Raw genomic sequence first — 230,686 nt, forward strand, 5'->3', positions numbered from 1 at the left:
ATAGTTTTGAAGTAGAAAAGCCGTCTCTTTATAAAGACGGCTTTGTTGTGCTTTGTTTAGATTTGTTATTATTTAAATGAAACGTTAGCCAATGCTATGCCAATTTTATTTTGTGCATCGGTGAGAATACTTGAGGTTGGTGTATAACCGTTCATTAGAATAGCAAAATATAAATGTTCTCCATCTTTAGTAGTCACATAGCCTGATAGTCCACTTACTCCAGTAAGGGTACCTGTTTTAGCATGCACATTATTTTCTGCAAGTGTTTGTACCATTCGGTTTTTCAATGTACCATCAACGCCGGCAATCGGGAGTGATTGATAATATACACTAAAATTAGGCTCTTTATTCATACCTACAAGTAAAGATCCGATTTGGCGGGCAGAAATCATATCATATCTACTTAAACCAGATCCATCTACCATTCTATATGTTGGCTCAATACCGAACTTAAGTAAGTTATCTTTAACAACTTGTGCACCTGCAGAAGAGCTTCCTTCCCCTTTCTTTTCCGCTCCGAGTCGCTTTAGGATCATTTCTGCATAGAAATTGTCACTGTTTTTGTTCATATAGCCAAGAATATTACGTAACGGAGGAGATGATAATTGTGCTATTTTCTCACTTCCTTCTGTTACAACACCGGTCTTTACCTCTACTTTCTTATTAAATTTAATCCCTGCTTTTTCCATTTCTTCTTTTATTATTGTACCTGCATACAAAGATGGCTCCTCGACGGCGATCTGTTCATTATTAGGTTGTACACCTAAAGGTAATTCTCCTTTTAAATGAATGATGTTTTTGCCTCGTTCTTTTTCAATAGTAAATGTATTTTTTGCATCAGCTGATACTGTTTTAGATTCATTTATAATTTGCATATACTCTGTTTTAGGTTCTAAATGATAGGATACTTGTTTGCCCACTTCACTAGGTTGATAGTTTACTAGAACTGAACTCCTATTAATTGATAACGCACTGATCGGGGCATTGTATCCATATGGTTCATCATCCCATGCCCATCCAGTTCCTAGTCGTTGCGAGTCATACTGACTTTCATCAATAATCATATTACCTGTGATTTGAGTAATTCCTCTTTTCTTTAAGTCTTCCACTAATTTTGCAATCTTTGTTCCATCTTGTTGGCCAGTTGGGTCATCTGACTGGAGTGTTGGATCCCCGTATCCTTTAATAATGACATCCCCTTCTACTTTTCCATGCTTATTCGGTTGCGCAGTTAAATAAAGTTCCGTTTTGAACGAATAGTCGGGACCAAGTTCTCTTAGTGCAGCAGCTCCCGTTAAAAGTTTCATATTTGAAGCAGGCGTAAGTAGATCATCGCCATCTCGTTGATACAGCACTTCTTCCCCACTGTTACGGTCAAGTGAACCAACGACTATACCAGTAGTTACACCTTTTAAATTTTCTTGATCCAAAATAGGGTCTATCATGGTAGAAAGTAAGAATGTATCGGCTATTGTTTGTACTCCTTCACCTGTTTGATTTGGATACTGGCTCAACAGAACAGCAACCGCATCCTGAAACGCCGTGGCTGAAGATGACGTGCGAACACCGTTTAGGATAATTGAAAACGCAAGCTTATCACCATTTTGATCTGTAACATAACCTGACAAACTATTTACCCCGCTCATCGAACCCGTTTTGGCGTGTACATTTTTTTCAGCACTCGTTCCAATCATTCTTGATTTAATCGTTCCATCAACACCTGCAATCGGTAATGAACGTTCAAATACTTCCTTATACTCTTGTTTAGACACATAAGTTAATAATTGTGCCATTTGCTTTGGTGAAATTAAATCCATACGCGATAAACCGGATCCATCAACTTGCCTATAATTAGTTTCGATTTCAGCTTTTTTCAGAAATTCCTCAATAACTTTTGCTCCTGCATCAAAGCTGCCCTCATTTTTAGCAACTACTCCTAATGCTTTCAAAAGCATTTCCGCGTAGAAATTATCACTTTGTTTATTTAACTGAACAATCAATTCACTAAGGGGTTGAGAGTTATGTACAAGAATCGGAGTACCTGTTGTGATTTTAGTCTTTTCTACTTGCCCTTTTTTCTTTGTTATGTCAATTCCTTCTGCCTTCAAAGCTTTTTTCCAAACATTTCCTGCAAAAAGGGCTGGGTCGTCTATCGCTACATCTTCAGTATAGACCGATGAAAGTTTACCAATCGTACCACTAATAACAATTGTATTTGTCCCTCGAGGTCGATCGATCGTCATGTTATTTTTGTTACCATCAACAATTTTTGCATTGTTTTGAACAGTTACATACTCAGTAATGGGATTCATCCCTAATGAAGGAGATTCACCAATGGCACCATCTGGGGTAATCGAAAGACTGATCATATTTTCATGCACAGCTAATGCACTGATTTGAGCATTATAGCCATATGATTCATCGTCCCACATCCATCCTGCTCCAAGTCGAACGTCATCATAGTAACTATCATCTACTAATAAATCTCCACTAATAAATGTGATACCCTTTTTTGATAGCTCTTTTGCCATATTTTGCATATCCTCTTCAGATAAGGATGGATCACCATATCCTTTGACAATTACATCGCCATGCAACACTCCTTTTTTATTAATTTGACCAGTAGTATACACTTCAGTTTTAAATTGGTAATTAGACTTAAGTTTATCGAGTGCTGCTGCTGTAACAAACAGCTTTAAGTTAGAAGCCGGAACAAATGTTTTTTCCGCATCGTATTGATCCAACATTTCCCCGGTTTTCGTGTTATACACTGCAATTCCTGCATGAATACCGATCGTGTTTGAATTTTTTGACAAATCGGCTACCAGACGATCAATTTGCGGAATAGTCTTGACTACAGACGTTGTATCAGTAGACGTCGCATATGCTGGTAGCGTGAAAACTTGAAAAGCCAATACGGAACTTAACAATAATTTGCTACCAATCCGTTTCATATTTCTCATAATTACTCTCCCCTTTTATATTTAGTACACCTATAAAGATTCAAAATTTTCTAAATATAACCTTTATATTTATTTAAATAAATTTAAAAATCCAACAAATTATCTACAAAATATTCCTTAACTAAGGCTTTTAATCCATTATGTTCGTATGTAGTTTATTGCTAGAGTAAAAGTTAAAGAAATACGTTCGTACGCTTTACTACTTATTGACTAAAATAACACATAAAAAAAAAGACCTATACAAAGTAAGGTCCTCGACACAAAAATTAAACGCGATACTCATCCGCTCGCCAATTTTTAATCTGTTGTTTAATCTCTTTCGAACTCATTCCTTCATTTACCGCTTTTTCACTTAACGCTACAAATTCCTCATCGCTAGCAAATCGTAATGCAATGATTTGTCCCATTGTTAATTGAGGATTTAACGGTTTACCAGTTAACGTAAAATGACGAAAATTTTCTTCCATTCGAATAACACGATCTTGCACTTTGTTAGAATAAAGTCTTGTTAGAAAAAATGAAACAACTAATAATAGCGAAGTAACTAAAATAAAGACTGCTAACCAGATCTGATCTTGATTTTTTATCGCGCTACACAAGTTAACGATTGATCCAATAATTGTGATTAACGCTAGTGGTGCCCCAAAAAAGTGAAAAACTGGATGATATCTCACGTGATGATCAAAACTTTGTGGTTTCATATGTACATCTCTCCTCTATATATGCTTTCTGTCCCTATCCTAACATTATTAAGCTTACTACTTAATTATCATTAAAGAATTATTATTTACAATAAAAAAATCTAATAAGTCAAAAAAACTTACTAGATTTGAATCAAAAATTAGATTCTTTTTTCAGACACTGCTTCGCTTATTACACTATACATCTTTTCAATACCTTCATTAGAAGCCTCAAAAGTATAAGCATTTTCATTTGAAATTCCTAGGCTACTAGCTTCTTTTGCGACATCGATATTTGCTCCCATAAATAAAAATTCCCAATTATACTTTTCTTGTTGGTGATCGATCAGTTGCTTCACTTTCCTATACGTAAATTCAACACTCGCATTCTCTAATCCATCAGTCGTAATAACAAAAATGACTTTACTAGGTCGTTCCACCTCGTTACATAAAGACAATCTGTTTCCTACATTTATGATGGTTTTACCGATTGCATCTAACAGTGCAGTAGTGCCTCTTACAAAATACTCTTTATCCGTTAATTTTACTTCATGTGCATTGCATCCATCCCATAAAACTTCATACTGGTCATCAAAAAGCACCGTTGTTACATTCGTTTCTCCATTAAAACTACTTTGTTTTTTCATAAATGCATTAAATCCACCAATCGTATCACTTTCCAGTCCAGCCATTGATCCACTTCGATCGATTAAAAAGACAATTTCTGTTTTATTACCGTTCATTCTAAATCAACCCCTTCATTCTTGATGATATAATAGTAACTGAATGAATTAGTGAATAGGTCGCCTTAAAAGAGACATTTTTTAAAAAGGGGAATTTTAAAATGCTTAACGAAAAACTTTTGATTGAATTACAACTTTATGTAAAACAGCATTTAGAAGAGGTAAAAATAGAAGAAATACATTTTAGTGAAGCATATACAGCTGAACCTTTAGAAAATTTAGAGATTGAAGCTTTTATAAAAAACAAACTGAAACCAACATTCAAAGAGCTTTTATTTAACTTTATCGATAAAAAAAATGTCAGTGACCCATTAATATATAAAAAGGCAGGAATTGACCGAAAACATTTTTCAAAAATCCGCTCAATACCTAATTACCTACCAAAGAAAAATACAATCATTGCTTTATCACTAGCACTTGAACTAGATCAAACTGAAACGAGCGAAATCTTAAGTTCCGCTGGCTATACATTATCAGACAGCGATTTAAATGATTTAGTCATAAAATTTTTCTTAGAGAACAACATTTATGATATCGATTTAGTCAACGATGCATTGGGCCATTATAATTTAAATCCACTAATAAAATAAAACAGCAAAAAAAACATCTTAAATCACCTTCAAGGGGATGCATAGATGTTTTTTCATTTCATCTATTAGTAACTTACTTGATCTCTTCCATTATGCTTTGATTTGTATAATGCTTGATCAGCTTGCTCAATTAACTTTAAGTAATCTTGTTCAGTTTCAACAACCATTGACGCTACACCAATACTTAATGTAACTATTTTTTTCTCTGATTGCTCATGTTCAATTTTTAATTTTTTTATATTTCTTCGTAATCGATTACCTATTTTAAGTGCATCCTTTAGATCAGATTTCAGTAACAAAATCGAGAATTCCTCTCCACCATATCGTGCAACGATACCAGATTCGCTTGTCGTATCTAATTGCAAACTAGTTGCAACTCTTCTTAAACATTCATCACCTTTTATGTGACCATAAAAATCGTTATATTTTTTAAAATAATCCACATCAACCATTAATAATGTTATTGGTATTGATGTTTCATATGATTTTGAACATCCAAATAATAGTTGTTTTTCAAAGTATCTACGATTAAATAGTCCGGTTAGACTGTCAACATTTGCGATATTTTCCATTTTCTTTAATTTTATTTCTGTATTACGCGTTTGATATGCGATAAAATAACTCAAAAATAAAGCTGGAACAAACATGATAAACCAAAATCCGATCGTTTCACGTAGTCTTTCAAATTGAATCTCACCACTCGGTCCAATCATCCACTTATCGATAAAGTAAAAACTAATACCTCTAAACAAAATGATAATAGGAGTCAAAAATTGTATTCTTTTCTTTTCATCCCATTTTTGAAAATTCAAATAAAATCCAAAAAATAAGAGAAACAAAAGCAATAGTGAATCTATAAAGTAAACGGGACTTAATCCATTAATAAAATAAAAAGCAATAATATCGAAAAAAAACATTGTCACTAATGTAATATTCCCAAAAAAGATTACTGCGATCTCCATTCCAAGAGCCCTAATTTGTATATTCATTCCATAATTTGTAATAATCGGAAAATTTATTAAGACAACCGTTAATACACTCAATAGGATCCCGATAAAAAATTCTTGAAATTTCGATTTCCCTGCAAACCTTTGTCTTACTTCTCCCCATAAGATAGAAGAGCTTAGATAAAAAAAACTAATGATGATCGTATGTGTGATGAAAATATTTTTTAAAAGCATAATCCCCTCCAGGAATTACCTTAAATTCTGTCTTAAATACGCTTATTCTTAACTATTCTTCAAAATTATATTAGCAAAATTTAATAAAGTATTTGTATAGTTTACATTAAAAAAGACGTCATAAGTCCACTGACTCTTAGACGCCTATTTTTTATTCAACGACACCAGAATGCAGTATATTTACTTTAGCCTTCACTTTTATTTTTACATTCGGATATTGCTTCGTCCACTTTTTCACATCAAAGCCTCTATAATGAGCTTCTAATTTAGATCCAAATCCAAATGGATCGACATTATTTTTCTGTAGAAGCGATAAAAGTTCCTGACTTTGTTTTTCAAGATCTTTTTCGATAGTCTTTTCTAGTTTGTTTATATTCTTTGGGATCAAAAGTGGTTCTGGACCTGTAAATTCTTGTATTCTGGCTTTAATTGAAGTCGAGATGGTAAACTTAGGAATTCCTTTTTTAACTTTTACACCAATTTTAGTTTTCGAATTAATATTATCAATTGCTATATATTCTCCATCAATTTTAAACTGATGTAAGCCTTGTTTATATTTCTCCATGATCGTTTTAAAAATAAAAGCATATTTCCAAGGAATAACCGTAACAACTTTATCTTTTTTAAAAATAGCAAGTCCACTTATTTTAACCCGATCTTTATCTATTTTTAACACAGGTAAGTATGGATCCTGCCCTACTTCAAAATATTGATAAATAAATGTTGAGAAATCAGTATAAGGCACCGGGCCTTTATCTGAATTATGGATTAGTAGGTCATGTAGAAAAAGTGCTGAATTTTCTTTTTTCAACGGTTTAAATGATAATAAATCCTCTGTTTCCCCATCGAATATTGCTAATTGTAGTACACTACCAACTGATGGGTCACGGTTAAACGTGTCAACAATCGGAAAAATCCCTTTCTTAGCTAACTCTAAACTAAAAGACACAAAACGTAATTGTCCTGATATTAAACGATAGCGTACTTTACTATCTAATCTTTCTCTTATCTTCTTGATTGTTTCACCACTTGCAGAAGTTACTTTAAAAATGGACTCCGCATTTGGTCTAAATATAGGAAAAACCGCTGTTCCTCTAAGCATACCTGTCTTGTCTAAGTCGAATCCAGCTCCTTCAATAAGATTTAACTCATTTACATCTGAAGAAGGAACAAGAGAACAGCCATTTAATAAAATACCTAAACTAACAACGAAAATAAGTAGAAAAGTTTTCATACAGCTTTCCCTGACTTTTTAAACATATAAATAATTGAAAGAATTGGTATATAAATATAAAAAAGACATAATGAAATTTTACTAGTATAATCTGTAAATGAATTGATTTCATTACGCGACTCAAGGAATTGACAAACAATAATAATAACTAGACTTATTATGATTAATACATACTTCTGTTTCCATTTAAAAATTAATTTTATTCCCCTACTTGAACTCCATAATAATAAAGTTAAGATTGATATGACCTTAATTAAGAATGTAGAAATTAGAATGTATTCAAACCTTTCTATAAATGGGAATTGAATTAGTTTTGCAATATAGATTCTTGACCAAATGATATGTTCAATTTGTTTTTCGCTTAATAGTAAAAAAGTAGTGAAAGCAGATAATGTAAAAATCAAAGTTGAAAAGCCGACCCCCCATTGAGCAAACTTTTGACATGAATTTGCATTTCGAATAAATGGAAAAACCATCAGTAAAATTTCAAACCCTGCCATTGTGTAGTTTGACTGTTTTGCAGACTTCATTAAATCAATAAATGAGTGGTCAAGAATAGGGAATATATTGTCTATATGGATATATTTATGTGGCAAATGAAATAGCAAAGTATATAACACTGCAGTGAAGATTCCAGATAAAAAAGCCATACCCACTACTACCCGGAAGCCACCTGATATAATGTAATAACATAGCAATAAAATGATTATGCCCAATAGCCATGTTTGAATCGTTGGAAACATCCAAACTTGAATGATTTCGATATATAGCCTTAATACAGAAATTGCTGCAACTATAAAATACAACAAAATGATTAAACTAAAGAACGAACCGACGATCTTACCAAATAGTTGTGTATGGGCATCAATAATATCACCTTTTGCATTCGATAATAATTTAAACATAAACCATAAAACAACATGCACAAATACTCCTGCTATTAATACACTAATCCATGCATCATAACCTGCATCTTTTGCGATGATCCGTTGGAATCCTAATACACCAACTCCTATTTGAGAACTTGTAATGATAAAAAACAGGAGATATGGTGATACTTGTTGTCTTCTATAATTGGCCATGAACAAATCTCCTTTACATTATTCATCAAAATCACTTGGTGGACCAGGTTTTTTTATATCAGTTGTTGACCGAAATAGAGTAGCCGGTCTTAAATTTGTCGGTCTTTTTTTCTGCATCGAAAATGGCAGCCTGAACCATAAATCATTGAAAGCCGTTTTTCTAAACGGATACGATCCAATATACGGTCTTCCTAAAGAAGTTAATCTCAGTAAATGAGTCATTAAAAAGATAAAGCCCATAAAGATTCCTAAAAGTCCAATTAGCTGTGCCATTATAATAATCGGAAACTTGATAAACCTGATTGTATTGTTAAACTTATAAATTGCTGATGTGTAAGAAGCAAGCGTACCTAACCCTACAAAAATTAAAAGAATATTACTTGTTAGCTTTGCTTCAACAACCGCTTGACCAATAACGATCCCTCCAACAATACCGAGCGTTTGACCAATTTTTGATGGTAATCGAAGACCAGCTTCTTTAACGAGCTCGATTGTCAGTTCTAAGAAAAATACCTCTATTATTGGAGGAAACGGCACAGATGCTCTTGAGATAATCAATGATTCAAGAAATCGTGGTGGAATCAATTCGTAATGAAAAGTCAATATAGCTACGTAAAAAGGTGTAATGAATATTGAGAGAGCAAAACCGAAAATCCTTAGAGCACGGAAAAATGTAGCGAGTACCCAATTGACATAATAATCTTCCATCGCGATAAAAGTCTCATCAATTAAAGCAGGTGTAAGAAGAACATTTGGAGAACCGTCCACTACAATGGCAATTTTCCCTTCAGTTAATCCACCAATTGTCCGATCAAGTCTTTCAGTTGGGATCGATTGTGGGAAAATAGAATGTGAGTTATCCGCGATCATTGACGAAACAAAAGAACTATCCGGAATATGATCATATTGAATGTCTTTTAGCCTCTGTCTAACAGTTTCAACATTCTCTTCATCAACAATTCCACTAACATAAATAACAGAAACACCCGTTTTTGATAAATTCCCAACTTCAAATTCCTCCACATGAAGGTCAGAAATTGGTAATTTATTTCGAATTAAATTGATGTTTACATCCATATCTTCTACAAATCCAACTTGAGGACCTAAAGTAGTAGCTTCCATGATCGGTGGACCAATTGTTCTAGATACATTATTCGAAATATTAACAAGTAAACACTCTGTAAAATTATCACCATACTGAATTGCCGTATAGCCCTTTAGCAGTTTACTTTTGATTTTATAACTATCTGAAGTAATCGTAAGCTGTTGAACTGGAATTTGAGTCATCAATTCCTCAAGAGTATAATTCTTTGTTAAAAACGGAAGTACTTGATCATGCATGATCTCAGACCTAATTAACGTTCGGTAAAAATAAATACTATAGTAATTATCCTGCTGAAGATCACTTGAAGTTGTAAATTTAATAAAATCATTTGATTTCGATAATTCATCAAACCAATTTTCAGTTGAGGAATCTTTTTTCATACCATCTTTATAAGTTCTCATACCATTCCCCTATTTTGATTTTATTTTATCATTTGAAAATAAAATGGAATTTATACTAAAAAATGGAAGAAACTACATTGTTTAATGAAAGACATATGAAAAAGCCTTATTCTTTAATTTGAATAAGGCTTCTTCGATGAAACTAGTACTTATGATAAACAACTTAAGCTGTTACATCTCGTTTTGAAAATACAACTAATGATAATCCTAAGAAAATTACAAAATAGACGAATAACATGATGACTGAAAATGTCATTGTCATCCCTTCAACCAATGGAGTGCCATTGACGTACAGCATCAAATTTGTATTGGCAAATAAGATAAATTTTGTCCAGTCAAAAAATCCAGCCAAAATAGCTGTTACCGTATTTCCGACTGTTAATAGTAGGATTGAAATACCGATCGCAATTGTATTGTTTCTAAATACAGTTGAAACCATAAACGCCATCGTAGCAAGCATAAATGTTTCGATGAAGCTCAGTAAGTAAAGCTTCGCAGAATAGACAAGTCTACTTTGCTCCTCAACATGGCCATCAACATATGCTAAATAAGAAGTATTTCCGTCTCCTGTACCAAATAGTACTAAACCTAATAGATTTGAAACTAAGAATAAAATAAATAACATTGCAAAACCAAATAGAATACTAGTTATATACTTTGACATAATTATTTTTTTTCTAGAAAACGGACGAATTAATAATAGTTTAATCGTACCCCAATTAAATTCACTCGCCACTATATTAGCCGAAACGATAATCGTAAATAGCCCTACTAAAATAATTAAACTTGATGAAACATCCATAAAAGTCCAAACATTTGTCTTTTCATCTGGAGAAATATTATGCTCCATTCTGTACTCATTCATTGCAATTGTTTTTTCTAAATATGGTCTTTGAGGATCCTTTTTACTTAAACTCTTTAATTCTTTTTTATTTTCTGCAGTTTGTATTTGTAGCGTTTGCTTCCAATTTTTATCTGCATTTTGGTCTTTTTTATTTTCATTATATTTTACAAATGTCCCCATAACTCCTACAAGTAAAACAATAAGAGCAATCATTACAATTGTACCTGGTCTTTTAATAATCTTTATCCATTCATTTTGAATCAATTTTAACATGGTTTAAGTTCCTTTCTTTTTGAATTTCTCAAGATACACTAGTTAATGAGACTTCTAAAGATCAGTTACACATTCGTAATTTCTAAGAAACGATCTTCTAGTGTTTTTGCATTTGCCTTAAATCCATATACGCGAATGCGATTTTCTACTAATAGCTCAATTACATTCGGCACATCTTCTCTCGTTAATTCAATATGTATTTCTCCATCAACTAACTCGGCATTATGTTTAGATAGTACTTTAAGTGCAGTTTCATTATTATTTACTTCAATTGAATATGTTTGGACTTCTTCAGTTGTAAGCTCTGTTACAGTTTGTACATCTATTAACTTACCTTGTTGAATAATACCGATTCGATCACACATCATTTCCATTTCAGATAATAAGTGACTCGATACAATAATGGCCATTCCTTTTTTCCTCGTAAGAAGCTGCAGGTGATCCCTCATCTCACGAATACCCGCTGGATCTAGTCCATTCGTCGGTTCATCAAGAATTAATACTTTTGGGTCATGCAATAAACATTGAGCTAGCCCAAGACGCTGTCTCATACCAAGAGAATACGTTTTAACTTTTTGACGAATGGCTCCTGTTAAACCAACAAGCTCAACAACTTCATCAATTTTCTCTTTTGTAATATTCTTATTCATTCGAGCATATTGCAGTAAATTATCATAACCACTTAGAAATTTATACAACTCTGGATTCTCTACAATTGCCCCTACATTCTTAATTGCATCTTCAAAACTAGTCTTAATGCTATGACCATTAATGACAACGTCACCTTCCGAAATATTCATCAATCCAACCATCATCCTGATCGTCGTCGTCTTACCAGCCCCATTTGGACCTAAGAATCCAAAAACTTCACCTTCAAAAATATCAAAGCTTAAATCAGAAACAATCTTTTTCCCTTTTATTTCCTTTGATAAGTTCTTAATTTGTACAATTGCCTTTTTCATTTCGTCCTCCTTGTTTCCAATATTTTCTATATTTCTAATTCTATTTTAACAAAACTAATCAAAGAGCAAAACGGTCTAAAGTCTGAGTTTGTTAAAATTTGGAAGAATTTGTTACAGTGATATGAATAATATTACATTATTGATGGTTTTGAGATCTAATTTTGAAATAGTTCAGTTTAGTAGAATATTAATATAGCGTGGATTGTAATCTATTTGATTTTTGATGAAAGTAACAGTCACTATTAGTATTTTTCTCCTATTTTGTTGCTACAAAAAAAGCAGTTTCTCCCTGCTCTAGAACTAGTACTATTCTCATATTGATCTTTATTTTAATATGATAAAATCATAACTTGGGGCTTATTTATTTTTTCATGCAACATTTTTTAAATTTTTTCAATCCATTCATGTTAAGCACCTTTTTTGTGCTCACCAGTTTTAAGATTTTACTTTCAAAATAAAAAGTTTTAAGTATAATTAAGTAAATTTATACTCGGTTAAAAAATAATAAAAGGTGGTAATGATTTTGCAAAAGCCTGTATTAATAGTTGTAACGTCAATTCTAATAGTTTTATTGTTTTTAATCATAAACATATTTGATGTACTTAACGATCCTTCTCTTATCAGGCAAATAGGTTTTGTATTTTTTACAATGCTATGGATATATGGGATATATCAAAATAGAAAGTCATTATTAAAGATAGGTGCGATGATTTTCTGTTACTTTTTATTAATGGTTTGGGGCAATATACTCTAATAAGCTAACACGATAGTATCAACAACACGTAAGGTTCCTGAGTAAAACAAAGCATGTATAGGGTTATGGGAATGATTTTTGACATTATTAAACTAAATAGAGCGCTCTATAAATATTCTAATATAGTTGCAATAAATTCTTACATAAATAGTGGAAAATCAGTGAAATATTGGTGTATATTCTGTTAACTTATTTCATTTTTTCCATGTTTAATTACCGTTTTCAAATTACTTTTTTTCCATTAATTGTTACTAAATTCTGAAAAACGTTCTAAATTTCACTTAACTTTTTCAGAATAAGTTCAAAGTCACTCATTTCTCAATGTATGAAGCAAAATGACAGGAATAAATAAGACTATAGATTTCAAAGAATGAAAAAAATAGCCTTAACCCTTTAATTCGGGCTAAGGCTATTTTCTAGGAAATGACGTTTGATTAACTTTTTGATATTGGAGCTAAAATTTTATATTTTTTATGGCTAATTACAGTATGATCATGTTCGTAATAATGTCTATGGTTACGATCTTTTCTCATATCGACAATTACAGAATTTGAAAGAACTTTCGTTACAATTCCTTTTACTAAATTTGGTTTGATTTCTTTTACATTATCCTCTTTTGGCATAAATTCAATCTCGTCACCAGGTCTTACATAATATTTATTCATTGTTATGATAGTTTTATTATTTTTGCACATATGTTTATCACCTTTTTATTTCATTTTATTCAATATTACATAAATATCAGAATATTCAAAAGTGAACTGAATACTAGATTTAATCGTGACGTTGTACCTAAAAATCGAGGGATAAACAGTGCTGGATAACTATTGTTTTTTTCTTTCTGTTAGGATGATTTATTCGTTTCGTCTCTTACGATGATTGTTTTATTTACTATTCCTAAAGAATGAGTAAAGAAAAAGACTGTAAACAAACACGATTTTCATCGAGTTTATCTACAGTCTTTGCCCTTTTGAACATTTGGCTTATTCTATGAATGCAAATTTCGAAACATTACCCTTTAGGCAAAAAACCTAAAGTTGATTCTCTTTTAACTAATGCAACTTCTAGCTGATATTCTTCAGTGTCCTCTGTTCCTTCTATTAAATGAATTAATTTATTAGTTGCAGCGACGCCAATTCGATAGATTGGTTGAACGATTGTACTCAGTTCAGGTTCTACCATTTCGGCTATTTTAATACCATCGAATCCAATAACGGCGATATCAGTTGGAACTTGTCTATTTAACATTTTTAATGCCTTTAAAGAGCCAATTGCCATTAAGTCATTGGCAAGAAATATGCCGTCTACTTCTGGATGATCCTCTATCAACTTTTGAGTTAAATGCTTGCCACTTTCCATCGCAAAATCTCCTTGATATACAATTGGTTCTTGTAATGGGAAGTATTTTTGCAAAGTATCTAGATATCCACTAAGTCTGTCATTAGCAGGAATAAAAACATCGGGACCGCTTATATGAGCGATATTTTTACATCCAAGTTCATATAAATGTTCAACAGCCATTACAGCACCTTTGTAATTATCCACACCTACTGAATTAGCTGTATGCGTATCGACTGCACGGTCCACTCTAACAAATGGTATTTGCAAATTCTGTAAGCTTTTTAGAATCTCTTCATTAAATTCAAATGATGCCAAAACAAAACCATCAATATATCTGCTTTGAAATTCCTTCCAAAACATAGGATTTTTTAGATCATCATTATTTGAATTAACTAGAATTAAGCCATACCCTTTTAACTTAGCAACTTCTTCAATTGCAACAACCAATTCTGGAAAGAACGGATTTGAAATATCAGGGATAATTAAGGCAATTGTTTTCGATTTTTGTTTCGCAAGTCCTCTAGCAATCTCGTTTGGTTTATAATCAAGGTTTTCCATAACTACTTTAATTTTTTGTTCAGTTTCGGGACTAATATAACTTACTTTATTTATATATCTTGATACCGTAGCTACAGAAACACCAGCTTCTTTTGCGACATCTCGAATCGTCGCTTTCTTATTCTTCACTCGATTGTACTCCCCTAAAATGTAACATATTTTCTATTATTTATTATCTTCTTATTCTGATTCAATTAATCGTTTTACTGTATTAGTAATCGTTAAGCCTTTTAAATGTGGGACACAGAAGCCTTTAATTGTATCAACACTATCTACCCAACTTTTCGAAATTGATTCTATTCCGTTCATTGCGCCTGCCAATGCTCCTACCATTGCCGGCATACTATCAGCTTGTTTTGGTAACATAAGTGAAAGCATGATACTCTTTTCAAAATCTCCTTCTGTAGCAAGAATTATAGCATAGGCAACCGCTAAAGTCTCAGGTGCAATATTTCCATAGTTATAAATAGAGTTGACCAATTGATTATTCCATAGTGGAATTGCAGCAAATCCATCATTATTAGTTGAATCCAAAATTGAAAAAGCTTGGCTAACTTTTCTACTTAACCATGTATTTTCAGGGATTTGTTTTAAACCTGCGTCAATAATTTCCCTTGGTGAAGCTCCATCAAGAGCAATTGCAATACTAGCAGCCATTGCCTTTGCAGCATATACTCCATCTTCTGCATTCGTAATAGATGCCATTTTTTCTGCTATTGCTGCAGCTTTTTCTGGATTTCCATTAAACTTGATTGCCCCTATAATAAAAGGTAGCTAAGTGCTACCTTTCATAAACTCCTTATAATTCCTTCACAGAAATATCAGATAGTATTGTTTCTCCTTGTTCTAACATTGCAAATCCAAACATTCCTCGATTAAATCGATCGTGCTCAAATGAGAGAATTTCTTCATTATTAATCGATAAAAAGATTTCATTCCCTTGGCACTTCAATTCAAACTGGTACTCTTCATCATGTTTCCATTCAAAAGGAACAGAGTGAATTCGTTCAATTCCAAAATCTTTCGCAATGAGTGAAACTTGATTTTCCCCATCAAAACCTACTTGGTAATGACGTTCTACTCCGGATGCTCTAAATAATAGATTGTGAGAGTCACCTTTCTTTGGAATAATGGATGCATTAATGATTACATCCTTTAAATAATAGTTTCCTGTAAATGCTGCACAGTCTGTTAAACTCGAAACTTTCATTCTCCCGTTTTCTAAGGTCCACTCTCCTCTATGATGAGAAAAAGGGGTTACACTAAGAAATTCGACAGCTTGTTTTGAAAAATCAATTGAATAACATGACTTACCAAAGATACGGAATTCATCAACATATAATTTTCCAAAAGCTCTTTTTGTTAGTTCTGAAGGACTTTCTAGAATAAAGCCTACTTCATCAATTAATTCCCCATCAGTATCTGGAACTATAAATTCAATTGAATTCCATTCACCATTTATCAGTTTAATAGAATTCAGTTTTACAGTTTCTTTTGAATAAGTATTTCGAATATATGGAGTTAAAATAAAGTCTTCACCTTGAATTTTATCTGAATAGATTTTTAAAGAGACGTTTTGTCCGCTATAAATCTGAGGTGCAAAGGTTGGTTTGTATTTTTCATCATTAAATTCTTCTCTTCTATAGAAAGGTTTATAGAAAATTTTACTGCTTTCACCTTTTATCATTCTGTCGATAAAGATTTCAAGTGATCCATTCCTTTTATACCCTTGCCCGGAGTTGTGTCTTAAGAAAGTTTTAAAAGGGAAGTCCGTTTTGAATCCATGTGTCGAACCTGGTAAAGTGAAATCAAAATAAATTTCTTCTTCTCGATAACTATCGATTAAATCTACAGGAGGCTCTTGATTTGCCATCTTGTATCCTAATATTGCTAGCGATTTAGAGAATGTAGGGATATCTAAAATATTTAAATAACCAGAAACGCTTGATGTAGCGATGAAATCATTAATTGGTTTTCGATAATGATCTGCTATTTTGTTAATCCCAGTAAAAACGCCTAAAATTGTCCCAACATTTCCAGCATTGCAATCTGTATCCCAGCCACACATTGTTGCAATTTCTATTGTTCTTGCAAAGTCACCATTTCCATAAAGTAAAGATAGGACACAAACACCTGCATTTGGAATAATATGACAAATCCCAGGGTATTTATCATATCCCCATTCGTCCTCTAGATATTGACGGCAAAGACGGAAGTCGTTTGGTACCTGCTTATAAAAATCAAGAACTGCTCTAACAACTAATGCATAAGTAGAATCTTCTGGAATTTCTTTTAAGCCGGCTTCAATAATCTCATTAATCGATTTTGCAGAAAATGCTTGAGCGATACATGCAGCAATAAATCTGGCTCCAAATAATCCGTTTTTATCATGCGACACACTTGCTGCAGTCTCAGCATAATCAGCTGCTTTTTTTGGATTATTTGGAAACAATAACCCCCAGCTATCAACGAATATTTGTCCACCAATTTGCTCTGCAAGGACAATTCCATTTACTTCTGCAGAACCAGATTTTGGAGCAGAAATACCTTTTTTCAAATTATTATAGGCAGTATGTTCAGTGCTAATTCCTTCACCGCCCCACCAAAACATTCCGATTCCTTCGCGTGTATAGTTCAACCATGCACGGCCTACATCATCTGGAGTTAATTCACGATCTTTCGCATCATCATATAATGCTCGAAGGAAAAACACCGGTCCATTCGCATCATCATCTGCTGAAAAAGTTTTATAATCTTTTAAATATCCCTTTATATCGCCATAAACGTCCTGAATTAGTTCTGGTGTCCACTCAGTAGGCTCTACTGGAGCACCAAGACGGATTCCGACATTCATTCCTAAAAATCCAGCATATACCTTCTCTAAATAATCATTCGAAATCATTTCACTCACTCCACTTCCAGGTTACACTTTTGATCACAGTAATCTTTTTCTTTGTTCATTTAGATGTAAATCTTGTAAAATAATCTCTTTTGCAACTTCAGCAAATCGATCTGATAAGTCGGTTAAGTTCATTTTATTTTTCGATTCTAATAGTCGAATATCTTCTTGGTGAATCACTTCAGACCCGTACTTAGCTCCGAGAATTACGCCAATCATAACACCAATTGAATCAGTATCACGCCCCGAGTTGATTCCATCGTAAATCGATTTATAGAATTCACCATTATTTAAAACGATAAATGCCAACGCCATAGGTAGTTCTTCAATTGAAAATAATCTACTTGGTGTGTAATGGTTTGATGGAATGCCAACTTTCTCAATTTTTCGATGCACATCATCTTTCATTGGTGAAAATTTAGTTAGGACGCTTTGCAATGTTTCAATGACTCGATCCATTTCTGCATGCTCTGATCGTAGTTTTCTTGCCGCTTCAGTCATTTCTATAATCGCTTGTTTTGTACCGTCTTTAGCATAGTAAATAGCTGTCTCGACAATTTCATCAATACTCACGCTATCCTCAAAAGCCTTTGCAACACATGCAGCTAATACCCCTGCCGCTTCAAGCCCATAACTACTTTGATGGCCCATTGCAAAAAGAATGGCCTCATCATAAGCTGATTTCGGATTACCTGCATTAACGATTCCAATTGGAGCAATGTACATAGCTGCTCCACAATTTATCATATTTCCAATTCCAGCTTCTCTTGGATCACAATTAGCTAAAACATGTCGCATGAAAATGTATTTTTCAGGATAAAATAGACGATCAATAATGAATGCTTCGCGACCAAATTCAGGAATATATGTCTTCTTATAAGCAATCTCTTTTACGAATTCATTCCCTACATCGTAGGCATCAAGATGTCTTTTTTCCTTTAAATAAACATTAATTAAGCTTGCGGTCATCAAGGTATCGTCTGTTACGATACCTTGTCCACGCATTTTACCAAGAGTCACTTCAAATGGAGCATCTTCTTTATACCAACTCGTATTCAATGATTCTACTCGTCTATATTTCTCTTTTATTTCTTCATAGGTCAACTTTTCAATTGGTGCCCCTAGTGCATCACCCAAGGCTGTTGAAAGAATAACACCTCTTACACGATCCTGAAACGAAACCATATTTTAGAACTCCTTACTTAATTTTGTCATTTGCATATTTAGTAAGCTCATCTCCACCAGCTTTTTTCCATTCCTTCACAAACTTATCGAAGTCACTTACTGGGCGTTTTCCTGTAATAATATCAGTTGCGTACTCTTTATAAAGATTTTCCATCGCATCCCAATTTGCTATGAATTTCTCTGGTAAAATAAAACTATTATCTTGTGTATAAGATTGTTTAACTAATTCTTGTGATTTTAAAGCTGGCTCGCTTAAAAGTGGAGTTTTTAATGGTTGCTCTGTTTTAAATTCTGTTGGTTCCCAATATCTAGCAAACCATTCACTATAATATTTATCTGTTAAAACAATTTGACCATTTTCAATTTTATATTCTTCATTTTCAAATCCTAGGCGATCTAGCATTTGACCTTTTGGACTTGCTAAGTAATCTAAAACTTTGAACACTAAATCTTTCTGTTTTGATTGAGAAGAAATCGCATAACCTCGAGATTCTTTTGTTACATCTGTCTCACCAAAACCTTGATAAATTCCTTTTGCAGCTGGAAGAACGACTAACTGAGCTTGTTTACCGTTCACTTGAGTCATTTTACTATTGTAAAGATCGATAACTTTACCATTTGTTCCGGTAATAATTGCAGCTTCCCCATCATAGAAAGCTTTTTCTTTTGTATCCCATTGCTTTGTTAAGTATTGAGGGTCTAAGATTCCATCTTTATAAAGCTTACTATAGTAAGCTAGTAACTCTTTTTCATTATTTGATACTTTTGAATAAACATATGTTCCATCACTATTTTTTAACCATGTTTGATTTAGTCCAAATGCCATTTTAAACATAGAATCTAATTCCGAAATATCTCCTGCTGCTGTTAAACCATAAGCAGGTTTTTTAGCTCCTCCTGGATGTGTAGAAACTAATTCTTTTAAAAACTTATAATAATTATCTGTTGTAGGATTTGCCATTAATTCTTGAGAACTTGCCATCTTATCAAACCAGTCTTTTCGAATGACAGGTGTCTTTTTATCTAGAGGCTTAATCCATAATAAGTAAGGATAATTTTTTAATCTTTCTTGGTTATAAGGTTGAAGTAAATTTTTAATATACTTAGACTTATCAATATAAGGCGTTAACTTTTCTAATAGTTGTTGTTGTGAAATCTGCTGATCTCCACCTTGGAAATAAATTAAATCTGGAATATCTCCACCTGTTAATAATAGATTTAATTTTTCAGCATAATCACCTTGTGGAACTTCTACTAGTTTAAATTTTACATTTAAGTTCTCGTCTCTTTTTAAGGCTTTTTCTAATTCCCTGTAATATTTTACTGAAGCAGGATTTGATGGTGAATCGTCTTTTGCAACCACACGGATAATTGTTTTTCCATCGGATGTTTTGTCATTTGTATTCGTTGCTTTATCATTCGAACAAGCAGCTGATGTAATGACTAATAATGCACTAAAAATCAACATAAGTAATTTCTTCATTGTTTTTTTACCTCCTGATTTAATGTGTGTTCTTAAAAAATTAGACTAGAAATTAATCTTTTACTCCGCCTTCAAGCGCACCTTTAGCGTAATATTTTAAAATTAATGGGTACAAAATGAGTAAAGGTATCATTGAAATAATGATTGTCCCCGCCTGTAACGAAGAAAAATCTAGGTTAGCAATTTGTTTATAAGATCCACCAGTTAAGTTTCCAAGCATTGAAGTATTATCTCTCATTACAACAAATTGTCTTAACACAACTTGTAATGGCCATTTATGTGGATCCGTAATATAAATGGTTGCTCTGAAATATTCATTCCAGTGATACACACCGTAAAATAAGCCAAGTGTTGCAAGTGCAGGTTTAGATAGAGGAAGCATAATTTTAGTAAAAATTTTGAAATGTCCCGCCCCATCTATTCTTGCAGCCTCTAAAATACTATCTGGAACATCTTCAAAGAATCTCATTAAGATGAACAAATAGAATACATTGATTGCTTTGTAAAGAATCAAAGAAGAGTAAGTATTCAGTAATCCTAGATTTTTAACAAGCAAAAATTCCGGGATTAAGCCTGGTTCGAAAACCATTAAAACGATCAGAAAAACCATAATTACTTTTTTTCCTACAAAATTCGTTCTAGCTAACACATAAGCTGCCATTGCAGTCAAAAACAGATTTAATGCAGTACCAACGATTGTAATTAAAAACGTATTGAAGATACTGCGTATAATTAGTGGATTTGAAAGCAATATTTTATAATTAATCAATGAAAAACCTTCTGGTAAAATACTTAAACCTTTTAATTTATGTACTTTTAATGGGTCCGAAAGCGACATTGCCAGTAAGTTTAATATTGGAATTAATATTGATAAAGATAATAAAAACAACACTAAATAGATAATCGTCCTTGTCAAATTAATCTTCTTCAAATCTACACCTCCCTATTACCAAACACCTTTACCTGAAATCCTTTTTGAGATAAAGTGTGTTCCAAGAATTAAAACTACGCCAATTACACCTTTAAATAAACTAGCTGCTGTTGCATAGGAGTATTGAGCATTTAAAATACCAATTCTGTACACATAAGTATCTAAAATATCAACTTTACTAATAACAGAGTCATTAATTAAGTTAAACACTTGATCGAATCCAGCGTTTAAAAAGAAGCCTAAATTTAAGATAAAAACAGTAACGATTGTACTTGTTAATTCTGGTAAAGTAATATATCTCATTTGTTGTAAACTAGATGCGCCATCCATTCTTGCAGCCTCATAAAGAGATGGACTGATTTTCATAATTGCAGCTAAGTAAAGAATCGAATCCCATCCAGATGAACGCCACATTTCTGAAAAAACTAAAACCCAACGTATATGGTCCTTACTAGTCATAAAATCAACCGATGGTAGATGAAAAAAGTGACGAATTACATTTACGCCTCCATCTTGCGGATTTAATAAACTAATCCAAATACCGGCAATGACAACCCATGATAGAAAGTGAGGTAAATAAACAACTGATTGAACATACTTTCTAAAAGGCCCTGTTCGAACTTCATTAATTAAAAGTGATAATATAATAGGAATCGGAAAAATAAAGATGATTTTCATTGTACTGATCATCACCGTGTTTTTTAAAACATCAAGGAAAGCCGGCGAGCTAAACAAAACTTTAAAGTGCTTCATCCCAACCCACACATTATCACCAATAATCCGATAGTCCTGAAAGGCAAGCTTCATTCCTAGCAAAGGTATTACATTAAAAATAAAGAAATACACTATTGCTGGAAGAAGCATTAAATAAATGACCCAATCTTTTTTAATTTTCGATAACGTGGTCTTTGCCTTCATGTTTCAACTCCTCTTTCCATAAAAGGTCTACTTCATTTCGATATGGCATACCGGTTTGAGCACCTTTTTTTGTAACAGATAAACCAGCTACAATCGTTCCGAAACAGATACTGTCATAAAGATTTTTGCCTTCTGCGATCGCTACAGCAAAGCCTCCAGAAAAAGAATCTCCTGCACCAGTTGTATCGACTGGTTCTACCTTAATAACTGGTATGCGAATAATTTCTTGTCCATCATAATAAACAACACCATTTGTTCCACATGTAATTATTAATTGATTTGGATAGTCCTTAAGGATCTCTTCCATTGGCTGTTTGCTATCAAAAACAATTTCATATTCGTGTTCATTTGGTGTGATATAGGTGATCTGTTCTACTAAATGTTTTTTAATTTTTTGGGCAGGAGCAGGATTAACAATTATGATTTTTCCTTTTTCATGTAGTAAAGGAATTAAATACTCCATCAACTCAATTGGTGTTTCCATTTGGAATAATACAATATCATACGTGAGCAATTCGTCTAACACTCTAGTAATATAGTTAACATTTGTATATTCATTCGCTCCAGGAACAACTAGAATTCTATTCTCACTATTACAAATTTCGATAAATGCAACACCCGTATGGCTTTCTTCTACTAGATTTAAATTCTTTAGATCTACTGTTTCATTCTTCATATTTTCGATAAAGATTTCGCCAATCTCATCACTACCAACTGAGCCAAATAAAGCTACTTGAGCACCTAAACGAGAAGCAGCTACAGCCTGGTTAGACCCTTTACCTCCTACCGATAAAAAGAATTGATTTCCTAATAGTGTTTCACCGATTTCCGGTAATTTTTCTGCTTCAATAAAATAGTCGATATTAATACTACCTACAACTGCAATCTTCCTCACTAGTTATCTCCGCCTCATCAAAAGTAATCTTCATAAGCGGTGCATGTTGTTGCGCACCATATACATCTCTGTCTCCCACACTACCTGAAGAGACATCTCTTTCAATCGTAATTTTGATTCCCAAAGCTTGATCAAAGAAAACAAAATGGTGAATCTGTTCTTCTCGTAAATTATATAAGTGACAAATTGTCTGTTTTGTAATCTTTCCAGAGTTTTTCACCATCTGGTATACATGTTCTGAATCAAATAAAATATCTAACGTTAATTCATATGGACCTGAATTTTTACTTCTAAGTACTTTTGCTAAATCAAATAATGTAGCCATTACTTTGCCCTCCTACAAGTACTCGACTCGAAACGGATTATGATTAATTTCCATTAAATGATAAATAGAGAACTCGTATACCGCTCCAAATTCAACATCACTTGGTGCAAATGGGAATGCTAGATTCCCTGCAGTAGACTTACGTTTTTCATAACCAAAGTGTAAAAAAGTTGATCTGACTGTTGCACATATACTATTTGCTAGTTCTTGAGTCTTGGCAATAACCTCAAATAAAACACCAATTTCATGGCCATTAAATGACTCGATTTCTTTCGAGCCAAGAACTGCATTCATTCCATAATTTAAAAAGTTAATTTTGTAATCGTTTCGGTCAATTTCTGGATAGTATTCAAAAACTTGTTCCTTTACACGATCCTCTATCTCATGAATGTTTTCGATTAAAATTGGATCCCTGATGCCTGCTATTACAAATGTTCGATAGGCAGCCTTTTTTGCACCTTCAAGTTTAATAAATGTCGTATCTTCAGGAATAAATCGGCTTTTCGAAACTTCAACAATACCATTTCCAACATCATGAAACTCACAGTCACTTAAATCTAATTTAAATCCAGGTCCGTGTAGTAAGTATGGATGCTCTTTTTCATAAAACGTATGTGCTGCTACACTAATAGGGGTACACTTTCGTAATGGATTTAATGATTCAACTGTAAAGGACTTATCTTTTAAAACGCCTAAAATACTATCTTTTGTAGTTCCAGGTTCTGCGCACAGTGCACCACATTCTAAAATTTTGCCTAAATGATAAGCTAGGCCAGGATCTTTTTGATGATAAATTCCAATCGCTGCAAATGGTGATGGATCATAAGCTCGTCCGCAAATGATAATATCACTATCATTCTCTAAAGCTTCTAATATTGGTTCATGACCCATTTGGGCAACAATTCGAATCGTTTCCTTGATTGTCTCTTCCTCTAATTCAGGAATATTCTGACTTAAAGGTTTTATTTTATGCGCACGATTTGCTTCAATAATTTCCTCTTGTGTAAAATCAGCCCAAATCACTGCAACCTTAGCACTTAATTCTTTTTCTTTTAATATCTTTTTTATAATTGCAATCGTTGATTCTAAATGAGGTCGCGCTCCCGCTCCACCAGCAGAACCTATAATAATTGGGATTTTTCTTGGAACACCATTCGTTATGATTAAGTCTAAATCTTTCATTAACGCCCGCTCACTAACAATCGAAACACCTGCACCTAATTTATGAGGGCCGGCATCCGTAGATCCAGCATCAACGACAATTCCATGTATTTTATCTTTTAGTCCATTTAAAAATGAAGCGGCAGGAAATCCATACCCAAGCATCCCACATGGGGACAAGATTTTAATTTCTTCTGACATCATTTCTACCTTCTAACTTAGTCAATTTTTGTTTATGTGTAACCGGTTACATACTCCTTAAAAAATAAAAGCTACTCTACAATAGCATTTTATCTCCATTGATATGTAACCGGTTACATATGTTAATCATAATAACGAAATACTCATACGTCAATAATTATTTTTAAATTTTTTAGAATAAACTGATTATAATAACCAGCTTATTGATCCAATTTCTTTATTTAATCGCGGCTCTTTTTGAAAATATAGTTGCTCAGACAAAACAAAACCCACCATCTATTTGGTGGGTTCAATCATATTATTTAACCAACATACACTGTTAGATAACTTTTTAGAAGCCATACCATTTTCATTATAAAATGAAATTAATTTACTGCACGGCTCAATTCTTCACGAAGTCCATTGTTAGCTAATTTATCCATATTTAGAAGCAACGTTTTAACTTGTACAAAATCAACATCACTTCCTAGTTCAAAGATTGCTACGAGATTGTTGTTATTGTCTTTAGAAACTTTCATTTTGTATTTACGTTTACGGAATAGTCGTTCTACCTTTGTTCCACGAGATACAGAAATTCTGTAAGTGTCATTTTGATAGACTGTGCCTGCATCAAATCCATTATATGAAAAATTTGTAAATTCCTTATTAGGCTTAGATACATCGATGTCTAATTCTTTGTTAACAATAAAATCTTTCAGTAGGTCTAGTTTAGTCATCTTCAATTCCTCCTTAGCCACGATGGCTTCTAATGTAGTCGGAAAGTCAACCTCTGAAATATTAAAGGTCAGAGCTGATATAGATCGCTCTTCTTCCTATTCAAATGATCATTTACCTCAAAATGAACTTGAACTCAATTAATTTTATCATAATAGTCCAAAAACATATAATAGTACCTAATAATTTATCATTACGAAGCTCTTCAATTAAATCTCATACTTAGTAGACTGTGTCTTAGAAGGAATTGAATAGGTTGACATAATGCCATCTTTATTAACCTTAATCCCATGTAAAATCCCACCATATGCAGCGGCCCCATCTATACAGATCTTCGTTTTACAAGGTGAATACCAAATATCAAATTTCCCTTCAGTCTTATAAAGGATTGATGTTGGAGTATGGCCGAAAATAAATGTTTTATTGGTCTCATTTTTTCCGTAATGGAACTCATCACGAATCCAGTAAAATTCCTTGTCTGTTGTTTCTTTCCAATCTTCAAGATTAAGATCAACCCCGGCGTGAACGAATACATAATTTTCCCATTCAAAATACAAAGGTCTTGATTTAATAAATTGTAATTCCGATTCAAATTGTTCCTTCATTAATTGTGCTACTTCATTAGGGCCTCTTTTATTTGTAATGTCAAATTTAAAAAATGAATTAATCGTTTCTAAACCACCTTGTCCATAATAATACGCTTGTTTAAACTCAGGTTGCTCAAGCCAGTCCAATAACATTTGCTCATGGTTTCCTAATATAACAACTGCTCCGTATTCTTTTTCTAATTGCTGCGCTCTTATCAAAACCTCGTATGGATTCTCACCACGATCAACTAAATCTCCTAGTAGTACCAGCCTTTCATTATCAGGATTCCATTTTTTAAGTAATTTTTCTAATTCATTAATGCTACCATGTATATCTCCAATCGCAAAAACTGTATCCTTATCCATATATCCAACCCTTTCTGTTAACCTATTATTTACCACTAAATTGTTTGAATAATATAAATAGTTTAACAAATAACTAAAGTAAGATGTTCGTCTTATTGATTTTTTACGTAATAAAATTTTATTTAATTGTCCAATTATAATTAGGATAGTTTATTTATCACAGGGAATAATGAAAAGGTAAAATTTTGGTAAAGGGGATTTTAGAATGAGTAATGAGAATAACGATTTAAAAAATAGTGACTTTTTTATTGCAGATTTAACTAGTGATGCGAAGAGTAAGATTGAGAATTTAGAAGAAGAATTGGATATTACTTTAGTTGCTTATGATTGTAAGAAGTGAGTTTTCTAAGAGCGCTTTCTAGGTGCTCTTTTTTAATTTGTAAAAAAATAACACTCACTTTAGTGAATGCCTAAAGTAATTATTTAATTATACTTTTAACTTCAAAGCGGATCGATTGTTTCATCTGAATCTAATAAACATTGACTATTTTTAGTCTCTTTTATTACAATCATTAGTCTATAATTGATTCCAATGATCATAGGCACTAATTCAGGATCACTTACTTCATTATTTATTTTTGCATAATATGCTTTAACTGCATAATATTCTTCTTGAATTGGACTTAATCTAAATTTGTCTGAACTTGTAATATCCTTAAATTCCAGAAATGTCGTGTGTTTTAAGTTTTCAAGATACTTTCTTGAAGAAGAGTCACCATAAAATGCAATAGTTGGACCAAGTAATTTTATTGCATCGTCGTATTTTTTCTCGTTTAAAAATTTAAAGTAGAGCTTCGGTACTTGTTCTGCCTCAGCAACAGCTGCAGTTACAATATTGGATTTCATACTATTTGACTTTGAATTATCATTTGTCATTTTAGTTGACTCTATTTTAGATGTTTTAATGATATTCTGCTTATTCGGTGTACATCCTACTAAAATATTGAATGATAATAACAATATTATAAGTTTATGAATAGATTGTTTTGTATACATTTCAAACCCCTCCTTATTTCTAGACATGAAATACTTTTAAAAACTTTACCCTACTATTCTTGTGGAAAATGTTCTATATGTGATAAATAGTTGAAATTTTTTTGACAAAATAAAGTCATCTTATTTTACAAAAAAGGTAAAAACATTCTAATGATGAGGAATTAAATATATATACCACCGTATGATGAACAAACAAACAATAAAAATAGGAACCTAATTTGGTTCCTATTTTATAAAATACATCTCTGTAAATAAGAATTAAGTTTCGAAATATTTTTTGGATCGTCCATCATTAATACTCATTATTTCCCCTATAACTATTTCCTGTTTTTTTCCGTCTTCTATTGATTCAATTAGATTTAATGTGGAATGTGGAATAGCTTCTCCATTGAAAAACTTATATTGAATAGCATTCTTTAACATCGTTGATTTAGCTCTTACTTGACTAATTTGGTGAATATTGGTTGCAATTGAAGTCATAATTTCTTCAAGGTAATTTAAGATTAAGATTAATAATGATTGATTTCCAAATGAGAAATTTCAATTGAATTTAAAGGTACTTTAGATCACTTCATTTGATGAAAAAATTCATCCAATGCTCCTCTCATCAATCTTTTCGGAGAAGAACGTAACTTGTATAAAGGCATGTCATTAAGATGAAGATTTAAGTGAAGCAAACTAATTATTTCATCTAACTCTACCCTGTGGTAAACATAAGATTCAGCAAGATAAATCATATCATTCATCTGTGAAATAATACTTCGATCACTTGTTGCACTGTATTGAACTTCACCAAGGTGTTCCATATATTGATCAACTTTCTCGATATCATACTCGTTTGCCAGAAAATTTGTCACAATATTCCTCTGCATTACCTCTTCAAAATTCGTAAAATCCTTTTTTAGAAGACCATACATCACAAAACAATATCTAGTTACGTTATTCATGACTAATACGCATTTTTTACGGCCAATTTTAAAGATATTAGCGTGCCAGCAAAACAGTTGATTCTCGTTTGATAAATCTGGTTTTTCTATTTTGATTTTCATTTCATCTGAAAGTTTTTTTGTTAGTTGAATGTACATCCCTATGGTCCTCATTATTCAATATTTTTATTTATATTCTAACATTGCATCAAACTAAATCTAGTATATAAAATATATTTGTCATCATTTTACTAAAATAAACACAACTTCAATTACATAATAAACAAAAGATTATTGTATGGTTGCACCTTTATCGAGGATTTTCCGCCGAGTCTCTTTGTTCTAATTACATAAAAGAACTCCTTTTTAGTCTACGTTCTTTAATTTTAAATAACGTATATTTAGGAAGACCGCTTTATTTATGATATATTCATAAATTGCAATTAAGCTAGGCCAACAGAGTATTTTTACCCTATCGACCTAGCTTATGTTAGAATTTATAATGAATCGCTTCTGAATACTGTTTAATTAAATTCTGATTTAATTCATCTCCGCCATCTAAGTTAGCTGAGTAGAAAATTGGTGGTGTTTTGATACCATTTTCTACTAATCTTTGGCAAGTTTCCACAATAATGGTATTTAACACAGTTGCACCAACAACAGTTGAAGTAGCTCCAACTTTTTGCTCAATACCTTGAATATCACAACATGCGTCACCGATATGACCGTGATTATCGATTACAATATCTGCTAGCTCATACAGACATTTTCTACTTGAGTGACGACTTTTTGCTGACTTAGAGTATTTTACATTTGTTAGTGCAATAATCTTTACACCCCGACTTTTTGCGTGAAATGCCAAGTCAATGATAATTGGATTTCTGCCGGAAACAGAATGTAAAATAAGTATATCATCTTGTTTAAAAGGAACATTTTTACCTACAACCGTTCCATAGCCTTCTAGACGCTCCATTTGAGAGGTAAAGGTAATTGGTGAACGGTCTAACATACATTCACGAGCAAAAATTGGGTTAATCGTCATCATTCCGCCAGCCCTGTAAAACAGTTCTTCCGTAAGAATGCCTGCATGACTAGCACCGAAAACAAATACAGAGTTCTTTTTTAAATTTGCTTCTGTTAATAATGCAATACTTGCTTCAATATTCTCTGTTTCTTTTGTAAAAACCTCAGTTAAGATCGTTTGAACTTTTTCAACATATTGGTACATATTATAACCCTCCGAAGAGACTTGCAATTCCACGACTGATGATTCCCCATAGGGATAAGTCATTTCCACCGAAGATTAGTAGCCAGTTTGTAATTGTTTCGCTAAATAGCACTGCTGAAAATCCTAGTAAGGCAACCATTACAAAAGAAGCAGTAATGGTACCGATGATCGCACCTCGGACCCCACCTTGTCCCTCACCGATAACCGCAGCTCCACCACACTCGAAGAAGCTTGTTATTACAAGTGGTACTAATAGCACACCAAATATATTAAATGTATTTGCAATGATAACAAGGACAGTTGATGTAATCATTGCTACAATAAATCCGATAATAACTGCGTTTGGGCGGTAGTTAAATAAAATCGGAATATCAAATGCTGGCTTTGAACCAGGAACTAACTTTTCTGCAATTCCTTGGAAAGAAGGAATAATTTGGTTGATCAATAAGCGAACACCATAAAGCATGATTAATAAACCTGCACCGAATTTCAATGCCGCATTGAAAGCGAACATTACTAAACTACCATTCTCTGACACTAGAGAAGGAGCAATTATGCCAACAACAATGTTCATTACAAGCATTACTAACGCACCTGTAATTGAGATTTCACGGAAGAAGCCAAGTCCTTCAGGAATATTTAAATCCTCAGTTGATTTTTCTTTGTTTCCAACACGTTTTGCAACGAATCCTGAAATAAGCGATAAAATTCCTGTTGGGTGACCAATTAAGAAGCTATCATCACCGATTACATCCCAAACATATTTACGCATAATCCAAGGCATAAATGACCAGTAAATCGCTGAGAATACAGCACCTAGACCGATTAAGATGCCACCTTCTAAACCAGCTTCCACTCCTGCTGCAATAAAGATGAAGGGGAACCACCATAACATGTGACCAGTTAAGAAAATTGTCTTTACTGGTGTGAAACGCGCGATCGCTAAATGAATAATAAGACCGATAAACATCGCTAAACCAATATCGCCACCATGCTCAGCAGTAAAAGTTACATCTGATAAACCTTCTGCTACTTTAACACCTAATTCAGATTGTACAGCCGCGTTTAAAGGCGCGATTGTACCTACTAACATTCCTACACCGGCATCTAAAATTACCATACCGAATGCTGCTGATAAAGAGCCTTTGATAATGTCAGATACAGACTTTCTTTGGATAATCAAACCAAGCATAGCAATTAGTCCAAGTAACACAGGCGGATTTCTTAAAATATGATCTGTAATAAAATTCATATTCTTAACCTCCTATTGTTGCTAAATAGTCTTGCATTTTTTCTTTAACTTCATTTGCATCCATGTACTTCTTCACTGCATAAACAGGTACTTTTACTGAAGATTTCAACTCAGCTGAAAGCTCATTGCTTGTAAAAATCACATCTGCTTGCATTGCTTTTGCTGATGAAATATCTGTGTTTTCTACATCAGCCTTAATGCCAAGCTCACGTGCAACTTTGTCTAAAGTCATTTTTAAAACCATTGAACTGCCAACACCAAATCCACACACTGCTAAAATTTTCATTTTCCTTACCTCCATTTAGTTAAAAAGTTGTATAATTGCTTCTTTGTCTCCAGAAAGAACGATCTGATATTTGTCTGTATCTAGAAAAATTTCCATAATGTGTGAAAGACTTGCTAAATGTGAGTTGTTATCTTCAGCAGCCAGAACGAAGAAAATTTTTACTTTCTTTCCTTCTAAGTCAACTGGCTCCTTTGTAACCAACATACTCATACTTTGCTCGTTAACACCTTCACCAGGCCTTGCATGCATAAGTGCGAAATAATCAGCTAAAACCATATAAGGTCCATTGTCTTCCACACTTTGTATCATATTCTGAACGTATTGCTCAGTAATAAGATGATCTTTCAGCAATGGCTGGCTAGCAATTTCCACAGCTGTTTTCCAGTCAACTACTTTATCAATTACATCAATGTATTCTGACGGTAAATATTTTTTTTCTTTCATCACGTATTTCCCCTCAATTCACTAACGCTTTCATTTTTGTTTTCAACCTACTTTTAATATAAAATAACAAAACATTTTTTTATACATCTCTCATTTCCAGCTTTATACCGGAAAAAAATGAACAATTCCGTTCGGTTATTGCCACTTTTTTATGGAAATAAGCTGAACTACCATCCATTGTAAATGATGATATTTTTCTTTAAAATTAAAATAAGGCTATTTAAGGGGGTCTCCTATGTTTTCTTATAATCGATTAAATAAAATATTTACCCTTTTATATACAAAATCTTTTGTACCGCAAAGTGAATTGGCTGAACTTTTCAATGTTTCTAGCCGAACGATTCGTAATGATATAAATGAACTGAACGAAGAATTGAAAAAATATCATGGGCAAATTATTTTGGTTCGTGGACAAGGATACAGTTTGCAAAAAAAAGAAATACTTTCAGAAATTCATAATAGAATCACTACAGAAAGCCACCATGCGTACAATCATTTAGAAACTTCTGAAGAGCGTATAAAAGAACTGTTAACATTACTGCTTTTTAGTGAGGATTATCTTTCGTTGGATGAACTTTGTGACACCCTATTTGTTGGTCGGACAACCTTGCTTGGCTATATGCGGCAAATTAAAGGTTTACTTAAAAAATACAATTTAACAATTAAAGCAAAGACAAATATCGGCTATAAAATTTTTGGAGATGAAAAGAACATCCGAAGTTGTATTTCAGAGCAATTAATCAACAAAAATTCAACTAATTACATTACATCTTTTACACCATCTGAGCAAAAGTTATTTAAAAATCTCGAATTGGATGAAATAGCACAAGTTACAATGAAGTTTTTCCCACCAGATATTTTTCTAATTTCTGATTTTCATAGAAAAAATTTTATTATTCATTTAGCAATTAGTATTACGAGAATGCAAAATGATTGTGCTCTAACTGAAAATATTCCTCCTACTATTCTAATGGATATGAATTTCCAAGATGCAATGGAGCAGTTAATAAATTATCTGGAAGAACGATTTCATCTTACGTTTCCTTTAGGTGAAAGACGTTGGATCTATCTTCACTTTATCTCCAATATTCCTCAAAACATATTTACGGATGAAGTCATTGAAGAAATAGAAGTATTAGTAGAACAAATAGTGGATAATATTTTTCAAATTTTTGATGTTGACTTAAGAAATGATCCTGTATTAAAAAAAGATTTGTTCCAGCACTTTTCTACTTATCTACCAGTAAAAGAAATTTTAAAAGAGAAGAACAATCCTTTATTGGATACTATTAAGCAAGCATATCCCTACGCTTTTCAATTAACACTTTTGGCCATGGAAAAAACACATGTATTTCATAAATATAATTTAAATGAAGACGAAATTGGTTATGTTGCTCTACATATCGCTTCTTCTTTAGAGCGAAACAAAGAAACCATCGTCAAAAAGAAGAAAATTCTTTTGGTTTGTGGACAAGGCACATCTACAAGCAGATTAGTAGAAACCATTCTTTATAAGGAATTTAGAGATCGAGTGGAGATTATTGATACAGTTTCTTATGCTGTATTTCAATTAAAAGGAGAACAACAAGCCGATTTTATCGTTTCCACCATTCCAATTTCCAATGCAAAAGTTCCGGTTGTAGAGGTGGACTTTCTGTCGTTAAAAAAAGGGATTGAAGTGATAAAAAAAATGCTTAGCAACGATAATCGTAGTAGCGAATTGATTAAGTTCTTTGATTCCTCTCTGTTTTTTGTTGGTAATAGGAAAATTAAACAAAGTGAATGCTTAAAGTATCTTAGCCAAGAGTTGGAAAATAAGGGATTTGTGTCAAATCAATTTTATCAAAAAGTAATGCAACGAGAGAAATTGTCGCCAACTAATATTACTTCATCCATAGCCATTCCCCATGCGATGGTTGAAAATATAACAGAATCAAAGATTGCAGTTTATATTTCAGAAGAACCAATCCAATGGAGCGAAGGAAATTATGTAAATATTGTTTTTTTATTAGCAATTGCAGAAAGTGACAAAAAGGGATTTGAGCTATTTTTTGAAAAATTATATGAAGTAATGAGTTATCCAAAAGTTGAAAAGAAAATTATGTCGGCAAAAACTTTTGAAGAGTTTCTTTTTCAATTTGCATAAGGAGAGTTGAAAGGTTAAAAGCTAACCTTTTGACTCCCATTCCGTCTTACGTCTATCCTATTTTGTTAAATGCTTCACTACAAAGTAAATTATTTAAATTTCTTTTAATAAATACTCATCAATCCTTTTCCTATAAGTTTCATCAAACTCATACAAATAATTAAGTTTACCATCCTTAAAAAGATAGATTACTCTATGATCTTTCGTTTGATATTCTCTAATGTTAAGATTGTTTACTATTCTATTTCTTGCCTTCCTGCCTCCTTCGTAATCTATGTCACTTGATGAATAAATACTTACTTTTATATCATGTGAAAGCTGCACATCTATATGTGGAGAAAGAACTCCATCGTCTACTAGATATACATTTTCCACTCCAAATCCTGATGGAATAAGTATAGTTTGGTTACTATTTAATTTTTTACTTATTTCATTTACCTCTATTTTGCTTTTTATGTCTGTGTTTGGTAGGAAAAACATAATGAATAAATAGATAATTAAACCGACCCCTACCATTAAAATAAACGACAAGAATACGATCTTTAGCTTCATTTTCAAACCTCACATCATAATTAAAATTGTTCCTCTTGTGAAAACACTAACATAGTTATTCTCATATTAATCAAAGTAATTTTGAACTTAATATGAAGGTTTTACAATGAAAAAAAGAGCATCCCCCAAAAGATCCTCTTTTTAGTAAAAATTTATTGTTGCAAATTCATACTATACAATTTACTCATCTCAAAAATTTGCTCTTGAACTTTCTCAATTACTGAAGGTGGACTAATCACCTGAGCATCCTTTCCCCATGTTAAGATCCAAGTAATCAAACCATCACTAATCGCAGCTTTAGTCGTTAAAATGAAATGGTCCTCATCCACTTGCTGTATATTGGCCTTTAATCCAAATCGGTCTAATACTACATTTAATAAGCCTTTTTTAAACTTGATTTTTACATAATCAGGTTCTCCTGCAAACATATTAAAAACTGTACTTAAATATTCATCTACGTTAAAGCGTTCATCTTGAAATTTCTCTTCCGTTTTCTTAACTTTTCTCATTCGGTCTACGCGGAAATGTCTAAGCTGATCATCGGGTAAATTTCTTGTAATTAAGTAATAGTAATCATTTGACCAAATTACTGCGAGTGGCTTTACTGTATATTCTTTTCCATCATGGCTTAATTCAAATTTTTTGTTAAAATTATATCGGCCATATTGAAAGGTAAGTAATTTTTTCTCGGCGATCGCTTGATGAATTTGATCGATTGAGAAGTGAATTCGGTTGCTTTCACTTTTAATGGCTGTATCTGGGATAATGCCATTGTGAAGCTTTTTGGCTTCGTTTTCACTTGTAAGTTTTTTTAATTTATCTATGATCTTTTTTGTTTCTTGTTTGTTTAAAAATCTTGAAGCTGTAACAGCATCGACTAATAATCGGAGTTCATGTAATTCAAATAGTCTTTCCTGATGACTATATGTAGTTGCCTTACCATCTGAAGCGTTTTCAATTACATCAAAACCAACATCCACTAATACCGATATATCTTTTAAAAACGTATTTTTACTATACGAAAAGTCCTCTTCACCTGCTGCTAATCTCTTTTTTATCTCATCAAAAGTAAACTCATGATCAATATCTGTCTTACTTTCTAATAGTTTCATTAGTTTATAAAAACGTTCACGGTTTTCCATGGATTCCTCCGTTTATTAGTAAAATTCAAAAGATGTATTTAATATGTAACTTAATCTAATTTTAACATATTTAATTAGTAAAAATGATGGTTTTTTACTAGAAAAGTACCCTATAGAGTAGCTTATAATAACTGTCTACTCAAAAGGGTACTTTTTAAGATGGAGAAGCTTTTATTAGTTTGATTTTATTCATCAGCATAGTCCTTATAAATTGTAACAAACTCCCTTTGGGCTATTATTAAGTCCCTCGGAGTTTTTATATCACTTAGTGTAATTTCGCGTTTTTGACTAATTGGTAAGTCTTCCTCAGAATTCCATGAAGCAAATAACTCTATTACGCCACTTTCATTAACAGCTTCTTTAATGTATTCATATAAAATCTTTAAACATTTATCACCTTCTGGAGTAATCCGTTTATCTCCTTTCATTAGAACTTGTTGAGACATCATACATACTTGATGCTTATATTGGAAGTGTTTAGAGAAACTAAACATCCTTTTTTCCTCTTGATCATAATTCCTTTCGATATATAAATGTGTAAAATCTAGTTCATTTGCATAAACATTAGGAGAAATAGGATTGCCACCAAAGGAACCTTCTTTCAGTCGCATTGGTGAAGAAATATAATGATATTGTGTCATGAATAAATCCTCCTTTTCTAATTAACAACTCTTGGTTTTATGTGAAAATTTTAACTTAGTAATTTGGAAGAATATTATGCTATTTATGATAAAATATTGAATTTTTTTAGTGAAAGTTTACGAACTGCTTCTTTATTTTCATAGTATCTTTGCTTATAGGTTTTTAGTACAAAAGCCCTCGTCCAAAAAGCCTAAATATTAATTTAGCGTGATAATAAAATGTAAACAAGCATACACATTAAATATTGATTCCCAAAATTCTCCACTTTACATATTCAAAAAATTGTACAGGAGGTCAGGAATGATTGAATTTAAACATGTAAATAAGTTCTATGGCGATTTTCAAGTCTTGAAAGATATTAATCTTACAATTAATAAAGGTGAAGTTGTTGTTGTCATTGGTCCGTCTGGTTCTGGTAAGAGTACTTTGCTGCGTTGTATCAATCATCTGGAATCGATTAATGACGGGACACTGACGGTTAGTGGGATTTCTGTTGGGGATAAAAAAACAGATCTCAATAAGTTAAGGCGAAATATTGGAATGGTTTTTCAGCATTTTTATTTGTATCCGCACAAAACTGTGCTTGAAAATATTACGCTAGCTCCTATGAAAGCGCTGGGTCAATCTAGAGAAGAGGCTGATGAAATAGCCAAGCATTTTCTTGAGAAGGTTGGCATTTTAGAGAAGGCGAAATCGTATCCTTCCCAGCTTTCTGGTGGTCAGCAACAACGTGTAGCAATAGCTCGCGGGCTTGCGATGAAACCGGATATTATGCTTTTTGATGAACCTACCTCAGCACTTGATCCTGAGATGATTGGTGAAGTGCTAGATGTTATGAAGACTCTTGCTAAGGAAGGCATGACGATGGTTGTCGTGACTCATGAGATGGGCTTTGCCAAAGAGGTAGCCGACCGAATCGTCTTTATGGACGAGGGTCGCATATTAGAAGAAGCAACTCCGGCTGAGTTTTATGAGAACCCACGTGAAGAACGGGCTCGCTTATTTCTTAGTCGTATATTAAATCATTAATTGGGAGGTAATGGAATGTTTCTAAAAAAATTCATGAAAATGGCATTAGTTTCAGCTACAGCCGCCTTAGTTCTTGCAGGTTGTGGTAGTAAGGATGATTCAAAAAGCAAAGATGCTCTTGCACGCATTAAGGATGATAAGAAAATCGTATTTGGTGTAAAATATGACACTCGTTTATTTGGATTGAAAAACCCATCAACAGGTAAAGTAGAAGGATTTGATATTGACCTTTCCAAAGCACTTGCTAAAGAAATGTTTGGTGATGATGTTAAACCTGAGTACATAGAGGTTACGTCAAAAACGAGGGTTGGTCTCTTAAATAATGGTAAAGTTGATGCAGTAGTCGCAACAATGACCATTAATGAAGAACGTAAAAAAGAAGTAGATTTTACGGATGTTTACTTTAATGCAGGACAATCTTTACTTGTGAAAAAAGGCAGTAAAGTTCACGGACTTGCTGACTTGAAAAAAGGGACAAAGGTACTTGCTGTTAAAGGGTCTACATCTGCTGTAAATATTCGTCAGAAAGCTCCTGAAACAACAGTACTTGAATTCGAAAACTATGCTGAAGCTTTCACAGCTTTAAAAGCTGGTAAAGGTGATGCCTTAACAACTGATGATTCAATCCTTTATGGAATGAAAGAAGAAGATCCTACATTTGAATTAGTAGGTGGAACTTTTACAGAAGAGCCTTATGGAATCGCTGTTAAGAAAGGAAATAAGGAGCTTGTAGATGCATTAAATAAAGCATTAAAAAGCCTGAAAGATTCAGGTAAATACGATGAAATTAAAAATAAATGGATTAAAAATTAATGATTGGATCTGCAGAGTCCGTAATTTTACGGACCTGCTTTTCCTACTAATTAGGAGGAAATCCTTTGATTGATTTCTCGATACTAACAGAACATATGGAATATTTTTTAGAAGGATTACGAGTCACCATTTTAACTAGTTTAATCGCTTTATTATGTAGCTTTATTTTAGGAACCATCATTGCTGTTATGCGAATTGCTCCAATTAAACCACTTAACTGGTTAGGCTCGGTTTATGTTGAATTTATCCGTAACATCCCAGTACTCGTGATCGTGTTTTTCACTTACTTAGCTGGAAGCTTTAGTGGAATGATCGCAGGAACAATCGGACTGACCATCTATACAGCAGCCTTCATATCCGAAGCAATCCGTGCAGGCATCCTCTCTGTTCCAAAAGGACAAATAGAAGCCGCCCGCTCGACAGGTTTAAGTTACGGACAGGCAATGAGATTAATTATACTTCCCCAGGCGATCAAAATCGTAATCCCTCCCCTTGGCAACCAATTTCTAAATCTAGTAAAAAACTCATCTTTATTAGCAGTCGTAGCTGGTGGAGATTTAATGTATCAAGGCGACCTAATCTCTGCAATGACTTACGTAACATTTGATACTTATATTTTCGTAGCCTTATTTTACTTAGTTTTAACGATTCCTTTAAGTATCGGTGTGGGGTATTTAGAAAAACGCTTAGCTAGAAGTAATTAAGGAGGTGCATAGATGGATTTTCTGCATTCGTTCGCTGATGTATACACACTTGATCATATAAAATTTTTACTAGAAGGATTTTGGGTCACCCTTAAGGTCGCTGCCATTTCAATTTTACTTAGTTTTATTATTGGTGGACTTATTGGTACGCTTAGATATACGAAGATTCCTGTTGTGACTCAATTACTAACCGCGATTGTTGAGATCATTCGGAATCTGCCTCTGTTACTGATTATTTTCTTTACTTATTTTGCTCTACCGGAAATCGGGATTGAAATGAAAATAATCACAGCCACAATCGCAGCATTGACGGTTTTTGAATCAGCAATGATATCAGAAATTATTCGAAGTGGCTTAAACTCGATTGAAAAAGGACAGATCGAAGCAGCACGTGCATCTGGACTGAATTATATCCAGACATTGCGTCACATCGTTCTGCCCCAAGCATTGAGACGAATGGTTCCGCCGCTTGTTAGTCAGTTTATTTCTTTACTTAAAGATACGTGTTTAGCTGTTGTTATTGCGTTACCGGATTTATTGCATAATGGACAGATTATTTATGCGCAGAAGGAATCTTATGTGGTCCCTGTTATGGTGATCGTTTCATTGATGTATTTTATTGTGAATTATGTTTTGTCGTTGGTTGCGCGTAGGTTGGAGATAAAGCAGTCATGAGAAATCTGGTTCATTTATTGGGCCGGATTTTTTAAAATTTAAAAATAATTAAATTCACTCGATAGAAGGAAATAAAAAAATCCCCCTCTTAAATGAATCATATATAGGAGGATTTTACATATCTTTAATGATTTCATCAATTACATTCTTCCAATTAATACGATTATAAATGCTCCTAATCCTAATGATATAAGTAATAGTATACTTGAAATAATTATAATATATTTTTGTTTTCTCATTAAACCAATAAATAAAGAAAATAATGAAAAAAGAAACATTAAAATAATAATAATTGAAATAGGCATAGTAAATCTCCTTGACTTAATACTTAGTTAGAATAGTTTGTAATACTTTCTCTTTATATATAATGAAAGTCATTTTAACATTTCTCTCTTTATCAAGATACGTTATCGTTTCTCCAATTTCTTCAAACGAGTGAATGTAGTTATTACCGTACTTATCTATAATAGTAGCTATATCATCTCCTTTTCCAATCCCTTTATTAGTTTTTAGTTTAGGATCTTCAGAAACAATACTATTAATTTTATTGTTTTTAGTTCCTATATATAGTTTCTTAAATTGATAGTTTCTATCATTTTCAATAGGAAGTATTACTACAATATCTGTGTGTTTAACTGTTCTACCATATTTACTTTTTAGATCTACCAATAGTTCAGGTGTAACTTGTTTATCAATCATAATTTCATTCATTCCTTCATTTTTTAGTGAAGTACTTTCTAGTAGTCTATTTTTTACTAAAATAGAAGTACGCTCAACAATGAAAAAACCTACTAATAGCAATACAATAATTCCAAATAGTACAGTAATATACTTCCAGGGGATTAGTTTAAATAATAGATTCCCTAGAATTAGTAATAAAATTAAAACTAAGACTGTTAATATCATTATTATTCTCCCGAACATTTACGTAATGTAGGTATTCCATGAAACATAACTACAAGAAAATAGCGAAGACTTCTTGGATATAGCAGAGAAGCCATCTCTCTTCCACATCATTAAGTTGTTATTTATTAATCTTGTGATAGATGATTTAATGGCAAGTTCTATTAATGAATCTATTTTTTTCTCTGTTATACTATCAAAAGTATAAATTCTTACAAAAACAAGATTTCGATCATCATCCCAGTCTTGTGAACTACCCACCACTAGTTAACCTTCCTGTCTACTTGAAGTGGGGGCTTCTCGACTTATTGTTGCTTTTACAAGCCAACAAAAACTGACCGAGCTAACCCTCTTGTTCCAAGAGTTTTTGCTTCTGTGCTAATAATAGGCAAATGCCTTCATTTTTGATATTGAGTGCTGAATTGTAGTCACGATCTATCGTATAACCGCATGAACAATGGTAGGTGCGTTCAGATAGTTTCATCAGTTTTTCAGAACCACAACAAGAACACTTCTTAGTGGAAGGAAACCACTTATCAATTTTCACAAGCTGTTTTCCTTGTTCTTTTAATTTGTAAGCTAAGAAAGTAGTGAACATACCCCACCCATTGTCGTGAACGCTTTTACCAAAGTGAAGGGCTTGAGACATTCCTTTCATGTTCAAGTCCTCAATCACGACTGCATCAAAGTTAGAAGCTAATTCTTTTGACTTATGGTGAAGGAAATCTTTGCGTTGGTTCGCTACTTTCTCATGAAGCTGAGCCACTACTAGACGTTGCTTATTCCAACGTGCAGAACCTTTTTTACGCTTAGACAAAATGCATTGTGCTTTTGCTAATTTTTCTGACATAACACGATAGTAGCGAGGATAATTGGCTCTCTCATTCTCGCTACTCACATATAATTCAGCCATCGCAAAGTCTAATCCAATAACGTTTTTCACTTCTTTTTGTACAATTTCTTTTTCGTATTCAGTCAAAATAGAAACATAGTATTTACCAGTAGTTGTCATGGAGATCGTGCATGACTTGATTATATGGTCTGGTGGGATTTTTCTATGTTGTCTGATTCGTACCATTTTTAGCTTTGGTAATTTGATATGGCGAGCAAATAACAGTATGTTTCCGTTTACGAGATTGGTTGTATATGAATTTCTACCTTTTTTGTTCTTGAATGTAGGAAAATCATTGTGACCACTAAAAAAATTCTTATATGCAGTTTGTAAATTTAGTTGGGCATTTGCCAGGGCTAAAGAATCAACTTCTTTTAACCATTCAAATTCTGCTTTGTATTTTGCAGGAGTTGGAAACTTTTTTTTCTTAAGTTGTTCCTGATCATCTTTGAATTTCTCATATGTTTCTTTTCGTTCTGCCAACATTATGTTGTAGACGAATCTCACACAACCAAAAGTTTTTCGCATAAGAAATGCTTGTTCGTCAGTTGGGTATAATCGAAACTTATATGCTTTATTGTGCTTTGCCATATCAATCCACCTCACTTTTGACCTAGATTTTCAATGTATTTCTTAATGGTATCTATTGCAGCCTGTTGTTAGCAGACAGAAACTTCTTGACCAAAAACATTTCTTTCCATAATTTTATTCTGATAGGTGGAAAATCTCTCTACCTTCATTTATATCAAGAGTCAAATGATTTTTACAATTTAATTCAAGTTGAATAAAATAACAGTTTTTCTTCAAAAGTCTCACTCCTTTTTAGTAAGTAATTAAATAATAAGTAAAATTTAATAACTTGTGAAAATATTAACATATTAAATTCTATTAAATTCACTACAAATGTGATCATAAATTGAAGAATTAAGAAATAAAAAATGCAGTCTTCAAAAATTTTGAAGATTGCATTGATACTTAAATATAGTATGGGTTACAATAAACAAACTCGATAAAAATCAGGTTTGCTAACATTCTGAAATAAGTCCTTCCTAGGAACTATCTTTTTTAAACTTCTAAAACTTATTTTTCACACGCTATATAATCATGATCTCGATCCATTTTTTGGTTAGCGTCATATAGAGCTTTTGATGCAAATGGTTTATATTTAGTTTTACCGCCTTTATTTTTAACGGATGAACTACGGGCAACTCCACCCTTGTATGTTTTGTTCAATTCGGTGCAGTTTTTAAATTTTTTCACAGCTGCACTAGCATCATCAGTTGAAATCATTGAATAACTTTGGATAAGTCCAATTGTAAGAATACCAATAACAAGTTTTTTCATCTTTAATAACTCCTATCTATTTTTTGTAATAAATGCTACCTATTTTATAAAGTTTCCAGCAAATAAATGTGTTTAATAGTTTGCTAAGAAACAAGTTGTATTTCACATTTATCTTAATCTATTTATAATTTTATCATAGAAAATCCTGTTATTTTAGTAAAAATTAGCCAGATTAATTTAGGGTTTATTCACTAATTTTATTACCTCTAATCAATTTTCCAGTGTAGAATGTTGTCTGGAACGTTGTAACTTAGAACTAGGACTCCACCGTTTTTGGAATTTAGAGTTTTTTCCGCTAGATCATCATTTTGTTTGAGAATAGTATTTCTCCAAACGTTGTTGATGGTCTGTCGATATAAAAGAAAAAATGTGCACAGACTTTGCTGTACACACTTCTTTATTAGTATATCATTTCGTTCTTATCATTAACATTTTTAGATGAATATGGGTATTATTGCAAATTAAAGAATACTTGACCTCCAATGAATTCTTCATATCGTAATTGCGCTTTTTCCCCGGTTTTTACTAAATTAGCAATGTAGCCTTCTTTTTCATTCCCTACATACATTTCATAGCTAAATTCAGGATCCGTTGTTCCATATACATCCCCACTATAAATATCTCCACTTTCACTTACTACTTTAAAATTCATAATTCCATCAATATTAAATGCTAAATCTTCAGTAGCTGATTTTACAAATTTAACTTTTACCTTAGTTAATATCCATTCATAACCGACTGGCGCAGGATCATTAAATTCATTCATACTTTTTAACTTAGCATATGCAGCATCTCCACGAACTACTTCTTCTACCGTTAAGTCAAACTTAATTGGAAATGAATCTCCATTGTCATTATATAATTCGTCATCAACAGTAGCAGTTTTCTTAAATGGGACTGGATTCGTTCTTGAACCAAGTTTGGATTGTTTTGGTTTTTCTGTTTTTTTAGTTGTTTTTACTTCTTCTTTTTTTGGAGGGTCTTCTTTTACAGTCACATCTTTTGTACCTTGCCCACATGCTGTTAATAACGAAATTGTTAATAAAGTTGTTCCAAATAAACTTACTACCTTTGAATATTTTCTGTTCATTTTCTTAACCTCACTTTTAATTTACTTGTTGGTCTAATGAAATTTTGAAATTACTTATCATTAAGCGCATCTGGGTAAACAATTTTATCGATTTCTTTTTGAGTAGCTTGATCTTTTACTAAAACGGTAACTTTATACTCATCTGGTTCTACCCCGTTATAAAGCTGATACATCATTCCAGACATCCCAAAAGTAAATGCAGCAAGACCATCCATGCTATTTTCATAGGCTACTTTGTCTACAATCAAAGTAAACTCTGAAAAATCATTGTTGTAAGTAATATCCTTTAGCGAAGCAAAATCTTTACTCTCTTTTGTTTCATTGACTGTTTCAATGACTTCCTCTCTTAATCCTTTCATTATTTTCTTGTGTTGAGATTTAGACATTTTATAAGTCAGTGATCCATCGCTGTTTTTAGTAACTTTGATTCCTTCTTTTTCTGCATTAGCAATGGCTTTATTGATGTCGTCACCCTCAAACATTGAAGCTGGTAACGTGAGTTTTACATTGAATAGACCTTTATCGACGGCTACTGATTCTTCCTTTGATTTTGGACTTTTTGATGTTTCCTTTTCCTGATTGTTAGATGAACAGCCGGCTTGTAGAGTAATTAGAAGTGCTAATAATAAATAAGTAATTTTTTTCATATGAATTCCTCCTTCAGTTTTTGGTTTAATTGAATCTGGATTTATCTTAACTGATGGGATAGTCAGAAATTTGAGTGGGTAAATGAAAGTATTGGTTCTATTTGGTGGATTGGGGTTTTTAGTAAAAAATATAAAAAACCTGTTCAAAAAAATGAACAGGTTTGTATGTAAAATATCTTTACTTAATTTAATAACTTCTAAATTTAGAAAGAATCACTATTATTCTCAATATAAATTTTCAGCTACGTGGTCATAAATAAATTTAATTTTTTACAATTTAAAATATTAATCTATCAATCTGAATTAATAGCAATAGTATAAAAATTGGTATATAATCATATTAATTATTACGTACGTAAAATGAGGTGTAGTTAATGGACTTTGGTTTCAGTTACGTATTTCCAGCAGTTCGTGGAAAACAAGCTTTAAAGGAGTATTATGTTGTAATGTGCCCTTTAAAACTCATACCAAAAATTTTCTTATTTGATGAAGAAGAAATTCCAGCAGAGCATAGATCACAAAGAATTTTAAATAAAAATCGTATACCTGAAATAACAAACTATATTATCGAAAATAGTAAAGATTATGTTTTCTCTTCTTTGACTGCTTCTGTAGATGGAGAAATGCAGTTTAATTCAATCAATGCTGATGGTGGCTTTAAAGATATCGGTCAATTACATGTTTCATTAGATGCTAGATTTTTAATTAATGATGGACAACATCGTAGAGCTGCGATTGAAGAAGCACTTAAAATTGATCCAGAACTAGGAAATGAAACAATTTCTATTGTAATTTTTCAAGATACAGGATTAAAAAAATCACAACAGATATTTTCAGATTTAAATCGTCATGCGGTTAATACCACTACCTCGATTGGAATTTTATATGATCACCGTGATAAATTATCAATTCTTACTAAAGAAATTGTTGCAAATAACACTCTATTAGCACGTTACACAGATAAAGAACGTGTTACATTATCAAAGAATTCTCCAAAAATCCTGGCTCTAAATCATATTTTTAATACAAACCTTAGATTAGTTAATAAATCAAAAGGTGAAAATTTATTGAATGAAGAAGAACAATTTTTAATTGATTTTTGGAATGAATTGACTCAGACACTTCAAGAATGGAACTTAGTTTTTGAAAAGAAAATGAGTGCTAGAGATTTAAGAATGAATTATATCAATGGTCATGGTGTATGCCTTGAGGCAATTGGTTTAGTTGGCTATTTCTTAATAAAAAATTACTCTAATGATTGGAAAGGTTATATTCATCAACTTAATTCCATCGATTGGAGTAGAACTAACGAAAAAGATTGGTTACATCGAGCAATTAGTCCAAATGGTAGGATTCAAAAAACTCGCGATACGATTTTATTAACAGCTAATAAAATTAAACAATTGCTTAATTTGCCATTAACTGAAGTAGAACAAAAAATAGAAGAAAAATACGGGTTAGGTGATTTTAATGACGTTAAACTTATTTGAGAGTTTAAAAAATAATACATTCATTAATGATACAAAAGAACATATTAAAAAAATATATCTTGCTGATACTAGACCTTGGGTTGTTGGTTATAGTGGTGGAAAAGATTCAACTGTTGTAGCTCAGTTAGTATTTGAATCTCTTTCAGAACTTCCTAAAGAGAAACTTCATAAGAAAGTGTATATCATCTCATCTGATACTTTGGTTGAAACACCTTTAATTATTCAATCCATTAATACTACACTAAACAGAATTCAAAAAGAAGCTCTAACTCGAGATCTTCCTATTGAAACACATAAGGTTAAACCAATAATTGAAAATACATTTTGGTCTCTTTTAATTGGAAAAGGTTATCCTTCTCCAAACCAAAAATTCCGTTGGTGTACTGACCGATTAAAGATTGAACCAGCTGATCAATTTATTATGGATAAAGTTGATTCATTTGGTGAAGTTATTATGGTTCTAGGTGTTAGAGAAAACGAGAGTGCTACAAGAGATAATGTTTTAAAGTCTCACACTATTGAAGGTAAAGACTTAATGAGACACTCAACACTTTCAAATGCATATGTATTCGCACCAATTAAAAGCTTTAGTCTTGATGATGTTTGGGATTATTTATTAAATCACACATCACCATGGGGTGATGACAATTTTGAACTTCATAAACTTTATCAAGATTCAAGTAGTGGAGAATGTCCACTAGTAATCGATAAAAATATTAAAGAAAGTGCTGGGTCATGTGGTAATAGTCGATTCGGTTGCTGGGTATGTACTGTCGTAACCGAAGATAAAGCACTAAATGGATTTATTAATAGTGGTAGTGATTGGATGAAACCATTATTAGTATTTAGAAATTTCATTGCAGATATTCGTGATGATCGCACAAGACGTATGAAATACAGAATGAATGGTCAAATGTATTTAAAAGAAGTAAAAATTGACACAATCGATGGCATGGAATACGTTGTAATACCTAAAAAATCTAGAAAAGGTAAAGAAACGATCCTATTAAGTGAATATACACAGCTTGAGAAAAAGGATTTAAAACGTTATATAAAAGAACATAATATTGATTTAAGTGCACCCTATGATCCAAAGATATTAATTAAACTAGATAGTGGAAAACTAGGACGACTTGGAGTTGGGCCATATACAATGGAAGCTCGAAAAGAAATCTTAACTCTATTATTAGAAACACAACGTGATCTAAAACATCCTTATGAAGAAAATTTTGAACTAATAAGGGAAGAAGAACTTCGAATGATCAGAAGATATTGGCTTGAGAACGGTGATTGGGAAGATTCACTTCCAACTATCTATAGAGAAGTTATGGGAAAAGATCTTGATTGGGAACAAGATGACCGCCCTCTTTTTGATCAGGAACAAGTTTTTGATCTAGAAACACTTTGTCGGGAATATAATGTTGATTTAAAAATGTTAAAAAAACTAATTTCTCTTGAAAAAGATTTTGCCGGTTATAAAGTTCGTCGTGGTCTAATGCAAGATCTTGAAAAAGTACTTAAACAAGATTATCTACACATTTAACTAGAAAGGTTCTAAAATCATGAAATTCAAAAAACTTATATTAGAAAATATCGGAGCTTATCGTGGAACCAATTCTTTTGATTTAGAAACTTCTCCGGGTCAAAATGTAGTATTAATTGGTGGAGAAAATGGCGCAGGGAAAACAACATTTTTAAATTCAATTAAATTAGGACTATTTGGAGCGTTTGGTTTTGGTTTCAAAAATAGTTCAGAATACGATAAACGAGTATATGCGAGTATTAATTCATCAATAAGAACAATAAATAATAGTTCCGCTAGTATTCAAATTATATTTACTGAAATCGAAAATTATCAGAAAAATGAATACAAGATCATCAGAGGTTGGAAACTTTTTGATGATAAACCAAAAGAATATTTTATGGTTTATAAAAATGAACAATTTTTAAATGAAGCAGAAACAGATAATTACTTTTCAAAACTAAAAGAGCTATTCCCTCCTAAATTATTCGATTTATGTTTATTTGATGGTGAAGAAATATCGAAAATTATTAATAATAATGAGTTATCCCAATATTTAAAGGAACTTTCAACAATTGTTTTTAATTTGGATTTATTTAATAATCTTCAATCAGATCTTACAAATTATTTACAAAAAGAGATCGATGAAAAAAAATTCAACCAAACTGAAGAAGAATTATTTGAAGAGCAAAAAAATAAAACCTTAATCGTTGAAAAAATACAAAATATTGAGCTTGAAATAATCCAACTACATGAAAAGAAAACACAATTAAATGAATTGTTTCTTTCAAACAAAAAAAGCTTTGAAATCCATGGCGGTCTTAAAGATGACCAAAGAAACGAACTACTAAAAAAAGAGTCTGAAATCGAATCTGAACGTAAAAAGTTAAATGAAAAAGTAAAAGGATTTATTTCTGTTTTCTTACCTTTTTATATGAACAAAAAACTACTAAACGAGTCTCTAAGTCAAATTGATGCAGAAGACCAATTGATTTTATTTAATCAAGCTAGTAAATTTTTATCAGTTTCTGATATACAAGATATCATTGAACAATTAGATAATAAATCAATTCAACCAAGTCAATTACGATCATTGATCCTTGATAAGTTTCGACCTAATCAACAAGTTAATACAATTCATAACTTATCCCCATCTCAAAGGGGTCAAGTTGAACAGATTTCGAATCTTATAGACAATGAAAACCATATAAATTATTTAGAGATTATTAGTAAAAATCGTGATCTTTTATCTGAAGCACAAGAGATCCGTAAAAAAATAGCAACGAACGATAAAGCAAATGATTTTAACAAAATGCTCGAAGAAATGGAAAGAATTACAAAAGAAATTAGCAAAATTGAATTTGATCTTCAAAATTTAGAAGAAATGCGATTAAATCTTAATAATGAGCTAGCTGAATCCGAAAAAGTAATACTTGCTAAAGAAACATACTTAAAGCAGGAAACACGTACGGAAAACACCTTTGAAATGGCTCAAAATATTATAAAGCTAAGTCAACGCTTTCAAGAAGTACAACATCAGAAAAAGTTACAACAAGTACAAATGGAAGCAACTGATATGTTAAATAGGTTAATGCGTAAAAATCAATATATTTCTTCCATAAGAATTAACTCAGTTACATTTGACGTTAAATTATATAATGCATCTAATGAAGAAATAGAAAAAATCACTCTTTCTGCTGGTGAAAAAGAAATCTTGTTACTTTCTATTATTTGGGCAATGTTTAAATGTTCGGGTAGACGCGTACCATTTATATTTGATACTCTACTTGGTCGTTTAGATAATACGCATAAACAAAGAGTATTAACTGACTTTATTCCTAAATGTGGAGAACAAGTATTAATCTTATCTACAAATTCAGAAGTAAACTCTACCCAGTTTAAACTTTTGGACGAGCATATATCAAAACAATATTTATTACAATTTAATACTGAAGAACAAAACATAAAGGTAACTCCAGGATACTTTCAATTTAATTAAGGAGGATTGAAAAAAATGATCCATCGATTAAAACTCTCTAATAATACATCAGAAATTCTGAAAGAACTTCAATCCTCTACTCAGCTAACACCAAATATATTAGCACGTTTAGCAGTTGGAGCTTCACTTACAATTAATTCAACACCTGAAATTCCTAACTACAGATCGAATAATGGGTTAGAAATTAACAGGCAAACTTTTACTGGGGAATATGATCAAATTTATAAGACATTAATTTCTCAACATGCTGGGAAATTATTAACAGATGAAGAGTACTTTCCTACCCTTTTTAATGCACATCTTGAACGCGGTATTTCAATTATTCAAAATGAATATAAGTACGCAGGAAATGCAGAAAAATTTTATGAAAACATGTTAAAATTTAATGTGGAGTGATTAGAATGCTATATTTAGATAACAGTGCAACTACCCCAATACATCCAGATGTAAAAGATGCAATGTTACCTTACTTGCTCGAGGAATTCGGTAATCCCTCGAGTAAGTATTATACATTAGCTGAAAATGCCAAAAATGCAGTGGAGAATTCTCGGAAACATATTGCCAATCTACTTGGATGTGACACAGATGAGGTAATATTTACAAGTGGATCTACAGAGAGTAATAATATGATTTTAAAAGGCATTGCAGAATACCACGGTAATAGTGAGAATAAACATATTATTACTTCTAGAACAGAGCATCCTTCTATATTAGAAGTGTGTGAATACTTACATTCAAAAGGATTTAAAATAAGTTATCTAGACGTTGATCAATATGGAAGAATTAATATCCATGAACTTGAAGAACTTCTTCAAACTGCCCCTACCCTACTCGTTTCTTTAATATGGGGAAACAATGAAATTGGTTCACTAAATCCTATGGATGAAATTCAAAAGCTTTGTCAAAAATACAGAGTGTTTTTACATACTGATGCAACCCAAGTTGTTGGTAAAATCGAATTATCATTAAATGACTTAGAAGGAATAAACTTTTTATCCTGTTCTGCTCATAAATTTCATGGTCCAAAAGGTGTCGGTGTAGCCGTTCTTCGAAAAGATTCATTAAGACTCCCTATTCCAATTACTCCACTACTTCATGGTGGAGGACAAGAAAAAAATTACCGAAGTGGTACATTAGCTGTCCACAATATTGTTGGAATGGGCAAAGCAGCTGAAATTACATTGAAAAATTTAAAGAGTAATATCGAAAAACTAAATTTACTTGAAAATGCACTTAAGGATCTATTAATTAACAAATTTGGAGATTCAATTATTTTTAATAATGATTCTGAACAAAAAATACCTGGAATACTTAATGTACAATTTAAAGGAATTAATAATGAAATACTAGTAAAAAAATTAGCACCATATATTGCAGTCTCTACTGGTTCTGCTTGTAGCTCTAGTAAACCAAGTCATGTACTACAAGCTATTGGCTTAAATCTTAATGAAGTAAGAAATACGATTCGCTTTTCCTTAAATGCAAACATTGAAATAAATGACTTAGAAATATTCAAGAACTTATAAAACTGAAGACCTTAGGTCTTCAGTTTTTTGATCACCCTAAAAATAGGAAATAAAAAGGGATTAAAATTATGTTAAAATATATACAAATAGATTTCAAAAAAAGAAGGTGAATGTAATGACAGAAATAAAAAAACAATCCGACCTTTTATTAGAATCATTATGTAAAGAAAATGATATTCCAAAGAAGTTAATTTTAGAGCTTTTTAAAAGCGCAAAAAATCATTCATATGAAAATTTAACACAAGGTGCTAGAAAGAAAAATTATACAGATCTAATTGAATTTTATATAAAAAAGGATTGAGGTGGAATTATTGTTACTTAAAAAACTGGTTTTTGATAGTTATAAAACCTATTATGGTCAACAATCGGTAGATTTATATATTCCTAGAGACGTTAGAGAAAAAGAAAATAAAAATATTATACTTCTTGGTGGTTTAAATGGTGCTGGTAAAACGACCATCTTAAAAGCTATTCTATTTGTCCTTTTTGGTAAAAGAGGCATGAGTGAAACGGAATATAAAAGACTTTTCTCAAACGTAATTAACAATACCTTCTTTGATGAAGGTGGTCGTTCTTGTTCCGTTACATTAATAATTGAGACTGATCGTGAAGAAGAATGGAAACTTCAAGTAAAATGGTATTTTGATAGTTTAAAACGAGTAACTAGAGAAGAACGTAGTATCAGTATTAAAGCTCCTGGTTCCACTCATGCAAAACATGCAAGAATTGATAATATAGAAGCCTATAATAAATTTATTGATCGTGTTATTCCATACCACGCTGCACCATTTTTTATCTTTGATGGAGAAGAAATCAAAGACATTATTTTAAGACAAAATAGCTCTGAAATGCGTGAAGCAATTCAAAAAATTACTGGTATCGAGGCTTATAAAATCCTATTAGATGATTTGAATAGTATTAAAAAAGGCTATGAAAATGTATTATCTAAAGCCTTAGATACAAGTAAATTAGGGCATTTTGAAAAAGAAAAAATTGAACTTGAAAATGAGATAAATAAAAGAGAAAAAACAATTGCTAAACTAGAAGAAGAGAAAACAGATTCTTTAAGGAAATTAAGTGCAGCGAAAGAACAAAGAAATCAAAAAGTACTGCAGAATTCAAAATCACGTGAAACTATAATAAAAAAACAAGCAAAATTAGCTACTGAGCTTGAATTAGAAAAACAAAATTACTCAAAACTATTTTTAGAAAACGTTACTAATATTATTCTATCTTCAAAAATAAATAAATTAAAAAAATCAATTCAAATTGAAGAGGATATTAAAAAGAAAAAAATAATCCAAGAAATGTCTTTAACTCCTTATCGAGCATTTATGGAACAACTTTTAGATAGATCATTGACACCTCCTCTTTCTGAACAACAACTGGAACAGTTAAAACAGATTGGTGAAGAAATTTGGATTAAAGAAAATAAAATTCAACAACAAACTTTTGAAGAAGTAAAAGAGATTCACGATCTGTCTTCCAAAGAGAGTTCACTAATTCAAGGTATTCGTGCTACATCAAGTGATCTGATTATAAGTAAAATAAATAGAATTGAACAAATAGAACAGGATCTTCAATTTATTGAACAAGAAATTAGAAATGCTCCTGAGATGGTTGATACTAATGAAGAAAATAAAAAAATAGATTTCTATACAAAAAAATTGGGTGAAATTGAGTTAAGATTAAAAACAATTAAACCAAAGCAAGTAATTGCAAAAGAAAAACTTGCAACAATAAATAATAATGTTACTCGTTTAAGTCAACAGAATAATAATTTTAGTGATATTAAAAAGAGCCTTAATTACATTAATAAATTAATTAAAATAACTACATTGTATATTGGTCAAACAACAAATTTAAAAGCTCAATTTATTCATGACGAATTCTCAAAAATGCTTAAAACATTATTTAGAAAGCAAGATGAGTTCGGAAAAATAGAATTTGACCTTAATACTTATTCGATCCGTCTTTATAATGATCGTGGACAAGAAATTAGTATTAATGACCGTTCTGCTGGTGAAATGCAAATGATTTCATCTGCTTTAATATGGGCACTTACTAAAGTATCAGATTTATCATTGCCAATGGTAATTGATACTCCATTAGGAAGACTCGATAGTTATCATCGAAGCCATTTAATTAACCACTATTATAAAGAGTTAAGTGATCAAGTAATTATATTATCGACAGATACTGAAATTACTAAGGAATATGTTGATTTAATGAAAGACAGTTCATATAAACAATATATGTTGGATTACAACGAAAATAAAAAATATACTGTAATTCGAGACGGTTACTTTGATTTTGTGGGGGTGAAATAATTGTCTAATAAAACAATGCACCTATCTGGCACAGGTAAAGAAATACTTGAAAATGTAATTGGAGCACTTGAAATTGAGCGACCATTAGGTATAAAAATCGCACTAGCTAAGGGTATTGCTATTTCTGAAGGCGAAATTACTGAAGAATATAAGGATTCATTAAAAAAGTGGACAATTCCAGATAATATTATTAAAGAAAATGAATTTACCCTTTTTAAACATTTAATTATTAATGAGGTTAATAAAAGTTTAACAAATGATGAATTGCATAAACACATGTTATTATATATTGAATGTGGACTTAGATATATTGATGATCAATTAAAGAATTTAAACTCCTTAGAAGATGCTAGAATTAAAATCTTAAACTAATTCAAAAAGGAATCGCAAATGCGATTCCTTTTCTTTATATTCGTTCAGATAGTGGTGCTATATTAACTACCGTAACGATCGATTGAGTTAACTCGTTATTATCATTTAATACAGGACCTTGTACTACACATTGCCCTTTTCTTAATGATGACAATTTACTTTCCCAAGATTTCTTTTCAGATGAATCATTACTTAGACTATTTGCTACAGTACTAATTTCTTGCTCAGGTGGTAAGAAGAAAATTTTCTGTGAAGCATTTTGTAATCTCGCTAGTTCGTCTGGTGATAATTGTGATTTTAAAAATTGTGTTGCATACCAGGCTGACCATCCAAACTTACGTCCTTCGGTTAATATTCTAGCAGAAGGAGATTGTTCCGTATGATCTAAATTTTGTGCCTCATCCATTATGACTGGAATCGGATTATTTTTATTCCCACTACGGACTGAGTAGTTCCATAAATCCCAAAGGATAAATTCTGTGATCATCAACTGTACATCTCTTGGATAACCTGTTAGTTGAATTACGAAAACTGTCCCTTTGTCTTCTAATATATTTTTCCAACTAAATGATTCATCGAATGTAAAAGGATTTCGATCAATTAAAGGTCTAATTTGAGACAATGCTGTTTTACTGTATGAAGTGTCTAACTCCTCTAAACATTCTTTTAAAGCCCTCAAATTCATATTTTCCCCGTACTTTTCCAATCCATTAAGAATACTATCATAAATAGCATTTAATTGTTGAATTCCTAATGTTTTGTATACAGCTCCAAAAACACTTTTTACTCGTTCTGCAATATCAGTATTACTCTCTGGTAAAGTAATACCTCCAATGTCACGAGTGTTTTTACTAAATGGATTTACAGGAAATTGTTCCGTTAATACGATTCTTTGCTTTAAATTTTCTCCTAACCCACTTACAAATTCTGGTTCTAATTGGTTTGGTAAGAATCCTTCTGTGTAATCGACAATAATATTTGAAATCCCTAATTTAGATAATTCTAAAAGTAGGCACTGCATAAAATATGTTTTACCTTGCCCCGAAGTACCAGCTATTAATAAATGTCTATTTGCTAGTCCTTTATTTCCATATTCCCAATAAACTTTACGATTAGAATTCTCTGCTTTACCTAAATAGATTCTAGCTTCTTCTATTGAAGATCTATTCTCTTCAGGTTCATCATTAATAGTTTTGACATTATGCGGTGGATTAACTTCTCCATTTAGATCAGGAGTTGGAAGATCCAATTCTTCATTAGTATTAGAATTACCTTTAATTGAAACTTCATTTTTTTCTGGTTCTTTATCATGTGTTTCATTTGATGGTACATTATTAGGTAAAACACTTGTTTCAGTATTTTCTTCAATAGGATCTGGTTTGATATCATATTTAGCTTTATCTTCATTCGTATTTTCTAGATGGGGATTAGGAGGCACCTCAACATTACCGTTTTGAGAATTATACTTATAAGATAATAAACTTTCTTTTACAAAATCACTTTCTTTATGCTGAATCCATTCGTGCATTTCATCAATTGAAGTTACTAATCCCCTATACCCATCAGCCTCTACCAGCTTTAATACTGTTACTCCATCTTCCAATTTAGAAGTTCTAATATATGCATCTTTCTCAAATGATAAAATTGCACATTCTCCTATATATGGAGTAAGATTATTTGAAATCGTATAGTCATTTTTAATAATTTTCTCTACTATTTCATCTGATAAATTATAGTCCTTTGTACTGAAGAAATCACTTGTATAGATCTTTTGTGCACTCGATAAAAATAATTGAGCAAAAAAGTTTCTATAGAATTTAGTAGTGAAACTATTCGGATCAGAAGAAATAAGAGTATCATTGATTACTTTTTTAGTTTGATTTACTTGTGTATGAGCTTTTTTAATTACACTACTATTATTTATTCCGATTTTTACTTCAATTGGGTAAAAATGGAATGCCAAGTTATTATCTTTATTTTCTAAACCAATTAGTAAAAGATCATCACTATGCGCACCAGAGAAACCTAAATTTTTTGCAGTGAAAACTCCATCGTTTTTACTTAGTCCCACAGCACCTGCAACACGCAATATCTCTTCTAATGAAATTGGTACCCATAAAATATCTGGATGACTAAAGTAAGATAATGAATATTTAATAGCAGAAATAATACTTAATTTTTCACGTGAATATTGTCCTTTACTACCAATTATTCTAAGTAACCATTCACCATTAAATGTATTAAATGCATTAACTGCATTAATAACATTCTGATCTGTTCCTTCTACTTCTTTTTCCTTTAAGAACTCACTAACTACTGAGAAATATTGTTTTGACTTATCCGTAACGGTTATTGCGTCAAATCTACTAGAAGAAGAGTATTGATCACTATAATGAATGATGACAATATTGTCCATCTTATTAAAATACTCAAGATCAATTGTCGGGTCAACAAAAGTTACCCAATGTGAAGAATCTAAAATCTTAGCTAAAAAGTCTTCATCCGTAGTTGATGTCCGTGAAACGATTGCCTCACCTTTGTGATAAGCATTATTACCATCGTTTGTTAAGTTAGCAGATAATTCATTTAAAAAGTATGCAATTTCTCCTAATAAATCTTGATCATTAATCGAATAGCATTTTGTACCAAAACCAGTTCTATAATTTTCCTTCCCCTTCATAGAAGGTATTGTAGAATATAAGCCTTCCAAATTCATACCAGTGATCATTTCATTCATTGGTTGAAGAGCATCATGTTCCTGAGCTAACATTTTGTAAAAACTAATATGAGCATAATTAATCTCTTCGTTTATATCCTTCTTATAAAAAATAATGCTATCTCTTATTACTCTCATTAAATCTCTAGGATCATAATCATTAGATTTTAACTTAATATTTAACCACGCTTCAAATTGATCAGGATTTTCAATAGTAGAAAGAAGATTAAAAGAACTTTCTGCAAGAGCTTCATTATAAATAGAAACTTCTAAATTTTTAAGACTTGTTAAACCAACTTTATTAATCTTTTTTAATAACCAATTTACTAACCCTCTTAAAACTTCAAAATCATTTTTAATATTAATGATATTTATTCTAATCGGAGCGTTTGAGTTTTCATGAAATAAATAGCTAAAATGTTCTTCAAATTGCTTTATTTTGTCCTCTACCACTTTTGCCATATATTGATTAGCGTCTGCCACCGATACTTGACTAACTGGTTTGTATGAAAGCCATTCATTATTATCACTTACATTGTCTGGTCTATACAAACTATTGTTTTTACTATACATAAATGGTAAAAGACCATTAGGGTTTAGTCTGTTTAATATGACATTATCTACGATTTCGTTTTTTAGAACCTCATTAATTTTCAACTGAAAAGCAACCATAAGGGGATGAAAAGGTGTAAAGTAAATTATATCTTTTCCCTTTATTGTTCCAAGTTTACTTAAATCTCTTCCTTTTGATCCAATTGCTTCCCCCTCTGGGAAACTATTTATTTCATTTATATATGCATTCACATATTCTTTAGCTCGTTTTGATAAATCTTTAGAAAAATAGCATAAACTAGGAATATTATCTTTTAATTTAAAGTAAGTAATAAATCTACTATATGCTTCTCTTAAGTCATCACTTATTTTAAGCTCTTCACTTATTAATTCATCTGAGTCTAATACCGCAGCATGAAACCCTTCATTAATCCATTTTGATTCCCATTCAAATTGTCGTTTACTATTTTTGTTTAAATAGAATTCTCTATTACCAAACTGCAGTTTATGATTTCTTAATATGAAATCTAATTGTTCTTCCCTTTTCAGTTTCCAAATTCGGAATCCATTTATTGGGATTGACTCAGGAATATCATTTTTTAATAAAAACTTTATATCAATTTGAAATTCGATAAATTTAATAATAAAATCTAATTCATCCTCTTCATTAAAAGCTTCAGGTAGTGGATTAACAACAATCTGTTCATCATTTTCGAATGATATAGCTTCATTATTTGAATTTAGATCAATCCTCTTTTTATTAAACCCTTGGCCAAATATCAGCTCATTACCTTCATAAAATAATTCAATTTGCTCTAATAACGGGTTAATTAAATATGACGTTTGATAGTTCTCAAGAATATTCGGTTCAAACGGAAGGATTATTATGTTAATTTCAACACCTAATGCAGCTTTACTATCATGCTTATAAGTATACTTAAAATAAGTAGGCTTATTTCTTTCAGCATGAATATTGAAAGTAATTTTCCTTGTACCAACTTTATAATTTGCAAATTCAATAAATTTATTAGGTATTGCTAAAAATTTTTCGTTAAGGCTTTTAACATTTTGTCCTTCAAGTTGAAAATTAAAAGTCAATTCTATGTCATTCAGCTCTTTTGTATTAAAAACGATAATATGTCTTTTTCTTTTCCCAGCAGCTGTTTCATTTTGTACCCGATTCCAGATCGTCAAACTATCTTTTACATCTACTTCTTTTAAAATTAATTTATTTCCCCTTAATTCGTCGATTCGATCGAAATATGATTTTGCGACATCTGTAAAAGGAATTGATTGCCAATCATCTTGTTTTAATTTTGGGGTTAATTTGTTTGTAAATTTATTCTCTAAGTCATTTTCGTCATTCCCTAAATCATGAACACGTTTAACATAGTCAAATAACTCTTTATTTAAATGTAATCTCTCTTTTAACTTACTACCTTTTAATGTTGCAAGGTCAGGATCTTTAAAAATTGAAAGCTTTTTATAATCATCATCATACATTTCCCCTTGATTTAGAATGACAAATATCTCTTCAAAGTCAAAAAATGTAATTTGTTGAATGATTTGTTCTTCTAAAATTGATTCCATTCGGTCTAAAAGAATGGTTTTTGTAACATCCTTTGCAAATGTTTCTTCCAATTTAGATTTTAGATTTTTAACAATACTATTAGGATGTAAAGGTAATCCTTCTCTTTGAAGGTCCCTACTTCCGCCTTGAATTGAGTCTAATTGTTCAGTAACAATACTTAATAACGCAGTATTTTTCCATTCATCCTTTTGTTCACCGACTAAATTTCTTAGTAATACTAAAAAGTCGGGCTTAACTCCATTAAGAGTACTCGCCAAAACTAACTTAGTACCGTTAATTTCGATACAATAAGTTTCAAATGGTTCTTCGCTATACTTATGTTTATAGCTGAAAGGTATGGCTTTAAATTTACTATTAGCTCTAAGTTCTTCAAAAAGACCAATTACATCTTCTTCTTTGTCTAGTTGTAAATAGAAGCGATCTCCACTTCTAAGTTGGTTGTCTTTAAAGTAATCAATTACTAATCCAGTAATATATTTATAGAATTGGTTTAACATATTGAGAATCACCACTATCACTTTTTTTGTCTATAATATTATAAGAAGTTAACAAATCAATAATCTCTTTTTTTGAATAACGGTCAAATAATATTCCTCTTTTCTCATATTCATCAAACAACTGAGAAAGTGGAATTCTTTGACCCTTTACACAAATAGCTGTTAATACTAATAGAAACTCATGCGTTATATTAAATACTTGACCATAACTACCACGACTTTTTAAAAAAGTACCGCTACCTAAATTATCAATATTTTTTCCATATTTAAAACGAGCAGTACTATTCATCCCCTCTTTGATACAGCTAAATAAATTTGTCATTGCTGATTGTAAATCATTAGCTAGCTCAGGAGGTGTAATTTTAAAAAATTCACAATATTTATTTGTCCACTCATTTATTTCATTTATGAATTTATTTTGTTCTTCTTGATTTAAATCCTCAAAATGTAAACTGATGTCTTTATAACTATAGAACTTATTCTGTGAATCATTATTACTGAAGTTATTATGACTTAAGTGGGACATCGTGTGTACATGTGCAAATACGTTTTCAGACTTAATTCTTATACGTTTATATCCTTGTAAATCCCCTGTTGCCTCCCTTCTTTTATTCATTACTTCCCAATCAAGAGCAAAGTATAACGGGGAAGCTTTAGAGTAGTCTGCTTTTGTAAATTCTTCAAATTTTATGGATAATTGGCAGATATACATAAACATATAAAAATTTGTTATTATTTGAAAATGCGTTAAAAAATAGTCTCTATGTTGACTTAAAAACATCATATCTTCTGCATATAAATCCTCATAAAATGGTAATAAGTTTTGAAAATTTTTGACTTTCTCTTTATTCTCTAACTTAGGACTATTATTTAAAATGAACTCTGTTAAAATGTCTTCTGGTTCAGAATCTACAAAAATCTTTTTCAAATCCTCGCGAACCGCAATTGTATCCTTAATAAATGAGGCATATCTTTCAACGTTCATATTTTTATCTAAAGGTACATAGTTAAATAGAAATGGATGAATAGGTTTTAATTCTTGATTTTGACCAATAAAGATATCTTCTAAAAGCCTTGTTAGGTCAACTTTTGAATCATCATCGCAATCTAACTGACTTGAGCTCATAATTTTATCAACTAAAGAGTTTGAAGAATGTATAAACTCTTCATCTTTCCCAGATTTTAACGCTTTTACATTACAGATATTTCTTACTAATTCTCCAATAACTTCTTTAAAATTACTCTTGATAATTAGCGCATTCTTAGTAGTAAAGGGAAATACATCTAAAATATCACCCGTGGTATTTTTTTTATTATTTTTTTGGTCTTCAAACAGTTCAGTTAATTTGTCAACTTGCAATAAACTTTCCATATATTTCTACTCCTTTTTAAACGCAAAAGTGATTTCATCACCAAATTCATCACGAGATAATCGATAATATCTTTTATCTTCTGGAAAATAGACTAGGATTTCATTTCTTTTTTCACCAAATTGCATAACCTTTTCTACAAATTCGATAAATTTAATTCCTTCTTCTTCATCTTTTTTATTTGGTCTATATCCATTAGAAATTTTTGTTAAAAGTTCAAATATGAAATAATCTACTTCCAAAAACTCTTCTTTACCTTCATTGTTTGAATAACCTAGTAGAAAATAAGTCTTAAATGCACTCAAAACTTCATCATTTTGTAATTTAAAATGACTGGTGCTTGGTTTAAGTGTTAATGACTGAGCAATTCTAAATTTTTCTGTTGGTTTATTAATAAAAATATAATCACCTTTTAGACTACCTTTCCATTTGAAGATCGCTTGTTTTAGCAAGTTATATATAGATCTTATTTCTTTGATATCTCTTCTTTCACAAGAATACAAGCAATTTATAAAATTATTAAATTCAACATTTAAATTTTTCTTAGAAAATTCTTCATTTAATAAAAATGTTATTCTTAAGAAACTTTCTGAAAAACGGATAAAAGTGCTTTTTACTAATTCATCTTCCATTAAAAATGGTAATAGCCAATGCTTAGCATTTTTATTTTCAATAAATTCATCGAATACACTTTCTAATTTATTACTTGTATTTAATTGAATCATTAATTGATCAATATGTTCAGATCTTAAATGAATTGGATCTAATGAACTGATCAAATTAAGCAACTCGGATCGATCATTTTTATTAAATAAAAGATTAGGCAATGTACTTTCCAATTTTAAAAACGGTGTCATTTCTGCTTCAGCTACTATTTCATCTGGAATCAAAATATCTGAAATAAAATTTAAGAATGAACGAGCCGAAACAACGATCTTATTTTTAATAATTGCTTTGATGATCAAATTAACAATTTGCTTTTGTACATATTCATTGGAAAGAAACTCATAATTTTCATGAATAATTGAGTATATATTGTTCTCTTTATCTTTTTTATAAGATTTATAAAAAGGATTATCCATTACAGGATCACATACTTTTTTTAGAAGAGATTCAAAAAAGTTTGATCTCACACCAGACTTACTAATTTCAAATGACTGATAATCAGAAAAACTGATTAAATCAAATTGATTTTCACTATATTTGGTAGTTACACTCTGACCAAAAACATCACTATTATTTACAAATTCTTTTAATCGTTCATAAGTATACTCTTCAAAATTTTGTGAAATAAAATTATGAAGCACACCCATATTAATAGCTAAAATAACTTTTTTTGTTGATGTTTCGATATTTTGATCAGAAAAATCACTTAATATTTCTTTTAATGTTTCTAATGCATTTTTATTTGGTGAAAAACTTTCTGTAGCGTCATTGAAAATCTCATATTCATTTAGTAAATTGGTGTTGCTTTTCAAATAGGCTAATAAGTGTGATTTTCCGTCCCCGACACTACCACAAAGAAGAATTAAATTGCTAGTTTTATTATGTTTATTTGAACTAAGGATCTCCTCAAAATCAATCTGAATCTTTCTTTCGACATGCAAATATTTTTTAAATTTACTAAAAGAACTTGCATTTTCAATTGCTTCCTGAGAAGAACCCTGCAAGCGTTTTAATTCTCTTAAAAGATAACTTTGTCCATCTAAAAGTGCCAATTCCTGTTCTTCTTCTTGATCTTTGTTAACTTCTTTAACGTCATTTATATCAGGTATATTTTTACCCTTATTATTTACTTCATCAACTTCATGAGCTGGTACTTCTTTCCGAAGAAGTTTTGAAAGGTGTTTTTCAATCATGCTAGTTAACTCATCTTGTCCTAATCCTTTATTTTGAGGCTTAGGGTATTCATATGCCGGCAATTGAGTATCATGATCGTTAGAATAACTTTCAAAAAACCAAACCGCTACATCGTACATAACTTTATGTAGTTTTATAGCATTACTTAAATCATCATAGCCTGCCTGATGAGCAGCTTTATTTCCAATTATACGAATTGTTTCGAAATTCTTTTGGATATCATCTTCAATAAATTTATTTGAACTTAAATAACTGATCATTTCATACAAAGAAAATTTATACGGTAATTCAATTTCTTCTATTGTATAAATTACCTTTAACATTTCCTCAGCGAATAACCTTGCTTTAATTATTGAACTTGCAGAATCTTCATAAACTAATTCTTCCATTTTCTTTGCACTTTGTGCAGCCAATGGAGATAACGGTTCAATAAAACTTAAAAAATATTTTTCAAATTCCATATTCTGTTCTCCTTGAAAAATCTATAGTAATTACATGAATTTACATTTTTATCCTAATTATTATAACATATAGTTTTACAGAGCTTTAATTGACGTTTAATAAATGTTATCAACTAGAAATAACCAATATTACTTTTTACTAATGAAGGGTTTATTAATATTGATAAAAGACCATTTGCACTCTGGATACTTGCTGGTGATGAATTGAATGAATTACTACCTGTACATGTTGAAATTAAACAATCTCCAAACGGAGACCGTAAAATTAAAATTTACCAGCTTGGTTTTCTAAAGCTCCACAATAAATCTTACTTTTAACTTCATTATTAAGTATACAAAACAACCTACTCAAAAAAATGAGTAGGTTGTTTTGTAATGTATCAAATTTATTAAGATTCATTTAGCTTACCTTTAATTTTTCTAAATATTGCTCTACAGATTTTGTAATAACATCATTAGCAGTAATTTCTAATACATTAGATAAAAGATTTATTTTATTTTAGGTACCTTCATTAAAAATAAAAATTCTATTTATCAATTTTTCTTCTGGTGAACTAGAATTAATTTCGTGAGATGCTAATAAAATATTCCCCTAGCTAGTTACCCGAAAATAAATTACCGTATTAACTCAACAACTTTTTGTTTCTTAATTAAATCTTTTATAACATGTTCGATTCGTTCAATTTCACCAGAACGGTTTTTCCACCAATTCCTGCTCCAAATACGTTCTATTTTCCATCCTCTATCTTCAAGGAATTTTTGTCGATAAACATCTCTTTCTTTAGCACTTGGTGAGCTATGGTACATTGCTCCATCACATTCAATACCAAGAAGGTATTTAGAAGGATCAGTTGGATCAACAATTGCTAAATCAATACGATATCCTGATAAACCTACTTGGGTATGGACTTCGTATCCTAGTTCAACTAACATTTCATATACTTGAACTTCAAATCCTGAATCAAAATGTAATGATTGAGGAGTAACCATCGTATTACTTCCTTCTTGAATATCTTTTAGCGTACTAGTAATTAGATCTCTATTGTTTTCTGAAGTAGCTTTAGCATATTCAAGATATGCTTTTAATAATTTTGGACCTCTATTTTTAGAATTTGATACATCAAGTTCATTTGGCTCAATACTTGAAACAACTAGGATTTTTTCTTTTGCACGACTTACAGCAACGTTTAACCTATTTTCTCCTCCAGATTGACTTAACGTACCAAAACGGTTATAAACTCTACCATTTTCTCCTTTAGCGTATCCAATTGAAAAAATAATGACGTCTCGCTCATCACCTTGTACATTTTCAATATTTTTTACAAATATTCTTTCATCCAAATCACGTGATTGAATTTGATTATAGATCACTTCAAATTCTTTATCTGTTTCAGTAAGTTTTTCAATCTCATCTAATATTTTTTCTTGCTGTTTAGCATTAAAAGTAATGATTCCAACCGATAAATTCGGTTGGTTAATTATTTGTTTTTTAAGCTCTGATACAACAAATTGTGCCTCTATAAGATTCGATTGATTTATCCATAATCCATCGATTTTCTTCCAAGTTATAGCAGCTGGTTGTTTTAATGGCTCAACGTTTGGGGCAATTTGAATGTTAGAATTATAAAAAGCATAATTTGAAAAATTAATCAATTCCTCGGATTTAGATCGATAATGCCATTGTAAAATGCTTTCATGAAAATGACGCTTAGACAAGTTTAGTAGGCTCTTTGATTCTTCAATCTCACCCATTGTTTCATCATCTTCATCTACTTCCATACTACCTTGGAATAAATTTGACGGTGGTAATTGCATTTCATCTCCAGCAACAACTACTGTTTTCCCTCTATAGATCGATGGAAGCCCATTTTCAACTGTACATTGAGACGCTTCATCAAAAATTACTAGATCAAATAAACCTTCAGTTAGAGGTAAAATTGATGACACAACCTCAGGTGACAATAACCAAATTGGTAGTAGTTCTGTTAGTCCTTTATCTGAAAACTCTCTTACTAATTTTCTTAATGGCCATAATTGTCTCTTTTTGGATGTTTGATGGCTAAGTTCTTTAATCGCTTTACCAAAATTCAGTTTTGTTTCTTCGATTGAACTTAATAATTTATTTTCAAGCATAAGTCTACCAATATTCCGTTTTTGTTCGATTAAATTTTTAAATTTTTCACGGATTCTATTAAACTGCTCAGTACTAATCGCTTCAATAATAGGATGTTTTCTTTCGATTTCATCAATCCAATGTAAATAAATCGAATCTTGTAAAGAATCAATCCATTCTTTTGCTAAATTTTTCTCAACGAAAGGTATTTCTTTAATAGCAAGTTCAATTAATGAAACGACTGTATCTTCTTTATCATGATAGAAACGGTCCATTCTTCTTAGCTCTTCAAAATCAGAGAAAATGTATTCATGCATTTTTTCAAGCTCATTTAATGGTATCTTTCCTTCATTAACTAGCTTTTCCATTCTTGTAATCCACTCTTCAGCTACATATGGAATTAAATTTTTTAACTTCGACATGAACTTTTCTGTTTCTTTAGAAAGATCATAAAGCGTTTTTAACCATTGCTTTAATTTAATCCATTCTTTTGAACTTGTTCCTTTAAACTTATTACCATCTAATAGCTCTTCAAGGATATTTTTTCCGGTAAAAGAAGTCCAAATCCATAACCGAATATTCTTAAAAGAGCGTTTTTTACTATCATCAAGATCCTCATATATCTTCTCAACTTTTTCTTGTACTAATTTTGCATATTCAGGAGTAACAAAATTTTGTTCAAACTCTTCTAATTTAGAAACAGTAATTTTGGCGCTTTCAATTAAATCATTTAGAGTATCTGTCATTTTAGATTGATCTTTTAACTCTAAATCCTTAAAACTCTTTCTTTGTTTCCATGGATAACTTTCATTTCCAAATCTTTCATAATATTCTCCGTAAGTATAAACCTCCGCAAGGATATCATCTAAATTATATTTACTTAATTTATTTAAATAAGGTTTAACATTCACAAGGCGTTTCATTTCATCCTTTGGTTTCGAGATACTATACAAATCATATGCTCTATAACCAAAATCCTGTACTTCAAATAATGCATTTGAAATATCATTTAATTGACCTTCACTCATTCTTAATTGTGAACTTACAAATTCAAACTCTTTATGGTTTGAATCATTTAGTTGAATAGGAACATTTAGCAACTGCTGAATCTTCGAATAAAGTTTTTGACGGTCGTTCTTCTCATCATGTACTAGTGCTGCAAACTTTGATAAACCCAATCCATCAAGTCTTTGATTTACTACATCTAATGCTGCTCTTTTTTGGCAAACAACTAATACCTTTTTCTTCTGATTAATTGCATCTGTAATTAAATTAACAATAACTTGAGATTTACCCGTCCCAGGAGGACCATGAACTACTAACCCCTTCTGGTTTCTAGCTAACTGAAGAATTTCTTCTTGGGAACCATCTGTCGGTAATAAAAAAACTTTATCTTGTTCATCAATATTTTTTTCTACTTCTTCTGTAATTGGTGAGAATAATGAATCATTTATTATATTTTCTTCTTCAAATAATAATTCAGAAATAAACCCTAAATCACCATTTTCTTCCAGAATAGATTTTAATAAATCATAGTCCTTTATTACTGCAGAATTCCCTTGAGGAAAACAACCGATTACAGCTAAACTCTCTAGTTCAATTTCTCCATCATTTAATTTTGGAATGTCTTTTAAAGTATAGTTTTGAAATTTTTGAACCATTGTGTTTTTAATTGGAAAATGATAATCGAATTCTTTAAACCATTCATGAAGTTCTTGAATTGAAGTAACATTAGAAAAATACTCTTCATCTAACATTTTCTCTTCAATATTAAATTCATTTAGTTTTTTTAAGGCTAAGAATAGAGTCCTATTAATTAACTTTTCACCTTCACCTTTAACTAAATTCCAATTTAAACCACTTTTATCTAACTTGATCGGGTATAAAAAAACTGGTGCTCTAAAAAAAGTACCATCCAACATTTTCCCAGTTAAGAATGGATAACCTAAATATAAATCATACATTCCAGTTTCTTCTTCAATCCCTTTTAAATTACGATGTAAACTAGTTAATTTATGTGATAGAAGCATTTTCTTTTCATCATTTACATCTCTTTTAAATAATACAATCTCATTTTTCTTATTCTTTATAATATCATCAAGAAGAGAAGAATTTTGATTCTTATCCTGATAAACAAATTCTAATTCAGTTAAATCAACAGCCCATTTATCTGCTAACTTCATAAGGCGAATAGAACGGTTTCGTTTACTTAAATCACTCAAGCGATCCTTTAAATAGTCCAGTTTTTGTATCATTGGTGCCAACCTTTCAAAGCTTTTTCCTACATTCTATTTTTCAACAATATTTCTTATGTCTTTTATAAAAAAATTGTTATATCTTCTATATTAACCTTCTAAATAAATACAAATACAAACTTAAAAGCATGAGAAGGATATATTATCGAGCCCATGCTTTTAATTCTAACAAAAATTATAATAAATTATTACACTTAAATATTAATTCTCGTTTATATTTATTAAAGTTTGGAAATTCAACATAAAACTAGACAACTTTTTAGGGTATAGAAATCTAAATTGAATTGGACTAAGTATCCGTGTTCTTAACTTGATAAAAAAAGATAATTAAATAAAAATCTTTTTTTAAAGGGATGGATTGATATTTTCGATAGAGGCTAAACCGATAATTTTAGTATGCAAAAACAACCTACTCAAAATATTGAGTAGGCTTTTTGTTACATAATTATTTTAGTTATAAATAATTTAGTTATTACTATATCAATAATACAAAAAATAAAAAAATGCATCTTAATATTTAAAATTATTCTTGGAAAATCTGTTGAAGTAAAATGTTAAGATCTTCATCCATTTTTGATTCAACTTTATTAATCTTTTTTATAGTAGGTTTTATACCTTCTTTATTAAGAATATTAAAATATAGTGATTCCAAGCTTTTCTCTAATTCTTCAAACTCACTTGAGATGCGATCTTTAAATTCAACAGAGTTTATTATTTTTATAATAGTTTGCTTTAAGATCTCTGATAAAAACGGATTAAAGCAAATATTTTCTAATAAGTTATGTTCATCTTCCTGCCTTGCAAATTTTGCTAAAACCTGTGAAATTTTAATAATATCTAAATATGTAGCCTTAGAAAATTCAATTAATCGATTGTCATCATTACCAATATTTATACGAATTTTTAATTTACATATAGTTGTTCCTTCAGATTTCATTTTATGCAAATTAAATGTTACAATTTCTCCACTGATAATAAATGGTTTATCAACATCATCTAAAATACTTAATAAAGTAATTTCAGTTCTAACTTTTCTTAGTACAATATTCGATAAATACCTAAATCTATTTAATTCTTTTAATGTAAATAAACAATAATTATGAGCCCATAGATTTCTTTTTTGATATAATTCTTTCCATTCGTTTGACATAGCTGGAGTTAAGTGTTCGTATAAATTATTATATGTGAAACCTTCGTTTTTATGATATGTGGCAGCTTTAATTTCATCTAATTTGAATGTAATTTGTTGAATATTCTCTAAAAAAACTTGATTATCTTCTTTATATTCTTCAAACAAATTTTCAATTTTTTCTAATTTCTGTAAAATTGTATTTTTAGAAGTATTAATTTTTCTTTGAACAAAGTTAGATAAATCAACAAAATCTCTACTATCCAAAGGGTTAGACAAATTCTTTATTACATCAGGTCTATTTTCATTACGTTTTTTTTCCTTTTCATTATCTTGATAAAAAGTTTTATACCAATCTTTTCCTTTTTGTTTTAGAAAAACAATTTCAATTAAGGCACGAAATTCTCTTTCTAAGTTATAGATACTGTGTGAGATTTCTTGCATGTAACTTTGTGTTTGCGAATCAAAAACAACCGAAATATATTCTGAAATCTCTTTTACCTGATAAATAAACATTATCTTTGCATCCTCAAACTTTTTTTGCTTTGATGTTGTTGGAAAAATAGTTACAAATATTATATTATCAAATTTCTTTTCTACTTTTCCCTTAATTAAAGGGTTATTTTCTATTATTCTCTCAATGATAATTTCATCAAATCCAGATTTACAAATAACAACAAAACTTGTATGATAAAAAATCTTATCTAGTTGCAAGCTCATTCTCTTCCGACTCCTCCATCAAATATTCTTCTAGCGTTGTTTGTTTATTTATATTAATTTCTCTTAGATTTAATTTACTAAGTCTATCCCTATTTTCAATTGCTTTTTTTATAAAGTTAGAAATTATTTCAAACTCATCCTCGTTAATTTCTAGTATTTCCTGCTTTTTGTAACTTTCTATATATTTAGAAATTAAAGGCAAAACAGTTTCAATATTTTCTTTATTTTCAACTAAAATATAATTAAATCTTAAAAAGTTCCTTAATGAAAAATAAGTAGGTTCTTTAACAGTTGTAACTCCTGAATACGGCAGTATAAAATCGTTTAAGAGTTTATCCATGGTATTACCTACTAATATGTTAACCTCCTCTAATTTTTTTTCTCCTTCTTGTTTCATATACTCTTTAATTCTTTCTGATATTTCGCCCGATATTGCCCTTAAAAAGACTTTCTTTTTGATAATTTTTAACTCTGGACTATCTATTTCTCTTTCTCTATCTATAAAATCAAAAACTCTATTTAGAAAATTTTCAAAAACTTTATAATATACTGCTATTTCATATAAAGCAGTATCGTTGGAATTTAAATCATCAGAAAGTTTTTTTAGAGACAGTATTAATTCTTTAATACATTCCACTAAATGCAAATATACAATTTTATCTTTAGATTGTTTACTTTCCCATTCAATCTTATCTTTTAAACCTTTTTCTCTAATGTATTTTAAGCCTATTATATTTTCTAATGACGAAGAAAACCTTACTGAAATATTACTATCAACTGTCCTAGCTTTATCATTAATCATATTAAATAACTCTCTATGTCTAAAGCTTTCTAAACCTTCTATAATTAAAACTGGAAGAACCATATTATTCAATTTAGTTCTTAATTCACTAGCTGAATCTTTTAATAACTCGCTAATTGCCTTTATTCGATGCTGACCATCAATTATAGTTAATTGTCCATCAATTATTTTCAGAAAATTATCATCATATTCAGACTGTATGGTACAACTGAGGATTACAGGAGGAAAAAACGTACTTTCTAGTTCATTACTAATATATTTTTTTATTGTCTTTACATTCGGTGAGTTTATTTCCCTGTTCATAGATAAATCAGAATTTACATTAATTAAGTTCGGTACATCTTTATATTTAATTATTCCTATGTAGCATATGTATTCTTGCCATTCATATTTAATTGCATTTATTTTCATTTCATTAGCTCTTTTCTATATTATAGTTTAAAATCCAATGTGTATTTTTCAGAAGCATATAATAACCAAGCTACTCTTCAGAATTATAAAAATCGAACATGTTTCATATTCTCCCTTCTTTCTGCATTAATATCAAACTCATAAACAATTATATTATATATTTTAATTCCACTACCATTATTTATTAATTTTTCTATTTATTTCCTTATATATTTATCTAGAAATTGTAATTCATCAATAAATTAAAATTACATTCATAAATAAAAAGACACAAAAAAATCCAGTGTCTTTTAGTTAAAACAATATCGTAGTATCCTGATTTTTTCTCAAATTCACATTTACATGCTTATTGATAATAATAACTTCATTTTGCATTTTTTCTTCAAGATTAACACCATCTACTTGATCTAATTCTACATTTATTTCAATAACTACTCTCTCTTCGCTTTCAAAAGAATTATAAAAACGTAATACAAATCCATCTACTCTTTCAGCCTTCTTCAACGTACTCAAAACCATAATAGAAGACTTTTCCTTAAAAAACTAAACTCAAAAGGAGTTTTGAATCTTCATAGCAACAAAACCAATATTATTATTACCAACAATCGGCGTTAAATACTCCTTAGCAATTCACGCAACATTCTCTTTCTTATAATATGTCGCAATCACAAGCTCCAACGACAACTTCCTAATCATATGCTACCGGCTAACTTTTTTCTAATTTTGATGGGACAGGAATTGCAACATTACATACACCAATGTATATGTACTGGTCTTATTATGCTAAAAAGAAAACAATTCACCTCACATTTCCTGTTTATTAAAATAAATATCAGATCACTGCTAATTTCACTATTCATATTTATTAATGATAAACTCGCACATAAACCCTACTCTTCAAAACATATTCCTCATCAAATACTCTCAATCTAATAAACTCATTAACCGAAGTAACTTTCTCAATCCACACTTCTTCTCTAGTAACTCTTACCTTCACCTCATCCCCATGCCAAATAAACGTAAATTCTAAACTCTCCCAATCTGCTGGAATTCTTGGCGAGATTCTTAAATCCATATTCAGCATTCGAACTCCTCCAAATCCATATATTACACATTGCTAAATTCCACCTAATCCATGCAACGTGAATCCCCTGGTCGCCAATATTAGGTTCAAGGTCAATTTCTGTCTTACGCTTAAAAGATAATATGTCATTTGTTGCTCCTTCATATCACAAGCCAATCACAAAGTGAAGATAAGGAATCATGCAATGTCATTGGTTCATAATATTTCCAGTTAGCAATTTAACATCCTGACAAAATAAATCTTTCAACAAGTTAAGGTGGAGTTTCAGGAGCGCTGTTTAAATGAAACATTCGACTACTTCTATGTGGTTAAGTCTTGGTTTATTGGGATTTGTAATTAGTATTGCTATACTATTAAAGGTTATGAATATCCCACCTTATGGTACTATCCACTTAAAAGAACTTTTTTTATTCTTTTCCAAACTTCTTTCGAATTAGTTGAGGTAATTTAAAAACTAAATTATAACTTATATAAACATAAACAAAAAAGAAAATCGTGAATTTCCAGTTATCAAACCCTAAACTGTATTTAACAATTTCATAAAGAGTAAAAAGTACTATAAATATACATATCTCTAAAAAATACTTTGTAATAAATTTCATCACTAAAAGTCCACTCTTCCGTTTTTACCTTTATAGTCACTGATTCATATGTAGTATTTAAGTTTTTTATTGAATTGATGTTTTTATTATTTCTTGCGTATGAGGAATATTTGGAGCAATTCCTGCTGTAAATAATGTTCCAGATAGTGTTACAATTCCTAGTTTTTTTTAATTCATATTATTTCTCCTTAATTTTTTATGAAATTTATTCCATAAAACCATAATAATCCAAATAACATTTATATTGATCTCAAATACAAAGAAGTATATGTCAGTTTATTGAACTTTCCCCCTAATACATGGCAGGAATAACTGCACCTTATTTCAGTGCAGTTATTCCTACTTCTCAAAAAATACTTCTCATCAAATACTCTTAATCTAATAAACTCATTAACCGAAGTAACTTTCTCAATCCACACTTCTTCTCTAGTAACTCTTAATCTAAAAAGTAATTTCCACTTTTACCTACCTCTCCCTGGAGCTACATATTTCCTTATGTCAGTTTCTTGTCTGATTTTAACCTTTTGACAAAGTGAATCCTCTGCATAATGACCATTTTCACATTCTTTTAGTCTCTTGTATTTTAGCTATCTATTTCCTAAAATTGTGTACAAAAACACAACTTTGAGTACAAATATAGCTTCTGTGTATCTGTATTGTAATGCTAGAAATCTATTGGAATCGCTTCCATTTCAATCTATACTCAAACTGCAAACTACATAAGGAGGAAAATAAAATGAAAGAATTTTTGCAAAAATTAGGAAAGTCGCTAATGATGCCTATTTCGGTTATTGCAGCCGCTGGTATTTTCTTAGGTCTCTCTGCTGTATTACAGAATCCAAATATTGTTGGGCAATCATTTGTTGAAATGACAACAGTACAACAAGTGCTAGGGTTTATTCGTACATTAATCGGTACTTTATTTGGAAATTTGCCTATTTTATTTGCGATTTCAGTTGCGATCGGTATGGCTAAAGACGAAAAGGCAACCGCTGCATTTAGTACGGTTATTGGTTTTCTTCTTTTCCATGTAACGCTTAGTTATATGTTAGGTTTAGACGGTATTACAGCTGCAACAACAAATGTTGATTATTTAACAAAAGAAGTTGGAATGTCTACTCTTGAAGCAACTAAAATTTTCGCTACGTATGATACGGTACTAGGGATCTTCAGTTTCCGAATGAGTGTTTTTGGTGGTATTCTTGTTGGTTTATTTGTTTCGATGTTACACAATCGTTTCTATCAAATTGAATTACCTACAGCAATTAGTTTCTTTGGCGGACGTCGCTTTATTCCAATCATCACAGTTGTATTAGTTCCTTTCTTAGCTCTTGCAATGTTCTTTGCTTGGCCCTTCTTAAATAAAGGGATCGTTGGAATCGGTGAATTTATCACTGGTGCTGGTGCTTTCGGTCCATTTCTTTTCGGATTTTTAGAACGCTTATTGGTTCCGACTGGATTACATCACATTTTAAACCAGCTTACTCGTTTCACACCAGTAGGCGGAGTTGCTATGGTGGATGGACAACAGGTATCTGGTGCCCTTAATATCTTTAATGCTGTTTTAGCACAAGCAACACCTGATATTGAAACGATGAAAGAAGCAACTCGTTTTCTAGCTCAAGGTAAGATTCCGTTCATGACATTTGGTTTACCAGCTGCATGTTTAGCTATGTACAGAGCAGCTAAACCACAACATAAAAAACGTGTTGCAGCATTATTATCTGCCGCAGCATTAGCAAGTTTCACAACAGGTATCACTGAGCCAATCGAATTCGCATTCTTATTTGTATCACCAATCTTATTTGTATTCCATGCTTTCATGGCCGGCTTATCATTTATGCTTGCAGATCTCTTCAACATCGGAATTGGGAATGTACAAGGTGGCGTAATTGACCTTACAGTTTTCGGTATACTTCAAGGATTGAAAACGAATTGGTGGATTACTGTTATGATCGGTACTTGCTATTCATTTGTGTATTACTTCGTATTTAAATGGGTGATCAACCGCTTTAACGTGAAAACACCTGGTCGTGAAGATGAGAATGAAGTAGAGGGTAGTGATATTGTCATTAACGATGAAACAACAATCGGTGATGCAATTGTTTCTGCACTTGGCGGTAAAGAAAACATTAAAGAAGTTGAAAATTGCTTTACTCGTTTACGTCTTGTTCTTTACTCAGTTGATCGAATTGATGAAGCGGCCATTAAAGCAACTGGCGCAGCTGGCATCGTAAGAATTAACGATACAAACCTACAGGTTATTTATGGCCCTAAAGTTGAAAGGATTGCATTGGAAGTAAAAAGAAGCTGTTCAATAGTGGCGTAAGACGTTTATCAAAATCAACTTATATCCTGCTACTTAGCAATGTAATGCATATAGAAAAATGTAAACGTTTCATACAAAAAAAATAATAAATAATAGAAAATCCAAAGGAGTCGGTTCTTTATGAAAAAAAATAATATCGTATTAGTTGGCGGAGGCTCTACTTGGACACCGGGAATTTTAAAAGCTCTAACAACTCATTTAGATCAATTTGCGCTTAATCAAGTCGTTCTTTACGATGTTAATGCAGAACGTCAGGAAGTAATTGGACAATTTGGAGAAATCTTATTCAGTGAAGAAGCACCTGAAGTAAACTTTATTTATACAACTGATAAAGAAGTTGCTTATAAAGATGTTGATTTTGTTTTCTGTCAAATGCGTACAGGTGGTTATGCAATGCGTGAGAAGGACGAGAAAATTCCTCTTAGCTTTGGTGTTGTTGGTCAAGAAACATGCGGACCTGGTGGTTTTGCTTATGGTATGCGTTCAATTCGCGATATGATTGAAATGGTACAAGATGTGCGTAAATATAGCCCTGATGCGTGGATTTTAAACTACACGAACCCAGCGGCTATTGTAGCACTAGCACTGGACAAGGTTTTCCCGAATGATAAGAGAATTCTAAACATCTGTGATCAACCAGTTAACTTATTACGTTCTTACGGCCGTTTAATTAACCATGACTATAATAAATTTGAGCCAACTTACTTTGGACTTAACCACTTTGGCTGGTTTACTCATATTTTTGATGAGAATGGTCATGATCTTGCACCTAAAATCAAAGAAACGATTTTAAATGGCGGCTTCCGTCCTGTTGATGCTGAACAACGCGACCAGTCTTGGTTAGATACTTATGCAATGGTAGAAAATATGCTGATTGATTTCCCAGAATATTTACCAAACACTTATTTACAGTACTATTTATATCCAGAATATAAAGCTTCTAAATTAGATCCGAACTTTACTCGTGCTAATGAGGTTATGGTTGGACGCGAAAAGAACGTCTTTGCTGAATGCCGCAGTATCATCGAAAAAGGAACAGCAAAAGATTCACATGTTGTTCATAACGATGCTCATGGAGATATGATTGTTGAAGTTGCTTCCTCAATTTCAAACAACTTGCGACAAACATATATCGTGATTGTTCCAAACAATGGGATTGTTGCAAACTTACCAGATGATGTAATGATTGAAGTTGCTGCTTCGCTTGGAATTAATGGTCCAGCACCATATTCTGTTGGCCATATTGATACTTTCTATAAAGGTTTAATCGAAGGACAACATGCTTTTGAAAAATTAACAGTTGAAGCGTACCTTGAAGGTTCTTATACAAAAGCACTTCAAGCTTTAACGTTAAATAGAACAGTTGTTGACGCTAAAAAAGCTCGTAAAATTCTTGATGCTCTTATTGAAGCGAACAAAGATTATTGGCCAGAATTAAAAAAAACAGAAATGAAAAAACAAACAGTATTAGTTTAAATTCAATAAATTAAGGGGCTATTAAATGATAGTTCCTTAATTTTGTTTAAGGAGTAGATGTATATGAATATTATTGTTGCAATCGATTCTTTTAAAGGGTCAATTACAAGTCTTGAAGCAACTGAAGTTATAAAAAATGCACTTCCACAACATAACATCATTGGCATTCCTGTAGCAGATGGAGGTGAAGGAACCGTCACTGCTTTTGTTCAAGCATTAAAAGGTGAAATAATCACAGAAACTGTTCCTGGTCCTAAAGGTCAACCTATACAAGCTTCCTATGGATGGATCGATTCAGATCAAACAGCCATTATTGAAGTGGCGCAAGCCTCAGGAATTACTTTAATTGAATCCAATGACCTTAACCCATATTGTTACTCTTCATTTGGTACAGGTGCACAAATAGTAAGTGCCTTAAATCGTGGAGCCAAGAAATTCATTATTGGGCTTGGGGGAAGTGCTACAATTGATTGTGGAAAAGGAATAATGGAAGCCCTCGGTGTCAAATTTTTAAATAAATACGGTCATACAGTTCCAACGTTTCCACATTCTATTGATCAAGTTACAGAAATAGATACTAGTAAACTTGATTCACGCTTGGCTAACGTTGAATTTATCATCGCATCTGATGTAACGAATCCATTAATCGGAAAAAATGGTGCTACTTTCATATTTGGTGCTCAAAAAGGGCTTCTTACCTCTCAAATGAATGACTATGATGAGATGATTAAACGTTTTGCCGATACCATCAATCAATCATTAGAAACAAACTATATCGATCATCCTGGGGCAGGTGCCGCTGGCGGCATTGGTTTTATGCTTTATTCATTTTTAGGAGCTACTTATCAAAGTGGAATTGAACTACTTATGAAAGAATGCGATTTAGAAGCATCAATTGAAAAAGCCGATCTACTAATAACTGGTGAAGGACGATTCGATTCACAATCTCTTGCAGGAAAATTACCAATTGGCGTTAGCTTAATCGCAAAAAAACACAACGTTCCAACCATTGTGTTTGCTGGGAGTATTGAGGATGGTTTAACTGAATTAACCGACTATGGTATTATTGCAACCATACCAATTGTATCTAGTGTTATGACACTTGAGGATGCTATGAGCAACGCTTCTTCTTTGTTACACCTTGCAGTTAAACGTACTTTTAATCTAATTGATAACTTGTCTACAAGAGATACTTCTGCACATACTCAGTAAAAATATAATTGGTTAAATACGTAAAACTAAGTCTCTCAGATACATCTACCCCATCAATATATAATTCAGATGTCATACCATAAAATTGATAATCTGTTAATTTGGATAGTGGATTACTTGAGAAACCTGTGATACTAACTGTCGTTGCCCCTGCTGCTTTGGCAATTGTTGTAGCATGTAACGCTGTATCTGTTGAACCACTAACACTAATTGCAAATACCAAATCATCTGATGTTAGCATTTTAGCATTGTGTTTCATCACATGTGGATCAATAAATGTATGTGTATTTTTACCAACAATTCGAAGTCTTTGATGTAAGTCTTCTGCAGCTATACGTGATAACCCTACAGAAAAAAATAAAATTTGGTTAGCACTATGAATCTTTTCAAGTACTGTATTCAATACATCTTGATTAATCAATTGCTTAGTTTTAATAATTTGCTCATCTAAAGCTGTCATCTCCATCAGCGCTTTTTGCTGCGATGATGTTAAATACAAAGACTCTCTAAATTCCAAAAAACCAGAAAATCCAAGTTTTTTGCATAAACGAATAATAGAATTAGGTGCGGTAAAATTAGCTTCAGCAATTTGCCGTACTGTCATTTGTTTTAAATCCGCTTTATGTTCAAATAAATAACTAAGCAATTCTTCTTCATTTGAATTAAGTGTTGAACGGTTTTGTTTTATCAAATCAAAAAAATTCATGTCTTCTCCTTACTTTCTACTTATTTTCCCTTTTGCTCCACCACGGATTTTAATTCTATTTTCCTATCTAACTATATTGTAATAAAAAATACTTAAAAACAGTAGTAAATCTGAATTACTACTGTTATTTTTAATTCAAAGTAGCAGTAAACATACAAAACACCGTTTATATATCTACAAACGGTGTAAAAATAATTTCTGATTTAATTAAATGTAATAAAACTTGTGTCGGGTCAAAGTTTGAATGCCTTAGTAAAATGAATTTCATTTGTTTTAAAACAAAATCGATTTGACCTGATTTACTCTCACATTTATTCCTACTTGCTGATCATTTACAGAAACTTCTTCATGCTCTTTTTCATTTAAATTAACAATGTATACCTGCCCAATTTCATCATTAAATTCCAAAAAAGCATACTCCTCATTTTCCGCTGAATTATAAAAACGTACAACAAATTTATCTTCTTTCTCAGCCTTCTTCAACGTACTTAAAACAACATTTCCGGAACGCTCTTTAAAAAAGCTAAACTCTAAAGGTGTCCTCACACCAGACTCATTCAACTTCATAGCATCAAAAGGAATCTTATTATAACTAACAATCGGCGTTAAATACTCCTTAGCAATCCTCGCAACATTCTCTTCCTTATTATATGTCGCAATCGCAAACTCCAGCGACAAATTCCCAATCATCTGCGAATCCGGAGTAGCCAACTTAATCCCAGACGGTCGCCCTGGTCTACGAATCAACTCCTCTTTCCCAAGAAAACCAACACTCCTAAACAAAGTAATCGCGATCGTATCATATTTTTCACCAACAATCTCGTACTCTCTTGTACTATTCGTTAAAACACTAACTCCATACTGATCATTCGATAAACCAACATAACTCAACATAGGATAAATCGAATCTGGGCGTTCATCCCAATTTTCTTCCTCCCAATCATGAATTGCTGAATCAACAACGTCTCGTTTTATTGAACCAAATTGGTTATCCGATACTGAAAAAGCTGAAGCAAGACCCGTTGGAATTAACACTCTTAATCGATGATCCTTCGCTTGATTATTCAATTCAAATGTTATATCAAGTCTCGGTTTATGATTTGGAACATTCACTACAATATGAACATCAACAGTACTATCAACAATTTGTTCTTTCCGTTTTTCTATGTTTGAAGGAACAGCTAACGTATATTTAATATCAATCGATACCCCGAACCGGTTTTGCTGAATTTTAGTTTCGGCTTGAACAGAATCACTATAAATTAACTCTTCATTTAAAAGTGGAGAGTAGTCATATTCATCACCATCATCCCCACCATTTTCCAAACGGAGAACATTATTAAAGCTTTTTTTAAATTGCTTATCAAAAATATTCAAAGTTCCATTTGAATTAACAGTAATCTCGTAATAATCTGTTTCAACTTTGCTTGTAGAATAAGTAATCTTTTTAATAATTTCATCACTTTCTTGTATAAAATACGTCTTATAACCCATCGATGGAATCGTATCTTTTAACTGGATTGTATAGTCAATAAAAGGATCATAGTTTCCATAATGAACAATTTGTCGATCGATTAAGCCCGGATCAGTGACTTTGCTTTCGATAATCTCAAAATCTATTTCATTCGATTCATGATCAACAAGTTTAAAAGATTTTAACTTTGTCAGAACGCTTGTCGTCACAACTTCAGTTCGCTCATAAGGAAGTAAGTTAAAAAGTGTGAGTCGATCATGCTCGTTAGAAGTATCCATTGAATCAACAATTTTTCGTTTATAAAAATTGATTAGTTGATCCACTTTTTCTTCTGCCAAATAAAACCGGCTAAGAATTTCTCTGTGTACTTTATCCGAACAGCAACAGCCAATACTATCATGCGCATGATTTTTCATCATTTCTTTCCATATTAATTCAATCAAGCCGTGATGATACTCAAAACCCAATCGATAGGCGATTGATGCAAGTGGTTCTAAAATATTGGTGATTTTATTTTCAATTCTCGTATTCGCTGCTTTAATATCCATTCTAGTCGAGTAAATACTACGATGAACACGCATGTACTTTCCATCTAAAAATTCACCTTTCAATATTTCAAGGTCTTTTTGTGCTTCTAGATTCTCAAAAATTTTTTCATATTTACTTAAGAAAAATTCACGTTCTAGATATAGTTTTTCTAGCTTTTCGATGATGGTAAATATATTTTTTTGAATAGGCATTTGATCATGTCCGTTTGGTAAGATAATATGATCAGTTGTTGCACCTCGATCAAGTACAGTAAAATACTTATCTATTCTTTTTTGCAGTGCTTCCTCATTTTCAGGTAAATACTTTCCGATGGCATACCCTAAAGGAAATAATTGAACTAATACCTTTGAACCATCGTCTGTTTCCCAATAAAATTCTGTTTTGTCTGTACCATGACGTTCAGATGTCCCTCTCCAGAAGATTGAGTACTTAATATCAAATCCGTTTAAAATCATTGGCATTTGAGCTGATTGTCCGAATGAGTCTGGGAGATAACCGATTTTCATCGGTACTCCAAATTCTTCGCAGTCCTTCATCCCGTATAATAAATTACGAACGATTGATTCACCTCCGACGATCATTTCATCTGTTTGGGTATACCATGGTCCAATGATTAATGAACCTTCTTGAACTAGCTTTTTTACTCGCTCTTTATTTTCTGGTTTTACTGCGAAGTAATCTTCTAAAATCGCAGTTTGACCATCTAGTACATAGTATGGATAGTCATGGTTTGTTTCTAACATTTTCATAATTTCTTCCATATTATTCACTAATAGAATTCTAGATTCTTCCGTTGTAAAATACCATTCTCTGTCCCAATGCATATGTGGGACGATATGAACTTTTTTCATTTTGGTTTTTCACCCCTTACGCAACACTTTGTTGTGATGCCTTTACTTTTATTTCTTTAATGATTTTCTGTTTTCTTGTCATAATTAATAAAATTGTAGAGATAACTGCACCCACTAATGCTGCACCAATCCATATACTTGCAGCTAATAGAGCTGGTTTTCCTTGAAGTAATGCTAATGAGAAAATCCCAGCACCTGGAACATTTAATCCAATATTAAAATAAGCAACAATCGCTCCTGTTACTGCTGAACCAGCGATTAATGAAGGAATCACTCGAAGTGGATCATTAATCATAAATGGTATCGCACCTTCTGTTATTCCGGCTAAGCCAAGTAACCATGTTTGTTTACCAACTTCTTTTTCTTGTTCGGAAAATAGATGTTTTCCTATGATTGTTGCTCCAGTGACGGAGAATGCAGAGACCATTTTGACCGATGCAAATGCTGCGTAAGGTACAATATTTCCGCTCGCCATTGCGCCAATACAGAAAGTGTATGCAGCTTTGTTTACAGGCCCACCAAGGTCAAATGAAACCATCGCTCCTAAAATTGCTCCCAGTATTATCGCGTTTGTCCCACTCATGCCATTTAGCCATTCAATTAGTCCTTCGTTTAAGAAAGCTAAAGGCTTACCAATAACAAATAGCATAATTGAACCAACCACTAGTGTTCCGACTACAGGATAAAACCAGAAACTAACAAATCCTGCGAAAGTCCCTTTTGGCTTGACCTTTACTTTTAAATACTTTAAGAAATAACCTGCTAGTAATCCTCCTAGCATACCTCCTAAAAATCCACTGCCGATTAAATTCGCTGCGACCCCTGCTGCAAAACCTGGCCCTAATGCTGGTTTATCTGCAATTGAGTACGCCATGTACCCTGATAAAATCGGAATCATGATTTGTCCTAATAAAGAACCACCTAATTGGCGTAATAGCCATAACCATGATCCTTCTTCGGCATATACATCTTGAAGACCAAATGCTTGTGCAATAAAGACTGCCGCTGCTAAAGTCATACCACCCGCTACAATGACAGGAATAATATGAGAGATTCCTGTTAAAAGAGAATCCTTGATTTCTGTTTTAAATGATTTGTTTTCTACTTCATGATGTTGTTCTTCTCTTTCGCCCATTTCTAATTTAGGTACACTTCCCACTTTTTGGAGTGCTTGTTCTAAAATTCCTTTTGCATTTCGAATTGGTGCAGCTACAGATGTTTTAACTTTTGGAAGATGTTTGAATCGCTCTTCATCTTTTACCGCAACATCCACCGCAAATACAATCGCATCTGCCTTTCTGATCAAATCAAACGTATGTCGGTCTTCAACTCCATTGGCACCTTGTTTTTCAACAAATACATTTATGCCTAAATCATTCCCCGCTTTCACAAGTGCTTCCGCTGCCATATAAGTATGTGCAATGCCAGCTGGGCAAGCTGTAATAGCTAATATTGTTTTATCGCCTTTTGGAGAGACTTTCAGATTAGTAGGTTGTAATGGTGCATCAAGAAGATTAAATAGTTCTTTAGTTGTTCTTGCATGTAGTAGATTATGTTTATATTCTTCGTCTGATAATCTCGTAACTAATTCTGCTAATAAAGTAAGATGTGTAGTGCCTTCCTCTTCTTTTGGAATAGCAAATAAAATGACTAATTCAACTTGATTATTTGGATCAATACTTTCCCAATTACTCATTGGTTTCTCAAGTGTAACAACCGCGAACGAAGATTCTTTTACAGATGAGGATTTACCATGTGGAATGGCTAGACCACCTTCAAAACCAGTTGGAGATAAAGCTTCCCTTTCCATCACTGCATGAAAAAACTCTTCTTCAGAATGAATTTTTCCTTCTGCCGCTAACTCTTTAACTAAATAACTTATGATCTCTTCTTTCGATGAAAATGACTTTTTTGTACTGATTAAAGCTTCTGATGTTAACTTTTTTAACTGCATCTTTGTAACCCCTTTCATTTTTTAGTGGACTACTTTGACTTCATCATAGCAAAAAAAAAATAAGAAGCCGGAAACTTCTTATTTTTACACAGTATTTTCATATTTTTATATATTATGTGTGTATTTATACACATCTACGTAGTTAAAAAATGTAGTCGTAAAGGAAAATGCCATGAATTGATCACGGCATTTTTAGCATAAATTTAGTCCTTTCTTAACAATTGATTAATTGTAAAAGTAAGCATCTCTCTTAACTCATCGAATGCATTATTTACATCTAACCGTTCCGTCCATTTATGTGCATCTTTACCTACAGGACCTAAGTTAAGCACAGGAATATTCAACTTCTCTAAATCATCTAAAGGAACACTATATCCTTTTTCCCAAAGTGGCATATTTGAAATAAGGCTTCCTAGTTCTGAAGCTGGTTTTTCTAGTCCTACATAACTTAAGTCTGATAAACCGGCAAAATAATTTTGTTTTTTAAGAACTAGATTATACTCATCTTTTGCATATTCAATAACCTGATCAACTACTGTTCGAATACGAGGATGATTTCGAGAACATACAGCTGGGTAATATGGTGGTGCAAAGAAAAGAACAATCATTGGAGATAGCTCTTTACAAAGAATGCTAAGCTCATCAACTAATTGAATCGATACGTCTCGATCATCTTTTTTCCCTCTATTACTCACAATATGTTGCTGGATTTGATCCACTTTTTCTTTACCATAGGTTTTGATTGCATAATTTAGTAATTCGTCAAAATTGAATACATTTACATTAACTTTCTTTGCTGTAGAATTTTCTAATGTAGAAAAATGAGTTGCTCTTGTTTCATAGCCTTGCTCAATTTTTCGTGCAACTTTTTGAGCACTCGTTTGTAGCTTTTTCGTAATCGCATCCATTGATTGTTCCATTATAAATAGGTTAAACAACGTGACTGCGCGATGTGGGATTTGTACATTATATTCTTTTTTCAAGTCTTTTTGAATGAGATTTGTAGGAGGAGGTGTGACCTCACCTTCAATGACTTCACAATAGTCTGTGTTTAATTCTAATTCACATGTTAGTTGAGAGGCCATATAATTCCCATTTAATCCAGAAAAAGGTTCACCAACATGGGTTTCCTTCCCGTAGCATAGGAAACCTGCTAAAACCTTGCCGATTGAGCCAGAATAAATATATGAATTTTCATCTCCTGGATATCTAGCAAACATAGGCTCCGAATTTAAACATGCTCTGTATTCAAGATCGTGTTTTTCTGCCATTTCTAGAAGTATTGGTGCAGCATTTCGCATTCCAACAGAGTTCACTTCTTCATCACAAACGGTTACTAGAAGTAAATTGCCATCAAATGCTCCAGAACATGCTTCTTCAATTAATGACATATGTAAGGTTAGACCACATTTCATATCCATTGTTCCTCTACCAAACAGCCATTCACCATTTTGCAAATCCTTTTGAACTTCTTCAGACATTTTTTCTTTATTATTATAAAATAATTCTGTTAATTTTTTAGGGTTAAAAGCAAATTCTTTCCAACTACCATAATCTTCTACATCGACTACATCAAAATGACTAACAAGGACGATTGTCTTTTTTTCATTCGTCCCTTTTTTTACAAGAGCTGTTACGAATTTACGATCATCTTCTGTTGTATGGAGTTTTAAATACTCTTGATGATCTTGAAAATAAGGAAGTTGACGGAGTTTTTTTTCAACATATTCCGCAATTTCAATTTCACCACTAGAATGTGTCACACTTGGGATCTCGACAAGTTCACAAAGTAAGTCGATTAATTGATTTTTTGTCTGCCAATTGTTCTCTATCGTTTTCATTAACAAATCTCCCCATCCATTTAGAATTAACAATTTTGATAACGCGTTTGCATATACTTGTATTTAAATTTCTTTGGTAGGCATTGTATCTTGTTGTCAAGTTGCTCAAGTGGGAGCATTTATTTTACAGGCTTTATTAAAAATCGTTTTGAAACATTTTTGATATGATTTAACATTAATTCTGATGCTTCAGTTGAATCTTTTCTTTCTAGGGCATCTAAAATTTGATAATGTTCTTTAACAGCTTCCGGTGCGCTAGATTGAATTGTATTTGTCAGGATTAAATATCTTTGTAAATTCGTACGAAGAGATGAAATAAACTCTTTTAATTTATGGTTATTTGTAAATTCAGCAAGGTAACAATGAAACTGGGTATCTAAATTAATAAATTGACTATAATCTTTTTCATCGATACTTTCTTGCTGTTGATTGCAAATATCTTTTAAGAATGCTAATTGCTCACTATCAATGCTTTGACAAGCAAGTTTAGCTACTAAAGGCTCCAATGATTCTCTAACAACTTGGTACTCTTGTACTTCTTCGACAGAGATCATTCGAACTCTTGTATGTTTGGCTGTTTCCATTTCCACTAAACCTTCATAAGCTAACTTTTTTAACGCTGTTCTAATTGGAGTTCGGCTTATTCCTAATTTTTCGGCAATTTGCTCTTCAATTAAGTATTCCAGTGGTTTTATTTCATTATTAATAATGGCATTTTTTATAACATCATACGCTTGATCAGATAAAGAACCAGCAGATTTTAATTTTTTCATACCTATCTCCCTTTAACATTAATCCATTTAAGATTCTCTTAAACAATAAGAGTCAAACTATGATGTACAAAAGTACAACATAGTTTGATTATATCATGATGTAGGGAATGTAAATATCTTCTAAAGAATAATTACCTATTAAAAAAGAGCGTTATTCGATTCGATACTCACACTCTACTAAACTTCCTCTACCGCTTTCTTTCTATTAAAATTAGATTGCATAAATTGCTCCATTCTATCTAATGCTTTTTCGAGCATTTCCATCGAAGCAGCATACGAGATTCTTACATATCCTTCTCCATATTTAGAAAATCCATCACCCGGTACGACCGCTACTTTTGCTTCCTGTAATAATTTCAACGCAAATTGAAATGATTTCATATTTGTATTTTTAATAGAAGGGAATACGTAAAAAGCACCTTCAGGTTTGATGACTTCAAATCCCATGTTCATTAATCTTTCACAAACATAATCTCTTCTTTGTCGATATTCCACAACCATTTGATTCGCGTCATTTATGCCATTTGTAAGTGCCTCAATTGCAGCATATTGACTAATCGTGCTAGCACAGACTGAGTTATAAAGATGTACTTTTAGCATTTGCTCAGAAATGTAGGCTGGAGCAAATGTGAAACCAATTCTCCACCCTGTCATTGAATGTGATTTAGCAAGACCATTAATCACAATTGTTTTTTCCCACATACCTGGTAGAGAAGCGATTGAATAGTGGTTTTTATCGTAAGTCAGTTCACTGTATATTTCATCTGAAACGACGAAAATATCCCTCTCTCTCAAAAGCAAAGCTATTTTATTAAGATCTTCATAATCTAGCACGCTACCTAAAGGATTAGATGGTGAGCAAAGAACTAAACAACGAGTCTTTTCTGTCATATGACGCTTGATCAATTCAGCATTAATCTTGAAGTTATTTTGAGTCACGTCTATATAGACAGGGATGGCTCCACACATTTCGATCAGTGGTTCATAGCCTGGGTAAATAGGAGCAGGGAGTAAGACCTCATCCCCTTCTCTCAAAATTGTACGAAAAGCTGAATCTAGTGCTTCTGTAGCGCCGTTTGTCACAATGATTTCTCTAGCAGCATCATAGGAAAGATTGTATTTTTTATACAGAAAATCGCTAGCTGCTTTCCTTAGGCTAAGTAATCCAGCATTTTCCGTATATGCTGTATAATTCTGTTTTATTGCTGAAATTCCAGCTTCTTTAATATGCTCAGGTGTAGGGAAATCAGGCTGGCCAAGTGTAAGATTAATCGCATCTGGATAATCAACAACCATGTTAAAAAATTTTCTAATCCCTGGAACCTGAAGTGCTGTTACGCTTTTATTTAGTAAATTTTCCATCGTTACACACCTTCTTTTCGATTTACAATCTTGGAATGATTCCTACTTAGTTTCTAACTTAACTAATGGTCGATCTGGCTTGATAAAGAACCATAAGATTGCTGCAAATACGACAGGAATAATGTTGATTAATAAAGTGATATTCCATCCCATTTCTTGTGCAAACCATCCACAAATAATTGGAGATGTGATCCCCCCTATTGCTCCCCAAGTATTCATCCAACCACTAACAGAACCTGAGAATTCTTGACCCATGTCATTCGCTATAGCCCATGAAGCAACGATTGGAAGTCCTAATGCACCAAGTGCTACTGTCAACCAAAGAACATTTGACCAAGGAGTAACCGAGTAAGCTGCAAGATATAGTCCTAAAATGAAAAAGGCGAATCCTAAAATGGCCATTCCTCCACGTGCAATCATACGAGAGTTTGTTTTTTGTAAAATTTTATCTGAAATAGCACCACCAATTAGAACAGAAAAACAAATTGCTAACCAAGGGAAACTTGCCGCTAATCCCATTTCTTTTAATGAAAAATTACGTGCCTCCATTAAATAAGTTGGCAACCATGTTAAAAAGAATGTATTCATATAAATTACAACAAGGTATTGTACTCCTACAGCCCAAAATCGATAATTTTTTAAGTATTGTTTCCAAGGGGCTGTTTTTTTCTTACTGCTTGAAATACTACGGTTTTCAATAATAAGTGCTTTTTCTCTTTCAGAAATCCATGGGTGCTCTTCTGGTTTATTTCGTCCAACAAAATACCATAGTAAAGCTACAACAACGCCAACTACACCAAATATGTAAAATACTCCGTGCCAACCAAACCATGCCATAATAGCAACTGATATCCCAGGCGCAATAACTGGACCAAAAAACGAACCAGCCAATAACGCACTTGAAGCACGACCTTTTTCATGTTTTTGGAACCAATATGAATTGAAAACAGCATTTCCTGGATACATCGGTCCTTCACCAGCTCCAAAGAAAAATCTGACGATGCACAATACAACGTAGTTAACAGATGCAGCTGTTAAAGTTGTAAATAACGACCACCACGCAACCGCAATTGTCACGATATTCCTCGCGCCAAACCTTTCAGCTAACATCCCTCCAGGAATTTGTGAAAAACAATAGCCTAAATAAAAGAGAGAAGATAATAGTCCAAATTGAACTTTATCCAATCCTAAATCTTTCATCATCGGCACAGCTACAATCGAAATATTAGAACGATCCATATACGCAATAAATCCTATAATGAAAAAAATAAAAGCAAGTCCCCAACGCAAACCTAATTTTTTTTCTTTTACAGTTGAAGTGTCTAATTGTTTGTCAACAGCTAATTTCCCCATCATACCCTCTCCTTTTTTGGATCTAATTAAGAAACAGTAGTCATTTTAAAACTAATTAACTTTTACTCTTTTCTACCATCTTTTCCCATAAAGGATCGAAACGGCGTAAATAATTCTCTGCACCTAATTGTTCCAAATCTTGACGACGTTGATTGTCTGCTGCCTGTTCTTTTTTGCCAATTTCGAGATAATCTAATGCTTGGTCTTTTGGTACTACTAGTAATCCATCATTACTACCGACAATAATGTCCCCTGGATTAATAATGCAAGATTGAATACAAACTGGTATGTTCACATCGCCACCAATACTATAAACTTTAGTCGTTAAAGGTGAAATCGCGTATGAAAAGACCTTAAATTGTAAATCAATAATCATTTTTGTATCTGTCACTGGCCCATTAATGATCGCTGCAATAGCCCCTTTTTCCATAGCCAATTTCGTAGTAATTTCTCCCCAACAAGCAAAACGTTCTTCTTCATTCATATCGATGACAACAACATCACCGGGCTTTACTAAATCTAATGCTTTGTTAATTAATAAACCATCATTTGGAGGAATTCTTACAGTAATAGCTGGCCCTGCAAAAAAACCGTCAATCGGAAATAAAGGCTTAATTTTTCGTGCACTAATCAATTGAAAATTAATACTGTGTCCATAATCACTAGGTGAAATCGCTTCCAATTCTTTGATGACATTCGGATCTGGTCTATCAATCTCTGAAACAATTTTAATCACTTAACTTTTACCCCTTTCTTTCATTAGCTTTTAATAAGTAAATACACGTAAAACCTTAAAAAGAGATCTAATCTAGTGCCCCTTCCTTGGATTGTATACAAATACAAACACCGGATACAAATACATTATAACCATGAAAAGAGATACGTGTAAATGAATATTTTGAATATTAAATAAATTAATCAAGATTCGACATATTTTTTATCGTTATTTTTACCGAGATTAAAACATTTAGATTAACCTTATTAAAATAGTTAAATATAAAAAAAATAAGAAGCGGGAAACTTCTTATTTTTACACAGTTCCTAGTATTTTTTTAGTTTACATACTATTCATCAATTTAAGGCTTTCCAGTAAAATTCCGATAAGGCTCTAAGAACTAAAAGCAAAGGAGTTTTATCTGTCATATTGTATTCATTAATTTTTTTACTCGGCGAATAACAAAACAAGTTCACATCGGCAGTTTGTTGTAGTGTATTTTTACTAAAATGCGTAAGCGAAATTAATTTAACTCCTTTTTGCTTCGCCAACTCAGCTACATCCAAAACTTGGGCCGTTTCTCCTGATAAAGAAATTAAAAAAAGTAAATTGTTCTCCCCTGGATCAAATTTAGACAGTTCATATAAGACATCATGACGATGGAAATAATACTCCGACTTTTTACCGACTACTTTCAAATTTTTAATCATCATCTCACAAAATGGCGCAGTATCTCCTACACCAAAGAAAAGTACTCTACTTGCTTCATGGATCAATCTTGCCGTAATAGAAAGCGTATTTTGATCAATCAGACCAATTGTTTTCTGTATGTTGTATGTAAGGCTACCTTCCTCTTTAAACTGATCTTGCTGAATTACTTCTTCTTTTAAACTATTTTTCATCTGGGAATATCCATCAAAACCTAATTTTTTGGATAATCTCGTAATCGTATTTGGAACCGTAAATAGCTGAGCAGCTAAATTTTGAATTGAATAGCTAATAACTTCCTCTTTGTGATCAAGGATGAACTCAACTATTTGATCTTCCGTATCGTTTAGCTGATATTCATATTTTTGTATCCTTTCTTGGAATGTTAACATTTACATACACCTACTTTTTTTATTTATGCAAAAAAAAGAGAACAACTCTAACACTGTTCTCTTTTTCATTGTTCATTCCTTTTATTTTTTTCCTAACAACAAAATAACGTACTCTAAATCGTTTAAATCATATAAAGGTTCAATATAAGCCGTCTGATTTAAGCCTAAATTATCATATTTAATTTCCTTTACTTTACCTATTTCAATACCTGGTAAATAGATTCCACCTAGACCCGAGGTTACAATGATTTCATCAACCTTCAATTTATTATTTTCATTAAAAAGAGTCATTTCTAAATAGCCCGTTTTCTCATCTATTGCTTTAATCAGACCTTGTAATTGAGGATTACTTTTTGGTTGGACTGAAATATATGTTTTATATTTCACTGCACTTAACAATTCTATAATTGAACTATTCTCGGAGACTTCGGTTACTTTACCTAATAGACCTTGTGCTGTCATTACATTTGTATTTATTTTCACACCATTATTAGAGCCTTTATTAATTTCAACAAAGCTGTCCCAAGTTTCAAAATTTCTTTTTGTAACGATTGCTACATCAGCTTTGTATTTTTGACTTTCTTTATGTAGTCTTTCTTTTAGCATGTTTAATTCTTTATTTTCATTCGTCAATTCTGTAATACTTGCTTTTAAAGATGTTTCATTGCTCATTTTATCTTTTAATTCATCATTTTCTTTTTTTAATTCGAGTAATTCTTTTATATTGTTCGTGTGACTGTTGAATGTGTTGGTTTTTGAGAATAGATAGCCACTTGTCATAAGAATGGCGATTAACACCGTAATAAAAAATATTTTTTTCATCGGTTTATCCTTTTCTTACTTGTTTTTATTTTTAGGATAACATGAAAAATATTCCAGAGAATTAGAGTAATGTGGCAATTTTGTGTTTAATAGATTCTCCGATGTCCATTCAATTACTTTTATGAAGAAACGCAAAAAAAAGAGAACAACTTTAAATTGTTCTCTTCTTCGATATCAAGGATAAGTCAAACTGTTAAATTATTCATCGAACCCATATATTATTACTTAGCATTAGCATCAGGTTGATGAATTCCAAAAATATTTCCTTCAGTGTCAATGAAGTATCCTTGCCATGCCATTCCAGGCAATGCATATTTAGGCATTGCTACTTTGCCACCGTTTTCAATAATTTTAGCTTCCGTTTCGTCGTAATTTCCTACTCCCATCGTACAGGCATATCCATTTAATGGCTGGTTTGCTTGAGGAGGAGGACTTTGGCGTTGCATTAGGGCACCATTAATTCCCATTTGGCCCTCATCGCCTGTCACTGCACCGAAATATGGCATTCCTGCATATTCACTCCAATCTTCAAACTTCCAATCAAATACTTCTCCATAAAACTTCTTTGCACGTTCCATGTTATCAACATGAATTTCGAAATGAATCAATCTTCCCATATTTTCCTCCTATGTATTACAAGAATTTTCTTTAACTCATCTAGTATGTACACTTTAGTTGCCTATTTATAATTATATGGGCTATGGAAAACTATTCAAATTAATACTTTTAGCAGTTATTCGACATCAAACTAACCAATTTTTCAACTGTAGGAATGTCAGCTGGAGCCCATTCAAGTTTTGTTAAATCCGAAATGTCTTTCCATTCTATCTTCGTATGCTCATTAGCTATTGGCGTACCGCTTATAATCTTAGCTTCATACGTTATCAAATTTACAATGATATTTGGATACTCATGAATGACATCTTCAACTAATTCATATACAGCTATTTCACAGCCTAATTCTTCCATAATTTCACGGATCAATGCCTCTTCAGGTTTCTCATTCTTCTCGATTTTTCCACCTGGAAACTCCCAGCAATTTGGCATGCTCATCTCAGGTGAACGTAAAGCACATAGTATTTGGTTTTGATCGTTTCGGATGACAGCTCCTACTACTTTAATTTGTTTTTTCATTGATTTTTTTCCTTTTTATTCAATTATATATTTATTATTTGCTTAAGTTAAATAACAACAAATCAACATATCTAATAAATTCAAATATAATTCATTATTTGTTCGTAAAAAGAGTATATTTCTCTGCTAACATGAAATTATCTTAATAAAAATCCGATGAAAAAATGATCATGACAGTAACCTTTTTGCGATGTAGTTACAACCATATTAATTAAAGGAAAATGACAATGAAACCTCTAACACAAAATCAAAAATTATTTTTTTACTCTGGATACCTACTATCATAATAGGAAACATTTTTTTAATTAAAGAAGGTAGTTTCAAAATTTCTATCTGGTATCAAGTTGTCCTCGCTTTATCAACTATAATTTTTAGCTATGATGATTGGAAAAATAAAAATCTTGCAAGATTGATAGTCACTTTTAGCGTATGTTTAACTGTTTCAACTTCAATATTGATTTATATCATACGATACTAGATTACTATTACCCAATAAAAATAAAATATGACGATTTTATGATTTATTCTCTTCCGTTTCCATCAATAAAAAACGCAACCCTTAAAAGGGATTGCTCCTCTAAATTTCACGAACCGGTCGATCGATAATGTCTCACTCCAATTTGCCAAACTAGTAAACAAGGTATTATAAAAATGATACCCGCTATCGGTGATAACATATATAGATACGCTTTCCCATCCGTTTTCTCTAGAATGTACATTAAAGGTAAATAATTGACACATCCGAAAGGAATAACAAATGTAAAGAATTTTGTGATCCATTTCTGATAAATATTTAATGGATATTGCGCCATTTCTCTTCCGCCATCTGTGAAAATGTTAACCACTTCGAGACCTTGAATTGTCCAGAAACACATTGTGGCTGCAAGGATAAAGATTCCGGTAAATATAAAAACCCCGCTGATAATCATTAATAAAAGCGTAATCACTTTCATACTGCTCCAATCAATCGAAAGACTACTAATCGCCCAGATCAAAACAATTAAGCTCTGAATTAATCTACCAATTCTATTAAACTCAAATTTAGAGCCCATAACTTGAACAATTGTACTTCTTGGACGAACAAGTACTCGATCAAAGTTACCACTAACAATAAGGCTGGAGAAATTATCAAATCCTCGAGCAAAACATTCACTTAGGGCAAATGCCATGTGGATAATCGCAAAACAAAGCGCAACCTCGTAGAAAGTCCATCCTTTAATTTGTCCAAAACGTTCAAACAAAAAATAAAGACCCGCAAACATCGAAAACGGGATTAAAAACTGACCAATCGTTAAAAGCCAAAAAGATGTGCGGTATTCCATTTGCGATTTAAAGAGAATAAGAAGATATTTAAAATATAGTCCCATAGCATCAACCTCCTTGGACCACGACTCTTCGTAAAGCTTTATTAAAAGCGATTCTTCCAAGCCAAATAAGTAAAACTAACCAAATAATTTGGATGACGATCCCAATCACTGCTTCAGTTTGAGGAATATTTCCGGAATAAACCCTAAACGGGAAATCTGCTGTCCAACGAAATGGAAGGAAATAAGCAACGGTCTGAAGCCAATCTGGCATGAGTGGGATTGGAATTGTTAATCCAGAGAAAAATTCTCCAACAACCCCAAACAGTAGCAAGGAGCCAATAGGAGACATTGTCACAAATACCGAAATATAAATGAACATCGAAATTGAAACAAGAAGAAGTAAGCCAAAAATCAGGGCAAGTAAAAATAACACAAAGGTAAAGACACTTGGTGGTAACGTCATTTTATAAGGTTGAGGTAAAAGAAAAGCAACTAAAAGGATTGGGAAACACCTTAGAATTGCACTCGACAAGCGTTGGGCTAAAAGTTTTGAATACCAAAATCCGTATAATTCGCATGGTCTGCAAAGTTCATATGCGATATTCCCAGTTGTAATTAAATCAAAAAGCTCATTATCACGAAACCAAAGCATGATGAATGCTAAAAAGGATTGTTGTAACCATAAATATGTAATGATTTCTTTTAAAGAAAGTGGTTGAGATTGTACAGTTTGACTATAAAAAGCTTCAAAAATCATGATGTACATAAATCCCCAGAAAAACTGTGTTGCAACCCCAGCCAATGCTGCTGAACGATATTGCATTCCGTTCAATAATCGTAGTTTTAGTACAGATACATAAGGCTTCATATTTGAAACTCCTTATAGAGACCTACGATAATTTCTTCAATTGGTTGTGCTTCAATCGTCACATCGAGTAGATCAACTTTACTGGATAAACTGGAAATCACATCAGATATTTTTACTTGTTCAGTATCTAAACTTAATATTGCCCGTTTTGGGGACCATGAAATCATTGTAGTTCCAGGGATTTTAAATGGATTGTGGTCCTCTTGGTAATCTACTGTAATCGTTTTATGCGTTCCAAAATGTTTTCGCAAATCATCCAAGTTCCCATCAAACAATAAGCTCCCTTTACCAATCAAAATAACCCGATCAGCTAAAGCTTCGATATCATTCATATCATGCGTCGTAAGAATGACGGTAACGCCCTTTTCTTTATTGATCCTCTTAATAAACTCGCGTACAGCAATCTTTGAAACAGCATCAAGCCCTATTGTCGGTTCATCCAAAAATAAAATTTTAGGACTATGTAGCAATGATGCTGCGATCTCACAACGCATCCTCTGTCCTAAGCTTAATTGTCGTACAGGTGAATGAATAAGACTTTGTAAATCAAGGGTTTCAATCAGTAAATCAAGATTATCTTGATATTCGTTTTGAGGAATTTTATAAATATCACGGAGAAGCTCAAACGAGTCTATGACGGGTACATCCCACCATAATTGAGACCGTTGCCCAAAAACAACACCGATTTGTTTAACATAGGAAGCTCTTTCCTTCCACGGGGTGTATCCCATTATGTTACACGTCCCTCGATCTGGAACTAATATTCCGCTCATGATTTTTATCGTCGTAGATTTCCCTGCGCCATTCGGACCGATATATCCGACGATTTCCCCCGGTTCAATAGAGAAGGAAATATCATTTAGCGCTTCAACAATCGTATGCTCTCGATAAAAAAGCCCCTTCACTGCCTGCCTAAGTCCTGAAGAACGCTTCGCAACCTTGAAAGATTTACTTAAACCATCTACTGTAATCAATTTTTTCGCCTCCTATCACTTTTTTAGACTGGAAGAAAAATACTATCATCATACGATCAGCACGTCAATATTTTTTTCAGTTTATTCGGTAATTTTTGAAAATAGATGATTAAGGCAACAAAAAAAGAATGAAATCAATTCATTTCATCCTTTTTTAGTCATCTAGACCCTATAAAAATAATTGGTCTGTACCAAACATGCTAAAGTTGGTTTACTTGAATTCAGCTGCCATTTCATCTTTAAATCCAAATAAGTAAGTAAAAATAAATCCAGCTACATAAGAGATAACCACTCCGGTTAAGTATAATAAAATCTGATTCGTATGAACTAAGAACGATAGTGGAAGGCCTGAAACACCGACTGCAATTGTAGCGATATGGAAGTGAGCCTGGAATGCACCACCGACTCCCGCCCCTAAACAGGCCGTTAAGAATGGACGTCCAAGCGGTAACGTTACACCAAAAATTAATGGTTCACCGATTCCAAGCATTCCTGATGGGAGTCCCCCACCAATCGCACGTTTTAAGCTTTTTTTCTTCGTTTTAAAGTAAATTGCAAACGCTGCTCCTACTTGACCCGCTCCACCCATCGCAAGAATTGGTAGTAATGGGTCATCTCCAATCGAGTTAATTAATTCAAGATGAACTGGCGTCAAACCTTGATGGAGCCCGGTAACGACTAGTGGAAGGAATGTTGCACCAAGCACAAATCCCGCTACAACTCCTCCATAATCAAGAACATTTAATAAACCTTTTGTGATCGCATCTGATACAAAACCGCCAACCGGCATAAATACTAGATAGGTCACGATTCCTGTAATTAATAATGCGATAGTCGGAGTAAGAATAATATCTAAAGATTGCGGTACAAATTTTCTTACTTGCCTTTCAACTAAAGCGATGAAGATTGCTGCAAAAAGAACTCCAATTAACCCTCCACGTCCAGGAAGAAGATTGTTCCCAAACAAAGAGATATCAGCAACTGCAGGGTTGATGACAAGAATACCAGCGAGTGCGCCAAGTGCTGGTGATCCACCAAATTCTTTTGCTGCGTTTATTCCGACTAAGATTCCAAGATAAGCAAACAGCCCCGATCCGATCACGGTTAAAATAATGGCTAATTTTGAATCTGCTGCAAGCCATTCCGCTTGAACAATTGCTTTTGTAATACCGGTTATTAATCCTGAAGCAACAAGGGCAGGAATTAACGGAATAAAAATACTTGCGATTCTACGTAAAAACAGTTTAAACGGTTTTGCATTCCTTCGATCAATCTCTGATTTGTTTTTTGAAGCTACATCATTCAGATCAAAATCATCTGCAGCTGCAAGCAGTTTATCAAACTCTTCGGCAACTTTATTTACAACACCAGGTCCGAGTATGATTTGAATTGTTTCTTCTTCTACAACTCCTAAAACTCCTTCTGTCTTTTTGATCGCCTCAATGTCTACCTTTGAATGATTCTTTGAGGCTACTCGAAGTCTTGTCATACAATGAGTGGAAGCAGAGATATTCTCCACTCCTCCCAAATGCCCTAATAATTGTTCGGCCATTAATAAGTATTTGCTAATCCCCTTTGCCATCTTTACATCTCCTTTTAAAGTAACAAGTTTATTAGTTTAAAAGATTATCTAACTCCTTTATGAGTATAGTCGTTGCTATAAGATTGATAGTTTTTCAAATGGTTGATCCCCTCCCTTTTATTACAGGAATCTAAAGCTTAAAAAGTAATATTTATAGGTTATTTACTATAAACATAATTTCAAATTTAATATTAAAGTTTTTGAAATTTCATTTAAATTTTACGCAAATGATTTCGCTTTTATGACAAGGTATTAATAGGAAAAAATAGTAAATGGAAGTATTATAATTTGAATGGTAGAGGGTGACTCCCTATCAAGTATAGTTTTATAAAAAAAATAGACGCATCCCTTTAGTGGAACGCGCCAATTATCACCTAGATCTTCCCTATTTTCTTTGAGATTTCTTCCGCTGCTTTTGTTACTTCTTCGATCAAGAATGGAATACGTTCCTGAGTAAATCGAAATCCTGGTACATTCACGCTTAATGCAGCGAGTATTTTGTTGTTGTACCCTGTAATTGGAGCCGCAATCGCCGCTGTATCTTCTGTTTTTTCACTTTGACTAATTGCATACCCTTTTTGTCTGATTTCAATTAGTTGTTGTTTTAAACTTGATTCTGAATTAGGTGTTAGATTAAGTTGGTCTAGTACTTTTTGAATTTCATACTCTTTCATATAAGCAAGAATGGTTTTGTTGGGAGCACCAATATGTAGTGGAATTCGGATACCGAGATTTTCAGCAATTCTAATTTTTAATGGACTGTCAATTTTATCAATCACAATTCCATCTATACCACTTTCAATATTTAAATAGATGCTTTCCTCTACATGACTCGCCAAACGTTCCATTATTGGTCTTGCTACTAATCTGAAATCCATTTTATCCAATTGACGGAGGCCAAGCTCCATCCATTTATACCCTAATTTATAATGCTTCGTTTCTGGTATTTGTACAACTAGTCCGTGTTTTATTAAAGAGTTTAGTAATCGGTGAAGCGTACCGAGAGATAGTGATGTTTTTTCCGCTAATTCAGTGATTTGCCAATTCATTTTGGATTCATCCGAATTTAAGGTGTCAATAATAAGCATAGCTCGGTCAATAGATTGGACCATGATCATAACTCCTATGACTCTTCACTTCTTATCTTGGGGAGTCTGTTCAAAAAGTCTGGGAATATTCCCCGATCATTACGTGCTGGTAGTATTCGAATGTTTTTTTAAAATTGCGTTGACTTGAGTATCTCAGCACTTCTTGTTTTCGTTTCGAACTTGCAAATGAATAATTGTGAGAGTAATTTTTTACATCTATCTTATAAATTTATCGCCTGTTTTTCCAAGGACTTTTAGATTAATTTATAGCTTTATTGATTCTAATGATGCATTAGACTTATTTTTTCTTATTTTTCGTTTTTTATTACGACTCACATCTAAAGAATCTTCAAGCTTTTTAACTCCATACGTAATAATTAACACAAGTGCAAGATAATATAAACCGACTACAATATATGTATTCATTTGTTCAAAGTTAGAGGCAGCCTCACTTAGTCCTGCTCCCCATAAATCTTGCATCCCAACATATGCTACAAGCGAAGAATCTTTTAATCCAATTATAAACTGATTTCCAAGAGCAGGAATCGCCATTTTAAATGCTTGAGGTAACACGATTCTTCTCATTGCTAATGGTTGGGACATGCCAAGGGAGCGTGCAGCTTCCATTTGTCCTTTGTCAATTGATTGAATGGAACCACGAAAGATTTCAGCAATATATGCTCCACTATGCACACCTAAAGCTATTGCACCAGCCCAAAACTGCGAGAATGTAATAATACTAGAAAGTCCAAAGTATAAGATTGCGATTTGAACGATCAACGGTGTCCCACGAATGACTGTGACATAGAGATTAGCAATATAGTTAAGTACTTTAATCCGTGAGAGTCTGAAAAATGCAAAAATAAGACCTATTCCACTTCCTAAAATAGTAGAGACGATTGTTAATTTTAACGTTAATAATGTCGCTTCTAAAAACACATGAAATGTATTTAAAAATATATGCATGATACCTCACCCCTCTTCTTGTCCTATTAGGCTAGAATTCTATTATTATTTTTCTTCAAGAATATTTCGGCCAAACCACTTTTCACTAATTTTTTCATAAGTTCCATCTTTAATAATTTCATCTAAAGCCTTGTTAATTTTCTTCTGAAGTTCTTTATCCTCTTTCCTTACCGCAATTGCTTGGTTATCGTGAGTTAATGGAGTGCCTACATCTTTAATCTTAGCTTTTCCTTCTTTAATGACTCTAAAGCCGACCATTTGATCTGTAATAACAGCATCTAGTCTACCAGTTGGAAGATCCATTATCGCCGTTAGGTCACTATCATAATCAACGACATTTTCTTTTCCAGTATATTTAATCGCTAAATCTTTATACGGGCTAGCTTTTACAACACCAATTTTCTTCCCTTTTAAATCCTCAGCAGATTTGATTTCTTTATTATTATCAGCGACAAAAATTTGAGAACCTGAAATATAATATGGATTACTGAAATCAACCACTTTTAATCGTTCTTCCGTAATCGTCATACTCCCTAAAATCGCATCATACTTATTAGACACTAAGCCTTGTACAATTGTTTCCCATGGGTTTGTTACTGGTACAGCCTTCATTCCCATTTTTTCTGAAAGTGCTTTACCGATTTCAACATCAAATCCAGCAAGCTTGCCATCTTCTTTATAGTTAAATGGTTTATATAATCCACTCATTGCATAATGAAATTCTTTTGAACTCGCTTCATTCCCGGTTTTATCTGCCCCACATGCACTTAGAAACATTGCCCCTGCTACCATTGAAGATAATAAAATACCACGCCAATTCTTTTTCATTACACAAACCTCCATCATTTTTTTAGATTATAAAATACTATTAAGAAATTGTTTCGTCCTTTCATTTTGTGGATTTTCAAAAAACTGTTTAGGTGTGCCTTCCTCTAAAATGAGGCCTTCTTCCATGAATAAAACTCGATCCGCTACTCCTCTAGCAAAACCCATTTCATGCGTAACTACAACCATTGTCATTCCTTCACTTGCTAGCTGTTTCATAACTTGAAGAACCTCTCCTACCAGTTCAGGATCTAAAGCTGAAGTAGGCTCATCAAAAAGCATCACCCTCGGGTTCATCGCCAGTGCACGTGCAATCGCAACCCTTTGTTTTTGTCCACCCGATAACATTTCTGGATATTCATCGGCCTTATCTGTCAGTCCAACTTTCTCCAATAAAACATAAGCAATCTCTTTTGCTTCACTCTTTTTCATTCCTTTAACATGGATAGGAGCTTCAATGATATTTTCTAAAACTGTTTTATGTGGAAAGAGATTAAAGTGTTGAAAAACCATACCAACCTCTGACCGAATTTTATTCAAATCTGTTTTACTAGGTTGAACCAAATCACCATCAAAATAAATTTCTCCTGTATCATTGATTTCTAAAAAGTTTAAACATCTTAAAAGAGTACTCTTTCCTGATCCACTTGCTCCTAATAAAACAACCACTTCTTTTTCATTAATCGTTAAATCAATTCCTTTTAATACTTGTAATGGCCCAAATGATTTACTTACACTTTTGATCTCAATCATAATGTTTCAACCCTCCCATCAAGTAAATAACAACACTTTTTTCCACAATGCGGAAACTATTTCTATTTTATTAACATTATACACAATTCTGACTATTTAGTCATTACATAATTTTCAGAAATCCGACAATAGGCCCATTTTTACAAATCTTTCCAATCACCTAGAACTAGGCGAATGCATATATTAATATCCAATCTATGTATTGAAAGGGGGCTATTCTCATGCATGTCGATTTAACAGCCATACATTGGCTTTATGTAGCATTTATAGGGTTAATTATTTTATTTCTAATTCTTAGACGTGACACAAGCCTAGTCTGTCTCGCAGGAATTTTCCTACTTGGCCTAGTAGCAACTGAGTCGCTTTCAAGTTCCGTCAGTATCTTGTTTTCAAGTTTCATATACGCCATAACTGAATTACTTTCTACTATTTTAGTCATCTCGATTATCGTTTCAATGAGTAAAGCTTTAACAGATAGCGGAGTGCATCAGGCACTCATCAGTCCATTTACAAAGGTGATGAGAAACGCCACACTAAGTTATTGGACCATTGGTATTGTCATGATGGTCGTCTCTTGGTTTTTCTGGCCGTCACCTGCAGTTGCCTTAATTGGTGCGGTTTTACTGCCAGTTGCTTTAAGAGTAGGGTTACCGGCTTTAGGTGTTGCGATGGCAATGAATTTATTTGGCCATGGGATTGCTTTATCTAGTGATTACGTAATCCAGGGTGCCCCAAAACTAACAGCCGACGCAGCTGGCATCCCAGTTTCAGATGTTTTACATGCAAGTATTCCACTTGTAATCGTAATGGGTGTCGTGACAACCGTCGTTGCTTTTTACTTCTTAAAACGTGATATGAAGAGAGGACTGTTAACAGTAGAAATCCCAGAAGAAGATACAAAAGCTGAGAACTATTTACTTTCTTCAACACAACAAAAATGGATGGCCGCTCTTGTTTTCATTTTATTCGCAGTGGATATTTGGGCGATGATTCATTTCAATCTACAAGGTGGAGACGCAACAGCATTAATCGGGGGTACTTCCCTAATAATTCTTTCCATTCTATCTATGATAGGTCATAAGAACAAAGGATTTGAAGAAGTAACAAACTATTTAATTCATGGATTCAAATTCGGTTTTAAAGTATTCGGTCCGGTTATTCCAATTGCTGCTTTTTTCTATCTCGGAGATAGTGGATTCACGGCAATCATTGGAGATTACTTGCCAAAAGGATCAAATGGAATTGTAAACGATTTAGGCTTTGCTTTAGCACATGCAGTTCCTGTAAATCCTGGAGTTGCGGGAGTAACATTAACAACAGTTGGAGCAATTACTGGTTTAGATGGATCTGGATTCTCCGGAATTTCACTGGCTGGCTCAGTAGCTTCATTATTTGCTACGGCAATAGGTCATGGAGTTGCAACATTAACTGCTATGGGGCAAATTGCAGCAATTTGGGTTGGTGGCGGAACACTGATTCCTTGGGCGTTGATTCCTGCGGCGGCTATTTGTAATGTCAGTCCGTTTGAGTTGGCTAGACGGAATTTGGTACCTGTTTTGATTGGGTTGGCTGTTACTACTGTTGTTGCGATATTTTTGATTTAGTAATTAATTAGAAGGGCACATAAATATTATGCCCTTCTTTTTAAATCAATTGCTTTTGTATTTCATCATAAAAATTTCCATTTTCAAGAATATTCCCCTGTACTTTTTGCTCAATTAGATATTCAAATGCCTTTACTTAACTCACTTTTATACATATTAATAAATTATTTAATTCTTTATTTCGACCTAATTGTTAGACAAAGGATACGCTCTATTACAATTTCGCTATTCAATCTAATCAAGAAAGAATGAATCGATTTTCGTCATTCAAGAAACTCCATTTCAAAAGAATTATACGTCTATATAAAGGCATTCAATTTTACCGTTAACTTCACATATTGTTCGATTATTCACATAATATACCTCCCACAACAATTTTGATTCCGAAAAATCGCCACGAAATTCGTATTTATTAGGTAGAATAAAAAAATATATAAGTTCACCAATGCAGGTATCTATTTAAAGCCTAATAGATTTTATCATTAATCAATTTCACTATGTGGTTGTTATCACTTAATCCCGTAAAAAAACTCCAATTAACGTAAAAGTAGATAACCTCATCATTTATTAATGACATTTTTATCGGTTTCGCTGATTTTAAAAAGAAAAGTCTAGTTTGAGTCATGAATAATTTCGAACTAACAGTATCATCATTTTCTAATTTCAAATCAGTAATATCGTGCCAATTAATAGTTTTCCAGCCTTTAAATTCAATTACATCATTATGAATTAATAATTCTCCATGATGTGAAAATAAGTTTTTCACATGAGCTCTAGTCATTAATGATAATTTCTTTTTTTCAATTTCAATATTTGTACCGCCATGAAAGATTAACTTTTTCATCCTCTCCACTCCTAAGATTTTTTTGATAAACCGATCAATCAGCCGATAGCTACGTATGATTTACTTTTCTTATTAAAAAACGTTATATGACCTGTCAATAAAACTAGTAAAAAGATTTAGACAATAATTAATAAAATAATAATTATTATTTTTCGGCTATTCATGTTTTTTACAGATAGATCTCCTTTTTTAGTAACGTTTACAAAAATATCTTAACATGATAAAAGGTAAAATTTACTAAGACACATTGTTATTATTGTGAACGTTTTCACATATTGTTCAACATCTGCATTTATTACTTTTGGAACATATGACTATAGGACAAGATTTTACTTCTATGAACAATGCTTCCAACAATATCTATTCTCATTTTTCACATCACATTTTATATCTTCTATAAAATAAAAAAGCACTGAATAATCAGTACTTTAAGCTTTGATTCATCTTTGAACATTTATTTATTTAATCAAAATTTTTATTTCCACTTATGATTATTATCAACCATAATAATAATTCAATTAAAAGGATTTGATTACTACTAGGAAAAGTTTCTGGGAAATCAAAAGAAAAATATTTGCCGAGATTATCCCGACATTGAAATAAATTATATCTTTAATTTTTAATCCCAATAGAACAGAAAATAATATTGAAAAAATAATAGGTGTAATATATTTATAATCTTGTAATGTAAAGAATAATTGATTATTAAATAGTAATAAAAGATATGTTGTTAAAAATAAGATTTGATTAACTAAGAAAATAGTAATTAAAACTTTTTCTTGATTTTTTTTATAATCTATATTAAACGATGTAAATCTATCTAAAATAAAGTTAAACAAAATATTAATAAAAAGAATACATATTAGCATGACAAATAATATAGCAAATATAGCTATTATTATATTTGATTGTGACCATTGAATTTTATAAAAGTTCTTAATTTCTATAAATACTAGAAAAATGATCCCAAATAAAAGAGAAAAGTTTATAAAAAACATTGATTTTGGATTCATAATACTAACCTCTCAATGTCAGATATTCCACTTAATAAATGTTCTTTGTGATTTATAATAAACACAAAAGATTCGACATTAAAAATTCTGTCCTTAACCAGTTCACATGTAGCCATGTCTAAATGCTCAAAAGGTTCATCCAAGAACAAATATTCCCAAGGATAGTCAGTAAATAAAGCTGAAATGATAATTTTTTGCTTAGTTCCTTTAGATAAGTCTTTGCAAGGAGTATGTCGGTTACTCTCTAGTCCTAGTTGTTTTATTAATTCATCAAGATTGATAAATCGCTTTGGAATTTTCAACATTTTATTAAGGTAAAAATGTAGAAAGTCTTCTAAAAGCATATAGGGTTCGTAAAATGGGGTTGATGGAACAAAAAGGGTTTTACTTTTATTGTAATTTAAATTGCAATCCCCTTCCTTGATCTTGTTAATTCCCAATATAATATTTAATAGCGTAGTTTTTCCTGATCCATTTTTACCTTGTAACCAGTATTTTTTATTATCTAAGAGGGTTAAACTAAAATCTTTAAAGATATAGTTTTCCTCTTGATAGAAAAAATCAATATTTTTTAGTTCAATCAAAAAAAACACCTCTCAGTAGCTTCAATTGTTGCAGATAATAATAAAAGAATAATAGAAAAAAAGATTAATTTAATATAATTAGTATAATTTAATTCTTTTTCTATAAAAATATCTCTGAAAAGAACCCATGACATATATACCCATATTGTCATAGCATATAATTCAAATAAAAAATGGGGAAAAAATAAAAATAATGTATTTTCAAAATTATTATGTAGTATGTAGATTTTTAATGATTCCACTGTAATATATAAGTCTATTAATAATTTTCCAACTCCTAGTATTGGTATGATATAAAAGATAACAGCCAATAAATTGTTGGAAAATATTTTAAAAACATTTTCAGGTTTACATGCAATATTCTTATAGACTGAATCAGAATTTATATTAGATGGGACATCCACTAAAATAAAAAATAGAATGAATAAGCAAATTACACATAAAAAATATATATTTAATTTTTTAATAAAAATCACCCAATGTAAATTATGTTAAATGCAATAAAACCAAAAAACAATTCCATGAAAAAAAAGTAAAAGAAATAATTTTTTTGCCCTTTAAATGATTCATACATAACTATTTTATATGTAAATAGTAATAAAAGATAAAAAGCGAAGGCATTTACTGCAATAAAAGTTAAAACGTGTATATGATCAAATCCTTTATTTATTAGCAAAAGAATAATTAATATATTCATGCCTATAAAAGAATGGAAAGTATTCTTGTATAAAATTGTTTTCCCATAAATCTTTATAAAAGGAACTCTTAAATATTTGAATTGCATAAACAGTTGTCTGTAGTTAGCATTTGCATATATTAATTCCGAGTAAATAAATAAATTGGCACATAAATAAAACAATGGAATATTTATTACTACGTATAAAGGTATACGTCCAAAGCCAAACAAATTAAAAGTAATAAATATGAGAAACATCCCAAATGCAAATAATAAGAAGAAGAGTTTTAAAACTTTCATAAAGTTCATTTGATTTTTATTCTTTATATATACAAGGTACAGTATGTTTAATGTGATAAATAGTAATATAGATAAAAGTGAGATTAAAAAACTAGTTAGAGAAATGTAAGAGAAAACGTAGCTTAAAAAAACAAAAATAAGGACAATAATCCCCAAAATAAATACCATAATTTTCTCTTTTAAATAAAAAAATAAAAATAAATATCTATCTCCGTAAAACTTATAGAAATCATATTGTAAAGTTGAAATAATATTCTTGTTCCCGCTAATCATTGTCACCAATGTAAACAAAAATAGTATATTAATATCCAATGATATAAAAATGACATTAAATCTATTAAAAAGATACAATAGCTCAACTGGATAACAAATAATAAGAAAGACACATAGGAATAGTAAAACTATTCCTATGGATTTAACTAATAATTTATTTATTTCAGATTTTATTAACAAGCTATTAAAAATAGTTTTAACCTCTTCAATTTTTAACTTGAAAATAGCTTTTAACATATATCTCTATTTAGCTACTTTTACCAAGTAGTCGCATAACCTTTTCCATATTTTGAGATAATTTTTTTAGCGGAAATAACAAGTGCAGTTGAAATAACTCCATATCCAACAATAATCGCAACAAGACTAATAATCGTTGTAATTGTACTAAATGTATCAATAATAGTTATAACTTTGCCAGCTACTGTAGTCGAGACACCTAAGTTAGCTGCAAGATATGGCAAAGAAATAGTTAAAGTTGAAAGCAATACAGCCATTCCTAATACATATAAAATTGTTTTTTTATTCATCACTAAAGACATGATAATTCCCCCTTTTTTAATTGTTAGAGCCTAATACCCTTGCTAGTAAAGTTGATTCATGTGTAAAAGACTATGTTATCAACTTCACAATTGACAAAATGTGTTCTAAACGAGTTTACTTCTAACCTAAATAGTTAGTTTAAATTTACTTTTCTTATTAAAGAACGATATTTGACCGGTCAATAAGACTAGTAGAAAGATTGAAACAATAATTAATAAAATAATAAATAATATTTTTCTACTATTCATGTGCGTTATTTAAATATATCTTTTATTTTTTAGTAAACGTTTACGAAATTATCTTAACATCTAACTTAACATAATAAAAGGAAAATTTTACTAAATTCAATTGACTGAATTATGATAATTTTCACACTCATCGATCCTACTTCTACTATTACAATTTCTTTGATCAGAAGCTTATAAAAACTCTTCGAAACTATGATTCCATTAACGATATTATTGATACTAAAAACTATATGAATATGGTATATACTTTAGTAAAAACATGTGAAGATTTACTAAAAGTTTCAAAAAATTTCCACTAAATTCACTCACAAGATCACTATAATTAAAGAAATTAATTACATAAAGAGGTGATCAACTTGATAGATTAGGTTTTCTAGTATAGGAATAACACAGAAATTTTTTATAAATCAAACTAAAAAAGGAGTAATTGAAGATTATGGATGAGAAAGATTTTCCTTTCTACAGAATACTTTCTATTTCATCGGGGATGCAGCCTTTACTTTTTATGTTAAATACACGTTTTATGATAGAAAGTACCGTAAATATAGTTGTAACATGTCTATTTTTATTAAGTTACTTACTAATATTTATTAAAATGCCTCGAACTAAACGAAATTATCAATATATTATTTTTAGTTTTTTAATATTTATCTGTATATCAATATTTGTTAATAAATACAATAGCGGAGGTCAGCATTGAAGAATTTGATGCTGACCTCCGCTATTTTAATATGTTTCAGTCTAGTAAGATTTTATTAATTTTGTACGCGCTGAATCGCTATATATATTGTGTCTAAGAACTCTTGTTTTTCCAGAGTAATAGAATTATGAACGCTTTCACAATTATTGATTCTACACTACAATTACTTCGATCAAAAGCCTATAAAAACGCATAGAAACTATGATTCCATTAGAATGTTCACTATGGTACTTTCTTTTGTAAAAACATGTAATGATTTATTAAAATTTTCACAAAAATTTCACTGAATATATTCTCCAGATAACTACAATTAAAGACATAAATAAATTATTTTCATAAGAGGTGATAGTTATGGTAGATAATCTAGTAAATTAGTTTTCTAATAAATTTTAAAAAATAAATAGGAAGGAAATTTACTATACGGTTTTTAAACTTTACTCATTACTAATTAAAAAATAAAATTATAAATCTTGTAATTTTTTTAAAAAATCGGAGGTCAATATGGTTATCAAACGAAGTAACAAACACAGTTTTTTTTTAGTATTAAGCACACTTTTTTTTGTTGGAGGACTTTCAAATGGCTTTGCTAATGCTGAAGAAATTCAAAATACACCCACCGAAGAAATACATATTTTATCTGAAGAACTAGTAAGTCCAGTTCAATTTAATACTTTAGAGAGAATAAAATTACAAAATTTAGGTTTTTCAACTGAGGAAATTAATAGTATGACAGTTGAAGAATATAATGATTTCAAAGATTTATACGGATCAAATTTAGCTTTAGATGAAAATTACTATAAACTAACACAAGATATCCCTTACTCTGATCCTGCTGTTGAAGAAATCTCAAAAGCTCAAGCAATTAATGAAATTAATACAACAAAGTTAGGTCGAGGTACTAATTCTAAAACAACCGGTTATTTAAAAATGACTACATCCTCTTCAAAGTTAAGTAATGGAAATACTCTAATAAAAAACTCGTTTACATGGCTAAAAACCCCAAATATGAAATTAACTGATGTAGTCGCTATTACCCATTCTACAAGTTCTGTAAAAATACCAAATACCGATAAGTTTAGTTATAAATACACAGATGGTAAAGGGATACATTCAGTTGGAGCAAAAAGTACAACAAAAAATAACAAAGGGATCGCAAAAAAATTCAATTTAAAAGATTTGGGGATTAATATGGCCCCATATAATCACAACGGTTATCTTTCAGTTGAAGTAACTAAAGGTAATAAATATGATATAACTGCTAATGCTTTTGGTCACCACACACATATTACTGCTGGTGTAATATATTCTCTAGACATTAAAACGGGAAGTATAGGAGTCGGGGTAGCTGGTATAAAAAATACTATGGAAAATACTATGATAAAATTTAATTATTAGTATTATAGAGGTTAATTAAATGAAAAATATTCTTATTTTTGCAATCGCTTCACCTATTGTATTTTATTTTTTATCAGTATTATTCATTTTACTTAATTTTGATGAATTAAACTCGTTCTATATTACTCTATCGATCTATTTAGGCGTAATAATAGGACTTTTATACAAAATTTATAAAAACGTGAAATAATTTTCCTTCTATTAAAATTCTAAAAGGACGCAAAATGCGTCCTTTTAAAGTAAATATTCTTTATAAATTATTATCTTACTGTCTCTAATTTAGTATAACTCAAATTCTTCCCAAAAAATTCTTTCAACTCCCCAACCAATTCTTGGAACACAGGGTGCTCATGATACATAAAGTCATTATGCTTACCGTCAATGATGTAAAGTTCTTTTGGCTCCGCTGCCTAGAAAAGTAAAAAAGATTGTCCAATAATTAGACAATCTTAAGCACACTATTTAGTACTTCAATATACTTAACTATAAAATAACTCTTTTTTTAAACATTCAATAAAAATGATTCTCTACTATTTTACCATTTTCTTCCACATAGAATTGGTAGTCTTGTCCTTTTAATTTTACTCGAACAATGCACTTGCTTCCGTCTTTTAGAAAATTATAAAATGGCTGAATTTCCTCAATATTGTTTTTGTTAATACCTTTCGTTTCAATTATAAAAGCTTTTACTTCTTTTTTAGTAATTACAGCTTTAACTTTAAAATATGTATAGGGTACTGTAAAAATTATTATGACTATTAATAACTTTATTAATAATTTTTTCATATTTACCTCCACATTTTTATGTTCCTTTATTAAATTAATTAATTTATGTTACTTAAGCGTAATTCTTTTTTATAGCCAAAAGCCCCCTAAAAAAAGGCTTTTGGTAAAAAATTAAAACCTTATACTTTATTATCATAGCTTATCAAATGTGGTATATATTTTGGTTATAAAAATTTTGGATAATTCGTGTTATTTTTAAATTAATAGCACAGAATCGTTAAAACATCCTAGACGAAAGTATTGGTTACTTCAAAATAATAAAAGAGGTGAATTAAATGTTAAAAGAAGAAACTAAAAAATCAAATGAAAGAAATAGAAAAAGATCTAGTAGAGTTAGCGCTTATACAAATAGTTCAACGGGGAATGTAACAGTAACAATTGGTCATCAAACTATTGTTGAAAAAGATAATTCACTAGAAAGTATTATTGGCGAAGTTCGAAAACAACGTCATAATCGATTGGCGCAAAGTAGAATTCAAACAGCAAGATTTATGGAAAAATTAAATAGGATTGGCTGCAAATAGGAGCAATTCTAAAAATTCAATAAGCAAGAAGGCCTGAATCCACGATTATCAAGTAATCAAAGACACAGGCTTTTATTTTTTTACTGAGAAATGATTGTATCATTTTGAGTAAAACATTAATTCCTTCAATAGTACGGTATTTTATGCAGTATTATTCTGCCTTAATAGATAAAAAGAGCCAATTATTAGGCTCTATGTTATGTATATCTCCTTTACTTAACTTAATCGAAACTCCATTTTTCTATTTTTTGTTACCATTCCAATTGACTCATAGAAATGGATCGCATTTTGATTACTCTCTGAAACTCCTAATTCAATACTATCAACCTTCAATTCTTTCGCGAAGTCAATAACAGATTGCATGAGTTTTCTTCCAATCCCCTTTTTTCTACTTGCAACATCAACACATAAACTATTTACAAGTAAGATTTTCCTTGCATTAACAAAGGAGTTTTCATGTATTTCTTCTTCCTTTAATACTGTTACGCCTACTATTTCAGTACCTAGAGTTGCCACTAGAATATGTTGTGTCTCATCTTTTAATTGGTTATTAAAATCCTCTTTTATAACTGGAGTTGAGTTCTCTTTGTATAGGTCTGGTCTTTCAAAAACGTGTAAATCGTGAACTTGTCTAAATAATGGTAATAATGATTCGTAGTCTTTTTGATTGGCATTTCGGATTAAAATCTTCATGCAATTTCACCTCGTTCGTTGTTTTAACTTTGGGAATTTTGACTCTCGTACAAATATTAATGATCCTCAATTATTTCCAATATATTAGCTGCCAACCTTAGTCTAATTGGTTTTATAAAACTTTTTCCTGCTCCCCAACCAATATCAAACATTCCTTCCCCATTACCTGAGGAAATGCACTTAACATAGGTAACACCATTAAAGTTATCAATTGTGACTGTCAATGTTGCGGTACTATTATTTCTAAGAAAGAATTTTTGAAATACTAGGATGGCAATTTCTTTTTCTTCAGCAACTTTATAATCTTGAAAGATCAAATTAGACTTTAATTCAGTCTCTTCTATAATCATTTGAGATACTTGAACTGGCTTTATGTTAACAGTGAATTCTAAGTAATGTTTCATCCTTATCCTCCTTTAAATGAGATAAATGAATTTATTTCTCTCTAATTTCATATTACTGTAAATGAAATACGATTAACTACTATATTTGCTAGATGAAATGTTAACTCCTGTATAGAACTGCCAGAATTTGCCCTAAACTAACAGTACTCAATCCTAAATTTAAATCAGATAATGGGGTAATACGTTGGAAAGATTTTTTCAATTTCATTCAAAATTAGGAGCGTTTCGCCTTTTTTCAAAAGACCATCTATTAACAATCGGAATACTATTGATTCTCTGTGTACTTCTATTTGTCTTTAGAAAGCAGATTCAGTGGTCGGGGAAAAAGCGGCTTTTTCGTTTCTCTGTAGCATTTCTCTTATTGGCTTCTGAGATTTTATATCATATATGGCTTGTGTATGAGAATGCTTGGTCGCTTAAAAATGGTTTACCACTTGAACTTAGTGATCTTACTGTCATTTTAGGAATTATAATGCTTCTGACAAATAGTTATAGAATGTTTCAATTCATGTATTTTGCTGGTTTAGCCAGTTCCATTCAAGCGATCATGACACCTGATCTTGGCCATTATTCGTTTTTGCATTTTCGATATTTTGAATTTTTTGTTTCGCACGGAGGAGTGGTTCTTGCCTGTTTAGTTATGGTGGTGGCCAGTAAATTTCGACCGACCATCCCATCGATGTGGGTGACCGTTCTCATTGTTAACCTTTATGCAGCTTGCGTATTTTTCATTAATAAGGCGTTGAACTCTAACTTTATGTATCTTATGAAAAAGCCAGAAAATGCTTCTATTTTAGATTATTTAGGACCTTGGCCATGGTATCTTCTCTCGGCAGAAATAGTGATGATTGTAACCTTTTACATTTTGTATAGTCCGTTTTGGATAAAAAGGAAAATAGAAAGAAATCGATAATTGGTGTCACCTGAGTTAAATGAAATAAAAAATAGCCTTATATCATTAGTTACTTGGTATTCTATGATAAAGGCTTTGTTTATTTAATAATATAGGTTAACTTAATTTTTTACTTTTTTTCATACTTATTACACGATTAAATTCATCTTCAAGTTCAGTTAACGTTAAAACAAATAAATGAGAGGACTCTTTTTTATATACTCCAACTTTAATAAGTTTGTTAATGAGATATTGCTTTCTAGTTTCTACCGCTTTTCTCAACATATTTTCCACTTTATTCACCCCTTTGTTCAACTCAATTTTTAAGGATTAATATACTCTCCTTATTAAAAGAAATAATAAAGAGAGCATCCTATTTTCTTACTTTGTTACTTTTGCAAATCGGAAGTCTGGATTGTTCAATGGATCAAAGCGAATACCTTTAATATTTTTCTTCACTAAAGAATTCTGTGATGAGAAGTAAATTGGAATAATTGGCATATCTCCCATTAATACATCCTCTGCTTCATGCAATAACTTATATCGTTTTTCTTCATCTTGTTCAATTAACGATTTCTCCAATAATTGATCAAATTTTGGGTTGCTCCAATTTGTAAAATTACTTGAGCTGTTCTTACTATAAAGATTTAAAACAGGATATGGATCAAGGAAATCTCCGCCCCAACCCATTCGGGCAAGTTGGAAATTCTTTTGCTTAAATGTATCAATATAAGTTTTCCATTCTTGATTTTCTAATTTTACTTTTACACCAAGGTTTTCTTTAAACATTTCTTGAAGTGCTTCGGCAATTTTTTTATGGTTTCCTTCTGAATTATATTTGAGTGTTACTTCTGGTAATTTGCTCCATCCCTCTTCCTTCAAACCTTCTGAAAGTAATTTCTTTGCTTCTTCTTTATCAAACTGATAGTATTTATTTGCTTCATTTCTAAAATCCTTTCCTGAAGGAGACTTTACGCCAAAAGGTACATACCCGTAAGCTGGTTCTTCTCCACCTTTAGAAATGTTTTTTGTAATTGCTTCACGATCAATTGCCTCAGCAAATGCTCTTCTAATTTTTGAATTTGTAAAAGGCTTCTCATTTACATTAAAAGAGTATGTATAAACACTAAATTGCTTTGAATTAACATATTCTGGACTATTTTTTTCTTGCTCTATTGCTTCTGTTTGTATGTTCTTTACGAAATCAAGTTCATTTGATTTAAACATTTGGTACTCAGTTGTTGCATCAGCAACCATTTTAAATTGAACTTTATTAATTGATATATTTTTTCGATCCCAATAAGCATTACTTTTTTCAATTGTTAATTGGTTATTATGCTTCCAGCTTGATAATGTATAAGCACCATTTGTTACAATGGTTTTGGCTTCAGCCGCCCAATTCTTATTACCTTCTACTACATTTTGGTTAACCGGTAAAAATGCTTGTCCAAGTAATACTTTAGGAAAGAATTCGATTGGTGTTTTTAACTCGATTACTAGTGTTTTAGAATCAGTTGCTTTAATACCAACGCTTTCAATTGATCCCTTTCCAGTGTTGTATTCCTCAGCACCTTTAATGTAATAAAAGCTTGAAGGATCATAAGCCGCAGTTTTTGGATTTAAAACTCTTTTCCATGCATATTCAAAATCATTCGCTGTTAAATCATCACCATTAGACCATTTAAGTCCGTCTCGGATTGTAAAAGTATATGTTTTTCCATCTTTGGAAACATCCACGTTACTCGCTACACCTTTTACTACATTGCCTTTCTTATCATAGCGATACAAACCTTCGTATAAGTTATCAATAACCCAGAAAGACGTTGTATCAGATGCAAAGGCAGGGTCTAACGTATAAGGTTCACCTGCTAGGTTCGTTACGATTTCTTGTTTAATATCGTTTCCTTTTTCCTCTGTACTACTAGTAGAATTGCTACCACATCCAGCTAATCCTAGTATAAATATCAATATTGAAATAAGAATGAATGCATTTTTCTTCAATTAGATAACCTCCAATTTGTTTAAAATAAATGACATGAAACCCAATGGTTTTTGCTAGCTTCTTTCCACTCAGGTACTTTATCAGCACAAATATCCATTGCCATTGGACATCTAGTTCTAAAAGGGCATCCTGTAGGGGGATTTAATGGGCTCGGTGGGTCTCCAGAAAGGACGATGCGTTCTTTTGTCCCCCTTAATTTTGGTTCAGACACTGGAATCGCCGATAAAAGTGCTTTAGTGTACGGATGAAGCGGTTCCCTAAATAATGCCGTACTTTCTGCCAATTCCATCATTTTTCCTAAATAGATCACACCGATTCGATCACTAATGTGCTTAACCATTGCAAGATCATGTGCAATAAATAAGTAAGTTAATTGCTCGTTTTTTTGTAAATCCTTTAGTAAATTAATAACTTGAGCTTGAACTGATACATCTAATGCAGAAATGGCTTCATCAGCAACGATAAACGATGGTTTTAGAGCCAATGCTCTAGCGATTCCAATTCTTTGTCGTTGACCTCCACTAAATTCATGTGGATACCGATCTGCATGCTCCCTATGTAAACCAACCTGTTCAAGCAGTTCATATACTCTTTCTTTTCTCTCTTTTCCTTTTAATAATTTATAAGCATCAATCCCTTCTGCGATTATATCTACAACCTTCATCCTTGGGTTAAGAGAACTATTCGGATCTTGAAAAATCATTTGAACTTGTCTGTTAAACTCTTTTTTACCTTTAGAATCCAATTCTGATAGTTTTTTTCCTTCAAACAAGACATTGCCTGTAGTTGCTTCATATAGACCGACAACAGTCCGTCCGAGTGTGGATTTACCACTTCCACTTTCTCCAACAAGCCCAAGCGTTTCTCCCTTTTTTATTCCAAATGATATTCCATCAACCGATTTAACGGTTTTCTTTGGCCCTACTTTAAAATGTTTTTTAATATCACATACCTCTAGTACATACTCAGACAATATTTTCACTCCTTACACCAGTGAGTTCTTTCTGTTTAAATGCTCTTGGATCGTTTAACCAACAACTGACATGATGAGACTCTGTAATTGATTCAGTTTTTGGCATATGTTCCACACAAACTTCCATTGTATAAGGACATCTCTGCGCAAAAGGACATCCTTTTGGCGGTGAAAATAAATCCGGAGGTGCTCCCTCAATTGGTAATAGCCTTTCTGTTTCTTCTATTTCAAGTCTAGGAACAGATTGGAGTAAGCCTAATGTGTATGGATGTATTGGTTTTTCGAAAATCTCATTTACTGTTCCACTTTCAATCACTTTTCCTGCATACATCACTGCAACTCGGTCTGCTACTTCTGCAACTACACCCAAATCATGGGTTATGAGAATAATAGAAGTGTTCCTCTTTGTTTGGATGGTCTTTAACATATCTAAAATTTGTGCCTGTATCGTTACATCAAGTGCGGTCGTCGGTTCATCTGCAATGATTAATTCAGGATCACAAGCTAAAGCCATAGCGATTACTACACGCTGCCTCATACCACCACTAAACTCATGTGGATACTCGGAATAACGGTTAAACGGATCTGGAATACCAACTTGTTGTAGCAACTCGATCGTTTTTTGTTTGGCCTCCTTTTTCGATAGATTTTTATGCTTTATTAACACTTCGTCTATTTGTCTACCAATCTTCATTGTTGGATTTAATGCAGACATAGGGTCCTGAAAAATCATCCCTATTTCAGATCCTCTTATTCTTTGATATTCCTTTTTTGAAAAATTGATTAAGTCTTTTCCTTTAAAGGAAATTTCGCCTTCTTTTATGCTTCCAGCAGTTTTTGGAATCATCCCCATAACAGATTGTGCTGTTACACTTTTTCCACATCCACTTTCACCTACAATGGCTAAAATTTCTCCACGATCGACATGGAATGAAACACCTCTTACAGCTTTAATCTCTCCACCATTTGTACGAAAAGAGACATGTAAATCATTAACCTTTAATAAATAATTCACTGTTTATCCCTCCTTACTTATTCGACTTAGGATCCAATGCATCTTGTAATCCATCACCAAAAGCATTAAAAGCAAACATCGTTAATGAAATCATTAAACCTGGGAAAAACAATCTCCACCACTGTCCACTTAAAATAACTCCCAATGAATCGTTTGCCATTGTACCCCAGCTTGCTGACGGGGCCTGTACCCCTAATCCTAGAAAACTTAAAAAAGATTCAGCAAATATAGCGTGAGGAATCGTAAAGGTTAAATTTACAATAATAATTCCCATCATATTCGGAATAAGATGTTTTAAAATTATATTCCAATGTGATGTACCAAGCTTTTGTGCAGCGAGTATAAATTCTTGTTGTTTTAATTGTAGGACCTGTCCTCTAACGATTCTTGCCATTCCTACCCAGCCTGTGATTGATAACGCTAAAATTATCGTACCTAGTCCTGGCTTCATAATAACCATTAAGAGGATTACAACTAGTAAATACGGTATCCCATAAAGAATTTCCACAATTCTCATTAAAACACTATCGATTCGATCTCCTATTTTACCTCTGCCAACCATATAGCCTGAAATTCCCCCTACAAATACTCCAATCAATAAATCGATTAAAGCTGCAGAGAATCCGATAATGAGTGATATTCTAGCACCAGCCCAAGTTCTTGCCCAAACATCCCTACCTAAATCATCCGTTCCAAACCAATGTTTGCTTGATAAAGATAAATTGCCTTGAGTTAAAGATTGTTTACTTGGACTATACGGAACCATATGTGGTCCTACAATTGAAAGGATAATAATGAGTGTAAGTAAAATAAATCCAACTACTGCAAGTTTATTTTTAGCTATCTTTCTAAAAATCTCATTCGCATAGGTTTCCTGGGGTCTTGAAATATTTTGTTTCTGTATAGTCGACCGATCGATCTTGCGAAAGAGAGTGTCGAGATTCGTTTCGGGTTGATTCATTATGATTCATCTCCCTTTCCAAATTTTATTCGTGGATCAATCAAACGATAGGATAAATCGATTACAAATAACGTACCGATCAATATAAAACTATAAAAAATAGTAGTACCTAATATAACTGGGTAATCTCGATTGAAAATGCTATCTACAAAATATTTACCAAGACCTGGGATGGCAAATATCTTCTCAATTACAAAAGTTCCAGTAATGACAGCTGCAAATAAGGGACCAATAAAAGAAATAACTGGAATTAACGCGTTTCGTATACCATGCTTTATGACAATCTCAAATGTTGAAAGACCCTTAGCTTCTGCAGTTTTAATGAAATTCTGACTTAAAATCTCGATCATACTAGTACGGACAAATCTAGTAATTATTGCGATTGGACCTACCGTTAAAGCGATTGTCGGTAAGATAGAATGACTCCAGGTCCCCCAAGATGCTACTGGTAAGAGTCCCCATTGAACACTAATATATTTTATTAATAATGGAGCTAATATAAAGCTAGGAACCGAAATTCCAATGATTGCTATAAACATTGATAAATAATCAAGTAACCTATTATGCCTTAACGCTGCAATCGTTCCTAATCCAATACCAACCACGCAAGCTATTAACAATGCTTGAATTCCTAACAATGCTGATGGTCCAAATCCCTCTGCAATTAATGTGTTTACCCCTCTCGATTTCGATTGAATAGATGGACCAAAATCAAAATGTAATAAATCTTTAAGATATAGTAAGTATTGAACATATAGCGGTTCATCTAAATTGTATTTAGCCCGCATATTCCTAACAATTTCCTCAGGTAATGATTTTGCATCCGATGCAAATGGATCACCAGGAATAAGATGCATAATGATAAAAGTAAGCGTGATAATAATCCAAATCGTGAGGATCATAGTTGTTAATCTTTTAAATAAAAATCTCATTTTCAGTATCTTCCCCCTTTTAAAAACTGGTTTATATGTAGAACACCTAATTTGGTGGCAACAACAAATGAAAATATAAAAACCATATTAAACACATAAGAATACTTGGTTATATAATCAAAAAATTTCCAACACTTCTTCTTTAAGCTCCACATTCATAAGATTTATTCTTAAAAACCTCTCAACACAGACAAGTTGAGAGGTTTTTACTAACTCTACTTATCTTTGGGATCTCCCTTGGAATTGGCACGGTATTACAAAGAACCCGCTGCCGAGGTTTCATAGGGCCAGTCCCTCCACCTCTCTGGATAAGAAATTTTATTTTGTTTTAAAGATGAAAAAAATCCCCTTCTAAGATAGAAGAGGACTTGTTTTTCATCTACTCTTCTTATCTTTTCAGGGCTATACCCTGATGGAATTAGCACAGTGTTCATATAGAACCCGCTGCTGAGGTATCATAGGGCCAAGTCCCTCCACCTCTCTGGATAAGAATTATTTGGTATGTACTTTATAAATTGATTGAACCAAGATTAACCGATATAAAAATTCGCGTCAACCCATTTGCTAAATGTTCGATTTTTCAGTATTTTTTGGGAATTAATTCCAAATTATTGTAGAAAACCTTGTTACTCCAAACAATATAATTTATTATCAAATCTAACAAGTAACAATACTTTAGCCATTTACCTTATATATTTATCTTGATTCTTTCTATTAAAACCTTAAATACAACAAATTAACGATTAAAACCAAATCGGTAATTATTATATTAAAAAATTAATTTTGTTTTTTAATTGTTGTAAAAAAACAATTAAATCAATTCACCTATTCTCTTTCATATTCCATTTCAATCTACTCTTTTAATTTATTCTCAGTATTTTTGCGCTTTTATATAACATTCTAAATAAAATAAAAAACAACATATTTTTATTGTTAATCGATAAATAATATAATAAATTCATCTTGTTATTAAAAAAGTGAGGTATATAATATGAATGGTAAAAGAGGTTCAACTACATTCTTAAAAGCAATTATTTTTCTTGTTGGAATTGCAGTGCTTGCTTTATGTATATTTTTGGTCCCAAATATTGCGAATTTCGTATCTAAATTGTATCCAAATATGACTGCAATAAAATATCTCGTTTTCCTCGTAATGTATGGAGCTGCTGTACCTTTTTATTTTGCTCTCTATCAGGCTTTCAATCTTTTACGCTATATTGACGACAACACAGCATTCTCCGAAATTTCTGTAAAGGCGTTAAAGAACATAAAGTACTGTGCGATTGCAATTAGTAGTATCTATTTATTAGGAATGCCACTCATTCATTTTATAGGGAGAAAAGTTGACCCTCCCATCGGTTTATTGGGACTAATTATCATATTTGCTTCGTTAGTTATCGCCGTTTTTGCTGCGATCCTCCAACAGCTTCTACAAGAAGCGATTAACATAAAATCAGAAAATGATTTAACGGTCTGAGGTGGATGGTATGGCAATAATTATTAATATTGATGTGATGTTAGCAAAACGCAAAATGAGCGTAACAGAACTTTCAGAAAGAGTTGGAATTACGATGGCGAATCTTTCCATTCTGAAAAATGGTAAAGCAAAAGCGGTTCGTTTCTCAACATTAGAAGCAATCTGTAAGACATTGGATTGTCAACCAGGTGATATTTTAGAGTACAAAGTTGACGAAGATACTCCGTAAAAGTAGACAATAATTTAGGGATAGCTTACTTGCTATCCCTTCTTTCTTTAGGAACATTCAAAGATGCTATATTTCTAATATTACTGCTATTTCTTTACCAAATCGATCGCCATGATCAATAAATCCAAGACTTGAATATAAATTATGTGCTCCTAAGTTTTCAGGATGATATCCTACAACAATTCTTTTGGCATTTGTTAGTTTAATCATTTCCTCGATCATTAACTGAGTTGCAATTTTACCAAGTCCTTTTTGTTGAAAATTCTTATCTATCATTATTCTATAAATCCAATATCCATCTAGCTCTTCTTTAGTAGTATTAAACATTAAAAATCCAACCGCCCTACCTTCAAAATAAATAGCATATGGCTTTAGTGAAGTTTCAAATTTCGATTGAGCAATCGAGATTGCATTCGGCTCGATGTGACTTTTTTGATTTTCAGATACCTCTAAGAGACAGCATTCATACCAATTTTCTGCATTTAGTTCCACAAGTTCTACATTTCTTTCCTGCATAGTTTCTCCTTTGTTAAAATCATTTGAGCTTATTTGCCCTATCAATAATTTTAACAAATTTTACCAATATTAATTTAGGCCGTTTATCCTAATTCGACCATTCAATTTATAGATAATAGACAAAAAAATAACCTCTCATCATTGAGTGGCTATTTCTTTCACGATTTCGATAAATTTTTTACTTATAATTGAAAGCTTTTTGTTTTTTGGATAGATTACCCATAAATCCTTCAAAACGTGTTCATTATTTTCTATGTAAGGAATAGATTTTAAGATTCCACTTCGAATGTATGGATGTAATTTAGCGCCTGACTCAGTAGAATAGACAAATACATTATGCTCTTTAACAGTCTCTGTAAGAATATTCATACTGTTTGTTGTTAATCTAATTTTATTTTTATTTTCTTTAATTAACTTAGAATAATAATAATCAGAATAGATTGAATAGCATGCTGTATCCATTTCGAATACATCAGCTTTGGTTACGTAGTCAAGATGATAGAGTGGGGAGTTTTTTCCTACAACAACGTGAATACAATCAGTCCGGATTAATTCATAGTTAATATTTTTTTCACCTTTTAGTATCTCTAAATCTTGAGGGAAAAAGCAAAAATCATATTCAGTATGTTTTATTGTTTCCATTATTTGCGGTGGATCTTTTTCTACGATTTCAATCGTTACATTGGCATGTTCTTCTTTAATTCTGTTCAATGCTCTTTGAAGTACATCTGCAAAAGTAGGCGCAGCGACTATTTTCAAATGAATCTTTTTATTATTTTTGTAATCATATATCTCTTCATTTAACTTACTAATAATTTCTAACACTTCACTAGCTCTATTTATTAAAATCTTTCCTTCTTCTGTTGGAAATGTTCCTTTTCTAGAACGGTTAAAAATACATATTCCCATTTCATGCTCTAATTGGGAAATCGATTGACTTAGTCCTGAACTTGTAATATGCAATTTTTCCGCAGCTTTAATGATTGATTTCTCGCTTGCAACTTTCACGATGTATTCCATTTGCTCGAAATTCATAACTTCTCCTCAAATAAGAGTGTACACACTTATATTTTCTTGTAATTGAATATAGTATTCATTCTATCACGAAAAAGTAGTGCAATTCAAAAACGTATCATTTGTGTACTTCAAGTGTAGGATTATTATGTCTTACTAAAAAAAGGGATGAGCGACTAATCCCCCTTCATTGGTCAACTAAAGCACTGCTGCGATTATTGAACAATATTAACTTTTTTGTAAATAAACCCATTGGTTTTTTGAAAAAAAATAGAACCATCCAATTAGAACAAAAAAAGAATCAACTAAATTGTCGATACTTTGTTTAAACTAATTCATTTAGCTTCTAGTTATTCGAGTGCTAAAAAATTTAAAACATACTTAAATATTCTCTTAGATTATCCTCTATACAATCTATAACCAATTTCACAAAATTATCTGTTTTGCCTGTCATACTAGCAAGCTCCAAAGCTTCATAATATTGAATCCGTTTAACTGGATCTGCTTTTATGATTGCTGGAGGATATCCATGTTGCATCAATATAAAATTCATTAGTAAACGCGCTGTTCTTCCGTTCCCGTCGGAGAATGGATGAATATAAACAAATTTAAAATGTAATAATGCAGCAAGTTCAACAGGATGCAAAATATCTTTACTTACCTCATACCAATGCATTAGATTATCCATTTCTTGTTGGACAAACATATGTTCCGGCGGACGATGTTCACTACCTGATATTCGTACATTATTTTTCTTATACTTACCAGCGTTTTTATTATCTATGTTTTTTAATACAAGGCTGTGAATGTTTTTCAGTGTATAATGACTTAATTCTTCTTTCTTTGTTACAATATCCTCTACATATTCAATCGCTTCCACATGGTTGATTGCTTCAAAATGTTCTTTTAACCGCTTACCACCTATTGTTAGACCTTCTTCAATTACAATCTTCGTCTCTAATAATGTTAAAGTATTTCCTTCAATGGCATTTGAATTGTATGTCCATTCAATTAAGTACACATCTCGCATATTCTTAAGTACAGCTGTAGGGATTGGTCGCTTACTATCTAATTGTTGCTTTAATTCATTGATTAATTGAAAGTCATTCGCCATACTTCTTAGTTCCTATCAGTCTGTAAATTTCATCAATATAGAAACTCTTCGGTCAGCTAAAAAAAAGAATCTCTACATATGTTCAGAGATTCTTACTTATTATTAGTTTATGTTACTCCAATTTTTCTTTTCTTTACTACCTTAAAACCATTTATCAAATTTAGATTCAAAGTATTTCCTTTCTTCATTAGTCATTATCAAAGGGGATATAACCATATAACCCAAGATTGCTGCTGTAATAGAAAAAAAGAAATTCGCCATTAATTCCATATCTTTTTGCCAAAGAAATAAAAATCCGAATACAATCACTCCTATTAAAACACTTAAAATGCCTTTTAAAATACTTTTATTCAATGTAACGCCTCCCCATGTAATAATTCAATTATACTATGCATGTTAAAATCTTCCATTTTTTTTATAAAAGTTTTTCTTTTAACTGATTGCGACAATATCCTCTACATATTCAATCGCATCCACAGTCTAAAAACGAATCATGATCCCAGTCTTATCATCAGAATAAAACTTACTTTTCAACTCTTCCATTTCTAATCGTTTTGAATATTCTTCCAATCCTATCTCTTTCATTACTTTAAAAGTATAGATCAAATCAAATTTCGGATGAAATAATCCATCACTAATTAGTAATATTGATTTTAAATTGTTTAAATCAATAGATCCTAATTGAATATAGTTTCCAACAGCTTCGGTTCCATTTGCAACTGTATACCCATTAACTGTATTCGCCATGCTTCGATTATAGATAAGTTGATTTTTAATAGACTGATAGTATGATTCATCTGGTAAAATCAGCCCTTTCTTCCGATCCTTTTCTCGCCTTATTTTTGCTCTACTACTAATATCCTTTACGGTATCTTTCGTTAGAATTTTAATTTCCCCATTATGGTATTCTGCTAAAATCATACAATCTCCAAGTTGAGCAAATGATAAACTATTTTTTTCAATTTTTATAATGGCAACACATGTTGACCACAGTTCTTCAGGGCGATTTATGTCTATGTTATTTAACTTCATTTCTTCCATCAGTCTTCTATTTGCTAGAATAATTCCTTCTGATAGAGGCATTTCAGCCCTAAAATGATTTTTAAAATACTTACTAAATAAATTCGAAGCAATATATGCACCATTCATACCATCAGCATTCTTAAATGGAGAGATTGGAGTTGCTCCATCAAAAACTCCATATACATTTATTTCACTGTTTACTACCATTGCATCCTCGGATACTTTTTTTGATAGAGATACTCTCGCACTAGTATGAATCTCCATATTTTTCACCTCCGAAAAGATTCACGAATGGGTTTTCAGGTCTTTAAATGAATATGGAATACAAAAAGGATTATGTACTTTTTCTATTTTAATTGTCTAACTAATCACTTCCATGATCAGTAAACAATTACCAAATTTTAACAAATTATCATATAACAGAAATATTTCTTTAACAAAATCTTATTATACTTAATTATTGTTGCTTATATGACAACAAATACAAAAAAGAAGGTGTCTTATGAAAAAACGTATTCAATCAAAAAAGCTATTATCAGTAGTTGCTGGAAGTGCACTTGCAATCACTTCATTATTTTTAAATGATCAGAAAGCATTCGCGTGGTCTGATGAGGACGTTCACAATCAAGCTCATAGCACACATCATTTTATCGTAAATGGCAGTGTCAAACTTATAGCCGATAATACGAACCCTGCAATAAACAAGCCTTCCACATTACTCAATCAGTTTCGCGAACGTTGGGAACAGGGCTTATACGATGCGGATCACATTAATCCTTTTTATGATACGGGTACATTTATGTCTCACTTTTATGATCCAGACACACAAACAAATTATACGGGCGTTTCTTATCCAACGGCTCGTCAATCAGGTTCGAAGTATTTTAATCTAGCATCTGACTACTATAAAAAAGGCGATTTTTACAATGCATTCTATTATTTAGGAGTATCTTTGCATTACTTTACCGATGTAACACAGCCTCTACATGCTTCAAATATTTCCAATCTAGATCATCACGCACCCGGCTATCATTCAAAGTTTGAAACGAATGCCGAAAGTATTCAAAGTCAAATGACGGTGCCCGATTCAGGTCTATATAATTGGATCTCTTCGACTGATCCTGAAGCATGGATTCATCAAGCTGCGATACAAGCAAAATCTGTTTTACCTCAAGTTTGGAATGATACTATTATTAATTTGTTCTGGCAAGCAGCATACAGTAATTATTATTCTGCTATGTGGAAGAACGAGGTGACAAATCCGACACTTACTCAGTTGAATCAAGCAGAAAGAGAGACTGCTGGATTCATAGATATGTTTTTTCGCGTAAACGGTGTAGAAATGCCTGTGACGGTATATAACGAAAATGCTTTTGGCGGTGCATCTGAAATACTAGGTTCAGGTAATTATGATTACGATCAACTTGTAAAAGGTATTGGCAATGATACCATTTCTTCTATTCATATTGCACCAGGATATCAAGTCACTTTATTTTTCGATGCAAATTATAAAGGAGCGTCGATTGTACTTACAAACGATGTAAATGACTTAGGTAACTTTAATGATCAAGTATCAAGCTTAAAAATCTTGAAGACCTCAGCAATTTCTAAGTAATCTCGGACTCTGATTTTTTAACGAAATTGGAAAGATACATAAGATTATATAGAGGAAAAAATGAAATTATTTCAAAATAGTATAGTCCTATCGGATAAGTCATCATATAATAGTAAGGTATAATTTATACAAATAAAGTGAGGTGGAACATTTTTATGGGTAGTCCCAGTATAGGTGAGTCGGATAATTTACCGACAACATCAGAGGAAGTCATACAATTGAATATCCGAGAAGGATTACATCATAAAAATGTAATCCAACTTTTATAAGCTTTTGAAGGCTTCCTCTAGAAAAGAGGAGGTTTAAAAACGTGGTACACAACATTTGGAAGCAAATTTATATTAAAAAACAAGTAGAGAAACCAAAAAAAATTCAAGGGTTTGATATTGATTTAAACCAAGAAAATTTATCACGAATTGACCGTTTAGTGGATCGATATGAGTCAGAGATTCTACATCATTTAGATAGTGATTACACTCAAAAAACAAAATGGTCTGATCGAATCGCAGATAAAATTGCGCAATTTGGTGGCAGTTGGAAATTTATTATATGGTTTAGTGGTATACTCGCAGCCTGGATGATTTGGAATAGCTTATCATTCACGAAAGCCTTTCATTTTGACTCAGCTCCTTTTATCTTGTTGAACTTATGTCTATCTTTTATTGCCGCATTTCAAGCACCAGTCATTATGATGAGTCAAAACCGTCAAGCAGTACGTGATAAGCACGAATCCGTTATCGATTTCGCAATCAATTACAAAGCCGAACAAGAGATTGATGACATGCAAAATCGTCTAAACAATATAGAAAAACAATTAGCAGAGATTAAAGATTTACTTAAGCAAAGAAATTAAAGAGATTAAAGAGATTAAAGAAATAGTGTGTATCCCCTTTTAGGAGACAGTCAAAAAAGATTGTTCTGTCCTATGGAGGGGATTTTTTAATGGCAAAATTGGTTTCATTAATATATAAGTGAAATTTCCAATGGATAAATGAGTCGAATAATACCATAACTGGTATGAGAACTTTTTTAATATATTTGCAGTTCACCTCTTATTTGCACAGATGGGCTTTCTTTTTGTAGTACAAACTCTCTATAGCGCTATCTGTACCTTTCACAGCTGGTTTTCAATAAAGTTCACTCTCACTCCAATATTTTCAACACGCAAAAAAAGCACCTCCAAAATGGAAGTGCCTCAAACTTAAACTAATTCATTAACTTCAACCTGCGCCAAATCCCCAGCAGCCTTTACTCTTACACGAGTCGCATTACCAGGCAAATAAGCCAATGGTACATCTTCAATATCAACAATTACAAGATTAGTAGGATCAGCACCCGCTTTAATTGCTTCTTGTTTAGCCTCATCCTTTGCCATTTCCAATGCTTGATCACGGGTTAATTCTACTAATTTATAAATTCGTTCTACTTGACCGCTTACTTGAGAAATAGCTGCACCAATTGCGTTGGCCACTCCTGAATGTTGTGGACGAATAACTTCTGATGCTCCTTTTAAATCTTCAGGAAGAAGAATGCTACCGCCACCGACTAGAATTACTGGCACATCTTCTGCACTTGTTTTCATCTTGTCAATTGCTTCTTCAACTAACTCAACCATTTTCACATAAACTTTATTTAATAAATTTTTATCTAGATGAGCTACCTTTGATGCATCACCTAGCTCGACTTTCCCAAGGGCAACTGCTACGTCTGTCGTCGTTAATGTATCTCCACCGAAAATCAAGCTCTTTTCTGGTAGGCGATACCCTACGCTATCAGGTCCTATTGTGAATTCTCCATTATCCCTGATACGAACAATCGTTCCTCCACCAAGTCCAATTGAAATTAGGTCGGGCATACGGAAGTTTGTTCGCGCTCCACCAATTTCTACTGCAAGGGAGGATTCACGTGGGAATGATTGAATTAAAACGCCAACATCTGAAGTTGTGCCGCCTACGTCGACTACGATCGCATCTGAACTTTTAGTTAAGTATGATGCTCCACGTAAAGAGTTTGTTGGACCGCAAGCGATTGTAAAAATAGGATATTTCACGGCATAATCTACAGACATTAATGTACCATCATTTTGTCCGAAAAAAACTTTTGCTTCAATTCCTTCGTTTTTTAAGGCATTAATGAATCCATCAGCCGCTGTTTTTGCAACATTCACAACTGCAGCATTGATAATCGTAGCATTCTCTCTTTCTAGTAAACCTACTGAACCGATTTCTGATGAAAGTGAAATCGCTACTTCATCACCTAGAATTTCCTTCATAATTTCACTTGCTCTTTCTTCATGCTCCTTCGAAACTGGTGAAAATACAGAAGTAATCGCTACCGAATCAACTTTCCCTTCGATTTCATTTGCAATTTGGTATAAATGTGCTTCATCTAAAGAAACAATCTCTCTTCCATCAAATTCGTGACCACCGCGCACTAAATAGACATATTTTCCAAGCGCTTCACGAAGATCATCAGGTACACCGACTAGAGGTTTCACCGCTAATGTGGCTGGAGCTCCGATTCTAATGGCTGCTATTTTATTTAATCTCTTTCTCTCAACAATTGCATTTGTACAATGTGTAGTTCCTAGCATTGCATATTTAATTTGTTCTCTTGGTACATTCGCATCGCCAATAATTTTCTTCAATGCTGTATAAATTCCTGTCGCAACATCCTCTGTTGTAGGTGTTTTCGTTTCAGACACTACTTGATTATTTTCACCTAAAAGAACTGCATCAGTATGCGTTCCACCAACGTCAATACCAATTCTATATGTACTCATTATAATGTCACTCCTTTTTTAACAAGTTCTTCTACTGGAATATAGTCAACATCGTAGCCAAAGTATTTTGGTCCTACTGTTTCAATTCCTTTTTCTGTTCTCCATTTTGGATGACATGGGATTCCGACTACCACGCATCTTGCACCATATCGAATACCTTCTGTAGTAATTGGAAGTCCTGTTTCTGCATCAAGTACAGCAATTAAATCCGGTGTGACACAAAGTAAACGCTGATCTGTTTGTGCTAGTAAGTGTTCATTTTGGAAACGAACTTCTAATGTTTCTCCTTTATATTCATTAATGCCCTCAAATGTTGCGATCCCTTTTGCAAATCCACTTTCAGTTTTTCTGTTAATATCTGTTACTTTTCCATGGAATAGTTCAAAGCCCTTCGCACATTTTAATGCTTCTTTAACTGGATCTGCATTGTTTTCTTTTGCAAGTCTGATCGCTTTTCCTAACTCTTCTTCGAATTGAAGAATATTACAGATTCCGCTATCTTTTAAATTTTTTCCTGTCATCGGGTAAATGGCAGTCATGACAGAACCACCCATTTCAATTGTTGCTGCACGGGCAATCCGTTCAGTCCAAAGATTGTTAATGGTTGATAGGACAGAATTATTCCCTTTCTCATCGGCAAGAACCATTGGTGTTGCTGAAATGTTGTCTAAGTAAAATGTAACCATTTGTAATTCTGGAAAAGCCCTTCCCATGCCGTCTACATCAACAACAGGTAAACCTAGCTTTGCTGCAAGAGCAAGAGGAATCATCGAATTCAGACCACCAGCCTCGATTGGCATCGTTGCATAAATTTTCTTTCCTAAATACGACTCTAGGTTTTGAAATGCACTAAACATCTCTTCACCACTTGGAACTTTTTCAAGCAATACAGTTGGAGCACCCATCATCGCTGATGGAACAATTAATGCATCATCCGGCACTTCATCTACATCTAATAAAGTAATTTCTCCATATTCTTCAATCGCTTGTAAAGCCATTAGTTTACCTATGTAAGGGTCTCCCCCTCCTCCTGTACCTAGTAAAGCAGCACCTACAGCAATATCTTCAATTTCCTGTTTCCCTATTTTTCTCATTTTTAGAATACCTCCAATATTCAGAAATCTTATACGGTAATTTTTTCATCCACTAATTGCTTATTTTTAATTGCCTTTAAAATTAAAACACCGAAGTAATAAACAATTCCACTTAATACAAGTGAGTTAATTGATGGAATACCAAATTTAACAAAATAACCAGCTGCAAATCCTGCTGCCCATGCAATTAATGTCACTGGATTAATCTTTTCTGGTTCAGCCGGTAAAGTTCCCTTCTCCTTACTTTCATCCAACGCTTTTCGATATGTTTTTAATACAAAGTAATCAATGACCATAATTCCCGCAATTGGTGGAATCATGACACCAAGGAAAACTAGAAAATCTACAAAACGGTCAAGAATACCTAGAATGGATAATAATGAACCGATTAATCCAATTACAAGTGTTACGATTCCACGATTCACTTTAACTTTAAAAATCGTATCGATGATATTCGTAAATCCTAGAGAAGAAGAATATAAGTTCAAGTTATTGATTTTTACAGTAGAGAAAACAACAACTGCTGCGCCAATCCAACCAGATGTTTGTAGCATAATACTCACAACATCATTCGTTTTTGCCGCGTGTGACATCAATACGGCGATCATACTAACACCTAATTCACCCACAAGAGTACCAATTGTAGTCATCCAAAAAACATCTTTACCATTTCTGGCAAATCGACTAAAGTCTGGTGTAATAACAGCACCAATCATAAAACCTCCGGCAACCATTGTTGCACCAACTCCAATTGAAAGTGACTGACCTGGAGGCGGAGTTCCTATTAAACTAATAATCGAATGATCACTAAGAACTTTATAAACCCCGAATCCTACTACAATCAGAAAAGCAGGAACTGCAATTTTTGCTGTTAGGCTTAATAGTTTAAATCCAAAAATAACTAAAATAGTTACGCCTATTCCAGTAATCGCAGCAGCAACAGGAAGAATCAATTTACCATTAGTTGCCTCGACTAAACCATTTGCAAAAACAGAGTTCTGTACGCCAAACCAACCAATACAACATATGGAAACAACAAAGCCAATAATACTGGAACCATATCTACCAAACCCAGTCCAACGGGATAATAGACTAGTAGAAAGACCTTCACGAGCCCCTGCATAACCTAATAGAAAACTTACAATTTGCAACAAAATACTTCCAAACATCGTCGCCCAAAATGCCTGCCAAAAAGTCATGCCATAACCTAATGAAGCACCCAGCATAAACTGAGATAATGTTGCCAAAGCACCAACACGCACAAGCATAATATCCCACATCGGTAGTCTAGCCGATTGCGGAACCCTAGATAGTGAATAATCATCTCCAATATTTGACTTAGTTCCCATTAATCTGACCTCCCAATTATTTTTCATCAGTTAATAAACCTTTATTTATTTAGAAATACCATTCCAAAACTGATTAAATGTTAGATCCAATCTTGTATAAATCTCTTCTTCACTATGTCGATGCATTTGCCAAAATAACCCGTCCATTATGCATTGGAACGACAATGCTAACGCATGGCAATCACTATCCCTAATTTCCCCTTTCTCAATCCCTAGTCTAAAAATTTCAGCAAGAATTTTATACTCATTTTGCTCCATTGTGCCAAATCGATTCATAATATCTTCTTTAATGAACTCTGGTGGAGATGTCATCAGACGTACTAAAATTTTAGCTTTAAGATCCTCTTTATATTGAAAATCAATAGCTGATTTTAAAATAGAATAGAGTTGAACTTTAGTAGACTGATTACTTTTAAACTGCGACTCTACGATTGATAAATGACCATCTAACGTTTCCTTATATACAGCTAGAAAAATATCATCCTTACCTTCAAAAAAAGCATATACAGAAGGTGCCTTAATTCCAACTTCATTTGCAATTTCTCTAAGTGTCATTCCAGAATATCCTTTTTTTGCGAATAACTTTGTTGCTGCTTCTTTAATATTTTCTTTTGTTGATTTTGTTTTAATAATCATCCTTTATACAAATCCCCCTAATTTACCTAACTAATATTTGTTAGGTAATGAGCTAAAAAAAATTATAAAACCTACCTTACACTCGTTAGGTAAATAGGTAAAAAAATAATACTTTTTCTAACCTACCTAACACATGTAAGGTAACGAGCTAAAAAAAATATGACCCCCACTTTTACTATTTTTTGAATCCCTCCATTCACTAAAAAATATATTGTAGCTATATTATCACCTCAAAACACAGAATACAATGATTTTTCAGAAAATATTTTAATTAAATAAAAAAAAATCACAGGGCATATTTAATAGTTTGTTTCTAATTAAGAAACTCGCTTCTTCTTTCGTACCTATGAGTTGATTCTTCAAACTATTTTATTGTAAATTTTGTGTAATCCTACTTCTTTCACAATGAAATTTGATTTATTTTGCCATATTAGTGATATACTTAAATTATTAAATCCCTATTATAGGAGGAATGCAAAATGAACGAACAAGAATTAAAAGAATATCGTGCAAATGTCATTTCATCACTAGAGGAAGAAATCGCTCACTATCAAAACTTAATCAAACTGACAAGACATAGCAGATTGAAAGAAAGCCATACATATAATCTTAAATTCATGCAAGAATTATTGGAAGCTGAAAAAGCAGATCAAAATAGTTAATCATTAAAAGGTGCCTTCAAATGGAAGGTGCCTTTTCTGTTTTTAAGTCAAATTGTTATTTATAAATTAAGAGGCACCTCCCAAAAGGAAGGTGCCCCATCATTCTTTTACTTCAATCCAAAAGCTTTAATAATATCTTGATTAATACTATTACCTGCATCATCCCAAGCACTTGCTCTTAATGAAACAGAAGTTGCCTTTTTACGGTTTTCAATTCTAGCTTTCCAGCCGTCTTTTTCACGAGTTAAATCGACTAGTTCCCAAGACTTGCCTTCATCATATGAAACTTCTAATGTTGCACCTTTCATTTTACCGTTTCCTGGTGCACCAGCTACTTGGATTGCTTTCATTTCTAGATCGATCCAATGACCTGATTTTGCATTACCATTCATGTCAGTTTCTACATTGTAATCAAGTGAGATTAATGGAAGTTCTGTTTTATCTTCTTGCTCTTTAGACCAGAATGTAAACTCTGTATGTGTTTTTACAGAATTATCGAAGCGTTGTGGATCGCGCCATGCATCAGTCACTACTTTATACTGCGTATTTGCAGTTGGGTATTCGTTAAATGAGTAGATTGCTTGTCCTTGCGCTTCTTTTACTAGTTTTGATCCTTGGTAAAGTTTTATTGTTTGTGAACCTGGATAATTAGTTTCTGAACCTGTGCTTCCTACTCCAGAATCAGCCCATGCAGGAATGTTGATGACTAAGTTGTTTCCTGTACGATAAGGTTTCCAGAAACCATCACCTAAACGAGGACGAGCAATTGGTGAGAACCACTCTTCATCTAATGTTTGTCCTGGTTTGTATGTTGCTTTTGGTTGGCGTACTTCCCAAGCAGCATCTAGCATACTAGCTTGATGATACCAAGAAGTGCCTTTTTGTGCAGAAACCCATTCAGTTCGAACTGATGGTAGATTTAATTTAAATTGGAAACCTACGCCATTTGGTCGGTATGATGGAATATCCCAACGGAATTCACCACCTGCTTGAGGCTGGTCTGATTTATATTCAGCATTAATTTTTACAAGCTCGCTTGCTTTAGGTGAATACGTTAAGTCTTTTGGAATTCCATTTTCATGGTTGTCAACAAGATCATAAACGTATTTCGTATTAGGAGTACCTTTTACGTCAAGTTTTGCCTTATTGGACTTCGCAGCTTCAATCAGTTTTTCACCTTCTGTTTGACTGATCGCTACAACTGCGATTGGAGAATCTGAAAGTGACCAATCTTCATTTTCAATTCCAACATATTCACTAATCTCTTCTGGTCCATCATTTACAGTAATAACTAGTTTTGCACCTGCTGCATATGCTGCTGCTGAGCGTTCCATACCAGTTACTTCATCACTTCGATCAACGATAACCGCCTTACCTTTAACATTTAATCCTTTATAATCTGCTTGCGCACCTTTACCTACATAAACTGCGTCTAGTTTGTATTTTCCATCTAGTAATGTGCTTCCAGCTTGTGGGATATCATCTAATTCGGTGCCTTTGAAATTAATTGTCATGAATGGTTCCATCAATCTCCAACGAGTATTAAATGCAAATTTTCCATTTTTCACGTTCTTAATTGGCTCAGCATACATCTTATCAACTGTAACCGGCATCACATAGATGTCACTAACATTGTTGCCATCAATTTCACGGTAATATTCCATTTTTCTAAAACTTGCTTCTGTTTTATTTGGTACGTTTGCTGTAATCTCATTGGCTTTACGTGCATCCAATGTAACAGTTTGTGGACCATTTAAATTAATTTCAGGATTTCCTACAAGTGCAACACCAGCGTGGTCAGTATCTGTATCGACATCCATCATTGACACTGCAGAATAAGTTCCTGGCTTTAGACGCAATTCTGTTGTACCGTTAACAGCAATAAATTCAGGAATACCATCTGGACCGAGTAGATTGATATACGCTAAAGTAGGATTACCGTCTCGTCCAATTGCTTTTAGCGTTAATGGATATCTTTCCTCTTCTTTAATCATCGCTAATGCAGTATGCACAACTGTTTTCCCATCAATATTTGCAGAAATCTGACCTTGATAGCGTTGGCCATTAGCACCAACGTTTGGATCAAGTGTAACAGTAACTTTTGCACTACCTTTTGCTGGTACAGTTACCTTGTTCGATGAAAGTTTAAATAAACCTGCAGGTGCATCTGCATCATTATTATCAGTAATTTTCGCTGATAGATCTAACGTCACAGGCTGATCACTGTCGTTAGTGTACGTAATTGTTTTCTCTTTCAATCCATCATTTTCATGTGGCCAAGCATAGAAACCAAAATCAAGTGAACCAGTCGCACGCAAATCTCCAAGAGTTGCTGCTACAACATCAAGTCGTCCAGTTCCACCTTCTAACGGCTTAATATCATCTAATTTTTTAGTTGTACTCATTAATGCATCTTTCAGCTGTGCGCCTGTCCAATCAGGATGGCGTTGTGAAAGGATTGCAGCCGCTCCGGCTACATGCGGCGTAGCCATCGACGTACCACTCATCGAAAGATAAGAACCGCTACCTTGCGTTGAATATTGAGAACGTGCGGCTGTAATATTTACACCTGGTGCTGTCAGATCAGGCTTTAATCCTTCACTACCAAAACGTGGTCCTTTTGATGAGAAGTAAGCAAGATAATCTGATTTGTCAACTGCACCAACTGTAAGTGCCGCATCCGCTGACCCAGGAGAACCGATTCCTTCCCCCCCTGTATTACCAGCCGCAATAACGAACAGCGAGCCAGTCTCTTCACTTAAATTATTAACTGCTTGTGCCATCGGATCTGTGCCATCACTTGACTCATCGCTTCCTAAACTCATGCTTACAATTTTGGCATTATGTGCAGCCCATTCCATCCCATCAATAATCCACGAATCAAGTCCAAAACCATCATTACTTAACACTTTTCCTACTAATAGACTTGCTCCTGGAGCTACACCTTTATATTTTCCATCTGATGCTGCCCCCGTTCCGAGTACAGTAGATGCAACATGGGTACCGTGTGCATGGTAGTCACGTACATCTTCACCAGGAACAAAGCTTTTTGTTTCTTTTATTTGACCAGCTACATCTGGATGTTCAGCATCGATTCCAGTGTCAAGAACTGCTACTTTTACGCCACTTCCGTTGTAACCAGCATTCCAAGCAGTAGGTGCCCCAATTTGTGGAACACTTTGCTCAAGCGTTGCTTTAACACGTCCATCTAACCAAATTTTTTCTATTCCAGGTGTAACGAATGACTTTGTAGATTTTGTAGAATCTGCAGATTTTATATTTTTCTTAACATCTTGCCAAAACTCTTTTGTATCCTTCTTATCTGCAGAAAGCGCAGCACCATTAATACTTTCAAGTTCATGTGTTTTCGTTGAAGCTTTTAATGCCGGTTTCACGCTTGAGCGAGTTTTTGACTCTGAATATTGTACGATTACAGGTAATGTCTTTTGAGAAGCATCATCATATCCATCTGCAATTAGTGCAGTGATATTGAATAAATCTCGATCTAAAGTACCAGAAGCTAAATAAGGCATCGCTTGTTTTGGAATAACATATGTATCCTTATTCACAGTCATGATATGCGAACCACCATCAGCTTTATCCGCTGGCTCGACACTGATCACACTTTGTCCATCCGCAAACTCTGTAACAGTAACTACATCACCTGTAATAAGAGTAATCACATGCTTCCCTGTACTTGCTTTTGTGTTAATCCCTTGAAGATTCGTTTCTACAGCATTACTATTTGTTAAATTTGAAACATTATTGCCTGTCCCAGCAGCTAACGCTTGAAAAGTTGGAACAGCAATAAGAGCTGTCGTCATCATCGCAGTAACATACTTATTTAACCTAGGCTTTCCTGTCATCTTACACTCCCCTATTCTGATAAAATAAAAAAAGCGACTTCTCATATGAATCTATTAAAATCGATTTTAATCGTTCATATTCAAACCACTTTAAAAAAGCACTCTACATTATCAAAATATAAAGAATATTCAATCATCGGTCAATTGGGTTATTCAAGCCCTGATTTATCAACTTTTTATTAAAACCGACAAATTTTTCAATTATTTTTGAATGATATTAACCCACCTTTTTTCACGAAATAAATGGATAGTTGTTTTCTTTTCAAAATCCTTTCTAGTTAGATAAACCTATCAATAAATACTAGAAAAATAGAAAAACTAGAATAAAATACCTATAAATGCTTTGCTTTCTAGCGAACTACTTTCTTTTATAGCCAAATCCTGTAGTGATTAAACAAGAAAGAAATGCAACGATAGAGACTATTAATCCTAGCATTAATCCCAAATCCCGCATAAACAAATCTTCACCTGGATAAGCTTCTAGAGTTAATCTCCAATATAGAAACAAAATTGATAAAAAAACATAAAAACTACTTCCTATGATACTCATTTTAATCCGGTTTACATTCGTACCTTGCCATGCTTTACTGACGATTATCCATAAAAAGAAACTTGCAAAGACAGCCAAAACCATTACCAGCAAATGGAGATATGGGATTTGTAGATCCGTTAATAGATAAAAATAAAGGACTAGACAAGTAGTAAAAAACAGCATTGCATTCATAATAAACAAGAAAATTCCTGACATCAAATGATTTTGAAACCAACTAGCACTTTGCAATTTAAAAACAAGTTTATTATGATCATCAAGCATGAAGGATACTTTATCTCTTTTAAATAGAATGGTACAAACTACAATAAAAACGAGCAATAAAAATAGAGTCAATGGCATAATACCTCCACATTCTAAGTCTACTAATTAGTATAAAAGAAATATCTTCTAGGAGAGTAACAAATTATGTAATTTATATGAAAAAAGCAATAGAGAAGCCTTGCTAATTAAAATAAAAAAGAATGAAAGATAAACTGATATTCCAGATTTTATCCTCATTCCTATAATTTCTGAATTTTATTCCCGCTTCAAACCAATCACTCAATATTACTGACCTCCAAAACAATTTCAATCTTCCGCTTTTTCTTCTCAATCATTCTAGCAATAAATTCACTAAAATCATCTTTTTGGCTTTTTTGATTTTTATTTGTATCACCGCTAATTGCAGCTATTCGATACAGGATCTTCAATTGTTCCATATGCTCATTTAGACTCATATTTGATAAGTCCTCATACTGTTCAATGAGTCTTTTTCTAAAAATTATTTCTAAGTCATCGTTTGTGGCTGTTTCGTTTGAAGTATTTTTTCGAATATAAATTTTATCTGTAAATAATTTATCGGAGCCTCTTTTAGCAATAAATGGGATATATCGATTTTGCTCGGGGATATAGATGATGAAGAAGGTTTTACCACTAAAATATCCATACATTTCATTCTCGTCGTAATCAATTTGTTGGAGATGATAAGTTAGAATAGAAGGTAAATAGCCATTTAATTTTCTTTGAAAATCGGTTGGATCCTTTAACTCTTCTTTCAGAATTCCGACTGGGTGATTATCATCATTTACGCCAAAAATAATTGACCCTCCACCAGAATTCGCCATTGCAATTATTAATTTTGCAATTTGGTCTTCTCTAACGAAAGTTTCTTTAAAATCCAATGCATTATTTTCGCCAAAAGATTGTTCAATCAGATTTTTAAGAGAAGCAATATCAAAATTCTTGTCTGCATAATTAAATGTATTTAGAAATTCCTGCTTATAAATCGGCCTTTTAACCATAATTCCACCTAGTTTCATATTTTTTATAATCTAAACTAGATCTTGTTATTACATATAATGTTAGGAAAAAAGAAATGGCACCTAAAAAATCGCAGAAATTTTTCTGGTAAAAAACTACAAATTTATCCTTTCTTAATTTGCAAAAAAAGCCAAAGCATAATGCCTTGGCCTCTTTTAACAATTATCTAAAAGTCGCTAGGAAATATTCTTCGTTTAAAGTGATATTCAACTGAGCGATTATTAAAAAGATTACTATAATTTACTTTAATCTTTTTAACTTCTAATTGCTTAATTTTCTCTTCTAACGACTTCTTATCCCCATCAGTTAATTTTCCATCCCCTGACAAACTAGAAATTTCATCTAATAATTCCTGAATCCTTTCATCACGAAATTCTTTTTCTTCGTTTTGTTGATAGATTGTCATCTTTGTATGAAGAATTGAATTGACCAATTCGTCAGCCCCACCAGAAAGCCTATTTAAGATTAAAAGCTGTTCATTTAAAATCTCATTATCTAAATCATAAGGATACCTTAGTTGATGATCAATTTCGCTCCAGCCTTCTTCAAATATTGTTCTCACTTGAATTTCAGCTAAATAATTTACTTTTGTCATTTGCGATTTAATGACATAATGCCATGATCGATATCCGGCATCATGAACTAAAAACTGAAACTTTTCCTCTTCAATATGCTGTTCGCTTGTCATATCACCGAGGCGATGATAAATAGTCGCTTTTTCATGTAGATTCCAATTTTGTCTAATTGTTTTGTCTATATCTGCAGCTTGGTATTTATACAAATGTAATGCTCTTATTCCAATTAGATCCGTGATTTCTGTTTTATAATTCGAAACATTTATTTCATATGATGAGTCTGATTTTTTACCTTTAATCGTCTTTCGAATAATCTTTTCTATTAAATGGTCAGGATATTTTATTCGCGATTTCACAGTATGAATTTCAGGATTTTTACGGAGTATTTCCGAAATAAAGGTAGCTACCGTTTCAAGATTCGGTATTTCTGAAATGTATTCATTATAAATTTCTATATATTTTGACCAGTCTAAACAGTACTTTTCAAAATCCTGTTCATCAATTTTATATTTTTCAAAGAAGTACTTCTGATTCTTTATAAGGCCCATGCGTTTTCTCCTTCTAACTTTTCCATAACCATATCCTACCATATTTTAGGAAGAAACATACTTTTTCAGCACTTTAATCTATTCAAAATATATATTTGTGAGGCACCCCTCAAAACACGAACAAACGACCTGATTATACGTTCGTAAAAAATCCATTTTTTTCAAAAAAACTACTTCCATAAGAATGGGTGTTCGTGTATAATAAAATCATTCAAACAGAACAGAACATACAATCTTAAAAAAAAGAACAATTATCGCCTAAAAAAAGTTAAAAAATAGAACAAAGAGGAGATGTAAAAAATGGAAATTATTATTTTATGTAGCGTCTTATTATCATGGTGTATTTTAGAAGGTTTCAACAAATTTGTTGTAAATCGTTAATAACTTTAATGAAATTTTTTATTTTATGATACAAATGACAAACTTTTATAAATAAAAAAGTGCTCTTCTACTTTGAAAAAATAGTGAGCACTTTTTAGAGATTATTATTTAGCTATGTATTCTTGCAATTCCTTAATCAGTATTTCTGCTCCGCTTTTACTTACTACAATCTTTCCACTATCAAATGAGAAATTATTTTCATCAATAACTCCTGTTACCATACAAGCATTATTAGAAACATATTGTTTAAGGATAATCCTTTGTTCCTCAATAAATACTTCAAATGGTTCATATTTATTTAGATTTAACATTTTTCTTAATTCCTTTGGTAAAACAATTCTTCCTAAGTCATCTAGTTTTCTAACAATTCCACTTAGACCGGAATTTTCATCATATTTTGTAAGAATAATCATACCTTCTTCAAAATGAATTTCAAATGGAGCATTGTTCTCTAAATTCATTGTATTTCTTAGTTCTTTCGGTAGAACAATTCTTCCAAGATCGTCTAGTTTTCTAATAATTCCAGTTGATTTCATACTTGCAACTCCCCATGTATTTCAATATCTTTATATACTCAATATAATTCTCTCTATATCTACATTGAGTTTAATTTAATAATACCAAATTATTTTAATTTTCTCTCTACTTATATCGACTCATTTTTAAATATATTAATACAAATTATAAAAATTTTTTTCATACTTCTAAATTAACATTATATTTACTCAATTTGTTTTAGTAAATTATGGAAATAAATCAAAAAAGAGATGAGTTAATCAAATGGTAACGAATTACCTAGAAAAACTCATCTCTTAAAATTAATCTTTTATCTTGAATAACCACCGAGACTTTGTTCAGCCATTTGAACTAAACGTTTAGTAATCTCTCCACCTACTGAACCATTTGCACGAGACGTTGAATCTGGACCTAAGTGTACTCCAAATTCTGTTGCAATTTCATACTTCATCTGTTCGATTGCAGATTCAGCATTTGGTGAAACATATTGATTTGAAGATCTGTTTGCCATGATATGTAGCCCCTTATAATAAAATTTTCTGATATGAACTATCAGATTGCTGTTAGTATTTCATATTGAATTTAAAATATTCATCATATAAATATTTCTATAACTTTTTTCATAATTCATCCGCAATTTTATAGCAAATAAAGTTTTTCTAGACAACGTTAAATCATACTGCAATAATTGTCATATTATTTCCCAAAAAAATAATTAATTGATAAATATGAATTAACCAATGCTATTCACACTTAAGGAGAACCTCCATATATTATATTGATATAATTCATTTTTTTGAAAGGTAGGTGTATCAAAATAAGAGTAGATGGTATCTTTGAAGGAGGAGGAGTTCGAGGAATCGGACATGTTGGAGCTATTTGTGCTTTAGAAGAAGAAGGTTATGAATGGGCACGTTTGGCAGGTACTTCTGCTGGAGCTATTGTTGCTACTCTTCTAGCATGTGGTTATACAGGTAAAGAATTAAAGGAAATTATGGATCGTCTAGATTATAAAAATTTTATTACAAAAACATGGTTGCACTATATTCCTTTAATCGGATTGGGATTAAATATCTTATTTAAAAATGGGTTATATAAAAATGACTTTGAAGAAGAATGGTTAGAGTCTTTATTATCAAAAAAAGGCATTCGCTATTTCGATGATTTAGAAGAAGGAAAATTGAAAATCATTATTTCTGATATTAGTAATGGAAAAATGGTCGTTTTACCTGATGATTTACCTGATTACGGCTTGTCAGCAAAAGATATAACCATTGCACAAGCAGTAAGAATGAGTGGTACAATACCCTTTTTCTTTCAACCAATTAAACTTAAAACTCCTAATTATAATTATCCAATATTAATTGTTGATGGTGGAATTTTAAGTAATTTTCCAATTTGGATTTTCGATGACCATAAAGAATGGCCGACTTTTGGTTTTCGCTTAATTGATGAAGAAATTAATGCAAAGCCGCTGGATGCTCATAACCCAATCTCATTTTACAAATCAATATTTATAACGATGAGACAAGCACACGACATTCGACATCTTACTACAGAAGTGAATGAACGAACAATAAAAATCCCAACTGGTGAAATATCAAGCACTGATTTCTATTTAACTAAAAAAGAAAAAGAAGCACTTTTCACAAATGGATACCAAGCCGCAAAAAAGTTTCTAGGAACTTGGGATTTTGAAAAGTATAAACATAACTATCCACCTGTACCGAACTGTCATAAAGTGCATAGTCTGTAGTAGCTAAAAAACGCAATCTTTTCTAGCTATTCATAGAAAAGATTGCGCTTTTTTGTTTTGTCTACTTCAGGTTCGTAAGGTTAATTCATTTAACCCTTATTTTAGCATCTCCTTGAATATAAGAAGGATAAAATGACAACTTAAGCTTTAATGGATTAACGTAATCTTTAGTAGAAATTGTTATTCCTACTATTTGCTTACCACCATCATGATATTCAGTTGATTCTGCACTAGTTTCAACTTCTTTGCCATTAGCATCAAAAATTGATTCAACTAATGAGTTAATGACAATTTATGCTCATGCATAATTGACAGAAATGCTTGCTCATCTCCTTTGATAGCCTTTTTCACTATACTATGATCCTGAATGTCAATCCCTCCATCTCGATGTTCTATATATTAGACTTCTGAGAGCCAAAAAAGTTTTAATAATTTCTAATTTTCCTCATAAAAAATCCCCTATTTAATAGACAGTACAGCACCCTTCATTTAACTGTCTACTTTATGGGGATTATTAAAACTTATTGGACATCCTCTATTAACTTTATTTTTTATTTATATCGTTTCTTGCCAATAGGATTTTATCAATTTTATCCTACTAGAATCTGAATAAACATAAACATTATGGCGAATTACTCTGGTTTTTCCAGTATATCTTACTTGCATAATATCTTTTGTATAAAGAATAGGTCTGGATTTTGAAAGAAATGATATAGGAGTAGCAGCAACACCTGCGAATCCTGCTGGAGCAAAATATACTCCTAGTGATATGGATGCGACTGAAGCAATTTGTATAGAAAAATCCACTCCTGATTGGTTTTGTATTTTTCCATAGGCAGTTCCAACATAACTATATTGTGTTCCACCTGTTTCAATAGCAACACTTCGACTAGATTTAGGAGATATTTCTTGTTCAATAGGTGTAATTTGAATGGTGTCACTTGTAGCAGTGGACTCTGCAAATGATGCACTTGCTGAGCTAAGTGTAATAGCAGTTGCTAAAGTTGAAATTAAAAGTTTTTTCATAAGTAACACTCCTTATCTTTTACGGCTTGTTTTTCTTGTTTTAGAAAAAAATTGTTAATTAAATTGCAACTATCCATCTCTTGACCATAAAGAAGATTAACAATCACTTGAATCCCCTTCTAAATTTTTTTGATTGATTCAAAAATAACTTTTTATCTACAAAAACTATCACCTCTTTACATCTATATTAATATCTTAATTATAGTAATCTGAAGAATGAATTCAGTGGAATTTTTGTGAATGTTTTAGTAAAACTTTACAAATTTTTACGTATAAAAGAACTTAGTTGTTTTCAAAAAATATTAGAAGAAGACTTGTTAATAGAATCATAGTTTGTTACTTTTTCATAATTCCATATAGCGTTAAATCCTAATGTCCAAAAAATGAAAAAAAGTTCACAATAAAGACAATGAATTTTAGTGTATCTAACTTTTTAAATGTTAAGATAGTTTCGTAAACGTTTACTAAAAAAGTTAAGAGATAGTTATAAAATTTTAATTTAAATTTAACTTCTACGTGAAATGGTGAGGGAGTGTCACCTATCCTATAAAATTTGACAAATATTTAAATAACTAGTGCTATTAATTTTAGTGTCGTAATAACAACCAATTTGAAACAGGAGGTATATTATGAAATTAGCAAGAAATATCTTAATTATATTTTCCTACATAATGTTTACGGTATTGATTATATTTGGACCCGAATTTCGTAAGTATAAATTGTATGTTTTTTTGTTACAGTTATTATTTTTTTGTACAGGTCCATTTTTATTAATATTTTTAGACTGGAAGAAAAAAAGAAATAAAGATGGTTCAAAAATAAATGGTAATTCGGAGTGAAAATGGAATGGAAGGATTTACGATCATAAATCCATTTCATTATTAGTACGATTCATCGTGAGCTAAGATTTTTTGATTCATATAAATAGAAAAACATAGGGAGATTTTAGACTTCCTATGTTTTCATTCATATTATTTATCTGTTTGTTTTTGTTTCTTTTTCAAATACTCCGCACGCAATTTTTCAAGTTGCTGCTTTTTATCAAATTTGGCAGGCGTCTGTTTTTCATGAAACTTTGCCACAGCTTGCTGACCTTTAGTATCCAGTTGATATTTTCCCACTTTGTTCACCTACTTTTCTTGTCTTAAAAAAGAACCTATTCAACAAATATAATATACCTTATTTACGAAAGTAAACCTTATAATCAAAAAAGACATGAGCATCCATACTCATGTCCCTTTTACATATCTATCTATTTCTATTTTTTCGATTACGTAAGAATGCCGGTATATATGAAGTTGAATCTTCCTTCTCATTGAAGCGGCCATATTCTTGTTGCTCATTGTAACGTCCGTAATCTTGTTGTTCTGTGAAACGATTATGCTCTTTTTGTTCTGGGAAACGATTATGATCTTGTCGTTCTTGGTAACGGTTATAATCCTGCTGTTCATTATATCGTCCATAATCATTTTGTTCATTGTATCGAGTGAAATCTTGTTGCTCATTATAGCGATTATGCTCTTTTTGTTCATTGTAACGGCCATAATTTGGCTGTTCCGTGTATCGACCGGTTTCTTGATGATCATTATAGCGAGCGTAGTCTTGCTGTTGGTCTACGCGATATCTCTGTTCTTGTTGGAAACGTTGCTCTCTATTGTATAAGCTAGGTGCTTCTTCTATTGGTCTAGAAGGAGTTCTTACCATTTTCTCCTCTTTATCCGCAAAACCTGTAGCAATTACCGTTACAATAATTTCATCTTTTAAGTTTTCGTCGATTACTGAACCGAAAATCATATTTAATTCTTCATGCGATGCAGAAGCAACGATATCTGCAGCTTCTTGTACTTCAAACAGACTTAAGTTACGTCCGCCTGTAATATTCATAATGACACCATGCGCTCCATTAATAGAAGTTTCAAGTAACGGAGAATTTAATGCTTTCTGAGCAGCGATCGTAGCGCGGTCTTTACCTTTTGCAATACCGATTCCCATAAGGGCTGTCCCTTTATGAGACATGACTGTTTTAACATCAGCAAAGTCTAGATTGATTAATCCTGGAACTGCGATCAAGTCGGAAATCCCTTGAACCCCTTGTCGAAGTACATTATCCGCTTCACGGAACGCTTCAAGCATCGGTGTTTTTTTGTCAACTAGCTCTAATAAACGATCGTTTGGAATGATAATTAATGTGTCAACTGCTTCTCTAAGTTCCTTAATTCCACCTTCAGCATTTGTTGCACGCTTTTTCCCTTCAAATTTAAAAGGGCGAGTTACAACTCCAATCGTTAAAGCACCAAGCTTACGAGCAATTTTCGCAACTTCAGGTGCTGCCCCAGTTCCTGTTCCGCCGCCCATTCCAGCTGTAACGAATACCATGTCCGCTCCTTGTAGTACTTCCTCAATTTGCGATTTACTTTCTTCTACAGCTCTTTTTCCAATTTCAGGATTTGCACCTGCTCCTAAACCACGCGTCAACGTTGCACCAATTTGCATTGTTATTTCAGCTTTTGATTGTTTTAGCGCTTGCGCATCGGTATTAAAAGCAATGAATTCAACGCCCTCTACTCCATCTTCAATCATTCGATTAACGGCGTTATTTCCTCCACCACCAACTCCAATAACTTTTATTCTTGCAAACTGTTCTATATTTTCAAATTCAAACATGATTATTCCTCCTCGTCATACCGATTACATAATTTCACGTTTTTCAAAGAACCATTATTTTCATTCTAAGATTTATCTTTTTATGTACGTATTAGTAGATTAGAATTATCCAATTCACTTAAAGACATAGAATCGTCCTAATTCCCCTAACACTACTATACAAGAAAACTACTTATTATCTTTTTGATAATTTTCCCTTAATATACCTTTAACTAAAACATTTATTTTAACATCTTAATGTAATATCTCTATCAACTTCGTAACAAACGTTAGAAAAGTATGTACAAATATATAATTCTTTCCTTTTTGGTTGAATCCTTTAAGAATCTATATCGTTTCAAAGAAATCATTACCCAAAATACGATAAAATGTGATACCGTTCACAATTTTTCCACTATATTATCATCCCTACGTATTTTCTACTGGTAATATATTAATATATTAGGATTTTCTTAATAAATAAATTCTGAATTGGAGAGAACATGAAAATATTACTTAAAGGTTTAATTTTTAAAATTTGTTTCTTCATTAGCTTTTCTCTTTTCATCTTTTATTCGCAAAATTTATGTATTCATAATAAAGATACGTCCTTTAAAGTAATAAAAGATATGAAAAGAATTGAAAGTGATACTGATCTAAAAAACTCTACATTTTTCACTAATCAGTTAAAATATCAATCCAATGAAAAAGAAGAATTTGCCAAAGTAAGTATTTTCCTTTTTGGAAACTTTGATCGTCTTGAGGAATTAATGAAAGATTATTCCAATTTAGTCGTAATGGGTACTGTAAAATCCACCGAACCGTATATCATAAAGAAAAATGATGGAATTGAAAAACAATAATGATTTTGTTACAAATTATCAAAATGAAAAAAAACGACAAACATAGTAGTTGTCGTTTCACGCGTTACTTTTTTTCAATTAATTCTGTTTTGTTATCTTCAATCCAATTTTGAATTCCATCATCTTCGTCCAACTCGATGATGACGTCTGTAACACCTTTTTCTTTCATGATTTTTTCTTCTAATCGGTCTTTTATGTCGTCAGCTTGAGCTACTGTTAAATTTGGATCTAGTTCAATTTCTAATTCAACATGTAAATCTTCACCCTCTTTTAAAACTGTAAGAACTTGAATATCTTTGACATCTGGATCTTCCATTACGATTTCGCCGATCTTGTCTTCCATTTCTTCATCGGATTCACCAATTACACCTGCAGCATTATCAAGAAATACTTTTCCAACAACAAAAAACATCAAAATTCCAATGATGACAGAAGCAACACCTTCAGCTTGGTGAAAAGGTGTAAAGTAAGCAATGATTACAGCAATCATCGCTAATAATCCACCTAGAGTTGCTACTGTATCTTCTAAGAAAACTAATTTCGTAGCTGGTTTCGCTTTTCCTAAATTCGAAATTGCCTCGGTAACCACTCCGAAACCACTTGTAGCTATTCCTAATTCATGACTAATTTCTTTCATTGCTTTGAAAAGTACAAATGCTTCAAGGACTACCGAAGCACCTAAAATAGTAAGAGTAATAGTCAGTCCTGAAGATTGGGTTGGATGTGCAATATGATGGATTCCTTCTACAATCGTTTCATACGCCATAATTCCTACAATTAATACTGCTCCAAGTAAAACTAAATTTACAAGTCGACCAAATCCATTTGGAAAGCGATCTGTTGGGGCTTTTTTACTTAAAGCTGAACCGCTAAAAACAAAAAGTTGGTTTGCAGTATCGGCCGCACTATGCATCATTTCTGCAAAAAGTGCAACACTTCCTGTCATACCAAAACCTATTCCTTTTATGATTGCTATTACAGCGTTAACAATCGCTGCTAATAATGCAGATTTATTACCTTTTTTTAAAAGCAAAAAAAACTCTTTCATCCTATACTCCTCTTCACTAGTATTTTTATATTATGTATTTTTTTAATTATTATTAGCTGTTACTCATTTGGAAATATATGTAATTTAATTTTACCATAAGTTTTCTTGATTCTTTTGTCTGTTCAAAAAAATATTTTTGATCAGCAAAATATAAACTCTTCCTAAGTAAAAGAAAGTGCTTCTAAAGATGAAAAAACAAATAGAAATCTAAAAGATAAATCGTGATAATCAAGATGGTTATTCCCAATAAGAAGTAAAGTATCTTCTTTAATAGAAAAATTTTTTTATTGAAAATTGAAACCCATAAACAAAAGAATGATAATAATAAAATTGGTATCGTTAGTAACACAATCAACATCAACTTTCACATCCTTTAAATGATAGATGCAATTTTTTTTAACTTAAAAAAGCTATCTAAAAAAGACAGCTCTTACTAATTTATATGAGACTATTGAAATGTACTAGTTCTAATTTCATTTTTTAAAAACAGATTTTACTGCTTTGGTTTATACTTAGCTTTTCATTAATGATATAAAAGAGAAAAATCATCCTATCTAGAAGATTTTCTCTTTCCTTATACTATTACTTTATCAATGCTTCATAAACAGCAGTTGCCACGGCTTTATATTGTCCAGTCGCAAAGTCATCTCCAATAAATTTGTTCGGATTAATTAGTGGATTAATGACAGGTGAATGTTTTTTATTGGTTAATAAGACAATCCCTAAATTATGATCTGGATCAATGATGGTTAGAGTGCCTACCCAACCAGTATGTCCAATCGCATTTGGACTTGCATATAATCCAAATGTAGACGACATACTTAAAGAGCCATTTCTTCTCCAGCCTAAGCCATATGTTGGGTTTAGATCGGAAGGTGCTGAAAACTGATCAATCGTTTTTTGATCAAATAGTTTTACTTTGCCATACCCACCGCCGTTTAACATTACTTGTAATAGAACCGCTAAATCGCTTGTCGTTGAAAAAAGGCCCGCATGGCCAGATACGCCACCCATCGAGTAATATGCCTTTTCATCGTGCACTTCTCCTTGAATTGTGTATGTACGGATATTCGGAAAGGAAACCATACCGTCTCGGGAATTCCCCATTAACTCGGTTGCTGCGAAATCTTTTGGTTTGAATCCTTTTTGCAAAGGATTAAACATCGTATGTTTTAGACCTAATGGCTTATAAATTGTATTTTCTACATAGTCGTCTAACCGTTTTCCAGTTACTTTCTCGATAATAAAACCAAGGATCATATAGTCTACGTCACTATAAATGTTTTTTGTACCTGGTACGTATTCTAATGGTGTTTCAGCGATTTTCTCAAATGTTTCATTACGGTTTTGTGTATACAAGGAACCTGCTATTGTAGGATTGTGATATTGTGGATCTGCAGGAAAACCAGCAGTGTGGTGTAAAATATCAATTAAACGCAGGGTATCCTTCCCTTTAATCATATCAGTTGATTTATCTTTAAAATTTGGAAAGTATGATTGTACAGTGGAATTCAAGTCTATTTTCCCTATACTAACAAGATGTTGCAAAGCGAAGTTAACTGCATACATTTTAGTGTTTGATGCCAAATCAAACATTGTATTAGTCTTCATTTTCTGAGGATGTTTAAGTGCTGTCAGCCCATCGTATTTTTTTGAGTACCCATAAGCAGTGTTTTTTACAATTTTCCCATCTTTGATAATCATTAGAACTGCACCTGGAAAACCATTATTTACGTCTTGCTGGATTAATTCATCTACAGCTTTTAGTTTTTCAGATGAAAAGCCAACCTCTTCAGGATGTTTTACTTTACCTAAAAGAGGGTAGTTTTCACTATGTTTGTTTTGTTTCATTGTATTCACCTCAGATTGGAGTGAGGTTTTCTCCGATGTTGATTGTGCATAGCTGACTGAACCTGTTGTAGTAACTAAAGCAATTGATAAGGATGATGATACGATACTACGAATCATTCTAGTCAATTATGTTCGCCTCCCATTAAAATAAGCTATCCAAATAATCAATGAACTATTTGTAAAAAGTTTGATTCACTTGATTGAAAATTAATTTCAAAAACTACTTATTTTAAATTGAAATAATATTCCAACTATTATAAGTATAAAATTGTTTTGTACAGTTTGTAAAGATTGAAAATTCAATAAATTAATTGAAGTACCGAAAAAGTTAAACAATTTACTATTTAATTAAGTTAATAATCTCCTATTCAAAACCTTTCATTCTTCTTAGTAAATCATTAAAAGCATAAAAAAAGAAAGCCCTGTAGCTTTCTATTCAGATCTTATTTACCAAACAGGTCTAATTCTTGCAGTCGGTTTCTGTTCATCAGCTATTTCAACAACTTTTCTCAAATCTTCTTTAAGATTATCCATTCGTTTGGAACCAATTTTTTGAATGAAGCTTTTTTCTAGTTCAGCTACAATTTCCTCCTTCTCCTTTATAGCAAGCTGACCTCTTTCACTTATAACAATCGTTTTTCCACGCTTGTCGGTTGGATGAGAGTGTCGCTTTACGTAACCTCTTTCTTCAAGATAGTCAACCATTTTACTGACAGCTTGTTTAGTAATCCCTAATTTATCAGCTAATTCATTACCAGTTGCCCCATTTGGCAAAATACACTTAAACAAAAATCCATGAGTAGGTTTTAGATCATCAAATCCTCTTTCACTTAATTTTTGATGTAGTTCAGTTAACATTGTATTTAGGGCAATTGATAAAAGTGAAGTAAGATCAGTCTCTTGTTGTATTTTCAATATTTAACCTCCTTTTAAAGTCAATTAAGTTGACTATATATATTTTACATTGTACATTATGATATATGGTCAATCAAATTGACTAAATACCCATTGCTTAGATTCAATAATTCGATTTAAGGGGGATCGAAATGGTTAAACTCGTTAAGATTAGAGCAAGTGTATTTATTCCAATGCCTTGGACTGAACCTAGGTTAGATAATGAATCAGGAAATATCATTGAATTTGAAGGTGACTCACGTGAGTTTACACCTTTTGCCGTAAACACTATGCGCTCTAGAATTGAACAAGAAGTAATTGTGGATTTTTATAAAAAGAAAATTTTCACATATGCAAATACTGGTATCACAACAATGAGAGTTACAGCATCAAACGGTTCTATTTCTAAAGCAACTGGCAAAGCAAGTTCAGAGCAGATTTTATGTAAAAATATTAAATGGAGTAACGATGAAGTTAGTTTCCAAATGAGTGCAAGTGCTAGTAACCCTTTGAATGTAAATGCACCGACTGCAGACTTTCTTTTAAATGTACAAGCAAAAAGCGATGGTAGTCTTACAATTCAAGGAGAGCATGATGGATTTCCATGTTACGAGTTTTATAAACAAGTAGATTTTGGACCATTTGAGGATATTTACCTGCATGACTTTAGACGATCAGGTGATACGGCTGAAGCTCTCGGAGGAGAAATGGAGTATTCATTTACTAAAACTTATAAAAAAATGAAACAGTTGGAGGAAAAATAATGTCAACAGTACTATTTATAAAAGCGAATAACCGCCCAGCGGAACAATCAGTAAGTGTGAAACTATATGAAACGTTTTTAACAAGTTATAAAGCATCTCACCCACATGATCATGTAATCGAACTAGATTTATACGAAGAAAATTTACCTTATGTTGGCGTTGACATGATTAATGGTACTTTTAAGTCAAGTAAAGGGATGAAGTTAACTGAAGAAGAAGCAAAAGCTGTAGAAATTGCAGACAAATACTTAAATCAATTTCTTGAAGCTGATAAAGTAGTCTTTGCATTCCCATTATGGAACTTAACGGTACCCGCTGTACTTCACACATATATTGATTACTTAAATCGAGCAGGTAAAACATTTAAATACACACCTGAGGGACCAGTTGGATTAATTGGTGATAAAAAAATCGTCTTGTTAAACGCACGTGGTGGTGTCTATTCTGAAGGACCTGCTGCTAATGTAGAGATGGCTGTTAAATTTGTTTCAAGTATGATGCACTTCTTTGGTGCAAAAGATATTGAGACAGTTGTGATTGAAGGACATAACCAATTCCCAGAACAAGCAGAAGAAATCATTACAAAGGGTCTTGAAAAAGCTGATCAATTAGCCCTTTCATTTTAACTTACTAACTGCAATAGATTAAAAAACAAGTCCTAACGTTAATGATTAGGACTTGTTTTTTATCTCCTTTTCTATTAGACTAGCCACTATAGTTTTCCCATTCTCAGTTGATTTTGGGTTAGTTTGATGAGCAACAGTTTGTAGATAATGTTTCATTAGTTTGATAAAAAAAGAGTCCCTAGTAAATAATTTTATTAGGGACTCTTTTTATTAGACTTTTAAATTATGCCTCTACAACATCCGCTTGCTGATAAACTTCTTTTTCGAATTCTCCAGTTGCTTTACTTGTTAGGATACCTGATGTCATTGCTCCACTAACGTTTAGAGCTGTACGGCCCATGTCGATTAGAGGTTCAACTGAAATTAGTAATCCAACGATCGCGATTGGAAGATTCATAACTGAAAGGACGATAAGAGCTGCAAAAGTTGCTCCTCCACCGACACCAGCTACACCGAATGAACTGATTGCTACGATTAGAATTAGAGAGATAATAAATGATACACTTGTTGGATCTACACCAGCTGATGGAGCTACCATTACAGCTAACATTGCTGGGTAAATACCAGCACATCCATTTTGACCGATTGAAAGTCCAAACGAACCAGCGAAGTTTGCAATACCTTCTGAAACACCAAAATCTTTTGTTTGTGTTTTGATTGTCATTGGTAATGTTCCCGCACTTGTACGTGATGTAAATGCAAATGTTAAAGTTGGTAAGGCTTTTTTCACATAACTTACTGGGCTTAGTTTTGCAAATGATAATAATAATAAATGCACAATAAACATTAAGATTAAAGCCACATAGGACGCAATTACAAACTTACCTAATTTTACGATTGCATCATAATCACTTGTTGCTGCTACTTTTGTAATGATTGCTAAGATTCCATATGGTGTTAAACGAAGAATTAATGATACGACTCTCATCGTAATTGAATATAGTGTATCAATTATTTTAGCAAAAAACTCTGCAGTTTCAGGCTCTTTTCGTTTTACTCCTAAGTATGCAATTCCCACAATAGCTGCAAAAATAACAACTGCAATTGTTGAAGTTGCACGTGCACCAGTTAAATCTAAAAATGGATTACTTGGAAATAATTCAAGGATTTGTTTAGGGATTGTCAACGATTCTACAGTTGGCACTCGACCTTGTAATTCTGTAATTCTAGCAGTCTCTTGAGCACCTTCTGATAGTTTGATTCCATCAAGTCCAAATCCTAAAGCGGAACCAATTCCGATAGCTGCTGAAATAGCTGTTGTACCAAGAAGGATCCCAATAACAAGGACACTAATTTTACCGATATTCTTTGTTAATTTTAATTTTGTAAACGCACCGACAATTGAAACGAATACTAGTGGCATGACAATCATTTGTAATAGTTTTACATAACCACTACCAACAATGCTAAACCAGTCGATTGTTCCAACTGTAACATCATGTTCAGTTCCATAGATTAAATGAATAATATAACCAAAAATAAGACCTAAACCTAAACCTGCGAATACACGCTTTGAAAAAGATACATGCTTTTTTTGCAAAAGATACAATCCATACATAAGTACTAATAAGATCGCAACATTTACGCAGATAAGAAATGTATTCATTTTTCTCCCCCTTTTCTTTTAATAATTTAATTTACGAAAATATTAATACAAGTATTCCTATAAATCAAGTAGGAATTGTTTGTTTTTCGAAAAATTCCTACTTATTCCTCATTATGATGCAATCTATCTAGAAACCTATTACTACTTAATGAATAGCAATTCACCATATTGATCAAATGCATGCTTAAAATCAAAAGCAGTAGGAGTCGGTCCATTTTGAATATAATAGTCATATCTTTTAAAGGCCTCTTCCCACGAAACATCACTTTGTTTCTCGGTCCACCATATAACATATGAAAGATGCTTCTCCTTATAAGATTCCATCCATTTACCTCGATCTTTCAATGCTTGTTTATGGTGTCCGGAGTACGTAAAACGATATAGGGATTCTAAGTTCTTCCAAACGGTTAGTGTAAGTATAGGAGCGCCTTCCCCCTTATTAGCTTCTTTAGGGAGAGAAATTCCATCAGATGAAAACGCATCAATCATATTTCCTGATTTTGTAGCCTGACGAAAGACATCATTTCCTACAGAAAAAAATTGACGAGAGGCAGAGTGGTCATATGGGTGTTTTAGCCTACCAACTGTATAAATTGCAACAAAAGTCATAAATAGTCCTCCGTAGACAGGTTTTATTAAATTTATATTCAAGTACGCTTTTATTTCATAACTAATTCTTTTTTTCAATATTTTTATATTTTGTAGATAATTGGGTTAAGTTGGACATTTTGTGGACGGTATAGAAATTAAATGTAGATAAAAAAAGAGACCTCCCTTTGTCAGTTATCCTGACTTACGGAATAGCCTCTTTTAAATTATGAAATAGAAATAGGTGGCAATGTCTTACCTGTTTCTAGCAAACTCTTTAAGTTACTTAATATCGCTGGCCAGCCATTGTTTAATCCTTCAAACGTATCATCACGATCCACAAAATCAGTCGTTTCAAGATTTTCATGTTTCAGCGTTAATCTAACAGTCGATTCTAATTCTTTTAACACAAATGTGACGATTGATGGTTCTTTACGATTCGTCGGATCATTTGTATGATTCCATGTAAACGAAAGTAAACGATATGGCTCACATTTTAAAATCGTTCCATAATCTGTCACTTCACCATTTCGTAAATAAGAAACCGTTGAGCCTACTTGCCAATCAGATTCAATGGCAGTACCGAAAAAGTATTTTTCAGTAAATTGAGTACTCGTTAATGCTTCCCATAGTTTTTCGGGTGTTGTTGCGATATATGTAACATAAACAAATTGTGGTTTATTCATTGTTGAAATCCTCCTCAAGTTTATTTAATTCACTTAATGCATCTAAACGATTATGTTCGTACTTGTTGATCCATCGCTTTGAAATTTCGCTAATCGGTACAGGATTAAGATAGTGAAGTTTATTTCGACCATGCCATTCTATGACAACTAGGTTTGCTTCTTCTAAAATCATTAGGTGTTTAGTTACTGCTTGTCTACTCATATCAAGATGTTGACATAATTCAGATAATGTTTGACCGTTATATACAAATAATTCATCAAGCAATTTTCTACGATTTGAATCGGCAAGTGCTTTAAAAACTTTATCGATTGCTTTCGCCTCCTCATTGCTTACATATTAAGCAACCAATTAGTTGCATGTCAAGTTAAAATATGCTCTATTTGAAGATAGGAAAAAAAAAAAGAAATTGCCGAAACAATTTCTCTTTTTCATATGATTAACCCGCAAGATTATTTGAAGGTCTAGCCGTTTTTTCACGTTTTCCTGGTTTCACAAAGATCATAGCAACCATCCCTAACGTTACAGCAATTGATGCTGCAATAAACATTGCACTGTAACCGTGTTTTGCTACTAAGCTACCAGTTAAGGTTGGCGCAATGATTGTAGCTAGGTTTGCGATGAAATGTGTTACTCCCCCAAATGTTCCAGCTTTTTTAGGTTCCGTATCCAATACTACTGTCCAATAAATCGAGTTTGGTAAATAGTTAAATGCATTACCTATACACATTAAAATCAAGACTGCAGTTGCACTTTGAACGGTTGGAATTAGCATGAAACAAATTGCTGTAAAGAATAATGAAATGACTGTGAACCAAGATCTAGCAATACGTAAATTGCCTGTTTTTCTAAGAAGTGAATCTGATATTTTACCTCCTAGTAAACCTGTAAAAATAGCTCCAATCCATGGAATCATTCCAACAAATCCTAGTGATGCTAATGAAAATCCAAATTCATCTTGTAAATATTTTGGCGTCCAAGTAAGCAATAATATATTTACATATAAAAAGGCAAAATAACCAATTGCATTCATTACTAGAGTAGGATTTTTGAAAAAATAGTACCATGGTGTAGATTCTTGCTCACTTTTTCCGCTAATCGGATTATTTAATCGGATTAACTCAAGTTCTTGTTTTGTGACTTTTGGATTATCTTCTGGCAAGTTTGTAAATACTTTAGACCAAATAAATGCCCAAATTAAACCTACTACCCCTAGAATAATAAATGTTACTTTCCAACTTGCAACTGATAATAAAGCAACTACGATTGGTGCAGTGATCAATGCTCCTACTGGTGTACCTACTAAACCAAGCGCAACTGCAAACCCTCTTTCTTTTGGAGAAACCCAGTTAGCCATTGTTTTATTCATTGTTGAGAATGTAGGTCCTTCTGCAAGTCCAAATAATACGCGGAAAACTGCAAATCCAGCTAAAGCTGAGCCACCAAATAAGGTCGCACCTAAATTACCTGCAAATATAGTGCCTAATTCAAAAATTGACCAGGCAGTTGCGGCAAGTAACCACATAAATTTTGGACCTTTTTTGTCAGCGAAAGCCCCTCCAAATAATGCTCCAAATATATAGCCGTATCCAAAGTAACCTAAAATTTCACCCCAACTTACTGGACTTAATCCAAACTCTTTAATAATCTCTGCCTGTGCATATGCAATTGCACCTCGATCGATATAATTAACAATCGTGATGATGATGATCATAAAAATGATAAAGAATCGATAATTATTTTTCATTAAAGATTGTTCCTCCTATATAATTTTTATCAGAAGGGACCCCCATATATTTATCATTATCTGTTGCTAATTACACAATCTTTATACCCTTTTTCCAAACGGATTTCACATGGTTAACGCCAAATAAATATTGTAATTCTTGATAGTTTTTAACATTCCACAATACGATATCTGCTTGTTTTCCAACTTCAAGTGATCCAATTTGATCTTGGCGATTAATTGCACACGCAGCGTTGTATGTTGCTGCCGTTAAGCTTTCAGCTGGAGTAAGTCGCATTGATATACAAGCTAAATTCATTACAAGCGGCATCGACGTAGTCGGTGAAGAACCCGGATTACAGTCAGTTGAAATTGCCACAGCTACTCCTTCATCAATCATTTTTCTTCCTTTTGCAGCATCTTCACGTAAATAAAGTGCAGTTGCAGGTAGAAGACAAGCAATTGTTCCTGATTTTGCCATTGCAGAAATACCTTCATCAGAAGCTTTTAATAAATGCTCAGCTGAAATAGCACCAATTTTTGCTGCTAATTCCGCTCCACCATAAGGTTCAATTTCATCAGCATGAATTTTTGGGATTAAATCATATTTTTTACCTGCTTCTAAAATTCTCTCTGATTGTTCTGGTGTAAATACACCTTTTTCACAGAATACGTCATTAAATTCAGCTAATTTTTCTTCTGCGATAATTGGTAGCATGTCGTTAATTAAGTGATCAACAAATTCATCTTCTCGTCCTTTAAACTCTTTCGGCACTGCATGAGCACCCATAAAAGTAGGAACTAATTCAACTGCATGCATGTATTTTAATTTTTTCATAACTCTTAACTGCTTTAGCTCGGTTTCTAAATCCATACCATAACCGCTTTTACTTTCTACAGTCGTCACGCCATGTGCAATAAAAGAATCTAGACGTCGCATCGTTTGTGCCATCAATTCTTCTTCAGTTGCTTCACGAGTCATGCGGGCAGTCGCATGAATTCCGCCACCCGCATTCATAATATCCATATATGTTGCACCTTCAAGACGCATTTCAAATTCACGCTCACGGCTTCCACCATACACAACATGTGTATGTGGATCCACTAGACCAGGAGTAACAAGTTGATTTGATGCATCAACTACTTGTGCTTCATGAATTTTTTTTGCATAGCGATCTTGAATTTCTTTTGTTGTTCCAACAGCTTGGATCACTCCATCTTCAATCCATAAGCTACCGTCTTCAATTAAACCAAGCTCTGACATTGCTTCCTTTGAGCGAGGTCCTTTCACGTTTGAAGCAAGCGTTGCTAATTGAGCAGCATTTTTAATCCAAATTGGTTTAGTCATTACTTATCAGTCCCTTTATCAAGCATTGGAATATTTACTCCTCTTTCACGAGCAGTTTGTTTAGCTAGCTCATAACCTGCATCAGCGTGACGAACTACACCCATTCCAGGGTCTGTTGTTAATACGCGCTCAATACGTGCTTCTGCTTCTTTTGTACCATCTGCAACAATTACGACACCAGCGTGTAAAGAGTAACCCATTCCTACTCCACCACCGTGATGAACTGATACCCAAGTTGCTCCACCAACTGCGTTAATCATTGCATTTAAGATTGGCCAGTCTGCTACTACATCTGATCCATCCATCATGCTTTCAGTTTCACGATTTGGAGATGCTACAGAACCTGAATCTAAGTGGTCTCTTCCAATTACGATTGGAGCTTTTAATTCACCACTTGCAACCATGTCATTTAAAATTTTACCGAAACGAGCGCGCTCGCCGTATCCTAACCAGCAAATACGAGAAGGTAGACCTTGGAATTCTACTTTTTCACCGGCCATACGAATCCAGTTACATAAATGCTCATTATCAGCAAATTCACGTAAAATAGCTTGGTCAGTTTTGTAAATATCCTCAGGATCACCTGATAATGCTACCCAACGGAAAGGTCCTTTCCCTTCACAGAATTGTGGGCGGATATATGCTGGAACGAATCCTGGGAAATCAAATGCATTCTCTACGCCTTCATCCTTCGCAACTTGACGAATGTTATTACCGTAATCAAATGTGACAGAACCTTTTTCCATCATTTCAAGCATTGCTTTAACATGAGTTGCCATTGAAGCTTTTGAACGAGCAACATAAAGTTCTGGGTTTGAAGCTCTTAATTCTGCAGCTTCTTCTAATGACATTCCAGATGGAGTATAACCGTTTAATGGATCGTGCGCAGATGTTTGGTCAGTTAATACTTCTGGAATAAAGTTTCTAGCAATCATTTCTGGTAAAATTTCAGATGCATTTCCGATTAGGCCGATTGATAATGCTTTACCTTCTTTTTTCGCTTCCTCAGCAAGACGAATTGCCTCATCTAAAGAATCTGTTTTTACATCCGTATATCTAGTTTCGATACGACGATCGATTCTAGTTTCATCTACATCGATCCCAATGCATACTCCACCATTCATTGTAACAGCTAGTGGTTGAGCTCCACCCATTCCACCAAGACCAGCTGTAACAGTAATTGTACCTTGAAGTGTGCCATTGAAATGTTGTTTTGCTAATTCAGCAAATGTTTCGTATGTTCCTTGAACAATACCTTGAGAACCAATATAGATCCAGCTACCAGCTGTCATTTGTCCGTACATCATTAAACCTTTTTTATCTAATTCGTGGAAAGTATCCCAATTAGCAAAAGCAGGTACTAGATTTGAGTTAGCAATTAAAACACGTGGTGCATCCGTATGAGATTTAAAAATCGCAACTGGTTTACCAGATTGAACTAATAATGTTTCATCATTTTCTAAATTCTTTAATGATTCAACAATCGCATCGAAGCACTCCCAGTTACGAGCTGCTTTACCAATTCCACCATATACAACAAGATCCTCTGGACGCTCTGCTACATCTGGATCTAAATTATTCATTAACATACGAAGAACTGCTTCTTGTTGCCAACCTTTTGTATTTAATTCCGTACCTCTATATCTAACTACTTTATCAACTGTAACCGTATTCATAATTTAATACCCCCTAGATTTGATGTTTTCAGTCTAACACGAATTTTTAGATATTTTATTATAAAATGATGATTATTTTATAATGCATTTCACTATACTTATCTTTTAATTATATTTTTATAATCTATCTCAAAATCTATTAATTAATTAGACTATTTTAAAAAATACGATGAAAATAATAGAGGTTTATCATCATTCACGTTGAAATCATAAATTGATTAAATCGAAGGGTGGAATCATTATGAAATCAATCATTTCTCCAATTACAAACAAAGTTAACTACGTTTTTATTCACGTTAAGGAACTAAAAAAGTCAGTTGAATGGTATTGTAGACTCCTTGGCATTACAACCGATCTTAGTCAAATAGAATCCCCTGTATTTAATATCCCTGTAACAGGTACAACTGGATTAACTTTAGACGACCACACTTTTGATCCGGATTACAAATTTCAACCTTCAAAAAATGTGTTATTTAATTTCTACTCAGATGACATAGACCAAGCTTACCTATTTATGAAAGAAAATCATATTTCGATCGTAAAAGAGATTGAACGCATTGGAGAATTTGCTTATTTTAACTTTGAGGATTTGGATGGAAATGTACTAATGATTTGTAATAGTAAATAAAAAAACAAAATTTAAGCCTGTATCATCGATTACCATTAATCTTAGATACAGGCCATTTTTAACTATTTTTATACAATTTACGAATCATTCTTATTTGACCACGATGATTGATTTCATCCTCAAACACATGAAACCATTTAAAGTAGTTTGTAGCTTTTGTATTTCCAAATTCAGTCTGCTCATGTAACCACTCATCTGAAAGTGTATTAAATTTTGTATATGTATCTTCTCGAATCGAATTTAAGAGATTAATATAATAGTTTGCATCATTACCTTTAATACGTTCCCTAGCTGCTTCATCTAAATCTAAACCTGGTAACCATTTCTTTTCTTCTTCTGAATTTAAATCTCGATTTTCAAATGTATTAAGTTGATACCAATACTCAACCCCTGCCATGTGAGTAAGTAGCATCCCAATCGAATTGCTTGCTTTAGAATGCAAATAATCTAGTTCCTCTACTGTAATATCTTTAATTGCTTCTAGAGTTGTATATCTTACATAATTCATCATTGAAATTAATGTATTAAAATCTCCTTTTACACCATCTTGTTCTCCGACTAAAAATAATTTATTCCATTCGTTCATAGTTGTAACTCCTTTTATTAACTCACAGATCATTTTCACAGACAATATCTATTTTTTCTCCTAAATTATCGCAAGTATGAGTTTTAAATATTTTGGATCTTCCTCTTTAAAAATCTCCCCAGCCTTCAACAAATATGCTCTCAATAAATATTCCTTTGCTTTTTCTTCATCATGTGTTTCAAATAAAACCTGCCCCAATCTCAATAATATATATGGGTTGTTCAATCCCCCAGGACAATTAAATGCATCGTAAAAATAATTCTTTGCTTTAGAATAATCGTTTAAATAAAAATAAACGTCTCCGATTGATGTTAGAATCCAAGCACTAGCTTCCCACGTAAATTTAGGCTTAGGTATTAATTCTAAAGCCTCTTTATACTTTTTAATGGCGCCATCAAAATTTTGTGCTTCAAATAAAGCATTAGCTTCCTCAGAAAGTTCTACGATATGTTCATAAGTTACTTCTTTAAGTTCCATAAGCTCTCCTTTATTTTTGTATTATAGTTTGATGGTCGTTGATTACAGTTTTCCTAAAAGAAATACTATAACAATCTAGCGTTTTCCCCTTACTGCTTCTAATAAAAGACTTTCTAGTCCTACAAACCAGATCGATAAACTAAAGGTGTACATCCTTCTAGCATTTTGAACTTTGCATTAAAATATGATTGGTGAGAATAGCCACTTAATCTTGAAATCTCATCTAATGGCAGGTCCGTTTCATCTAATAATCGTTTAGCTTCTCTTATTCGTACTTCATGGAGAGTGGCTCTAAACGATTGATTTGATTCAGCTGCAAATCGACGACTTAGTGTACTTTTATTGATTCGAAGTGTATCCGCGCAATCTGTTAAACTCCATCCCGCATCCCAGTAATTCGATTCAATTAACTCCCTTGTTTTTTCGACTAGTGTACGGTGGCCTTCTTGTAAAGCATCATGCCCCTGTAATAATAGACTTGTTGTAAAATCTAACAATTCTTGAACAATTTGATAAATGATTGGGCCATGAACAATTTTTTGGAAAATATCATAATAAATTCCTTCCCATGATGCATTTTGGAGATTATTCGATTTCATATATCTTCTTATTTGTGCAAGTACGCTTGTTAATCTGATTCGAACAATTTCCGGATCTGGATAAGGCTGTTGAATTGTTAAAAATTCTCGTTCCATCCAATCTCGAATTGCTTTTGCGTCTCTTTTTTCTAACATTTCAATCCAATGACGTTGCTCTAATGGTGTAAGGAATGGGTCCTTTTCTTGAAAGGGCATCGGATCATTTTCCGCCAAAATAATATCATAACCTTCAAAGAAGATTCTTCGTGTTAGCTGAAGTGTTTGTTCGTATATATTTTTTAATGTTTCCTCCGGAGCACCAACTTTCATAACGATTGCGAGTGGCTCATCCATCATTTCCTTCCACCGAGTAAGAAATGCATTATATTCGTCCTGTAATAACACTTCTTCATCAGCTTCATGCACACTTAATATAAATCCTGATAATACGAATATACGATTTTTCCCCGTAAATGGATTTCGTTCCAATGCTTTATACACAAGTGGAAGTGTTCCTGAGTTTGGTGTCAAAAAAGCAACCATAGTAATTGGGCCATCGTACTTTCGATCATTCAGAAAAAGGTCCGGATAATCTATGTTAAATGAGTTAATTTCTTCGTTAATATTTCTAGTAAAGGATCTTTCTTTATTACGAATTTGATAACGTAATTGTTGTATATGCTTAATTAAATCAGTAGGCGAAAAAGGACGAAATAATACATCCTCTGCTCGATACTGTAATGCAAGATAGGCAGTTTGAAAGATTCGTTCAGATGAGATGCCTAACCAGCGAATAGAAAATTTTTGAATTAAATCCCCAAATCTTTCACTTTCATTTTTCCAATTGTCCATATCAAATATGACCAGTTCGGGCTGCTGTTTTTGAATAGCCTTTTCAAATTCTCCCATTGTTTTCCATGAAACAAGGGTAATACCAGTAAAGTGCGATTCCACGACCCATCGAATCCCTGAAGCCTCTAGCTCATCTTTTGCAACTAAATGAATTTCCATCGTGTTTTTCACCTTCACTTTTAGCTTTTTTCTAACATAATAGCAAATTTATTTTGTTTTTGCAGAACAAAAACTATTAAAAATTCAAAATTTTTTTAAATATATTCTAGGTAGTTTTTTTGAGTTTATAAAAAAATAGACTATACACATGGTAATAGTCTACAAGCATTAAACAAACTGATTTACGATTAGCTTCCATGTAAAACCAAAACATTCCCATACAACCAAAACCAATCTCAGAAACGAATGAACCATTTTGTCCAACTTTCCTTTTTTAATAACTCTCCTCCAAAACTCTCTTTTTCTATACTTATCATTAAATTTATTTTTGATTATTTGGTGTAACTGGAGGCATAATATGCACTTTTTTATTCGGATAAATTCTTGCAATTACAGTCGATTTGGATAATCTTTTAATATCTTTTCCCGGTAATTCCATAGACACTCCATTCAGTGCTGACTTATAAACATGCCTAATCATATATGGTACATGTTGGTCCTCCAGGAGAGTTTTTAATTCCTCTTGAAATTTCGCATGGCTTTCCTCTACTTGCTTAGTCGCTTCTTCTAAAGTAAGTTCTTTTCCAGCTGCCTCTGCTTCCTTAACAGCTACTACAGCAGGCTTTGTTTTGAACTCAATAATAATTGAAGTCATTGCATTCGTTGTAAAATCAATTGATGGATCCACATAAAAAGAAGGGTTCATTGTTTCCTCTGCCACCTTTGTCTCATCTTTATTTTTAGTCGTATTAATTGCATTCCCATTACATCCAGCCATGATAAAAAGCATGACAAGAAAGAAAATACTTCCTCTATAAAAATTCTTCATGTTTACTACATCCCCTTCAAATACTGAATAATAAAAAAAGACAATCTATCAGGATTCTATCCTTTAGAGTGCCCTTTCAAACATTACTTTGTGCAGCTAAACTAAACTTAGAAGAATTCAACATTTCTTTACATCCTATAATGATCGTTCAAAAATTCAATATGATAATTAATCGTCCTTAAATATTGTTTTGTTGTATCTTTTGAAAGACTTTTAATCCTCTTTAACATATGAACGCTTAATACTTTTTCATTGTTATATATTCTATATTTTTTTAAAGTTGATAGTCTATGATTATATTGACTCGCTTTTACTTCATTAAGATTTTTTACATTTATTAGATAATCTGTAAAGTTCATAATTGCCCCTCCTACTTATATAGAACAACGATTTTTCGTAAAAAGAACTAGTCCTATTTATTAAACCTACTAAAGGACTAGTTCTTTTTATCATTCTATTTAGCATGTCTATTAATTATACCTTTAAGGTTTTATTTGTTTGATCCAATAAATAAATTTCAGTTTTTTATATGGTTCCATCTATTTTTAGGACAAAACAAAAGACCTTTCCAAAATGGACAGGTCTTTTGTTAATACACTAATTTAATTCATTCATCGTCACAGAAAAGACATAACTCTGATACTTATCACAGCCTTCATAACTAAATCTTTTTCCGTCTTTTTTAAATGCTCTACCATCTTCCTTAAAACCTAAATCGTGTAAAACGTCTTTAATTGAACCATTTTCGTAATCCTTTCCGACCTCGAATTCGATACTCAAATTAATCATCCTTTTGTTAGTGTTATTATTATTTTGGTAATTTTAGGGTGTTTTTATACTGGGTTACGACTGTATACGGGAATATGAAGTAATAAGTGAAAAACGCTTCCAGAGACTATTAAGAACAGGAAAGTAGGATTATATTTTCTGCTTTTTTTGGATTTCTTATTTTATCTTCTAATTTAAATAAGAAATAATTATTCACAAATAATTATTTTCATACTTTTTCTCTCTTTATACATCGTTTTCTCGAGTTAATTTTAACCAAAAATATACATATTCTTAATAAAATTCGATTTTTTATTTACCAGTTTTTAACTTAAAATGATTCTTTTTAACTATTTTAAAGATTCTGAATTATTTTTACCTCGATATTTCCGCTTATTTTTACATCATAAAACGCAAGAATTGTCGATTTTTGTAGTTTGATAAACCAGTTTTTCAGGTGATACGATGAATTCCTCAATACCACATTGTTAACCAAGGGGAGGAATTTTTAATGAACAAAAAAGTTTTAGCGGTTGGATTATCTGTAGGATTGGCGGCAAGTAGTTTAGCAGTAACTAATACATATGCTGCACCAAAAAATGTAATGTCGAATTACAAGTACAACAAATCAGTGGGATCTCCTGAATTCATTTCTGGCCATCTGACAAAACCATCATCTAAAAATGCTGAAGATGTTGTAAAAGCTTATGTAAACTCTAATAAGGACAAGTTCAAACTTGGTTCGAAGTCTGCAAAAGATTCATTCATTGTTGAGTCTAGTAAAAAAGATATTTACGGTACTTCACTTCACTTGCAACAAGTTTATAACGGTGTTCCTGTATGGGGTTCAACTCAAACGGCAGTAGTTGGAGATAATGGAGAGCTAACTGTTTTCTCTGGTACTGTAATTCCAAACTTAGATACTAAAAAAGGGCTAAAATCGACTAAAAAAGTTAACGCTAATAAATCAATCAAAATCGCAGAAGCAGACCTAGGATATACTCCTGACTATGAAAAAGACCCAACAGCTCAACTAGTAGTTTATACAAATGGTGATGATGCAACGTATGCTTATCTAGTAAACTTAAACTTCCTTTCTCCAAAACCTGGAAACTATAATTATTTCATCGAAGCCTCAACTGGTAAAATTTTAAATAGCTATAATAGTATTGATTCAGCTGCTAGCAAACCTACTGTTACTGGGACAAACGTAACTGCAACAGGTAAAGGTGTACTTGGTGATACAAAAACCTTTAATATGACTCAATCTGGTTCAACATATTATTTACAAGACAATACTAGAGGAAATGGTATTTTCACATATAATGCAAGTAATCGTACAAGCCTACCAGGTACGCTTTTGTCAAGTGCTGACACACTTCTAAATAGTACAGCTGAAGCTGCAGCAGTTGATGCTCATTATTATGCTGGAAAAACATTTGACTATTATAAAACTGTGTTTGGACGCAATTCATATGATAATAAAGGTGCTGCTTTAAAATCAACTGTCCATTATAGCCGCAACTATAACAATGCATTCTGGAACGGTTCACAAATGGTTTATGGTGATGGTGATGGAACAACATTCACTTACTTATCAGGTGGAATTGACGTAGTAGCGCATGAGTTAACTCACGCTGTTACAGAAAGAAGTTCGAACTTAATCTATCAAAATGAGTCTGGTGCATTAAACGAAGCTATTTCGGATATTTTTGGAACTGTTATTGAGTTCTATACTAATAACAATCCAGATTACGAGATTGGTGAGGATATCTACACTCCAAACATTTCTGGTGACTCACTTCGTTCAATGAGTAATCCAGCTAAATATGGCGATCCAGATCACTACTCAAAACGTTACACTGGGACTAGTGATAATGGAGGCGTTCATACAAATAGCGGTATCATCAATAAAGCTGCTTACTTAATTGCTGTAGGTGGAACTCATTACGGTGTATCTGTTACAGGCATCGGTAATGATAAATTAGCGAAAATTTTCTATCGCGCAAATACTGTTTACTTAACTTCTTCAGCAACATTTAGTCAAGCTCGTGCAGCACTTGCACAATCTGCTGCTGACCTATATGGTGCAGGCTCTGCTGAAGTAACGACTGTTAATAAAGCATTTGATGCAGTTGGTGTATATTAAAGATTAATATTAAAAATAGAAGTCTCATAAGTGAATATACTTATGAGACTCTTTTTTTGATGAATTGAAGCAGCAATCTACATAAATTATTGAGAAACTTTCGTACCATTTAAGAAATTGAGTAATTCATTAAATGTATTTTGTGCAGCCTTCGTGTTCATTTGGAACTGGTATTCGTGACCTAGTGTGCCATATGATTTACGATAAAAGACTTGTTTAACACCTGTTCTTTTTTCTAGTAAAGCTGCAAATTTTTTACCTTGTGATTCAAAGGACCCTGTATTACCGTCAGTTATAAATGTTGAAACAAATTTTTCTGGTACATTTCTTAAAAGGGATGTTTCTTTTGTCACCTTTTCATCTTCCCAATTGTATTTTCCAAAATAGGCCCAGCCCACTCGCTTAAATACAAATTTAGTCAATTTTGATGAAGCGTTTGCCTTAGCTTCTTTCATATCATAAGGGCCACAAAGAAGAATCGCACCACGAATTGTATTTGGATTAACGCTTTGAGCTATTTTAGCTGTATCTGAATAGTGTTTATTCATTTGAATGCTTACAAATTGTGCTGTAAGCTGAGCTCCCGCTGAATCGCCAGCTATATAAATATTGTTTAAATCCAGTCCATATTTACCAGCATTTTTTTTGACAAATTTGTAAGCTTGATCAATTTGTTGTAAAGGTATTGGATAAGCAACACTTGGAGCTAAAGGATAATTTATATTCACTACATTATACCCATGACTCGCTATATATGTTGCATATTTCCGAACATCCTCTTTATCTCCTGCTACAAATGCGCCACCATGAATCCAAAAGATCGTTGGAATGTATTTCAAGTCACCTTTATACTTAATCAAATCAAATGTACTGCTTCTATATTTTGATGAATACTCGATATTAGTTTCCATTGTTGTTTTTTGTTTTGCTATCCCATAATCAGCTGCCTCTACTTCCATCCCACCAGCAAATGACTTCTTCAAAAACCAAGTTACAGGTCTTGGGGATAGAAAGATCGATCCAACACCAACTATGATCAATAAAAGCAAACATATTCCAATTAGTTTAATTGTACGCTTCATTTTTGTCCTCCAGATAAAGAGTCAACTGAAGCTTATTATTCGATATTCCAAAAATTATCATACATTATGATATTTCAGTGTGTACACAAAGTACAAAAAACTCCGATCTCACAAAGGGAGCGCTTTTTTAGATTGATCTATTTCGTTTCCATCTTAAATTAATAACATTTTCTTAAGTGCATTGTAAATTCCATCTTCATTACAACTATCTGTGATTAAATTTGCTTTCTCTTTAACCACCGTTTCAGCATTTCCCATTGCAACACCGATTCCTGAAAGTTCCATTAGTTCTATGTCGTTCATTCCGTCACCGAAGAAGACGATATCTTCTTGCTTAAATCCATTTTCTTTAGCAATTTTCAAAATTGTCTTAGCTTTTGAACCTTCTTTAGGGATGACATCTGAGCCAAATTGATGCCAACTAACATATCGGAATTCGTTTATATCATATTTGTGGAGATCTTCTTTGTTGCAAAAAAGCATCGCCTGAATAATCGAATTTTCTTTCCAATACAATTCATCAAAGTCTGGGATCATCAATCCTAGACTTTCATAAGCTTTTGTTAATGACTCTCCAGGTTCCTCAAAATGTCTTTTTACCCCGTTCATAGTTTGAAACACAATCTGGTCATTGTTTTCCATCGCTATTTCAATTAGTTTCATAATTGATTCTTTAGAAAATAGTTCCTCATGAGCAATTTCATGACGGACAAATCCTACAGATCCATTGCATAAAACATAAGTATCAATTTCTAGTTCGTCGATGATGGATATTGCAGAAGTGTAGTCTCTTCCTGTCGCGATGACGATTTCATGTCCATTTTCTTTAAGAGAAACCAAAGCTTGTTTCGTACTGTCTAAAAATTTCATTTCAGTCGTTAGTAATGTTCCATCAATGTCAAAAACAATAAATTTTTTACTCATTTTCTTTCCCCACATTTTTCTCTATTTTTTATCTTTGTTTATTAAACGGAATCTCTTTCGACAATGCGATAAGGTATTTTTACTTTTTCTCTAGATTTCTTTATTACAAGACTACAAGCTTGTTCGCCGACTTTCGTTAATTGGTGATCTACTGTAGAAATTCCCATACCGACACCAATTGGTTGATTTTCTTGACCAATAATGGCTAAATCAGTCGGGATTTTCAATTGTTGCGATTTTGCGTATAAATAGATTCCACCAGCCACTTCATCTCCATTTGCATAGATAGCAGTTGGCTTTTTTTGTAAATGCAGGAATTTCTTTGCTGCTTCATATCCGTCTTCTAAACAATGACATTCTGAAAGATGATATTCAGGTTGAAGTCCACCAAATATTTCAATATAAGCATCAATTATTTGCTTTGTGCTATTGCTTTTGAGCCTAGCAGTTGTGAATGCGACCACATCATGCCCTTTGTTCTTTAATAACTGAAAGGCATCTACATAAGAAGAATAGCGGTCCATATAGGAACAACCGATTTCCTTGTGTTGCGTATATTCACAAGCTACGATTGGACCATATTCGCTAAACGGAATGATTGTTTCCCAATCGTTTGCTCGTGACGTGATAATGATGCCATCATACAACTTGCTTTTTAATTTTTGCAAATACTCTATTTCTTTTTCTTTATGATAATTTGAAGGAAGTACCGTTATTAAAAAATCCTTCTCTAAAGCCTTGTTCAGTATACCGTTTAATAGTTGATCAAATGCTGGATTGTTGTTATATGGGAGAATAACACCGATTGTCCTTGTTTCCCCTCGTATTAAATCAATTGCATTTTTATTTGGTGTATAATTCATTTCTTCAATAACTTTCAAAACTGCCTCTCGTTTATCACTAGCAACATACTTATAATTATTTAGAACTCTAGAAACAGTAGAGACAGATACACCTGCTAATCTTGCAATATCGTTAATATTTGCCATCACACACCTCCAACACATATGACTTATCAAGGAATTTTATGCATTAATAGTTTATTGCTTATACTATATAATCTTTTATTCATTAAAAACAAATCTTCAAAGGGTATATTTTGGGTTCTAGCACAGATTTCCAATCCCCCCGTAATGGTAGACAATAGATTGTTCATCTTTTTTCTCCCTCGTTATAAATCTGCTTACTTTCAATCTAATTTATGAAATGGATTTCAAGTCAAGCGAAAAAATCAAATTAAATTTCAGGAAACACCATCACTCGGTTTAATGATCTCATAAATTTATATATAGCAATTAACATGAAAAAAGTTGGAATCATCTGTATAGCTGATTCCAACTTTTTTATTTCTACTGACTACTCTTGACTACGTTGCTTTGCCTGTTTCTCCAAATACTTATACATCTTTTTCAAATTTTCTGGTGCGTCCAATGGATCTTTTACGATCATTTCAATCATACAGAGCCTTTTTGAACATTCGATTTCAGCTTGATTTATTGCTTGTTCAAGTTCTCCATGGGTACGAACAATAGCAGTAAATGCATTGCCTCCAAAGGCATCAGCAAGCTTTGTGTAAGACCACCTAGGGATTTTATTGTATGTTTGATTTTTGGTTTTTACATTTAAGTATTTTTCGATTGTATAACCGTCATTGTTTAAGACGAAAATGATCGGTTTACAGCCGTAATAAAGCATAGAACTGATTTCTTGTGCAGTTAGCTGTAGTGAGCCATCACCTGTAAATAACATCACCCGCCGTTTTGGGGCTGCGATACATGCACCGAACGTCGAAGGGGTGGCGTATCCGATGGAGCCCCAGCCTCCTTGTCCAATATAGGTAATATTGCTTTGCAGTCTAACCTCCGCCATGCCATTGTAGAATGTACCGATCTCAACGATCACAATGTCGTCTTTTTTCAGCATACGTTGAAAAAGTGGATAATAGCCGGCTGCCTTTAGTGCTTCATCACGACTCACATTGTATTGATCGTATGGAAATGACACTTTTTTAAGTAATCCTTGTCCTTTATAACCCACATTTTGTATTGCTTGAAGCATGTCTTTTGCAAAAATATTCGGATAAACTGCTTCAGCAATTTTAACATGATCCGATTGGATATTAATGGTCATCATTGAATTTAGTTTTGCAGTGAAATTCGCTGTATTGGTGTCTGCAAATACCAATCCAATCGTAATGATACAGTCTGCATTTTCTACCGTACTTTGAACTTCAGAACATCCAAACGAGCCTAAGTACATTCCGATATAATTAGGGTGGGTTTCATCGAATGCTCCTTTACCAAACATCAGCGACGCAACTGGTATATTCATATCGTCTGCCAGCTGCCAAACTGCTTCCTGAAGGCCAAAACGTATCGTCTTTACATCAACTAGGATTACTGGCCGCTTTGCACAATCTAACAGCTGACGTACATGATTTGTTGCAGCCTGAAGTGATTTTAAGTTTGATGTTTTTAGTTGTGGTATTGGCTCTAAGCGATCCAAAATCGGCTGATCCACTACATCATCCGCTACAACTAGGTAAACTGGCTGTTTCTTTTCTTTGGCAATGCGAATAGCGGCTGGAATTTCAATCATGGCATTTTCAGGTGTGAGGACTGCATGATAGACAGTAATATGTTTATACATATTTTTGAATACATTAAAATCCCCATCCATTAGAGTATGGTGCATCAGCTTGTGTTCTTTTTGATCTTTTTCTTTCGGGGAACCAACAATGTGAATGATCGGAACATGTTCACTAAATGCTCCAGCTATCGGATTGCATGCATTCAATTCCCCAACTCCAAACGTAGTAATAAGAGCTGCGATTCCATTGATTCTTGCGTAACCATCTGAAGCATAACCCGCGTTTAGTTCATTTCTTCCTTCTATAAACTGTATTCCTTTATATCGTTCCAACGTATCAAGTAGTGAAAAATTATAGTCCCCTGCGACGCCGAAAATTTCTGTAATGCCTTCTAGCTTCAAGCAATCAAACAAAAACTGCCCAACTGTTTTTTTGGTCATTCCAGCATGGGTGCCGGAACTGACTGTATTCTTCATTTTATCCATACACATTCACTCCTTTTCTAATATAAATAGCTTGTCGGAGTTTCTAGTACCCTTTTTATTCGTACCCTATGATAGAACAAGCTATACGGTTATTTAGAATAAGAAATAATGTAGGGCAAATCCAATGCAAAAAAGGACAAATTCGAATGAACGAATTTGCCCAAGTTTAGTCGACAAAGTTATTTAATATAGAAGATTACGATTTTATTCTAAATCTCTACTAATCGCTCTTCCTGCTTGTCTACCTGAAAATAAGCAACCACCTAAAAATGTTCCTTCCATTGCACGATAACCGTGTACACCGCCGCCTCCAAATCCAGCAACCTCACCTGCTGCATATAGTCCAGCAATTGCATTACCTGAAGAATTTAATACATTACCATCTAAATTTGTTTGAAGTCCCCCAAGTGTTTTACGACTTACAATATTTAAACGAACAGCAATTAACGGACCATTTTTTCGGTCTAAAATTTTATGAGGAGATGCAACACGAATTAATTTATCACCGATATAATTACGTGCTCCTCTTAAGGCAGTGATTTGTAAGTCTTTTGTAAATTTATTATCCATTTCACGATCACGTGCGATCAGTTGACGTTCGATTACATCATAGTTTAGTAAATTTTCCCCGGTTATCTTATTCATCCCTTCTACAAGCTCTTTTAACGAGTCTGCAACGATAAAGTCCTCTCCTTTTTCCATAAAAGCTTTTACAGGTGCCGGTATGCCTGATGTTGCCCTTTTCATCACTTGTTTTATGCTTTTTCCAGTTAAATCAGGATTTTGTTCCGAACCAGAAAGTGCAAACTCTTTTTGAATAATTTTTTTCGTTAATATAAACCAAGAGTAATCATATCCAGTTTGTTGAATGGCTTGTAATGTACCTAAAGTATCAAAACCAGGAAAATTTGGTGCACCAAAGCGTTGTCCACGTGCATCTAACCAAATTGATGATGGTCCAGGTAGAATACGGATTCCATGATTGCTCCATACCGGATTCCAATTTTTTATGCCTTCAGTATAATGCCACATTCGATCACGATTAACAATTCGACCACCAGCATTTTCAGTTATAGCAAGCATTCGACCATCAACATGTGCCGGAACTCCAGATATCATCCTTTTTGGAGGGGTACCTAGTCGACTTGGCCAATTTTGACGGATTAAATCAAAGTTCGCTCCAATACCGCCACTTGATACTAAAACGGCCTTTGACCCATATTGAAAGTGACCAATCACTTCACGAGAGCTATCTTCTCCTCGTTCTGATTTACTTGGCTCTAATAATGATCCACTTACTCCTACTACAGCTCCATCTTTTGTTAGTAGTTGATCTACCCGATGACGGGACCTAAATTCTACTAAACCTTTTTTCATATGCTCGCGAACTCTTCGCTCGAAAGGAGCAACAATTCCTGGACCCGTACCCCATACTACGTGAAATCGAGGCACTGAATTCCCATGTCCTTCTGCAAGATAGCCACCACGTTCAGCCCAACCGACGATTGGAAAAAATCTCACTCCCATATCATAAAGCCATTGCCTCTTCTCACCAGATGCAAACTCAACATATGCCTCTGCCCATTTCTTTCCCCAATAATCCTCGTCATCTTCTCGATCAAACCCTGCTGTTCCAAGCCAATCCTGCCAAGCTAATTCCTTCGAATCCTTAATTCCTAATCTACGTTGCTCAGGAGTATCGACTAAAAATAACCCGCCAAATGACCACCAAGCTTGGCCACCTATTGATGCTTTCGGTTCCTGATCTAATAACAGTACACTTTTCCCAGCATCTGCCATCTCAGCAGTTGCTACTAAACCAGCTAATCCCGCTCCAACAACAATCACATCGAACTTTTCCATCTAGCTTCTCCCTCCTTTTTAGCCTTTTAATCTATCAAATAATGAGTTTATCTCCAATTATATAGTTTTCTAAATTTTCAGTTATTAATTAAATAATACAGCAAATAGCAAAAGAATAAAAGGAAAGAAGGTCCAACAATGCTGAACCTTCTTCCCTATTTCAGTACTCTTGATGAGTATGATCCTAATGTACATTTTTCTTTTTAAATCTTCCGCCACGTACTTCTGCTATATCTGAAATTGCTAGAAAGGCAGTTGGATCAATGTCATCAACAATTGTTTTTAATTCAGCTTCTTCTAATCGAGTGATAACACAATAAATAACCTTTGTCGTTTCACCTGAGTATGCACCTTTTCCATTTATATATGTAACACCACGGCCCATTCTAAAAAGAATTGCTTCTCCAATATCATCACTTTTATCACTAATGATCCATGCTGATTTTGATTGTTCTAATCCTTCAACAACGATATCAATTGTTTTAAATGCGACTAAATACGCAATAATTGAGTACATTGCTCGATCCCAAGAAAAAATGAATCCAGCAGCTCCTAAAATAAATAAGTTGAAAACCATTATAATTTCACCAACGGAAAAAGGAATCTTACTATTAATAATAATCGCTAGAATCTCAATACCGTCTAGTGCTCCACCAAATCGTATGGCTAATCCTACTCCAACCCCTAAAACCATCCCTCCAAAGATCGTTGCAAGTAATATATCTTCTGTAAAAGCAGGGATATGATGAAACATACTTGTTAAATAGGAAAGTACAGTGATGCCAAGAATGGTGGAAATTGCAAATGTTTTCCCAATTTGCTTATAGCCTAAATAAAAAAAAGGTAGGTTTAGTACAAATAAAAATACCCCTAGAGGAAGTCCTGTAAGATGGGAAATCATGATCGAAATGCCTGTTATTCCACCATCAATAACATCATTTGGTACTAAGAAAATTTCAAGTCCAGTTGCTACAAGTAAAGCACCTACTAGCATAGCGATTGTTCTTTGTAGTATCTTCATTTTATGAGATTTTCCACTTGCTGAATGTATTGCTTCTGCCATCTCCAATACCGTCCTAACTGTTTGTAAAATTTTTCTATATTTAATATTTACTCTTATGCGCAATTTATACTAAATAAATTAATTTGCTGGACATTCACAATTTGTTTAAATATAATTAGCTAGACAACTATTTTATTTAGCTAGCTAACTAATTTTATCGAGGAGACTTTTTCATGCACAAAAAGCAGTCTTTCTTTTTTTTATTAAATCAAACGACACGTCAGTTTTCGAAATCATTTAATGAGCATCTCGTTCCTACTGGATTGTATTTGGCACAATGGTCCGTTATTCATTATATTTATTTACATGGACCTTGTACTCAACGTACAATCTGTTCGAATTTGAATATTGAGCCACCAACATTGACGCGAACGCTATGTAGAATGGAAACTTTAGACTTAATTGTTCGCAAAGAAGGTACGGACAAAAGAGAAAAAATGATTCATTTAACTGATAAAGCTCTAAATCAATTTGATCGTTGGAAAGAACAAATTATTTCATTTGAAAATGATGTTATTAAAGATATACCCGATGAAGAGCTTACTATTGCACTTCAAGTTTTTCAAAAAATGATGAACAATATGACATCGACAGAGGTTACTAAACAGGGGGAATAAGCTTGAAAAACGAGCGTTTATGGACAAAGGATTTTCTAAGTGTTAACTTAAGTGGATTTTTTGTGTTTTTAGTATTTTATACATTGATGGCAACATTGCCGATTTTTGTGATTGATAATTTAGGTCAAGAAGATAGTAAAGTTGGTCTAGTTGTAACATCGTTTCTGATCGCTTCAGTTGCCATTCGTCCTTTTGCTGGAATTTGGCTTGATACAATAGGTCGCAGAAAAATACTAATCATCTCATTAGTTTTCTTTACATTGACAACATTTTTATATCCTTTTATAAATAATTTTACATTATTACTGTTATTGCGTTTTGCACAAGGGATTGCTTTTGGTCTAGGCACAACAGCAACCGGTACGATTGTTGCTGAAATAGTTCCTGCAACACGTAGAGGAGAAGGTATGAGTTATTATAGTTCATCCATGATCCTTGCCATGGTTTTTGGTCCTTTTCTTGGTATCAATTTAATGAATCATTTCACCTTCCATATGTTGTTTTTTGTTTCTGGTTTCTTCGCAATTCTATCACTGATTTTCGGTCTATTCATTGCGATTCCAAAACAAACATTAAAAGCAAAAACTCGAATGGAACCATCACAATTAATTGAGCGTTCAGCATTACCAATCTCAATTACTGCAGCAATCATCTCTTTTGGTTACAGTGGTATCATTTCATTTATCACTTTATACGCAAAGAATTTAGGTTTTGTAGATGTTGCTAGTTTCTTTTTTATTGTTTATGCAGTTTTCATTTTAGGATCAAGACCTTTCACTGGTAAACTATTTGATCGTAAAGGAGCGAACATAATCGTTTACCCTGGGATCATTTTATTTTCAATTGGTCTAGTTGTCTTGAGCTTTTCAACGGTACCAACAATCTTTTTATTTTCCGCTGCATTAATCGGTCTAGGCTATGGCTCAATCGTACCTAGTTTTCAAACTTTAGCGATTAATACTGCTGCTCCTGCTAAAAAAGGAATGGCAACAGCGACATTTTTTATGTTTTTTGATATTGGTATGGGAATTGGCTCTTACGTCCTCGGAATCGTAACGGCCAAAACATCTTTCCATATTATGTACGTAATCACTGCAATTGTTGTATTATCAACGACTGTCATTTACTATTTATTGCATGATCGCAAACAAAGAAAAGAGATAGCGATTGAAAAAGCAGCCGCATAAACTAAAAAACCCACCAATTGGTGGGTTTTTTCTTGTTTACATCATTATCCCTTTATCTATAACGATAATTTTAACTTTTACTTTTATATTCGATTTTTGATATGTATCAAGCCAGTGTTTCTCATGTTTTTCCCAATCAGAGTATTGAAATGAATGAGCAAGTATGCCAAATCCAACTGGATCTACTTTATCTTTCTGAAAAGATTGGACTAAATCATTTAAATCTTTTTCTAATTTTTTTTGTACTGCATTTTTTAATGTTTTTTCAGATGAATTCGTCAATTTTATTGGGGATTCTGTAAACATTATCGGCAAAGTCAAGTTTACATTAAAACTATATCGTCCATTAGAATATTTTTTATCGATTTTCCGCTTTACATCTTTAATGTAAAAACTAGTTTCTACATTAGTAAAAATATCATCTTCATCTTTTTTAAATTTTTTAAGTTCCATCGCAATAACTAATTGCCCTGCTAAATGATCTTTTAAAATTTTTAACAGCTGTGTTTCATTCATTGATAAGGTACGATTATACAAATTATTGTTAGTTAATAAAGCTGTCCCATTTACTACTAAATGATCTCCTTGTACTGCCAGTTCAGGTGCAAAAGGTGTAATTCCCATTTCATAATACATTTGATGAAACATTCGTACAGATGTTCTAAAAGCAACATTTCGATAATCAGCGGTTTCTAATAATTGAGGAATATAGATTGGTAACTCTGGTTTATCCTTTGCTTTTAAATTAAAAACATCGGAAAGTGGACCGTCTACAAAAATAAGATCTGCATTTAATCGAAACTTTGGATCCCGAAAAAACATATCCATTATTGAAAACCAATTTTTATGTTCAAGTACTTTTGACCCAATTAAGATTGCTTGAATTTTACCTCCACCAGTTACTCCACTAGCACGTGTATCAAAATAATTTCTAGATTCTTTAAGTGATAAGGTTTGAACATTAAAATAATTCGTTTTCGCTTTTGTTTCTCCACTAAAAATCGGGCTTGCCATATAAATTTCTACTTTATTTTCATCGTTTACATCGATTCCTACAATCATCGCCAAAGTGACATCTTCTATGTTAACCTTCCCTTTGCAACCTGAAACACCGATTACTAAAAAAATACTAAGCAAACATACTTGAAAATATTTCAATTGATTTTCACCTTACTTAACCTATTTTTTATTAAACCACTGACCAATAACAGTATAGGGATACCGATCGTGATGGATAATCCAGAAATCATCACAATATGTAAATGATTAGCTGTATTTGTAAAGGTCGGAACTTGAATAAATGTAAGGATGGTAATGATGATAAAAAGAATAATAATGATAATAGGTGATAGTCTAAATTTAAATAACTCTGATAACCCATTCATACTAGCCCAAATATACGTAACCCATGTTTTTGAAATAATCATTAAAAATAATGAGAATAAAATGAAATCTAATCTCTCAACATATTGGAATTCTACTACACTTAAAATATCGATAACGGGCTCATATATTTTTTTGATTTCATAAGGACTATAAATAACAAAACAAATCATTGTGACAAAAACGTAGGTAAAAGTTGTTAAAGCATTTCCAATAATAACGCCTTTGATCGCCTTTTCCTTTGATTTTAAATATGGATAAAAAACTAGCGTTAATTCAATCCCTAGAAATGAGGTCGTCGTTAATGGAATTGTTTTAAAAATTGGCATCCAACCATTCTTTACAATTGGTAAAATAAAATTTAGATCAGCGTCTTTAAGTGTGAATAGCAGCATGAATAAGGTAAAAACAGCAATTGGAAAAATGGCCTCTATATATTTAGCTATTAAATGAACTCCTCCCCTGATCAGCTGGTAAGTTGGAAATAGAAATAACAATAATAAAATAGAACTTTTTGTTTCTTGAAGTACGTAGCCTTGAGTATATAAAATCGCTCGAACTAATACGAGATACCCTGCATATAGGAAATAAATTGCTTGTAACAAAACTACAATAGATCCAAAAATTTTTCCTAGATAAAACGTAAAAAAACCGATGTAGTTTAAATTGGGAGCCTTCTCTCTTAATTTAACAAATATAATGCTTATTACAGTAGAAATGATCCCCCCAAAAAGAATGGCAATCCAACTACTTGTCCCTCCTTTAAGAGCTAGTTCGCTAGGAAGTGACAACATTCCAATCCCTACTTGAATACCAAAAATCATTAAAACAAATTGAAATTGTGTAATTTTTGACTTCGTAATTATCATGAAAGAATCCCTTCTAACCTATTCATTCTTCATTTCGTTTATCTTGTTTTTTCCAAAGATATTTTAAAGGTATTCTTATAATTGTATCTTTAAATGCATCACGATTGAGGGGGGAAAACGGTAAAGTATATGGTTTGTTGTAACTAGATAAGCTCAATCCATGGATCATAAGAACCATTGTACTTACAACTAAACCGATTAATCCAAATAATGAAGCCATAATCATAAATGGAAATCGAATGACCCGTAAACTTGATGCCATTTCATAGTTTGGAATAATAAATGATGAAATAGCAGTTAAAGCTACGACGATTACCATAATATTACTAACAATCCCTGCTTGTACCGCTGCTTGCCCGATTACAATCCCGCCTACAATGCCAACTGTTGTACTAATAGGCGCCGGTAGCCTAATCGCTGCTTCTCTTAACATTTCTAAAGTAATCTCCATTACAATGGCTTCAAATAAAGGATCAAATGGAACCTTTGCCCTGGATTCCCCAATTGATAGTAGTAATTTTAAAGGGACAATCTCATAATTGAATGAAATAATGGCAATATAGATTCCTGGCAAAAAGATCGTTAAAAAAAATGCAACGACTCTAAGTATACGGTTAAATGAAGCCACCCACGCTCTTGCTGAATAATCATCAATCGTTTTAAAAAATATGGCAAAATTTATCGGTAAAATAATAACCTCAGAGGATCGGTCTAAAATTAAAACTACTTTTCCTTCCAGTAATGTCGTAGCTGCAACATCTGGTCTTTCCGTTGTAAAATATTGCGGAAAAGGCGAAAACGGGTTCCTTTCAATCAATTGTGCTAGATGGCTTGCACTTATAATCGAATCAAGTTTTATCTTTGAAATCGTTTCTTCTACACCAGCTAGTAAATCTTCATCCACTAACCCGTCGATATACGCCATTGATACTTTGCATTTATTCTCATTCCCAATTTCAACTTGCTTAATTTGAAAATCTCGACTTTTAATAAATCTTCGAAGCAAAGCGATATTAGCTTGTTCAGTCTCAACGAAGGATATCTTTGTACCCCTTAAAGAATTATCAATACTAGGAGGCGTATACGGTCTTTGTAGCACTTTTCCAGTCGAATAAACAAATCCGACTGGATCGCCTTCTACTAGTAAAATACTATTACCATTCAGTATTGCTGTTTCAATTTCCAAGATTTGATTAGTACGAACAGTATTATTCGTTATAAACAATTCTGTTTCATCTGTATATGAACTGATCGTATTAATAAATTGAGCTATTTTATCTTCATCGGCTACACTAGACAAATAGCAAAGTACAGCCTTCTGATTTTGTATTATCAAGTCTCTTTTTACTAAATCAGAGGTAGGAAAGATTCTCTGAATAATGTTAAAGTTTTCTATTAAATTTCCTTCAGTATGAAGAATGGAAGAACGTAAATTAAATTTTCTTAAACGCTTTTTTTGTTCATTTGTATAATGCACTTAATCTTCCAGTCCTTTCATACAATTTCAAGCTCGCTTTCAGCTATTCAGTTTTATCAAAAACACCTTATTTTATACTTGAAAGGCTAGCTCGAAGATCGTTGGATTTCTAAGTAGACTTTCGATACAATATACTATAATACGGTTGTGGCGGAGGGAAAGTATGGCAATCTTAGCTAACGCAAAATTTAACCAATATAAAAAGTTAATATCTTCTTTATCTCCTTCACTTGAAACTAGTACTTTAAAAAGTGAAAAATTTCTAGTAGATAAAGATGAAAAAAAAAATTTAGAAATTTATTATGCTCCTTTTGAGTACATTAATGAGCAAGCTAAAGTCATCATTGTAGGGATTACACCTGGTTTACATCAAATGAAACAATCTTATTCTACTGTAATCAGGCTCAAGGATCAGGAGATAGATGACGAAGAAATTTTACATGAGGTTAAAAAGAATTCTAGCTTTGAAGGACCGATGCGAAAGAATTTAATTGCTATGTTAGACGAATTAGAATTACATCAATATCTTGGATTAAATTCTACTAGCGAACTTTTTAGTACAGCAAGTCATTTAGTCCAAACGACATCCGTAATTAAATACCCTGTTTTTTATAAAGGAAAAAACTATAATGGTTCAACTCCAAATATTTTAAGAACTGATTTATTTAAAAAGTATATTGTTCATACCTTTGCGAAGGAAATCATAAGACTAGAAGATCCCCTCATTATCCCGTTAGGAGTTAATGTTTCAAAAGTGTTAACCTATCTAACAACAAATGATTATTTAAACTCGGACTCAATTTTATACGGATTTCCCCATACATCTGGCGGTAATGGACATCGACATAAACAATTTGCAGAAAATAAAGAAGACATGAAAAGAAAAATAAAATTATACTTTGAGTAATGATTAAAGGAGAAACAAAATGATTTTACATATTATTGGGAACAAAGACTGGCAAAATGCAAAAAATTCTGGTGAATATTCACCAGATAGTTTAAACAAAGAAGGCTTTATCCATTGTTCAACCCTCAAACAAACTGTTGAAATTGCAAATTTATTCTTTAAAGGTGCAACTGATTTAAAATTATTATGCATCGATGAAGAGAAAACAAAATCTAAAATCGTCTATGAAGATACTGAAAACTTCGGGCAAGTATTCCCGCATATATATGGACCACTAAATTTAGATGCTGTTTTTAAAGTTGCTGATCTTCACGCTGATGAAAATGGACTATTTTTATTACCTAAAGAATTAAAAGAACAGGAATAACAAAAAACTCAGTTTCACATAGGTGAACTGAGTTTTTTAGTTTCACTCATCATCACGTAATAAATCACTTAAAAACTTTTCTCTGTTTTGTAAAAAGTATTTAGTAATTTGGTAGTGGTCCGTATTTTCGTAATCAACTCTAGTAATTTTCCCATGATCAAAGCTCAGAATATCTGCATTTGGATAACCAAGTAGGATGGGAGAATGTGTTGCAATAATAAACTGTGAATTTTCGTTTTCTACTAAATCATGTATTATTTTTAAAAATGATAATTGCCTAGCTGGAGACAACGCTGCCTCAGGCTCATCTAACAAATAGATTGCGGTTTCGTTAAATCGATTTAAAAACAGGGATAAAAATGATTCCCCATGTGATTGATTATGGAGAGACTGTCCGCCATATCTTTCATATTTTCTTGGGTCCTCTAATTCATCTAAATAAGTAGCAAAATGATAAAATGATTCCGCTCGTAAGAAAAATCCATTCGAAATTTTCGGCAACCAAGACAGTCTTATGTAATTTCCTAGCTGTGACTCTGATGCATAAACTTCATAATTATTATTACGTCCGCCACCTGCTGTATTAAAATCACATTTATCAGCAATTGCTTCCAATAATGTAGACTTTCCAGAACCATTTTCACCTACAAAGAAAGTTACATTTTTTCTTAGGTTTAATTCATCAAAGGATTTAATCGAAGGAATTGAAAACGGATAATGCCTAAAGGATTTTATATCATCGCGCAAAAGTGTAATTTTTTTTAAAAACATTTTCATCACCTATGAAAATTATACAGTAATTATGATCTTTATCTAGAAAGAAATACATAGATGAACTCCTAAATTGCGATTCTATTTGTCACACTTTTTTCATTAAAATAAAAAAATAGGGTTCTCCTAAGAATGTAATGTTAGGATACCCTCTTTTTTTAGTGGAGGTAATTAAAATACAGTACTAAGAGCATCTCTATAAATCACGATCGCTCTGACGACATGAAATATTGCTACAATAATAATTGTTACTTCATAAGCAGATACATTAATTAAATCGAATTTTTTCCGGAGTACAAATCTCCGAAAAAGTGCTGGGAATCCTTCATTTAGTTTTAAACAAATAAGATAGAAAACTAGAATGACAAAGTATAAAAAGAATCCCATGTCAACATACTTCCAGTTAACTAATTCAGCAAATAAACTACATAACCAAATGATGAATCCATTAACAATACAAGCTAGAACCCAATTGGAGAAAGAGGATGTCGTATAGATCGTTTTCATCAAAATCACTTCTCCTTTAAATCTACTGTAGTCAATTTTTACGCGTTTAGTCGTTCTTTTATGCGTGTATTATAGACTTTAAATTTTGTTTTTTTATTAAGTTTTGATGAAGTTATTCCACATAAATGTGCTGACTTTTTATTCAATACTCATGTTAAAATGAATTTATACTTACTAGAAAAGGGATGAACTACTATTAATCTACAAGAAAAAGTAAAAAATCTGCCATTATCCCCTGGCGTTTATTTAATGAAGGATTCAAAAGGTCAAATCCTATATGTAGGAAAAGCAAAAAGCTTAAAAAAAAGAGTTCAATCTTATTTTCAAAATTCAAAAGGACATACACCAAAAGTAAAGAAACTGGTAATCCATTTAAAAGATTTTGACTATTTATTGACAGATACTGAATTCGATGCTTTTATGCTTGAGTGTCATTTAATTAAAGAGATTAAACCTATGTATAATCGTATGATGAAAAATCCGCAATCATTTATTTACTTAGTCATCAACTTAAATAAAAAAGTTCCTACATTTGAAATTAGCTATGACCCTATCGAAGGAGAAAATGTATTCATCTTTGGTCCTTTTACAAGTAGAAGTACTGTTGAAAGAGCAGTTAATGGCATTAAGGAATGCTTTAAAATTAATTGTGGCCATTCATCCATTAAAAATAGCGCTTGTTTAAATTATTCGTTAGGGACATGTAATGGAGTTTGTCTAGGTGGTTCTGCACTTAAAGAATACAATATGATCATTGATAAAGTTATTGGCTTTCTTAATCGTACTGATATGAGCCTGCTTGAAGAAATGGAAAAGCTTATGTTAAGTGCGTCTGAACAATTCGACTTTGAAGCTGCAGCAAAATACAGGGATTGGATTGAAATGGTAAAGTCATTAACTAATAAAGAAAAACTAATTGATTTTACTGAACAAAACCACAATATTATTACAGTTGAACAATTAGAAAAAAACAAATTTAAATACTTTCTGATCCATCGGACACAAATATTGCATTGTGAATTGATAGAAATTAAAGACGATTCATATGATCAATTAATTAAACAAATCTATTTAAATTCAATTGATTACTTCAAGAATATGCATGATCAATCCTCCAAAGATGTAAGCCGTGATGAAATCGATGAAGCTCAAATTATTTACAGCTATTTAAATAGTAAAAATTGCAAGCATTTAATTGTTCCGAAAAGATGGCTTCATCATACAAGTACTAAATTAACAAAAGAGCTTCAAAAATTAATGAATTTCTCGAAATAAAAATAGGCCCGAGGATATTTTCCTCGAGCTTATTTTTATCCTTTTACTTTTTCAAACTGATTCCAGTTAATCGATTTCTCTAATACAATTGAAAGAATTACACCCATAATTAGTCCATTTGTTAAAAATGGTTGAACAATCATTGGTAAATTTCCAAATGTTCCAGGAGTCATATTCATTAAGCTTACTCCAACTAAAACCGGGGCTGCTAGTCTAAAAATTGTATTTGATGTAAATACTTTCCCATTTGTACTACTAAATGCTGTTCCAAACAATTGAAGGTATGCAACAAATAACACTGCATTTCCAACTGTTACAGGCATCGTAGCTAAAAATGAAATGAAAGGTGGAAGAAAGCCAATTATAGCTAGTAGTGCTCCACCATATATAAATGGTTTTCTTTCATATATTTGTGTACTTTGCAAAAATCCAAGTGATGATGTAAATGGAGTGTATGGAACAATTCCAAATAATGCAGCAATAATTGTGAAGCTACCTGTGATCAATAGTGAAAAACGATATTGTTTTGTATTCGCTTCTTCTTTTAGTAAATCAGACGCAGCTTTAATTGATGCAAATGTATTACTTAAATTCATAATTCCAGCAAAAAATGAGATTGTGATTATACCTATTTCTAAATTTGGTGCTCCTAATGGGAATATAGAAAAATGCGCACTTTGTGCCCCTACTTCTTTTGCATCTGCTCCAAATAAAATTGAGTAGAATAACCACCCTACGATAATGCCAATTAAAATTGAAAAATTGCTGATCATACGAGAACCTTTTAATTTTAAAATACTAACAAATAATACGATGCATACAGAAAGTACACTGATTGAAATACTGATTTCACCTTTACTCGTAATTCCAAGCATTCCTTTAAAAAATACAAATATAAGCTGAAATGAAAGTAGAAACAAATAAACTGTCATTACCATTGGAGTAAAGATTTTTTGAAGAAATGAAATTAGATTGAATGCAGATAAAAGTAATGTAACAATACCTGCTGCAATAAATCCTGTTGCCATTCCTCCTCCAATCTCTGTATAACTTAACCCAAATGCAGAGGCTGATAATCCTAGATTCAGCATAACTCCCCATAATAAACCAGAATGCCCCTCCATGACCGGATATTTATGACCAATCCATCCTTGTAAAAGAGATGCAATACCAGTAAAGATTAGTGAACTTCTAATCGTACTTTCAATCACATCTGAGGGCAAATGAAATGCAGCACCTATTGATATAGGGACTACAATTGTATTTGCAAAAATAAAAAATAACCATTGAACTGATGAAAAAAGAGTAGTAGAAACTCTTACGTTTTTCATAGTTTCCTCCTCCTCTTGCTTAAAAATGCTTTGTGTCTTTTATATAGACTGGGTGTTTAATGGCCCTTTTCCATTTTAATGAAGTTGAAAGAAAAACACCAATAATAATGAGTGCTCCACCAAATAATTGTGATAAAGTAATATTATTTTTTAAAACAATCAATCCAACTAACATTGCAATAAAAGGTTCTAAGTTAAGAAACATAGCCGCTTTTGATGCTCCGACTATTTGAATTTGATGATTCCAAATTAAAGTACAAATCCCATGCATAACGATCGCTGTTACAATTAATAGGATCCAAGGCATCGCTTCCTTGCTCAATTCTCCAGTTGTTTTTGAAAAAAGTACAACCGGTAATAAGCCTCCAAAACCAATAAAATTCGAGTAAAGCGTGATTGTTGTGGATTCATATCTTACTGTAAGCTTTTTAATCATAATAATTGAGATTGAAAACGTGAGCATCGTTAAAAAAATCCAAATCAACCCAATTGTAATTTGAAGCTTTTGTCCATTTGTTATGACAAAAAAGACGCCTATAAACGCGATAATTGAACCTAATACAAAACCTTTTGTTAGTCTTTCTTTTAAAACGATTGAAGCTAAAAAAGATGTAGTAAGAGGAGCAAGTGCAAGTATTAATGCAGAAGTTGTAGGATGGGTTGTTTCTAAAGCGGCATAAAATGACCATTGATTAATACAAGTACCAATTAACCCTAGTAAAACAATCATAATCCAATCTTTCGTCTTAATTTTTTTCCATTTTTTCTTCATTAATGCATAAAAAGCCATAAATAGTAATATAAAGCACAATCTTAAAGCTGACAATAAAATTGGTGGAAATTCTTTTACTAGTATTGAACCAAAAATAAAATTACTTCCCCAACAGATTACACAAAAAAGTAATAATAGATAAGAACGAACCATATTACAGCCTGCTTTCTCGAATTTTTTAAAAGTAAACTCGGTCGACATAACAAATGCGTTGTTGCACTTATACGTAATTCCTAAAATTGACTACAACTTCTACCAATTAATCCCTTTCTAAATGTGAAAAAAATGAAAAAGGAAATCTAGAAAATTCTAGAGATCCTTTTTCTTCTAATTCTTAGGCTTTTTACAAAGCTTTGTTTACGGACAGGATAGATTTATGCGGATGTTTATTTTCCTTGGGGAGGCTTTTTCATCCTTTTTTTAACCTTAGTCCTATCCCAATCTTTCAATTTCTCTATTTATTTACGAATCAATCTTTCTTCACTTAAGGAACCACTAACGACTTTCCCATTATAAATTACTGCTTTACGATTGGCGCGTCTAGCTATAGCCTCGGCCGAACAGCTTGCATCTACCAATACTAGATTTGCAAAATCTCCTACTTTTGGCCACACTTGGTTCCCATTTGTATCTAATGGCGTTTTTCCACCTGTAATATATTTTAATGTTTGCGCTAATGATACTTCATCCATCCATCTAAAGCGTTCAGCTAGTCTTCCTGCTCTTTCAAGAATATCACCTGTACCAAGTGGAGACCAAACATCAAAGATATTATCATTACCGACTGCTACTTCGACTCCGCGTTCATTTAGTAAATCAACTGGAGGCATTTGTCTATTAATCGGAACACTTGTGACAATCGAAATTCCTGCGTCTCTAAAACTGTTCGCTAGATCAACTGCCTCTTCCCTAGGCACATCTCCGATCCCAAATGCATGACTGATTGCTACTCTTCCTTCCCATCCCGCTTGTTTCGTAAACTCTACTATACGCTTCATCGTAAAAGTGCCTAGATGACCTGGATCGTGTAAATGGATATCAATATCTGCATCAGCTTCAACTGCTAAATTATAAAGCTGATATAATGACTCTTCAATATTTTGATCTACAATAGCAGGATCAACTGAGCCAACAATTCCTGCTCCATTTCTTAGTGCTTCTCTGACATAATTATATGCATTTGACCTTAATAATCCATGTTGAGCAAATGCAACAACGTCAGAGCTAAGACGATTTGAATAATTTGTTAAGGCTTGTTCAACTTGCTCTAAATTTCTTATTCCAATCTCTGGGTAAATATCTACATGCGTTCTCACATGTGTAGAGCCTGAGGCTAAAAGGATTTCAAGCAAAGCTTCTGCTCGCTCCTTTGTACTAGAAGCAATTGTTGGTAAAACCATTTTTTCATTTTCAAATCGCTCAATCACACTAGAAGTTGGCGTACAAGCCCTCCATACATCTCCCATTAACGTTTTATCAAGATGTACATGTTTTTCAATAAAAGATGGTAGAAGTAGTAATCCTTCTGCATCTTGAACTGTAAACTCATTCGTAATATCCGTTTCTTCTTTCGTTATTCGAGTGATCTTTCCGTTTTCAATAAAAAGATGAAATAATTCAGTAGCAGTACCGATCACTTTTCCGTCTTCTTTTTCAAAGCCAATTTCTAATCGAGCATTTTTTAACCAATAGCTAGATTTCATGAATTTCGCCCCTTTTTGTAATCTATTGTTACTTTATTTCAAAGCTGATTCGTAATTCAGTCCACCATAAACAATCTTTCCATTAGCAATAACAGCAGCACGTTTTGCTCGTCTTGCAACAGCTTCTGCAGAACATGCTGCATCGACTAAAACCATACTTGCTTCATCTCCAACCTTTGGCCATAACAGATTACCCTTTTCATCAAGAGTCTTTATACCACCAGTTATAAATTGCAATGTTTGAGATAGCCCGTATTCATCTTTCCAATTGTATCTCTCAGCTAATCTTCCAGCTTTTTCTAACATATCCCCTGTTCCATGTGGAGACCAAGAATCATAGAAACCATCACATCCTAAAGCAACTTGTACACCTTTTGAATGTAGTAAATCAACAGGAGGCATTACCCTGTTAATCGGAACAGTCGACATAATTGATACGCCTAAGCTTGCTAGTTTGCTAGCCATTTCAACTGATTCATTTTTCGGTACGTCACCTAGCGCAAATGCATGGCTTACTGCTACGCGATTATACCAACCGGCTTGTTCAATAAACGAAACAAGTTTTTGGATTGTATAAAAACCAAGATGACCTGGGTCATGAATATGAATATCGATATCAGCATCAAACTGGACTGCTAAATCAACCATTTCAAATAAAGAAAGTTCAATATTTTGATCAATACCACCAGGATCTAATCCTCCGACAATCGTCGCTCCCTCTCTCATCGCTTTTTTCATCAATGATTTACTATTTGTACGAAGCAATCCATGCTGAGGAAAGGCAACGATTTCGTGAGTCATTTTATCTTTATACGTATAAAGTGCTTTTTGAATTTCTTCTAAATTTTTCAAGCCAATATACGGATCAATATTAACATGTGTTCGAACATGGGTTGCGCCACCTTTTAATAATAGATGAAGCATTTGCTGGGCACGATGTTGACCTGTTTCGGCTAGTTCTACAAGTTCGGCTGCTTCTAAATTTAATCTCTCTACTAAATTTGCAGCAGGAATACACGCCTTCCATGGAAGTCCAAGATAAGTCTTATCTAAATGATTATGCATTTCTTTAAAAGCAGGTAATGCTAGTAAATTTTTTGCATCCTCAACTGGTAAATCTGTTTGTAATGGAAAATTAGCTGATTGTAATTGTTCAATTTTCCCATCATTAATTAGTAAATTGTAAAGAGTAGTCTCAGTACGATCAATTTTTCCATCTTCAAATACAAATCCGCTATCAAGTTTTACATTTTTAAGCCAATATGATTGATTCATCTCATCACTCTCTTTTATAAAACTTAAACTGTTGTTGATTCAAGATTTGAAATTGAACCACTTACAACATTCCCTTTAAAAATAACAGCAGCTCGTTTTGCTCGTCTTGCAACTGCCTCAGCTGAGCAAGTAGCTTCAACAAGTACGATATTTGCTTCATCTCCAACATTTGGCCATGCTCTTTCTCCTTCTGTGTTTAAAGGAGTCACTCCACCTGTAATAAATCCAAGACTATTAGCAAGTGTTTTTTCTTCAATTAATCTAAATCTTTCAGCAAGTCGCCCAACTTTTTCAAGATTATCTCCAATCCCAAATGGCGTCCAATGATCCGTAATACTGTCATTGCCTAGTTCGACTTTTACACCTTTTTCACTTAGTAAAGGAATTGGGATTGTTCTAAAAATCGGAACCGTAGAAGTAATCGAAATTCCTAAATCTGCAAATCTCTCAGCAATCGCAGTAGCATCTGGAACTGATAAATCTGCTAAACCACTTGCATGACTTACTGTAACTCTTCCCTGCCAACCTGCTTTTTCAGTTAATGTTGCTAATCTTTGCATTGTAAATAATCCAAGATGATCTGGGTCATGTAAATGAACATCGATATCAGAATTAGATTCAACAGCTATTTCCATAATCGTCTCAAGGGAGCGTTCGATGTTTTCATCAATTGTAGCTGGGTCAACTCCACCTACTAGATTTGCTCCATATTTCATCGCTTCTCTTACTAGTTCGACAGAGTTACTTCTTAATAATCCGTGTTGCGGAAATGCAACAATTTCATGTGTTAATTTATCTTTATATCCTTCTAAAGCTTGCATAGTTGCTTCTAAGTTTTTTAATCCGATAACTGGATCAATATTACAATGTGTTCGAACGTGTGTTGTACCGTAACTTAATAAAAGATCTAGCATCTTTTCTGCTCTTTCTTTAGCAGTTGGTAACAATTTTGGTAATAAAATTTGTTCTTCTTCAATACGTGTTTTCACACCATTAGTTGCTGGCATACATGCTTTCCATGGTCCACCATAATAAGTTTTATCAATATGAATATGCATTTCTTTAAATGAAGGAACCATTAGAAGGCCTTGCACATCATATTGAGGCAATTGATCTGTAATTAAATCACTAACTATTTGAATAGAAGTAATTTTTCCATTTTCAATTTTAACATTGTACTTTCCAGTTGCAGTTCCGTTGATCACTTCATTGTCATTATAAGTAAAACCATTTTCCAGAGTTACATTTGTTAACCAATACGATTTTGACAATATACTCACCCTTCCATCCCACATTAAATTTTGATTCTATTCTAATTATAAGTCTGTTTGAAATATTTTGATTTTAGAATATTTACCTATTTTTAAGGTATTTTTACTTGTTGCAATTTCATTTTTAGAGTTGATATTAAATAAGGGTTCGGTGGTTGTTTTGACTACATGATCTCGCTTTCGATGGGCTATTCTTCCTCATGAGTTATTTATGAGGAAGGATTTTTCTTCTCTTCGCCGTTTTACTTCCTCATGAGCCCTTTATGAGGAAGGATTTTTCTTCTTTTCGCCGTTTTACTTCCTCATGAACCCTTTATGAGGAAGGATTTTTCTAATTTTTGCCGTTTTACTTCCTCATGAGCCCTTTATGAGGAAGGATTTTTCTAATTTTTGCCGTTTTACTTCCTCATGAACCCTTTATGAGGAAGGATTTTTCTAATTTTTGCCGTTTTACTTCCTCATGAGCCCTTTATGAGGAAGGATTTTTCTTCTTTTCGCCGTTTTACTTCCTCATGAGCCCTTTATGAGGAAGGATTTTTCTAATTTTTGCGGCTTTACTTCCTCATGAGCCCTTTATGAGGAAGGATTTTTCTAATTTTTGCCGTTTTACTTCCTCATGAGCCCTTTATGAGGAAGGATTTTTCTTCTTTTTTGCGGTTTTACTTCCTCATGAGCTATTTATGAGGAAGTTTTTTCACATTATTGCTCGTTTACCAACTCTTGAACTCCTTATATTGAAGATATTGTTTCATTTCCACAAGAAAGTTCACCCCTAGATCAGGGATGAACATTTTAGTCAGATTATTTAATTGTTACATCGTTAATCTCTAGATAGCCTGAAGGACTGATTGAGAAGCCTTTTACGTCTTTTGAGATTGCAGCGACATTTTCGATTACTCTTACAGGAATATATGGTGAATCGTCCATTTCAATTTCTTGTGCTTTAGCGTAGATTTCTTTGCGTTTTGCTTCGTCTTTTTCTTTTCTTCCAGCATTAATTAAGTCATCAACTTTTGGATTGCTATAGAAGAATGTATTTCCAGCAGCGCCGCGTGAGTCTGAGTGGAATAGGTTGTACTGATTGTAATCTGCATCTCCTGTTGCGTTTCTCCAGCTAATAATAAACATTTCTGATTGACCTTTGTTTACTTTTTCAACGAATGAACCATATTCCATCACTTGTACTTTTAAATTAATGCCAATTCCTTTTAATTGTGATTGAATAACTTCTGCTAAATTTACTCGTTCTTTGCTATCCATCGTTAGGATTGTTGCATCAAATCCATCTGGATAACCTGCTTCTGTTAATAGTTTCTTCGCTTCTTTTAAATTGTAATTGTATGCTTTTAATTGCTCATCATATCCGAATACTTTCGATCCCATTGCTGAATTCGCTTTTTTACCTACATTGTTAAATACACCTTTAATAATCGAGTCCATTTCAACTGCATGAGCGATTGCTTTACGAACACGTACATCATTAAACGGTTCTTTTGTAACATTGAATCCGATATACTCTGTTCCATACCCTTCACTTCGGTACACTTCCATAGCTGAGGATGATTCAACTTGATTCATAACTGCGATTGGGAGTGGTTCTGCAATTTGAGCTTCTCCTGTTTCAATCATTGAAATTCTTGTTGAGTCTTCTGGAACTACCTTGAACTCAACTTTGTCAATCTTTGGTTTTTTCCCCCAGTAATCTTTATTTTGAACTAATGTAATTTGTTGACCTGGAGACCATGATTTAAATTTAAAAGGACCTGTTCCATTTGGTTCTTGAATAATATTCTTACCATATTTATCGATTGTTTTGGGGCTAATAATTCCACCTTCATGATTTGCTAAAATTGAAAGAAGTGGTGAAAATGGTTCGCTTAAATTAAATTGAACTGTATATTCATCTACTACTTTTACTTCTTTTACCATTTTGAAAACGACAGCTCTTGGTGAAGCAACTTTAGGATCTAATAAACGATCAAAGGTTTTCTTTACAGCCTCTGCATTAAATGGTGTACCATCGTGAAACTTCACATCGTGCCTGAGTTTAAATTCCCAAGTTTTATCATTGATTTGTTTCCATGACTCTGCAAGCATTGGTTGAATTTCATTATCACGATCTCGCTGGACTAGACCTTCGTAAATTTTATGATGAGTTACGCTTGCTGCATTTATTGTAGACATAAATTGCTGATCTAAATTTTCGGCATCTGATAAACGAGCAATTACTAGCGTACTTCCTCCTTTTGAATCACTTGCTTGTCCATTTGCTTTCGTACCTACGTTTTGATTAGATGAACATCCTGTAATTGTGACAGCAGAAAATAGTACTAGAAAAAATTTCCCCATTCCCGATTTTAGTTTCAATTGCACTGCCTCCCTTTTAAAGTTATCTTACAAATATTTATCTAATTATATAAAATATTCAGATAATTATTTTTGAATATCTTTACCTGTTTTTTCAGTTTCTTTACTTTTTTCATTTATTTTGTTTTGCAAGTAGTTCATTAATAGCTTCAAGTTTTTTAAAAGATGGTGGAAATAGATCATTTTCAGGAAGTTGTTCATAATCCCTTTCCATATATCCTTTTCTCATCTTATTAAAATACTTTTGGCCTTTTTGTTTTAATACGTCCATATCAAGATTAGGGATTACTTGATCTTTCATCACAATCCTTCCATTTATAATGGATAGTTTTACATCTCTACCTGACCCACTAATAAACATTGTACGAATTGGATCATCAGTAACACCCATATGGAATCCTTCTAAATCAATTGCGATAATATCCGCCTTTGCTCCGACTGCTATTTTCCCGATATCTTCGCGATTAAGAAATGCCGCTGCTCCTAGAGTAATAGAATTAAAGAAATCAGCGTATGTCGATCCTTCTACTTCTTTTTCTATATATCTTGAGAGCATACTAGCAGTGCGTACATTTTGAAAAATATCTGGAGGGAACGTATCAGTACCTAATGCAATATTGATTCCAACTTTTTTATATTTTGCATATGATTCAAGTCCTTCCCCATGTCTTCCTATAATAAGTGGACAATGGATAACAGTAGTATTTGTTTCTTTCAGAAGAGAAATATCATTATCAATATTGTAATTCGCTCCACTATAGCCCGATACAAAATGTGCGTGTGGAATTCCTGTATTTGGGCCTAAAAATCCAAGATTATATAAATATTTAATTGGTGTAACTTTATGTTCTTTTAAAATTGTATTAAATTCAAAACTGCCTTGCGCAGCATGGAGCTTGATTGGAACGTTTAATTTGTCACTGTAATATTTTGTTTTGATCAAAATTTCTTTCGTCTGTGATTCTATTCGTTCTGGAGCTAACATCCCTCTAACCAGTCCATCAAATGCACCATCGAAGGTTTCGATAAACTTTACGGCTCTTTCTAACCCTTCCTCGCCCGCTGTTTCATCCCAATGAATTTTAACGTTCCCATCTGGCTCGACTACTCTAATTCCAGCTTGATAGCTTGGTCCAAGGTAAATTCTCAACCCTAGTTTTCCCGCGTGATTCGCTGCAGCTTCTAATTCTTCAAACGTTTCAGCCCAATTTTTGTAAAAAACAGAAGTAATCGGCATAGCAGTCGTAATACCATTTAAAATAAGTTGAGAATAGGCATATAAAGATTTAAATGCTTCTTCCTCCTCACTCATTAGCTCAGGATGCCCATTTTTTACAAACTCCTCAGACCATAGGAGATTTTTTTGTCTATTTGATTTCGCTTCGAAATGCAAAATATCATGATCAATGTCACCTAATGCATTTAAATCAATAAAACCAGGACTAAGGATCGCATTTCCAACGTCAATTACTTGATCTACTTCTTCTGAATAGTTTTTTCCAACATATAAAATTGAATCATTTTCGTATACAATCTCGGCATTTTCCAATATGACATGTTCATGTCCATCAAAACCAATTACATATCTTCCCTTTAATTTCGTTTTCATTTTTTCTCCCTTCGAATTTGAAAATTTTATTTAGTTTTCAACATATCTCCTCTCGTCAACATAGGCACGGGCATGCCCCCAGAAATACTTAGTAGGTTGCATATATTTTTCTAATCCTGCACGTTTAATCGTTTCAAAAGCTTCTTCATTTGCTTCATTTAAAACTGTGCTTTCATGAACGGTTTTTACATCTCTGCCTTCCATAATTAGTTTCCCATCGACAATCACATGATCTACATCATTTGCCACTGCTTGAAATACTAATCGATGAACATGCATATACTCTGGAGTCAAATGTGGTTGATGAAGATTAACTGTGATGACATCTGCTTTCTTTCCGATCTCAAGTGAACCAATTTCATCATCCCAACCTATACATTTTGCTGCATCAATTGTTACCATTTCTAAAAGCTTACCTGGTGGTAAATAATAATAGTCTCTAAGAGCTGCCTGGTGGACAAACTGTGTTTTTCTCATCGCTTGAAATAAATCAAAACTCGTAGAAGGTGATGTACCATCTGTTGAAATCGCAACAGTTGCTCCCATTTCAATTAATTCTGTAATTGGTGTGCGTGCATTTACTTGTCCAAAACCTGGTGAAGCACTAATATTTGTACCAGTTTCAGCTAATATTTTGGCTTCGTCGAATGAAATTCCTCGACAATGTTGAAGATGAACATCAGGACCTAAGAGCGCATTTTCTTTATCTTGAATTGCTAAATGAATCATTCCACCAAATGCATCTGAGTGGATTCTTGTATTATATTTTCTAGCAATCTCTCTTATTTTTTTAGCTTGATAAAGATCATGTTGTGTTAACCCATATAGTCGATCTGGAGAAGTCGGATAGGAAGGATCTACAGATGTTACAATAACGAATGGTGTAATAAAAGCTCTTGTTCGATCATCATTTGCGTGATTCAATGCCTCTATAACTGCTTCTGCCCCTTTTAGCACTTCTTCCATAAGTAACTTCTTTCTCAATTCTTTTCCCATCAACCCATCGACTAAATGAATGTGGCCAAGGTGGGTTACACGGACCAGTACAAACTACTTCACGCACACCTACTTCGTTGTAAGCTTTTGCATGGTTTATTGCAAAGATTGGATCATCCGATCTCGGCATTGATCCTAACACACTAACGCCAGTTGTAATGCCCGCTTTTAATCTTTCAAGTGCAGAAAGCTTCCCTTCGTAATACCAAAAATCGTCCGTTACATAATGCTTATACGTTTTCGTCATAATTGGCATCCAAAAATCGATATTCTCCATCGCGATTGTTTTAAACATCGAATGACCACCATGACCATGAACATCTATTAATCCTGGTAAAATACATTGATGACTACAATCAATTATTTTTTTCGCCTCATACTTGGTTTTCAAGTTTTCGCTCAAGTCAACGTCGATTATTCTCCCATTGTGAATAGCAACAGAGCCATTTTCAATGATTCTTCTTTCTGTGTCCATTGTGATAACAGTTCCATTTACTAATAACAAATCAATCATTTTTTTCCTCCTAATGTTAAATTTCTATTTAAAAACTGAAACAGCATAAATGAATTATGCTGTTTCATTGAATTACTTATTTCACTGTTACATCATCAAGCATTAAATAACTTGCTGGGTTTAACCAAAGCCCTTTAACAGATGAGCCAGTAACTGCTAAATGCTCATAGTTACGAATAGGAATATACGGTACTTCATCATTTTCGATTTTTTGTGCTTGAGCATATAGTTCTTTACGTTTTTCACTATCTGATTCTTGTCGAGCTGATTCAATTAATTGATCAACTTTAGGGTTACTGTAGAATGCACTATTTCCTGCTGCACCTTGGGATTTACTGTCAAATAAGTTAAATTGGTTATAGTCTCCATCACCAGTAGCATTACCCCATCCACCAATTGCAACTTGATGTTCACCTTTTGCCATTGCATCAATATAAGCTCCGTATTCAACCACTTGGATTTTCACATTAATCCCAATACCTTTTAACTGTGATTGAATAACTTCAGCCATATTTATTCTTTCTTTACGGTCACTAGTTGTAAGTGTAAATGATAGACCGTCCTTAATACCTGCTTCTTTTAATAGCTTTTTAGATTCATTAATATCGTAATCAAACCCTTTAAGATTTGGATCATATCCAAATACTTTCGGACTCATTGTTGAATTTGCTTTTGTTCCAACATCGTTATATACGCCTTTAATAATTGAATCTACTTCAATTGCATGTGCAATCGCTTTACGGACACGAACATCATCAAATGGTTTTTTCTTAACATTGAAAGTTAAATATTCCACAGCTAGTCCCTCTGTACGGTATAAATCCATTGTGTCAGACGCTTCGATACGATTGATTTCAGTTACAGGCACTTGATCAGTTACATGCGCTTCACCAGTTTCAATCATTGCTAGTCTTGTAGCATCTTCAGGAACTACTTTAAAGACTACACCATCAATTTTAGGTTTATTTCCCCAGTAATCTTTATTTTTTTCAATTTTAATTTCTTCTCCTGATTTCCAAGATTTAAATACATAAGGACCAGTTCCAACTGGATTTCGCCCAATTTTATCATTGTTTTCTTTAATTGATTTTGGACTAATAATACTTCCTTCATTACTCATTAAAATAGATAAAAGTGGAGCATATGGGTATTTCAAAATAAATTGAACAGTCGTATCATCTACCACTTTAACTTCTTTTATCATTTCAAATTTACCAGCCTGAGGTGAACCAGTTTTTGGGTCAAGAACTCGATCAAAATTTGTTTTAACTGCATCTGCATTAAATGGTGATCCATCTTGGAACTTAACGCCTTGTCGTAGTTTGAACTCCCAAGTCACATTATCTACTTGTTTCCATTCTGTTGCTAAAAGAGGTTGTGGCACCATATTTTTATCTGGTTCAACTAATGTTTCATATACCTTTTCATACACAACGTTTGCTGATGGTATATCCGTAATAAAATGTGGATCTAATGTAGTCGCATCAGATAGTCTAGCTACGACCAAAGTTCCTCCTGCTTTTGCTTTTGTTCCTGTTGCACTACTGCTAGTTTGGTCAGAGGTACACCCTGCAAGTACAGTAGAAATTGTTAATAATGATGCAAATAATACTCCAGCTGTCTTTTTCTTCATTGTTTTCTTCCTCCTCTTAATACATTCCCTATGAATCTCTTGTTCACCATTTTTTATTGAGTACGTAGGCTTATTCAAATTATAAAAAAAAATAAAATTTTATATTTTCAGAATCTTTACTCGTTTTTTAATTATCTTTACTGCTTTTCTGCATTATATTTACTTCAATTCTAATTTTGAATAAATTTAAACAAAGAAAAGGGGGAAAACAAATGAAACCAGAGATTGTATTGAATAACAATGAAATCAAATTAGAAAAAAAAGAATCTCAAAAACTAAAAAGATGGAAAGTATTTTATAAGAAGTTTAAAAAGAATAAATTAGCATTAGTTGGAGCCTATATTGTACTTTTTTATATTTTAGTAGCTATTTTTGCACCACTCATTTCGCCAAAGGATCCTTTTGCGATTGATTTAATGAACAAACTACAACGTCCATCACTAGAACATTGGATGGGAACAGATGATAAAGGAAGAGATATTTTAAGTCGAATCATTTTTGGTAGTCGTCTTTCAATTTCTGTTGGTTTTGTATCTGTTTTATTTGGAGCAATTTTCGGAATCACTCTTGGATTGATTGCAGGTTATTACGGGAAATGGGTAGACACAATCATCATGAGGGTTGTTGATGTTTTATTAGCATTTCCTGGTATTTTACTAGCACTTGCTATTATTAGTGCACTAGGTCCTAGTCTAATTAATGTAATGGTTGCTGTTGGTATCTTTTCAATCCCAACGTTTGCTCGAATCGTAAGAGGATCTACGTTATCTGTTAGAAAACTTGAGTATATTGATGCAATTCGTGCATTAGGTGCTACTGATGCAACAATCATTTTCAAACACATTTTTCCGAATATTCTTTCACCAATAATTGTCCAAGCTACATTAAAACTTGCTACAGCGATTCTTTCAGCAGCAGGCTTGTCATATCTCGGATTAGGTGCTCAGCCTCCATCTCCAGAATGGGGCGCAATGTTAAGTAGTGGCCGTGATTATTTATTTACTGCACCACATATTGCTTTATTTCCGGGCTTAGCGATTTCGACACTAGTTTTAGGTTTTAATATTTTCGGGGATGGTCTAAGAGATGCTCTTGATCCAAGGATGAAAAAATAAGGAGGAAAGTAAATGTTTCTATTTATTGTCAGAAGAATTATACAAACTATTCCAGTTTTACTTGGTGTAAGTTTAGTCGTTTTTTTAATTATGCAAATGGTTCCTGGTGATCCAGCCACACTACTTGCTGGAGAAGGTGCTACGAAACAAACAATCGAAATGATTCGTCACCAACTTGGCCTTGATCGACCAATCATCATTCAGTATTTCGACTATGTTGTTCATGTACTACAAGGTGATTTTGGCGAATCGCTTCGAAATAACCGTCCAGTATTGGATGAGATTATGATTCGTTTACCTATTACAATTGAACTTGCATTAGCTAGTATTTTCATTACTGTCGTACTTGGTATGCTTGCTGGAATTATATCAGCAACTAAACAGTATTCCGCAGCTGATATTACAATTATGATTGTCGCTTTACTTGGAATCTCTTTACCTAGTTTCTGGTTTGGTTTAATGCTAATCTACTTCTTTTCAGTTAACCTTCATATCTTTCCAGTTGCTGGTTGGGGAACGTTTAAACATATGGTTCTACCCGCATTAACATTAGGTGCAGGTGGTGCTGCAATTGTAGCTAGGATGACTAGATCAAGTATGTTAGAAGTTGTTCGTCAAGACTATATGCGTACAGCAAGAGCAAAAGGTTTAAAGGAACATATCATTATTTATAAACATGGTCTAAAAAATGCATTAATTCCAGTAATTACTGTTGTTGGTCTACAATTTGGTGCATTACTTGGTGGTACCGTTTTAACAGAGTCAGTTTTTGCAATTAATGGGCTTGGTAGATTAATTGTTGATGCGATTAGAACAAGAGATTTACCTATGGTTCAAGGTGGCGTTTTAATCGCTTCAGTTATCTTTGTATTTATGAATCTAGCTGTTGATATTCTCTACCGTTACTTTAATAAACGAGTTGACTTGAATTAAGGAGGTACTACGATGAAAAAGCAATTTGATGAAACAATTCTTGAGGTTAAAAATCTACAAACCCACTTTTATACAGATGAAGGAATAAGTAAAGCCGTGAATGGAATTAGCTTTAAATTAAAAAAAGGTGAAACACTTGGAATAGTAGGAGAATCTGGAAGTGGTAAAAGTATTACATCATTATCCCTTTTACGATTAATCCCTTCCCCTCCAGGAAAAATAGCTGGTGGTAGTATCTTTTTTAAAGGTGAAGACTTACTAGCAAAAACAGAAAAGCAAATGCGTTCGATTCGAGGTAATGAAATTTCAATGATCTTTCAGGAGCCTATGACATCGTTAAACCCTGTTTATTCAGCAGGCGAACAAATTGCAGAAGCGATTCGTCTTCACCAAAAATTAAGCAAAAAGGAAGCTTGGGATAAAGCAGTTGAAATGCTGCGACTTGTAGGAATCCCTTCTCCTGAAAAACGTGCAAAGCAAGAACCACATGAGCTTAGTGGCGGAATGAGACAAAGGGTTATGATCGCAATGGCACTTGCTTGTCATCCAGAAGTGCTAATTGCAGATGAGCCGACTACCGCTCTAGATGTGACAATTCAAGCTCAAATTCTGGATTTAATTAAATCACTACAAAAAGATTTAGGTACAGCCGTAATATTAATCACGCATGATTTAGGCGTTGTTTATGAAACTTGCGATCGAGTGGCTGTCATGTACGCTGGTAGAATGGTTGAATATACTTCAGCAAAGGAACTTTTTGATAACCCTAAGCACCCATATACAATCGGGTTATTAAACTCTCTTCCACGTTTGGATATGGATCAAGAAGAATTAACAACAATTCCTGGTACTGTACCTAGTCCATTTAATATGCCTAAAGGCTGTAGTTTTGCGCCACGCTGTGCACATGCAAAGGATATATGTCATCAATCAGTGCCTGATTTACTAACAATTGACAAAAATACTGAAGTCAGCTGTTGGATGTATACATCACAATGGGAGACAGATCATACCATCAAAGAGAAAGTAGGGATTGAATAATGGCATTGCAACTAGTGGATAAAAAAATACTACTTAATGTAGATCATTTAAAACAATACTTTCCAATAAAAGGTGGCGTTTTAGGAAGAACGGTTAATCACGTAAAAGCTGTAGACGATATTAGCTTCAACATTTACGAGGGAGAAACTTTAAGTATAGTTGGAGAATCTGGTTGTGGTAAGTCTACTACTGGTAGAGCCATTCTAAGATTAGACGAGCCTACTAGTGGAAGCATCCATTTTAAAGATAAAGATTTATTAAGCTTAGGAAAAAAAGAAATGCGTAAAATAAGAAAGGATCTACAAGTAATCTTCCAAGATCCATTTGCATCACTTAATCCTAGACAAACAATTGGAGAAATTTTAGGTGAAGCTTTAGCCATTCAAAATGTCGTTCCAAAAGAAGAACGTAAAGCTAGAATTGAGGAACTGTTAGGGCATGTCGGGTTAAGACCAGAAGCTATGGAGCGTTATCCTCATGAATTTAGTGGTGGTCAACGTCAACGTGTTGGAATTGCCCGTGCACTTGCAGTTGATCCAAAACTAATCATTTGTGATGAAGCAGTATCTGCTCTAGATGTTTCAATTCAAGCTCAAGTATTAAATTTATTAAAATCATTACAGAAAAAATTCTCACTTACCTTCCTTTTCATCTCACATGATTTAGGTGTAGTTAGACATATTTCTGACCGAGTAATGGTTATGTATTTAGGAAAAATTGTTGAGATTGCCGATAAAAAATCTATTTTCGAAAATCCGCAACATCCTTATACGCGTGCACTATTATCTGCTATTCCTGTACCAAACCCGGTACATCAAAGAGAAAGAATCATCTTAACAGGAGATGTACCTTCTCCAATCAATCCTCCAAGCGGCTGTCGTTTTCACACAAGATGCCCTTTTGCGATTGATATTTGCAAAACAAGAGTACCTGAATTAAAAATATCAGAGCAAAATCATCAAGTTGCTTGTCACATAATTGATTAAATAGTATTCTTATAGGCGTGAAGTGAAGAAAAATGCTTCTTCAAAGTTGTTTCTTTTACTTCTATTTAAAAATTTTATAAAGCTGATCATATTAGATAATAAATCGAATGGTGCTCCAATGGAATGCGAAAAGACAAAAAGAGTGCTTTTACATGATATAACGGTACGCTCGAGCTTTAGTCTAACTTCCATAGGAGCACTTTCAAAAAAAATTAAAAATACTATTTGAGGTTCTTCATGCTTAGTTACGAGGGATTTACTTTACTTATTATGCTATTTATTTTAGCTCCTATTATGGGAGCTATTGCTTTATTATTTTTGTTTATCTTTGAAAAAAGAATTGATTTACTTGAAAATAAAAATAAAGAAATTCAGTTAGAGCATGCATTACAAGAAGCTCAATACAATCAATTAAATCAGCAAATTCAACCGCACTTTTTATTTAATACACTTAATGTCATATTAAGCTTAGCGCGTTTAAATCGAACTTCGGAATTAATTCGAGCACTAGAAACGTTCTCTCAATTTTTAAAATTTAAATATAAATCATCAGAGCCCTTAATTCCGTTAAATCAAGAAATCCAATATACTCAATATTATTTAGATATTCAAAATCTACGGTTTGGAGAACGTCTTAAAACTCAGTTAGATTGTCCAAAAGATTTATATAATGCGCAAGTTCCCCCTTTTATTTTGCAAACCTTAGTAGAAAATTCATTTAAACATGGATTAGAAAAAAAGGTTGGAGAGGCCCTACTTCATATTCGATTTTATCAAGATTCTGAGCTAGTCTGTTTAGAAGTAATTGATAATGGTTTAATGGGAAAGACGAATTCATTTTCTAATCAAGAAGGCCATGGATTAGACAATATAAAAAAGAGATTGCAACTATATTTCGGAAACAGTGGACATGTACTGATTACTTCAAATGAATCAGGAACAAATGTTAAAGTCGTTTGGCCACTGATCAATGACTCTTTAAAGTAAAGGAGGGAAAATAAAGTGAATGTTTTATTAGTAGATGATGAACCATTAGAGCTTGAACAGATGGAATATTTGATAAAAAATAAGTTCCCATTATGGAAGTTCTTTAAAGCCGCTGATGCATGTCAAGCAATGGCAATTAATCAAAATCATAAAATTAACATTGCGTTTTTAGATATTAATCTACCTGGCCGTTCTGGACTAGAGTTTGGTGAAGAACTTCGAGCTCAAAATAAAGACGTCGATATTATTATGGTTACAGCATATCAAAGTTTTGATTATGCTCAGCAGTCAATCCGAATCGGCGTTCTTGATTATTTAACAAAACCAATCATTGAAAGTGAACTAGATAAAGTGTTATCTAAATATAGTGATACCGATACATCAAATCAATATTCTAGTTTAATCCATCAAACTCTATTATATATTCATGAGCATTTCGCTGAAAAACTGTCTCTTTCTGACGTAGCCAGAGAAGTTCACACGAATCATACTTATTTAAGTAGAAAATTTCACGAAGAAGTCGGCGTGTCATTTTCAGAATATTTAATAGACTATAGAATACAAGCTGCCAAGCGCTATTTAACAAATAATCCAAATTGGAACATATCCGATGTAGCAGAAAACTCAGGCTTTAATAGCCAGCATTACTTTAGTACTTTATTTCGCAAAATTGAGGGCATTACTCCAAAAGAGTATCGTGAGAAAGGAAAATAACAGTGAATTCACGTTCATTTAGAGAATACGTACAAGGTCCTATACAAATTGGAATGGGAATGGGAATTATTTCTCTCTTGGCACGTTGGATAACAGGAACTACGATATTATCTTCGCCAGAATCAATGATTAAATATGGTGTATTTGGTGGAATCGGCTATGCATTTTTAGGTGCGATTGCTTTATTTGTATTTAGTTTTATTGGGAAAAAGGTTCGACAGGAGTACCCTGATGGTTTAACAATTGGAGATTATTTGAAGAAAAAACTACATCCACTTGGTTATTGGATCATGATTTGTATTTTACTATTTACTAGTTTACACATATTATATATTCAATCGATGACGGCATCTACTTTATTTCATTTTCTTTTTAATTTACCATTGTACATCGAAATATTCATCTTTATAACCTATTGTGTACTTTTTGCAGGGTTTGGTGGATTAAAAATAATCCATGGATTAGCAGGAATCCAGGTTATAACTATGTTTGCAGCGGCAATTTTAATTCCGTTGTATTTTTTCGTAAAAGAGGGTGTTCAACCTGTATATGATGGGATTAAATTATACCATCCATACATGTTAGTCATTGATCATTATGATTTATGGGGTTTTTTATTTTCAGGCTTATTAGTTGGATTTGGTCAGTTTTTCTTTGACATTACTTCATGGCACCGATTATTTATGATTGAATCGAAAAAACTTCCTTTAACCTTCTCAATATCCGGGTTAATATGGTGTATTTTCCCACTTTCATTTTCATGCCTTTTTATTATTGTTATATTTACTGGTGGATTTACAGATATTCAATCAATATTAGTTGGTTTAGCAAATAAAATTACAACACCATTCTTTTTTATACTTTTTGTTTTATGTGTTTTTAATGCGATTACCTCAACATTTGGTGCAATTTTACATTCGCTTGCTAGTTTAATCATTATCAATATAATCGAGCCAATTCACAAGATCAATAATGATCAAAAAAAAATAAAACTTGCTTATCTTTTATCCGTGATCATTGGTGCGATTATCTTTTTTGCTACACTTATTCAATCAAAAAAAATGATAGAACTTTTATTTTACTCAGGAAATGTATATTCTGCATTGCTATTTCCAATTTTAGTTATTGTCTTTAGTAAACGTAAAGTTGGTAATTATATTCCAATTAGTATTGTCATCAGTATTATCCTTTCATATATCGTTCAGCCTTATGTTGGTAAATTTCAAAGCATTTGGTTAAGTTTATTATTTTCAATTGTGATTATCATTTTTGGTTTTACAATCCAAATTTTTAGCAAGAAAAAATCAGTAAATATGTCATAAAAGAGAGCTAATCAACGACTTGATTAGCTCTTTTAGTATATTAGCTAAATATTAAGGTTGAAGTTATAAATACAAGCAAAGAGAAAGATATATTCCTTCTCTCCATTATGTATTTAAATATGGTGCTCCTCGTCTTGTGTTCGCCGCTGAAGATGCGTCTTCACTTGTATCAAGGTATGGGCTACCACCTTCGTCATAATTAATTTTATTCGAATCATTTTCGCTCGTGTCTAAGTATGAGTTGGTTGCAACGTGGATATGATTGTCATCAGTTTTTCTTGATTGGTTGTCTTTTGACATTTTTATTTCACCTCTATCCTTATATTGTGTATAGAGATTACTTTACATTACAGGTAGTTTGAGGGAATTCGTTATTTCGTTTTAAAAGGAACAAAAAAAGGATCAATAATCCAGATAAACTCTAGATTATCAATCCTTTTATTTTATCTTTAGTTAACAGCTACATCTTCTAGTACTCGGACAAATTCACCTTTATTAACTGGGTAACCCGCTTTTGCGATTTTAACTTTTACAATTTTACCGATCATGTCTTCTGTTCCTTCGAACACGACTTTTAGATAATTGTCTGTGTAACCAATTAATAGTCCTTCTGCGCCATCTTCAGTATACTTTTCTTCTGGAATAACTTCTAGAACATCTCCATCAAACATTGATGCGTATTCTTTTGCAAGTTGATTTGATAATTCAATTAAACGATGTACACGTTCATTTTTAATTTCTTCGTCAACTTGATCTTCCATACGTGCAGCTGGTGTTCCTGTACGTTTAGAGTATGGGAATACATGTAATTCAGAGAATTTATTATCTCGGATGAAATTGTATGTTTCCATAAACTCTTCTTCAGTTTCACCTGGGAAACCTACGATTACATCTGATGTAATTGAACAGTTTGGTAAAACCTCACGTAATTTTTCAATTCTCTCAGCAAATTCAGCCATTGTGTATTTACGACGCATACGTTTTAAGACCGTATCTGATCCAGATTGTAATGGTACGTGTAAGTGACGAACGACAATATTTGAATGACGAAGAACTTCAATTACTTCATCTGTAATTTGACTAGCTTCAATTGAAGAAATACGAACACGTTTTAATCCTTCAACTGTTTCTAAATCTTTTAATAACATGGCTAAATTGTAATCTTTCATGTCTTGACCGTATCCACCAGTGTGAATACCAGTTAAAACAATTTCCTTATAGCCTGATTCTACTAATTGCGTAGCTTGTTTGACAACTTCTTTTGGATCACGAGAACGCATTAAACCACGTGCCCATGGAATAATACAAAATGTACAGAAGTTATTACAACCTTCTTGAATTTTTAAAGAAGCACGTGTACGGTCAGTAAAAGCAGGTACATCTAGCTCTTCATAAACTCGTGCTTTCATAATGTTCCCAACGCCATTGATTGGTTGGCGTTCTACACGGTATTGCTCGATATAATCCAACATTTTCGTACGGTCCTGTGTACCAACAACGATATCCACCCCAGGAATTGCCATGATTTCGGCTGGAGATGTTTGTGCATAACATCCAGTTACACAAATTACAGCATCTGGATTTTTGCGCACGGCACGACGGATTACTTGTCTACTTTTTTTGTCACCTGTATTTGTAACTGTACAAGTATTAATTACATAAACGTCAGCTTTCGTCTCGTATTCTGTACGTTCATAGCCTGCTGCTTTAAACAGTTGCCAAATTGCTTCTGTTTCGTAATGGTTAACTTTACAACCTAATGTATGAAAAGCTACTTGTGGCATTTCTTCACCCCATTAATTCAAAATGAAAGGAGGCAGCAGCTAAAACATAAAATGGTGCTGTTTCTGTTCGTAGAATTCTTGGTCCAAGTCCACATAGCTTAGCACCTTTTTCTTCTAGCTGATTAACTTCTTTTTCTGACAAACCACCTTCAGGTCCGAAAACTACTAGTAATCGTGAGCCTTCCTTTAATGATTGGAATGTCTGAACAAGCCCTGCTGATTCTCCTGTTTTTGCACTTTCTTCATATGCAACAATACAAGCATCATAATGCTGTATTGAGTTAAGTAATTGTTGAAAAGTTGCTGGTTGTTCCACCGAAGGTACAATAAATCGATAAGATTGTTCTGCCGCTTCTTTTGCAATTTTTTGCCATCTATCAACCTTTTTACCAGCTTTTTTATCATCCAATTTAACAATTGATCTAGCTGCAGCAAAAGGTATAAAACTACAAGCTCCAAGCTCCGTACCTTTTTGAATGATTAACTCTAGTTTATCACCTTTTGGTAGTCCACTAGCAATCGTTATTGATATTGGTAATTCATTTGCATTCTCAACATATTCTACAACAGCTGCAGTTATTTGTTCACTAGAAATATTTGTAAGTGTACAACGAACAGTTGAGGAACCTGGAACTGTACAAATAATTTCTTGATTTAGCTTCATTCGCATAACATTTGCGATATGATGCGCATCATCACCAGTTATTGTGACTAGATCATTTTGCAACTGTGTTTCTTCTATAAAATATCTTTGCATGTTACATTCCTTGTTCTGGCTTTTTTGCAATAATTGCAACCCAGTCCTCTAAATGTAATACTTCCTTCACTTCAAAACCAACTCGCTTAAGCTCATTTTCAATGTCTTCTTGTTTAGAACCAATAATTCCTGAAGAAATAAATGTTCCACCTGGTTCTAAAACAGTAAACACATCGTCTACGAAACGAAGAATAATTTCAGCAAGTAAGTTCGCTACAACTACTTGGAACGGACCTTCAATTCCTTGTAGTAAGTTACCTTGGCCAACTTTTATGACATCATCAACTTTGTTTAATACAACGTTTTCTCTTGCACTTCGAACAGCTACATCGTCTAAATCATAAGCTTCTATGTTTGTAGAGCCAAGTTTAGCAGCTGCAATACTTAAAACTCCTGAACCAGTTCCAACATCGATTACACGGTCAGTCGGTTTAACAACTTTCTCAAGTGCACGAATACACATAACAGTTGTTGGATGAGTACCAGTACCAAACGCCATTCCCGGATCTAATTCAATAATTAATTCATCTGAAGATTTAACTTCATACTCTTCCCAAGAAGGTACAATTGTAAATCGATCTGAGATTGAAATTGGATGATAATATTTTTTCCATGCAGTAGCCCAATCCTCTTCGTTTACTTCATGCACAGTAAATGTATTTTTACCTAAATCAATATCATATGAAATTAAATTATTTATAGCTTCTTTTATTCCGTCGATCGTATCGTTTAAAAAACTATTCACAGGAAGGTATGCTTTAACAATTACACCTTCCTCTGGATAATCTTTTGGGTTAAGTTGGTAGATTTCACCGTAAACCTGTGCTCGCTCCTTCGTCAAATCAAACACATCCTCTATGACAACACCACTTGCACCAGCTTCGTGTAAAATGTTAGAAATCGGTTCAACCGCATCCTGTGTAGTGTGAATACTTAATTCTGACCATTTCATTAACTACCAACTCCATTCATACTCTCTTCTTTACTTGGCAATACCCTCTAATCATAGTCAGATTTAGAGGGTGCCATTAAAATTACTTCTTCTATTTAGTGTTTCCACTTTTTACCTTAACTAACGTACTGAATTAATTTCTTACCTATTATTCGCCAAAATTCTTAACTGCACGCTTTAACTTTGTAAAGAATGAATCGTGTTTATCGTCTTTTTGACTTTTGCCAATATTGTAAAACTCTTCAAGCAATTCTTTTTGACGGCTTGTTAGTTTTGTTGGTGTGATAACTTTTACGATTACGTGCTGATCACCTTGACCATATCCACGTACATCTTTAATTCCTTTACCTTTTAAACGCATTCTAGTGCCGGTTTGAGTTCCTGCAGGAATTTTCGTTTTTACTTTACCATGTAATGTTGGTACTTCAACTTCATCCCCTAAAGCGGCTTGTGCAAATGTTAATGGAAGCTCGCAGTAAACGTCATTACCATCACGTTCAAAGAATTCATGTTCACGAACATGGAATGCAATATATAAATCTCCAGCAGGACCACCATTTTTACCTGGTTCTCCTTGACCTGAAAGTCGAATTTGTTGACCATCATCGATACCAGCTGGTACTTTAACCATGATTTTCTTACGAGTTTTCACTCGGCCAGCACCGTGACAATTATTACATTTATCTTTAATAATCTGACCAGTACCTTGACAGTGTGAACATGTTGTACGATTCACAATACGTCCAAATGGAGTATTTTGTTCAACACTCATTTGGCCTGAGCCATGACAATGTTTACATGTTTCTTTTGATGTACCAGGTTTTGCACCTGAACCACTACATGTATGACATGTTTCTTCAGTAGGAATTTCAATTTCTTTTTCCATTCCAAATGCTGCTTCTTCAAACTGGATTGTCATTGTATATTGTAAATCAGCCCCAGCTCTTGGTGCGTTCGGGTCACGACGACGTCCACCGCCACCTCCAAAAAACTGACTGAAAATATCTTCAAATCCACCGAATCCGCCGCCGCCAAATCCGCCACCACCAAATCCTTGATTTGGATCTGTATGACCAAACTGATCATAATGAGCGCGTTTTTGATCATCTGATAAAGTTTCATATGCTTCTTGCACCTCTTTAAACTTTTCAGGTGCATCAGGATCTTTATTAACGTCTGGATGATACGTTTTTGCTAATTTACGAAACGATTTTTTTATCTCATCTTGTGATGCACTTTTACTTACACCAAGTACATCATAGTAATCACGTTTACTCATAGTGTTACAATCCGCTCCTTTCACATAAAGAATATTTTAACATAATCTCTGCTTTTCTAAAAGAAAAAGAAGAAGTCAAAGTCAAGGCTACCCTGACTTTGACTTCCCTTACTTTAGATATATGGTCTAGTTCCAGGCGTTCTGGACAAACGCCTTCCACTTTTCGGTATTATTTATCTTCTTTAACTTCTGTAAACTCAGCGTCTACTACGTCGTCTTGTTTCGCTTCGCCTTCAGCTCCACCTGCAGCTTGCTGTGCAGCAGCAGCTTGCTCATAAAGCTTCATCGTTAAAGCTTGAACGATTTCAGAAAGAGCATCTTTCTTCGTACGGATGTCATCTAAGTTACCAGATTCTAAAGCAGCTTTTAATGCGTCCTTAGCTTCGTTAGCTTTAGTAACCTCAGCTTCTTCAACTTTTCCTTCAAGATCTTTTAAAGTTTTCTCTACTTGGAATACTAATTGATCCGCTTCGTTTTTAAGATCAACTTCCTCTTTACGTTTTGCATCAGCTTCAGCATTTAGCTCAGCTTCTTTTACCATGCGTTCTACTTCTTCGTCACTTAAACCTGAAGAAGATTGAATTACGATGTTTTGCTCTTTTTGAGTTCCTAAGTCTTTTGCACGTACTGTTACGATACCATTTTTGTCGATATCGAATGATACTTCAATTTGTGGAATTCCACGTGGTGCTGGTGGGATATCCGCTAATTGGAAACGACCTAATGTTTTGTTATCAGCAGCCATTGGACGCTCACCTTGTAGAACGTGAATATCTACAGCAGGTTGATTATCAGCAGCTGTTGAGAATACTTGAGATTTGCTAGTTGGGATTGTTGTGTTACGGTCGATTAACTTCGTAAAAACGCCACCCATTGTTTCAATACCTAATGATAATGGAGTTACGTCTAATAATACTACGTCTTTAACATCACCAGTTAATACTCCACCTTGAATTGCAGCACCTAATGCTACTACTTCATCAGGGTTTACACCTTTATGTGGCTCTTTGCCTGTTTCTTTTTTGATTGCTTCTTGAACAGCAGGAATACGAGTAGATCCACCAACTAAGATTACTTTGTCAATTTGGCTAGCTGATAAACCAGCATCTTTCATTGCTTGACGAGTTGGGCCTAAAGTTCTTTCTACTAAGTTGTGAGAAAGCTCTTCGAATTTTGCACGAGTTAAGTTTAACTCTAAGTGTAATGGACCAGCTGCACCCATGCTAATGAATGGTAATGAAATTTGAGTTGAAGTAATACCTGATAAATCTTTCTTTGCTTTTTCAGCAGCATCTTTTAAACGTTGTAATGCCATTTTATCTTGGCTTAAGTCAACACCATTTTCTTTTTTGAATTCAGCTACTAAGTAATCAATGATCACTTGGTCGAAGTCATCTCCACCTAAACGGTTGTCACCAGCTGTAGCTTTAACTTCAAAAATTCCATCACCTAATTCAAGGATTGAAACGTCGAATGTACCGCCACCTAAGTCATAAACTAGGATTGTTTGGTCTTCATCCATTTTATCTAAACCGTATGCTAATGCAGCCGCAGTTGGCTCATTGATGATACGTTCAACTTCTAAACCAGCAATTTTACCAGCATCTTTAGTTGCTTGACGCTCAGCATCATTAAAGTATGCAGGTACTGTAATAACCGCTTTTGTTACTGTTTCACCTAAATAAGCTTCAGCAGATGCTTTTAAGTTTTGAAGAATGATTGCAGAAATCTCTTGTGGAGAATATTCTTTACCTTCAATGTTTTCTTTATGAGCAGTACCCATGTGACGTTTAATTGACATGATTGTGTTAGGGTTTGTAATTGCTTGACGTTTTGCTACTTCCCCAACTTGACGCTCACCATTTTTGAACGCAACAACTGACGGAGTTGTACGTCCACCCTCTGGATTCGGGATTACTTTTGGCTCTCCACCTTCTAATACTGCGACACAAGAGTTAGTTGTACCTAAGTCAATACCAATAATTTTACTCATTGCATGTTCCTCCTAAAATCTACATAAGTTATATTTTAGTTTTTTTAAAATTTTATATTCAACAAACTAATTACTCGTTTACTTTAACCATTGATGGACGAATTACTCTGTCCTTTAGTTTATAGCCTTTTTGGAATTCTTGTAGAATTTCATTAGATGGTTTAGAATCATCACTTTCTTGCATTACAGCTTGATGGACATTCGGATCGAATTGTTCACCAAGTGCCGGGATTTCTTCTACTCCTTCTTTTTTCACAGCTTCAACAAGCATACGGTAGACCATTTCCATCCCTTGTTTTAAAGAAGCAGTTTGCTCATCTGTTGCTTCAACTTGTAGTGCACGTTCGAAATTATCTAGTACTGGTAATAAATCAGTTACTAAACTTTGAGCACGATAAGTCATTAAAGATTGTTGGTCTAAAAGTGCACGACGTTTATAATTTTCGAAATCAGCATGTAGGCGTAAGTACTTATTTTCCTTCTCATCTACTTCAGCACGAAGTTTTTGAAGCTCATCTTCAGAAGAATTCACATCATCAGTTGTCTCTTCTGTATTTTCTTCTGTAAAGATTGAAGGCTCTTCAACAGTAGTTTCTTCATTCACTACTTCTTCATTTAAAAGTTCTTCCTGACGTTCTGTCATGTCACCTTCACCTCCTATTTTTTTATATGTAATCCATTGTTTCTTATCACAATGGATTTATTCAACATCCTTAGATGAAAATAATAAATTCAATTGCCCTGTTATTAAATGCATTAATGAGATTACTCGTGAGTATTCCATACGAGTTGGTCCTAATACTGCGATTGTACCAATTTGATCTTCGCCTAATGAATAGGTTGCACTAATGATACTTACATTTTCTAAACCAGACTTTTCATTTTCCTTACCAATTTTGACACTTAAACCCATCTGTTCAAAAGGAATAATACTTTTTAGTTCATCTTGCTTTTCAATCATGTTTAACAATACTTTCATTGTCTCTACATTATGAAATTCTGGTTGAGCTAAAATATTCGTTTTTCCACTTAGAATCAGCTTTTGTTCAATCGGTACGTCAATAGTTCCACCAATCATCTTAATTACACTTTCATAATTTGAAATATGCGTACGTAAAATCATGGCTATTTCTTTATAAAGCTTGTCATTTATTTGATGAATTGGAACATTTACTAGTCGCTCATTTAATATATTTACCATTTTTTCAATATCACTCATAGACACACCAGGCGGTATAGTTACTGTTCGATTTTTAACAATACCTGTGTCTGTCACAATAATTGATACTGCTGTATTAGGCCCTATTGGAATAAGCTGAATATTTTTAAGCTTATTTTCAGTAACTTTTGGTCCTAGAGCAATTGTTGTGTAATTTGTTAAATCAGATAGGATATCAGCTGAATTTTTTACAAGCTTTTCTATTTCAAAAATACGCTCGGCAAAAATACTTTTTATCGAACGAACATCATCTTCATTAACAATTTGTGGTGATAACAGATGGTCTACATAAAAACGATACCCTTTCTCAGAAGGGATTCGACCTGCAGAGCTATGAGGCTTTTCAATATAACCAAGTTCTTCTAAATCAGCCATCTCATTTCGTATCGTTGCTGAACTAAATGAAATACCTTCCTTTTTAGATAAACTCCTTGAACCAACAGGTTGTGCCATGCGAATAAAGTCATCGATAATAATTTGTAGAATCAATAACTGTCTTTCAGTCAACATGTTTATCACCTCTATTAGCACTCTTATCTAGTGAGTGCTAAATATATTATTAACTTAACAAATCCTTTATACGATGTCAAGAAGTTAAAGGCAGGAATAAAGAAGAGCAAGTTGATTAATTAGGAAAGGATCGTAATCTATTTAAATCCTCCCTAATCTCATCTACCTCTCTATTGTGTTCATACTTATTGCTTTTAAAGTAAGAATGCCTGAAATACTTCGTTTCCTAGTAACTTCCCTTTGTGGGTTAATCGAAGAAATACACCATTCATCTCAACTAATCCATCTTTCATTAGTTTTTCTATTACGTTCGGAAATACTTCATTAAATGTTGAACCAAATTTTTCTTGGAACTTTCTTTCCGAAACTCCCTCCATTTTACGAAGCCCTAAAAACATTTCTTCTTCCATTTGTTCTTGTTTCGTTACTGTATGCTCATGAATAATTGGGACACCTGTGTCATCAATCAATTGAAAATATTTTTTTAATGGGCCTGCATTTGAATAGCGAATTCCATTAATATAGCCATGTGCACCTGCACCAAAACCAAAATACTCTTCATTATTCCAATATACAAGATTATGCTTACTTTCTAATCCATTTTTTTCAAAATTGCTAATTTCATATTGATGAAAGCCATTTTTTTCTAAATAGTTCATTAAAAAGTCATACATAGCCGCTTCATCTTCTTCTGGTGCTGGTTTCAGTTTTCCCCTATTCATTTCTATGTAAAAAACCGTTTTTGGTTCAATAATTAATGAATATGCTGAGATGTGCTGAATCGGTAGCTTCATTGCTTTATCTAAAGAATCAACGAATTGTTCCATTGTTTGACCAGGTAATGCATACATTAAATCAAGATTAATATTATCAATACCAACTTCTTTTGCAGTTTTGATTGCTTCTTCTATCTCATTTGGTGAATGTGTTCTTCCAATCTTTTTAAGTAAGCCTTCATCAAACGTTTGCGCTCCAAAACTAATTCGATTCACTCCACCATCTTTTAAGATTTGTAGCTTCTCTTTTGAAATCTCATTTGGATTACTTTCAAAAGTCATTTCGATATCTTTTTTCCCTTTAATAATATGGTTATTAATTATTTCTATCAGGCGCTTAGTTTGAGGTAATGTTAATGCAGTTGGAGTTCCTCCACCTACAAATACGGTTTTCAAATTCGAAATTGGATTTCTTTTTAAACTTTCAATAATTTCTTTCTCTAAATAGTCTAAATATTGATCAACCGGCTGACGGTCCATCATAAATTTATTAAAATCGCAGTAGTAACAAATCTGCTGACAAAATGGTATATGAATATAAACGGAAGATGCCATACCTTCTCCTCTTTTCTATGTGAAAAGCCCCTGATCCAATACCTTCTGAGGGTGTGAGATTCAGGGACTTTCGTTGATTTCAACTTTATGATTGTATATTTTCTTATGAAATTTGTCTAATTAATGGCTTTACTTTATTAATCATTATTTACATCTTATTTTTGATCCATAACAAATTTTAGTAAAAATTAATGCAACTAAATTTACAATGCCACCGCAATTTAATTACGGTGGCATCTCATCAACATCAATACTTAATATTAGTCATCCATACGTAAAACAGCCATGAATGCCTCTTGTGGTACCTCTACAGAACCAACAGCTTTCATTCGCTTTTTACCTTCTTTTTGCTTATCTAATAGCTTACGTTTACGAGAGATATCCCCACCGTAACATTTTGCTAATACGTTTTTACCCATTGACTTAATTGTTGAACGAGCAACAATTTTTTGTCCGATTGCCGCTTGAACTGGTACTTCGAACTGTTGTCTTGGAATTAGTTCTTTTAATTTATCAACGATAATTTTCCCACGATCATAAGCAGCATCTCTATGAACGATAAATGATAGAGCATCTACTTGTTCACCGTTTAATAAAATATCCATTTTCACAAGTTTAGAAACTTTGTAACCAATCAGTTCATAATCAAATGAAGCATAACCTTTTGTACTTGATTTTAATTGGTCAAAGAAATCATAAACAATTTCAGATAATGGAATTTCATACGTTAACGTAACACGGTTTGCATCTAAATATTGCATATCGATAAAGTTTCCGCGTTTCTTTTGGCAAAGTTCCATGATTGCTCCAACAAAATCATTTGGAACCATGATTTTTGCTTTTACGTAAGGCTCTTCTACTCGATCAATTGATTGAGGGTCTGGCATATGAGCAGGGTTATCAACGATAATCAAATCACCTTTTGTTGTGTAAACATTATAGATAACACTTGGTGCTGTTGTAATTAAATCAATTTTGAATTCACGTTCAATACGCTCTTGAATGATTTCCATGTGTAATAATCCTAAAAATCCACAACGGAAACCAAATCCTAAAGCTTGTGAAGTTTCAGCTTCAAATTGTAAAGCTGCATCATTTAATTGAAGTTTTTCAAGTGCATCACGTAAATCATTATATTTAGAAGTATCTATTGGATATAATCCACAGAATACCATAGGATTTAATTTACGATAACCTGGTAGTGGCTCGGTTGCTGGATTCTCAGCAAGAGTAATTGTATCCCCAACGCGAGTATCTCCAACATTTTTAATAGAAGCAGTTAAGAAACCTACGTCACCTACAGTTAACTCATCACGTTGTGTAGTACGAGGAGTAAATACTCCTGCTTCAACTACTTCGAATTCTTTACCAGTAGCCATCATTCTAATTTTTTGACCTACTTTTACAGTACCTTCTACAATACGAATATAAGCTACAACACCACGATATGGATCGAATAATGAATCAAAAATAAGTGCTTTTAAAGGCGCATCTGGATCCCCTGTTGGAGCTGGTACTTTTTCTACAATTTGTTCTAGAATTTCTTCTATTCCGATTCCTGCTTTAGCAGATGCTAATACTGCTTCAGAAGCATCTAAACCAATTACCTCTTCAACTTCTTGTCTTACACGTTCAGGCTCAGCACTCGGTAGGTCAATCTTATTAATAACTGGTAAAATTTCTAAATCATTGTCTAAAGCTAAATAGACGTTCGCCAATGTTTGTGCTTCGATACCTTGTGCAGCATCAACTACGAGAATTGCGCCTTCACAAGCTGCTAAACTACGTGAAACTTCATAAGTGAAGTCGACATGTCCAGGAGTATCAATTAAATGAAGAATATATTCTTCTCCATTTTTAGCTTTATATTGTAACTGCACAGCATTTAATTTAATGGTAATTCCACGTTCACGCTCTAAATCCATTGAGTCCAATAGCTGAGACTTCATCTCACGCTGTGTTAATGCATTTGTTTTCTCAAGAATTCTATCTGCTAATGTAGACTTTCCATGGTCAATGTGTGCGATGATTGAAAAGTTTCTAATTCTCTTTTGTCTTTCTGATCTTGACTCTTTATTCATTTCATCACTCCTAAATTTCTCGACAGCATAGATAGTTTTGATTATATCAAAAAAATAGGGAAATATTCAATCTATATTAGCAGTATATGTCGAATGAAGTTTAGAAGGTCTAATTTAAGCTATCAATAATAGAAGGAATTTTTTCAACAATCTTAATCCCTTTTTCAGTTACATACGCAACAAAATGAGATATTCCTTTTCCAACAACTGTAAAATAATTAAATGCCCCTAATCTTTCTAAATGATCTTCTCGAATTGCTAGTCCTTCTTTCGTGTAATCCTTTCCAAAAAGTACTGGACCAGCTTTCCCATCTTCTTTTGAAATTTTTACTACATCGTCTACATGATAGTAATCAGTCGAAGTAACTTTACTTATTCCATCTTTCGCAACTTGCATACAAGTAATGATCGTTATCGAAAAAATGATAATTAGCGTAAAATACCGAACCATATATTTCATGTGTTTCTCCTCACTTACGAAATATTAATGAGTATAAGAGCCAATATTATCTTGATTAATTTTAGAATGCAGCGCAGCGTTCATACCGCCAGCAATAATATTTGCCATATCTTCAATAAATGTATCCACTTCTTTTGGTGTAACCATTAAGTTATGACCTAGTGGTGACAATACCTCATGTATCAGTTTCCTTTTTTCATTCTCTTCAAGTGTTCCTACAATTCCCATAAATGCCATTCGTTCCTTTTCACCAGGCATATCTTCGTCGGTATACTTTTTCTTTTCTCCAAATGCCATACCTGAAGGAATTAACGCTTTAGCTGGCTTGTCTCCTTCTTTTATTTCACGTCCAAAATGTTTTAAAATGAAGTCAATTGTATCACTTGTAATCGCAACAGCATCAACAACGGTTGGAACACCAATCGCAATAACCGGAATACCTAGTGTTTCCTTACTTAATTCCTTCCGTTTATTTCCTATTCCAGAACCTGGATGAATGCCATTATCTGTAATTTGGATTGTTGTATTAACGCGCTCAATAGATCTTGCTGCAAGTGCATCAATCGCAATGACAAAATCTGGTTTTACTTTTTCAATGACACCTGAAATAATATCGCTCGTTTCAATACCAGTGATCCCCATTACGCCTGGAGATAAAGCACAAACTGGACGATAACCATCTTGTACACTTTCAGGCTGTAGTTCAAAAAGATGCTTCGTGACAACTAAATTTTCAACAACCATTGGCCCAAGTGCATCAGGAGTTACATTCCAATTTCCTAAACCGACAACTAAACACGTTTGATCTTCCGTAATTCCTAAATTTTTTAAGAATGCAGAAAACTCGTTTGCAAAAACCTTTTCAACCTTTTCTTGAAGCTCAGTATCTTGTTCACGAATCCCTTGAACTTGAAGTGTTAAATAATTACCTGGCTTTTTACCAATTCTTTCAGATGCGGACTCTTTAATATGAACATGAGAAATACTTACACCATCAGCTTCTCGTTCTTTAACGATGACACCGGTAATTTCTTCCTTTGTCTGTTCTCGCTCCTCGAGCATCTCTTTTGCTTCTACTGCTAAATCTGTTCGAACACTATATTGACTTAAATCTAATTCACTCATTTATCTAGCCTCCACAATACTCATCGAAATTTAACAATTCTCTTCTTAACTAGTTTAGCTAGATGTTACCAATTCTAAACGAATTGTTTATTTTTCTTTTGAAAAGGCGAAAATAGCTTTATGAATTCTATTGCCAAATGGGACTTGTTTTGATAAAATAAGTTTTGTTCTATTTGTATTCGAGGCAAATTTCTCGACTGCATTCGGGAGGTGAAAGGTATGCCAAATATTAAATCAGCTATTAAACGTGTAAAAACAGCTGAAGCTCATCGTGCTCACAACGCATCTCTAAAATCAGAAATGCGTACTGCAGTGAAAACTGTTGAAGCTTTAGTTACTAATAACGAAACTGAAAAAGCGCAAGAAGCTTTATTAACTGCTTCTAAAAAATTAGATAAAGCTGTTAACAGCAATCTAATCCACAAAAACGCTGCTTCACGTCAAAAATCTCGTTTAGCTAAAAAAGTTAACGCTATGAACGCGTAATGAATGAAATGGTGTCTCAGCTGAGACACCATTTTTTCGTACAATAAAGTATCAGATAAATTATCTAATTTTATTACATTCGCGAATGATAAACTCCATGTAGTCAATCGCATCTTTTCTTCTTGTAAAAATCGATTTGTAATAGGATTTTTTATGATCTGTTCGTAATCTCAATGACTCATTAATAATCTTATGCCATCTTTTAGGAACTGACTTTAAAGCATATTCACCCGCTCCTACTTTTGATGTAATATCTTTTTCTTTCAATGTGTAATAAATTCGAGATACTCCTAAAACTCCCCATTCAATACTTCTTAAACTGACAATTAAACTCAAATAGTTAACTGTAGGGAACTTTTTACAATTATTTAACCAGCTAAGCCAATAAGAATTAAGATTATTTCTCATATTAGATAGTAGTGTATCCCAGTTTACTGAAATATCTACATTATCAATATTTAGCCCCCTAACAGTTATACCGTATGTTTTTAATTGAAAAACATCGATCGAATTCTGCTCAAATATATTTAAACCTTGAAACTGCCCATCATTGAAACGAATACATAATTTCCCTTCTTCATTTAAAGACTGCAAATCTTCTTTAAAAATATACCACCCATCTAAAATTGTATTTGGAAATTTTCTTTGCATATCTTTATGAATATCTCTCAGTATTTTTACATCAGCTTCAGAAACTTTGCGCTTTACAACAGCTATAAAATCGATATCGCTAAATCCATTCTTAAAAGCACTTAAAGTAATCGAGCCATAAAGATAAAAAGAATCGATTAAATTAGGTAATTTCAAATCAAAATAATGAAAGTAAGTATCTAATACATCGTTTATTTCTTTAGGAATTCCAGCCATTCATCTCTCTCCCAAACACCTTTTATAGGAAATCTTTTACAATTCCTACATTATAACAGATTGTATTGGTAATAGACTGAATTTTATAGACTTTTATATGATAAAAAATGGCAGCCCAATTTAACGATTGGACTGCCATTTTTTATTCTTTATGTCGGTTTTTCTTAAATTATTTATTTAATTGAAGAATTAACATTTCAAGGATCATGACCTTATCTCCTTGACCAGTCTTCATTTTATAATCAACTTCAGCAATTAATCGTATCGCTTCTTTCAATTCACTTGCTTGAAAGTTATTCGCTTGCTTTTGTCCATAAAACACTCTCCCTGGGGATACACCTACTGAGGAGGCAATTTGATTATTTGAATAGCCACTACTTGATAATTGCTTTATTCCATATAATAATCTAAACTGACTAGCTAACAATGCAACTATTTTTATCGGTTCTTCGCCAATAAATAATAATTCATGAAGAATTTTCAGTGCCTCAGTTGTTTGTCTTACCGCTGTTTTTTCGATAAGAGAAAAAACATTTTGTTCAATTGTTTTTGCTACCATCATTTCTACTAGGTCTGCATCAACTTCGCCTTCATTTCCAATAAACAATTGTAACTTCTCACATTCAAGTTTTAAGATTGATAAATTATTTCCAACGAGTAATTTTAGCTTTTCAATTGCCTCTTTAGTAATTGTTACATTCCCAGTAAAACGCTCTTTAATCCAACCGTCTAAATTATTCGTTTCAACCGGGTGGCACTCAACTAGCTCTACTTGTTTTTTCAAGGCTTTTGTTACCTTTTTCCGTTCGTCCAATTTTTCATAAGCAGCCACAAAAACAACAGTAGTAAATGGCGCAGGATTTTCAATATAATCAAATAATGGTTCTAGATCTTGTACAATTTTTTCTTTTTGAGCTGTTAAAAACAAACATGATTTTATGATGATGACCTTATTCCCACCAAAAAAGGACGGTGTTTGAGCATCCTCAAGAGCTTCACTTAAATAAGACTCTTTTAAATCATATGTTTGATAGTTAAAATCATCAATTTCTCCTTGTAAAGCTGCTTTCACGATTAAGTTTTCCGCTTCTTGAAGTAAAAAATCTTCAGTACCTACCAATAAATACATTGGCGATACATTCTTTTTCAATTTTTTATGTAAATCATTAATCATGTTTTGCACCTCTACACTAATTTTCTTAGTATAGTATAACATGTCCTACATGAGAAGGAAGAGATTAGTAAATACTAATCTCTAATTTATATAAACGTTTTAAATAAAGACCCGGTTTCTTCATTTAAAACGGTATAACTAAAACAAACATACTATGGATTTTTTAGTTATATTGATTTATACTAAAATTGATATAGGAGGGGTTATTTGTGAATACTTTTGAAAAAAATGTTCAAAGCAAACGTAATGATTCAACAGATTCTGGTGTTGGTTTCGTTGTTTCATTTGGTTTCTTCGCTACTCTATTTATCATCGCAACAATTGTTGAGTTTGTTGCACGATAATACATAGAACCAATTGATGGGGCTGCCTCGGCAGTCTTTTTTAATTTCCTTCTTGGTTTCTGCTATTTGTTTTACGATATGCTTTAAATGTATAAATGGTACCTTGTCCACTTTTAAATTCATAAGTTATTGCACCAAGTTCATCAGTTCGTAAGATTTTAACATTGTACTTTTTTAATCGTTCAAGTACTTCATGTGTCGGATGACCATATCGATTTTTTCCCCCTACTGATATAATGCCAATTTGAGGCATAACGGCTTTAATAAATTGTTCGGAAGTCGATGTTTTACTCCCATGATGACCTATTTTCAAAACATCTGCCTTTAAATCATGATATTTAGAGAGCAGCCGATTTTCTCCATTTTCATCTAAATCACCAGAAAATAACCAATTCTTCCCACCTATGAATGCCTTTAGAACAATTGACCCTTCGTTTTCCTCACCTACATAATCTTTAATCGGAGAAATAACTTCAAAATAATTCGAACCCGTTTTCCAATTCATACCTTCGCTTATTTTTATAATCTCGACTCCTTTTTTTCTAGCTATATTAATTCGTTCTTTTTCAGCTGAAGTAAATTTCGTCTTATCACCTACGATTAATTGTTTCACATGATATGATTGTAGCACCTCCTTTCCACCTCCAATATGATCGATATCACCATGTGTAAATATTAATTTATCTATTTTACTAATTCCTTCACCTTTTAAAATTGGAATCAATAGATCCATGCCTGTCGAAAATGTTTTTTTGCGCTTCATCCACGTTTCTTCTTTTCCAGTTAATTTACCTCCTGTATCAATTACATAATTCCCTTTATTAAAAGGTAATTTTATAAGTATACAGTCACCTTGTCCTACATCTATAAACATAATCTTTCCAACTGGGTTCATATAGGGATAAATCAAATGCCCGCTAATAAGAATAAAAAATCCAATCAAACAAATAGTTAATAACTTTTTCTCTCTCTTATCTTCCATAAAATATAAAATTAAAAATATTAGCAAGATATAAATAAACAGAATTTCTTTTGAAGGATGTGTAAAAATCAACTTAATAAATGGCAATTGCATACATATACTCAGTAATTTATCTGATATGTTAATAAAGAAAGTTAGCAGTAGCGTTAACTGTTCGCTAATTTCAAAATTAATAAAACTTAAACCAAAACTAATAATACATAGCGGCATAATAATAAAATTAATATAAGGAATGAAAAGTAAGTTAATGATTATACTGTATGGTGATAATTCATGAAAATTAAAAAGTAAGATCGGGATTGATACTAACTGAGTAATACTAGATGTATAAAGAGCCTTTGCATACCAAGATTTGTAATTTAAAATTTGTTCTGAGGTTAAAACAAGTACAAAACTTGTCACAAAGGAAAATTGAAATCCAATATCATCAATATAATTAGGTTTCACCAATAGCATGATTATGCAAGAAGCGAATAAAAGGGCAGTAATGTCGATTTTCATTTTTGCTAACTTGTATATGCAAACTAACACACCTATAATAACCGCTCTGACAACTGACGCTTGAGCACCTGCTAGAAATCCATATATCATAATACACAATATCGTTATAAATAAGCTGTTTTCTTTCGTTACGCCGATTCTAATTAGTAAAAAATAAACGCCAAGACTCAATAAACTAATATGAGAACCACTAATCGCAAGTAAATGTACGATTCCTACAATTTGATATTGAGATTCCGTAGTTGCATTCATTTTTGATCGTTCCCCAAATAGGAGAGCATTAATATATCCTTCTGTATTGGAATCAAAATTCTCCTCTACATATTTAGTTAAAGCATGTCGAATATCGTTTATTGATTGAATGATCGTTCGTTTTCCATCATTACAATCCACTAAACTATTTGGATTAGCAGTAATAATCCAGTAAATTCCTTGATTTAATAAGTACTTTCTATAATTAAATAAGTATGGATTCGAATTTTCTAAAGGCATTGTAACTTCACCTTTTACTTCACATATTTCACCTATTTTTCTATTTTGAAAAACTTTTAATTGTTCTTTCGTATTTGCAAAACTATTTAGTAAGATTTCTTGATTATTGAGTTTAAATGTAAATGAAACTTTATTTCCATCTATTATTGGAGTCGAGATGATTTCACCTCGTACATTTTGCGAAGGCTTTTGTTTAGGGGAATTCATATTATTGTTTTGTAGGTAACATATACTAGACGTAATACATAGCGAAAGTATACAAATTAATAAAATTAGCCATCTTTTCTTTCCGACTAAAAAAATCATTAAAAAAAGTAATATTAAAATAAAAAATAAATTATAGTTTTTAAAAAAGACGATTGTTATTATTTGTATAAAAACAATATAAGCTAGGTAAATACTCTTCATTTGTATTTATCGAATGACAATAAACGGAGTCATTTTTTCAAGCGATTTTTTGCCGATTCCATTTACAGATTCTAATTGTTCTACTGAAGTAAATGGTCCGTTTTGATCAATATAATCTAAAATATTTTTTGCTTTTGATGGGCCTACACCAGGTATTTTTTCCAATTCTGATTGTGATGCATGGTTTATATCGATCATCTCATTTTGGTTCGTTCCATCTCCCGTATTTTTAATTATGGTTTGATCAGTTTCTTCTCCAATAAACGGTACATAAATGACCATCTCATCAAACGTTTTTTCAGCTAAATTAACCTTATTAACATCAGCTTTTTCTTTAAATCCTCCCGCTAATCTAATTACGTCAATCACACGTTCTCCTTCTTTGCATTGAAATACACCTGGTTTTTGTATTGCACCTTTTACATCAACCATGAATACTTTTGAATTCACTGGAACAATTTCTTCTTTTTTCTGATCATCATTTTTCTTTACTGTTTCTACTTTAGGCGATTGCTTTGCGAAAACTACTTCATTTTTACTTTTAATTTGATAAAAATTTACGACTAAAATCCCGACAATTACTACACAGATCCAAACCAATTTGTTATGAATTAACTTCTTCATTTATTTCCTCCATTTTAACTTATATCATTATTTTCGACCTTGCTTCATATAGTGTAGGAGAGAATGTATGCAAAGGAAGGGATGTACTCATGAACGTAGGAATCATAGGTACAGGAAATATGGGTACCATTTTGCTCAATGGATTAATAAAATCAAATGCAGTAAAGCCCTCCGAATTAACTATTACAAACCGGTCAATGTATAAAGCTTATGAGCTAAAAAATATATATCCTGATTTAAATGTTGTTGAGACTGCTAAAGAAGTAATTACCGCTTCAGAAATTGTATTAGTTTGCGTAAAACCTTTAGAAATGCAACCACTTTTATCATCTTTACAAAAACATTTCACTAAAAAACATTGTGTTATATCAATCACTAGTCCAATTAAAGTTGAACAAATTGAAGCGATCTTACCTTGTCAAGTTGCACGCGTTATTCCAAGCATTACGAATCAAGCGTTGAGTGGGGTAACTTTAGTTAATTTCGGGAATCGTTGTACTGCCAAATGTAAGGAGCAAATAATCGAACTTTTTTCGAATATCTCTAAACCGGTCATGATTACAGAAGATATCACAAGAGTTTCATCAGATATCGCAAGCTGTGGGCCCGCTTTTTTTAGTTACTTGCTTCAAAAGTTTATTGATGCGGCTGTTTGTCAAACCTCAATTTCGAAGGAGCAAGCAACAATCTTGGCAGAAGAAATGATTATTGGTTTTGGAAAACTAATTGAACAAAAACATTTTACGCTTGAAACCCTTCAAGAAAAGGTATGTGTAAAAGGCGGAATTACTGGAGAAGGTATTAAAGTATTAGAGGCCCGGGTAGGAGATTTATTCGAAGAAATTTTTGAAAAAACACATGATAAGTTTGATAAGGAAATTGAGCGTGTAAAGGAACAATTTTGATTCTTAAAAATGATTATACAGCTTTATTGTATTCGTAACAAAAATGCAAAAATTAATTTTGTTGGCCTTATAAAGTAAAAAACCCTTTAAGAAAAGGAATTTTCATTAAAGGGTTTTTTATTTTTTCATTGCTATAAAAAAGATTCGTTCAGAAGTATCCTCTACATCTTCATCGAAATCTGCTATGATTTCTTTCACTTCAAATCCAGTTTGATTTAACAAAGATTTATACGTATTTATTGGAAATGTTCTTTGATTGTGATACTCTTCAAAGCGTTCATATAAATCACGATTTTCCTCTTTCATAAAGAAAACTAAATCATGTTCGACACTTAATGGGTATTCTCCTTGCGTACAAGACCAAACTAAGCTTAACTCTGCATCATCAATAAAAAATGTCTCTTCACCAAAGATTTCTTCAATTTTATAAGGTGAATGTACATCAAATAAAAACAAGCCATTATCTTTTAAGCTTTCATTTACTTTTTTAAAGGTTTGTTTTACTTGATCTTCTGTTTCTAAATAGTTAAGTGAATCACAGAAAATTGTTACACAATCTAATTGGTCAAATCCTTCTAATTCCACCATATTTTGTTGAAAAAAAGGAATATTAACTTTTTCTAATTCTGCTTTTGCCATTGCGACACTTAACATTTCCTCAGATAAATCTACCCCACTAATTGAATAATTCAATTTTGCTAATAAGATGGGTAATGTACCTGTTCCACACCCTATATCTAAAATTTGAGGCTGAAGCATTTCATATTTTTGAAATACATTTTTTAGGAATTGAACCCATTTTTCATAAGGGACATCATTCATTAACTGATCATACAAATACGCGAAGCGATTGTATGTCATGAAAGAAGCTCTCCATAAACATCAAGAGAAGGAGCATCTCCCCATAACTTTTCTAGGTTATAATAGCTTCTTTCGTCACGATGGAAAATATGAACGACAACGTCACCGATGTCGACTAAAACCCAACGAGCTTCGTCAAAGCCTTCTAAACGTTTAACATCTTTACCATTTTTTTGAGCTTGATCTTTCACTTCTCTTGCAATAGCCTGAACTTGCTTATCTGAATTACCGTGACAAATAATGAAATAATCTGCAATTGCAGAGATTCCTTTCATATCTAATACGACTAAATCTTCTGCTTTTTTATCGTCAGCAGCATTTACAGCTAGCATCATTAATTCTTTTTCATTCATTCCTTTTATTCCCCCTGGCTTTTAACTTGTTTTAATATAGAGTTATATGTTTTAACCGTTAATGGGTAAACTGTTTGTTCTTTATTAATCAAAAATGTAATTGTATTTTTTAGTGCAAATAATAAAGCTTGATCCAAATCTTGATTCGCTAATTCCCGAGCTTGCTCTACACCTGGAAAACTACGATTAGGTTCAATATAATCTGCTACATATATTACTTTATCTAATAAATTCATGTCTTCATGACCACTTGTATGATATGTGATTGCTTGTAATATCTCTTGATCATCAATTCCATATTCATGTTCAGTAAGAAATGCACCAACAGGAGCATGCCATAATTCTTTATTGTACTTCAAAAGATTTAATGAAAGCTTATTGTCTTCCATAATTGATTTTAATTCTTTAATCGGCATGCATTTTGCGACATCATGGAAAATTGCAGCTAGTTCTGCTTTTTTTACATCCGCACCGTACTTTTCGGCTAGTCTAACTGCAGTTTCCATCACACCAATAGTATGTGTAAAACGCCCGTTCGTTAGTTTTTCTTTTACAAATGTAAGTGCTTTTTGTTTATCCATTAATCCGCTTCTCCTCTAATTAACGGTATTTAACATATTAAGGTAATACGATTGTTTTATTTTCTTCAGACTCTTTATATAAAACAATTGTATGTCCAATTACTTGTACAAGTTCAGCGTTTGTTCCTTCAACTAACTGATCTGCTACATCGTAACGATCATCATCGCAATTTTGAAGTATACTTACTTTTAAAAGTTCCCTTACTTCAAGCGCTTCTGAAATTTGTTTAACCATATTTTCATTAACTCCACCTTTTCCTACTTGAAAAATAGGGTTCAAGTGATGAGCTTTCGAACGTAAAAATCTTTTTTGTTTACCTGTTAACATTTTGTTCCTCCAAGTTTTCTTTCTAATAATGAGTAAGCATCAATCGTATTTGGAAAAATTCCCGTCCACTCTTGAAATGCTAATGCTCCTTGATAAATAAACATCGGTAATCCGTTTTGTATTGTCGCATTTCTTTCTTCAGCTTCTTTTAAAAATACTGTTTTAAATGGACTATAAATAAGATCCGATACAATTGCATCTGGTAATAAATTAGTTAGTGCTAACGGCGTGCTATTTTCATTTGGTTTCATTCCAACAGAAGTTGTTTGAATGATAAGAGAAAATTGACCTAAATGTTCTTCAGCATCTGAAATTGACATAATATTAACTTCATTCATCAGCTTACCATCTAGAAGAGCCTCTGCTTTTTCTAACGTTCGGTTGGTGACTGTAATACGCTTAACACCCAAGTGAAGTAAGCTATAAAGAATCGCTCTCGCTGCACCACCTGCACCGATAATCAATATCTTTTCTTCTTCAATCGGATTTTTCAAAACATAGGATAATCCTCTACAATACCCGATACCATCAGTATTTTTACCATACAGTTTTCCATTTTTATTGATAACTGTATTTACAGCTCCAATTGCTTTTGCTAGTGGATCAATTTCATCTAAGTACTGCATAATTTCTACTTTTAGTGGTGCTGTAACATTAAATCCTTTTACAGTTGAACGAAATTCTGTCATAACTGATTTTAATTCTGCTATCCCAACTTCTTTTGCTAAATAGTGACCCGAGATATGATTAGAGTCAAACCATTCATTATGCATAGTTGGAGACATTGAATGACCAATCGGTTGACCGATTACATAGTATTGGTCTTTCATTCCTCTCGCCCCCAAATTATTCTTATATAATAGAATTACGAAGAGTTACAGCTACACCTTTTGGTACATAAGCAACAATTTTAGCACCAGGTTCATTCACTGTGATCCAACCTAACCCTGAATAAACTATATCAGTTTTAGCATCTTTTATCATAAATTCATGCTTCACTAATTTCGGAAGCTCATTTATTTGTTCACCATATGGTGGAACTAATAATTCCCCAGCTTGTCTTTCATATAAATCATCAGCATTTTCTTGTTTAGTACGATGAATTGTTAATTCGTTTGAGAAGTGGCAAGTAAAAGAACGTCTTCCACCCTCTAAATAATCAAAACGAGCTAACCCACCAAAGAATAATGTTTGCCCCTCATTTAATTGATAAACCATAGGCTTAATTTCTTTTTTCGGTGTAATAATCTTTAAACCTTTTTTATCAACGAAATGAGCCATTTGATGATGATTAATAATACCTGGAGTATCGATTAGATCACTCTCGTCATCAAGTGGGATTTGAATCATATCAAGTGTTGTTCCTGGAAAATGCGAAGTAGTAATAATATTACTATTTTCTTCACTATAACGTTTAATCATCGTATTAATAAAGGTTGATTTACCAACATTAGTACAACCTACTACGTATACATCCTTACCTTCACGATGCTTCTCAATACTTTCAGCTAATTCATCTATGCCAGTGCCTTTGACTGCACTAATTAAATGAACACCTGCAGGTTTTAATCCCCAACGTTTTGCAGTTCCGCTCATCCATTGAGTCAGCTTATTTTTCTTAACTGACTTTGGTATTAAATCCGCCTTATTTCCAACTAATAATATTTTATTGTTTCCAACGAATCGATTAATCCCATTTAACCAACTGCCTGAAAAATCAAAAATATCTACTACTTTTATAACAAGACAGTCCTTAGAACCAATCCCATTTAAGATACGAATAAAGTCAGAATCAGTCAACTCGACATCTTGAATCTCATTATAGTTTTTTAGACGGAAACAGCGTTGACAAATAATCTCTTCTTTTTCTAATGAAGATGGTGGTGCATATCCAAGTTTGTCTTTATCCTCTGTTTGAATTTCAACTCCACAACCAATACATCTTACTACTGTAGTACTCACTTTTTATCCTCCCATTGTAGTAATCCTTGCTTCCTTAAAGATGAAAGAATTCTACGTTCTACCATTCGATTAAATCTTGTCCAAATTCCATCTGTACTTGCAACTGGAACAACTAAAATAGTATGAATTCCTTGACGATTGCCTCCAAATACGTCTGTCAGCAATTGATCTCCTATCATCACGACTTCATTTGGCTTTAAATTCATTTGTTTATAAGCCTTTTTATATGATGTTGCTAGTGGTTTACGTGCACGGTGAATGAATGGAATGCCAAGTGGATCACAAAACTTTCCAACACGCTCAGCATTGTTATTCGATACAACTGTAATTTTAATCCCTGCATCGTCCATGCTTTTGAACCATTTCGTTAGCTCTGGAGTAGCTAATGGACGGTCCCATTCTACTAACGTATTATCTAAATCAGTAATGATCCCTTTTATTCCTAAGCTTTTTAAATGCTCAGGCGTAATTGCATAAACATTATTAACAGTCTCACTCGGTAAAAATTTATTAAACATTATTACACCTCAATATATTCTTAAAATCGTTCGACAAATAACTACAATCATTCTAACTGTGGATAAATCTATACACATTATCCTTTGTCCAAGAGCCTGCCTTTTTAGAATATATAAACAAATTACCCACAACTTATCCACCTATTTCTGTGGATAAACGAACGATTGTTCTATTTTTAAAAATTTGATACATTAAGTTTACGAAGAAATTCAAAAACTTTTCTCACTCGGAGGTGAATGCCCAACCGGGCAAAAATTATGTACAAATTAAATGATGAGTTGTTACTTGAGTCTTACAAAAAAGCTCTAGGTTTACAGCTTGATCCTGCCTTCATTTATTTAATTGAAAAAGAAATTAAACGAAGAGGTCTAGATTATTATATAAAAAAAACATCTTAAACATTTTTATTATTTTCAATATGCGCAAATAATACAAGTGAAATTAAAATACAAGCACTCTTTACAATAACAGAAAAAGAACCATCTTTCTATACGATGGCTCCCATTTCGTGAAAAAAAGTGCATACTTAGTGTAATTTACCTAGATTTTGACCAACTCTGATTGCTTGGCCAGATTTAAGGTTCAAATTTGGTGTAAAACTATTCGCTTCAAAAAGTAAAACAACTGTAGAACCGAAAGAAAAATACCCTACTTCTTCACCTTTTTTCAAACGCTTTTCTTTATTAGTTACTACGATTGTGTTAACAAACATAGCACCAACTTTTATCATTGCAACATGTTTATTGTTTTCAGAGCATAACACTTCTGAAATAACTCGATAATTTTTTGAAAGTGGATCTTTACCATACGTTAATCCTGCTTTATTAACGGGATAAGATTTAGCACCTAACTCGAATTGTGATACAATTTCGCCTTCGATTGGGCTATGTATACGATGATAATGGCTAGGACTTAAATACAATACCATATAATAGCCTTCATCATATTTATTTGCCATCTCCTTAGAACCTAACATCTCAATAATGCTATATGTCTTTCCTTTTACGACAAATTTAATATCCATTTCAATTTTCCCACATGACTCTAACACACCGTCTACCGGACAAGCTAATTCACTTTCACCAGCATGAATCGGTCTAGCATTTTGCTTTAATTCTCTAGTAAACAAGGCATGTAAAGTAGGAAATACAGTCTCTTTACTCTCATCCATATTTAAATTAAACGCTTTAATATAAGGAGTAATAAACACTTTACTAAATCGAGAAGTAGCAAGCTTACGTAAAAGACTAGAAGTAAAACGATTATTCGTCAACTCTATAAACAAACGATAAAAACTCTGTTTCATCAATGTACTCCTAACTAAAATTATATATATAAATTTATAACATATAATACCAAAACTAACAAAACCCTAAATGAACTAATTGATGCTACAATACTTAAAATAATGTGCACTCTCTACATCTTTGAACCCTTGCCTAATTCCTACAACCGCTCCTTTATTATTCTATTTTTCCAACAACTTGAAAAAATCCCAGTACTTTACTTGACTGACACTAACTATTCACCAAGATTTCACACTGAGTTCACATTAAGCTGGTAATATACTGATGTAATATACATTAGGAGGTTGCCTATGTTGAAAGATCAAAGCTTAGGTGAATGGACTAACACACTTTTAATATATAAATTTGCGTTAGATGAAATCAATACTAAAATTAGAATTTTAAATGAAGAATTTACTTTAACTCACAATCATAATCCAATTGAACACGTAAAATCACGCTTAAAAAAACCAGAAAGTATAATAGAAAAGCTTGAGCGAAAAGGATTAGAACTAACACAATATAATCTGGAACATTATATCAGTGATATAGCTGGAGTTCGTATTAGTTGTTCATTTATTAGTGATATTTATATGATTTATGAACTATTAAAACAACAAGACGATATTTATATAATAGAAATAAAAGATTATATTAAAAATCCAAAACCAAATGGCTATAAAAGCTTTCATATGATTATAGAAATTCCAATTTTCCTAGCTTCTGAAACAAAAAGAGTAAAAGTGGAAATTCAAATTAGAACGGTTGCGATGGATTTCTGGGCAAGCCTTGAACATAAGATTTTTTACAAATACAATAAAAAGGTCCCAAAAGCAATTATCGAAAGCTTAAATGAAGCATCCGCAACAGTAAATTCATTAGACTATAAAATGGAAATGATTAGAGATCAAGTAGAACAGTTGAATTAATCTTGGCAGGAGTTTGGAATAGAACTTGGAAGATAATAACTTTTCTCTTCCCTACCCTGCTAATCGAAAATTAAATTAAAATTTAAGAAAACAAGGTATATGAACATACCTTGTTTTTGGAGTGTTGAAGAATGAGCTTGTCAACTACGCTAATTTTTAGTTGATTTGCACTAAAACCTGTCATGAGTAAGGAACTTTCTAATTTATGCTGGTTTACTTCCTCATGAACCTGTTATGAGGAAGTATCTTTCTAATTTTAGCTGATTTACTTCCTCATGAACCTGTTATGAGGAAGTATCTTTCTAATTTTTGCTGGTTTACTTCTTCATGAACCTGTTATGAGGAAGTATCTTTCTAATTTTCGCTGGTTTACTTCCTCATGAACCTGTTATGAGGAAGTATCTTTCTAATTTTTGCTGGTTTACTTCCGCATGAACCTGTTATGAGGAAGTATCTTTCTAATTTTTGCTGGTTTACTTCCTCATGAACCTGTTATGAGGAAGTATCTTTCTAATTTTCGCTGATTTACTTCCTCATGAACCTGTTATGAGGAAGTATCTTTCTAATTTTTGCTTAAATAATATAGTACTTAGACTTTTGTCGTTCTATATTGACAATGTTTTATTTCAATAGCCTTAAAACAAGGTATATGAACATACCTTGTTTTTACTTTAATTAGATTAAGTACAATTTCAACTATCATATAATCTACTCAATCTTTCATATATTTTAAAATATAGATTCTTTCACTTTAAATTTAAGATAAAATAGGATATGTTAGTATAAATGTAAATTCGAAAGTTTATGAACAGATAGGTCAAAAAAATGGAGGAGCCGATTTGGATAATGAATTAAACTATAATACAATCATTCCAGAAAATATTCCGAATGAACGTAAATCCGCCTTAAAAACCCTTGGCTACTATTTTTTAATTTTTATAGTTGGTTTGAACTTACTAATCTTAATTGCCTCAATATGGGGTATGATTTTTGTTAGTGTTGCGGATATAAATCTTACTGAAAAACAATTTGATAATCTTTTAAATACAGTATCAATCTATTCAGATTCAATTTTTGGTGTCCTCAGTTTAATATGGCTTTATTATTATACAAAGAAAAAAGGACTACTAACTTTAAGACGAATAAATATAACTGTGATTGACGTTGTAATCATTTTAGGAGCATATGTCGTTCTGATCGCTTCTTCACAACTTCTTGATGTTATTTTCCAACATTTCAATTATTCAATTGCTACTCCAGATAATCAAAAAGCAGTGGAAGACTTATTGCGGACTAATCCAGTCCTTATGATTATCTCTGCGGTTATTCTTGCACCAATTAAAGAAGAATGGATTACACGTAAGTTAATAATTGGTTCGATTTTTAAAAACGCTCCGATTATTGGATTAATTGTAAGTTCC

208 protein-coding genes, 2 pseudogenes and 2 riboswitches (1 of these 212 running past the window's edge) are annotated in these 230,686 nt (G+C 32.7%); of the genes and pseudogenes, 53 read left to right on the forward strand and 157 right to left on the reverse strand.

What is annotated here, in order from left to right; genetic code table 11:
- Positions 1–68: 68 nt before the first annotated feature.
- From dacB to ACSBO6_RS14745, 3 genes are all read right to left on the reverse strand, one after another.
- Entirely contained in the window at positions 69–2,963 is a 2,895-nt protein-coding gene (gene dacB / locus ACSBO6_RS14735; RefSeq protein WP_498843573.1) for a D-alanyl-D-alanine carboxypeptidase/D-alanyl-D-alanine endopeptidase, read from the reverse strand.
- A 266-nt stretch (positions 2,964–3,229) separates the two neighbouring features.
- Positions 3,230–3,664, reverse strand: a complete 435-nt coding sequence (locus ACSBO6_RS14740) for a DUF6526 family protein (protein ID WP_098845016.1) — start codon at positions 3,662–3,664, stop codon at positions 3,230–3,232.
- 140 nt (positions 3,665–3,804) lie between these two features.
- Positions 3,805–4,386, reverse strand: coding sequence for a vWA domain-containing protein (locus tag ACSBO6_RS14745; RefSeq protein WP_098845017.1), 582 nt, complete (start codon positions 4,384–4,386; stop codon positions 3,805–3,807).
- A gap of 101 nt (positions 4,387–4,487) precedes the next feature.
- On the opposite strand from ACSBO6_RS14745, the gene ACSBO6_RS14750 reads away from it, so the two are divergent.
- Positions 4,488–4,976: a hypothetical protein gene (locus ACSBO6_RS14750; protein ID WP_098845018.1), complete on the forward strand. Its 489-nt coding sequence runs from the start codon at positions 4,488–4,490 to the stop codon at positions 4,974–4,976.
- 65 nt (positions 4,977–5,041) lie between these two features.
- On the opposite strand, the gene ACSBO6_RS14755 is transcribed toward ACSBO6_RS14750, so the two are convergent.
- From ACSBO6_RS14755 to ACSBO6_RS14845, 19 genes are all read right to left on the reverse strand, one after another.
- Positions 5,042–6,157, reverse strand: a complete 1,116-nt coding sequence (locus ACSBO6_RS14755; protein ID WP_098845019.1) for a diguanylate cyclase — start codon at positions 6,155–6,157, stop codon at positions 5,042–5,044.
- A gap of 151 nt (positions 6,158–6,308) precedes the next feature.
- Entirely contained in the window at positions 6,309–7,391 is a 1,083-nt protein-coding gene (locus tag ACSBO6_RS14760; RefSeq protein WP_098845020.1) for a Ger(x)C family spore germination protein, read from the reverse strand.
- The gene (locus tag ACSBO6_RS14765; protein ID WP_098845021.1) at positions 7,388–8,473 is read right to left on the reverse strand and encodes a GerAB/ArcD/ProY family transporter; all 1,086 of its coding nucleotides are present in this window, start codon (positions 8,471–8,473) and stop codon (positions 7,388–7,390) included. Before ACSBO6_RS14765 ends, ACSBO6_RS14760 begins: the two co-directional genes overlap by 4 nt.
- 18 nt (positions 8,474–8,491) lie before the next feature.
- On the reverse strand, positions 8,492–9,979 hold the full coding sequence (locus ACSBO6_RS14770) for a spore germination protein (protein ID WP_498843574.1): 1,488 nt from the start codon (positions 9,977–9,979) through the stop codon (positions 8,492–8,494).
- A gap of 163 nt (positions 9,980–10,142) precedes the next feature.
- Entirely contained in the window at positions 10,143–11,096 is a 954-nt protein-coding gene (locus tag ACSBO6_RS14775; RefSeq protein ID WP_098845023.1) for an ABC transporter permease, read from the reverse strand.
- Between the two features lie 65 nt (positions 11,097–11,161).
- Positions 11,162–12,058, reverse strand: a complete 897-nt coding sequence (locus ACSBO6_RS14780) for an ABC transporter ATP-binding protein (protein ID WP_098845024.1) — start codon at positions 12,056–12,058, stop codon at positions 11,162–11,164.
- Positions 12,059–13,246: 1,188 nt separating this feature from the next.
- A complete protein-coding gene (locus tag ACSBO6_RS14785) occupies positions 13,247–13,507 on the reverse strand; it encodes a DUF2187 family protein (RefSeq protein ID WP_098845026.1) in 261 nt (86 codons plus the stop codon).
- A gap of 316 nt (positions 13,508–13,823) precedes the next feature.
- The gene (locus ACSBO6_RS14790; RefSeq protein WP_498843575.1) at positions 13,824–14,840 is read right to left on the reverse strand and encodes a LacI family DNA-binding transcriptional regulator; all 1,017 of its coding nucleotides are present in this window, start codon (positions 14,838–14,840) and stop codon (positions 13,824–13,826) included.
- 51 nt (positions 14,841–14,891) lie between these two features.
- Positions 14,892–15,476, reverse strand: a complete 585-nt coding sequence (locus ACSBO6_RS14795) for an ADP-ribosylglycohydrolase family protein (protein ID WP_098845028.1) — start codon at positions 15,474–15,476, stop codon at positions 14,892–14,894.
- Between the two features lie 34 nt (positions 15,477–15,510).
- A complete protein-coding gene (locus tag ACSBO6_RS14800) occupies positions 15,511–17,613 on the reverse strand; it encodes an ADP-ribosylglycohydrolase family protein (RefSeq protein WP_498843576.1) in 2,103 nt (700 codons plus the stop codon).
- A 33-nt stretch (positions 17,614–17,646) separates the two neighbouring features.
- Positions 17,647–18,795, reverse strand: coding sequence for an ADP-ribosylglycohydrolase family protein (locus ACSBO6_RS14805; protein WP_498843577.1), 1,149 nt, complete (start codon positions 18,793–18,795; stop codon positions 17,647–17,649).
- 13 nt (positions 18,796–18,808) lie between these two features.
- A complete protein-coding gene (locus tag ACSBO6_RS14810; RefSeq protein WP_098845031.1) occupies positions 18,809–20,278 on the reverse strand; it encodes an extracellular solute-binding protein in 1,470 nt (489 codons plus the stop codon).
- A 52-nt stretch (positions 20,279–20,330) separates the two neighbouring features.
- Complete coding sequence (locus tag ACSBO6_RS14815) at positions 20,331–21,209, reverse strand: carbohydrate ABC transporter permease (protein ID WP_098845032.1); 879 nt, start codon at positions 21,207–21,209, stop codon at positions 20,331–20,333.
- A gap of 15 nt (positions 21,210–21,224) precedes the next feature.
- A complete protein-coding gene (locus ACSBO6_RS14820) occupies positions 21,225–22,127 on the reverse strand; it encodes an ABC transporter permease (protein ID WP_098845033.1) in 903 nt (300 codons plus the stop codon).
- The gene (gene rbsK / locus ACSBO6_RS14825) at positions 22,096–23,022 is read right to left on the reverse strand and encodes a ribokinase (protein ID WP_498843578.1); all 927 of its coding nucleotides are present in this window, start codon (positions 23,020–23,022) and stop codon (positions 22,096–22,098) included. The genes ACSBO6_RS14820 and rbsK overlap by 32 nt, the downstream gene beginning before the upstream one ends.
- Complete coding sequence (locus ACSBO6_RS14830; RefSeq protein WP_098845035.1) at positions 22,997–23,347, reverse strand: DUF4387 domain-containing protein; 351 nt, start codon at positions 23,345–23,347, stop codon at positions 22,997–22,999. The genes rbsK and ACSBO6_RS14830 overlap by 26 nt, the downstream gene beginning before the upstream one ends.
- A 12-nt stretch (positions 23,348–23,359) precedes the next feature.
- Positions 23,360–24,709, reverse strand: coding sequence for an acyclic terpene utilization AtuA family protein (locus ACSBO6_RS14835; protein WP_098845036.1), 1,350 nt, complete (start codon positions 24,707–24,709; stop codon positions 23,360–23,362).
- A gap of 365 nt (positions 24,710–25,074) precedes the next feature.
- On the reverse strand, positions 25,075–25,425 hold the full coding sequence (locus ACSBO6_RS14840; protein ID WP_098845037.1) for a hypothetical protein: 351 nt from the start codon (positions 25,423–25,425) through the stop codon (positions 25,075–25,077).
- 207 nt (positions 25,426–25,632) lie between these two features.
- Positions 25,633–26,376, reverse strand: a complete 744-nt coding sequence (locus tag ACSBO6_RS14845) for a metallophosphoesterase family protein (RefSeq protein WP_498843579.1) — start codon at positions 26,374–26,376, stop codon at positions 25,633–25,635.
- A gap of 205 nt (positions 26,377–26,581) precedes the next feature.
- Between ACSBO6_RS14845 and ACSBO6_RS14850 the strand changes: the two genes are divergently transcribed.
- Positions 26,582–26,716 carry a hypothetical protein gene (locus tag ACSBO6_RS14850; RefSeq protein ID WP_286138262.1) on the forward strand — a complete coding sequence of 45 codons (135 nt, stop codon included), beginning with the start codon at positions 26,582–26,584 and terminating at the stop codon, positions 26,714–26,716.
- A 101-nt stretch (positions 26,717–26,817) separates the two neighbouring features.
- Here ACSBO6_RS14850 and ACSBO6_RS14855 read toward each other — a convergent pair whose 3' ends face one another.
- From ACSBO6_RS14855 to ACSBO6_RS14885, 7 genes are all read right to left on the reverse strand, one after another.
- Entirely contained in the window at positions 26,818–27,372 is a 555-nt protein-coding gene (locus ACSBO6_RS14855; RefSeq protein ID WP_098845039.1) for a hypothetical protein, read from the reverse strand.
- 258 nt (positions 27,373–27,630) lie between these two features.
- Positions 27,631–27,852: a hypothetical protein gene (locus tag ACSBO6_RS14860; protein ID WP_098845040.1), complete on the reverse strand. Its 222-nt coding sequence runs from the start codon at positions 27,850–27,852 to the stop codon at positions 27,631–27,633.
- 86 nt (positions 27,853–27,938) lie between these two features.
- Entirely contained in the window at positions 27,939–28,457 is a 519-nt protein-coding gene (locus tag ACSBO6_RS14865) for a DUF6933 domain-containing protein (RefSeq protein ID WP_498843580.1), read from the reverse strand.
- 331 nt (positions 28,458–28,788) lie between these two features.
- Positions 28,789–29,526, reverse strand: coding sequence for a sugar isomerase domain-containing protein (locus tag ACSBO6_RS14870; protein ID WP_498843581.1), 738 nt, complete (start codon positions 29,524–29,526; stop codon positions 28,789–28,791).
- 1 nt (position 29,527) lies between these two features.
- The gene (ulaA, locus tag ACSBO6_RS14875) at positions 29,528–30,778 is read right to left on the reverse strand and encodes a PTS ascorbate transporter subunit IIC (protein ID WP_498843582.1); all 1,251 of its coding nucleotides are present in this window, start codon (positions 30,776–30,778) and stop codon (positions 29,528–29,530) included.
- Positions 30,779–30,782: 4 nt separating this feature from the next.
- Positions 30,783–31,064 carry a PTS sugar transporter subunit IIB gene (locus ACSBO6_RS14880; protein WP_098845043.1) on the reverse strand — a complete coding sequence of 94 codons (282 nt, stop codon included), beginning with the start codon at positions 31,062–31,064 and terminating at the stop codon, positions 30,783–30,785.
- Between the two features lie 15 nt (positions 31,065–31,079).
- The gene (locus ACSBO6_RS14885; protein ID WP_098845044.1) at positions 31,080–31,508 is read right to left on the reverse strand and encodes a PTS sugar transporter subunit IIA; all 429 of its coding nucleotides are present in this window, start codon (positions 31,506–31,508) and stop codon (positions 31,080–31,082) included.
- Between the two features lie 235 nt (positions 31,509–31,743).
- Between ACSBO6_RS14885 and ACSBO6_RS14890 the strand changes: the two genes are divergently transcribed.
- Complete coding sequence (locus tag ACSBO6_RS14890) at positions 31,744–33,654, forward strand: BglG family transcription antiterminator (RefSeq protein WP_498843583.1); 1,911 nt, start codon at positions 31,744–31,746, stop codon at positions 33,652–33,654.
- Between the two features lie 93 nt (positions 33,655–33,747).
- Here ACSBO6_RS14890 and ACSBO6_RS14895 read toward each other — a convergent pair whose 3' ends face one another.
- The 3 genes from ACSBO6_RS14895 to ACSBO6_RS14905 form a co-directional block, all read right to left on the reverse strand.
- Complete coding sequence (locus ACSBO6_RS14895) at positions 33,748–34,206, reverse strand: hypothetical protein (protein WP_498843584.1); 459 nt, start codon at positions 34,204–34,206, stop codon at positions 33,748–33,750.
- A gap of 152 nt (positions 34,207–34,358) precedes the next feature.
- A complete protein-coding gene (locus ACSBO6_RS14900; RefSeq protein WP_098845047.1) occupies positions 34,359–35,348 on the reverse strand; it encodes a helix-turn-helix transcriptional regulator in 990 nt (329 codons plus the stop codon).
- Between the two features lie 185 nt (positions 35,349–35,533).
- Positions 35,534–35,989: a hypothetical protein gene (locus ACSBO6_RS14905; protein WP_498843585.1), complete on the reverse strand. Its 456-nt coding sequence runs from the start codon at positions 35,987–35,989 to the stop codon at positions 35,534–35,536.
- Positions 35,990–36,290: 301 nt separating this feature from the next.
- On the opposite strand from ACSBO6_RS14905, the gene ACSBO6_RS14910 reads away from it, so the two are divergent.
- The 4 genes from ACSBO6_RS14910 to ACSBO6_RS14925 all read left to right on the forward strand — a co-directional run bounded on the left by ACSBO6_RS14910 (position 36,291) and on the right by ACSBO6_RS14925 (position 39,211).
- On the forward strand, positions 36,291–37,019 hold the full coding sequence (locus tag ACSBO6_RS14910) for an amino acid ABC transporter ATP-binding protein (protein ID WP_098845049.1): 729 nt from the start codon (positions 36,291–36,293) through the stop codon (positions 37,017–37,019).
- A 15-nt stretch (positions 37,020–37,034) separates the two neighbouring features.
- Positions 37,035–37,832 (forward strand): transporter substrate-binding domain-containing protein, encoded by a 798-nt coding sequence (locus ACSBO6_RS14915; protein WP_498843586.1) that lies wholly within the window; start codon positions 37,035–37,037, stop codon positions 37,830–37,832.
- Between the two features lie 65 nt (positions 37,833–37,897).
- Complete coding sequence (locus ACSBO6_RS14920; RefSeq protein ID WP_498843587.1) at positions 37,898–38,536, forward strand: amino acid ABC transporter permease; 639 nt, start codon at positions 37,898–37,900, stop codon at positions 38,534–38,536.
- Positions 38,537–38,548: 12 nt separating this feature from the next.
- Positions 38,549–39,211: an amino acid ABC transporter permease gene (locus ACSBO6_RS14925; protein ID WP_498843588.1), complete on the forward strand. Its 663-nt coding sequence runs from the start codon at positions 38,549–38,551 to the stop codon at positions 39,209–39,211.
- 140 nt (positions 39,212–39,351) lie between these two features.
- On the opposite strand, the gene ACSBO6_RS14930 is transcribed toward ACSBO6_RS14925, so the two are convergent.
- From ACSBO6_RS14930 to ACSBO6_RS14955, 6 genes are all read right to left on the reverse strand, one after another.
- Positions 39,352–39,516 carry a hypothetical protein gene (locus ACSBO6_RS14930; RefSeq protein WP_180232841.1) on the reverse strand — a complete coding sequence of 55 codons (165 nt, stop codon included), beginning with the start codon at positions 39,514–39,516 and terminating at the stop codon, positions 39,352–39,354.
- A gap of 16 nt (positions 39,517–39,532) precedes the next feature.
- On the reverse strand, positions 39,533–40,117 hold the full coding sequence (locus tag ACSBO6_RS14935) for a hypothetical protein (RefSeq protein ID WP_098845053.1): 585 nt from the start codon (positions 40,115–40,117) through the stop codon (positions 39,533–39,535).
- 340 nt (positions 40,118–40,457) lie between these two features.
- Positions 40,458–41,597, reverse strand: coding sequence for an RNA-guided endonuclease TnpB family protein (locus tag ACSBO6_RS14940; RefSeq protein WP_498843589.1), 1,140 nt, complete (start codon positions 41,595–41,597; stop codon positions 40,458–40,460).
- Positions 41,598–42,086: 489 nt separating this feature from the next.
- Positions 42,087–42,350, reverse strand: a complete 264-nt coding sequence (locus ACSBO6_RS14945) for an excalibur calcium-binding domain-containing protein (RefSeq protein ID WP_098845056.1) — start codon at positions 42,348–42,350, stop codon at positions 42,087–42,089.
- Positions 42,351–42,801: 451 nt separating this feature from the next.
- Positions 42,802–43,440 (reverse strand): hypothetical protein, encoded by a 639-nt coding sequence (locus tag ACSBO6_RS14950; RefSeq protein WP_498843590.1) that lies wholly within the window; start codon positions 43,438–43,440, stop codon positions 42,802–42,804.
- Between the two features lie 50 nt (positions 43,441–43,490).
- A complete protein-coding gene (locus ACSBO6_RS14955; RefSeq protein ID WP_498843591.1) occupies positions 43,491–44,087 on the reverse strand; it encodes a hypothetical protein in 597 nt (198 codons plus the stop codon).
- Between the two features lie 374 nt (positions 44,088–44,461).
- On the opposite strand from ACSBO6_RS14955, the gene dndB reads away from it, so the two are divergent.
- The 8 genes from dndB (at position 44,462) to ACSBO6_RS14995 (ending at position 53,326) form a co-directional block, all read left to right on the forward strand.
- Positions 44,462–45,577, forward strand: coding sequence for a DNA sulfur modification protein DndB (gene dndB / locus ACSBO6_RS14960; RefSeq protein WP_498843592.1), 1,116 nt, complete (start codon positions 44,462–44,464; stop codon positions 45,575–45,577).
- A complete protein-coding gene (gene dndC / locus ACSBO6_RS14965) occupies positions 45,558–47,120 on the forward strand; it encodes a DNA phosphorothioation system sulfurtransferase DndC (protein ID WP_498843593.1) in 1,563 nt (520 codons plus the stop codon). The genes dndB and dndC overlap by 20 nt, the downstream gene beginning before the upstream one ends.
- Positions 47,121–47,139: 19 nt before the next feature.
- A complete protein-coding gene (dndD, locus tag ACSBO6_RS14970) occupies positions 47,140–49,098 on the forward strand; it encodes a DNA sulfur modification protein DndD (RefSeq protein ID WP_498843594.1) in 1,959 nt (652 codons plus the stop codon).
- A 15-nt stretch (positions 49,099–49,113) separates the two neighbouring features.
- Positions 49,114–49,494, forward strand: coding sequence for a DNA sulfur modification protein DndE (gene dndE, locus ACSBO6_RS14975; RefSeq protein WP_498843595.1), 381 nt, complete (start codon positions 49,114–49,116; stop codon positions 49,492–49,494).
- Positions 49,495–49,499: 5 nt separating this feature from the next.
- Entirely contained in the window at positions 49,500–50,624 is a 1,125-nt protein-coding gene (gene dndA / locus ACSBO6_RS14980; RefSeq protein ID WP_498843596.1) for a cysteine desulfurase DndA, read from the forward strand.
- Between the two features lie 115 nt (positions 50,625–50,739).
- Positions 50,740–50,925, forward strand: a complete 186-nt coding sequence (locus tag ACSBO6_RS14985) for a DNA modification system-associated small protein (RefSeq protein ID WP_498843597.1) — start codon at positions 50,740–50,742, stop codon at positions 50,923–50,925.
- Positions 50,926–50,935: 10 nt separating this feature from the next.
- Positions 50,936–52,954 carry a DNA sulfur modification protein DndD gene (gene dndD / locus ACSBO6_RS14990; protein WP_498843598.1) on the forward strand — a complete coding sequence of 673 codons (2,019 nt, stop codon included), beginning with the start codon at positions 50,936–50,938 and terminating at the stop codon, positions 52,952–52,954.
- Positions 52,955–53,326, forward strand: a complete 372-nt coding sequence (locus ACSBO6_RS14995) for a hypothetical protein (protein ID WP_498843599.1) — start codon at positions 52,955–52,957, stop codon at positions 53,324–53,326.
- Positions 53,327–53,360: 34 nt separating this feature from the next.
- Here ACSBO6_RS14995 and dptH read toward each other — a convergent pair whose 3' ends face one another.
- The 8 genes from dptH to ACSBO6_RS15035 form a co-directional block, all read right to left on the reverse strand.
- Positions 53,361–58,682, reverse strand: a complete 5,322-nt coding sequence (gene dptH, locus ACSBO6_RS15000; RefSeq protein ID WP_498843600.1) for a DNA phosphorothioation-dependent restriction protein DptH — start codon at positions 58,680–58,682, stop codon at positions 53,361–53,363.
- On the reverse strand, positions 58,663–60,054 hold the full coding sequence (dptG, locus tag ACSBO6_RS15005) for a DNA phosphorothioation-dependent restriction protein DptG (protein ID WP_498843601.1): 1,392 nt from the start codon (positions 60,052–60,054) through the stop codon (positions 58,663–58,665). The genes dptH and dptG overlap by 20 nt, the downstream gene beginning before the upstream one ends.
- Before the next feature lie 6 nt (positions 60,055–60,060).
- Positions 60,061–62,373 (reverse strand): DNA phosphorothioation-dependent restriction protein DptF, encoded by a 2,313-nt coding sequence (gene dptF, locus ACSBO6_RS15010; RefSeq protein ID WP_498843602.1) that lies wholly within the window; start codon positions 62,371–62,373, stop codon positions 60,061–60,063.
- A gap of 615 nt (positions 62,374–62,988) precedes the next feature.
- Positions 62,989–66,741 (reverse strand): PDDEXK-like endonuclease domain-containing protein, encoded by a 3,753-nt coding sequence (locus tag ACSBO6_RS15015; protein ID WP_498843603.1) that lies wholly within the window; start codon positions 66,739–66,741, stop codon positions 62,989–62,991.
- A gap of 523 nt (positions 66,742–67,264) precedes the next feature.
- Positions 67,265–68,590, reverse strand: coding sequence for a hypothetical protein (locus ACSBO6_RS15020; protein ID WP_498843604.1), 1,326 nt, complete (start codon positions 68,588–68,590; stop codon positions 67,265–67,267).
- Positions 68,571–69,803, reverse strand: a complete 1,233-nt coding sequence (locus ACSBO6_RS15025) for a DNA sulfur modification protein DndB (protein ID WP_498843605.1) — start codon at positions 69,801–69,803, stop codon at positions 68,571–68,573. The genes ACSBO6_RS15020 and ACSBO6_RS15025 overlap by 20 nt, the downstream gene beginning before the upstream one ends.
- Positions 69,804–70,097: 294 nt before the next feature.
- Positions 70,098–70,307 (reverse strand): glycosyl hydrolase-related protein, encoded by a 210-nt coding sequence (locus ACSBO6_RS15030; protein WP_498843606.1) that lies wholly within the window; start codon positions 70,305–70,307, stop codon positions 70,098–70,100.
- Positions 70,308–70,668: 361 nt separating this feature from the next.
- Positions 70,669–70,887: a glycosyl hydrolase family 65 domain-containing protein gene (locus ACSBO6_RS15035; RefSeq protein WP_498843607.1), complete on the reverse strand. Its 219-nt coding sequence runs from the start codon at positions 70,885–70,887 to the stop codon at positions 70,669–70,671.
- A 1,338-nt stretch (positions 70,888–72,225) separates the two neighbouring features.
- Between ACSBO6_RS15035 and ACSBO6_RS15040 the strand changes: the two genes are divergently transcribed.
- The 3 genes from ACSBO6_RS15040 (at position 72,226) to ACSBO6_RS15050 (ending at position 76,506) form a co-directional block, all read left to right on the forward strand.
- Positions 72,226–73,818, forward strand: a complete 1,593-nt coding sequence (locus ACSBO6_RS15040) for a PTS transporter subunit EIIC (protein WP_498843608.1) — start codon at positions 72,226–72,228, stop codon at positions 73,816–73,818.
- Positions 73,819–73,938: 120 nt separating this feature from the next.
- On the forward strand, positions 73,939–75,294 hold the full coding sequence (locus ACSBO6_RS15045; protein WP_498843609.1) for a 6-phospho-alpha-glucosidase: 1,356 nt from the start codon (positions 73,939–73,941) through the stop codon (positions 75,292–75,294).
- 63 nt (positions 75,295–75,357) lie between these two features.
- Entirely contained in the window at positions 75,358–76,506 is a 1,149-nt protein-coding gene (locus ACSBO6_RS15050; protein WP_498843610.1) for a glycerate kinase family protein, read from the forward strand.
- Here the strand turns inward: ACSBO6_RS15050 and ACSBO6_RS15055 are convergent.
- From ACSBO6_RS15055 to ACSBO6_RS15150, 20 genes are all read right to left on the reverse strand, one after another.
- Positions 76,475–77,212 carry a MurR/RpiR family transcriptional regulator gene (locus tag ACSBO6_RS15055; protein WP_498843611.1) on the reverse strand — a complete coding sequence of 246 codons (738 nt, stop codon included), beginning with the start codon at positions 77,210–77,212 and terminating at the stop codon, positions 76,475–76,477. The two genes, ACSBO6_RS15050 and ACSBO6_RS15055, sit on opposite strands and share 32 nt — an antisense overlap.
- Positions 77,213–77,485: 273 nt before the next feature.
- Positions 77,486–80,086 carry a mannosylglycerate hydrolase gene (mngB, locus tag ACSBO6_RS15060; protein ID WP_498843612.1) on the reverse strand — a complete coding sequence of 867 codons (2,601 nt, stop codon included), beginning with the start codon at positions 80,084–80,086 and terminating at the stop codon, positions 77,486–77,488.
- Between the two features lie 16 nt (positions 80,087–80,102).
- Positions 80,103–82,040, reverse strand: a complete 1,938-nt coding sequence (gene mngA / locus ACSBO6_RS15065) for a PTS 2-O-a-mannosyl-D-glycerate transporter subunit IIABC (RefSeq protein ID WP_498843613.1) — start codon at positions 82,038–82,040, stop codon at positions 80,103–80,105.
- Between the two features lie 203 nt (positions 82,041–82,243).
- Positions 82,244–83,881 carry a M20/M25/M40 family metallo-hydrolase gene (locus ACSBO6_RS15070; RefSeq protein WP_098846591.1) on the reverse strand — a complete coding sequence of 546 codons (1,638 nt, stop codon included), beginning with the start codon at positions 83,879–83,881 and terminating at the stop codon, positions 82,244–82,246.
- A gap of 119 nt (positions 83,882–84,000) precedes the next feature.
- On the reverse strand, positions 84,001–84,654 hold the full coding sequence (locus tag ACSBO6_RS15075) for a GntR family transcriptional regulator (RefSeq protein WP_098846592.1): 654 nt from the start codon (positions 84,652–84,654) through the stop codon (positions 84,001–84,003).
- Positions 84,655–84,831: 177 nt separating this feature from the next.
- A complete protein-coding gene (locus tag ACSBO6_RS15080) occupies positions 84,832–86,016 on the reverse strand; it encodes an aminotransferase A (RefSeq protein WP_498843614.1) in 1,185 nt (394 codons plus the stop codon).
- A gap of 42 nt (positions 86,017–86,058) precedes the next feature.
- Positions 86,059–87,369, reverse strand: a complete 1,311-nt coding sequence (locus ACSBO6_RS15085) for an MFS transporter (RefSeq protein ID WP_098846594.1) — start codon at positions 87,367–87,369, stop codon at positions 86,059–86,061.
- A gap of 55 nt (positions 87,370–87,424) precedes the next feature.
- Positions 87,425–88,105 (reverse strand): RraA family protein, encoded by a 681-nt coding sequence (locus ACSBO6_RS15090; protein ID WP_098846595.1) that lies wholly within the window; start codon positions 88,103–88,105, stop codon positions 87,425–87,427.
- Positions 88,106–88,440: 335 nt separating this feature from the next.
- Positions 88,441–89,184, reverse strand: a complete 744-nt coding sequence (locus tag ACSBO6_RS15095) for a MurR/RpiR family transcriptional regulator (protein ID WP_098846596.1) — start codon at positions 89,182–89,184, stop codon at positions 88,441–88,443.
- 81 nt (positions 89,185–89,265) lie between these two features.
- The gene (gene mreC, locus ACSBO6_RS15100) at positions 89,266–90,006 is read right to left on the reverse strand and encodes a rod shape-determining protein MreC (RefSeq protein WP_098846597.1); all 741 of its coding nucleotides are present in this window, start codon (positions 90,004–90,006) and stop codon (positions 89,266–89,268) included.
- 221 nt (positions 90,007–90,227) lie between these two features.
- Positions 90,228–90,623: a VOC family protein gene (locus ACSBO6_RS15105; protein WP_098846598.1), complete on the reverse strand. Its 396-nt coding sequence runs from the start codon at positions 90,621–90,623 to the stop codon at positions 90,228–90,230.
- Positions 90,624–90,732: 109 nt separating this feature from the next.
- Positions 90,733–91,140, reverse strand: a complete 408-nt coding sequence (mutT, locus tag ACSBO6_RS15110; RefSeq protein WP_498843615.1) for an 8-oxo-dGTP diphosphatase MutT — start codon at positions 91,138–91,140, stop codon at positions 90,733–90,735.
- A 584-nt stretch (positions 91,141–91,724) separates the two neighbouring features.
- Positions 91,725–92,507, reverse strand: coding sequence for an ABC transporter permease (locus ACSBO6_RS15115; RefSeq protein WP_498843616.1), 783 nt, complete (start codon positions 92,505–92,507; stop codon positions 91,725–91,727).
- Positions 92,508–92,511: 4 nt separating this feature from the next.
- Positions 92,512–93,315 (reverse strand): ABC transporter permease, encoded by an 804-nt coding sequence (locus ACSBO6_RS15120; RefSeq protein WP_098846601.1) that lies wholly within the window; start codon positions 93,313–93,315, stop codon positions 92,512–92,514.
- On the reverse strand, positions 93,312–94,289 hold the full coding sequence (locus ACSBO6_RS15125; RefSeq protein WP_498843617.1) for an ABC transporter ATP-binding protein: 978 nt from the start codon (positions 94,287–94,289) through the stop codon (positions 93,312–93,314). Before ACSBO6_RS15125 ends, ACSBO6_RS15120 begins: the two co-directional genes overlap by 4 nt.
- A 211-nt stretch (positions 94,290–94,500) precedes the next feature.
- Positions 94,501–95,871, reverse strand: coding sequence for a PTS transporter subunit EIIC (locus ACSBO6_RS15130; protein WP_498843618.1), 1,371 nt, complete (start codon positions 95,869–95,871; stop codon positions 94,501–94,503).
- Between the two features lie 374 nt (positions 95,872–96,245).
- On the reverse strand, positions 96,246–96,983 hold the full coding sequence (locus ACSBO6_RS15135) for an IclR family transcriptional regulator (protein WP_498843619.1): 738 nt from the start codon (positions 96,981–96,983) through the stop codon (positions 96,246–96,248).
- A 240-nt stretch (positions 96,984–97,223) separates the two neighbouring features.
- Positions 97,224–97,925 carry an amino acid ABC transporter permease gene (locus ACSBO6_RS15140; RefSeq protein WP_098846605.1) on the reverse strand — a complete coding sequence of 234 codons (702 nt, stop codon included), beginning with the start codon at positions 97,923–97,925 and terminating at the stop codon, positions 97,224–97,226.
- A 45-nt stretch (positions 97,926–97,970) separates the two neighbouring features.
- Positions 97,971–98,702 carry an ABC transporter substrate-binding protein gene (locus ACSBO6_RS15145; protein ID WP_286138340.1) on the reverse strand — a complete coding sequence of 244 codons (732 nt, stop codon included), beginning with the start codon at positions 98,700–98,702 and terminating at the stop codon, positions 97,971–97,973.
- Between the two features lie 78 nt (positions 98,703–98,780).
- Complete coding sequence (locus ACSBO6_RS15150) at positions 98,781–99,503, reverse strand: amino acid ABC transporter ATP-binding protein (protein WP_098846607.1); 723 nt, start codon at positions 99,501–99,503, stop codon at positions 98,781–98,783.
- 221 nt (positions 99,504–99,724) lie between these two features.
- Between ACSBO6_RS15150 and ACSBO6_RS15155 the strand changes: the two genes are divergently transcribed.
- Positions 99,725–101,107 carry a hypothetical protein gene (locus ACSBO6_RS15155; protein ID WP_498843620.1) on the forward strand — a complete coding sequence of 461 codons (1,383 nt, stop codon included), beginning with the start codon at positions 99,725–99,727 and terminating at the stop codon, positions 101,105–101,107.
- Between the two features lie 466 nt (positions 101,108–101,573).
- Here the strand turns inward: ACSBO6_RS15155 and ACSBO6_RS15160 are convergent, their stop codons facing one another.
- From ACSBO6_RS15160 to ACSBO6_RS15175, 4 genes are all read right to left on the reverse strand, one after another.
- Positions 101,574–101,951: a hypothetical protein gene (locus ACSBO6_RS15160; RefSeq protein ID WP_498843621.1), complete on the reverse strand. Its 378-nt coding sequence runs from the start codon at positions 101,949–101,951 to the stop codon at positions 101,574–101,576.
- 518 nt (positions 101,952–102,469) lie between these two features.
- Positions 102,470–102,964: a hypothetical protein gene (locus tag ACSBO6_RS15165; RefSeq protein ID WP_098843929.1), complete on the reverse strand. Its 495-nt coding sequence runs from the start codon at positions 102,962–102,964 to the stop codon at positions 102,470–102,472.
- Positions 102,961–103,548, reverse strand: coding sequence for an ATP-binding cassette domain-containing protein (locus ACSBO6_RS15170; protein WP_498843622.1), 588 nt, complete (start codon positions 103,546–103,548; stop codon positions 102,961–102,963). Before ACSBO6_RS15170 ends, ACSBO6_RS15165 begins: the two co-directional genes overlap by 4 nt.
- A 1,506-nt stretch (positions 103,549–105,054) precedes the next feature.
- Positions 105,055–105,336, reverse strand: coding sequence for an uberolysin/carnocyclin family circular bacteriocin (locus ACSBO6_RS15175; protein ID WP_218937211.1), 282 nt, complete (start codon positions 105,334–105,336; stop codon positions 105,055–105,057).
- A gap of 1,450 nt (positions 105,337–106,786) precedes the next feature.
- Between ACSBO6_RS15175 and ACSBO6_RS15180 the strand changes: the two genes are divergently transcribed.
- Together ACSBO6_RS15180 and ACSBO6_RS15185 are read left to right on the forward strand one after the other, a co-directional pair.
- On the forward strand, positions 106,787–107,680 hold the full coding sequence (locus ACSBO6_RS15180; protein WP_498843623.1) for a hypothetical protein: 894 nt from the start codon (positions 106,787–106,789) through the stop codon (positions 107,678–107,680).
- A 19-nt stretch (positions 107,681–107,699) separates the two neighbouring features.
- Positions 107,700–107,870, forward strand: coding sequence for a hypothetical protein (locus ACSBO6_RS15185; protein ID WP_180232779.1), 171 nt, complete (start codon positions 107,700–107,702; stop codon positions 107,868–107,870).
- Positions 107,871–108,190: 320 nt separating this feature from the next.
- Here the strand turns inward: ACSBO6_RS15185 and ACSBO6_RS15190 are convergent, their stop codons facing one another.
- Positions 108,191–108,466: a hypothetical protein gene (locus ACSBO6_RS15190; RefSeq protein ID WP_498843624.1), complete on the reverse strand. Its 276-nt coding sequence runs from the start codon at positions 108,464–108,466 to the stop codon at positions 108,191–108,193.
- A gap of 275 nt (positions 108,467–108,741) precedes the next feature.
- Between ACSBO6_RS15190 and ACSBO6_RS15195 the strand changes: the two genes are divergently transcribed.
- Positions 108,742–108,990, forward strand: coding sequence for a hypothetical protein (locus tag ACSBO6_RS15195; RefSeq protein ID WP_498843625.1), 249 nt, complete (start codon positions 108,742–108,744; stop codon positions 108,988–108,990).
- Positions 108,991–109,206: 216 nt separating this feature from the next.
- Here the strand turns inward: ACSBO6_RS15195 and ACSBO6_RS15200 are convergent, their stop codons facing one another.
- Together ACSBO6_RS15200 and ACSBO6_RS15205 are read right to left on the reverse strand one after the other, a co-directional pair.
- A complete protein-coding gene (locus tag ACSBO6_RS15200) occupies positions 109,207–109,683 on the reverse strand; it encodes a GNAT family N-acetyltransferase (protein WP_498843626.1) in 477 nt (158 codons plus the stop codon).
- A 56-nt stretch (positions 109,684–109,739) separates the two neighbouring features.
- The gene (locus ACSBO6_RS15205; RefSeq protein WP_498843627.1) at positions 109,740–110,087 is read right to left on the reverse strand and encodes a DUF6054 family protein; all 348 of its coding nucleotides are present in this window, start codon (positions 110,085–110,087) and stop codon (positions 109,740–109,742) included.
- A 184-nt stretch (positions 110,088–110,271) separates the two neighbouring features.
- Here ACSBO6_RS15205 and ACSBO6_RS15210 point away from each other — a divergent pair, with 184 nt between their 5' ends.
- The gene (locus tag ACSBO6_RS15210; RefSeq protein ID WP_498843628.1) at positions 110,272–111,000 is read left to right on the forward strand and encodes a YwaF family protein; all 729 of its coding nucleotides are present in this window, start codon (positions 110,272–110,274) and stop codon (positions 110,998–111,000) included.
- Positions 111,001–111,096: 96 nt separating this feature from the next.
- Here ACSBO6_RS15210 and ACSBO6_RS15215 read toward each other — a convergent pair whose 3' ends face one another.
- The 6 genes from ACSBO6_RS15215 to ACSBO6_RS15240 all read right to left on the reverse strand — a co-directional run bounded on the left by ACSBO6_RS15215 (position 111,097) and on the right by ACSBO6_RS15240 (position 116,862).
- Positions 111,097–111,264, reverse strand: a complete 168-nt coding sequence (locus ACSBO6_RS15215; protein WP_483295154.1) for a Fur-regulated basic protein FbpA — start codon at positions 111,262–111,264, stop codon at positions 111,097–111,099.
- 96 nt (positions 111,265–111,360) lie between these two features.
- Positions 111,361–112,980: a peptide ABC transporter substrate-binding protein gene (locus ACSBO6_RS15220; protein WP_498843629.1), complete on the reverse strand. Its 1,620-nt coding sequence runs from the start codon at positions 112,978–112,980 to the stop codon at positions 111,361–111,363.
- A 20-nt stretch (positions 112,981–113,000) separates the two neighbouring features.
- Complete coding sequence (locus ACSBO6_RS15225) at positions 113,001–113,954, reverse strand: ABC transporter ATP-binding protein (protein ID WP_498843630.1); 954 nt, start codon at positions 113,952–113,954, stop codon at positions 113,001–113,003.
- Positions 113,947–114,969: an ABC transporter ATP-binding protein gene (locus ACSBO6_RS15230; RefSeq protein WP_498843631.1), complete on the reverse strand. Its 1,023-nt coding sequence runs from the start codon at positions 114,967–114,969 to the stop codon at positions 113,947–113,949. Before ACSBO6_RS15230 ends, ACSBO6_RS15225 begins: the two co-directional genes overlap by 8 nt.
- Before the next feature lie 13 nt (positions 114,970–114,982).
- Positions 114,983–115,930: an ABC transporter permease gene (locus ACSBO6_RS15235; RefSeq protein ID WP_098843943.1), complete on the reverse strand. Its 948-nt coding sequence runs from the start codon at positions 115,928–115,930 to the stop codon at positions 114,983–114,985.
- Positions 115,930–116,862, reverse strand: a complete 933-nt coding sequence (locus tag ACSBO6_RS15240; protein WP_498843632.1) for an ABC transporter permease — start codon at positions 116,860–116,862, stop codon at positions 115,930–115,932. The genes ACSBO6_RS15235 and ACSBO6_RS15240 overlap by 1 nt, the downstream gene beginning before the upstream one ends.
- A gap of 216 nt (positions 116,863–117,078) precedes the next feature.
- Positions 117,079–117,177, reverse strand: a riboswitch (SAM riboswitch).
- Positions 117,178–117,247: 70 nt separating this feature from the next.
- Positions 117,248–117,354: riboswitch (SAM riboswitch) on the reverse strand.
- Positions 117,355–117,853: 499 nt separating this feature from the next.
- Here ACSBO6_RS15240 and ACSBO6_RS15245 point away from each other — a divergent pair.
- On the forward strand, positions 117,854–118,339 hold the full coding sequence (locus ACSBO6_RS15245) for a DUF2975 domain-containing protein (protein WP_098843945.1): 486 nt from the start codon (positions 117,854–117,856) through the stop codon (positions 118,337–118,339).
- 10 nt (positions 118,340–118,349) lie between these two features.
- A complete protein-coding gene (locus ACSBO6_RS15250; protein WP_098843946.1) occupies positions 118,350–118,568 on the forward strand; it encodes a helix-turn-helix domain-containing protein in 219 nt (72 codons plus the stop codon).
- A gap of 66 nt (positions 118,569–118,634) precedes the next feature.
- On the opposite strand, the gene ACSBO6_RS15255 is transcribed toward ACSBO6_RS15250, so the two are convergent.
- From ACSBO6_RS15255 to ACSBO6_RS15275, 5 genes are all read right to left on the reverse strand, one after another.
- Positions 118,635–119,084 (reverse strand): GNAT family N-acetyltransferase, encoded by a 450-nt coding sequence (locus ACSBO6_RS15255; RefSeq protein ID WP_498843633.1) that lies wholly within the window; start codon positions 119,082–119,084, stop codon positions 118,635–118,637.
- 138 nt (positions 119,085–119,222) lie between these two features.
- On the reverse strand, positions 119,223–120,119 hold the full coding sequence (locus ACSBO6_RS15260; RefSeq protein WP_098843948.1) for a LysR family transcriptional regulator: 897 nt from the start codon (positions 120,117–120,119) through the stop codon (positions 119,223–119,225).
- A gap of 349 nt (positions 120,120–120,468) precedes the next feature.
- On the reverse strand, positions 120,469–121,212 hold the full coding sequence (locus ACSBO6_RS15265; protein WP_498843634.1) for a Fic family protein: 744 nt from the start codon (positions 121,210–121,212) through the stop codon (positions 120,469–120,471).
- 141 nt (positions 121,213–121,353) lie between these two features.
- Entirely contained in the window at positions 121,354–121,566 is a 213-nt protein-coding gene (locus ACSBO6_RS15270; RefSeq protein ID WP_098843949.1) for a hypothetical protein, read from the reverse strand.
- A gap of 126 nt (positions 121,567–121,692) precedes the next feature.
- Complete coding sequence (locus ACSBO6_RS15275) at positions 121,693–122,499, reverse strand: protein phosphatase 2C domain-containing protein (protein ID WP_098843950.1); 807 nt, start codon at positions 122,497–122,499, stop codon at positions 121,693–121,695.
- Positions 122,500–122,737: 238 nt separating this feature from the next.
- Here ACSBO6_RS15275 and ACSBO6_RS15280 point away from each other — a divergent pair, with 238 nt between their 5' ends.
- Positions 122,738–123,850 carry a zinc dependent phospholipase C family protein gene (locus tag ACSBO6_RS15280; protein ID WP_498843635.1) on the forward strand — a complete coding sequence of 371 codons (1,113 nt, stop codon included), beginning with the start codon at positions 122,738–122,740 and terminating at the stop codon, positions 123,848–123,850.
- Positions 123,851–124,160: 310 nt separating this feature from the next.
- Positions 124,161–124,703, forward strand: a complete 543-nt coding sequence (locus ACSBO6_RS15285) for a DUF1003 domain-containing protein (protein WP_098843952.1) — start codon at positions 124,161–124,163, stop codon at positions 124,701–124,703.
- A gap of 348 nt (positions 124,704–125,051) precedes the next feature.
- Here the strand turns inward: ACSBO6_RS15285 and ACSBO6_RS15290 are convergent, their stop codons facing one another.
- From ACSBO6_RS15290 to ACSBO6_RS15305, 4 genes are read right to left on the reverse strand one after another with little or no spacing between them, the layout of a single operon-like run.
- Positions 125,052–126,632: a hydantoinase/oxoprolinase N-terminal domain-containing protein gene (locus ACSBO6_RS15290; protein WP_498843636.1), complete on the reverse strand. Its 1,581-nt coding sequence runs from the start codon at positions 126,630–126,632 to the stop codon at positions 125,052–125,054.
- Positions 126,632–127,726, reverse strand: a complete 1,095-nt coding sequence (locus ACSBO6_RS15295) for an S-methyl thiohydantoin desulfurase family protein (RefSeq protein ID WP_098843954.1) — start codon at positions 127,724–127,726, stop codon at positions 126,632–126,634. The genes ACSBO6_RS15290 and ACSBO6_RS15295 overlap by 1 nt, the downstream gene beginning before the upstream one ends.
- Before the next feature lie 29 nt (positions 127,727–127,755).
- Positions 127,756–129,075, reverse strand: a complete 1,320-nt coding sequence (locus ACSBO6_RS15300; RefSeq protein ID WP_098843955.1) for a purine-cytosine permease family protein — start codon at positions 129,073–129,075, stop codon at positions 127,756–127,758.
- Positions 129,076–129,120: 45 nt separating this feature from the next.
- A complete protein-coding gene (locus tag ACSBO6_RS15305) occupies positions 129,121–129,711 on the reverse strand; it encodes a TetR/AcrR family transcriptional regulator (RefSeq protein ID WP_098843956.1) in 591 nt (196 codons plus the stop codon).
- Between the two features lie 479 nt (positions 129,712–130,190).
- On the opposite strand from ACSBO6_RS15305, the gene ACSBO6_RS15310 reads away from it, so the two are divergent.
- The gene (locus tag ACSBO6_RS15310) at positions 130,191–130,373 is read left to right on the forward strand and encodes a hypothetical protein (RefSeq protein ID WP_098843957.1); all 183 of its coding nucleotides are present in this window, start codon (positions 130,191–130,193) and stop codon (positions 130,371–130,373) included.
- Positions 130,374–130,480: 107 nt separating this feature from the next.
- On the opposite strand, the gene ACSBO6_RS15315 is transcribed toward ACSBO6_RS15310, so the two are convergent.
- Complete coding sequence (locus tag ACSBO6_RS15315) at positions 130,481–134,239, reverse strand: S8 family serine peptidase (protein ID WP_498843637.1); 3,759 nt, start codon at positions 134,237–134,239, stop codon at positions 130,481–130,483.
- 45 nt (positions 134,240–134,284) lie between these two features.
- Between ACSBO6_RS15315 and ACSBO6_RS15320 the strand changes: the two genes are divergently transcribed.
- Positions 134,285–134,422 carry a hypothetical protein gene (locus ACSBO6_RS15320; protein WP_498843638.1) on the forward strand — a complete coding sequence of 46 codons (138 nt, stop codon included), beginning with the start codon at positions 134,285–134,287 and terminating at the stop codon, positions 134,420–134,422.
- Between the two features lie 175 nt (positions 134,423–134,597).
- Here the strand turns inward: ACSBO6_RS15320 and ACSBO6_RS15325 are convergent, their stop codons facing one another.
- The 5 genes from ACSBO6_RS15325 to ACSBO6_RS15345 all read right to left on the reverse strand — a co-directional run bounded on the left by ACSBO6_RS15325 (position 134,598) and on the right by ACSBO6_RS15345 (position 138,622).
- A complete protein-coding gene (locus ACSBO6_RS15325) occupies positions 134,598–135,131 on the reverse strand; it encodes a hypothetical protein (protein ID WP_498843639.1) in 534 nt (177 codons plus the stop codon).
- A gap of 197 nt (positions 135,132–135,328) precedes the next feature.
- A complete protein-coding gene (locus tag ACSBO6_RS15330; RefSeq protein WP_180232781.1) occupies positions 135,329–136,072 on the reverse strand; it encodes an AlbA family DNA-binding domain-containing protein in 744 nt (247 codons plus the stop codon).
- 185 nt (positions 136,073–136,257) lie between these two features.
- Positions 136,258–137,214 (reverse strand): RelA/SpoT-related domain-containing protein, encoded by a 957-nt coding sequence (locus tag ACSBO6_RS15335; protein ID WP_180232783.1) that lies wholly within the window; start codon positions 137,212–137,214, stop codon positions 136,258–136,260.
- A 485-nt stretch (positions 137,215–137,699) separates the two neighbouring features.
- On the reverse strand, positions 137,700–138,131 hold the full coding sequence (locus tag ACSBO6_RS15340; protein WP_286138232.1) for an AbrB/MazE/SpoVT family DNA-binding domain-containing protein: 432 nt from the start codon (positions 138,129–138,131) through the stop codon (positions 137,700–137,702).
- A gap of 290 nt (positions 138,132–138,421) precedes the next feature.
- A complete protein-coding gene (locus tag ACSBO6_RS15345; protein ID WP_098843962.1) occupies positions 138,422–138,622 on the reverse strand; it encodes an alpha/beta-type small acid-soluble spore protein in 201 nt (66 codons plus the stop codon).
- Positions 138,623–138,928: 306 nt separating this feature from the next.
- Between ACSBO6_RS15345 and ACSBO6_RS15350 the strand changes: the two genes are divergently transcribed.
- On the forward strand, positions 138,929–139,867 hold the full coding sequence (locus ACSBO6_RS15350) for a patatin-like phospholipase family protein (protein ID WP_098844008.1): 939 nt from the start codon (positions 138,929–138,931) through the stop codon (positions 139,865–139,867).
- Between the two features lie 555 nt (positions 139,868–140,422).
- On the opposite strand, the gene ACSBO6_RS15355 is transcribed toward ACSBO6_RS15350, so the two are convergent.
- From ACSBO6_RS15355 to ftsZ, 3 genes and pseudogenes are all read right to left on the reverse strand, one after another.
- Complete coding sequence (locus ACSBO6_RS15355; protein WP_098843963.1) at positions 140,423–140,893, reverse strand: hypothetical protein; 471 nt, start codon at positions 140,891–140,893, stop codon at positions 140,423–140,425.
- Positions 140,894–141,864: 971 nt separating this feature from the next.
- Positions 141,865–142,014, reverse strand: a complete 150-nt coding sequence (locus tag ACSBO6_RS15360) for a hypothetical protein (RefSeq protein ID WP_098843965.1) — start codon at positions 142,012–142,014, stop codon at positions 141,865–141,867.
- A gap of 559 nt (positions 142,015–142,573) precedes the next feature.
- A pseudogene (gene ftsZ, locus ACSBO6_RS15365) lies at positions 142,574–143,557 on the reverse strand (cell division protein FtsZ); the annotation flags it as partial.
- A 482-nt stretch (positions 143,558–144,039) separates the two neighbouring features.
- On the opposite strand from ftsZ, the gene ACSBO6_RS15370 reads away from it, so the two are divergent.
- Positions 144,040–144,399, forward strand: a complete 360-nt coding sequence (locus tag ACSBO6_RS15370) for a hypothetical protein (protein WP_498843640.1) — start codon at positions 144,040–144,042, stop codon at positions 144,397–144,399.
- 64 nt (positions 144,400–144,463) lie between these two features.
- Here ACSBO6_RS15370 and ACSBO6_RS15375 read toward each other — a convergent pair whose 3' ends face one another.
- The 3 genes from ACSBO6_RS15375 to ACSBO6_RS15385 all read right to left on the reverse strand — a co-directional run bounded on the left by ACSBO6_RS15375 (position 144,464) and on the right by ACSBO6_RS15385 (position 148,156).
- Entirely contained in the window at positions 144,464–145,447 is a 984-nt protein-coding gene (locus ACSBO6_RS15375) for a cation diffusion facilitator family transporter (protein ID WP_498843641.1), read from the reverse strand.
- Between the two features lie 582 nt (positions 145,448–146,029).
- Positions 146,030–147,403, reverse strand: a complete 1,374-nt coding sequence (pbp4b, locus tag ACSBO6_RS15380; RefSeq protein ID WP_483295155.1) for a penicillin binding protein PBP4B — start codon at positions 147,401–147,403, stop codon at positions 146,030–146,032.
- A 342-nt stretch (positions 147,404–147,745) separates the two neighbouring features.
- Positions 147,746–148,156, reverse strand: coding sequence for a MarR family winged helix-turn-helix transcriptional regulator (locus ACSBO6_RS15385; protein ID WP_098844010.1), 411 nt, complete (start codon positions 148,154–148,156; stop codon positions 147,746–147,748).
- Positions 148,157–148,344: 188 nt separating this feature from the next.
- On the opposite strand from ACSBO6_RS15385, the gene ACSBO6_RS15390 reads away from it, so the two are divergent.
- Both ACSBO6_RS15390 and ACSBO6_RS15395 read left to right on the forward strand, forming a co-directional pair.
- Positions 148,345–148,956 (forward strand): DUF3238 domain-containing protein, encoded by a 612-nt coding sequence (locus ACSBO6_RS15390; RefSeq protein ID WP_098843968.1) that lies wholly within the window; start codon positions 148,345–148,347, stop codon positions 148,954–148,956.
- Complete coding sequence (locus tag ACSBO6_RS15395) at positions 148,956–149,582, forward strand: FMN-dependent NADH-azoreductase (protein ID WP_098843969.1); 627 nt, start codon at positions 148,956–148,958, stop codon at positions 149,580–149,582. Before ACSBO6_RS15390 ends, ACSBO6_RS15395 begins: the two co-directional genes overlap by 1 nt.
- Positions 149,583–149,805: 223 nt before the next feature.
- On the opposite strand, the gene ACSBO6_RS15400 is transcribed toward ACSBO6_RS15395, so the two are convergent.
- The 7 genes from ACSBO6_RS15400 to hutU form a co-directional block, all read right to left on the reverse strand.
- The gene (locus ACSBO6_RS15400; RefSeq protein ID WP_498843642.1) at positions 149,806–151,188 is read right to left on the reverse strand and encodes an L-cystine transporter; all 1,383 of its coding nucleotides are present in this window, start codon (positions 151,186–151,188) and stop codon (positions 149,806–149,808) included.
- 141 nt (positions 151,189–151,329) lie between these two features.
- Entirely contained in the window at positions 151,330–151,797 is a 468-nt protein-coding gene (locus tag ACSBO6_RS15405) for a DUF3291 domain-containing protein (RefSeq protein ID WP_498843643.1), read from the reverse strand.
- 206 nt (positions 151,798–152,003) lie between these two features.
- Positions 152,004–152,462 carry an SRPBCC family protein gene (locus ACSBO6_RS15410; RefSeq protein WP_098843972.1) on the reverse strand — a complete coding sequence of 153 codons (459 nt, stop codon included), beginning with the start codon at positions 152,460–152,462 and terminating at the stop codon, positions 152,004–152,006.
- On the reverse strand, positions 152,455–152,772 hold the full coding sequence (locus ACSBO6_RS15415) for an ArsR/SmtB family transcription factor (RefSeq protein ID WP_098843973.1): 318 nt from the start codon (positions 152,770–152,772) through the stop codon (positions 152,455–152,457). Before ACSBO6_RS15415 ends, ACSBO6_RS15410 begins: the two co-directional genes overlap by 8 nt.
- Before the next feature lie 127 nt (positions 152,773–152,899).
- Entirely contained in the window at positions 152,900–154,207 is a 1,308-nt protein-coding gene (locus ACSBO6_RS15420) for an MFS transporter (protein ID WP_098843974.1), read from the reverse strand.
- Between the two features lie 70 nt (positions 154,208–154,277).
- Complete coding sequence (gene hutI, locus ACSBO6_RS15425; RefSeq protein ID WP_498843644.1) at positions 154,278–155,534, reverse strand: imidazolonepropionase; 1,257 nt, start codon at positions 155,532–155,534, stop codon at positions 154,278–154,280.
- Entirely contained in the window at positions 155,534–157,210 is a 1,677-nt protein-coding gene (gene hutU / locus ACSBO6_RS15430; RefSeq protein WP_498843645.1) for a urocanate hydratase, read from the reverse strand. The genes hutI and hutU overlap by 1 nt, the downstream gene beginning before the upstream one ends.
- 241 nt (positions 157,211–157,451) lie before the next feature.
- Between hutU and ACSBO6_RS15435 the strand changes: the two genes are divergently transcribed.
- Entirely contained in the window at positions 157,452–157,838 is a 387-nt protein-coding gene (locus ACSBO6_RS15435; protein WP_498843646.1) for a VOC family protein, read from the forward strand.
- 58 nt (positions 157,839–157,896) lie between these two features.
- On the opposite strand, the gene ACSBO6_RS15440 is transcribed toward ACSBO6_RS15435, so the two are convergent.
- The 6 genes from ACSBO6_RS15440 to ACSBO6_RS15465 form a co-directional block, all read right to left on the reverse strand.
- Positions 157,897–158,424: a DinB family protein gene (locus tag ACSBO6_RS15440; protein ID WP_098843977.1), complete on the reverse strand. Its 528-nt coding sequence runs from the start codon at positions 158,422–158,424 to the stop codon at positions 157,897–157,899.
- A 60-nt stretch (positions 158,425–158,484) separates the two neighbouring features.
- Entirely contained in the window at positions 158,485–158,901 is a 417-nt protein-coding gene (locus tag ACSBO6_RS15445) for a tetratricopeptide repeat protein (RefSeq protein WP_098843978.1), read from the reverse strand.
- 119 nt (positions 158,902–159,020) lie between these two features.
- Positions 159,021–160,490: a helix-turn-helix transcriptional regulator gene (locus ACSBO6_RS15450; RefSeq protein ID WP_098843979.1), complete on the reverse strand. Its 1,470-nt coding sequence runs from the start codon at positions 160,488–160,490 to the stop codon at positions 159,021–159,023.
- A 322-nt stretch (positions 160,491–160,812) separates the two neighbouring features.
- The gene (locus ACSBO6_RS15455; protein ID WP_098843980.1) at positions 160,813–161,319 is read right to left on the reverse strand and encodes a protease inhibitor I9 family protein; all 507 of its coding nucleotides are present in this window, start codon (positions 161,317–161,319) and stop codon (positions 160,813–160,815) included.
- Between the two features lie 128 nt (positions 161,320–161,447).
- Positions 161,448–161,678 carry a hypothetical protein gene (locus tag ACSBO6_RS15460; protein WP_098843981.1) on the reverse strand — a complete coding sequence of 77 codons (231 nt, stop codon included), beginning with the start codon at positions 161,676–161,678 and terminating at the stop codon, positions 161,448–161,450.
- Positions 161,679–161,916: 238 nt separating this feature from the next.
- Positions 161,917–162,099, reverse strand: coding sequence for a hypothetical protein (locus ACSBO6_RS15465; protein ID WP_098843982.1), 183 nt, complete (start codon positions 162,097–162,099; stop codon positions 161,917–161,919).
- A gap of 499 nt (positions 162,100–162,598) precedes the next feature.
- Here ACSBO6_RS15465 and ACSBO6_RS15470 point away from each other — a divergent pair, with 499 nt between their 5' ends.
- Positions 162,599–164,236, forward strand: coding sequence for a M4 family metallopeptidase (locus ACSBO6_RS15470; protein ID WP_498843647.1), 1,638 nt, complete (start codon positions 162,599–162,601; stop codon positions 164,234–164,236).
- A gap of 86 nt (positions 164,237–164,322) precedes the next feature.
- On the opposite strand, the gene ACSBO6_RS15475 is transcribed toward ACSBO6_RS15470, so the two are convergent.
- The 6 genes from ACSBO6_RS15475 to ACSBO6_RS15500 all read right to left on the reverse strand — a co-directional run bounded on the left by ACSBO6_RS15475 (position 164,323) and on the right by ACSBO6_RS15500 (position 172,243).
- On the reverse strand, positions 164,323–165,318 hold the full coding sequence (locus ACSBO6_RS15475; RefSeq protein ID WP_098843985.1) for an alpha/beta hydrolase: 996 nt from the start codon (positions 165,316–165,318) through the stop codon (positions 164,323–164,325).
- 153 nt (positions 165,319–165,471) lie between these two features.
- On the reverse strand, positions 165,472–166,242 hold the full coding sequence (locus ACSBO6_RS15480) for a Cof-type HAD-IIB family hydrolase (protein WP_098843986.1): 771 nt from the start codon (positions 166,240–166,242) through the stop codon (positions 165,472–165,474).
- A gap of 41 nt (positions 166,243–166,283) precedes the next feature.
- A complete protein-coding gene (locus ACSBO6_RS15485) occupies positions 166,284–167,231 on the reverse strand; it encodes a LacI family DNA-binding transcriptional regulator (RefSeq protein WP_098843987.1) in 948 nt (315 codons plus the stop codon).
- Positions 167,232–167,598: 367 nt separating this feature from the next.
- Positions 167,599–169,317 (reverse strand): alpha-keto acid decarboxylase family protein, encoded by a 1,719-nt coding sequence (locus ACSBO6_RS15490; RefSeq protein WP_098843988.1) that lies wholly within the window; start codon positions 169,315–169,317, stop codon positions 167,599–167,601.
- Positions 169,318–169,521: 204 nt separating this feature from the next.
- Positions 169,522–171,180, reverse strand: a complete 1,659-nt coding sequence (locus ACSBO6_RS15495; RefSeq protein ID WP_498843648.1) for an FAD-binding dehydrogenase — start codon at positions 171,178–171,180, stop codon at positions 169,522–169,524.
- 184 nt (positions 171,181–171,364) lie between these two features.
- Entirely contained in the window at positions 171,365–172,243 is an 879-nt protein-coding gene (locus ACSBO6_RS15500; RefSeq protein WP_098843990.1) for a YitT family protein, read from the reverse strand.
- A 173-nt stretch (positions 172,244–172,416) separates the two neighbouring features.
- Here ACSBO6_RS15500 and ACSBO6_RS15505 point away from each other — a divergent pair, with 173 nt between their 5' ends.
- Both ACSBO6_RS15505 and ACSBO6_RS15510 read left to right on the forward strand, forming a co-directional pair.
- The gene (locus tag ACSBO6_RS15505) at positions 172,417–172,860 is read left to right on the forward strand and encodes a MarR family winged helix-turn-helix transcriptional regulator (RefSeq protein ID WP_098843991.1); all 444 of its coding nucleotides are present in this window, start codon (positions 172,417–172,419) and stop codon (positions 172,858–172,860) included.
- A gap of 2 nt (positions 172,861–172,862) precedes the next feature.
- Positions 172,863–174,047 carry an MFS transporter gene (locus ACSBO6_RS15510; RefSeq protein ID WP_098843992.1) on the forward strand — a complete coding sequence of 395 codons (1,185 nt, stop codon included), beginning with the start codon at positions 172,863–172,865 and terminating at the stop codon, positions 174,045–174,047.
- A gap of 36 nt (positions 174,048–174,083) precedes the next feature.
- Here the strand turns inward: ACSBO6_RS15510 and ACSBO6_RS15515 are convergent, their stop codons facing one another.
- The 3 genes from ACSBO6_RS15515 to ACSBO6_RS15525 are packed head-to-tail and all read right to left on the reverse strand — an operon-like array spanning position 174,084 to position 177,776.
- Entirely contained in the window at positions 174,084–175,205 is a 1,122-nt protein-coding gene (locus tag ACSBO6_RS15515) for a Ger(x)C family spore germination protein (RefSeq protein ID WP_098843993.1), read from the reverse strand.
- Positions 175,202–176,299: a GerAB/ArcD/ProY family transporter gene (locus ACSBO6_RS15520; RefSeq protein WP_098843994.1), complete on the reverse strand. Its 1,098-nt coding sequence runs from the start codon at positions 176,297–176,299 to the stop codon at positions 175,202–175,204. The genes ACSBO6_RS15515 and ACSBO6_RS15520 overlap by 4 nt, the downstream gene beginning before the upstream one ends.
- 22 nt (positions 176,300–176,321) lie before the next feature.
- Positions 176,322–177,776, reverse strand: coding sequence for a spore germination protein (locus ACSBO6_RS15525; protein WP_498843649.1), 1,455 nt, complete (start codon positions 177,774–177,776; stop codon positions 176,322–176,324).
- A gap of 163 nt (positions 177,777–177,939) precedes the next feature.
- On the opposite strand from ACSBO6_RS15525, the gene ACSBO6_RS15530 reads away from it, so the two are divergent.
- Both ACSBO6_RS15530 and ACSBO6_RS15535 read left to right on the forward strand, forming a co-directional pair.
- The gene (locus ACSBO6_RS15530) at positions 177,940–178,683 is read left to right on the forward strand and encodes a hypothetical protein (protein ID WP_498843650.1); all 744 of its coding nucleotides are present in this window, start codon (positions 177,940–177,942) and stop codon (positions 178,681–178,683) included.
- Between the two features lie 19 nt (positions 178,684–178,702).
- The gene (locus tag ACSBO6_RS15535; protein ID WP_098843997.1) at positions 178,703–179,050 is read left to right on the forward strand and encodes a DUF952 domain-containing protein; all 348 of its coding nucleotides are present in this window, start codon (positions 178,703–178,705) and stop codon (positions 179,048–179,050) included.
- A 42-nt stretch (positions 179,051–179,092) separates the two neighbouring features.
- On the opposite strand, the gene ACSBO6_RS15540 is transcribed toward ACSBO6_RS15535, so the two are convergent.
- The gene (locus ACSBO6_RS15540) at positions 179,093–179,821 is read right to left on the reverse strand and encodes an AAA family ATPase (protein ID WP_098843998.1); all 729 of its coding nucleotides are present in this window, start codon (positions 179,819–179,821) and stop codon (positions 179,093–179,095) included.
- A 171-nt stretch (positions 179,822–179,992) separates the two neighbouring features.
- Entirely contained in the window at positions 179,993–180,331 is a 339-nt protein-coding gene (locus tag ACSBO6_RS15545) for a hypothetical protein (RefSeq protein ID WP_498843651.1), read from the reverse strand.
- A 219-nt stretch (positions 180,332–180,550) separates the two neighbouring features.
- Between ACSBO6_RS15545 and ACSBO6_RS15550 the strand changes: the two genes are divergently transcribed.
- Positions 180,551–181,603, forward strand: coding sequence for a GIY-YIG nuclease family protein (locus ACSBO6_RS15550; protein ID WP_498844678.1), 1,053 nt, complete (start codon positions 180,551–180,553; stop codon positions 181,601–181,603).
- A 35-nt stretch (positions 181,604–181,638) separates the two neighbouring features.
- Here ACSBO6_RS15550 and ACSBO6_RS15555 read toward each other — a convergent pair whose 3' ends face one another.
- From ACSBO6_RS15555 to ACSBO6_RS15595, 9 genes and pseudogenes are all read right to left on the reverse strand, one after another.
- A complete protein-coding gene (locus ACSBO6_RS15555; RefSeq protein WP_098844001.1) occupies positions 181,639–182,934 on the reverse strand; it encodes a uracil/xanthine transporter in 1,296 nt (431 codons plus the stop codon).
- Between the two features lie 19 nt (positions 182,935–182,953).
- Positions 182,954–183,859, reverse strand: a complete 906-nt coding sequence (locus ACSBO6_RS15560; RefSeq protein ID WP_098844002.1) for a DMT family transporter — start codon at positions 183,857–183,859, stop codon at positions 182,954–182,956.
- Positions 183,860–184,164: 305 nt separating this feature from the next.
- Positions 184,165–185,409 (reverse strand): amidohydrolase, encoded by a 1,245-nt coding sequence (locus ACSBO6_RS15565; protein WP_098844003.1) that lies wholly within the window; start codon positions 185,407–185,409, stop codon positions 184,165–184,167.
- Positions 185,410–185,442: 33 nt separating this feature from the next.
- On the reverse strand, positions 185,443–186,684 hold the full coding sequence (locus tag ACSBO6_RS15570) for an amidohydrolase (protein ID WP_098844004.1): 1,242 nt from the start codon (positions 186,682–186,684) through the stop codon (positions 185,443–185,445).
- 23 nt (positions 186,685–186,707) lie between these two features.
- Positions 186,708–187,979, reverse strand: a complete 1,272-nt coding sequence (locus tag ACSBO6_RS15575; protein ID WP_483295153.1) for an amidohydrolase family protein — start codon at positions 187,977–187,979, stop codon at positions 186,708–186,710.
- A 777-nt stretch (positions 187,980–188,756) separates the two neighbouring features.
- The gene (locus ACSBO6_RS15580) at positions 188,757–190,322 is read right to left on the reverse strand and encodes a glutathione ABC transporter substrate-binding protein (protein WP_353616070.1); all 1,566 of its coding nucleotides are present in this window, start codon (positions 190,320–190,322) and stop codon (positions 188,757–188,759) included.
- A gap of 112 nt (positions 190,323–190,434) precedes the next feature.
- Positions 190,435–191,931 (reverse strand): chlorohydrolase family protein, encoded by a 1,497-nt coding sequence (locus ACSBO6_RS15585; protein ID WP_498843652.1) that lies wholly within the window; start codon positions 191,929–191,931, stop codon positions 190,435–190,437.
- Between the two features lie 30 nt (positions 191,932–191,961).
- Positions 191,962–193,441, reverse strand: a pseudogene (locus ACSBO6_RS15590) (amidohydrolase family protein).
- Positions 193,442–193,517: 76 nt separating this feature from the next.
- Positions 193,518–195,074, reverse strand: coding sequence for a glutathione ABC transporter substrate-binding protein (locus ACSBO6_RS15595; RefSeq protein WP_098846338.1), 1,557 nt, complete (start codon positions 195,072–195,074; stop codon positions 193,518–193,520).
- A 212-nt stretch (positions 195,075–195,286) separates the two neighbouring features.
- Between ACSBO6_RS15595 and nikC the strand changes: the two genes are divergently transcribed.
- From nikC to ACSBO6_RS15630, 7 genes are all read left to right on the forward strand, one after another.
- Positions 195,287–196,189 (forward strand): nickel transporter permease, encoded by a 903-nt coding sequence (nikC, locus tag ACSBO6_RS15600; RefSeq protein WP_098846339.1) that lies wholly within the window; start codon positions 195,287–195,289, stop codon positions 196,187–196,189.
- Between the two features lie 12 nt (positions 196,190–196,201).
- Complete coding sequence (locus ACSBO6_RS15605; protein WP_098846340.1) at positions 196,202–197,122, forward strand: ABC transporter permease; 921 nt, start codon at positions 196,202–196,204, stop codon at positions 197,120–197,122.
- Positions 197,123–197,134: 12 nt separating this feature from the next.
- The gene (locus ACSBO6_RS15610; protein ID WP_098846341.1) at positions 197,135–198,163 is read left to right on the forward strand and encodes an ABC transporter ATP-binding protein; all 1,029 of its coding nucleotides are present in this window, start codon (positions 197,135–197,137) and stop codon (positions 198,161–198,163) included.
- Positions 198,163–199,149 (forward strand): ABC transporter ATP-binding protein, encoded by a 987-nt coding sequence (locus tag ACSBO6_RS15615; RefSeq protein ID WP_098846342.1) that lies wholly within the window; start codon positions 198,163–198,165, stop codon positions 199,147–199,149. Before ACSBO6_RS15610 ends, ACSBO6_RS15615 begins: the two co-directional genes overlap by 1 nt.
- Positions 199,150–199,386: 237 nt before the next feature.
- On the forward strand, positions 199,387–200,136 hold the full coding sequence (locus ACSBO6_RS15620) for a sensor histidine kinase (protein WP_098846343.1): 750 nt from the start codon (positions 199,387–199,389) through the stop codon (positions 200,134–200,136).
- 15 nt (positions 200,137–200,151) lie between these two features.
- Entirely contained in the window at positions 200,152–200,850 is a 699-nt protein-coding gene (locus tag ACSBO6_RS15625; protein WP_498843653.1) for a response regulator transcription factor, read from the forward strand.
- Positions 200,851–200,852: 2 nt separating this feature from the next.
- Positions 200,853–202,172: a sodium:solute symporter family transporter gene (locus tag ACSBO6_RS15630; RefSeq protein ID WP_498843654.1), complete on the forward strand. Its 1,320-nt coding sequence runs from the start codon at positions 200,853–200,855 to the stop codon at positions 202,170–202,172.
- 105 nt (positions 202,173–202,277) lie between these two features.
- On the opposite strand, the gene ACSBO6_RS15635 is transcribed toward ACSBO6_RS15630, so the two are convergent.
- The 12 genes from ACSBO6_RS15635 to gpr form a co-directional block, all read right to left on the reverse strand.
- On the reverse strand, positions 202,278–202,472 hold the full coding sequence (locus tag ACSBO6_RS15635) for a hypothetical protein (RefSeq protein WP_098233662.1): 195 nt from the start codon (positions 202,470–202,472) through the stop codon (positions 202,278–202,280).
- A gap of 149 nt (positions 202,473–202,621) precedes the next feature.
- Positions 202,622–203,956, reverse strand: coding sequence for a tRNA (N(6)-L-threonylcarbamoyladenosine(37)-C(2))-methylthiotransferase MtaB (gene mtaB, locus ACSBO6_RS15640; protein WP_098846346.1), 1,335 nt, complete (start codon positions 203,954–203,956; stop codon positions 202,622–202,624).
- Positions 203,957–203,960: 4 nt separating this feature from the next.
- Positions 203,961–204,713 (reverse strand): 16S rRNA (uracil(1498)-N(3))-methyltransferase, encoded by a 753-nt coding sequence (locus ACSBO6_RS15645; protein ID WP_098846347.1) that lies wholly within the window; start codon positions 204,711–204,713, stop codon positions 203,961–203,963.
- 1 nt (position 204,714) lies between these two features.
- Complete coding sequence (gene prmA / locus ACSBO6_RS15650) at positions 204,715–205,665, reverse strand: 50S ribosomal protein L11 methyltransferase (RefSeq protein ID WP_498843655.1); 951 nt, start codon at positions 205,663–205,665, stop codon at positions 204,715–204,717.
- A 148-nt stretch (positions 205,666–205,813) separates the two neighbouring features.
- Complete coding sequence (gene dnaJ / locus ACSBO6_RS15655; RefSeq protein ID WP_498843656.1) at positions 205,814–206,944, reverse strand: molecular chaperone DnaJ; 1,131 nt, start codon at positions 206,942–206,944, stop codon at positions 205,814–205,816.
- A gap of 169 nt (positions 206,945–207,113) precedes the next feature.
- Positions 207,114–208,937, reverse strand: coding sequence for a molecular chaperone DnaK (dnaK, locus tag ACSBO6_RS15660; protein WP_098846350.1), 1,824 nt, complete (start codon positions 208,935–208,937; stop codon positions 207,114–207,116).
- Positions 208,938–209,007: 70 nt separating this feature from the next.
- A complete protein-coding gene (gene grpE, locus ACSBO6_RS15665) occupies positions 209,008–209,580 on the reverse strand; it encodes a nucleotide exchange factor GrpE (protein WP_098846351.1) in 573 nt (190 codons plus the stop codon).
- Positions 209,581–209,637: 57 nt separating this feature from the next.
- Positions 209,638–210,666 carry a heat-inducible transcriptional repressor HrcA gene (gene hrcA / locus ACSBO6_RS15670; protein WP_098846352.1) on the reverse strand — a complete coding sequence of 343 codons (1,029 nt, stop codon included), beginning with the start codon at positions 210,664–210,666 and terminating at the stop codon, positions 209,638–209,640.
- Between the two features lie 194 nt (positions 210,667–210,860).
- On the reverse strand, positions 210,861–211,997 hold the full coding sequence (gene hemW / locus ACSBO6_RS15675; RefSeq protein WP_498843657.1) for a radical SAM family heme chaperone HemW: 1,137 nt from the start codon (positions 211,995–211,997) through the stop codon (positions 210,861–210,863).
- A gap of 260 nt (positions 211,998–212,257) precedes the next feature.
- On the reverse strand, positions 212,258–214,078 hold the full coding sequence (lepA, locus tag ACSBO6_RS15680; RefSeq protein ID WP_098846354.1) for a translation elongation factor 4: 1,821 nt from the start codon (positions 214,076–214,078) through the stop codon (positions 212,258–212,260).
- A 109-nt stretch (positions 214,079–214,187) separates the two neighbouring features.
- Positions 214,188–214,538, reverse strand: coding sequence for a DUF3679 domain-containing protein (locus ACSBO6_RS15685; protein ID WP_098846355.1), 351 nt, complete (start codon positions 214,536–214,538; stop codon positions 214,188–214,190).
- A 24-nt stretch (positions 214,539–214,562) separates the two neighbouring features.
- The gene (gene gpr / locus ACSBO6_RS15690) at positions 214,563–215,663 is read right to left on the reverse strand and encodes a GPR endopeptidase (protein ID WP_098846356.1); all 1,101 of its coding nucleotides are present in this window, start codon (positions 215,661–215,663) and stop codon (positions 214,563–214,565) included.
- A 219-nt stretch (positions 215,664–215,882) separates the two neighbouring features.
- On the opposite strand from gpr, the gene rpsT reads away from it, so the two are divergent.
- Positions 215,883–216,149, forward strand: coding sequence for a 30S ribosomal protein S20 (gene rpsT / locus ACSBO6_RS15695; protein WP_056472820.1), 267 nt, complete (start codon positions 215,883–215,885; stop codon positions 216,147–216,149).
- 60 nt (positions 216,150–216,209) lie between these two features.
- Here rpsT and ACSBO6_RS15700 read toward each other — a convergent pair whose 3' ends face one another.
- Complete coding sequence (locus tag ACSBO6_RS15700) at positions 216,210–217,016, reverse strand: aminoglycoside adenylyltransferase domain-containing protein (RefSeq protein WP_498843658.1); 807 nt, start codon at positions 217,014–217,016, stop codon at positions 216,210–216,212.
- A 169-nt stretch (positions 217,017–217,185) separates the two neighbouring features.
- Positions 217,186–218,190 (reverse strand): DNA polymerase III subunit delta, encoded by a 1,005-nt coding sequence (holA, locus tag ACSBO6_RS15705; protein WP_180232935.1) that lies wholly within the window; start codon positions 218,188–218,190, stop codon positions 217,186–217,188.
- 209 nt (positions 218,191–218,399) lie between these two features.
- Between holA and ACSBO6_RS15710 the strand changes: the two genes are divergently transcribed.
- On the forward strand, positions 218,400–218,534 hold the full coding sequence (locus ACSBO6_RS15710; RefSeq protein WP_098846359.1) for a YqzM family protein: 135 nt from the start codon (positions 218,400–218,402) through the stop codon (positions 218,532–218,534).
- Positions 218,535–218,574: 40 nt separating this feature from the next.
- On the opposite strand, the gene ACSBO6_RS15715 is transcribed toward ACSBO6_RS15710, so the two are convergent.
- Positions 218,575–220,917 (reverse strand): DNA internalization-related competence protein ComEC/Rec2, encoded by a 2,343-nt coding sequence (locus ACSBO6_RS15715; RefSeq protein WP_498843659.1) that lies wholly within the window; start codon positions 220,915–220,917, stop codon positions 218,575–218,577.
- Between the two features lie 6 nt (positions 220,918–220,923).
- Positions 220,924–221,541: a helix-hairpin-helix domain-containing protein gene (locus ACSBO6_RS15720; protein ID WP_098846361.1), complete on the reverse strand. Its 618-nt coding sequence runs from the start codon at positions 221,539–221,541 to the stop codon at positions 220,924–220,926.
- Between the two features lie 89 nt (positions 221,542–221,630).
- On the opposite strand from ACSBO6_RS15720, the gene comER reads away from it, so the two are divergent.
- Complete coding sequence (gene comER, locus ACSBO6_RS15725; RefSeq protein WP_498843660.1) at positions 221,631–222,446, forward strand: late competence protein ComER; 816 nt, start codon at positions 221,631–221,633, stop codon at positions 222,444–222,446.
- Positions 222,447–222,563: 117 nt separating this feature from the next.
- Here the strand turns inward: comER and ACSBO6_RS15730 are convergent, their stop codons facing one another.
- From ACSBO6_RS15730 to ACSBO6_RS15760, 7 genes are read right to left on the reverse strand one after another with little or no spacing between them, the layout of a single operon-like run.
- Complete coding sequence (locus ACSBO6_RS15730; protein ID WP_098846363.1) at positions 222,564–223,307, reverse strand: class I SAM-dependent DNA methyltransferase; 744 nt, start codon at positions 223,305–223,307, stop codon at positions 222,564–222,566.
- Positions 223,304–223,660, reverse strand: coding sequence for a ribosome silencing factor (rsfS, locus tag ACSBO6_RS15735; RefSeq protein WP_098846364.1), 357 nt, complete (start codon positions 223,658–223,660; stop codon positions 223,304–223,306). The genes ACSBO6_RS15730 and rsfS overlap by 4 nt, the downstream gene beginning before the upstream one ends.
- Positions 223,661–223,665: 5 nt before the next feature.
- Positions 223,666–224,241, reverse strand: coding sequence for a bis(5'-nucleosyl)-tetraphosphatase (symmetrical) YqeK (gene yqeK, locus ACSBO6_RS15740; RefSeq protein ID WP_498843661.1), 576 nt, complete (start codon positions 224,239–224,241; stop codon positions 223,666–223,668).
- A 37-nt stretch (positions 224,242–224,278) separates the two neighbouring features.
- Entirely contained in the window at positions 224,279–224,569 is a 291-nt protein-coding gene (yhbY, locus tag ACSBO6_RS15745) for a ribosome assembly RNA-binding protein YhbY (RefSeq protein ID WP_098846366.1), read from the reverse strand.
- Positions 224,563–225,399, reverse strand: coding sequence for a shikimate dehydrogenase (gene aroE, locus ACSBO6_RS15750; protein WP_098846367.1), 837 nt, complete (start codon positions 225,397–225,399; stop codon positions 224,563–224,565). Before aroE ends, yhbY begins: the two co-directional genes overlap by 7 nt.
- A 22-nt stretch (positions 225,400–225,421) precedes the next feature.
- Positions 225,422–226,531 carry a ribosome biogenesis GTPase YqeH gene (yqeH, locus tag ACSBO6_RS15755; protein WP_098846368.1) on the reverse strand — a complete coding sequence of 370 codons (1,110 nt, stop codon included), beginning with the start codon at positions 226,529–226,531 and terminating at the stop codon, positions 225,422–225,424.
- On the reverse strand, positions 226,528–227,049 hold the full coding sequence (locus ACSBO6_RS15760; RefSeq protein ID WP_098846369.1) for a YqeG family HAD IIIA-type phosphatase: 522 nt from the start codon (positions 227,047–227,049) through the stop codon (positions 226,528–226,530). Before ACSBO6_RS15760 ends, yqeH begins: the two co-directional genes overlap by 4 nt.
- Positions 227,050–227,307: 258 nt before the next feature.
- On the opposite strand from ACSBO6_RS15760, the gene ACSBO6_RS15765 reads away from it, so the two are divergent.
- Positions 227,308–227,448, forward strand: a complete 141-nt coding sequence (locus ACSBO6_RS15765; RefSeq protein ID WP_069035227.1) for a sporulation histidine kinase inhibitor Sda — start codon at positions 227,308–227,310, stop codon at positions 227,446–227,448.
- A gap of 128 nt (positions 227,449–227,576) precedes the next feature.
- Here ACSBO6_RS15765 and ACSBO6_RS15770 read toward each other — a convergent pair whose 3' ends face one another.
- Positions 227,577–228,356, reverse strand: a complete 780-nt coding sequence (locus ACSBO6_RS15770; protein WP_098846370.1) for a phosphatidylserine decarboxylase — start codon at positions 228,354–228,356, stop codon at positions 227,577–227,579.
- A gap of 291 nt (positions 228,357–228,647) precedes the next feature.
- On the opposite strand from ACSBO6_RS15770, the gene ACSBO6_RS15775 reads away from it, so the two are divergent.
- Complete coding sequence (locus tag ACSBO6_RS15775) at positions 228,648–229,265, forward strand: GTP pyrophosphokinase (RefSeq protein WP_498843662.1); 618 nt, start codon at positions 228,648–228,650, stop codon at positions 229,263–229,265.
- An 839-nt stretch (positions 229,266–230,104) separates the two neighbouring features.
- A protein-coding gene (locus ACSBO6_RS15780; protein WP_098846372.1) for a CPBP family intramembrane glutamic endopeptidase crosses the window boundary here: on the forward strand, positions 230,105–230,686 show its 5' portion. Its footprint extends 180 nt past the window's final position; 582 of the gene's 762 nt are visible here — the first part of the coding sequence; it begins with the start codon at positions 230,105–230,107; its stop codon lies off the right edge, out of view.

The sequence above is a fragment of the Bacillus sp. AL-1R genome (assembly GCF_052180195.1).
Taxonomy (GTDB): domain Bacteria; phylum Bacillota; class Bacilli; order Bacillales; family Bacillaceae_G; genus Gottfriedia.

Excerpts from the sequence above, each read along its gene's own strand:
- dacB (WP_498843573.1), bottom strand. The coding sequence starts at position 2,963 with ATGAGAAATATGAAACGGATTGGTAGCAAATTATTGTTAAGTTCCGTA.
- ACSBO6_RS14740 (WP_098845016.1), bottom strand. The coding sequence starts at position 3,664 with ATGAAACCACAAAGTTTTGATCATCACGTGAGATATCATCCAGTTTTT.
- ACSBO6_RS14745 (WP_098845017.1), bottom strand. The coding sequence starts at position 4,386 with ATGAACGGTAATAAAACAGAAATTGTCTTTTTAATCGATCGAAGTGGA.
- ACSBO6_RS14750 (WP_098845018.1), top strand. The coding sequence starts at position 4,488 with ATGCTTAACGAAAAACTTTTGATTGAATTACAACTTTATGTAAAACAG.
- ACSBO6_RS14755 (WP_098845019.1), bottom strand. The coding sequence starts at position 6,157 with ATGCTTTTAAAAAATATTTTCATCACACATACGATCATCATTAGTTTT.
- ACSBO6_RS14760 (WP_098845020.1), bottom strand. The coding sequence starts at position 7,391 with ATGAAAACTTTTCTACTTATTTTCGTTGTTAGTTTAGGTATTTTATTA.
- ACSBO6_RS14765 (WP_098845021.1), bottom strand. The coding sequence starts at position 8,473 with ATGGCCAATTATAGAAGACAACAAGTATCACCATATCTCCTGTTTTTT.
- ACSBO6_RS14770 (WP_498843574.1), bottom strand. The coding sequence starts at position 9,979 with ATGAGAACTTATAAAGATGGTATGAAAAAAGATTCCTCAACTGAAAAT.
- ACSBO6_RS14775 (WP_098845023.1), bottom strand. The coding sequence starts at position 11,096 with ATGTTAAAATTGATTCAAAATGAATGGATAAAGATTATTAAAAGACCA.
- ACSBO6_RS14780 (WP_098845024.1), bottom strand. The coding sequence starts at position 12,058 with ATGAAAAAGGCAATTGTACAAATTAAGAACTTATCAAAGGAAATAAAA.
- ACSBO6_RS14785 (WP_098845026.1), bottom strand. The coding sequence starts at position 13,507 with ATGTGCAAAAATAATAAAACTATCATAACAATGAATAAATATTATGTA.
- ACSBO6_RS14800 (WP_498843576.1), bottom strand. The coding sequence starts at position 17,613 with ATGATTTCGAATGATTATTTAGAGAAGGTATATGCTGGATTTTTAGGA.
- ACSBO6_RS14805 (WP_498843577.1), bottom strand. The coding sequence starts at position 18,795 with ATGGTTTCGTTTCAGGATCGTGTAAGAGGTGTTATTCTTTCAACAGCC.
- ACSBO6_RS14810 (WP_098845031.1), bottom strand. The coding sequence starts at position 20,278 with ATGAAGAAATTACTTATGTTGATTTTTAGTGCATTATTAGTCATTACA.
- ACSBO6_RS14820 (WP_098845033.1), bottom strand. The coding sequence starts at position 22,127 with ATGAAGGCAAAGACCACGTTATCGAAAATTAAAAAAGATTGGGTCATT.
- ACSBO6_RS14830 (WP_098845035.1), bottom strand. The coding sequence starts at position 23,347 with ATGGCTACATTATTTGATTTAGCAAAAGTACTTAGAAGTAAAAATTCA.
- ACSBO6_RS14835 (WP_098845036.1), bottom strand. The coding sequence starts at position 24,709 with ATGTCAGAAGAAATTAAAATCTTGTCCCCATGTGGGATGCTTGGGTAT.
- ACSBO6_RS14840 (WP_098845037.1), bottom strand. The coding sequence starts at position 25,425 with ATGACTAAACTAGACCTACTGAAAGATTTTATTGTTAACAAAGAATTA.
- ACSBO6_RS14845 (WP_498843579.1), bottom strand. The coding sequence starts at position 26,376 with ATGGATAAGGATACAGTTTTTGCGATTGGAGATATACATGGTAGCATT.
- ACSBO6_RS14850 (WP_286138262.1), top strand. The coding sequence starts at position 26,582 with ATGAGTAATGAGAATAACGATTTAAAAAATAGTGACTTTTTTATTGCA.
- ACSBO6_RS14855 (WP_098845039.1), bottom strand. The coding sequence starts at position 27,372 with ATGTATACAAAACAATCTATTCATAAACTTATAATATTGTTATTATCA.
- ACSBO6_RS14860 (WP_098845040.1), bottom strand. The coding sequence starts at position 27,852 with ATGACTTCAATTGCAACCAATATTCACCAAATTAGTCAAGTAAGAGCT.
- ACSBO6_RS14865 (WP_498843580.1), bottom strand. The coding sequence starts at position 28,457 with ATGTACATTCAACTAACAAAAAAACTTTCAGATGAAATGAAAATCAAA.
- ACSBO6_RS14870 (WP_498843581.1), bottom strand. The coding sequence starts at position 29,526 with ATGTACCAATATGTTGAAAAAGTTCAAACGATCTTAACTGAGGTTTTT.
- ulaA (WP_498843582.1), bottom strand. The coding sequence starts at position 30,778 with ATGAATTTTATTACAGATCATATTTTAAGAAATCCGCCTGTGTTACTT.
- ACSBO6_RS14880 (WP_098845043.1), bottom strand. The coding sequence starts at position 31,064 with ATGAAAATTTTAGCAGTGTGTGGATTTGGTGTTGGCAGTTCAATGGTT.
- ACSBO6_RS14885 (WP_098845044.1), bottom strand. The coding sequence starts at position 31,508 with ATGAAAGAAAAAAAATATTTACCGTCAGAATACATTGATGTAATTGAT.
- ACSBO6_RS14890 (WP_498843583.1), top strand. The coding sequence starts at position 31,744 with ATGTTTTCTTATAATCGATTAAATAAAATATTTACCCTTTTATATACA.
- ACSBO6_RS14895 (WP_498843584.1), bottom strand. The coding sequence starts at position 34,206 with ATGAAGCTAAAGATCGTATTCTTGTCGTTTATTTTAATGGTAGGGGTC.
- ACSBO6_RS14900 (WP_098845047.1), bottom strand. The coding sequence starts at position 35,348 with ATGGAAAACCGTGAACGTTTTTATAAACTAATGAAACTATTAGAAAGT.
- ACSBO6_RS14905 (WP_498843585.1), bottom strand. The coding sequence starts at position 35,989 with ATGACACAATATCATTATATTTCTTCACCAATGCGACTGAAAGAAGGT.
- ACSBO6_RS14910 (WP_098845049.1), top strand. The coding sequence starts at position 36,291 with ATGATTGAATTTAAACATGTAAATAAGTTCTATGGCGATTTTCAAGTC.
- ACSBO6_RS14915 (WP_498843586.1), top strand. The coding sequence starts at position 37,035 with ATGTTTCTAAAAAAATTCATGAAAATGGCATTAGTTTCAGCTACAGCC.
- ACSBO6_RS14925 (WP_498843588.1), top strand. The coding sequence starts at position 38,549 with ATGGATTTTCTGCATTCGTTCGCTGATGTATACACACTTGATCATATA.
- ACSBO6_RS14930 (WP_180232841.1), bottom strand. The coding sequence starts at position 39,516 with ATGCCTATTTCAATTATTATTATTTTAATGTTTCTTTTTTCATTATTT.
- ACSBO6_RS14935 (WP_098845053.1), bottom strand. The coding sequence starts at position 40,117 with ATGATATTAACAGTCTTAGTTTTAATTTTATTACTAATTCTAGGGAAT.
- ACSBO6_RS14940 (WP_498843589.1), bottom strand. The coding sequence starts at position 41,597 with ATGGCAAAGCACAATAAAGCATATAAGTTTCGATTATACCCAACTGAC.
- ACSBO6_RS14945 (WP_098845056.1), bottom strand. The coding sequence starts at position 42,350 with ATGAAAAAACTTGTTATTGGTATTCTTACAATTGGACTTATCCAAAGT.
- ACSBO6_RS14950 (WP_498843590.1), bottom strand. The coding sequence starts at position 43,440 with ATGAACAGAAAATATTCAAAGGTAGTAAGTTTATTTGGAACAACTTTA.
- ACSBO6_RS14955 (WP_498843591.1), bottom strand. The coding sequence starts at position 44,087 with ATGAAAAAAATTACTTATTTATTATTAGCACTTCTAATTACTCTACAA.
- dndB (WP_498843592.1), top strand. The coding sequence starts at position 44,462 with ATGGACTTTGGTTTCAGTTACGTATTTCCAGCAGTTCGTGGAAAACAA.
- dndC (WP_498843593.1), top strand. The coding sequence starts at position 45,558 with ATGACGTTAAACTTATTTGAGAGTTTAAAAAATAATACATTCATTAAT.
- dndD (WP_498843594.1), top strand. The coding sequence starts at position 47,140 with ATGAAATTCAAAAAACTTATATTAGAAAATATCGGAGCTTATCGTGGA.
- dndE (WP_498843595.1), top strand. The coding sequence starts at position 49,114 with ATGATCCATCGATTAAAACTCTCTAATAATACATCAGAAATTCTGAAA.
- dndA (WP_498843596.1), top strand. The coding sequence starts at position 49,500 with ATGCTATATTTAGATAACAGTGCAACTACCCCAATACATCCAGATGTA.
- ACSBO6_RS14985 (WP_498843597.1), top strand. The coding sequence starts at position 50,740 with ATGACAGAAATAAAAAAACAATCCGACCTTTTATTAGAATCATTATGT.
- dptH (WP_498843600.1), bottom strand. The coding sequence starts at position 58,682 with ATGTTAAACCAATTCTATAAATATATTACTGGATTAGTAATTGATTAC.
- dptG (WP_498843601.1), bottom strand. The coding sequence starts at position 60,054 with ATGGAAAGTTTATTGCAAGTTGACAAATTAACTGAACTGTTTGAAGAC.
- dptF (WP_498843602.1), bottom strand. The coding sequence starts at position 62,373 with ATGGAATTTGAAAAATATTTTTTAAGTTTTATTGAACCGTTATCTCCA.
- ACSBO6_RS15015 (WP_498843603.1), bottom strand. The coding sequence starts at position 66,741 with ATGATACAAAAACTGGACTATTTAAAGGATCGCTTGAGTGATTTAAGT.
- ACSBO6_RS15020 (WP_498843604.1), bottom strand. The coding sequence starts at position 68,590 with ATGAGCTTGCAACTAGATAAGATTTTTTATCATACAAGTTTTGTTGTT.
- ACSBO6_RS15025 (WP_498843605.1), bottom strand. The coding sequence starts at position 69,803 with ATGAAAATAAATGCAATTAAATATGAATGGCAAGAATACATATGCTAC.
- ACSBO6_RS15035 (WP_498843607.1), bottom strand. The coding sequence starts at position 70,887 with ATGCTGAATATGGATTTAAGAATCTCGCCAAGAATTCCAGCAGATTGG.
- ACSBO6_RS15040 (WP_498843608.1), top strand. The coding sequence starts at position 72,226 with ATGAAAGAATTTTTGCAAAAATTAGGAAAGTCGCTAATGATGCCTATT.
- ACSBO6_RS15045 (WP_498843609.1), top strand. The coding sequence starts at position 73,939 with ATGAAAAAAAATAATATCGTATTAGTTGGCGGAGGCTCTACTTGGACA.
- ACSBO6_RS15050 (WP_498843610.1), top strand. The coding sequence starts at position 75,358 with ATGAATATTATTGTTGCAATCGATTCTTTTAAAGGGTCAATTACAAGT.
- ACSBO6_RS15055 (WP_498843611.1), bottom strand. The coding sequence starts at position 77,212 with ATGAATTTTTTTGATTTGATAAAACAAAACCGTTCAACACTTAATTCA.
- mngB (WP_498843612.1), bottom strand. The coding sequence starts at position 80,086 with ATGAAAAAAGTTCATATCGTCCCACATATGCATTGGGACAGAGAATGG.
- mngA (WP_498843613.1), bottom strand. The coding sequence starts at position 82,040 with ATGCAGTTAAAAAAGTTAACATCAGAAGCTTTAATCAGTACAAAAAAG.
- ACSBO6_RS15070 (WP_098846591.1), bottom strand. The coding sequence starts at position 83,881 with ATGAAAACGATAGAGAACAATTGGCAGACAAAAAATCAATTAATCGAC.
- ACSBO6_RS15075 (WP_098846592.1), bottom strand. The coding sequence starts at position 84,654 with ATGAAAAAATTAAAATCTGCTGGTTCTTTATCTGATCAAGCGTATGAT.
- ACSBO6_RS15080 (WP_498843614.1), bottom strand. The coding sequence starts at position 86,016 with ATGGAAAATTTACTAAATAAAAGCGTAACAGCACTTCAGGTTCCAGGG.
- ACSBO6_RS15085 (WP_098846594.1), bottom strand. The coding sequence starts at position 87,369 with ATGGGGAAATTAGCTGTTGACAAACAATTAGACACTTCAACTGTAAAA.
- ACSBO6_RS15095 (WP_098846596.1), bottom strand. The coding sequence starts at position 89,184 with ATGTTAACATTCCAAGAAAGGATACAAAAATATGAATATCAGCTAAAC.
- mreC (WP_098846597.1), bottom strand. The coding sequence starts at position 90,006 with ATGAAAAAAATATTTTTTATTACGGTGTTAATCGCCATTCTTATGACA.
- ACSBO6_RS15105 (WP_098846598.1), bottom strand. The coding sequence starts at position 90,623 with ATGGGAAGATTGATTCATTTCGAAATTCATGTTGATAACATGGAACGT.
- mutT (WP_498843615.1), bottom strand. The coding sequence starts at position 91,140 with ATGAAAAAACAAATTAAAGTAGTAGGAGCTGTCATCCGAAACGATCAA.
- ACSBO6_RS15115 (WP_498843616.1), bottom strand. The coding sequence starts at position 92,507 with ATGGGACTATATTTTAAATATCTTCTTATTCTCTTTAAATCGCAAATG.
- ACSBO6_RS15120 (WP_098846601.1), bottom strand. The coding sequence starts at position 93,315 with ATGAAGCCTTATGTATCTGTACTAAAACTACGATTATTGAACGGAATG.
- ACSBO6_RS15130 (WP_498843618.1), bottom strand. The coding sequence starts at position 95,871 with ATGGCAAAGGGGATTAGCAAATACTTATTAATGGCCGAACAATTATTA.
- ACSBO6_RS15135 (WP_498843619.1), bottom strand. The coding sequence starts at position 96,983 with ATGGTCCAATCTATTGACCGAGCTATGCTTATTATTGACACCTTAAAT.
- ACSBO6_RS15140 (WP_098846605.1), bottom strand. The coding sequence starts at position 97,925 with ATGCATATATTTTTAAATACATTTCATGTGTTTTTAGAAGCGACATTA.
- ACSBO6_RS15145 (WP_286138340.1), bottom strand. The coding sequence starts at position 98,702 with ATGTTTCTAAGTGCATGTGGGGCAGATAAAACCGGGAATGAAGCGAGT.
- ACSBO6_RS15150 (WP_098846607.1), bottom strand. The coding sequence starts at position 99,503 with ATGATTGAGATCAAAAGTGTAAGTAAATCATTTGGGCCATTACAAGTA.
- ACSBO6_RS15155 (WP_498843620.1), top strand. The coding sequence starts at position 99,725 with ATGCATGTCGATTTAACAGCCATACATTGGCTTTATGTAGCATTTATA.
- ACSBO6_RS15160 (WP_498843621.1), bottom strand. The coding sequence starts at position 101,951 with ATGAAAAAGTTAATCTTTCATGGCGGTACAAATATTGAAATTGAAAAA.
- ACSBO6_RS15165 (WP_098843929.1), bottom strand. The coding sequence starts at position 102,964 with ATGAATCCAAAATCAATGTTTTTTATAAACTTTTCTCTTTTATTTGGG.
- ACSBO6_RS15175 (WP_218937211.1), bottom strand. The coding sequence starts at position 105,336 with ATGTCTTTAGTGATGAATAAAAAAACAATTTTATATGTATTAGGAATG.
- ACSBO6_RS15180 (WP_498843623.1), top strand. The coding sequence starts at position 106,787 with ATGGTTATCAAACGAAGTAACAAACACAGTTTTTTTTTAGTATTAAGC.
- ACSBO6_RS15185 (WP_180232779.1), top strand. The coding sequence starts at position 107,700 with ATGAAAAATATTCTTATTTTTGCAATCGCTTCACCTATTGTATTTTAT.
- ACSBO6_RS15190 (WP_498843624.1), bottom strand. The coding sequence starts at position 108,466 with ATGAAAAAATTATTAATAAAGTTATTAATAGTCATAATAATTTTTACA.
- ACSBO6_RS15195 (WP_498843625.1), top strand. The coding sequence starts at position 108,742 with ATGTTAAAAGAAGAAACTAAAAAATCAAATGAAAGAAATAGAAAAAGA.
- ACSBO6_RS15200 (WP_498843626.1), bottom strand. The coding sequence starts at position 109,683 with ATGAAGATTTTAATCCGAAATGCCAATCAAAAAGACTACGAATCATTA.
- ACSBO6_RS15205 (WP_498843627.1), bottom strand. The coding sequence starts at position 110,087 with ATGAAACATTACTTAGAATTCACTGTTAACATAAAGCCAGTTCAAGTA.
- ACSBO6_RS15215 (WP_483295154.1), bottom strand. The coding sequence starts at position 111,264 with ATGTTGAGAAAAGCGGTAGAAACTAGAAAGCAATATCTCATTAACAAA.
- ACSBO6_RS15235 (WP_098843943.1), bottom strand. The coding sequence starts at position 115,930 with ATGAATCAACCCGAAACGAATCTCGACACTCTCTTTCGCAAGATCGAT.
- ACSBO6_RS15240 (WP_498843632.1), bottom strand. The coding sequence starts at position 116,862 with ATGAGATTTTTATTTAAAAGATTAACAACTATGATCCTCACGATTTGG.
- ACSBO6_RS15245 (WP_098843945.1), top strand. The coding sequence starts at position 117,854 with ATGAATGGTAAAAGAGGTTCAACTACATTCTTAAAAGCAATTATTTTT.
- ACSBO6_RS15250 (WP_098843946.1), top strand. The coding sequence starts at position 118,350 with ATGGCAATAATTATTAATATTGATGTGATGTTAGCAAAACGCAAAATG.
- ACSBO6_RS15255 (WP_498843633.1), bottom strand. The coding sequence starts at position 119,084 with ATGCAGGAAAGAAATGTAGAACTTGTGGAACTAAATGCAGAAAATTGG.
- ACSBO6_RS15260 (WP_098843948.1), bottom strand. The coding sequence starts at position 120,119 with ATGAATTTCGAGCAAATGGAATACATCGTGAAAGTTGCAAGCGAGAAA.
- ACSBO6_RS15265 (WP_498843634.1), bottom strand. The coding sequence starts at position 121,212 with ATGGCGAATGACTTTCAATTAATCAATGAATTAAAGCAACAATTAGAT.
- ACSBO6_RS15275 (WP_098843950.1), bottom strand. The coding sequence starts at position 122,499 with ATGGAGATTCATACTAGTGCGAGAGTATCTCTATCAAAAAAAGTATCC.
- ACSBO6_RS15280 (WP_498843635.1), top strand. The coding sequence starts at position 122,738 with ATGAAAAAACGTATTCAATCAAAAAAGCTATTATCAGTAGTTGCTGGA.
- ACSBO6_RS15290 (WP_498843636.1), bottom strand. The coding sequence starts at position 126,632 with ATGAGTACATATAGAATTGGTATTGACGTTGGTGGAACGCATACTGAT.
- ACSBO6_RS15295 (WP_098843954.1), bottom strand. The coding sequence starts at position 127,726 with ATGAGAAAAATAGGGAAACAGGAAATTGAAGATATTGCTGTAGGTGCT.
- ACSBO6_RS15300 (WP_098843955.1), bottom strand. The coding sequence starts at position 129,075 with ATGGGAACTAAGTCAAATATTGGAGATGATTATTCACTATCTAGGGTT.
- ACSBO6_RS15305 (WP_098843956.1), bottom strand. The coding sequence starts at position 129,711 with ATGATTATTAAAACAAAATCAACAAAAGAAAATATTAAAGAAGCAGCA.
- ACSBO6_RS15310 (WP_098843957.1), top strand. The coding sequence starts at position 130,191 with ATGAACGAACAAGAATTAAAAGAATATCGTGCAAATGTCATTTCATCA.
- ACSBO6_RS15315 (WP_498843637.1), bottom strand. The coding sequence starts at position 134,239 with ATGACAGGAAAGCCTAGGTTAAATAAGTATGTTACTGCGATGATGACG.
- ACSBO6_RS15320 (WP_498843638.1), top strand. The coding sequence starts at position 134,285 with ATGAATCTATTAAAATCGATTTTAATCGTTCATATTCAAACCACTTTA.
- ACSBO6_RS15325 (WP_498843639.1), bottom strand. The coding sequence starts at position 135,131 with ATGCCATTGACTCTATTTTTATTGCTCGTTTTTATTGTAGTTTGTACC.
- ACSBO6_RS15330 (WP_180232781.1), bottom strand. The coding sequence starts at position 136,072 with ATGGTTAAAAGGCCGATTTATAAGCAGGAATTTCTAAATACATTTAAT.
- ACSBO6_RS15335 (WP_180232783.1), bottom strand. The coding sequence starts at position 137,214 with ATGGGCCTTATAAAGAATCAGAAGTACTTCTTTGAAAAATATAAAATT.
- ACSBO6_RS15340 (WP_286138232.1), bottom strand. The coding sequence starts at position 138,131 with ATGAAATCAACTGGAATTATTAGAAAACTAGACGATCTTGGAAGAATT.
- ACSBO6_RS15345 (WP_098843962.1), bottom strand. The coding sequence starts at position 138,622 with ATGGCAAACAGATCTTCAAATCAATATGTTTCACCAAATGCTGAATCT.
- ACSBO6_RS15355 (WP_098843963.1), bottom strand. The coding sequence starts at position 140,893 with ATGAAAAAACTTTTAATTTCAACTTTAGCAACTGCTATTACACTTAGC.
- ACSBO6_RS15370 (WP_498843640.1), top strand. The coding sequence starts at position 144,040 with ATGAAAATATTACTTAAAGGTTTAATTTTTAAAATTTGTTTCTTCATT.
- ACSBO6_RS15375 (WP_498843641.1), bottom strand. The coding sequence starts at position 145,447 with ATGAAAGAGTTTTTTTTGCTTTTAAAAAAAGGTAATAAATCTGCATTA.
- ACSBO6_RS15385 (WP_098844010.1), bottom strand. The coding sequence starts at position 148,156 with ATGTTAACTGAACTACATCAAAAATTAAGTGAAAGAGGATTTGATGAT.
- ACSBO6_RS15390 (WP_098843968.1), top strand. The coding sequence starts at position 148,345 with ATGGTTAAACTCGTTAAGATTAGAGCAAGTGTATTTATTCCAATGCCT.
- ACSBO6_RS15395 (WP_098843969.1), top strand. The coding sequence starts at position 148,956 with ATGTCAACAGTACTATTTATAAAAGCGAATAACCGCCCAGCGGAACAA.
- ACSBO6_RS15400 (WP_498843642.1), bottom strand. The coding sequence starts at position 151,188 with ATGAATACATTTCTTATCTGCGTAAATGTTGCGATCTTATTAGTACTT.
- ACSBO6_RS15405 (WP_498843643.1), bottom strand. The coding sequence starts at position 151,797 with ATGACTTTTGTTGCAATTTATACAGTTGGTAGGCTAAAACACCCATAT.
- ACSBO6_RS15410 (WP_098843972.1), bottom strand. The coding sequence starts at position 152,462 with ATGAATAAACCACAATTTGTTTATGTTACATATATCGCAACAACACCC.
- ACSBO6_RS15420 (WP_098843974.1), bottom strand. The coding sequence starts at position 154,207 with ATGAAAAATAATTATCGATTCTTTATCATTTTTATGATCATCATCATC.
- hutI (WP_498843644.1), bottom strand. The coding sequence starts at position 155,534 with ATGACTAAACCAATTTGGATTAAAAATGCTGCTCAATTAGCAACGCTT.
- hutU (WP_498843645.1), bottom strand. The coding sequence starts at position 157,210 with ATGAATACGGTTACAGTTGATAAAGTAGTTAGATATAGAGGTACGGAA.
- ACSBO6_RS15435 (WP_498843646.1), top strand. The coding sequence starts at position 157,452 with ATGAAATCAATCATTTCTCCAATTACAAACAAAGTTAACTACGTTTTT.
- ACSBO6_RS15440 (WP_098843977.1), bottom strand. The coding sequence starts at position 158,424 with ATGAACGAATGGAATAAATTATTTTTAGTCGGAGAACAAGATGGTGTA.
- ACSBO6_RS15445 (WP_098843978.1), bottom strand. The coding sequence starts at position 158,901 with ATGGAACTTAAAGAAGTAACTTATGAACATATCGTAGAACTTTCTGAG.
- ACSBO6_RS15450 (WP_098843979.1), bottom strand. The coding sequence starts at position 160,490 with ATGGAAATTCATTTAGTTGCAAAAGATGAGCTAGAGGCTTCAGGGATT.
- ACSBO6_RS15455 (WP_098843980.1), bottom strand. The coding sequence starts at position 161,319 with ATGAAGAATTTTTATAGAGGAAGTATTTTCTTTCTTGTCATGCTTTTT.
- ACSBO6_RS15460 (WP_098843981.1), bottom strand. The coding sequence starts at position 161,678 with ATGAACTTTACAGATTATCTAATAAATGTAAAAAATCTTAATGAAGTA.
- ACSBO6_RS15470 (WP_498843647.1), top strand. The coding sequence starts at position 162,599 with ATGAACAAAAAAGTTTTAGCGGTTGGATTATCTGTAGGATTGGCGGCA.
- ACSBO6_RS15475 (WP_098843985.1), bottom strand. The coding sequence starts at position 165,318 with ATGAAGCGTACAATTAAACTAATTGGAATATGTTTGCTTTTATTGATC.
- ACSBO6_RS15480 (WP_098843986.1), bottom strand. The coding sequence starts at position 166,242 with ATGAGTAAAAAATTTATTGTTTTTGACATTGATGGAACATTACTAACG.
- ACSBO6_RS15485 (WP_098843987.1), bottom strand. The coding sequence starts at position 167,231 with ATGGCAAATATTAACGATATTGCAAGATTAGCAGGTGTATCTGTCTCT.
- ACSBO6_RS15490 (WP_098843988.1), bottom strand. The coding sequence starts at position 169,317 with ATGGATAAAATGAAGAATACAGTCAGTTCCGGCACCCATGCTGGAATG.
- ACSBO6_RS15495 (WP_498843648.1), bottom strand. The coding sequence starts at position 171,180 with ATGGAAAAGTTCGATGTGATTGTTGTTGGAGCGGGATTAGCTGGTTTA.
- ACSBO6_RS15500 (WP_098843990.1), bottom strand. The coding sequence starts at position 172,243 with ATGGCAGAAGCAATACATTCAGCAAGTGGAAAATCTCATAAAATGAAG.
- ACSBO6_RS15505 (WP_098843991.1), top strand. The coding sequence starts at position 172,417 with ATGCACAAAAAGCAGTCTTTCTTTTTTTTATTAAATCAAACGACACGT.
- ACSBO6_RS15520 (WP_098843994.1), bottom strand. The coding sequence starts at position 176,299 with ATGATAATTACGAAGTCAAAAATTACACAATTTCAATTTGTTTTAATG.
- ACSBO6_RS15530 (WP_498843650.1), top strand. The coding sequence starts at position 177,940 with ATGGCAATCTTAGCTAACGCAAAATTTAACCAATATAAAAAGTTAATA.
- ACSBO6_RS15535 (WP_098843997.1), top strand. The coding sequence starts at position 178,703 with ATGATTTTACATATTATTGGGAACAAAGACTGGCAAAATGCAAAAAAT.
- ACSBO6_RS15540 (WP_098843998.1), bottom strand. The coding sequence starts at position 179,821 with ATGTTTTTAAAAAAAATTACACTTTTGCGCGATGATATAAAATCCTTT.
- ACSBO6_RS15555 (WP_098844001.1), bottom strand. The coding sequence starts at position 182,934 with ATGAAAAACGTAAGAGTTTCTACTACTCTTTTTTCATCAGTTCAATGG.
- ACSBO6_RS15560 (WP_098844002.1), bottom strand. The coding sequence starts at position 183,859 with ATGGTTCGTTCTTATCTATTATTACTTTTTTGTGTAATCTGTTGGGGA.
- ACSBO6_RS15565 (WP_098844003.1), bottom strand. The coding sequence starts at position 185,409 with ATGAAATCTAGCTATTGGTTAAAAAATGCTCGATTAGAAATTGGCTTT.
- ACSBO6_RS15570 (WP_098844004.1), bottom strand. The coding sequence starts at position 186,684 with ATGAATCAATCATATTGGCTTAAAAATGTAAAACTTGATAGCGGATTT.
- ACSBO6_RS15575 (WP_483295153.1), bottom strand. The coding sequence starts at position 187,979 with ATGTGGGATGGAAGGGTGAGTATATTGTCAAAATCGTATTGGTTAACA.
- ACSBO6_RS15585 (WP_498843652.1), bottom strand. The coding sequence starts at position 191,931 with ATGAAAACGAAATTAAAGGGAAGATATGTAATTGGTTTTGATGGACAT.
- ACSBO6_RS15595 (WP_098846338.1), bottom strand. The coding sequence starts at position 195,074 with ATGAAGAAAAAGACAGCTGGAGTATTATTTGCATCATTATTAACAATT.
- nikC (WP_098846339.1), top strand. The coding sequence starts at position 195,287 with ATGAAACCAGAGATTGTATTGAATAACAATGAAATCAAATTAGAAAAA.
- ACSBO6_RS15605 (WP_098846340.1), top strand. The coding sequence starts at position 196,202 with ATGTTTCTATTTATTGTCAGAAGAATTATACAAACTATTCCAGTTTTA.
- ACSBO6_RS15610 (WP_098846341.1), top strand. The coding sequence starts at position 197,135 with ATGAAAAAGCAATTTGATGAAACAATTCTTGAGGTTAAAAATCTACAA.
- ACSBO6_RS15615 (WP_098846342.1), top strand. The coding sequence starts at position 198,163 with ATGGCATTGCAACTAGTGGATAAAAAAATACTACTTAATGTAGATCAT.
- ACSBO6_RS15620 (WP_098846343.1), top strand. The coding sequence starts at position 199,387 with ATGCTTAGTTACGAGGGATTTACTTTACTTATTATGCTATTTATTTTA.
- ACSBO6_RS15635 (WP_098233662.1), bottom strand. The coding sequence starts at position 202,472 with ATGTCAAAAGACAACCAATCAAGAAAAACTGATGACAATCATATCCAC.
- mtaB (WP_098846346.1), bottom strand. The coding sequence starts at position 203,956 with ATGCCACAAGTAGCTTTTCATACATTAGGTTGTAAAGTTAACCATTAC.
- ACSBO6_RS15645 (WP_098846347.1), bottom strand. The coding sequence starts at position 204,713 with ATGCAAAGATATTTTATAGAAGAAACACAGTTGCAAAATGATCTAGTC.
- prmA (WP_498843655.1), bottom strand. The coding sequence starts at position 205,665 with ATGAAATGGTCAGAATTAAGTATTCACACTACACAGGATGCGGTTGAA.
- dnaJ (WP_498843656.1), bottom strand. The coding sequence starts at position 206,944 with ATGAGTAAACGTGATTACTATGATGTACTTGGTGTAAGTAAAAGTGCA.
- dnaK (WP_098846350.1), bottom strand. The coding sequence starts at position 208,937 with ATGAGTAAAATTATTGGTATTGACTTAGGTACAACTAACTCTTGTGTC.
- grpE (WP_098846351.1), bottom strand. The coding sequence starts at position 209,580 with ATGACAGAACGTCAGGAAGAACTTTTAAATGAAGAAGTAGTGAATGAA.
- hrcA (WP_098846352.1), bottom strand. The coding sequence starts at position 210,666 with ATGTTGACTGAAAGACAGTTATTGATTCTACAAATTATTATCGATGAC.
- hemW (WP_498843657.1), bottom strand. The coding sequence starts at position 211,997 with ATGGCATCTTCCGTTTATATTCATATACCATTTTGTCAGCAGATTTGT.
- lepA (WP_098846354.1), bottom strand. The coding sequence starts at position 214,078 with ATGAATAAAGAGTCAAGATCAGAAAGACAAAAGAGAATTAGAAACTTT.
- ACSBO6_RS15685 (WP_098846355.1), bottom strand. The coding sequence starts at position 214,538 with ATGAAATATATGGTTCGGTATTTTACGCTAATTATCATTTTTTCGATA.
- gpr (WP_098846356.1), bottom strand. The coding sequence starts at position 215,663 with ATGAGTGAATTAGATTTAAGTCAATATAGTGTTCGAACAGATTTAGCA.
- rpsT (WP_056472820.1), top strand. The coding sequence starts at position 215,883 with ATGCCAAATATTAAATCAGCTATTAAACGTGTAAAAACAGCTGAAGCT.
- ACSBO6_RS15700 (WP_498843658.1), bottom strand. The coding sequence starts at position 217,016 with ATGGCTGGAATTCCTAAAGAAATAAACGATGTATTAGATACTTACTTT.
- holA (WP_180232935.1), bottom strand. The coding sequence starts at position 218,190 with ATGATTAATGATTTACATAAAAAATTGAAAAAGAATGTATCGCCAATG.
- ACSBO6_RS15715 (WP_498843659.1), bottom strand. The coding sequence starts at position 220,917 with ATGAAGAGTATTTACCTAGCTTATATTGTTTTTATACAAATAATAACA.
- ACSBO6_RS15720 (WP_098846361.1), bottom strand. The coding sequence starts at position 221,541 with ATGAAGAAGTTAATTCATAACAAATTGGTTTGGATCTGTGTAGTAATT.
- comER (WP_498843660.1), top strand. The coding sequence starts at position 221,631 with ATGAACGTAGGAATCATAGGTACAGGAAATATGGGTACCATTTTGCTC.
- ACSBO6_RS15730 (WP_098846363.1), bottom strand. The coding sequence starts at position 223,307 with ATGACATACAATCGCTTCGCGTATTTGTATGATCAGTTAATGAATGAT.
- rsfS (WP_098846364.1), bottom strand. The coding sequence starts at position 223,660 with ATGAATGAAAAAGAATTAATGATGCTAGCTGTAAATGCTGCTGACGAT.
- yqeK (WP_498843661.1), bottom strand. The coding sequence starts at position 224,241 with ATGGATAAACAAAAAGCACTTACATTTGTAAAAGAAAAACTAACGAAC.
- yhbY (WP_098846366.1), bottom strand. The coding sequence starts at position 224,569 with ATGTTAACAGGTAAACAAAAAAGATTTTTACGTTCGAAAGCTCATCAC.
- aroE (WP_098846367.1), bottom strand. The coding sequence starts at position 225,399 with ATGAAAGACCAATACTATGTAATCGGTCAACCGATTGGTCATTCAATG.
- ACSBO6_RS15760 (WP_098846369.1), bottom strand. The coding sequence starts at position 227,049 with ATGTTTAATAAATTTTTACCGAGTGAGACTGTTAATAATGTTTATGCA.
- ACSBO6_RS15765 (WP_069035227.1), top strand. The coding sequence starts at position 227,308 with ATGTACAAATTAAATGATGAGTTGTTACTTGAGTCTTACAAAAAAGCT.
- ACSBO6_RS15770 (WP_098846370.1), bottom strand. The coding sequence starts at position 228,356 with ATGAAACAGAGTTTTTATCGTTTGTTTATAGAGTTGACGAATAATCGT.
- ACSBO6_RS15775 (WP_498843662.1), top strand. The coding sequence starts at position 228,648 with ATGTTGAAAGATCAAAGCTTAGGTGAATGGACTAACACACTTTTAATA.